General features: G+C 38.5%; 181 protein-coding genes and 2 tRNA genes (1 of these 183 running past the window's edge). 86 read left to right on the top strand and 97 right to left on the bottom strand.

Annotation, left to right across the window (positions count from 1 at the left end):
* Positions 1-1,349 carry the 5' portion of a TonB-dependent receptor gene (locus tag KO513_RS11935; RefSeq protein ID WP_215913557.1) on the bottom strand. Its footprint begins 1,009 nt before the window's first position, so the window shows 1,349 of its 2,358 coding nt (coding positions 1-1,349); its start codon is at positions 1,347-1,349; its stop codon lies beyond the left edge, outside the window.
* Positions 1,350-1,469: 120 nt separating this feature from the next.
* On the opposite strand from KO513_RS11935, the gene KO513_RS11930 reads away from it, so the two are divergent.
* The 4 genes from KO513_RS11930 (at position 1,470) to KO513_RS11915 (ending at position 5,984) form a co-directional block, all read left to right on the top strand.
* The gene (locus tag KO513_RS11930; RefSeq protein WP_215913556.1) at positions 1,470-2,705 is read left to right on the top strand and encodes a hypothetical protein; all 1,236 of its coding nucleotides are present in this window, start codon (positions 1,470-1,472) and stop codon (positions 2,703-2,705) included.
* 153 nt (positions 2,706-2,858) lie between these two features.
* On the top strand, positions 2,859-4,148 hold the full coding sequence (locus KO513_RS11925) for a DUF5690 family protein (protein ID WP_371735673.1): 1,290 nt from the start codon (positions 2,859-2,861) through the stop codon (positions 4,146-4,148).
* Between the two features lie 2 nt (positions 4,149-4,150).
* Positions 4,151-5,314, top strand: coding sequence for a TIGR03364 family FAD-dependent oxidoreductase (locus KO513_RS11920; protein WP_215913555.1), 1,164 nt, complete (start codon positions 4,151-4,153; stop codon positions 5,312-5,314).
* The gene (locus KO513_RS11915) at positions 5,307-5,984 is read left to right on the top strand and encodes a phosphonatase-like hydrolase (RefSeq protein ID WP_215913554.1); all 678 of its coding nucleotides are present in this window, start codon (positions 5,307-5,309) and stop codon (positions 5,982-5,984) included. Before KO513_RS11920 ends, KO513_RS11915 begins: the two co-directional genes overlap by 8 nt.
* A 110-nt stretch (positions 5,985-6,094) precedes the next feature.
* On the opposite strand, the gene KO513_RS11910 is transcribed toward KO513_RS11915, so the two are convergent.
* Together KO513_RS11910 and KO513_RS11905 are read right to left on the bottom strand one after the other, a co-directional pair.
* Positions 6,095-6,601, bottom strand: a complete 507-nt coding sequence (locus tag KO513_RS11910; protein WP_215913553.1) for a hypothetical protein — start codon at positions 6,599-6,601, stop codon at positions 6,095-6,097.
* A 45-nt stretch (positions 6,602-6,646) separates the two neighbouring features.
* Positions 6,647-7,213, bottom strand: coding sequence for a helix-turn-helix domain-containing protein (locus KO513_RS11905; RefSeq protein ID WP_215437082.1), 567 nt, complete (start codon positions 7,211-7,213; stop codon positions 6,647-6,649).
* Positions 7,214-7,485: 272 nt separating this feature from the next.
* Here KO513_RS11905 and KO513_RS11900 point away from each other — a divergent pair, with 272 nt between their 5' ends.
* The 9 genes from KO513_RS11900 to KO513_RS11860 all read left to right on the top strand — a co-directional run bounded on the left by KO513_RS11900 (position 7,486) and on the right by KO513_RS11860 (position 21,753).
* Positions 7,486-10,704, top strand: coding sequence for a SusC/RagA family TonB-linked outer membrane protein (locus tag KO513_RS11900; RefSeq protein ID WP_215913552.1), 3,219 nt, complete (start codon positions 7,486-7,488; stop codon positions 10,702-10,704).
* A gap of 31 nt (positions 10,705-10,735) precedes the next feature.
* Positions 10,736-12,181: a SusD/RagB family nutrient-binding outer membrane lipoprotein gene (locus KO513_RS11895; protein ID WP_215913551.1), complete on the top strand. Its 1,446-nt coding sequence runs from the start codon at positions 10,736-10,738 to the stop codon at positions 12,179-12,181.
* Between the two features lie 77 nt (positions 12,182-12,258).
* Positions 12,259-13,905, top strand: coding sequence for an alkaline phosphatase family protein (locus KO513_RS11890; protein WP_215913550.1), 1,647 nt, complete (start codon positions 12,259-12,261; stop codon positions 13,903-13,905).
* A gap of 103 nt (positions 13,906-14,008) precedes the next feature.
* On the top strand, positions 14,009-15,376 hold the full coding sequence (gene pbfA / locus KO513_RS11885) for a (R)-1-hydroxy-2-aminoethylphosphonate ammonia-lyase (RefSeq protein WP_215913549.1): 1,368 nt from the start codon (positions 14,009-14,011) through the stop codon (positions 15,374-15,376).
* A gap of 2 nt (positions 15,377-15,378) precedes the next feature.
* A complete protein-coding gene (locus tag KO513_RS11880) occupies positions 15,379-16,974 on the top strand; it encodes a fibronectin type III domain-containing protein (protein ID WP_215913548.1) in 1,596 nt (531 codons plus the stop codon).
* Positions 16,971-18,056 carry a sulfatase-like hydrolase/transferase gene (locus KO513_RS11875; protein ID WP_215913547.1) on the top strand — a complete coding sequence of 362 codons (1,086 nt, stop codon included), beginning with the start codon at positions 16,971-16,973 and terminating at the stop codon, positions 18,054-18,056. Before KO513_RS11880 ends, KO513_RS11875 begins: the two co-directional genes overlap by 4 nt.
* A 380-nt stretch (positions 18,057-18,436) precedes the next feature.
* A complete protein-coding gene (locus KO513_RS11870; protein WP_215437059.1) occupies positions 18,437-19,300 on the top strand; it encodes a UDP-2,3-diacylglucosamine diphosphatase in 864 nt (287 codons plus the stop codon).
* Between the two features lie 23 nt (positions 19,301-19,323).
* Positions 19,324-20,331, top strand: coding sequence for a glycosyltransferase family protein (locus KO513_RS11865; protein ID WP_215913546.1), 1,008 nt, complete (start codon positions 19,324-19,326; stop codon positions 20,329-20,331).
* Positions 20,332-20,337: 6 nt separating this feature from the next.
* Positions 20,338-21,753, top strand: coding sequence for a GH1 family beta-glucosidase (locus tag KO513_RS11860; protein ID WP_215913545.1), 1,416 nt, complete (start codon positions 20,338-20,340; stop codon positions 21,751-21,753).
* A gap of 228 nt (positions 21,754-21,981) precedes the next feature.
* Here the strand turns inward: KO513_RS11860 and KO513_RS11855 are convergent, their stop codons facing one another.
* From KO513_RS11855 to uxaC, 4 genes are read right to left on the bottom strand one after another with little or no spacing between them, the layout of a single operon-like run.
* Positions 21,982-23,277 (bottom strand): TRAP transporter large permease, encoded by a 1,296-nt coding sequence (locus KO513_RS11855; RefSeq protein WP_215437051.1) that lies wholly within the window; start codon positions 23,275-23,277, stop codon positions 21,982-21,984.
* A gap of 5 nt (positions 23,278-23,282) precedes the next feature.
* Complete coding sequence (locus tag KO513_RS11850; RefSeq protein WP_215913544.1) at positions 23,283-23,741, bottom strand: TRAP transporter small permease; 459 nt, start codon at positions 23,739-23,741, stop codon at positions 23,283-23,285.
* A 1-nt stretch (position 23,742) separates the two neighbouring features.
* Positions 23,743-24,723 (bottom strand): TRAP transporter substrate-binding protein, encoded by a 981-nt coding sequence (locus KO513_RS11845; RefSeq protein ID WP_215913543.1) that lies wholly within the window; start codon positions 24,721-24,723, stop codon positions 23,743-23,745.
* A gap of 12 nt (positions 24,724-24,735) precedes the next feature.
* Entirely contained in the window at positions 24,736-26,133 is a 1,398-nt protein-coding gene (gene uxaC / locus KO513_RS11840; RefSeq protein WP_215913542.1) for a glucuronate isomerase, read from the bottom strand.
* A gap of 312 nt (positions 26,134-26,445) precedes the next feature.
* On the opposite strand from uxaC, the gene KO513_RS11835 reads away from it, so the two are divergent.
* A complete protein-coding gene (locus KO513_RS11835) occupies positions 26,446-27,156 on the top strand; it encodes an SDR family oxidoreductase (RefSeq protein WP_215913541.1) in 711 nt (236 codons plus the stop codon).
* A gap of 20 nt (positions 27,157-27,176) precedes the next feature.
* On the opposite strand, the gene KO513_RS11830 is transcribed toward KO513_RS11835, so the two are convergent.
* From KO513_RS11830 to KO513_RS11815, 4 genes are all read right to left on the bottom strand, one after another.
* Entirely contained in the window at positions 27,177-29,930 is a 2,754-nt protein-coding gene (locus tag KO513_RS11830) for a PD-(D/E)XK nuclease family protein (protein WP_215913540.1), read from the bottom strand.
* A 62-nt stretch (positions 29,931-29,992) separates the two neighbouring features.
* The gene (locus KO513_RS11825; protein WP_215437037.1) at positions 29,993-31,351 is read right to left on the bottom strand and encodes an OmpA family protein; all 1,359 of its coding nucleotides are present in this window, start codon (positions 31,349-31,351) and stop codon (positions 29,993-29,995) included.
* A 113-nt stretch (positions 31,352-31,464) separates the two neighbouring features.
* A complete protein-coding gene (gene kbl / locus KO513_RS11820) occupies positions 31,465-32,658 on the bottom strand; it encodes a glycine C-acetyltransferase (RefSeq protein ID WP_215913539.1) in 1,194 nt (397 codons plus the stop codon).
* A gap of 4 nt (positions 32,659-32,662) precedes the next feature.
* Positions 32,663-35,770 carry a UvrD-helicase domain-containing protein gene (locus KO513_RS11815; RefSeq protein ID WP_215913538.1) on the bottom strand — a complete coding sequence of 1,036 codons (3,108 nt, stop codon included), beginning with the start codon at positions 35,768-35,770 and terminating at the stop codon, positions 32,663-32,665.
* A 119-nt stretch (positions 35,771-35,889) separates the two neighbouring features.
* On the opposite strand from KO513_RS11815, the gene KO513_RS11810 reads away from it, so the two are divergent.
* Positions 35,890-36,498, top strand: coding sequence for a superoxide dismutase (locus KO513_RS11810; RefSeq protein WP_215437030.1), 609 nt, complete (start codon positions 35,890-35,892; stop codon positions 36,496-36,498).
* A 959-nt stretch (positions 36,499-37,457) separates the two neighbouring features.
* Here the strand turns inward: KO513_RS11810 and KO513_RS11805 are convergent.
* The 4 genes from KO513_RS11805 to purN all read right to left on the bottom strand — a co-directional run bounded on the left by KO513_RS11805 (position 37,458) and on the right by purN (position 41,735).
* Positions 37,458-39,356, bottom strand: coding sequence for an amidophosphoribosyltransferase (locus KO513_RS11805; protein ID WP_215913537.1), 1,899 nt, complete (start codon positions 39,354-39,356; stop codon positions 37,458-37,460).
* A gap of 45 nt (positions 39,357-39,401) precedes the next feature.
* Positions 39,402-40,328, bottom strand: a complete 927-nt coding sequence (locus tag KO513_RS11800) for a PfkB family carbohydrate kinase (protein WP_215437025.1) — start codon at positions 40,326-40,328, stop codon at positions 39,402-39,404.
* A gap of 202 nt (positions 40,329-40,530) precedes the next feature.
* Positions 40,531-41,166 (bottom strand): ribonuclease H1 domain-containing protein, encoded by a 636-nt coding sequence (locus tag KO513_RS11795; protein WP_215913536.1) that lies wholly within the window; start codon positions 41,164-41,166, stop codon positions 40,531-40,533.
* Positions 41,166-41,735, bottom strand: a complete 570-nt coding sequence (gene purN / locus KO513_RS11790; protein ID WP_215913535.1) for a phosphoribosylglycinamide formyltransferase — start codon at positions 41,733-41,735, stop codon at positions 41,166-41,168. The genes KO513_RS11795 and purN overlap by 1 nt, the downstream gene beginning before the upstream one ends.
* Before the next feature lie 159 nt (positions 41,736-41,894).
* Here purN and KO513_RS11785 point away from each other — a divergent pair, with 159 nt between their 5' ends.
* The 5 genes from KO513_RS11785 (at position 41,895) to pyk (ending at position 46,253) form a co-directional block, all read left to right on the top strand.
* Positions 41,895-42,128: an acyl carrier protein gene (locus tag KO513_RS11785; protein ID WP_008269813.1), complete on the top strand. Its 234-nt coding sequence runs from the start codon at positions 41,895-41,897 to the stop codon at positions 42,126-42,128.
* Positions 42,129-42,240: 112 nt separating this feature from the next.
* The gene (gene fabF / locus KO513_RS11780; protein WP_215913534.1) at positions 42,241-43,494 is read left to right on the top strand and encodes a beta-ketoacyl-ACP synthase II; all 1,254 of its coding nucleotides are present in this window, start codon (positions 42,241-42,243) and stop codon (positions 43,492-43,494) included.
* A 6-nt stretch (positions 43,495-43,500) separates the two neighbouring features.
* Positions 43,501-44,238, top strand: a complete 738-nt coding sequence (rnc, locus tag KO513_RS11775) for a ribonuclease III (RefSeq protein ID WP_215913533.1) — start codon at positions 43,501-43,503, stop codon at positions 44,236-44,238.
* Positions 44,239-44,348: 110 nt separating this feature from the next.
* Positions 44,349-44,813, top strand: a complete 465-nt coding sequence (locus KO513_RS11770; RefSeq protein WP_215437014.1) for an IPExxxVDY family protein — start codon at positions 44,349-44,351, stop codon at positions 44,811-44,813.
* 3 nt (positions 44,814-44,816) lie between these two features.
* Positions 44,817-46,253, top strand: coding sequence for a pyruvate kinase (pyk, locus tag KO513_RS11765; protein WP_215913532.1), 1,437 nt, complete (start codon positions 44,817-44,819; stop codon positions 46,251-46,253).
* A gap of 28 nt (positions 46,254-46,281) precedes the next feature.
* Here pyk and KO513_RS11760 read toward each other — a convergent pair whose 3' ends face one another.
* The gene (locus KO513_RS11760) at positions 46,282-46,791 is read right to left on the bottom strand and encodes a PAS domain-containing protein (protein WP_215913531.1); all 510 of its coding nucleotides are present in this window, start codon (positions 46,789-46,791) and stop codon (positions 46,282-46,284) included.
* Between the two features lie 176 nt (positions 46,792-46,967).
* On the opposite strand from KO513_RS11760, the gene KO513_RS11755 reads away from it, so the two are divergent.
* The 4 genes from KO513_RS11755 to KO513_RS11740 all read left to right on the top strand — a co-directional run bounded on the left by KO513_RS11755 (position 46,968) and on the right by KO513_RS11740 (position 49,181).
* A complete protein-coding gene (locus KO513_RS11755; protein WP_215913530.1) occupies positions 46,968-47,816 on the top strand; it encodes a helix-turn-helix domain-containing protein in 849 nt (282 codons plus the stop codon).
* Between the two features lie 92 nt (positions 47,817-47,908).
* Positions 47,909-48,061: a hypothetical protein gene (locus KO513_RS11750; RefSeq protein WP_215913529.1), complete on the top strand. Its 153-nt coding sequence runs from the start codon at positions 47,909-47,911 to the stop codon at positions 48,059-48,061.
* 79 nt (positions 48,062-48,140) lie between these two features.
* The gene (locus KO513_RS11745; RefSeq protein WP_215437001.1) at positions 48,141-48,689 is read left to right on the top strand and encodes a carboxymuconolactone decarboxylase family protein; all 549 of its coding nucleotides are present in this window, start codon (positions 48,141-48,143) and stop codon (positions 48,687-48,689) included.
* A 105-nt stretch (positions 48,690-48,794) separates the two neighbouring features.
* Complete coding sequence (locus KO513_RS11740; RefSeq protein ID WP_215913528.1) at positions 48,795-49,181, top strand: cupredoxin domain-containing protein; 387 nt, start codon at positions 48,795-48,797, stop codon at positions 49,179-49,181.
* An 87-nt stretch (positions 49,182-49,268) separates the two neighbouring features.
* On the opposite strand, the gene KO513_RS11735 is transcribed toward KO513_RS11740, so the two are convergent.
* Positions 49,269-49,430 (bottom strand): hypothetical protein, encoded by a 162-nt coding sequence (locus KO513_RS11735; protein ID WP_215913527.1) that lies wholly within the window; start codon positions 49,428-49,430, stop codon positions 49,269-49,271.
* A gap of 199 nt (positions 49,431-49,629) precedes the next feature.
* Here KO513_RS11735 and KO513_RS11730 point away from each other — a divergent pair, with 199 nt between their 5' ends.
* The gene (locus KO513_RS11730; RefSeq protein ID WP_215436996.1) at positions 49,630-50,088 is read left to right on the top strand and encodes a COG2426 family protein; all 459 of its coding nucleotides are present in this window, start codon (positions 49,630-49,632) and stop codon (positions 50,086-50,088) included.
* A gap of 20 nt (positions 50,089-50,108) precedes the next feature.
* On the opposite strand, the gene KO513_RS11725 is transcribed toward KO513_RS11730, so the two are convergent.
* The 9 genes from KO513_RS11725 to pdxA form a co-directional block, all read right to left on the bottom strand.
* Positions 50,109-50,558 (bottom strand): 3-oxoacyl-ACP synthase, encoded by a 450-nt coding sequence (locus tag KO513_RS11725; protein ID WP_215913526.1) that lies wholly within the window; start codon positions 50,556-50,558, stop codon positions 50,109-50,111.
* Between the two features lie 6 nt (positions 50,559-50,564).
* Positions 50,565-52,286 (bottom strand): IlvD/Edd family dehydratase, encoded by a 1,722-nt coding sequence (locus KO513_RS11720; RefSeq protein WP_215913525.1) that lies wholly within the window; start codon positions 52,284-52,286, stop codon positions 50,565-50,567.
* Between the two features lie 104 nt (positions 52,287-52,390).
* Positions 52,391-53,506, bottom strand: coding sequence for an NAD(P)/FAD-dependent oxidoreductase (locus KO513_RS11715; protein WP_215913524.1), 1,116 nt, complete (start codon positions 53,504-53,506; stop codon positions 52,391-52,393).
* Positions 53,507-53,550: 44 nt separating this feature from the next.
* Complete coding sequence (gene accC, locus KO513_RS11710) at positions 53,551-54,903, bottom strand: acetyl-CoA carboxylase biotin carboxylase subunit (RefSeq protein ID WP_215913523.1); 1,353 nt, start codon at positions 54,901-54,903, stop codon at positions 53,551-53,553.
* An 84-nt stretch (positions 54,904-54,987) separates the two neighbouring features.
* Positions 54,988-55,479, bottom strand: a complete 492-nt coding sequence (gene accB / locus KO513_RS11705; RefSeq protein WP_215436982.1) for an acetyl-CoA carboxylase biotin carboxyl carrier protein — start codon at positions 55,477-55,479, stop codon at positions 54,988-54,990.
* A 33-nt stretch (positions 55,480-55,512) separates the two neighbouring features.
* Complete coding sequence (locus KO513_RS11700; RefSeq protein WP_215436980.1) at positions 55,513-56,505, bottom strand: beta-ketoacyl-ACP synthase III; 993 nt, start codon at positions 56,503-56,505, stop codon at positions 55,513-55,515.
* Between the two features lie 179 nt (positions 56,506-56,684).
* The gene (gene rpmF, locus KO513_RS11695) at positions 56,685-56,882 is read right to left on the bottom strand and encodes a 50S ribosomal protein L32 (RefSeq protein ID WP_215436978.1); all 198 of its coding nucleotides are present in this window, start codon (positions 56,880-56,882) and stop codon (positions 56,685-56,687) included.
* Positions 56,883-56,889: 7 nt separating this feature from the next.
* A complete protein-coding gene (locus KO513_RS11690; protein ID WP_215438200.1) occupies positions 56,890-57,411 on the bottom strand; it encodes a YceD family protein in 522 nt (173 codons plus the stop codon).
* Positions 57,412-57,574: 163 nt separating this feature from the next.
* Complete coding sequence (pdxA, locus tag KO513_RS11685; protein ID WP_215913522.1) at positions 57,575-58,621, bottom strand: 4-hydroxythreonine-4-phosphate dehydrogenase PdxA; 1,047 nt, start codon at positions 58,619-58,621, stop codon at positions 57,575-57,577.
* Positions 58,622-58,680: 59 nt separating this feature from the next.
* Here pdxA and KO513_RS11680 point away from each other — a divergent pair, with 59 nt between their 5' ends.
* A complete protein-coding gene (locus KO513_RS11680) occupies positions 58,681-59,277 on the top strand; it encodes a riboflavin synthase (RefSeq protein ID WP_215913521.1) in 597 nt (198 codons plus the stop codon).
* 1 nt (position 59,278) lies between these two features.
* Here the strand turns inward: KO513_RS11680 and KO513_RS11675 are convergent, their stop codons facing one another.
* Positions 59,279-63,079 carry a transglutaminase domain-containing protein gene (locus KO513_RS11675; RefSeq protein ID WP_215913520.1) on the bottom strand — a complete coding sequence of 1,267 codons (3,801 nt, stop codon included), beginning with the start codon at positions 63,077-63,079 and terminating at the stop codon, positions 59,279-59,281.
* Between the two features lie 239 nt (positions 63,080-63,318).
* Here KO513_RS11675 and KO513_RS11670 point away from each other — a divergent pair, with 239 nt between their 5' ends.
* Complete coding sequence (locus KO513_RS11670; RefSeq protein ID WP_215913519.1) at positions 63,319-63,735, top strand: hypothetical protein; 417 nt, start codon at positions 63,319-63,321, stop codon at positions 63,733-63,735.
* A 30-nt stretch (positions 63,736-63,765) separates the two neighbouring features.
* Here KO513_RS11670 and KO513_RS11665 read toward each other — a convergent pair whose 3' ends face one another.
* Positions 63,766-65,577, bottom strand: coding sequence for a sodium:solute symporter family protein (locus KO513_RS11665; RefSeq protein ID WP_215913518.1), 1,812 nt, complete (start codon positions 65,575-65,577; stop codon positions 63,766-63,768).
* Between the two features lie 82 nt (positions 65,578-65,659).
* On the opposite strand from KO513_RS11665, the gene KO513_RS11660 reads away from it, so the two are divergent.
* Both KO513_RS11660 and KO513_RS11655 read left to right on the top strand, forming a co-directional pair.
* A complete protein-coding gene (locus KO513_RS11660) occupies positions 65,660-66,415 on the top strand; it encodes a sulfite exporter TauE/SafE family protein (protein ID WP_215436962.1) in 756 nt (251 codons plus the stop codon).
* Positions 66,416-66,744: 329 nt separating this feature from the next.
* The gene (locus KO513_RS11655; protein WP_215913517.1) at positions 66,745-69,309 is read left to right on the top strand and encodes a zinc-dependent metalloprotease; all 2,565 of its coding nucleotides are present in this window, start codon (positions 66,745-66,747) and stop codon (positions 69,307-69,309) included.
* 4 nt (positions 69,310-69,313) lie between these two features.
* Here KO513_RS11655 and KO513_RS11650 read toward each other — a convergent pair whose 3' ends face one another.
* From KO513_RS11650 to cobA, 16 genes are all read right to left on the bottom strand, one after another.
* Positions 69,314-70,375: a mandelate racemase/muconate lactonizing enzyme family protein gene (locus KO513_RS11650; protein ID WP_215913516.1), complete on the bottom strand. Its 1,062-nt coding sequence runs from the start codon at positions 70,373-70,375 to the stop codon at positions 69,314-69,316.
* On the bottom strand, positions 70,372-71,445 hold the full coding sequence (locus KO513_RS11645; protein WP_215913515.1) for a DUF1611 domain-containing protein: 1,074 nt from the start codon (positions 71,443-71,445) through the stop codon (positions 70,372-70,374). The genes KO513_RS11650 and KO513_RS11645 overlap by 4 nt, the downstream gene beginning before the upstream one ends.
* An 11-nt stretch (positions 71,446-71,456) precedes the next feature.
* On the bottom strand, positions 71,457-72,518 hold the full coding sequence (locus KO513_RS11640) for a pyridoxal-phosphate dependent enzyme (protein ID WP_215913514.1): 1,062 nt from the start codon (positions 72,516-72,518) through the stop codon (positions 71,457-71,459).
* A gap of 92 nt (positions 72,519-72,610) precedes the next feature.
* Complete coding sequence (locus KO513_RS11635; protein ID WP_215913513.1) at positions 72,611-73,651, bottom strand: Kelch repeat-containing protein; 1,041 nt, start codon at positions 73,649-73,651, stop codon at positions 72,611-72,613.
* A gap of 38 nt (positions 73,652-73,689) precedes the next feature.
* Positions 73,690-75,129: a rubredoxin gene (locus KO513_RS11630; RefSeq protein ID WP_215913512.1), complete on the bottom strand. Its 1,440-nt coding sequence runs from the start codon at positions 75,127-75,129 to the stop codon at positions 73,690-73,692.
* A 12-nt stretch (positions 75,130-75,141) separates the two neighbouring features.
* Positions 75,142-78,672 (bottom strand): nitrate reductase, encoded by a 3,531-nt coding sequence (locus KO513_RS11625; RefSeq protein ID WP_215913511.1) that lies wholly within the window; start codon positions 78,670-78,672, stop codon positions 75,142-75,144.
* A gap of 141 nt (positions 78,673-78,813) precedes the next feature.
* A complete protein-coding gene (locus KO513_RS11620) occupies positions 78,814-80,007 on the bottom strand; it encodes an alpha-amylase family glycosyl hydrolase (RefSeq protein ID WP_252735774.1) in 1,194 nt (397 codons plus the stop codon).
* 190 nt (positions 80,008-80,197) lie between these two features.
* Positions 80,198-80,869 carry a response regulator transcription factor gene (locus KO513_RS11615; protein ID WP_215913509.1) on the bottom strand — a complete coding sequence of 224 codons (672 nt, stop codon included), beginning with the start codon at positions 80,867-80,869 and terminating at the stop codon, positions 80,198-80,200.
* A gap of 147 nt (positions 80,870-81,016) precedes the next feature.
* Positions 81,017-82,321, bottom strand: a complete 1,305-nt coding sequence (locus KO513_RS11610) for an alginate export family protein (RefSeq protein WP_215913508.1) — start codon at positions 82,319-82,321, stop codon at positions 81,017-81,019.
* A 44-nt stretch (positions 82,322-82,365) separates the two neighbouring features.
* Entirely contained in the window at positions 82,366-83,193 is an 828-nt protein-coding gene (locus KO513_RS11605) for an ABC transporter ATP-binding protein (RefSeq protein ID WP_155601150.1), read from the bottom strand.
* A 10-nt stretch (positions 83,194-83,203) separates the two neighbouring features.
* Positions 83,204-84,043, bottom strand: a complete 840-nt coding sequence (locus tag KO513_RS11600) for an ABC transporter ATP-binding protein (protein ID WP_215913507.1) — start codon at positions 84,041-84,043, stop codon at positions 83,204-83,206.
* 18 nt (positions 84,044-84,061) lie between these two features.
* Complete coding sequence (locus KO513_RS11595; RefSeq protein WP_215913506.1) at positions 84,062-85,162, bottom strand: ABC transporter permease; 1,101 nt, start codon at positions 85,160-85,162, stop codon at positions 84,062-84,064.
* Positions 85,163-85,200: 38 nt separating this feature from the next.
* Entirely contained in the window at positions 85,201-86,583 is a 1,383-nt protein-coding gene (locus tag KO513_RS11590) for a CmpA/NrtA family ABC transporter substrate-binding protein (protein ID WP_215913505.1), read from the bottom strand.
* Positions 86,584-86,859: 276 nt separating this feature from the next.
* Complete coding sequence (locus KO513_RS11585; protein ID WP_252735772.1) at positions 86,860-87,618, bottom strand: Crp/Fnr family transcriptional regulator; 759 nt, start codon at positions 87,616-87,618, stop codon at positions 86,860-86,862.
* Between the two features lie 9 nt (positions 87,619-87,627).
* On the bottom strand, positions 87,628-89,049 hold the full coding sequence (locus KO513_RS11580) for an MFS transporter (protein ID WP_215913504.1): 1,422 nt from the start codon (positions 89,047-89,049) through the stop codon (positions 87,628-87,630).
* Between the two features lie 276 nt (positions 89,050-89,325).
* A complete protein-coding gene (gene cobA, locus KO513_RS11575; RefSeq protein WP_215913503.1) occupies positions 89,326-90,099 on the bottom strand; it encodes a uroporphyrinogen-III C-methyltransferase in 774 nt (257 codons plus the stop codon).
* A 124-nt stretch (positions 90,100-90,223) separates the two neighbouring features.
* Here cobA and nirB point away from each other — a divergent pair, with 124 nt between their 5' ends.
* The 5 genes from nirB (at position 90,224) to KO513_RS11550 (ending at position 96,332) form a co-directional block, all read left to right on the top strand.
* Entirely contained in the window at positions 90,224-92,740 is a 2,517-nt protein-coding gene (gene nirB / locus KO513_RS11570) for a nitrite reductase large subunit NirB (RefSeq protein ID WP_215436917.1), read from the top strand.
* A gap of 62 nt (positions 92,741-92,802) precedes the next feature.
* On the top strand, positions 92,803-93,180 hold the full coding sequence (gene nirD / locus KO513_RS11565; protein ID WP_215913502.1) for a nitrite reductase small subunit NirD: 378 nt from the start codon (positions 92,803-92,805) through the stop codon (positions 93,178-93,180).
* Positions 93,181-93,277: 97 nt separating this feature from the next.
* Positions 93,278-93,871, top strand: a complete 594-nt coding sequence (locus KO513_RS11560; RefSeq protein WP_215913501.1) for a DUF4202 domain-containing protein — start codon at positions 93,278-93,280, stop codon at positions 93,869-93,871.
* Between the two features lie 30 nt (positions 93,872-93,901).
* Entirely contained in the window at positions 93,902-95,752 is a 1,851-nt protein-coding gene (locus KO513_RS11555; protein WP_215913500.1) for an ATP-binding protein, read from the top strand.
* Positions 95,739-96,332, top strand: a complete 594-nt coding sequence (locus KO513_RS11550; protein WP_215913499.1) for a precorrin-2 dehydrogenase/sirohydrochlorin ferrochelatase family protein — start codon at positions 95,739-95,741, stop codon at positions 96,330-96,332. Before KO513_RS11555 ends, KO513_RS11550 begins: the two co-directional genes overlap by 14 nt.
* A 12-nt stretch (positions 96,333-96,344) precedes the next feature.
* On the opposite strand, the gene KO513_RS11545 is transcribed toward KO513_RS11550, so the two are convergent.
* From KO513_RS11545 to KO513_RS11515, 7 genes are all read right to left on the bottom strand, one after another.
* A complete protein-coding gene (locus KO513_RS11545) occupies positions 96,345-96,800 on the bottom strand; it encodes a hypothetical protein (protein ID WP_215913498.1) in 456 nt (151 codons plus the stop codon).
* A gap of 124 nt (positions 96,801-96,924) precedes the next feature.
* Positions 96,925-97,926 carry an LLM class flavin-dependent oxidoreductase gene (locus KO513_RS11540; RefSeq protein ID WP_215914020.1) on the bottom strand — a complete coding sequence of 334 codons (1,002 nt, stop codon included), beginning with the start codon at positions 97,924-97,926 and terminating at the stop codon, positions 96,925-96,927.
* A gap of 215 nt (positions 97,927-98,141) precedes the next feature.
* The gene (locus KO513_RS11535; RefSeq protein ID WP_215913497.1) at positions 98,142-99,167 is read right to left on the bottom strand and encodes a Gfo/Idh/MocA family protein; all 1,026 of its coding nucleotides are present in this window, start codon (positions 99,165-99,167) and stop codon (positions 98,142-98,144) included.
* A gap of 9 nt (positions 99,168-99,176) precedes the next feature.
* A complete protein-coding gene (locus tag KO513_RS11530; protein WP_215913496.1) occupies positions 99,177-100,445 on the bottom strand; it encodes an MFS transporter in 1,269 nt (422 codons plus the stop codon).
* Between the two features lie 5 nt (positions 100,446-100,450).
* Entirely contained in the window at positions 100,451-101,836 is a 1,386-nt protein-coding gene (locus KO513_RS11525; protein ID WP_215913495.1) for a four-carbon acid sugar kinase family protein, read from the bottom strand.
* 5 nt (positions 101,837-101,841) lie between these two features.
* Complete coding sequence (locus KO513_RS11520; protein ID WP_215436888.1) at positions 101,842-102,480, bottom strand: cyclase family protein; 639 nt, start codon at positions 102,478-102,480, stop codon at positions 101,842-101,844.
* A 6-nt stretch (positions 102,481-102,486) separates the two neighbouring features.
* Entirely contained in the window at positions 102,487-103,566 is a 1,080-nt protein-coding gene (locus tag KO513_RS11515) for a tartrate dehydrogenase (protein ID WP_215913494.1), read from the bottom strand.
* A gap of 350 nt (positions 103,567-103,916) precedes the next feature.
* On the opposite strand from KO513_RS11515, the gene KO513_RS11510 reads away from it, so the two are divergent.
* Positions 103,917-105,791 carry a DUF5060 domain-containing protein gene (locus KO513_RS11510; RefSeq protein WP_252735769.1) on the top strand — a complete coding sequence of 625 codons (1,875 nt, stop codon included), beginning with the start codon at positions 103,917-103,919 and terminating at the stop codon, positions 105,789-105,791.
* 35 nt (positions 105,792-105,826) lie between these two features.
* Here the strand turns inward: KO513_RS11510 and KO513_RS11505 are convergent, their stop codons facing one another.
* From KO513_RS11505 to KO513_RS11490, 4 genes are all read right to left on the bottom strand, one after another.
* Positions 105,827-106,849 carry a LacI family DNA-binding transcriptional regulator gene (locus KO513_RS11505; protein WP_215436882.1) on the bottom strand — a complete coding sequence of 341 codons (1,023 nt, stop codon included), beginning with the start codon at positions 106,847-106,849 and terminating at the stop codon, positions 105,827-105,829.
* A 142-nt stretch (positions 106,850-106,991) separates the two neighbouring features.
* The gene (locus KO513_RS11500) at positions 106,992-109,490 is read right to left on the bottom strand and encodes a heavy metal translocating P-type ATPase (RefSeq protein WP_215913493.1); all 2,499 of its coding nucleotides are present in this window, start codon (positions 109,488-109,490) and stop codon (positions 106,992-106,994) included.
* Positions 109,491-109,560: 70 nt separating this feature from the next.
* Complete coding sequence (locus KO513_RS11495; protein ID WP_215913492.1) at positions 109,561-110,118, bottom strand: helix-turn-helix domain-containing protein; 558 nt, start codon at positions 110,116-110,118, stop codon at positions 109,561-109,563.
* A gap of 148 nt (positions 110,119-110,266) precedes the next feature.
* On the bottom strand, positions 110,267-110,899 hold the full coding sequence (locus KO513_RS11490) for a DUF1801 domain-containing protein (RefSeq protein ID WP_215913491.1): 633 nt from the start codon (positions 110,897-110,899) through the stop codon (positions 110,267-110,269).
* Between the two features lie 385 nt (positions 110,900-111,284).
* Between KO513_RS11490 and KO513_RS11485 the strand changes: the two genes are divergently transcribed.
* From KO513_RS11485 to KO513_RS11460, 6 genes are all read left to right on the top strand, one after another.
* Positions 111,285-112,583, top strand: a complete 1,299-nt coding sequence (locus tag KO513_RS11485; protein ID WP_215913490.1) for a tyrosine-type recombinase/integrase — start codon at positions 111,285-111,287, stop codon at positions 112,581-112,583.
* 29 nt (positions 112,584-112,612) lie between these two features.
* On the top strand, positions 112,613-113,383 hold the full coding sequence (locus KO513_RS11480) for a hypothetical protein (RefSeq protein ID WP_215913489.1): 771 nt from the start codon (positions 112,613-112,615) through the stop codon (positions 113,381-113,383).
* 79 nt (positions 113,384-113,462) lie between these two features.
* On the top strand, positions 113,463-113,753 hold the full coding sequence (locus KO513_RS11475; RefSeq protein ID WP_215913488.1) for a helix-turn-helix domain-containing protein: 291 nt from the start codon (positions 113,463-113,465) through the stop codon (positions 113,751-113,753).
* 2 nt (positions 113,754-113,755) lie between these two features.
* Complete coding sequence (locus KO513_RS11470; protein ID WP_215913487.1) at positions 113,756-114,385, top strand: hypothetical protein; 630 nt, start codon at positions 113,756-113,758, stop codon at positions 114,383-114,385.
* Between the two features lie 3 nt (positions 114,386-114,388).
* Positions 114,389-115,120 carry a hypothetical protein gene (locus KO513_RS11465; RefSeq protein ID WP_215913486.1) on the top strand — a complete coding sequence of 244 codons (732 nt, stop codon included), beginning with the start codon at positions 114,389-114,391 and terminating at the stop codon, positions 115,118-115,120.
* Between the two features lie 52 nt (positions 115,121-115,172).
* A complete protein-coding gene (locus KO513_RS11460) occupies positions 115,173-115,583 on the top strand; it encodes a hypothetical protein (RefSeq protein ID WP_215913485.1) in 411 nt (136 codons plus the stop codon).
* Between the two features lie 157 nt (positions 115,584-115,740).
* Here the strand turns inward: KO513_RS11460 and KO513_RS11455 are convergent, their stop codons facing one another.
* The 8 genes from KO513_RS11455 to KO513_RS11420 form a co-directional block, all read right to left on the bottom strand.
* Entirely contained in the window at positions 115,741-116,901 is a 1,161-nt protein-coding gene (locus KO513_RS11455; protein WP_215913484.1) for a DUF7005 family protein, read from the bottom strand.
* A gap of 5 nt (positions 116,902-116,906) precedes the next feature.
* Entirely contained in the window at positions 116,907-119,822 is a 2,916-nt protein-coding gene (locus tag KO513_RS11450; protein ID WP_215913483.1) for an NHLP bacteriocin export ABC transporter permease/ATPase subunit, read from the bottom strand.
* Between the two features lie 10 nt (positions 119,823-119,832).
* On the bottom strand, positions 119,833-122,064 hold the full coding sequence (locus KO513_RS11445; RefSeq protein WP_215913482.1) for an NHLP family bacteriocin export ABC transporter peptidase/permease/ATPase subunit: 2,232 nt from the start codon (positions 122,062-122,064) through the stop codon (positions 119,833-119,835).
* Positions 122,065-122,078: 14 nt separating this feature from the next.
* A complete protein-coding gene (locus tag KO513_RS11440) occupies positions 122,079-123,338 on the bottom strand; it encodes an NHLP bacteriocin system secretion protein (RefSeq protein ID WP_215913481.1) in 1,260 nt (419 codons plus the stop codon).
* A gap of 11 nt (positions 123,339-123,349) precedes the next feature.
* Positions 123,350-124,927, bottom strand: a complete 1,578-nt coding sequence (locus KO513_RS11435) for a TolC family protein (protein ID WP_215913480.1) — start codon at positions 124,925-124,927, stop codon at positions 123,350-123,352.
* 17 nt (positions 124,928-124,944) lie between these two features.
* Complete coding sequence (locus KO513_RS11430) at positions 124,945-125,466, bottom strand: cyclic nucleotide-binding domain-containing protein (protein ID WP_215913479.1); 522 nt, start codon at positions 125,464-125,466, stop codon at positions 124,945-124,947.
* Positions 125,467-125,681: 215 nt separating this feature from the next.
* A complete protein-coding gene (locus KO513_RS11425; protein WP_215913478.1) occupies positions 125,682-125,948 on the bottom strand; it encodes a hypothetical protein in 267 nt (88 codons plus the stop codon).
* Positions 125,949-126,195: 247 nt separating this feature from the next.
* Positions 126,196-126,846, bottom strand: a complete 651-nt coding sequence (locus KO513_RS11420) for a helix-turn-helix domain-containing protein (protein ID WP_215913477.1) — start codon at positions 126,844-126,846, stop codon at positions 126,196-126,198.
* A gap of 195 nt (positions 126,847-127,041) precedes the next feature.
* Here KO513_RS11420 and KO513_RS11415 point away from each other — a divergent pair, with 195 nt between their 5' ends.
* A complete protein-coding gene (locus tag KO513_RS11415; protein ID WP_215913476.1) occupies positions 127,042-127,665 on the top strand; it encodes a hypothetical protein in 624 nt (207 codons plus the stop codon).
* Between the two features lie 50 nt (positions 127,666-127,715).
* Here KO513_RS11415 and lanM read toward each other — a convergent pair whose 3' ends face one another.
* The 8 genes from lanM to KO513_RS11375 form a co-directional block, all read right to left on the bottom strand.
* Positions 127,716-129,590: a type 2 lanthipeptide synthetase LanM gene (gene lanM, locus KO513_RS11410; protein ID WP_215913475.1), complete on the bottom strand. Its 1,875-nt coding sequence runs from the start codon at positions 129,588-129,590 to the stop codon at positions 127,716-127,718.
* Between the two features lie 102 nt (positions 129,591-129,692).
* Positions 129,693-130,025 (bottom strand): NHLP leader peptide family RiPP precursor, encoded by a 333-nt coding sequence (locus tag KO513_RS11405; RefSeq protein ID WP_215913474.1) that lies wholly within the window; start codon positions 130,023-130,025, stop codon positions 129,693-129,695.
* Between the two features lie 87 nt (positions 130,026-130,112).
* Positions 130,113-130,436 (bottom strand): NHLP leader peptide family RiPP precursor, encoded by a 324-nt coding sequence (locus KO513_RS11400; RefSeq protein ID WP_215913473.1) that lies wholly within the window; start codon positions 130,434-130,436, stop codon positions 130,113-130,115.
* Between the two features lie 949 nt (positions 130,437-131,385).
* Complete coding sequence (locus KO513_RS11395; protein WP_215913472.1) at positions 131,386-131,718, bottom strand: NHLP leader peptide family RiPP precursor; 333 nt, start codon at positions 131,716-131,718, stop codon at positions 131,386-131,388.
* A gap of 217 nt (positions 131,719-131,935) precedes the next feature.
* Positions 131,936-133,951 (bottom strand): adenylate/guanylate cyclase domain-containing protein, encoded by a 2,016-nt coding sequence (locus tag KO513_RS11390; protein WP_215913471.1) that lies wholly within the window; start codon positions 133,949-133,951, stop codon positions 131,936-131,938.
* Positions 133,952-134,027: 76 nt separating this feature from the next.
* Complete coding sequence (locus KO513_RS11385) at positions 134,028-134,327, bottom strand: NHLP leader peptide family RiPP precursor (protein ID WP_215913470.1); 300 nt, start codon at positions 134,325-134,327, stop codon at positions 134,028-134,030.
* A gap of 21 nt (positions 134,328-134,348) precedes the next feature.
* On the bottom strand, positions 134,349-134,699 hold the full coding sequence (locus KO513_RS11380; RefSeq protein WP_215913469.1) for a hypothetical protein: 351 nt from the start codon (positions 134,697-134,699) through the stop codon (positions 134,349-134,351).
* Between the two features lie 399 nt (positions 134,700-135,098).
* Positions 135,099-135,428, bottom strand: coding sequence for an HTH domain-containing protein (locus KO513_RS11375; protein WP_252735767.1), 330 nt, complete (start codon positions 135,426-135,428; stop codon positions 135,099-135,101).
* Between the two features lie 332 nt (positions 135,429-135,760).
* Here KO513_RS11375 and KO513_RS11370 point away from each other — a divergent pair, with 332 nt between their 5' ends.
* The 7 genes from KO513_RS11370 to KO513_RS11340 all read left to right on the top strand — a co-directional run bounded on the left by KO513_RS11370 (position 135,761) and on the right by KO513_RS11340 (position 145,891).
* A complete protein-coding gene (locus KO513_RS11370; protein WP_215913468.1) occupies positions 135,761-137,980 on the top strand; it encodes a lantibiotic dehydratase family protein in 2,220 nt (739 codons plus the stop codon).
* Positions 137,949-138,785, top strand: coding sequence for a thiopeptide-type bacteriocin biosynthesis protein (locus tag KO513_RS11365; protein WP_215913467.1), 837 nt, complete (start codon positions 137,949-137,951; stop codon positions 138,783-138,785). The genes KO513_RS11370 and KO513_RS11365 overlap by 32 nt, the downstream gene beginning before the upstream one ends.
* On the top strand, positions 138,778-140,454 hold the full coding sequence (locus tag KO513_RS11360; protein ID WP_215913466.1) for a helix-turn-helix domain-containing protein: 1,677 nt from the start codon (positions 138,778-138,780) through the stop codon (positions 140,452-140,454). Before KO513_RS11365 ends, KO513_RS11360 begins: the two co-directional genes overlap by 8 nt.
* Before the next feature lie 116 nt (positions 140,455-140,570).
* A complete protein-coding gene (locus KO513_RS11355; protein WP_215913465.1) occupies positions 140,571-140,717 on the top strand; it encodes a hypothetical protein in 147 nt (48 codons plus the stop codon).
* Between the two features lie 69 nt (positions 140,718-140,786).
* Positions 140,787-142,409, top strand: a complete 1,623-nt coding sequence (locus KO513_RS11350) for a S8 family serine peptidase (RefSeq protein ID WP_215913464.1) — start codon at positions 140,787-140,789, stop codon at positions 142,407-142,409.
* 1 nt (position 142,410) lies between these two features.
* A complete protein-coding gene (locus KO513_RS11345; protein WP_215913463.1) occupies positions 142,411-144,597 on the top strand; it encodes a peptidase domain-containing ABC transporter in 2,187 nt (728 codons plus the stop codon).
* Between the two features lies 1 nt (position 144,598).
* Positions 144,599-145,891: an HlyD family secretion protein gene (locus KO513_RS11340; protein ID WP_215913462.1), complete on the top strand. Its 1,293-nt coding sequence runs from the start codon at positions 144,599-144,601 to the stop codon at positions 145,889-145,891.
* 119 nt (positions 145,892-146,010) lie between these two features.
* Here the strand turns inward: KO513_RS11340 and KO513_RS11335 are convergent.
* Both KO513_RS11335 and mce read right to left on the bottom strand, forming a co-directional pair.
* Positions 146,011-146,084: transfer RNA gene (locus KO513_RS11335), tRNA-Ile, on the bottom strand.
* Positions 146,085-146,144: 60 nt separating this feature from the next.
* Positions 146,145-146,546 carry a methylmalonyl-CoA epimerase gene (gene mce, locus KO513_RS11330; RefSeq protein WP_215913461.1) on the bottom strand — a complete coding sequence of 134 codons (402 nt, stop codon included), beginning with the start codon at positions 146,544-146,546 and terminating at the stop codon, positions 146,145-146,147.
* A gap of 71 nt (positions 146,547-146,617) precedes the next feature.
* Here mce and rbfA point away from each other — a divergent pair, with 71 nt between their 5' ends.
* Positions 146,618-147,010 (top strand): 30S ribosome-binding factor RbfA, encoded by a 393-nt coding sequence (gene rbfA, locus KO513_RS11325; protein ID WP_215436869.1) that lies wholly within the window; start codon positions 146,618-146,620, stop codon positions 147,008-147,010.
* Between the two features lie 2 nt (positions 147,011-147,012).
* Positions 147,013-148,206 carry an ABC transporter permease gene (locus tag KO513_RS11320; protein WP_215913460.1) on the top strand — a complete coding sequence of 398 codons (1,194 nt, stop codon included), beginning with the start codon at positions 147,013-147,015 and terminating at the stop codon, positions 148,204-148,206.
* A gap of 11 nt (positions 148,207-148,217) precedes the next feature.
* On the opposite strand, the gene dusB is transcribed toward KO513_RS11320, so the two are convergent.
* Complete coding sequence (gene dusB / locus KO513_RS11315) at positions 148,218-149,213, bottom strand: tRNA dihydrouridine synthase DusB (protein ID WP_215913459.1); 996 nt, start codon at positions 149,211-149,213, stop codon at positions 148,218-148,220.
* Positions 149,214-149,427: 214 nt separating this feature from the next.
* Between dusB and KO513_RS11310 the strand changes: the two genes are divergently transcribed.
* The 3 genes from KO513_RS11310 to KO513_RS11300 are packed head-to-tail and all read left to right on the top strand — an operon-like array spanning position 149,428 to position 151,758.
* The gene (locus KO513_RS11310; protein ID WP_215913458.1) at positions 149,428-150,210 is read left to right on the top strand and encodes a prolipoprotein diacylglyceryl transferase family protein; all 783 of its coding nucleotides are present in this window, start codon (positions 149,428-149,430) and stop codon (positions 150,208-150,210) included.
* Positions 150,182-151,576 (top strand): radical SAM protein, encoded by a 1,395-nt coding sequence (locus KO513_RS11305; protein WP_215913457.1) that lies wholly within the window; start codon positions 150,182-150,184, stop codon positions 151,574-151,576. Before KO513_RS11310 ends, KO513_RS11305 begins: the two co-directional genes overlap by 29 nt.
* Positions 151,573-151,758: a hypothetical protein gene (locus tag KO513_RS11300; protein WP_215436858.1), complete on the top strand. Its 186-nt coding sequence runs from the start codon at positions 151,573-151,575 to the stop codon at positions 151,756-151,758. Before KO513_RS11305 ends, KO513_RS11300 begins: the two co-directional genes overlap by 4 nt.
* Before the next feature lie 9 nt (positions 151,759-151,767).
* Here KO513_RS11300 and KO513_RS11295 read toward each other — a convergent pair whose 3' ends face one another.
* Positions 151,768-154,170, bottom strand: coding sequence for an outer membrane beta-barrel protein (locus tag KO513_RS11295; protein WP_215913456.1), 2,403 nt, complete (start codon positions 154,168-154,170; stop codon positions 151,768-151,770).
* 99 nt (positions 154,171-154,269) lie between these two features.
* The gene (locus KO513_RS11290; protein ID WP_215913455.1) at positions 154,270-154,677 is read right to left on the bottom strand and encodes a hypothetical protein; all 408 of its coding nucleotides are present in this window, start codon (positions 154,675-154,677) and stop codon (positions 154,270-154,272) included.
* 90 nt (positions 154,678-154,767) lie between these two features.
* Here KO513_RS11290 and KO513_RS11285 point away from each other — a divergent pair, with 90 nt between their 5' ends.
* Together KO513_RS11285 and lepA are read left to right on the top strand one after the other, a co-directional pair.
* Positions 154,768-155,949, top strand: a complete 1,182-nt coding sequence (locus KO513_RS11285; protein ID WP_215913454.1) for a helix-turn-helix domain-containing protein — start codon at positions 154,768-154,770, stop codon at positions 155,947-155,949.
* Positions 155,950-156,050: 101 nt separating this feature from the next.
* Positions 156,051-157,847 carry a translation elongation factor 4 gene (lepA, locus tag KO513_RS11280; RefSeq protein ID WP_215436848.1) on the top strand — a complete coding sequence of 599 codons (1,797 nt, stop codon included), beginning with the start codon at positions 156,051-156,053 and terminating at the stop codon, positions 157,845-157,847.
* 48 nt (positions 157,848-157,895) lie between these two features.
* On the opposite strand, the gene KO513_RS11275 is transcribed toward lepA, so the two are convergent.
* The gene (locus KO513_RS11275) at positions 157,896-158,261 is read right to left on the bottom strand and encodes a hypothetical protein (protein WP_215913453.1); all 366 of its coding nucleotides are present in this window, start codon (positions 158,259-158,261) and stop codon (positions 157,896-157,898) included.
* Positions 158,262-158,505: 244 nt separating this feature from the next.
* Here KO513_RS11275 and KO513_RS11270 point away from each other — a divergent pair, with 244 nt between their 5' ends.
* Positions 158,506-158,739: a GTP-binding protein LepA gene (locus KO513_RS11270; protein ID WP_215913452.1), complete on the top strand. Its 234-nt coding sequence runs from the start codon at positions 158,506-158,508 to the stop codon at positions 158,737-158,739.
* A gap of 11 nt (positions 158,740-158,750) precedes the next feature.
* Here KO513_RS11270 and KO513_RS11265 read toward each other — a convergent pair whose 3' ends face one another.
* On the bottom strand, positions 158,751-160,619 hold the full coding sequence (locus KO513_RS11265; protein ID WP_215913451.1) for a cation:proton antiporter: 1,869 nt from the start codon (positions 160,617-160,619) through the stop codon (positions 158,751-158,753).
* Positions 160,620-160,858: 239 nt separating this feature from the next.
* Here KO513_RS11265 and KO513_RS11260 point away from each other — a divergent pair, with 239 nt between their 5' ends.
* From KO513_RS11260 to gloA2, 6 genes are all read left to right on the top strand, one after another.
* Complete coding sequence (locus tag KO513_RS11260) at positions 160,859-161,719, top strand: MBL fold metallo-hydrolase (RefSeq protein WP_215913450.1); 861 nt, start codon at positions 160,859-160,861, stop codon at positions 161,717-161,719.
* Between the two features lie 382 nt (positions 161,720-162,101).
* Positions 162,102-163,733, top strand: a complete 1,632-nt coding sequence (locus KO513_RS11255; RefSeq protein WP_215913449.1) for a S8 family peptidase — start codon at positions 162,102-162,104, stop codon at positions 163,731-163,733.
* Positions 163,734-163,739: 6 nt separating this feature from the next.
* Entirely contained in the window at positions 163,740-165,599 is a 1,860-nt protein-coding gene (locus KO513_RS11250; RefSeq protein ID WP_215913448.1) for a M1 family metallopeptidase, read from the top strand.
* Positions 165,600-165,687: 88 nt separating this feature from the next.
* Positions 165,688-166,083, top strand: coding sequence for a ribonuclease P protein component (gene rnpA, locus KO513_RS11245; RefSeq protein ID WP_215436830.1), 396 nt, complete (start codon positions 165,688-165,690; stop codon positions 166,081-166,083).
* A 49-nt stretch (positions 166,084-166,132) separates the two neighbouring features.
* A complete protein-coding gene (locus KO513_RS11240) occupies positions 166,133-167,764 on the top strand; it encodes a S41 family peptidase (RefSeq protein ID WP_215436828.1) in 1,632 nt (543 codons plus the stop codon).
* A gap of 18 nt (positions 167,765-167,782) precedes the next feature.
* Positions 167,783-168,169 (top strand): SMU1112c/YaeR family gloxylase I-like metalloprotein, encoded by a 387-nt coding sequence (gene gloA2, locus KO513_RS11235; RefSeq protein ID WP_215913447.1) that lies wholly within the window; start codon positions 167,783-167,785, stop codon positions 168,167-168,169.
* 8 nt (positions 168,170-168,177) lie between these two features.
* On the opposite strand, the gene KO513_RS11230 is transcribed toward gloA2, so the two are convergent.
* Both KO513_RS11230 and KO513_RS11225 read right to left on the bottom strand, forming a co-directional pair.
* Positions 168,178-168,972 (bottom strand): 3-keto-disaccharide hydrolase, encoded by a 795-nt coding sequence (locus KO513_RS11230; RefSeq protein WP_215913446.1) that lies wholly within the window; start codon positions 168,970-168,972, stop codon positions 168,178-168,180.
* 40 nt (positions 168,973-169,012) lie between these two features.
* A complete protein-coding gene (locus tag KO513_RS11225) occupies positions 169,013-170,119 on the bottom strand; it encodes an acyltransferase family protein (protein ID WP_215913445.1) in 1,107 nt (368 codons plus the stop codon).
* A gap of 169 nt (positions 170,120-170,288) precedes the next feature.
* Between KO513_RS11225 and KO513_RS11220 the strand changes: the two genes are divergently transcribed.
* The 4 genes from KO513_RS11220 (at position 170,289) to KO513_RS11205 (ending at position 176,482) form a co-directional block, all read left to right on the top strand.
* Entirely contained in the window at positions 170,289-172,712 is a 2,424-nt protein-coding gene (locus tag KO513_RS11220; RefSeq protein ID WP_215913444.1) for a glycoside hydrolase family 95 protein, read from the top strand.
* A 64-nt stretch (positions 172,713-172,776) separates the two neighbouring features.
* Positions 172,777-174,906, top strand: a complete 2,130-nt coding sequence (locus KO513_RS11215; RefSeq protein WP_215913443.1) for a pyrroloquinoline quinone-dependent dehydrogenase — start codon at positions 172,777-172,779, stop codon at positions 174,904-174,906.
* Positions 174,907-174,939: 33 nt separating this feature from the next.
* The gene (locus KO513_RS11210) at positions 174,940-175,803 is read left to right on the top strand and encodes a fructosamine kinase family protein (RefSeq protein ID WP_215913442.1); all 864 of its coding nucleotides are present in this window, start codon (positions 174,940-174,942) and stop codon (positions 175,801-175,803) included.
* Positions 175,804-175,921: 118 nt separating this feature from the next.
* Positions 175,922-176,482, top strand: a complete 561-nt coding sequence (locus KO513_RS11205; protein WP_215913441.1) for a hypothetical protein — start codon at positions 175,922-175,924, stop codon at positions 176,480-176,482.
* Between the two features lie 82 nt (positions 176,483-176,564).
* On the opposite strand, the gene KO513_RS11200 is transcribed toward KO513_RS11205, so the two are convergent.
* A complete protein-coding gene (locus tag KO513_RS11200; protein WP_215913440.1) occupies positions 176,565-177,758 on the bottom strand; it encodes a C40 family peptidase in 1,194 nt (397 codons plus the stop codon).
* Between the two features lie 58 nt (positions 177,759-177,816).
* On the opposite strand from KO513_RS11200, the gene dcm reads away from it, so the two are divergent.
* The 3 genes from dcm to KO513_RS11185 all read left to right on the top strand — a co-directional run bounded on the left by dcm (position 177,817) and on the right by KO513_RS11185 (position 180,321).
* A complete protein-coding gene (gene dcm, locus KO513_RS11195) occupies positions 177,817-179,043 on the top strand; it encodes a DNA (cytosine-5-)-methyltransferase (protein ID WP_215913439.1) in 1,227 nt (408 codons plus the stop codon).
* A 29-nt stretch (positions 179,044-179,072) separates the two neighbouring features.
* Positions 179,073-179,687: a hypothetical protein gene (locus tag KO513_RS11190; RefSeq protein ID WP_215913438.1), complete on the top strand. Its 615-nt coding sequence runs from the start codon at positions 179,073-179,075 to the stop codon at positions 179,685-179,687.
* A gap of 259 nt (positions 179,688-179,946) precedes the next feature.
* Entirely contained in the window at positions 179,947-180,321 is a 375-nt protein-coding gene (locus tag KO513_RS11185; protein ID WP_215436802.1) for a hypothetical protein, read from the top strand.
* 47 nt (positions 180,322-180,368) lie between these two features.
* Here the strand turns inward: KO513_RS11185 and KO513_RS11180 are convergent, their stop codons facing one another.
* Together KO513_RS11180 and KO513_RS11175 are read right to left on the bottom strand one after the other, a co-directional pair.
* Positions 180,369-180,812 carry a GNAT family N-acetyltransferase gene (locus KO513_RS11180; RefSeq protein WP_215436799.1) on the bottom strand — a complete coding sequence of 148 codons (444 nt, stop codon included), beginning with the start codon at positions 180,810-180,812 and terminating at the stop codon, positions 180,369-180,371.
* A gap of 384 nt (positions 180,813-181,196) precedes the next feature.
* On the bottom strand, positions 181,197-181,628 hold the full coding sequence (locus tag KO513_RS11175) for an RpiB/LacA/LacB family sugar-phosphate isomerase (protein ID WP_215913437.1): 432 nt from the start codon (positions 181,626-181,628) through the stop codon (positions 181,197-181,199).
* 650 nt (positions 181,629-182,278) lie between these two features.
* Between KO513_RS11175 and rnr the strand changes: the two genes are divergently transcribed.
* The 3 genes from rnr (at position 182,279) to KO513_RS11160 (ending at position 186,002) form a co-directional block, all read left to right on the top strand.
* Positions 182,279-184,471, top strand: a complete 2,193-nt coding sequence (gene rnr / locus KO513_RS11170; RefSeq protein WP_215913436.1) for a ribonuclease R — start codon at positions 182,279-182,281, stop codon at positions 184,469-184,471.
* Positions 184,472-184,531: 60 nt separating this feature from the next.
* A complete protein-coding gene (locus KO513_RS11165) occupies positions 184,532-185,212 on the top strand; it encodes a head GIN domain-containing protein (RefSeq protein ID WP_215436789.1) in 681 nt (226 codons plus the stop codon).
* Positions 185,213-185,333: 121 nt separating this feature from the next.
* Complete coding sequence (locus KO513_RS11160; protein WP_215436787.1) at positions 185,334-186,002, top strand: LysE family translocator; 669 nt, start codon at positions 185,334-185,336, stop codon at positions 186,000-186,002.
* A 94-nt stretch (positions 186,003-186,096) separates the two neighbouring features.
* Here the strand turns inward: KO513_RS11160 and KO513_RS11155 are convergent.
* From KO513_RS11155 to KO513_RS11130, 6 genes are all read right to left on the bottom strand, one after another.
* Positions 186,097-186,167, bottom strand: a tRNA-Cys gene (locus tag KO513_RS11155).
* Positions 186,168-186,314: 147 nt separating this feature from the next.
* Positions 186,315-186,677, bottom strand: a complete 363-nt coding sequence (gene folB, locus KO513_RS11150; RefSeq protein ID WP_215913435.1) for a dihydroneopterin aldolase — start codon at positions 186,675-186,677, stop codon at positions 186,315-186,317.
* A gap of 104 nt (positions 186,678-186,781) precedes the next feature.
* A complete protein-coding gene (locus KO513_RS11145; protein ID WP_215913434.1) occupies positions 186,782-187,735 on the bottom strand; it encodes a PorP/SprF family type IX secretion system membrane protein in 954 nt (317 codons plus the stop codon).
* A gap of 32 nt (positions 187,736-187,767) precedes the next feature.
* Positions 187,768-202,362 carry a T9SS type B sorting domain-containing protein gene (locus KO513_RS11140; RefSeq protein ID WP_215913433.1) on the bottom strand — a complete coding sequence of 4,865 codons (14,595 nt, stop codon included), beginning with the start codon at positions 202,360-202,362 and terminating at the stop codon, positions 187,768-187,770.
* Complete coding sequence (locus tag KO513_RS11135) at positions 202,363-204,501, bottom strand: PorP/SprF family type IX secretion system membrane protein (protein WP_215913432.1); 2,139 nt, start codon at positions 204,499-204,501, stop codon at positions 202,363-202,365. It abuts the gene before it with no gap.
* A gap of 10 nt (positions 204,502-204,511) precedes the next feature.
* Complete coding sequence (locus tag KO513_RS11130) at positions 204,512-206,767, bottom strand: gliding motility-associated C-terminal domain-containing protein (protein WP_215913431.1); 2,256 nt, start codon at positions 206,765-206,767, stop codon at positions 204,512-204,514.
* Positions 206,768-206,988: 221 nt separating this feature from the next.
* On the opposite strand from KO513_RS11130, the gene KO513_RS11125 reads away from it, so the two are divergent.
* The 4 genes from KO513_RS11125 (at position 206,989) to KO513_RS11110 (ending at position 209,971) form a co-directional block, all read left to right on the top strand.
* Positions 206,989-208,671 carry a glutamine--tRNA ligase/YqeY domain fusion protein gene (locus KO513_RS11125; RefSeq protein WP_215913430.1) on the top strand — a complete coding sequence of 561 codons (1,683 nt, stop codon included), beginning with the start codon at positions 206,989-206,991 and terminating at the stop codon, positions 208,669-208,671.
* A gap of 404 nt (positions 208,672-209,075) precedes the next feature.
* A complete protein-coding gene (locus tag KO513_RS11120; RefSeq protein ID WP_215913429.1) occupies positions 209,076-209,405 on the top strand; it encodes a YtxH domain-containing protein in 330 nt (109 codons plus the stop codon).
* Positions 209,406-209,408: 3 nt separating this feature from the next.
* Positions 209,409-209,759 carry a hypothetical protein gene (locus tag KO513_RS11115; RefSeq protein ID WP_215913428.1) on the top strand — a complete coding sequence of 117 codons (351 nt, stop codon included), beginning with the start codon at positions 209,409-209,411 and terminating at the stop codon, positions 209,757-209,759.
* Entirely contained in the window at positions 209,756-209,971 is a 216-nt protein-coding gene (locus KO513_RS11110; RefSeq protein ID WP_215436761.1) for a DUF6327 family protein, read from the top strand. The genes KO513_RS11115 and KO513_RS11110 overlap by 4 nt, the downstream gene beginning before the upstream one ends.
* Before the next feature lie 72 nt (positions 209,972-210,043).
* Here KO513_RS11110 and KO513_RS11105 read toward each other — a convergent pair whose 3' ends face one another.
* Entirely contained in the window at positions 210,044-210,973 is a 930-nt protein-coding gene (locus tag KO513_RS11105) for an SPFH domain-containing protein (RefSeq protein ID WP_215436759.1), read from the bottom strand.
* A gap of 147 nt (positions 210,974-211,120) precedes the next feature.
* Positions 211,121-212,629, bottom strand: a complete 1,509-nt coding sequence (gltX, locus tag KO513_RS11100; protein ID WP_215913427.1) for a glutamate--tRNA ligase — start codon at positions 212,627-212,629, stop codon at positions 211,121-211,123.
* Positions 212,630-212,761: 132 nt separating this feature from the next.
* Between gltX and KO513_RS11095 the strand changes: the two genes are divergently transcribed.
* The 3 genes from KO513_RS11095 (at position 212,762) to mnmG (ending at position 218,561) form a co-directional block, all read left to right on the top strand.
* Positions 212,762-216,208: a DUF4175 family protein gene (locus KO513_RS11095; RefSeq protein ID WP_215913426.1), complete on the top strand. Its 3,447-nt coding sequence runs from the start codon at positions 212,762-212,764 to the stop codon at positions 216,206-216,208.
* Positions 216,201-216,620 (top strand): rRNA maturation RNase YbeY, encoded by a 420-nt coding sequence (gene ybeY / locus KO513_RS11090; protein ID WP_215913425.1) that lies wholly within the window; start codon positions 216,201-216,203, stop codon positions 216,618-216,620. Before KO513_RS11095 ends, ybeY begins: the two co-directional genes overlap by 8 nt.
* Before the next feature lie 72 nt (positions 216,621-216,692).
* Positions 216,693-218,561: a tRNA uridine-5-carboxymethylaminomethyl(34) synthesis enzyme MnmG gene (gene mnmG / locus KO513_RS11085; RefSeq protein WP_215913424.1), complete on the top strand. Its 1,869-nt coding sequence runs from the start codon at positions 216,693-216,695 to the stop codon at positions 218,559-218,561.
* A 75-nt stretch (positions 218,562-218,636) separates the two neighbouring features.
* On the opposite strand, the gene KO513_RS19735 is transcribed toward mnmG, so the two are convergent.
* Positions 218,637-218,771, bottom strand: coding sequence for a hypothetical protein (locus KO513_RS19735; protein WP_256439083.1), 135 nt, complete (start codon positions 218,769-218,771; stop codon positions 218,637-218,639).
* Between the two features lie 61 nt (positions 218,772-218,832).
* Here KO513_RS19735 and KO513_RS11080 point away from each other — a divergent pair, with 61 nt between their 5' ends.
* The 3 genes from KO513_RS11080 to KO513_RS11070 all read left to right on the top strand — a co-directional run bounded on the left by KO513_RS11080 (position 218,833) and on the right by KO513_RS11070 (position 221,079).
* A complete protein-coding gene (locus tag KO513_RS11080; protein WP_215913423.1) occupies positions 218,833-219,387 on the top strand; it encodes a hypothetical protein in 555 nt (184 codons plus the stop codon).
* A complete protein-coding gene (locus KO513_RS11075; protein WP_215913422.1) occupies positions 219,365-220,195 on the top strand; it encodes a class I SAM-dependent methyltransferase in 831 nt (276 codons plus the stop codon). The genes KO513_RS11080 and KO513_RS11075 overlap by 23 nt, the downstream gene beginning before the upstream one ends.
* A gap of 377 nt (positions 220,196-220,572) precedes the next feature.
* A complete protein-coding gene (locus KO513_RS11070) occupies positions 220,573-221,079 on the top strand; it encodes an OmpH family outer membrane protein (protein WP_215436739.1) in 507 nt (168 codons plus the stop codon).
* Positions 221,080-221,136: 57 nt separating this feature from the next.
* Here the strand turns inward: KO513_RS11070 and KO513_RS11065 are convergent, their stop codons facing one another.
* Both KO513_RS11065 and KO513_RS11060 read right to left on the bottom strand, forming a co-directional pair.
* Entirely contained in the window at positions 221,137-221,535 is a 399-nt protein-coding gene (locus KO513_RS11065) for a DoxX family protein (protein WP_215913421.1), read from the bottom strand.
* 61 nt (positions 221,536-221,596) lie between these two features.
* Positions 221,597-222,748 (bottom strand): DNA polymerase III subunit, encoded by a 1,152-nt coding sequence (locus KO513_RS11060; protein WP_215913420.1) that lies wholly within the window; start codon positions 222,746-222,748, stop codon positions 221,597-221,599.
* A 142-nt stretch (positions 222,749-222,890) separates the two neighbouring features.
* Here KO513_RS11060 and KO513_RS11055 point away from each other — a divergent pair, with 142 nt between their 5' ends.
* The 3 genes from KO513_RS11055 to KO513_RS11045 all read left to right on the top strand — a co-directional run bounded on the left by KO513_RS11055 (position 222,891) and on the right by KO513_RS11045 (position 226,886).
* Positions 222,891-224,081, top strand: a complete 1,191-nt coding sequence (locus tag KO513_RS11055; RefSeq protein WP_215913419.1) for a phosphoglycerate kinase — start codon at positions 222,891-222,893, stop codon at positions 224,079-224,081.
* 147 nt (positions 224,082-224,228) lie between these two features.
* Positions 224,229-225,872, top strand: a complete 1,644-nt coding sequence (locus tag KO513_RS11050) for a LysM peptidoglycan-binding domain-containing protein (protein ID WP_252735765.1) — start codon at positions 224,229-224,231, stop codon at positions 225,870-225,872.
* Between the two features lie 12 nt (positions 225,873-225,884).
* Positions 225,885-226,886 carry a DUF4837 family protein gene (locus KO513_RS11045; protein ID WP_215436730.1) on the top strand — a complete coding sequence of 334 codons (1,002 nt, stop codon included), beginning with the start codon at positions 225,885-225,887 and terminating at the stop codon, positions 226,884-226,886.
* 91 nt (positions 226,887-226,977) lie between these two features.
* On the opposite strand, the gene KO513_RS19825 is transcribed toward KO513_RS11045, so the two are convergent.
* From KO513_RS19825 to tatA, 3 genes are all read right to left on the bottom strand, one after another.
* On the bottom strand, positions 226,978-227,073 hold the full coding sequence (locus KO513_RS19825) for a hypothetical protein (protein ID WP_317195427.1): 96 nt from the start codon (positions 227,071-227,073) through the stop codon (positions 226,978-226,980).
* A gap of 387 nt (positions 227,074-227,460) precedes the next feature.
* The gene (locus KO513_RS11040; protein WP_215913418.1) at positions 227,461-230,049 is read right to left on the bottom strand and encodes an OmpA family protein; all 2,589 of its coding nucleotides are present in this window, start codon (positions 230,047-230,049) and stop codon (positions 227,461-227,463) included.
* Positions 230,050-230,411: 362 nt separating this feature from the next.
* Positions 230,412-230,594 (bottom strand): twin-arginine translocase TatA/TatE family subunit, encoded by a 183-nt coding sequence (gene tatA, locus KO513_RS11035; protein ID WP_038236782.1) that lies wholly within the window; start codon positions 230,592-230,594, stop codon positions 230,412-230,414.
* Positions 230,595-230,686: the final 92 nt, after the last annotated feature.

Raw genomic sequence — 230,686 nt, 5'->3', positions numbered from 1 at the left:
AAAAAGGGCTTTTCAATATCTTGATAAAACCCTCCAGCACTCCAATTTATTTTTCCTTCGGAAGCTACATTATTCAACCGTAGTTCTTGGTTGAACGTTTTTGTTTCGGCCGTTTCGCCTTGGGTAAAATCATCAAAAGGTATAAAATCAAGATCACCGCTCAAAGATCGATCTACATAATTGTATGAAGTAATACTTTGAATTTTAACCTTACCCGGAGTATACTCCAAGCTTACATTTCCAAAAGCATTCCTAATATCCGATTTACCCGGTTCATCATGGTTTATAACATTATTGCCATCTTCTGGGTCAGGCGAAAGAGCACCTCCGGGAAATCCATCAACAAATAAGTTGCCCGTTGGGTTAACGGAATAGTAGGCCGCACCACCGCTTACGTCTATAAATTGAAGGGTAGCACTGGCCTTGAAATTATCGGTTATTCTAGCGATGATTTGCCCACGGGCATTGAATTCCCTAGAGAAATCTACCTTTTCATCATTGAATTCATTAGTCAATAAACCGTCAAAATTCTTAAACTGAGTGGAAAGACGATAGAACACTTTATCTTTCTTGATGGCTCCGGAAGAAACGAATTGGGTCAATAAGGCATTAGCGTTACCATACCCTAGGGTCAGATTATTTTTGGTAGTGTTCACTGGCTCTTTAGAGTAAATATTGATGGCTCCACCAATAGCATTCTTTCCGTAAAGTGCGCCTTGCGGGCCTTTTACCACTTCAATCAAGGCTAGGTCAAACAATTCTTGATTGAGCAAACTCGGATCAGGAATGGTAACCCCGTCTATCACAAAGGCAACGGGTGCATCTGCATTTCGTATTTGGGGAATCCCCCTGATTGTTAAAAAGTTAATTCCGGCCGCTTGAGAGCTGTTCAGTTTAAGGTTGGGCACCAATTTTGCGAAATTCGTCACATTGTTGATCCCATTTTTTTCTATGCCTTCACTGTTCAAGGCGGTAACCGACTCAGGTATGGACTGCACGGATTCGGTTCGCTTTCTGGCCCTACCGACTACTCCAGCAAACCCTTGCACCTCAACCCCTTCAAGTTGTTGGGCATCCTCTTCAAGTACAATATTCATTGTACCACTTTCCCCTACCTGAAGTTCTTGGGTCTTGAACCCTAAATAAGAATACACCAAGGTAGCTTGTGAATTAACGGCTATTTCATAATTCCCGTTGAAATCCGTAGTTACCCCATTTGAGGTTCCTTTCTCAATGATATTTACTCCGGGCAAAGGTTCTCCGTTAAAACTTATAAGACCTCTTACCGTCTTTTCTTGAGCCAAAATTACGATTGGCATCATCATTAAAATAAATAGTAGTTTTTTCATAAGTGACTGGCTTATATGTGCTTTGAATTAGTTTGATAAAAGTAGCCCACACATATTCTTACCAATTATTTACGATTACTAAAAGATTATTTAATAATTTTAAAACATAATTCATAATTCATGAAAAAACAGGAAGTTTTTGCCCTACCCCTCACTTCTGAGTATTTTGAAATTTTACTGGAAGAATTAAAGGAAACCTTCAAAAAGAAGCATGGTATAAAAGAGATTCCGAAATCTATGCAGTTTTATGGCTATGGGAATTATGATCCTGAGAAGCCAAACCTAAAAGAAGACCTAGAGCATATTGGCAGTGATTTTATCAACGGAAAGTATCTTTATGACAAAGTTAGGGACTTCAGAAAGGGAAAACCGATCATCAAACTCAACCAATATTACAAATCCGTTCTACTTTTGTACTTAGGTTACGAATCAGTTGATGTTTTTCTAGATGAAAATAGACTAGAAGGTCTAAAAGAAAAAAAGCAGCTTGCCCTACTGTACGATGAAAGCGCCAACAAAACCTTTTATTATTTAAACTACTACTTTGGAGAAGATGATGTTATTCTAAGAGGGGAAACCATCATATCCAATAACTGGAAAAAAATTAAGCACACCTATGTGTATCCCCAAGAAGATGGCACCCACAAAGAACACTACAATTTTGGTAACATCGTTCGTAGAGAAGATACTGTACATATAAATTCTAAAACACTGCTAGACGGCAAGCTGGTAGAAGGAGCCAGCGAAATCTATTATATAGGACACAGTGACCCCTCTAATGTAAGATACCTGATAGGTACCTACTGCACTTTTGATATTTACACAAATACGGTGGCAGGACAATCCATTCTTGAACGATGTGATTCTAAGGAAGACATGGAAGAGCGGTCTAAAAACCCGACCATCCCTCCTTACATTGCCATGGAAGTCAGAAACAAGCGCATTGTAAACAAAAGCATTGTCCCCAAACACTTTCTAGAAATCTCGGAATTCAGCCCGTATGCTTCTATCTATGAGAGTTTGGCCGGATCGTATACCTTAACTTTCAAATTTCCCGATGGATTTGAAGAAAAATTAGATTTCCAAATCTTACCGACCAATTATAAAATGATGGTCCAGACAGAGAACGTTTATTTTGAAAAAGACAATTTGGACTTAATGAACAAGGGATCTGTGGTTCGTTTTAGTTTTGATTTTGCCGGAATTATCGCTTTTGACCATGTAGATGTGTATTTTAAAACCTATTTCTTAAAAGAGGATAGTGAAAACCATGATGGGGTTTTTAGCGGTATCGATAATGAAAATAGATTGGTTAATGGTTCCGTATCTATCAATTTTAGCAGAGCCCAATACTAAACCTTCTTACTCAAAGCCAATAAAAGCCGGATTGCCCACTCCCCTTCACAATTAAATAATTACTCCATAAGCTTTTCTTAACGCTCAAAAATTTACAAATAGTGAATAAAAATTGAATTTTGTGTTTTAATATTTACTATTTGTAAACTTTTTGTGACTCTCAAAATACATCATAAAGAAATTAGGTTTTTGGCCTACGGTACATTTGCATCTTTTGGCACCTATTTCTGTATGTATGCCTTTCGGAAACCGTTTACAGTAGCCACCTATGAGCAGCTCTCCTTTATGGGAATCGATTATAAAATTATCCTCATAATCACCCAAGTACTAGGATATATGCTTTCCAAATTCATTGGTATTAAGCTTATTTCAGAACTCAAGGCCAAGAATAGGCTGCCGTATCTTCTGGTAATGATTTCCTTAGCGGAGTTAAGCCTTATTCTTTTTGGACTTATTCCTCCTCCATACAATATTATCTTCATGTTCTTCAACGGCCTCTCGCTGGGAATGATTTGGGGAATAGTATTTTCATATTTAGAAGGGAGAAAATTTACTGAAATATTGGGTGTTACCCTCTGTTCTAGTTTTATAGTTTCAAGTGGTGCCGTAAAATCGGTGGGTTTACTTTTGATTAAAGCCACAGGTGTTTCCGAAATTTGGATGCCTGCCTTGACAGGTGCCGTATTTCTAGTTCCCTTTTTGGGGTTCTCTATTTTACTTGACCGGATTCCAAGACCCACCGAAGAAGATAAAGTACTACGAAAAGAACGCAGGCCTATGAGCCGTGAAGACCGTAAAACGGTGTTGTCCAATTTCTCCTTCCCTATCATTATTCTTGTCTTTTTTTATATCAGCCTTACGGCAATACGTGATTTTAGGGACAATTTTTCCCGTGAGATTTGGGATGCTGTAGGTTTTGAAGACAATGCTTCTATCTACACCCTTTCGGAACTTCCGGTAGCGATTATAGTTCTGTTTTCAATTGGTCTTTTTGCGTTCGTTAAGAATAACTATCGCGCCTTTATGACCTATCACTATCTCCTTATTTTTGGCGCCCTATTAATTGGCATAAGTACCTTTCTATTTCAAAACCAGCTTATAGGCCCTGTACTCTGGATGATTTTAATTGGCTTAGGATTATATATCTGCTACGTACCCTTTAATTGCATCTTTTTTGATAGGATGATAGCCACCTTTAAAATTGAGGGAAATGCAGGCTACCTCATCTATATAGCCGATGCCTTTGGGTATCTGGGAAGCATGGCCATTCTACTCTATAAGAATTTTGGGCAACGCTCCGTCTCATGGCTACAGTTCTTTAGCTACGGAACCTATGCCATAGCTCTTATAGGCTTTGTCGTAGCCACGAGTTCATTAGTCTATTTCAAAAAAAAATACAGAAGGGAACAACAGACTTTAAAAAGTGAATTACAGATTGTATGACCATGGAAAATAAATATGACCTAATTGTAGTTGGTGGTGGTGCACTGGGCACATTTCATGCCTACCACGCCATTAAAAAGGGCCTAAGGGTAGCCTTGCTCGAAAAAGATGGAAAACCTCAAGGAGCAACGGTTCGGAATTTTGGACAGGTAGTACCCTCAGGAATGGATTCCAAATGGCAAATTTACGGACGAGAAAGTTTACGCATCTATAAAAAAATCCAATCTAAATTTGATATATCGGTTCGTCAAGAGGGAAGCATTTATATAGCATCTAATGATGAAGAGGTTCAACTTTTGGTAGAACTTAATGCTATAAACTTAACTAATTCCTATAAATCCAAATTATTGACCAAGGAAGAATGTCTTGAAAAGTACCCCGGTCTTCGTAAGGATTATGTAAAAATGGGACTATTCTTTCCGGATGAAGTAATGGTTGAGCCACGGTTGATGGTGAATAAACTTCATGACTATTTAAAAACTCAAGGACTAGACCTTTTTTACAACAAAACGGTTGTGGAGTGCAACAGTCTAACCAATTGGATGCAAGTTCATACAACGGACAACCTAAGCTTATCCGCGGCTAAAGTCATTATCTGCAACGGAAGTGATTTTAAAACGCTGTACCCAAGCTTGTTTGCGGAAAGCGATCTTATCGTATCTAAATTACAGATGATGCAAACCAAGCATCAGCCCAATTATAAATTACCCAGTTCTATACTCACCGGGCTTTCCATACGCCGCTATGAAGCTTTTTCGGAATGTCCTTCATACGCCTCCATTAAAGCCAAAGAAAACAGCGAAGCTTTCGAGAAAAAATGGGGTGTTCACATTCTTTTTAAACAGGCTACGGACGGTTCCGTTATTATAGGTGACTCCCATGAATATGCTCCGGCAGCACGTATGGATCATTTGGGAATGGACTTAAATATGGACATAGATAACTTTATCCTTAAGGAAGCCAAAAAAATATTTGACTTACCCACCTACCAAATCCAGAACCGTTGGTACGGCCTTTATTCCCAATGCAAAGAGGCAGATATCTATCAACATACTTTAGACCGTAACATTCATATTGTTACCGGTATAGGTGGTAAAGGCATGACCGGAAGTGCGGGTTTTGCCAAAGAAAACATCAATTCAATTTTTAATTTACAAAATGCATAACATAGAATTAGCAGTATTTGACATGGCCGGAACGGTCGTTAATGAGAACAATGTGGTCTACAAAACGTTGCAAAAGGCCATTAACAAGACCGGTCATAAACTAGACCTGGATTTTGTTCTTGAGCATGGTGCCGGAAAAGAAAAACACCAGGCCATAAAAGATATTTTAAACGCCCTTAACGATTCAAAAGAACAGGCTTCCGAACCTATTTTTGAGGATTTTAAAAAACTATTGGATAATGCTTACCACGAGCTGAACGTAACCTCGTTTGAAGGTGTTGAGCAAATGCTAACTCAACTCAAATCCAAAAAAATAAAGATAGCACTGAACACGGGCTATAACAGGGCCATTGCCGAATTGCTATTACAAAAAATGAACTGGAAACAAGGCGAGCAATATGACGCACTGGTTACAGCTAACGATGTAGTTGAAGGTCGCCCTCACCCAGCCATGATATATAAGGCCATGCAACTACTGAAAATAACCAATTCCAATAACGTATTGAAAGCCGGAGACTCTATCATAGATATTGAAGAAGGAAAAAATGCCCAGTGTGGCGTTACCGTAGGTGTAACCACCGGTGCCCATACGGAAGATCAATTAAAATCCGCTCAACCTACCTATGTGTTAAGCTCCCTTACAGAACTCCCTAATTACCTGGCAGGTTAGTTATTACTAAAACGGTTTTGAACCAAAAACAAACAATCCGTTTACCAGTTGGTAGACGGATTGTTTTATTTATAAATAATTCGTAAAACCTTTACTGTTTGATATATAATTTACTCAGCTATTTTACTTTTAAAAAAACTTTCCACTTTTGGCATATCTAAATAATCTCTTGGAATTATTCTTAACATTCCATCTCTAATGTCGGCGATTTTCAGATAATTGTCTATCCCGAATTCTGTAAGATCTGTTAATTCAAAGTTCTCCTCTATAAAATCAGCTCCACATAGTAAGCGATTCAATTCTACAATTTTTCCATATAATTTTGTAGAAATCCAATTTCTTTTCCTACTAATTATTCCAAGGTGAACTTGCAATTTATTAAAAAGCTCCACGTTTGAAAAAACTAAATGACAGGGGTTCTTGTCTACCAAGTGAGTTGTCTGGAAATAAGTCAATATCTCCTCTATTTCCTCATAAGTTTGTAATCTTTTTTCTATAGCAATCTTCCAGAAGTCTTGATTATACTTCCTTTTTTCCAGCAAGTATGTGATAATGCCCGAGGTAATTGCAGAAACAACAGCACTTGATAAAATTATTGTTATCAGATTTTCAATCATTGAATTAATTATTTTAGTTTTTGCTTGATAAATCGCATAATACATCTACACAAAAAAATACATAACCAACATCTTGGTTGGTCTGTCACTCCTGTTAACAGGCACATGGGGAATGCGACCATCAAAGAAAATAGAATCGCCTTCTTTCAAAAGCACTTCTTCTTCGTCAATAATATAAGAACATTCGCCCGTAAGCATATACTTAAACTCGTAAGCGTCCGTAGTAACTTTATCTCGTTCCGAATTAGGTTGCACCTCTAATAAAACCGTCTCAAAACCTAAAGAAGAAAGCTGTTTTCCAAAAATGTAGGTATAGTTAAAACCTACTGCATTATCCTCTTTTTCAATACTGGTATTATCTTCCTTTCTTGAGACAATAAATTTGGCCCCATTTATTTTGGCCATACCATTAAAAAAGTCGGTTACCTCAACTTCCAATGAATTAATAATCTTTAAGAGAACGGGTAGCGAAGGTATGGTCCGGCCATTCTCTATTCTTGAAATTAGACCACCAGTAACTTCTGCCCGTTGCGCAATATCGCTAATGGTCTTATTTCCCTCTTTTCTTATTTCCTTAATTCGTTTTCCTATACCAATAAGGTAGTCTTCCATATCTAAAACTTAATATACAAACTTACTATTAAATACATTTTAAGACGTTTAAACCTACAAAATAGATGTGGTTTTTAGTCAGCATAATTTTAATTAAACCGTCATAATTACAAAATCTATAATTGAGTATTTGTAAATAACGTTAAGATAACATTTTTATAACAACGCCTCTCTAAACCTTGCAATAACTTAATATTTAATCACATTTCGCTTAACCTGTTCAACTGATATTTGTTGCATAATAATTAACCAAAGTTTACAAATACGAAAAAATGAAAAGAACAGTTCTTTTAGCCTTATTCACTTTGGTGGTCAGTTTGGCCGCCCGTGCACAGACCACTTTTACGGGAACGGTACTAGATGAAAACCAAGTGCCATTACCCGGTGCTTCTTTAGTTATTAAAGGAAGTGCATCCGGGGTAGCCACAGATTTTGACGGTAATTTTAGCATAGAATTACCACAAGGAAATGAAATTCTTGTAGTATCCTATTTGGGGTATATACCCTCGGAACTCAACACAACGGGAAAAACAACAGCAACCATCGTTTTGCAACCTAACTCAGAACAATTAGGCGAGGTTGTGGTAACTGCTTTGGGTATTAAAAGAGAAGCTAAGAAATTAGCGTATGCTGTTCAAAAAGTCTCGGGAGAAGACATTTCAAAAGCAAAAGAAACCAACGTTGTAAACTCCTTAGCGGGTAAACTAGCCGGTGTTCAGGTAACCGGAGGTAATTCTGGAGTAGGTTCATCCTCACAAATCATTATTCGTGGGGAAAGTTCGTTAAACCCAAGTCCAAACGCGAATTCACCGCTTTTCGTAGTTGACGGTATTCCCATCAACAACAGTGTAAGTAGCCGATCTAGCGAAGGTAACATGGAAGTAGACTACGGCAACGGTGCCCAAGACATTAACCCGGACGATATAGAGACCATGAGCGTTCTAAAAGGACCAAGTGCCACCGCCCTTTATGGCTCAAGAGGTGCTAATGGGGTTATATTGATAACTACAAAATCAGGAAAGAACAACAAGGGCATAGGTGTTTCCTACACCAACAACACCACATTTGAGTCTATTCTAACATTTCCAGAATATCAATATGAATACGGTCAAGGATCAAACGGTCAGTTCGCTTTTGCCGATGGTGGTCAAAATCGTTCCATTACGGGAGGCGTAAACGATCATGTTGACGAAAGTTGGGGTCCTGCTTTAAACGGTCAATTGATTGCACAGCACGACAGCCCAACAACCAGCGGTTTGCGTGCGGGTGATGTTCATGTACGACCAAGAAATGCAGACGGTACTTTTGCCGATGAAATTATTGCGACTCCGTTTTTATCAAGACCCGGAAATATTAAAAGTTTTTTTGAAACCGGACATACCATTAGTAACAACATTGCGCTAACCGGTGGAAACGATAAAGGAAACTTTAGACTCTCTTTTACCGATTTACAAAGCGAGGGCATCGTACCCAATACGGATTACAATAGACGTTCATACGCTCTTAACGGATCGTACCAACTTGCAGATTGGCTTAAAGTCTCCGGTTCTATGAACTATGTAAACAGTAACTCAGGCAACCGTCCAGTAAACTCGTATGGTACGGAAAACATTATGTACTTATGGATTTGGTTCGGACAACATGTTGATATGGACTCGCTACGCGATTACTGGCAACCAGATTTAGAGGGCGTACAACAGTACAATTACAATTACAACTACCATGACAACCCTTTCTTTAATGTTTACGAAAACACCAACAGTCTTGATAAGGACCGTATTTTTACCAATATGCGTGCAGACATTAAACTGGCCAAAGGTCTAGATTTCATGTTCAGAACCGGTTTTGATTATGCCAATGAACTAAATATGCGTAAAAGAGCTTATTCTACGCAGCGGTTCCCAAAGGGCCAGTATAGAGAAGATAATATTTATGCTTTTGAACAGAACACAGATTTTCTTCTTGGCTACAACACTACGTTTAATGACGACTTTGATTTTGGTCTTTCTTTTGGGGGCAATAGCCGTATTGTTAAAAACAGATACCAAAGAGTAAGTGCCAACTCACTTTCAATTCCTGGCATATACAATTTCGGGAATGCGGCAGAACCTCTAACGTCTAGCGATTATGATGATAAAAAGGAAATTAACAGTCTGTACGCCTTTGCAAATTTTGGTTTCAAAGACTATTTGTTCCTAGATGTTACCGGAAGAAACGATTGGTCTTCTACCCTTCCTTTAGAGAACAGCAGTTATTTTTATCCTTCTGCGGGACTTAGTTTAATTCTATCGGACATGTTCACGCTTCCTAAAACCATAACTTTCGCAAAATTAAGAGCAGGTTGGGCAAGTGTAGGTAACGATACTGACCCGTACAACTTATTATCTACTTACGGCTTTGGAACCACATTTAACGGTTTTTCAAGAGTTAATTCGCCTTCCGAATTAAAACTACCGGACTTAAAACCAGAAAGAACCAATTCTTTTGAGGTTGGAGCGGACTTAAGGTTGCTTAATAACCGTTTAGGGCTGGACGTGGCTTTATACAGATCGGAAACCAAGAACCAAATTATTTCGCTACCAGTTTCCAATACTTCTGGTTATAACCAAACGGTTATCAACGCTGGTAAAGTTAGAAATGAAGGTCTAGAAATTACTTTGAACGCAACACCTATAAAGTCTGAGAATTTCACTTGGAACACCAACCTCAACTTCACTACCAATAGAGGTAAAATTATAGCACTAGCAGAAGAACTCCCTTTTTATCGGATAAAGGAAAACTACCTTATTGTAGGTGCCGAGGTAGGTAAGAGAATGGGAGATTTATACGGTACGGGCTTCGTAGAAGTAACAGATCCCAACAGTCCTCATTTTGGAAAATGGATTATCAACCAAGATACCGGTCTACCTTCAAGAGATAGTGATCTTAGAAACTTGGGTAACTATAACCCTGATTTTATGGTGGGCCTTCAAAATAGTTTCCGTTACAAGAACCTAAATCTGGGCGTTCTTTTTGATTGGAGACAAGGTGGTGTTTACCATTCAAGAACCGTTTCCATTGGCGGTACCACAGGCCTTTTGGATTTTACTACGGAAGGGCGTGAAACGGGTATTGTTGCCGAAGGAGTAATAAATACCGCAACTGCAGAAAACTCAGTATATGAAGAGAACACCATAAATGTTCCTGCATCCGGGTACTACTCTACCGTGTACAACCGAAGCAATGAGGAAACCACAATGTACGATGCCAGTTATGTAAAACTTAGAGAAGTAAAATTCGGTTACAACTTCCCTAAAAAGATGTTCTCCCAAACCCCAATTGCTTCCGCCAGTATTTCTCTTGTTGGACGTAACCTGGCTTTATGGACAGAAAACCCCCATGTAGACCCCGAAACTATATCATTCTCAGGCGGAACGGTGGTTCCCGGTGTAGAGGATATGGCCCTGCCAAGCACAAGAAGCTATGGAGTTAATATAAACATAGAATTCTAAATAGAATTAATCAATACAATATATATTCAAGATGAAAACATCAAAAATATTTACCATAATTCTTCTAGCCGGCTTAAGCTTAACAGGCTGTACCGAAGATTTTGAAGAAACCAATACCAACCCTAATGCTCCGGAAATGGTAAGTGCCAATCTACTTACCGCAACGGCAACTTCTGAAATTGCCCGTACTTTAACGTCCGAAGGGTATTCGGACGGAAATACCCTTACCCAGCTAATGGCAAAGAACAATTTTCCTGGTTTTGGTCAATTTGAATGGGGAGATCAAGGACTTTGGAATTTTTTCTATGAAATTTTACCGGAAGTAACGGATATTCTAGAAATCTCTAGAGCAGAGGAAACAAAGAACAGCACTTATGAAGGCATTGCCCTAACCTTAAGAGCCCTTTGTTATGCCAATTTAACAGATCTTTATGCTAACGTTCCTTACACGGAAGCTATTACCGGAAAAACAGATGCGGTTTTTACCCCAAAATACGATGATCAAGAAACGGTTTACAATGGCGTTCTTCAAGATTTAGTTGATGCCGATGCCGCTTTGGCCTTAGGTGAAGCCATTACAGGCTCAACCGGAGATGCTATTTTTGATGGTGATGCTTCAAAATGGAGAAAACTAGCAAATTCCCTTCGCTTACGTTACTTGTTGCGTATCTCAAAACAAAGAGACGTATCGGCCCAAATGCAAGCTATTGTTAGCGCCGGAAACTATATCATGACCAATGATGACAATGCTACCTTAACTTTCAGCGGAACTTCAAATACTGACTCTTGGCCGGAAAGTACAGGCCGTATTGGTGGTTTTGACGAGAAAAGCTTGTGTACTACCGGACTTGAATACCTTACCCGTTTCAACGACCCTAGATTGGATATTTGGTTTGACCGTAACAATAATGGAGAATATGTGGGCATCCCTATTGGCCTAAACCAAGATAACGCTAGAGCGTATGACGATGCCAACAGCCCTAGTCGTTTAGATGTTGAATTGTTCTACTTTTCAAGAACTGAGGCTGAGGCCTATATTATAAAAAGCTCTGAGGTGAACTTTATTTTGGCCGAAGCCGCAGAAAGAGGCTTTATTTCTGGTGATGCCGAAACTTTTTACAATGAAGGAATTCGCCAAAGCATGAAGTATTGGGGCGTAACGGACGATCCGGTTATTGATGCTTACTTAGCACAGCCATCCGTAGCTTACGACGGGAGCATTGAATTGCTAATGATCCAAAAAACACTAGCACTCTGGAATGTAGATTACCAAGGTTGGTTTGATTATAGGAGAACAGGCCTTCCTGCACTTGAAGCCGGACCGGACAATGAAAACCAAGGTCTTTACCCGGTTAGATTTCTATACCCTTCTTCTGAACAAACGTTGAACAAAATAAACTATAAAGCTGCAGTAGAAGCAATTGGTGGGGATAATATAAACTCTAAGGGATGGTGGGAGACCGGAACAAGGTACTAACCTTATTATAAACAGCAATGCTTTTGCCCAACGTAACAACCAAGGCAAAAGCATTGTTATAATTAATTTTTCAAATTATGAAACAAATTAAGTTACTTATACCTATGCTGGCGCTCTGCGGAATATGGTCCAAAAGCGCTAGTGGTCAAGAAGTACCTACTTTAGACATTGAACACGTAGTAGTGATAGGTTTTGACGGACTAAGCCCGGATGGACTGCAAAATGCTGCTACCCCAACCTTTGACCAATTGATACAAGAGGGTGCGTATTCAATGCATGCAAGAGCGGTTCTCCCTACCAGTTCAAGTACCAATTGGGCTTCAATGATTATGGGAGCCGGACCCGAGCAACATGGCATTACATCCAATGCTTGGGAACCTGATAATTTTACGCTTCCCGCGGTTACACAAAGTGAGGAGTTCATATTCCCCACTATTTTTCAATTGACCCATGATCAAATAGCCTCCGCAGAAATAGGTGCCATTTATCACTGGGGAGGTTTCGGAAGACTGTTCGAGAAAAGTGCAGTTGATTATGATACAAGTCCGGAAACGGAAGATGAAACCGCAGTTTTGGCCAGTTCTTACATTAAAACCAAAAGACCAAAACTCACTTTTATACATTTTGACCATGTAGATCACGCCGGTCACGAGTACGGCCATGGCACCCCACATTATTACGAATCTGTAGAGAAATCAGATAAACTTCTTAAAGAAGTTATGAACGCAATTAAAACAGCCGGTATTGCGGACAAAACACTGGTAATCGTTAGTGCCGATCATGGTGGTTTAGGCAAAGGGCATGGTGGCGAATCACTTCAAGAAATTGAAATTCCCTTTATCGTTTGGGGAAAGGGAGTCAAGAAAAACCATAAAATTATCCACCCTGTCTATCAGTATGACAACGCAGCTACGGTAGCTTTTGCTCTAGGTCTAAAAATCCCATATGCCTGGATTGGAAAACCTGTACTCTCGGCTTTTGAAGGTTATGAAATTGAAGATGACTATATGCTTCTTGAGCAGTTGAAGGAGCCTGTTATTTTTCCCAAATCGGACGGTTATAAAAAAGCAGGCGGACTTTTCACCGAATCTACTTCCGTTGAAATCAAAAATATAAACGAAGAGGGTACCATCAGATATACCTTAGATGGTTCATTACCAACAAAAACTTCCAACGCTTATGAAAAGGTCATCTCACTAACCCAAAATACGGTGGTTAAAAGTGCAATGTTCACTAATGAAAAAATTAGTAGTCCGGTTGCAGAAGCCTATTTTAGAATTCGACCAAAAGACCTTAAAAAACCAGTAAAATACGAGATTTTCTACGAAGACCAACTTTCTTTTCTTCCGGCCCTAGGCTCAAAAAAACCGAATCTAACCGGAAATATTTTTGAAATTACTTCCGATGAAATAAAGGATAAGATAAGATCCAATACCGTGGTACGGTTCACTACCCAAATAAGGGTAGATCAAGAAAAAAGTTTTAGGTTCTATGTTCGTTCGGATGATGGTAGTCAACTCTTTCTAGATAACGAACTCGTAGTAGACAACGACGGCGACCACGGGGTAAGGACAAAAGATGGGTCAATAACTTTAAAACCCGGTCTCCACACCCTCAAAGTTCTTTGGTTTAACGGTGGGGGCGATGGTTGGCTAGATGTTTTCGTAGAGGAAGGGGAAATGGTCAAACAAATTTTAACCCATCCTTTATTGATAGCCGATTAGATGAATTTTCTCAATTTCTGTTTTATAACGCTGTTTTCGCTGGGCACTACAGTTTGTGCCCAGCAAAATAGTACCAAACCCTACTCTTGGGAACAAAGTCTTTATGCATCCAAATAAAAAAATCAAATCCAACAAAAGAACTGAGGGCGATATTAACTACACCCCCGCCAGACAAGCTTGGTTAGACCATGAGGTAGATGAAAGCACAAAGGCCCTTCTTGAAAAAGATGCCCGTTATTTTTTTCATCAAGCCCTATCCTCTCCCTGTCTAGACGTACTTAAAAACTGTGAGGGACCTTATATCGAAAACCTATCGGGGAAAAAGTATCTTGATTTTCATGGCAATAACGTGCATCAATTGGGTTTTTCGCATCCAATATTGGTACAGCGCCTTACCGAGCAATTACAATCGCTTACCTTTTCTACGCGCCGGTACACCAACGAAGCAGCCATTAATTTTGCCGAGAAACTGGCCTCGCTCTTACCATCAGATTTAAACCGAACACTTATGACCCCCAATGGTAGCGCCGCCATTGGCATCGCCCTTAAACTGGCACGGGCGGTCACTGGTAAATTCAAGGTAGTTTCATTTTGGGATTCCTTTCACGGCGCCTCATTAGATGCTATAAGTGTAGGTGGTGAATCTGTTTTTAGAGAACACATGGGGCCCATGATGCCCGGAGTAGAACGCATTCCGCCGCCTGTTACCTACCGCGGCATTTACGAAGGCAACGAATCTAAATGTCTGGAGTATTTAGAATATGTATTCGCAAAAGAAGGGGATATTGGCGCCTTTTTGGCAGAGACCGTAAGAAATACGGATGTACAACTTCCCTCAAAAACCTTTTGGAAAGAGGCCAGACGCCTCTGTAATCAATATGGCGTGCTACTAATCTTAGATGAAATTCCTATAGCCATGGGCCGTACCGGAAAAATGTTCGCTTTTGAACATTACGATATAGAACCGGATATCCTTTGTCTGGGAAAAGGTTTGGGAGGTGGAATTTTTCCACAAGCAGCTATCGTTACACGTGATTCCTATAATAATTTCAGTGATATTTCTTTGGGTCACTACACCCATGAAAAGAGTCCGCTTGGAGCTATAGCCGCATTGACTACCCTAGAAATTATTGAAGAGGAACTTCGCCTGGATAAAATCAAAAATCTTGAGCGAATCATGCACCAAGAAATGAATCGCCTAAAACAAAAGCATTCAATTATAGGTGATATTAGAGGTCTAGGGCTTTTATGGGGAATTGAACTGGTAAAAGACCAAAAAACTAAAGAAAAAGCAATTGACGAAGCCGAAAAAGTAATGTACGAGTGCTTAAAAAACGGACTTAGCTTTAAGGTCTCCGCTGGCAATGTTCTCCAACTTGCACCGGTGCTCACCATTTCTGAGGATACGTTAAAAGAAGCCGTGCAAATTCTAGATAATTCCCTTACTTCGTTAAACCTTGAAACCAACTGAAAATGAAAAACAAACACCTTTTACTCCTGCTTAACCTTATGCTCTTTTCACTAGTGAACGGGCAAAAAGACCAACCTTCTTTATTGGTACACCCATACTTACAAGATGCCACTCCTAATTCCATTAAAGTATTATGGCAAACCTCTAGTGGCGAAGAGAGTATCGTAGAGTGGGGCACGACACAGAAACTGGGCAAAAAGACAAAAGGCATCGCTTACGATATCAACTTTACCCATTCTAGAATTCACGAAGTCCAGATAGAAAACCTGAAAAGGTTTACCACCTATTTTTACCGCGTACGTACAGGTAATGTGGTCTCCGATATTTTTCAGTTTAAGACACCTCCTTTTTCGAGCGATAATCAATCGTTCAATATGCTCGCCATGAGCGATATGCAAAAAGACCACCAGAACCCCAATAAGTTTTCCGAAATCGTAAATGAAGGGATTTTACCTTACCTTAAAACAACGTACGGCCAAACACTTCCAGATAATCTTGCCTTGGTTTTAGTACCTGGAGACCTAGTAGAAAACGGCACGAAATACGACCAGTGGAAAGATGATTTTTTTGACCCCGCACAAAATCTGTTTGCGGAAGTTCCCGTCTATCCAGTGCTGGGTAACCACGAAAAGAATTCGGCCTATTATTTTAAATACTTCAGTCTGCCCAAAAACGGAACTCCCGCTTATGCGGAGCATTGGTGGTACAAAGACTATGGAAATACGCGCATCATAGGTCTCAATTCTAATGAGGGTTACCGAGACATAGAACAACAATATACTTGGTTGAAAGAGGTCCTGGCAGAAACGGCCAACAATCCGGATATAGACTTTGTGTTCGCACAATTGCACCATCCGCATAAATCGGAATTGTGGATACCCGGAGAGGAAGAATCTACAGGAAAAGTTGTTAAACTCCTTGAAAATTTCACTACGGAAACCGGCAAACCCAGTCTTCATTTTTTTGGTCATACACATGGCTATTCCAGGGGGCAATCCAAAGACCATAAACACCTATGGGTCAATGTAGCTTCGGCCGGTGGAGCTATTGATAATTGGGGCGAGTTTGAAGGTCGTGATTATGACGAATTTACCGTAACCCAAGATGAATACGGATTTGTGATGGTAGAGGTAGACGCCACCGAAGGCAATCCTAAATTCACTTTAAAACGAATAAGCAGGGGCAACGAGAACCAGTTTAAATCCAATGAAAAGACAGACGAAATCACCATTTACGCAAAGAGTCACAAACCCGATGCGCCACAAGCCATTTCCCCAAAAGGAGAAAACATCCCCTTTACGGGAACTACATTAAAAGCGGGAAAGTTTAGCAGTTCCTTTAACGGGGCATACCATGCGGCCGCACATTGGCAAATAGCTACGCAACCTGATTTTTCAAAACTAGTCCTAGACCGTTGGAAACAATCGGAAAATTGGTACTATCTTGAAAACAGACAGGAAGGAGATGACTTAACGGATGAGCCTTCCAAGAGACTGGAACCAAACACCACGTACTATTGGCGCGTTCGCTACCGCGATCAGCACCTGAATTGGAGCAACTGGTCCAACACTCAAACTTTTAAAACCAAAAACCCATGAAAAAGTTGACACTCTGTATTCTTGTACTTCTTTTTTTTGTAAAAAACAACGCCCAAGAGAACGATACTAAAGTGGTTCTGATAACTTTGGACGGGTTGCGATGGCAAGAGCTCTTTTCAGGAGCGGACCCGCTTTTGGTATCCAACCCTACCTATGTTCATGATACCACGGCATTGAAAAATCTATTTTGGAAACCCTCGCCACAGGAAAGAAGAAAGGCCTTAATGCCCTTTGTTTGGAATTCCATATCGGAGATGGGACAAATTCACGGTAACCGAGAATTGGGGAGCAAGGTAGACCTCACCAATAAAATGTGGTTCTCATACCCCGGTTATAATGAAATATTGACGGGTAAAGCAGATGATTCCCGTATAGATAGTAACGATAAAATACCCAACCCCAACACTACCGTTCTTGAAATGGCTAATTCTGATGTGCGGTATAAAAACAAGGTCGCAGCTTTTGGTAGCTGGGATGTTTTTCCTTTTATCGTAAATGAGGAACGCTCGGGCGTACCCGTAAATGGCGGATTTGAAATTGCCAAAGGGAAAGACCTTAGCGAACGAGAAAGATTCCTGAACGAGCTACAACCAAGAGTACCCAGCCCTTGGGGAACGGTTCGTCTGGATGCCTTTACACACCACTATGCTATTGAGCATATGAAGAAAAACCATCCTGAATTAACTTACATTGCCTACGGTGAAACCGACGATTTTGCACACGATGGCGACTATCAGGCCTATTTAAAATCTGCCCATAACACAGATGCCTTACTAAAGGATTTGTACGATTTTACACAGCAAGACCCCTTTTACAAAGACCGGACCCTCTTTATAATTACTACCGATCATGGCCGTGGAACCCAACCTTTGGAAACTTGGAAAAGTCATGGTGAAGACATAAAAGGTGCCGGACAGGTATGGATGATTCTATTTGGAAAAGGTATTGATGCCCAAGGCGAAGTTTCAACACCGAAACAACTATATAGCAACCAAATTGCCCCAACTATTTTAAAGGTCTTGAGCTTAAAAAATGAACCTAATAGCATGCCGGGAAAACCACTATCCTTAGAAAAAAAATGAATCTATAGTTTATATAATGATAGCTTGATATTAAGTTAACTCTACAACAGCCACTTTAAACGAATTTTGCGCTGTGATTATTTGAGTTAATCTAGTTTGAGTTAGTTTAGTAAAACCGGTGCACGTCTCAGCACCGGTTTTTTTTATGCTCAAAAAAGTGCTGCTCTAAATGTAAAGATTAGCTAACAAATTGTTAATCTATAGTTTACGAACGAGTAAACTAAAAGACCAATCTTTATCCAAACTTGTTTTCTCTATATGAAAATAGTTCTAGTATACTTGTCCACCCTTGTGGTAAACCTTCTAATCTCACAACTTAGAAGCTACTTTTCGCCCTTAAAATTCAAGAAAATAAGAAAGCGTAGCTACCCCTCCATACAATGAAAAAAAGACCCGTAGATATTGTTGTCATTTCGGACATACACCTTGGAACTTATGGATGTCAAGCCAAGGAATTGATTAAGTATCTAAAATCCATAAACCCTAAGCAAGTAGTATTGAACGGTGATATTGTTGATATATGGCAGTTTAACAAACGATACTGGCCAAAATCGCACATGAAAGTGGTAAAACTGCTAATGGAATGGATTACCAAAGGCGTAAAAGTGCATTACATTACCGGTAACCATGATGAAATGATGCGTAAATTTTCCGGCTTTAAACTAGGTTCTTTTAGTATAGTAAACAAGTTGGTACTAAACGTTCATGGCAGAAAAGCTTGGATCTTTCATGGGGATGTTTTTGATGTTACCATGCAACATTCCAAATGGTTGGCCAAACTAGGCGCCATTGGTTATGACACCCTTATTCTTATTAACAGTGCGGTAAACTTTTGCTACAAAAAATTGGGAAAGGGACCTGTTTCCATGTCCAAGAAAATAAAGAACAGTGTAAAATCTGCCGTAAAGTTCATTAACAACTTTGAGCAGACCGCTGCGGATATTGCCATAGAGAATGAATTTGATTATGTAATATGCGGACATATCCATCAACCTGAGATTAAATCTATAGAAACGGATAACGGCAAGGTAATGTACCTGAATTCCGGTGATTGGATAGAAAACCTTACCGCGCTTGAATATTCCCATGGAGAATGGAAGCTCTATAAATATGAAGACGATTTGTACATACAGGCGTACAACTCGGATAGCAATGACCATGTTGAAATGCTGGAGAAAAAAGAACTTTTTCAAAGCCTAATGTCCGAGTTTAATGACATGGTAGCCTCAAAAGTAAAAAAATGACCAACCCCAAAAAAGAACAGTAGATGAAAGTACTCTATGCGATACAAGGTACTGGAAACGGGCATTTAAGTAGAGCCCGGGATATTATACCATCCCTACAAAAAAACAACATTGAGCTAGATTTACTGGTAAGTGGTACCCAAGCGGATATTAAACTACCCTACCCCGTTAAATACCAATTGAGCGGATGGAGTTTTATTTTTGGAAAAAAAGGGGGTGTAGATATGTGGCGTACCTATGCCAAAACCAACTCGGCTAGAATAAAAAAAGAAATTAAAAGCGTTCCGGTTGCGGCGTATGATTTGGTCATTAATGATTTTGAACCCATTTCCGCATGGGCGTGTAAAGCAAAAAACCTGCCCTGTATAGCCCTTAGCCATCAAGCGGCGGTCTTATCGCGTCACGCACCAAAACCAAAACAAAAAGACCACTTAGGAAAGCTCATTCTTGAGAAATATGCACCCTCTACTACACAGTACGGATTTCACTTTAAAGCATATGATGATAGAATCTTTACTCCCATTATTAGACAGGACATAAGGTCTACCACAAGAACTTTGGGCGAACATTATACAGTGTACCTGCCCTCCTATAGCGATGAAAAATTGCTCAAAATGCTATCGCAAATAAAGGATGTTAAATGGCAAGTGTTCTCTAAGCACAACCAGAAAGAGATATTTTCCAATAATATTACCATTAGCCCAATAACCAATGAAGCTTTTGTAAACAGCATGGCAAATAGCAAAGGAGTCCTTTGCGGCGCCGGTTTTGAAACGCCGGCAGAAGCTTTACACATGCAAAAAAAATTATTGGTAATTCCTATGAAAGGCCAATATGAACAGCAGTGTAATGCAGCGGCATTAAAGGAAATGGGAGTTCCTGTTGTTAAATCTTTAAAACTGAAGCATCTGGATAAAATTAAATCTTGGATAGATACCAATACCAAGCTAGATGTGCACTACCCAGATACTACAGATGAGATAATTGAATCCGTTTTGGAAGAATCATTATTTACTTACACCGGCAAATAATTTTAAATGGCGAATACGAGTGCGCAATCAGCTTTTGACTTGCAACCTGATGATTTTGGAGAAGATTTTGTTTGGGGCGTATCCACAGCAGCTTACCAAATTGAGGGAGCCCATACAGCAGATGGAAAAGGAAAGTCTATTTGGGACGAATTTGTCACTAAAAAAGGTACCATTTATGAAAATCAACATGCAGAAATAACCTGCGATTTCTACCATAGATATAAAGATGATATCCTTTTAATGAAATCCATGAATATTGAACACTACAGGTTTTCAATATCATGGACGAGAATTCTTCCGGACGGTACCGGTGAAGTAAACCAAAAAGGAATAGCATTCTATAATGATGTAATCAGTTTTTGCCTTAAATGCGGCATTACGCCTTGGGTAACTCTATACCATTGGGATCTGCCCCAAAATTTAGAACAATTGGGAGGTTGGGCCAATAGAAAAATCTTGGACTGGTTTGAACATTATGTGACTATTTGTGCCAACGCGTTTGGTGATCGGGTAAAAAATTGGATGGTTCTAAACGAGCCAATGGTATTTACCGGAGCAGGTTACTTTTTAGGGGTACATGCTCCTGGTAAAAAGGGACTCAAAAACTTTCTGCCTGCCATTCACCATGCCGTACTATGTCAAGCTCTGGGTGGGCGGTTACTTCGTAAGATGGTACCCAACGCCTTCATAGGAACCACTTTTTCCTGCTCACAGATTTCTCCTCGGTCCCATAGTAGAAAGGACGTAAAAGCAGCGGACAAGGCCGATGCTCTTCTGAACCGCCTTTTTATCGAGCCCAGTCTGGGATTGGGTTATCCGGATGAAAGTATTCCCGTTCTCAGGAAACTAAAAAAATACCAAAGACCGGAAGACGCTCAAAACAGTATTTTTGAGTTTGATTTTATCGGTATTCAAAATTATACCAGAGAAGTTGTTAGGCACAGTTATACCGTACCTTATTTAAGGGCGAAAATTGTAAAGGCACCGGAAAGAAATGTTCAGACCACATTAATGGATTGGGAAGTTTATCCCCCAAGTATTTATGAGATGCTGAAAAAATTCAACGGTTATAAAGGAGTTAAAAAGGTATTTATTACCGAAAACGGGGCTGCTTTTGAAGACACTTTAGAAGGTGAACGTATAAATGATAAAGAACGAACTTCATATTTACAAAACTACCTGAAACAGGTTCATAGGGCACAGACCGAAGGACTAAAAATATCCGGGTATTTTGTATGGACCTTTACCGATAACTTTGAATGGGCAGAGGGCTATTATCCCAGGTTTGGTTTGGTGCATATTGATTTTACAACTCTAAAACGCACCATTAAAGCTTCAGGCATGTGGTACAGTAATTTTTTGAAGGACAAGAAAGAATCAGTACCGTCCGAATCCAAAAAAACCGATGTCCCCATCGGTTAAATTCTATTCAAGCTAATTCAAATAAGAACGTATGCCGGATATCGCGGGGCAAAGATGCCCTTTAATCACTTATCTGTCATGACCTTAACTTTAGGGGTTTATTACCGTTGTGTTAAGCCGTTATAATTCTGTTGTTCTTGAATAAATCCCATAAAAAAACTAACAATTGCCAAGCTCATTTTCTAAAAACCCTCTTCGCAATTGCCAGTTTTGGAACCTTTCTAGTTTCTATAAATCAAACAAACTTGGCAACCATAAACTAAGTTGCGGAATGTAAGTCACAAGAAACAGTGCAATTATCATGGCTATAAAAAGTGGAAACAGCGGTTTTATCACTTTTTCTATAGTGGTGTTGGCAATACCTACCCCAACAAAGAGAACCGAGCCCACTGGCGGCGTACAAAGCCCTATACAAAGGTTAAGTACCATAATGATTCCAAAATGTACCGGGTCTAGGCCCAATTTGGTTACTACCGGCAAAAATATAGGTGTAAAAATCAGTACGGCAGGCGTCATATCCATAAAAATACCTACAAACAATAATAGTAGGTTTATGATAAGTAGTATAACAATTTTGTTATCGCTAATCCCCAAAAGCCCAGAGCTGATTTCTTGCGGAATATTCTCGTAAGATAAAGCCCAAGACATACTCATGGAAGCACCAATCAGTAACATAACAATAGCCGTTGTTGAAGCGGAGTCCAAAAGAATTTTAGGGAGCCTGTCAAATGATATTTCCTTGTAGAAAAAGCCCAACAGCAAACTATATAGTACGGCTATGGCCGAAGCTTCCGTTGCAGTAAAAACCCCAATTACAATACCACCTATGACCACTACAAGCATGAACAAACTTGGCAAAGCATCAACAAGGGTTCTAAAAATCTCTTTAAAAGAACTACGTTTTCCTACTTTATAGCCTTTTTTCTTTGCCCAAAATGAAGCCACTATCATAAGAAAGAGTCCCGTTAAAATACCGGGAATATATCCAGCTAAGAACAATGCGGCAATAGAGGCCCCACCACTTGCTAAAGAATAGACAATAAGTACATTACTTGGTGGAATAACGAGACCTGTAGTAGCCGCAGTTATATTTACGGCCGCACCAAACTCCCTAGAGTATCCTTCTCGCTCCATTTCAGGCCCCAAAATACTTCCCATGGCAGAGGCTGCCGCCATGGATGAACCAGCAATGGCGCCCATAAGCATGGCAGAAACAATATTGATCAATGCCAGCCCACCGGGCAAAGCGCCTACCAAGGTTTTTGCAAAAGCAATTAACCTATGTGCAATACCCCCTTTATTCATAAGTTCTCCCGAAAGTATAAATAAGGGTATGGCCAATAGTGCAAAACTATCCAGACCTGTACCTATACGCTGAGAGACCGTAGTAAAGGCCGGTAACACGGGAATGCTAACCAACATGGTAAGAACGGAAGATATAGCGATACTCCATGCAACAGGGGTTCCTATGGCCAACAAAACCACAAAACTTAGCACCAAAACTAAAATTGGTAAATACTCCATAATACTTAGTCTTTAAGAAGGTCAGATATTTTATAATAGATGATAAGCACGCCACTAATGGGAATCACTAGGTAAACCAGCGATAACGGCACTTGTAAAGCAGGAGAATGTTGATCCAGAACGTGCGTAATGTAAACTAATCTAGAACCGCCAATAACCAATGCTCCAAGGCTAAACAGAATGACCAACCAGTGCACTATTAATTGTAATTTCTTTTGTGTAGCCTCACTAAAACGCTTTGGCAATACATCAATTGCAACGTGAAGATTTTTACCTGATACGTATGCGGCACCTAAAATCCCAACCCAAATCATTAGATATCTAGCCAACTCATCTGTAAATGAACTTGGTGAACCCAATAAAAACCTGCTGAACACCTGCCATAATACATTTAAGACCATAACTCCCATTATCGTAACGAGAAAATAGGCCAAGGCTTTGTCTATACTTTTCCTTAATTTCATATTATTTGGTTGCTTGTATTTCTTGAATCAATTTATAAATGACCTCGTCATCCTTGTATTTGTTGAACGAGTCTTTTATTTTTTCCGAAAAGAGTGTTTTGTCCGGTCTTATGATTTCCACACCTGCTTTTTCAACTTCGGCCAGTGCTTCATCTTCGGATTCTGCCCATAATTTACGCTGGTAACCAATAGAACCATCAACCGCTTTCTTTAACCAACCTTGCTCTTCTTCTGATAGGCTATCCCACAAATGTGTGCCTGCCAAGAGTACATCCGGCAATACGGTGTGTTCGTCCAAGGTGTAAAATTTGCAAACTTCATAATGTCTGGACAAGTAGAAACTAGGTGGGTTGTTCTCTGCCCCATCTACAACTCCCTGTTGTAATGCCGTGTACAGTTCTCCCCAAGAAATAGGAGTAGGCGAACCTCCAAGGTCCTTAACCATATCCATGGCCGTGACACTCTCCATTACCCTAATCTTTAATCCCTCTAGGTCATCCGGATTGTTAACAGGTCTATCTTTAGTGTAAAAACTACGGCTTCCCGCATCATAATACCCTAGCCCTTTAAGCCAATATTTTTCGCCATCGTTCAACAATTCCTGACCAATGGGACCGTCAAGTACATCAAAGGAATGTTGTCTATCCCTGAAAAGGAAGGGCAGACCTAGCACTTTCATTTTAGGCGCAAAGTTTTCCAAAGTTCCAACAGACACCTTGGTCATATCCAGACTTCCTATTTGCAACAGTTCCAAACATTGACGTTCGGTACCCAATTGTTGATTGGGATAGATTTCCAACAACATCTTACCTCCAGAAATTTCTTTTAGGTCTTCGCCCATTTTAACCATGGCCTTATGTACGGAGTGGTTTACATCCAAGCCATGTGCCAAGCGAATGGTACGGTTGCCACCAAGGTCCCCACAACCACTGACCATGAGTATTCCAAGACAGAAAAAAACAAATTTTAGATTTAATTTCATAGGATAACCAAATTAGAGATCAAAGTACTCTTTAGCGTTATTGTAGCAGATATTTTGCACCATTTCACCTATCCATTCCATATCGTTAGGCAATTCTCCTTTTGCCATTTCGTTACCGAAAAGATTGCAAAGTATACGACGGAAATACTCATGTCTAGGAAAAGAAAGGAAACTTCTTGAATCTGTTAGCATACCTACAAAACAGCTTATGAGCCCCATGTTGGAAAGGGTATTGATCTGGTCGATCATACCGTCTTTTTGGTCTAAAAACCACCATCCAGAACCCCATTGGACTTTTCCTTTTACACTACCATCATTAAAATTACCTGCCATAGTTGCCATTAAGGCATTATCGCGCGGATTGAGATTATACAATATGGTTTTGGTAAGTTTATCTTTACTGTCTAGCGTATCAAGAAATTTAGATAAGCTTTCGGCCTGTGTATAGTCGCCAATGGAATCCCAACCCGTATCCGGGCCAAGTTCAGATAACATTCTTGTATTGTTATTACGCAATGCACCCAAATGAAACTGTTGTACCCAACCAAATTCATGATAGGTTTCCGATAGGTATAATAAGATGGCACTCTGAAATTTTACGGCCTCTTTAGGGCTTATTTCCGCACCTTCCCTTCTTTTCTTGAATATTATTTTTACTTCGGCCTCCGTAAAGTCCTCTGCATATAGGTGAGATAATCCGTGGTCGCACACGAAACAGCCGTTGGAATTAAAAAATTCGATACGTTTCCGCAATGCATCGCATAACTCATCATACGTAGTAATATCAGACTCCGAAGCCTTCTCTAAACTATCTATGTATTCGTTATAGGTTTCGCTTTCAATTAAAATAGCCTTATCAGGTCTAAATGCGGTACTTACCTTAGTCGTAAAGTCGCTTTTTGCCAATTGTTGGTGATACTCCAAAGTATCAGTAGGATCCTCTGTGGTACAGAGTGTAGTTACATTCATCTTGCTGATTAATCCCCTAGAAGTAAATTCTGAAGATTGTAGCATTTCTGTGGTAGCATCATAAACTGCAGAAGCATTTTTTCCGCTTAAAGTATCCGTAATACCAAAATATCTTGAAAGTTCAAGATGTGTCCAATGGTATAAAGGGTTTCTCATGGTATGCGGAACAGCTTCGGCCCATTTCATGAACTTTTCCTTATCGGAAGCATTTCCGGTAATGTATTTTTCATTTATACCAAGAGTTCTCATCGCCCTCCATTTATAATGGTCGCCGTTGATCCATGCACTGGTTATATTCCCAAAAACCCGATTTTCCGCTAAATCTTTTGGCGGGAGGTGGTTATGGTAATCTATGATAGGCATTTGAGCCGCATACTCATGATAGAGCGACTGTGCCTGCTTACTTTCCAGTAAGAAATTATCATCTAAAAATTTGCTCACTTTATATCGTTTTTTCTGGCTTATACTAATTCCTATAGACAAGAACCTATTTTCCGTTGTTGGTAAAAACAACCTTAAACCCCTAAAATAGGTTTCTATTCTGGCATAGACAAGAAAAATTATAGAATCAACACTCAACCGCTAAAGTCAATGCAAATATTAACAATTTAGCTTGTTAAAATTGCATAAATAGTATCATCTGAATGATTTTACCCCCATTTTAGAACGGATAACTTCTTATTTAAGAAAAGAATAACGCTCCCAAATTTTTTTGATCTTTTAAGAGAATTACTTTTATAAAAAAATAACAAAATGGACCTAAAGAATAAAGTAGTTTATATAACAGGAGGCTCAAAAGGGATAGGTTACGGTGTTGCCGTAAAACTATTGGAGGCAGGAGCTAAAGTAGCCATAAGCGGGCGAACATTAAGCACTGTACAAGAAGCCGCAAAACAGCTTAATGCCCAAGACCGGGTGCTGGCTTTGGCCTCAGATGTTTCTAAAATAAGTGACGAGAAAGCGGCCGTTAAAAAGATATTGGACCAATGGGGGCAGTTAGACGTAGTTTTGGCCAATGCGGGGGTAGGATATTTTGCGCCTGTAGACGAACTTGAGGACGATGCTTGGCACAAGATGATAGACACTAATCTAAGTGGTGTTTTTCATACGCTAAAAGCTTCGGTTGAGGCTTTAAAGAAATCAAAAGGGTACTACATAACCTTGGCCAGTTTAGCGGGCACCAATTTCTTTGCATCGGGTACGGGTTACAATGCCACCAAATTTGGTGTAGTTGGATTTACCCAAGCGGCCATGTTGGATTTACGAAAGTATGATATAAAAGTATCTACCATTATGCCCGGTTCTGTGGCCACGGAATTTGCAGGTAACGAGCTCGATGAAAAAGATGCCTGGAAAATACAGCCCGAAGATATTGGAGAACTTGTTCTGGATTTATTAAAAATGAACCCTCGTACCTTACCAAGCAAAATTGAGGTAAGACCTACTAGGCCGGACAAAAAATAAAGTTTCCATGAGTTAGGAGGCTATACTTCCTTCTCCGTAAAGGGGACTTGAATGTTACAAATTTCAGTGATTAGGGCGGTTAGCTCTGTATAAAATAGGGAAAGGGTTTCTTTCCCTATTTTTGTTTCTTTTTTTGCGCCGTTGCCCGCTTTATCCTTTGTGGCAAACTTTAACACACCGGAACTTAGTTTTTTAAACGATATGATTCCTGCTTCCATAAGCCCCTCAGGGTGTTCCGAAGCGTACATTGTAGCGTAGCAAAGCAGTTGAAAAGCTTTACTGAATTTATAGTCTGAAGTTATGGATACACCGTCTACAATTTCCAATTGACCTCGATCAACACTTCCCGTTTTATAATCAATGATTCTTAGGACCCCATCTACTTCATCTATTCTATCTAACTTCCCTTTTAAATTTACCGGAAAACTCACTTCCGGAATATCCAATGAAATTTTTAGATTGGCCTCTAACCCTACTATTTTTATTTGATGCTTTTTGACATCTGCAATTTCTAGGTTGATGAAATTTTCTATGTACCGTAATACCACATTAAAGGCTATCAGGTTTTTTCCTCTTGAAATATCGCCGTCCAAATAGGTCTTGGCAAAATGCTTTTTTACCAATTCCGCAACTCTGGTTTTTGCTTGGACCAATATTTCCTCGCTTAGTATTTTTCCAATAAAAGGGGTATAAAGCTCTTCTAGGGTATCATGTACTATAGTCCCAAAAGTATTGGCAGCAATAGTTTCCTCAACCTCAAGTACATCATCTATTCCTAATAAATTTCTTTTATAAAAATCGATAGGGTTACGAACATAGTTACTTAAAGACGTTGGTGAAAACCCTTTTAGCGCATGGGCCTTGATAAGTTCAATTAAACCATTGTCCTTTTCAATAGATTCTAAAGTGTGGTGTTTAGGTGAAATGGAGGGCGATGCTACACTTTCATTAATCATAGCGCCTCTGTTCTCATCCGTTAGCAGCTGGTTTATAAGCCTACTACGCTCACCACCTTCCAAAACATCTGGTTCTGTATTATAAAGTATGTAGATATTTTTTGCGCGTTGCAATAGCCTATAAAAGTGATAAGTATAAACCGCATCTTTCTCCTTAAATGTAGGCAACCCCAACTGCACTTTTAAATCGAACGGAATAAAAGAATTATTAGATTTTCCGGAAGGAAGAATACCTTCATTAACCGATGTAATAATTACTGTCTCAAAATCTAGATTGCGGCTTTCCAACATCCCCATAACCTGAAGCCCCTCCAACGGTTCACCTTGAAAATCCAAGGTCTCGGAAGACAATAATTCGCGATAGAGGCCCAACAAAGATTTTAGGTCTGTAATAAAATCATACTTCCCTACCAGCTCTGATAACTGGTTGAACAAATTAAAGTATCTATATAAATATTCTAAGGACAACGCATCTTTAGAATCATGTAATTTGTCCTTAAGCCCAGCTATTATCTGTAAGCAATGTTCTAGAATTTCCTTTGGTGTAGGGGTATGTTCATGAAAAAGTAACCTGGAGGCAACGGCAACACTACCCTCTGCCTGTTTAATATGCTCCGTAGTAATATAGACCCAATTCTTATTTTTTATGACCTCCTCAAGAGATTGTTCATTTCCCCGATTATCGCCTCCTAAAAGTACGTGTACGTAGGGGTGCGCCAAAAACGCTAGTATATTCTGATAGAACCATCCTTGATCATTTCTGTTTATATATAGATTCAAAAATTGATCGAACAAACTGGCCAAAGGAATCTTGTTCAAAGGATACCCCATGGTAACGTTCACATTCTCGATACACTCGGGTATGGAGTTCAGAATGGGGTTCAACAATGATTCATCTCCCAATACTACAGCGGTTCGTTTTAAATCTACAGCCTTTTCCGCATGAATACGCTCAAGTAAATACGCGGTATATTTGGCCTGTGAAACGTTTTTTGGTACACCTACCACATTGATCTGCTTATCCCCTAAATAGTGGGAACTAACTCCTTTAAGGGCATTTTCTTTAAGGTAAGGCCAAGTTTTTAGATGTTGTCTTAGAAAGAATCCCGCATCATGAACAGGGTCATTTAGAAAGTACGAATCAATATCCCAATATATATCGGATGGGGCATGATCAAGAATATGTTGAATAATTTTGGTCTCCGCAGTGTTCAACGCATTGAAGCCGATGAAAACGAAAAATTTCTCTTGATTATCCTTTAAATATGCATCCAGTTCCGAATGGGCCTTACGGTATACCAAACCCTGATGCCCTAAACCTATGCTGAGTAATGCATTGTTGAAGCTGTCGTACAAAGATTCTAGATTATTCCAAAAACGGAGGTAATCCTCCATCATTTTGGTTTTCTCCTTTTGAAGCGACCAATGGGTTACTTCTTGGATAGCCGCTAGATTGGAAAATAGCTTTTTGGCATCAACCAAATACCGGTCTATCTCATTAAAATCCTGTAAAAGAGTTTGTGCCCAGTTAGAAAAACTATAGAAACTATCCTTCTCTTGTGAAGTTTCCTTTAGGTACGTATTGTATAAAATGAACAGCTGTTGCGTGTTACTGGCATAGGAAAGACCCGAAATCTTTTCAATAAAAGTTTCTATACTATAAATCTCAGGTGCAAAAAAAGTGCTGTTAGCAGATTTTGCTATGGCATTTTTAAGGAAAGTACCTGCACGCTTGCTTGGAAGCACAAAAACAATATGCTCGTGCGAACTGTGTTTTTCCCAAACCTCTTTGACTACTTCTTCTAGAAAACTCTGCATAGCCAAAAATAAAAAAAGCCCTGACAAATGTCAGGGCTTTTAAACTTATTTAGTGAGGAGAATTACTTTACTAAGTTAATCTCAACTCTTCTGTTTTCTTTTCTACCACTTCTTGTGTTGTTAGAAGCGATTGGTTTGTCTTCACCGTAACCGATAGCAGACAATCTGAACTCTTCAATACCCTTATCTACTAAGAACTCTTTTACAGAAAGTGCTCTTGACTCAGAAAGGCTTTGGTTCAATTTCTGGCTACCAACGCTATCTGTGTGACCTTCTACTGTAAATTTAGCAGTTGGGTACTCTTTTAAGATAGTGATGATGTCAACCATTACAGAAGTAGACTCAGCTTTGATAGAAGACTTACCTGTATCGAACAAGATAGTTCTAGCGTAGTCATTCAATTGCTTCTGTACTTCTTCAGTAACTTCAGGACAACCAGCGTTAGCTACAGTACCTGCAACATCTGGACATTTATCATCTTTGTCCAATACACCGTCACCATCAGTATCAGGCCATGGGCAACCTTTGTTCTCAGCAGGACCTGCTTCGTTAGGACACTCATCGTCACCATCGGCAACACCGTCACCGTCAGCATCAGGACAACCAGCTAAGTTAGCCAATCCAGCTTCGTTAGGACATTTATCATCTTTATCAGCAACACCGTCACCGTCAGCATCAGGACAACCGTTCATTTCTTTAGAACCAGCTTCGTTAGGACAAGCATCTTTGCTGTCTTCGATTCCGTCACCGTCTGCATCAGGACAACCATTGAAAGCTTCTAGACCAGCAACTTCTGGACAAGCATCATCTTTGTCATATACACCGTCACCGTCAGTATCAGTACCACCAAACTTAACAGAGATACCTGCTAAATGTTGCCAGTGCTTACGACCGTAATCTTCAAAAGCGTGCTTGTAAGTAGTCTGTACAGTAAGACCGATGTTTTCAGTAAACCAGAAGTTTACACCAACACCACCGTTAACAGTACCAGCACCAATTTCATCAACCCAAGTGTAACCACCACCTATTTCTACGAACGGGTCAACAACTTTTTGATCAAGGAAGTTATATTTGATAGTACCATCTAAAGCGTAGTGCGAAAGATCGTCAACTCCTATATCTCCTAATTTACTGATTTTGTTCAAAGATCCTCTAACGCCTACAGAAAGACCGTCACCTACAGATCTAGACACACCAACATAAGAAATAGAAGGAAGAATATTCCAGTGATCAGAAGCGTTGAAAAGCTCATTACCGAAAGAACTAGTCTGAGTCGGGAAATTGTCATCGCTTGTCGGATACACATCTATGGCATTTACTCCGAACTGTACTTGCCATGGATTATTCTCGTCTTGCGCTTGTATGTTATTGATGCCTACAATAAGGACAGCAACAACCAATAATTTGCTAAGATGTTTCATGTTAAAATTTTTAAGTTTAAGTGTTTATTAGCTGCAAATGTAAGTTGTTAAATATTATTAACAAAATCAATTTCTTATTTTTTTTAACGCATTTAATACCGTAAATAATGCATTTAAACGATTTTTAAGTCCTTCCCAACCTCTATAAAAGCCCCTATTGCGCGGTCTAAATGCCTGATTTCATGGGCAGCAGATAATTGAACACGTATTCTTGCCTTCCCTTTAGGAACTACAGGGTAGAAAAACCCTATGACATAAATTCCTTTTTCCAACAAACGGCTCGCCATTTCCTGCGCTAATTTAGCGTCATACAACATTACAGGTACAATGGCAGATTCTCCGTCTATTATATCAAATCCAGCATCTATCATTCCCTTTTTAAAGTAGGTGGCATTTGCCTGTACCTTATCACGCAAAGAGGTATCGTTTTCCAAAAGTTCAAATACCTTAATAGATGCCCCAACTATAGCTGGCGCCAAGGAATTGGAGAATAGGTAAGGCCTTGAACGTTGGCGCAAAATTTCAATAATTTCCTTTTTACCTGTGGTATACCCTCCCATGGCGCCTCCAAGAGCTTTGCCCAAAGTACCTGTAATGATATCTATCCGGCCCATTACATCCTTTTCCTCTAACGTACCTTTTCCCGTAGGACCTATAAACCCGGTGGCATGACACTCATCTATCATGACCATGGCATCATACTTTTCGGCCAAATCACAAATCTTATCCAAAGGTGCAACAAGCCCATCCATAGAGAAGACACCATCCGTAACAATGATTTTAAAACGGGCATCATCTGCATTGGCCTGTTTTAGTTGTTTTTCCAAATCCTGCATATCACTATTCACATAGCGGTAGCGCTTCGCCTTACATAATCTAACCCCATCAATAATAGAAGCATGATTAAGCGAATCAGATATTATGGCATCTTCGGCAGTTAACAAAGGTTCAAAAACTCCACCATTGGCATCAAAGGCAGCAGCATATAATATGGTATCTTCCGTACCGTAGAAATCGGCTATTTTCTTTTCAAGCTCTTTATGAATGTCTTGGGTACCACAAATAAAACGTACGGATGACATCCCAAATCCGTGACTGTCCAAAGTATCCTTTGCCGCTTGTATTACTTCCGGGTGAGATGATAGCCCCAAATAATTATTGGCACAGAAGTTAATGACTTCTTCTCCTGTTGAAATTTTAATTTCAGCCCCTTGCGGCGATGTAATTATCCTTTCGCTTTTATAAAGGCCTTCTTCCTTTATACTTGCAAGTTCTTTTTCTAAATGTTGCTTTATTTTTCCGTACATACAGTTATATGAATTCTGGTGTTACTTCTTCGTTAATGTAAACAATGATTTTATTCTCTACAACATAGCCCATATCCGTTAGGGCATCGGCATAGGAATAGAGCTGTTCTTTGTATTTGGGATTTGTCTTTCCCGTTTTATAATCTATAAGTGTTGCTTTCTTATCTTTTAACACTACTCTATCCGGACGCAAAATCTGACCTTTGGCGGTTATAATATCCTTTTCATTTTTAAAAGTGTAGCCATCCTTATAATAAGAGTTAAGTTTAGGGTGCTTAACCACATGTTGCAGTCTGCTTCTGACCTCATCTAATTCCTGGTTTTCTATTTCCCCTTGTTGTACCGCTTTCTGCAGTGCAGGTTCAATATTGTCTTCCGTATTTATAAAACCTAATATATAATGTATAAGATTTCCCTTTGAAAGGGCCGCCTCCCTTTCCGTATCCCACAGGAGTCCCGAACGGGTCAATATTTTAAAACTAGACCGGTCCTTATGCGTATAACTATAATCTATTTTCTGTTGCTCCTTTGTTTGGTGAACAGTAGGGGCATCCTCCAACACTCCAAAATTATATACCAGTTCATCATCAGACCATAACCCCTTACCTTTTAGATACTCAATGAACAGGCCGGAATAATAATCGGTTTTATGCTGTCCTTTTGAAAGGTCTTTTTCCGTTATTACATAAAGTGCTTTCTCTGCCCGTGTTAATGCCACATATAATAGGTTAAGGGCATCCAATTCCATTTTATGTTCTTCTTCGAAATAAATCTGCGCAGCCTCGGCCCCATAATTCTCAACTTCTTTTTTTTCAGTGACCAGAATTTCTTCAAACCCATCAAAAGCATCGGCATTAAGCGGAAGCCATATTTTTTTATCCATCCGTTTGTAAATATGCTCATTGGCAAACGGAAAAATAACAATAGGGAATTCCAGTCCTTTTGATTTATGCACGGTCATTATACGCACGGCATCAATATTGTCGGGTGCCGAAATACTAAGCTTGCCCTTCTTCTTTTCCCAGAGATTCAAAAAGGCCTGAATTCCTGTACCTTCCTTCTGCTCGGTATCAAGAACAAAATCCATAAAAAACGTAATATAAGCATCAGAACCCTCCACCAAGTGGCATTGGCGAATTACCCTCTCCAAGCCATCATAGACCGACAGTTGTTTGAGCTCATTAACATCAAGATTGTATTCGTTTAAAAAAAGTTGGTCTACCCTTTTAAGATTTTCATATATATATTGATGTCTGTTATTTTTACTTTCGGATAGAAAAGACAACAGGTCATAAGCTATTTGCAAATTTCCCGGATTACCTATATAGGCAATAAGATTGGCCAAAAAACGTACTTTATCACTACTGCTCAACAAAAGACTCTCCGAAGATATAGTAGGGATATTCTGCTGTGTGAGGAAATCTGCTAACATTACGCCTTGCCGGTTCCCTCGCACCAAAATACAGATGTCTTCGTAGCCGTATTTTTTATCGATCACCTCAGCTATCGTGTTGAGAACCTCCTCGCAATACTGCTCGTCCTTGCTCTTGTCATCTACCTTTTCAATAAAAGCAAGCTGTACGGTGCCGCCTTTTTTGGAGTTATAGCCTTGTTGATTACCATCTACGAACATGGTATTGTACATAGCATCGTTCAAAAACGGACTGGTAGCCGTAAAAAAGTCGTTATTGAACTTAATGACCTCATCATAGCTACGCCAGTTGGTTGGCAGGGATTCTGTTTGCGCGGGAATTGCAAACGGACTCACCGTCTTGTTCACCAAATCCAAGAACTGCTCTGCCCTACCGCCACGCCAACGATATATTGCCTGTTTGGCATCGCCCACCAAGAATAAAGACCCTTTATTACCCTGAAGGTCCTCTCCCTCTAAGGCATGACCAATAAGAGGTATAAGATTGTTCCATTGTAATGTAGAGGTATCCTGAAATTCATCTACAAAATAGTGTTGGTACTTTTCACCCAAACGCTCATAAATAAAGGGCGCAGGTTGATTTTTTATTTCTTTGGATATAATGGTGTTGAATTCTGCTATTGAAAGTTGGTCCCGCTCGTTCTGTAAGCTTTTGACCTCTCTCTGTATAGCGTTCAAAACTGTTAGGGGAACTAGATTTGAATATGCATTTTTCAAAAACGCTAGTTCGTAAAAAGTGTGCTTTATCTTATTAAAAATCTCGGAAAATTGGGGATGTAGCTCATCTAGGGTAGCCTTGGTAGCCTCAGCGGTAGATTTGTTATAAAGTATGGTATCATCAAAATTTTGCTTCCATCCGGCGTTAAAGTCGATTGCCAAATCTCCCGTTGAAATTTTTTCCATGAATTTTGGAAAGTACCCTCTTGTAAAATCGGAAAACTCAAGTCCGTTTTGTTCTATCAATTGCAAGGCCAAGGCTGCAAAACCAACAAGACTTTCTTGGGTAGCCTTAATCCTGGTCCTCAAGGTTGTTTTCAAGCCAACAAAATCCTCAATGTTCTTGTCCCTCAAGTTTTGGAGATGCTCGGCATGGTTCTCCCTAAAAAGAAGCTTACCAATATTACCTAGGTCATACGCTATATCCCAACTTTTATCATCATCTATTTTTTCTAGGGCAAATTCCAGCAAAACCTGAGTTAGCTGTTTATCCGTTCCAGCCTTATGCACCAATTTTGCTACGGCCTCGTCCAATAATAGGTCCGTATCTAATACAACCTCAAAATTCTGTGGTAGTTTTAGATCCTTGGCAAAGGTTCGTATTAACCTATGGGTAAACTTATCAATGGTAGAAATATCAAAAAAAGCATAGTTGTGCAGGATTTCCTTTAAGGTGCGTTGGGCTCGTTTTCTAAGTGTATCTGCATCTATGCCCAACTCGCGCATTAAATCAATAAAAAGAGGAGGCGCCCCAACCTCATCAGTTACCTGCCCAAATTTGAACAAACTCTCCAAAATACGCTGCTTCATTTCATTTACCGCCTTATTGGTAAATGTGATAGCTAGAATTTTACCAAAACGATTGCCAGAGGAAAGAACAATTTTAAGGTATTCTTTGGTTAACGTATGTGTCTTTCCAGAGCCTGCCGAGGCATTATATATTTTGAAAGTGCTGTGTTGCAAGTGCTTTTTTATGCAAATTACTAATTCTAAAAAGGTTCTTAACAAATTATTTAGTGAATTTCTATGTTAAAAACTGTAAATTTGATTTCACTAAATTTTAATCTAAAAACACATATAAAATGGCTTTTGAACTACCAAAATTACCTTATGCATATGATGCATTAGAACCACATATTGACGCTAGAACAATGGAAATTCACCATACAAAACACCACAATGGTTATACTACCAAATTAAATGGTGCTATTGAAGGAACTGCATTGGAAGGCAAGTCTATTGAAGATATCTTAGAAAACCTAGACATGTCTAACGGTGCCGTTAGAAATAATGGCGGCGGTTTTTACAACCACTCTCTTTTCTGGGAAATTATGTCTCCTAACGGTGGCGGAAAACCTTCAGGAGAACTTGCTGACGCTATTGACAGTGCTTTTGGTTCTTTTGACGCTTTTAAAGAAAAGTTTAGCGGAGCTGCAGGAACCCGTTTTGGTTCTGGCTGGGCTTGGCTTTGTGTACAAAAAGGCGGAAAAGTAGAAGTATGTTCTACTCCAAACCAAGATAACCCTTTAATGCCGGATACCGGTTGTAGCGGTTTTCCTATTTTAGGTCTAGATGTTTGGGAGCATGCATACTACTTAAACTACCAAAATAAAAGACCTGATTACATCAACGCTTTTTTCAACGTTATTAATTGGGACAAAGTAGCTGAACTATATGCTGCCAACAAATAAGAAACACAGCATACTTTAATAGAATTTATATTTACAAAAAACCCATCCTGATTTGTTTCAGGATGGGTTTTTTCTTGTGGTTTAAAAATAGAAAAGGGCGGAGAAGTCTCCACCCTTTTCGTCCCAAATCTTACCATAAACTTAACCTACTTATGCTATGGCGATACTAAAATACTGGTATTGTGGGAAATAAAAAAGAAATATTTAGGGTTTTTTTTTACCTCAATTGCTCATAAAAACGCCTGAACACACCATAAAGGCTAGTGTTTACAAGGGTTTAGACAATAAAAAAGGCGGAGCGAAGCTCCACCTTTTTTCCCCAAATCTTACCATGAACTTAACCTACTTATGCTATGGTTCTCCAAATGTAGTGCTACATGGCTCCTAAAAAAAAGGTTTTGGACTAACGATCAAAACTCTAGTTGAAATGCAAAATCAACACAAATACTACCTTTTAAAATTTTTAGCGGAATTGGAAAACTTATAACCCTATTTTGAAGAAATCCTTTATGATGAAAAGAGGAAAGTGTAGAAAATAAAAAGGCGGAGTTAGACTCCGCCTTTTTCCCCAAATCTTACCATGAACTTAACCTACTTATGCTATGGTCCTCCAAAGATACAATCGCATTAAGCCCTACAAAAACATCTTTGTCCAAGCGTATAAAAATCGGTTAAAGGGATGAAACTTTAAAAAGGGAGACCATTAAGGTCTAAACAAATTAAAAATTGATATTGTATTGGAGCGTACAACTGAAGAAAAGTAGCCCCATAAACTTGTAGAAAATAAAAAGGTGGAGTAAACTCCACCTTTTTGCCCCAAATCTTACCATGAACTTAACCTACTTATGCTATGGCAAGTTCAAATGTAATCTGACCTCCGTCCAAGCGGTTAAAAAAACGCCAAGTAGCGGATATTATCGATGAAATACATTATTTGTGCATTTCACCGATAAAGCCAATTAGTATGCACGTTCGTTCTTGCCTTCGTAAAAATTGATAAAGGCTTTATTTACTACTCGGTTACCACCCGGGGTAGGATAGTCTCCGGTAAAATACCAGTCACCTAAATTCTTAGGACACGCTTCGTGAAGCGCCTCCACACTTTGATAAATAATCTCTACCTCGGCCTTAATCTCTTCCGGACTAAGCAGCTCCCCAATTTTTGCGGATATTTCCTCTGGAGTAAAAGGTGCGTAAAATTCTTTAACGTAATTCACTACATCCTTATCCTTGCTACTTACCTGCTCTAAACATTTATCATAAATATCATCAACAACGTTCATTGTTAAACGTTCTTCATGTAAGGCCAATGCCGCTCTAAAAGCAATAAAATCTTCTAATTTGGCCATATCAATACCGTAGCAATCCGGATACCTAATTTGTGGTGCAGATGATACAACTATTATCTTTTTAGGCGATAAACGGTCCAATATCCTAAGGATACTCTTTTTTAATGTTGTTCCCCTAACGATACTGTCATCAATAATTACCAGATTATCTCCCTTCTTTACAGAACCATAGGATATGTCGTAAACATGTGTAACCAAATCATCGCGGCTACTGTCTTGCGTAATAAAGGTACGCAGCTTTGCATCTTTAATGGCTACTTTTTCGATTCTTGGACGTACCTCTAAAATTTCATGAAGCTCCTCACTAGTAATCTTTGAGCCAATAGAAAGTATTTGCTCCTCTTTTCTCTTATTCAAATAGTTTTGTGCCTCCCTAACCATTCCAAAAAAGGAAGTTTCCGCAGTGTTAGGTATGTATGAGAAAACCGTGTTCTTAATATCATAATCTATTGACTCGAGAATTTGTGGAAAAACCAATCTTCCCAACATCTTTCGTTCTTGATAGATTTCTTTATCACTTCCCCTTGAAAAATAAATACGTTCAAACGAACATGCCTTTCTTTCCGTAGGCTCTAAAATTTGATTGATTGACGATGAGCCATCCTTTTTAATGATAATTGCACTACCAGGATCAAGTTCTTTGACCTCTTCGTAAGGCACATTAAATACCGTTTGTATAGCAGGCCGCTCAGAAGCAACTACCACAACCTCATCATCTTGATAATAATACGTAGGCCTAATACCTGCTGGATCCCTAAGAACAAAGGCATCTCCATGCCCCAAAAGACCGGCCATGGCATAACCACCATCCCAATTTTTGGCAGCTCTTTTTAGTATCTTATGAACCTTAAGACGTTCCGCTATGATAGGTGAAGCTTCCTGCTTGGTATATCCTTCCTTTTTTATTTGCTTGTAGAGTTTGGCAACGGCATCATCTAAAAAATGACCTATTTTCTCCATTACGGTTACCGTATCCGCCATTTCCTTTGGGTGCTGTCCGATCTGAATTAAATTATCGAACAGCTCATGTACATTGGTCATGTTAAAGTTACCCGCAACAATAATATTACGGTGCATCCAGTTGTTCTGCCTCAAGAAAGGATGTACACTCTCTATACTGTTTTTCCCAAAAGTACCGTAGCGCACGTGACCCAATAGCACTTCTCCTATATAAGGTATGTTCTTTTTCTGAGCCACAACATCATCTACATATTCCGGGTGCTCTTGTAACGTGGTATTAATGCGATCGTTTATTTGCGCAAAGATATCTTGTATAGGTTGTTGAGCAATAGACCGCACCCTGCTCATGTAACGTTCCCCTGGAGCTGTATCTAACTTGATACTTGCAAAGCCCGCACCATCTTGACCACGGTTGTGCTGCTTTTCCATCATTAGATACATCTTGTTTACCCCGTAAAAGGCCGTACCGTACTTCTCTTTGTAATACTCCAACGGTTTAAGCAACCGTATTACCGAAATACCACATTCATGTTTAATCGCGTCACTCATTATAAATCTACGTATTAAAAAAGCCCCTAATATAGGGGCGTGTCATTATTTTAATTCTATGTCAAACTGTGTCAAGGCCTTAAATTGATGCAGCCTTTTAGTAACCTCTTCCCTTTTTAAATCTTGCATACGCTCCGTCCCAAATCGTTCTACACAAAACGATGCTAAATTAGAGCCGTGGATAACGGCATTTTTCATATTGTTGAACGAAAGGTCGTTAGTGGCCGCCAAATATCCTGAAAAACCTCCTGCAAAGGTATCTCCCGCACCTGTTGGATCAAACACCTCTTCCAGAGGTAAAGCCGGAGCAAAGAAAATTTTCTCCTCATGAAACAAGAGCGCTCCATGTTCTCCTTTTTTGATCACCAAGTACTTTGGGCCCATTTGCTGAATAGCTTTTGCAGCCTTTACCAAAGAGTATTCATTGGTCAACTGTCTTGCTTCTTCATCATTTATGGTAAGTACATCTATATGTTTAATGACCTCCATTAACTCTGGCAACGCATTGTCCATCCAAAAATTCATAGTATCCAATACTATCAACTTTGGTCGTTTTTCCATTTGGTTGATTACGCTTAGCTGAACACTAGGGTGCAGATTACCCAACATAACTACATCAGCATCTTTAAACCCTTCGGATACTACAGGGTTAAAATCGGCCAAGGTATTCAATTCCGTTGCTAAAGTATCTCTAGAGTTAAGATCGTTGTGGTACTTTCCTTTCCAATAAAAGGTTTTTCCGCCTTTTACAATTTCCAAAGCACTAAGATCTATCTGCTTATTTGTTAGAATATCTAAATATTCTTGCGGAAGGTCTTCTCCCACAATAGATACGATTCCTGATTCTACATTATACTGGGAAGCCGCCAAACCAATGAAAGTTGCTGCACCACCCAAAATCTTATCGGTTTTCCCGAAAGGAGTTTCAATTTCGTCAAAGGCAACAGTGCCCACGATTAGAAGTTTGCCCATGCAATTTTAAGTTTAAGCTGCAAATATACGCTTTTGTAACGCTATTACGTGCAAATATACCCTTACAAAAAAGCTTGCGAATATTACCTTTCCAATTTTTGCACACCTCATTATAAGCCAGTTTTCTGAGATGCAATGCATTGTCTATAAAGAAATAGATTATAATTTTTTGTCCAAATACTTTGTGGCCCTGTACTTAATGCTACTTGCGGCCAAAATCCGCAGGAATCTCTCCCCACACCTTAGTTTCCCATTTAACGATCGGGGTGCTGTACGAATTGTTTTTTAACCACTCTAAAGCTCTCCTGATCAAATCAAAAACTTCTTTGTTCTTGGGTGTTTCCTGTAGTTTAGTATTGCACGTTTTTTTTCGCACCCAACTCATAGCCGTACGGGAATCTGTATAAATAATCCTATTACTCTTATTGTTCTTTAAAAAAGCCAACCCGTGTACTATGGCCAAAAACTCTCCTATATTATTAGTGCCTTGTTGAAAGGGCCCTTGCCTAAAAAGTTTTTTGCCCGTTTTTGTATCTACTCCTTGGTACTCCATAATTCCTGGATTACCGCTTGAGGCCGCATCTACGGAAATGGAATTGTAGTTAGGCGTTCCATACCTTTGTATAAGTTCAGGCGTTAATACTGGCTTCCCCTTTTTCTTTCCCTTAAAATCCTCATAATTACCGTTAAAGGCTTTTTTGGCCTTATCAAACGTTTCAAAAGATTTGTACTGAGCTCCTTTAAAACCTGTAATTGCAGCTTTACAAGCTGCCCAAGAATCATAAATTCCAGGTTTTTTCCCTTTCCAGACCGTATAGAACTTTCCTTTTTTAGCCATTATTCTACTTCTAATAGTTGCGCTATAACCTTTGGGAAATATTCGTATTCGAGCTCGTGTACTTTTCCGGCTATACTCTCCGCAGTATCATCTGCAGAAACTGACGTTTTTGCCTGCTTAATTACAGCTCCCTCATCATAATTTTCATTTACATAATGAATAGTGATACCGGTTTCCGTCTCATTATTGGCCCTAACGGCTTCATGTACATGATTACCGTACATACCTTTGCCACCGTATTTTGGCAATAACGCTGGGTGAATATTTACAATTTTATCAGGAAAATTCTCAACCAAGTTCTGGGGTACTTTCCAAAGAAAACCCGCTAACACAATAAGATCCGGTTTAAACGATTTTATAATATTCAGCACGCATTCCGTTTCATAAAAAGCAGTCCTGTTAAAATATAACCCGTTAATTTTAAGTCTATTACACCTGTCTAAAACTTTTGCCCCAGTTTTATTGGTCAATACGGCACTAATGTTCACTTCAGGATTATCTTGAAAATACTTAACAATGTTTTCAACATTAGATCCAGAGCCGGAAGCGAATAATACAAGGTTTTTCATGCAGCAGATAAGGTTACAAGTAGCAAAATATTTAGGTCAAAAATACCGCTCTTATCCTGAAATTTTATAAATTACAAGACATTTTAACGACAAATAGTGGATTTAGTCCAAAGTTTTTTATTTTTGCAACCAATTTAATTTTTTAAAAACAATATTATTATGTCAGACATTGCATCAAGAGTAAAAGCTATCATCGTTGATAAATTAGGTGTGGATGAGAACGAAGTAGTAACGGAAGCTAGCTTTACTAACGACCTAGGGGCCGATTCTTTGGATACCGTGGAGTTGATCATGGAATTCGAGAAAGAATTTGATATTCAGATTCCCGACGATCAAGCTGAGAACATCGCAACAGTTGGCCAAGCCATTAGCTATATAGAAGAAGCGAAGTAATCTTTATGATTTCTTGAACGAGATTCAAAATTATCCATGTGGTAACCATTATCGCATGGATAATTTTTTTAATTTACGCTTGACTTACTAAGTAAACCAAAAATCAGGTTCAATGCAATTAAAGCGAGTTGTAGTTACTGGGTTGGGTGCGTTGACTCCCATAGGTAACAATATTGAGGAATATTGGGAAGGTCTTAAAAACGGAAAGAGCGGTTCTGCTCCCGTTACCTATTACGATACCGAAAAATTTAAGGTGAAATTTGCCTGCGAGCTTAAGAATTTTGACCCTCTAGAGCATTTTGACCGCAAAGAGGCCAGAAAACTAGATAGGTTTGCACAATATGCCTTGGTCTCTTCGGATGAGGCCATTATAGATTCCGGTCTTGACCTTAACGAAGTAGACAAGTTTCGTGTTGGGGTTATCTGGGGCGCCGGTATTGGTGGTCTGGAGACTTTTCAAAACGAAGTAATGAACTTTGCGGAAGGCGACGGAACCCCTAGGTTCAACCCATTTTTTATACCCAAAATGATTGCGGATATTGCTCCCGGGCATATTTCTATCAAGCACGGTTTTATGGGACCTAACTATACCACCGTTTCTGCATGTGCATCATCGGCCAACGCCATGATCGATGCCCTAAACTATATTCGTTTAGGCCATTGTGATGTTGTTGTTACTGGAGGTAGTGAAGCCGCAGTAACCATAGCAGGTATGGGTGGTTTTGGAGCTATGCACGCTTTATCCACTAGAAATGATAGCCCTGAAACGGCCTCTAGACCATTTGATGCTACCCGAGATGGGTTTGTTCTGGGTGAAGGTGCAGGTGCATTAATTCTAGAAGAGTACGAACACGCCAAAGCGCGTGGCGCAAAAATATATGCAGAAGTTGCCGGTGGAGGACTTTCTAGTGATGCCTACCACATGACCGCACCGCACCCGGACGGGATAGGAGTGGTACAGGTAATGAAAAACTGTTTAAGGGATGCTGGTCTAAAACCGGAAGATGTAGATACCATTAATACGCATGGTACGTCTACTCCCCTTGGAGATGTGGCAGAACTAAAGGCTATTAGTGAAGTCTTTGGCGACCATGCCCCTAACATCAATATTAATTCTACAAAATCAATGACCGGCCACTTACTGGGTGCTGCCGGGGCTATTGAGGCCATTGCTTCAATTTTAGCTATGCAACATAGTTTGGTTCCTCCAACTATAAACCATACTACCGTAGATGAGAATATAGATTCCAAACTAAACCTAACCCTTAACAAAGCCCAGAAGCGCGACGTAAACGTTGCCCTGAGCAACACCTTTGGGTTTGGTGGTCACAATGCCTGCGTAATTTTCAAAAAATTTAGCGAGTAATACAGTATGGGATTTCCTTCCAATATATTTAATTCCCATCCTAAAGAGGATGGGGATTTTTTTGGGGGAATGACTTCTATTTTGGGTTTTAAACCTAGAAAGCTGGTCATTTACAAAAAAGCTTTCATACACCGCTCCGCTAATGAAAAGGACAAGGACGGGAATCCTCTAAACTATGAACGCCTAGAGTTTTTAGGCGATTCCATGCTGGGAACAATAATCTCCAAGCACTTGTATGATCAAGTACCGGAAGGAGACGAAGGCTATCTTACCAAGATGCGCTCAAAAATTGTAAGCCGAAAACATCTAAACGAACTTGGCAAGGATTTAGGACTCATAGATTATGTAAAAAGTCGTATTCCAAAATCCCATTTTGGAGAAAACATACATGGCAATGTTTTTGAAGCCTTGGTAGGTGCCATCTATCTAGATCGTGGCTACAAGTATTGCGAAAAGTTCATTAACCAAAAGGTTATAGAGCCTTATGTAGACATAGAACAACTAGAAGGTAAGGTCATAAGCTACAAAAGTCTTGTAATTGAATGGTGCCAAAAACAAAAAAAAACGTTTGACTATGACGTTTATGATGATACAGGTAATGACGCGTTAAAGCATTTTGCGGTAAAACTTACTATTGCAGATACAGTAGTGGCAAAAGCAAGGGCCACTTCTAAAAAAAAGGCAGAGGAACGTGCTTCAAAACGGGCCTATTACGCATTACAGGATAAGATGGACAAGTCTTAAATTGTAATTTTATGTAACCAAAATGTTATAGTTTGTTCAAAAATAGTTTTAGCCTTATCTAATCTAGGCGTTGTACGGTATTAATATTATCTTTACCACTTTGTGCCCCTATGGTAGCAGTACATAAAATTACGAACGACTTTTACGAAGATACATTCGATTTAGTTGCGTTGCATAGTAGCCTTGAAGATTATGCCATAGCCTACGCTCTCAATCTTCATTTAAAATCGAGCTTTAAAAGGTCGCCCAAAGACCTTGACCTCACCGGTCATATTACAGTTCCCATTTTTGAATGGAAAGATGATATTAACGATAGGTACTGGACCTTATTCACAAATAACGGTCTAGCGGAGGACACAAATAGTAGAAAAGGGCTGTTTAAGGACGAACCCTCTTTCACAACATTTCACATGGTGCCCGAACACCGAGATGTAGACTATTTTTTAAAAATAGAACAAGATGGGTTTATTAATATGGAAAACCTTGTGAGAACACTGCAAAACATACCCAAAATTATAACGGCTTACGCCATAGAAACTGACAAACTCAAATCTAAGAACAATTTAATTTTTTGATCAATGCCAAGTAATAAAAAAACAAAAATTGTAGCCACCCTAGGGCCGGCCACAAGCAAAAAAGAAGTGCTGAAAGATATGATGGAGGCTGGTGTAGATGTCTTTCGCATCAACTTCTCACATGCAGACTACTCAGATGTTACAGAACGTGTAAAAATGATACGGGAACTCAATGAAGAAACCGGTCGTAATACCTCTATTCTTGCAGATTTGCAAGGCCCTAAGCTAAGGGTAGGGGTTATGGCTAGTGAAGTTGTAGTTGCCCCAGGTGATGAAATTACTTTTGTTACCGGCGAGCCTTTTGAAGGTACTGCCGAAAGGGTATATATGAACTATGCCGCTTTTCCACAGGATGTTAAGCCAGGTGAGCGTATCTTGCTTGATGATGGAAAATTAATGTTTGAAGTAGTTACTACGGATAAAAAATCCGAAGTAAAGACCAAAGTTATACAAGGTGGTCCGTTACGCTCCAAAAAAGGGGTTAACCTGCCTAACACCAACATCTCTTTACCTGCCCTAACAGAAAAGGATGTTAAAGATGCCATTTTTGCTATTTCTTTAAAAGTAGACTGGATCGCACTTTCCTTCGTTCGTTTTAGCCAAGATCTTATTGATTTACAAGCAATCATTAAGGAGCATGCCGATGAGAAAATTCCGATTATAGCTAAAATTGAAAAGCCTGAAGCCGTTGAAAACATAGATAAGATCGTTGCTTATTGTGATGGATTAATGGTTGCTCGTGGCGATTTAGGTGTTGAAGTGCCTGCACAGGAGGTTCCGTTAATTCAAAAGCAATTGGTGCTAAGGGCCAAAAGAGCTCGTATTCCAGTAATTATCGCCACACAAATGATGGAAACGATGATTACAAGCCTTACGCCTACACGTGCCGAGGTTAACGATGTGGCCAACTCCGTTATGGATGGGGCTGATGCTGTTATGCTTTCCGGTGAGACTTCCGTAGGTAATTACCCGGTTCAGGTTATTGAAAAAATGGCAAGTATTCTTCAAAGTGTAGAAGGTTCGGAGCTTATTCAAGTACCTCACGATCCACCGCATATCCGCACAAAAAGATATATTACCAAGTCCATTTGTTATCATGCCGCCATTATGGCCAACGAAATTAAGGCAAAAGCCATTTCTACGTTGACCAATAGTGGATATACTGCATTCCAGATTTCTGCATGGAGACCAAGTTCCCATATTTTAGTATTCACCTCTAACAAGCGTATTCTTACGCAGTTAAACCTTCTTTGGGGTGTTCGCGCTTTTTATTACGACAAATATGTCTCTACGGATGAAACTATTGAAGACGTAAATAAAATGGCATGTGATAAAGGCCTTTTGGAAACAGGCGATATGCTAATTAGTTTAGCCGCAATGCCCATGAAGGAAAAAGGTATGGTAAACACGCTACGTGTTACCGAAATAGAAAGTAAATAAATAGTAATGTATATTGAAAGAAGTGGTCTTAGGCCACTTCTTTTTCAAATGCAATAAAGTTGACGAGTTGACCTCTGTTGTTGAATATAGGCTCTGCTTTTATTTCACAATGGTACGTACTTCCGTCCTTTTTATAGTTTAGAACAACGGCCTCAAAAGGAACCTTTCTTTCGATGGCCGTTTTTATTTTGGCCAAAGCTTCTCTGCTAGTTTCCTTGCCTTGAAACAGTTTAGGTGTTTTTCCAATAACCTCTTCTGGTTTATAGCCCGTCATTAAAACTAGATTTTCCGTAGCATGCACTATAGTTAATTGGCTATTGGTTACAACCACAACCTCCTCGCCTAATGAGGACACCAAATCCGTTTTATCATATGCCCATCTATTCCGTTGGGCCAAGGCCTGTAAGTATCTCAGATCTTTTCCGCTTATACAAAGTTTCTGAAAATTAAGACTGTGCAGGTCCCAAGAAACCAATGGCACAGGACTAACATTTGTCTTGCTAAAAAATTTATCTGCCGCTTCATCGTACGCCTTCATACTCTTAATAGTTAAATTGACCACTATTTTGATTTCCTATGGTAATAGTACAAAAAGACTTTTTGCCTAACAAACAGTTAGACTCGTTTAACAACAAAGATTAACTTTCCAAGTGCCATTTGGGTAAGGTTATCACTACAAGAGAGACTAATTTTAAAACATCCAATCTGCTGCAGATGAAATTTGAATTCAATGATACGAAACTAGGCTCTCACTTAGGGTTTACGAATGATATTAAAAAATACCAGAATCAATTTTCAGTACAATCCGGAAACATTTACATGCTTTGGAACCGTAATAACTTGCCTCTAGAACTATACATAGATGGCATGCCTATTGAGCTATTACCGGATCAGCTAGTTACCACTACCTACCTGCAGCATGTTTCCTATGAAAAAACGGAATTGCCATTAACCGCTTTTCATTTCAACAGAGAATTCTATTGTATTAATGATCACGACCATGAAGTATCTTGTAACGGCATTCTATTTTTTGGAACCCAAGACCTCCCGATCATAACTATTCCTGTAGAACAAAAACGCAAGTTCGAGACTTTGTACGAGGTTTTTCAAGATGAATTCTCTACACCCGACGGTATACAGGGAGACATGCTTCAAATGCTGTTAAAACGACTTATAATTATCTGTACACGTCTGGCCAAGGAACAACTTATCGTAAAAAAGTTAAATAATGACCAGGTTGAAATTATAAGAAAGTTTAACGTATTGGTAGACACGCATTACAAAACCAAAAGAAAGGTTAGCGATTATGCAGAGCTTCTTTATAAAAGCCCAAAAACGCTTTCTAACCTGTTTTCCATTTACAACCAAAAATCACCACAGCAGATTATTTTAGATCGTTTGGCACTTGAAGCAAAACGATTGATAAATTTTACGGACAAGCAAAACCAGGAAATTGCATACGATCTAGGCTTTAATGATCCAGCACATTTCAGTAGGTTTTTTAAAAAAATGACCGGTACATCTCCCTCTCAATATAGAGAAATAGCCCCAATTTCTTCGTAAAGGGAAATTTCTACAAGCGGTCGGGCAATCGCTCCTAACAAACAGCCTCACTTACTTCGCATCTTTGCCTTGTAATTAAAAAACAACGCAAGATGAATTTAAAACATATATCCCTTTTTAACCTAATAGAGATTTTTTCTCATCCCAGAAAACAATTGCAAACTATAAATGCAAATGTGCATTGTGAGCAAAAACATCATCATGATTTTTATTGTGATGCCGAAAAACCGCATGTAGAACTTTAGAACAAAAACAAATTAATAATCGTCATAGAAACGGAGCACTAGATATATGCTTCATTAAACTGACAAAATATCTAAAATTATGAGCAATTTTAATGTACCCAAAAGAGAAGAAGTAAGCACAGGCAATCAAGCCATTTTTGATAATTTGGAAAAAGCTGTTGGCTTTGTACCCAATCTTTACGCTACGTATGCCTATTCTGAAAATGCGCTAGCTAATTATTTAGCCTTAAGCAACGCAAAAACATCTTTGAGCGCCAAACAAAAAGAGGTAGTGAACTTAGCAGTGAGCGAAGTTAACCAATGTACCTATTGCCTTTCTGCGCATACGGCTATTGGAAAAATGAATGGATTTAGCGATGCTGAAATTCTTGAGCTTAGAGCTGGGAAAGCATCTTTTGATGCTAAATTGGATGCCCTTGCCGGGTTTGCAAAAAACGTTACTGAAAACCGTGGAGCAGCCGATGAAGCTATAGTTGAGAGATTCCTTAACGCAGGATGGACTAAAGAGAACTTGGTAGATACTATTGTATTGGTAGGAGACAAAACCATTTCTAACTACTTACACAAGACCACAGATGTTCCTGTAGATTTTCCGGTTGCAGCATCATTACAATCTGTTGAAGCTTAACATAAATCTAGCGCAACCTTTATAGCGCTGGGCAATTAAAGTCCTTTTAAATTTAAATAAATATTAAAAACCCGTCTTTTCAAAAAAGACAAAATTCAAAAAATTATGAAAAATATTATCGCAGCATTAGCATTAGTTTTCACCGTGGCATTTTCAGCAAATGCACAGGACAAAATGAGCAAAAAAGTAAAAACAATTGCCTTGGAACAAACTCCGGGCGAGTTTACTAAAAAACAACTTACCGTAACACCGGGTACATATGTTTTTGAAATTGCCAACAATGGAGTTGGTCATGATGTTGGTTTTGTTCTAGTAAAAAAAGGAGAGGATATTAGCAAGCCTGAAAACCACATTCAGACTGCCTATGTAACAGAGGTGGTTGCTACTGGAAAAACACAGTCATCTAAACCTACGGTATTGGAAAAAGGGGAATATGTGTATTTTTGCCCAATGAACCCAACTGCTACTGACAATACTATTCTTGTTCAGTAACAACGGTAGACTATCTTTTAGAAATATGAGACCATAAAAAAAGGGAACCTATTAAGGTTCCCTTTTTGTTATTTGTAGTGCTCAGAACTATTTATTGTCCTCAAGTTTGATGACTTCAGTTCTAGCATCGTTGTTGTTCTCTTCCTCTAGCTCATCTGCAATATCTTCCAATTCAGATTTTACACTGCACGAAAAGGCAGTCATTGAAACAAAGGCCAGTAAAAATAATTTTGTAAATAAAGATTTCATAGGTTTAAGTTTTGGTTAATACTATCTGCATTCTAAAACTCAGATAGATAGATAATATTGTACCTCTTATCGAAAAGTTAAAATCTGTTAAAAAGAACCTTCTATTTTTGAGCGGCACAATTTTTGGAATTATTTATGAGTTCCAATGGTGCTCAAACCCCATGGATTAGTAGTTTAGCGCTTCCAAAAAAAAAATGTTGTGATTATAGATTTCATTATTGCCATGTTATGGAGCCTTTCTCCTTTTGGGGAAGCAAAGGTGGGTATCCCCTATGGGTTACTCAATGGCCTTAATATCTATCTGGTATTCTTGCTTTGTTTTGCCGCCAACGTACTTGTTTTTCCACTAATGCTCTTCTTTCTGGAGAAAGTAAACCGCTATTTTTTACGCTGGGGATTCTATAAGAAGTCGGCTATTTTCGTGGCAAGGCGGGCTAAAACCGGTTCAGGCGATAAAATAAAACGTTACGGATTCTGGGGGCTTATCTTTTTTGTAATGCTTCCGGTGCCCGGTACAGGGGTGTACGCTGGTAGTATTGCATCCTATCTTTTTAAAATTGAAAAAACCAAAGCCTTTTGGGCCAATACTATAGGAATATTCTTTTCCTCAGTTATTGTTTGGTCTGCCACTTTGGCATCAATGAAAGGTATTGGGTAACACTTTCTTTTTCTTGACAATTATCTAATTTCAATAATTTTAATTTCTTGACCGTTAAAGGTGGTGCTGGCGCCCTGTTCTTTTCCAAAGAGTAGTTGGGCTATTGGGGTTGCAGCAGATATACAATAAACACTTTCCCCTTCGGATTTGAATTCGCCTGCAGAAATTGCCAAATAATAATCCGCTTTTGAAGTAACCACCCAACTCCCAAGACCCACAACGGTCTTTGAGGCTTCCTTAGGTACTTTAGATAGTGTTTGCTTCATTTTTTCGGCCTCCGCTAACTGTTGCCCCAGTTTCTCACGTTCAAGCTGTAACATTGCCCGACCGGTTTCATGCTTGTCTCCCGCACTACTTTTTATTTCTGATGACAATGAGGTTTGTATGTCTTCTATATTTTTCTGAATCCTGGCTACACGTTCAATAACGAACGTGGTACAGAACTGATGTAGCTGCTCTTTCTTTATCATGTACCTTTAATGTAAATCCCTATCTACCTTAGCTCCGGAACCTCCTACCAAAAAATCTAGATCGGCACCCTTATGCGCCTGTTCTACATGGTCTATATACATTTTTACATATCCTCTATCCGCCAAAGGTTTAGGCGCTTTCCATACCGTCTTACGTTGTTCCAGTTCACTTTCGGCAACCAATAGATCAAGACTTCTGTTCTCTACATCTAACTGGATTAAATCTCCATTTTGTACCAAGGCCAATGTTCCGCCCACCGTTGATTCCGGGGAAACATGTAAAATTACGGTTCCAGCGGCGGTGCCACTCATACGACCGTCCGATATTCGCACCATATCCGTAACTCCTTGCATCAAAAGTTTTTTAGGAAGATCTACGTTGCCCACTTCCGGCATACCTGGGTAACCTTTGGGGCCTACTCCCTTTAAAACAATTACACTGTTCTTATCTATTTCTAAATTAGGATCATCAATTCTGGCGTGATAGTCTTCCATGCTTTCAAAAACAACCGCTTTTCCGGTATGCTTCATTAATTCCTTTGATGCCGCCGAAGGCTTTATAACTGCACCGTTTTCACACAAATTACCTTTAAGCACCGCAATACCCGCATTTTGTTGGACGGGTTTTTCCACCGATGCTATAACATCAGTATCATAACAAACCGCCTCATTATAGTTCTCAGTGATGTGCTTTCCGTTTACGGTAAGGGCCGTATCATGTAGCTTGGACTTTAACTCTTTCATGACCACGGAAATTCCGCCAGCATAAAAGAAATCTTCCATTAAATGCTTTCCGGAAGGCTTCAAGTTTACCAATAGAGGCACCTTGCTTCCCAAGACATCAAAATCTTCTAAATTTAAATCTACACCTATTCTACCGGCAATTGCCGTAAGGTGAATAATGAGGTTGGTAGACCCCCCAACCGCAGCGTTAGTAACTATAGCGTTCTCAAAAGCTTCCCTAGTCAATATTTTGGACAATTTTAAATCCTCCTTAACCATTTCTACAATACGCCTTCCCGAGAGCTGCGCGAACAATTTCTTACGGGAATCTGCCGCGGGAATTGATGAAAAGCCAGGTAAAGTAAGTCCTAACGCTTCTACCATTGTTGCCATAGTTGAAGCTGTTCCCATAGTATTGCAATGCCCAATACTCCGGGCAACACAAACTTCGGCCTCGGTAAAATCGGCATCACTAAAACCATCTACGCTTCGTTTTTCCTTGATCATCCAATTCATAGAACCGGAACCCATTTTTTCTCCCCTAAACCTACCGCTTAACATTGGGCCGCCAGGAACTACAATAGTGGGCAAATCTACGCTACAAGCGCCCATTACGGTGCTGGGCGTAGTTTTATCGCAGCCGGTCAACAAAACAATTCCGTCAAGAGGATTAGCCCGTATGGATTCTTCCGTATCCATACTCGCCAAATTCCTAAAAAGCATAGATGTTGGCCTCATAATAGTCTCCCCTAAAGACATTACCGGAAACTCCATAGGAAAACCACCAGCTTCAAGAATTCCTCTTTTAACCACTTCCGCAAAATCTCGTAAATGCCCATTACAAGGTGTAAGTTCTGACCATGTGTTGCAGATTCCAATAACGGGTTTACCCGTAAAATAATCATCTGGATACCCTTGGTTTCGGAGCCAAGAACGGTGTACGAAGCCCATTTTATCCTTTCCGCCAAACCATTCACTACTACGCAGGTGCTTCTTATCTTTCATATAAATTAGGAGAGGTTAGTTCAAAGTAGTTAAAGTAATGAATCTAGGCCAGCCTGCAAAACTATGGTACTATCAAGATTACCGCTTAGAGGAAACCTAATAAACTATTCCAGTAAATCCGCTAAGTTATTACCTATTGTACTCCCAATAGCTATGCCCATGCCTCCCAACCTAACACCACAATACATGTTTTCCGAAAGCTGCTTAACTATAGGTTTCTTTTGCATACCCGTTCCCATAATTCCGCTCCATGTGTAATCAATAGTAAATGGAGTGTCGGGCAGAATCACTTCCTTAAGTAATTTGTCTAGATGAGTCTGAATCACTTGTGAATTACCAAACCGATCTGTTTCCTCTCCTTTAAAATCAAGATTTCTACCACCTCCAAACAAAACCCGATTATCTATATTCCTGAAATAATAATAACCCTCATCAAAATGAAAGGTTCCCTTTAGAGGCAAATTTTCAATGGGTTTGGTAATCAATACTTGCGCCCTTGCGGGCTTAACTTCCTCACCAATTAATTGCGGAGCGAAACCATTGGTTGCTATGAGCATTTTTTCAGATGAAAATTCAAACCTATTTGTTTTAATTTTGACGCTGGAAAGGTCTGCGGAAAAATGCTCTACGGTAATGGAATTAAGTATAGTAATTCCTGCCTGCTGTACCAATTTTAACAGTCCGTTCATCATTTTTCCAGTATCCAATTGCCCTTCAAACCTATGGGTGATATAATTTTCCTTTATCCCTTTAAAGCCAAAGGTATTAGGTGACCCGTGAAATGCATCTGCTTTAAAGATCGGGTGCAACAGTGCGTTAATTTCAGATTGCTTTTGCACACACTTCTGATATAGCTCCTGCGCCGCATCAGGAAACAATTCATGGCCACCGTTTACCTGAAAATCCATTGCTTTATCGCCAAGGTTTTTACGGAGTTTTTGTATTCCTTTCCAGCGCTGTGCGACCAGTTCAATCACTTCTTGTTCGCTATGTATATCCAAGTCCGCCAAAATTTCGGAAATACTCCCAAAGCATGCAAATCCAGCATTTTTGGTGCTCGCTCCTTGAGGCAAAAAACCCTTTTCCAAAATAAGGATTTTCGCTTTTGGAAATCGCTCACGAAGACGCAAAGCACAGTTAAGCCCCACGATACCACTACCCACAATAGTGAAATCAACATTCGTTAACCACGTTTTATACTCCCAATAACTTAGCTCCATTTTACTGTATAAAAAAACCCCGATAAATATCGGGGTTTTAAATCTTATTCCGCTGGTGGCGGATCCATTTTGAAATCTTCCATAAATGCGGTAGTATAATTACCTGCTAAATAATCTGGGTGATCCATTAATTGCCTGTGGAACGGTATAGTTGTTTTAATGCCTTCAATTACGAACTCATCTAAAGCCCTTTTCATTTTATTGATAGCCTCTTCACGTGTTTGCGCAGTGGTTATCAATTTTGCAATCATAGAATCGTAATTTGGCGGTATGCTATAGCCACTGTAAACGTGCGTATCCATACGAACACCATGACCTCCTGGAGTATGTAAGGTAGTAATCCTACCCGGTGAAGGCCTAAAGTTATTGTAAGGATCTTCAGCGTTGATTCTACATTCAATAGAATGAAGTTTAGGTAAATAATTTTTACCAGAAATAGGCACGCCTCCAGCTACAAGTATCTGCTCACGAATTAAATCGTAATCAATAACCTGTTCCGTAATAGGGTGCTCTACCTGAATACGGGTATTCATTTCCATGAAATAGAAATTTCTGTGCTTATCTACCAAAAATTCTATGGTTCCCGCTCCTTCGTATTTTATGTACTCCGCAGCTTTAACGGCTGCCGCTCCCATCTCTTCACGAAGTTTATCCGTCATAAAGGGTGACGGGGTTTCTTCTGTAAGTTTTTGGTGTCTTCGCTGTACTGAGCAATCTCTTTCCGATAAATGACATGCCTTACCGTATTGGTCTCCAACAATCTGAATTTCAATATGCCTTGGCTCCTCTATCAGCTTTTCCATGTACATACCACCGTTGCCGAATGCTGCAGTAGCTTCCTGTACGGCACTCTCAAAAAGGTCTTCCATTTCCTCTTCCTTCCAGACGGCACGCATACCTTTACCACCACCACCGGCGGTAGCTTTGATCATCACCGGGTAGCCCATTTTTTTTGCTTCCTTTTTAGCGTGCGCAACATCTTTTAACAAACCGTCCGAACCAGGAACTGTAGGAACGCCGGCCTCTTTCATGGTTTTCTTGGCAGAAGCCTTATCTCCCATACGATCTATGTGCTCACCGGAAGCTCCAATAAACTTAATATCGTGCTCTGCACATATCTTGGAGAATTTAGAATTTTCCGAAAGAAACCCGTAACCTGGGTGAATGGCATCGGCATTTGTAATTTCCGCTGCCGCGATAATATTTGGTATTTTCAGGTACGATTCGCTACTTGGAGCAGGACCAATACAGACGGCCTCATCAGCAAAACGAACATGCAAACTCTCTTCATCTGCCTTAGAATAGACGGCTACGGTCTTTATACCCATTTCCTTACAGGTACGTATAACACGTAACGCAATCTCTCCCCTATTTGCAATTAATATTTTCTTGAACATACTTTTTTAATTTAAATTCCAAAATCTAAGTACCAACAATCCATTCCCCTAAAGGGAACCTTATTTGGGATTCAGAATTTATAATTATGACGGATCTACCAAGAACAATGGTTGATCAAATTCTACAGGAGAAGAATCCTCAACTAAAATCTTAACGATTTTACCAGAAACCTCAGATTCAATATCGTTAAAAAGTTTCATTGCCTCAATAACACAAAGCACATCTCCTTTTCCGATAGAAGTACCCACTTCTACAAACGCACTCTTATCCGGTGATGGCTTTCTATAAAAAGTACCGATTATTGGCGATTTAATAGTGATATACTTTGACTCATCATCTTTTTTCTCTGTTTTGGCCGTATCGGCCGCAGCAACCTCAACAGTTTGTGCCGGAGCTTGCGCAGACATCATCTGGGCTTGTGGCATAGGAATCTGTTGCACATAGGTTGTTTCGTTTCCAGAATCCGAAGTACCCGTTTTAATGGTGATTTTTAAATCCTCCATTTCCAACTTTACTTCACTGGCCCCTGATTTTGCTACAAACTTGATCAGGCTTTGAATTTCTTTAATATCCATGGATGTTATTTATTTAAATGATCGGTATTTTATTTAATAAGCCCATTTTAGGTAAATGGAACCCCAGGTGAAACCTCCGCCAAAAGCGGCAAAAACAAGGTTGTCGCCTTTTTTCAACTGGCCTTCAAAATCAGCCAACAGTAACGGTAAGGTTGCCGATGTGGTGTTACCGTATCTTTCTATATTCATAAGAACTTTAGAACTGTCCAGACCCATTCTATTGGCCGTGGCATCTATAATTCTCTTATTAGCTTGGTGTGGCACCAACCAAGAAACATCTGTATGTTCCAAGTTGTTGCGTTTCATAATTCTCTCCGCTACATCTGCCATATTGGAAACCGCAAATTTGAACACCGTTCTACCATCTTGGTAGATAAAGTGCTTTCTATTCTTAACCGTTTCTATGGTAGCGGGCATTAAAGAGCCTCCTGCATCCATTCCCAAAAATTGTCTTCCGGAACCGTCTGCCCTTAAATATTCATCTTGTAATCCTAGACCTTCTTCGTTAGGTTCGAACAAAGCCGCACCCGCACCATCACCAAAAATAATACATGTGGTACGATCTGTATAATCTATTATTGAAGACATTTTATCTGCCCCAATCAGCAATACCTTTTTGTACCTACCGGACTCTATGTAACTGGCCGCGGTTGACATGCCGAACAAAAAGCTGGAACAAGCCGCCAAAAGATCATAGGCAAATGCGTTTACAGCCCCAATTTCGGACGCTACAAAAGCCGCTGTAGATGCCACCATACTATCTGGTGTAGCAGTGGCTATCATTATTAGATCAATTTCTTTTGGATCAATATTTTTTCTTTGGATCAGGTCTTGCGCAGCTTTAATAGCCAAATACGAAGTACCTTCTCCCTCTTCGGGTTTTAACACCCTTCTTTCTTTTATTCCCGTTCTGGAGACAATCCATTCATCATTTGTCTCTACCATATCTTCCAGCATGTTGTTGGTAAGAACAAATTCCGGAACATACCCTCCTACAGCTGTAATTGCTGCTGTTATTTTACTCATCTTAAAGTTGATTTGATATCAGAAACCTTCAAAAATGCCTCAAAATTGGTGAAAATTAATCAATTTTTATCAATTCGTCCTGTAAAACTATGCGTTTTTGAGATTTCAGTAGTAGAAATAAAAAACTCCCGTCATTAAATACGGGAGTCGTGAATTCATTATTAAGATAACCGATACATTTATGCTTCAGCCTCTTCAGTCTTATCGATCAAAACTTGACCTTTGTAGTATAATTTACCTTCATGCCAATGCGCTCTGTGGAACAAGTGCATTTCGCCAGTAGTTGGATCAGTAGCCAAAGTTGGTGCTACTGCTTTATAATGGGTTCTTCTTTTGTCCCTTCTGGTTCTCGATATTTTTCTCTTAGGATGTGCCATTTAAAACTTATTTATCCGTTAACAGTTTCTTTAATTCGTCCCATCTGGGATCACTCTCTTTTTTCTCTTTCTTTGGCTGCAGTTCCTCAAGCTTTTTTAAGGCTTCCGATTGCAACGTACCATCTAATACCCCTGGGTGAATTCTTTTTTGCGGTACGGCCAACACTAACATTTCGTATACGTATTGTGCAATATTGACCTGATGTTCTCCGTGGGGAATGATTAGAATTTCATCATCTTCATCATTATATTCTTCCCCAAATTTGACTACGAGTTCCAAATCTGCCTCTATAGGCTGATCAAAAGGTTCGTTGGTCAGGTCGCAATTTACATTAACCGTGCCCTGGGCTTTCATCTCTAACTCAAGCATTGTGCTCATCTTGTTCAAAACAACATCCAACTTAATGTCTGCCGCGTTGAACTCTTCATACCCAAAAGATTCAAAGAACGGGTTATTAATCGTATACTCAAATTCGTGTTTTCCTTGTCCTAATCCAGAGAAAGGAATGTTAAACTCCTTTTGCTTCATCATTTCAACACTGATTTTTATACACCGCCAGATTAAAGGCGGGTGCAAAGATACTATTATTTAATAAACTTACAACCCTTTTTTAATTGGAATTCAATACGTTCGCCTATCTTTTAGACCATTTCTTGAAATTAAAGCGAAACATTGGCCCAAAAACAAGCTTTTATCTTCTTATACGCTGCTTTTGCAAAGGGTTTTCAGTAAGTTCTTGATATTCTTTTCTATTCTTAAAAATATGCAAAGCAGTAAAGACCGCTTCCTTAAACGAGCTATGATCCGCCTTGCCTTTACCTGCAATCTCATACGCCGTACCGTGGTCCGGAGATGTTCTTACCTTAGAAAGGCCCGCTGTATAATTAACCCCTTTACCAAATGAAAGCGTCTTAAAAGGAATAAGCCCTTGATCGTGATAGGCCGCTAAAATGGCATCAAAATTTTTGTAACCGTCCGACCCAAAAAAACTGTCAGCAGAATATGGACCAAAAACCAAGTGGCCCGATTCTGACATTTCCTTTATGACAGGTTTCATGACCTCATCGTCTTCTTTACCTATTATACCGTTATCTCCGCTATGCGGATTAATGCCCAACATGGCTACCTTGGGAGCGCGAATTCCAAAATCCATTTGCAAAGATTTCTCTATGGTGCGCACCTTATTTCTTATTAATATAGGATTTATGGCCGCCGGAGCGTCCTTTACGGCAACATGATCGGTAAGCAAACCAACTTTAAGGTCATCCGTTACCATGAACATTAAGCTCTCCCCTTCCAATTCCTGGGCCAAGAAATCAGTATGGCCGGGAAATTTGAAATCGTCTGCCTGAATGTTATTTTTATTGATCGGGGCCGTAACCAGAGCATCTATAGTATCATTCTTTAAAGCATCAACTGCCGCTCGTAAAGACTTAATAGCATATTTACCTCCTTCTTCGGTAGCTTCTCCAAACTTAATTTTAGGAACTTCTTTCCATACATTAACTACATTTATCTTACCGTCTACCGCTTTAGAAGCATCTGTAATGCCATGATAATTAATATTCAGGCCCAATTCTTTTTTCTGAAAAGAAATGGTTTTGTTGGATGCAAATATGACGGGTGTACAAAAATCCAGCATGCGTGCATCTTCAAAGGTCTTGAGTACTACCTCACAACCTATTCCGTTTAAATCGCCTATAGAAATACCCAGTTTAATTTTTCCTTCTTCCTGCATCTTATTCTTTACCTTTGCCTAATAATCTAGGGTACAAAACTACTTAAATTTAACGGAACATGTTTACGGGCATTATCGAAACTTTGGGCGAAATACAGCAATTGGAACAAGAGGGCAGTAACCTTCATATTACGGTTAAATCTTCATTAACGCCAGAACTTAAAATAGACCAAAGCGTATCTCATAACGGGGTTTGTTTAACGGTAGTTTCTTTGGACGAAAACAGCTATACCGTAACAGCTATTGAAGAAACTTTACAGAAAACCAATTTAGACGACCTAAAGGTAGGTGATAAAGTAAACCTTGAGCGAGCCATGATTCTTGGTTCTCGCCTAGACGGCCATATTGTTCAAGGCCATGTAGACCAAACCGGCACGTGTACCGCCATTGCGGAGAAAGACGGTAGTTGGTTCTTTACTTTTGAATACGATGCCGCTACGGGAAACCCTACTATAGAAAAGGGTTCTATAACCATAGACGGTACCAGCCTTACAGTGGTAAATTCCGAAAAGAACAGCTTTAGTGTGGCCATTATTCCCTATACCTACGAACACACCCGTTTTAAATCATACCAAATAGGTACAACGGTAAACTTAGAGTTTGACGTTATTGGCAAATATGTAGCCAAGCTTATGTCTTACCAGAACAAAGGGTAAACTATTTTTTACCTGAAAAGCTTACTTTGGTTTCCTTCTTGCTTTTCTTAAACCCTATTAGTTGCTGCTTGGCATCTAAGGACGCTTTTACGTAGGCCTTGAAGTCTTTGTAATCACTTGCCGGAATACGTTCTTTTGAAGTTTTAGCCTCTATGGAAACATGCAGTTCATTCTCTTTAGCCAAGTCATAGTTTATTTTAAACTGATGCTTTTTAAAACTATAATCCGCACTTTCCGGAATTTCAACAAAACGCTCGTCTTCGTTCAGTTTAATAACATAACTAGACTTGTAAACATCTGCATTTTCATACAACAGATAATCAATTGGAAAAGTACGCTCATCATCTTGGATTATTGACGTGTTATAGGCATTGTTCACCGCTGGAATACGAAACACCCTCATACTGCCAATTTCATCCAATTTCTCGTTAACCGTCAGGTCTGACGTGTACTTTAAAACAGGCGAACGTAGTTCATAATGTATGTCATGAATACTATCCATGGAAAAATCTTCTGAAATCCTACTTTTAAAATCGTCCGTAATACTCTTCTTTACTACCTCATAATTGTTCTCCTTAAAAATAGCTGCATAATGTGCGTTTATGCTTCCCTTTAAAACAGATTCTATTCTTAATTTATGAGAACCTTCTCCAATTACATACTCCATGTTACTTTCTAGCACCGTGGTAGTATGGTCAACATTCCTTAACTTGTAAATACCCTTCTTTACATCTTCCATCCATTTATTGGGGATATCCAAAGCAGTAGCACTTTCTAAACTGGTAGGTATAGACTTATAGGGCATATTGTTGTCCGTAAGTTCCAAATACTGGGGTTTACCATCTATAAATACCTTGGCTATACAGTGATTAAAATCTTGACTTGGCAATACCATGGTGCTTTCGCCATAATCTGAGGTAAGCACCAAAACTAAATGCGACTTTAGACCGGCCATTTGGGCCAAGGTGACATACAGCGTTGAAAAGTCCTTGCAATCGCCTAGCTTAGATTTTATAGTTTTTGAGGGCCGCTGCGGAACATAACCACTTTGCCTAAAACCTACATGGCTATAGCTAAAGTTCTCCATAATATAATAATAGATCTTAGAGGCCTTTTCGTCTTCCGAAAAAGAATCGCTTCCGGATGGGAAAATTGTTTTATAGGCTTCTTTAACATCTGAGTTGATAACGATTTGCGGGCGTACCAAATCTGAATACCAATTGGCTATCTCATCCCAAGAACCTATTGTGCTTACGTGTACATAGCTAGCTACATCACTAAGGCTAGGCATAAAGTTCTCCTCTGGCGAAAGTTCTTTCTGATCAATGGTCTCCCACTCATGGAATACATAATCATCTATTGTTCGCTTTTTATAACTGACGTCCCCATTAAGTGTTTTAGTAGTGAAATCCTTGCCCTTAGGCACCAATATTTTTAAGGTGTTTTTATGAATAGGGTGAAAAGAATCAAACTGAAAATAGTCTACATGGTCTTTATAAAACCTACCGCTATTGGCATAACTACTTTCATAATCTACGTAGATGATATCACCAATTTCAAGATTGTTAAAAACAATACTGGAACCGCTTCTAGACGCGGGAACAATTTTTTTATTAGGTTTTACTATTTCGGATTTTGTAATGTGATAATTGCCACTTAAACCAAGATTTACCTCTTTTAAAGACTCTATACCACTATCGCTGGTAATCTCAACCACATAACGCGTCTGAGACTTACCGCCACCTTCCGGATACAGTTGCAACAGACTTTCATCCAACAAATAATTATACCCATAGTTGCCCTTAACCCCCTTATTCCGGGTCTGGGCCATAAATTCATATATATTGGGTGTAGCTAGTTCTTCTAGATAATCCTTGGCGTTGGACAAATCGTCTATTTTCTTGCGTAAGGAGGTATTTGCGCCATTATGTCCAAGTGATTTTTTATACCAAACCAGAGCTTCCTTTTTACGTCCGGATTGCTCTAGAGCCGTACCTTTTAATTCCATAGCCACAAATGAATACGGGAAATTCTCCAACATTTGATCTATATAAGGTAAAGACGCTTCATACTTCTTATATTCATGTTGGTAGGCAATATAATTGGACAGGTAGATATTATCGTGATCCACCAAATTATATCGCTTTTCAAAAAGGGCCAAGGCCTCTTCTTTTCGGTCTTGCTTGTTATAAAAAGCAACGAGAGATTTTAATGCGCTGTAATCAAAATAGGTGTCATCTATATCTTCTAAAATCTGTATGGCCTTATCGTCTTCATTCAAATAGGCGGAATATATATTGAGGTAGACTTTTAGGATACTCAACTGATCCTTATAATTATCGGTAATGGTCTGTAACGTTTCCTTTACGGCAGATTTATTTTCTTGCCTAATATTCAATAACAATTTAGCCGATTGTTTTAAAATATCCATATCCGTAGAAGCCGAAAAGTCTGCTACAAATGCCTCAAACTCCTGTAAGGGCAGTTTAAAAAGTTCCCGAGATTCCTCAAAACGATAGATGTACGACAGATAGTAGTTTTCATCATCGCTTTGGATATTTTTTTGCAACTCCTTTGCAGAAGCATAATCCTTTTCCTTTGTATAACACTCAATAAGATATTTTCTAAGAAACGAACTTTCCGGATAGGCTTCTATCCATGGTTGTAAAGATGCCTTGGCTTCGTTAAATTTAGAATTTCTCAAATACGCACTTACCAAGCATATCGTGTTGAAAAAGTTGTTTGGTTCTTTCTTTAATTTATTTTGAAAAAAGGCTTCTACGTCATGTGTCAATACTTTGGGAGCAATACGCTCCAATGAACTTTTTTGATAGGCAACTGGGGTTGCACTATATTCCAAATCGGTAAAAGCGTGTCCTTCTTCATCTGTAATTCTAACAATAAAATAGGCTATTCCGCTTTGGTCTGCACTCTTTACTAATAATCGGTTGTTTCCGGCAGGAAGGTTTACGAGCACATTATAGGCATCCAAATCGGTAATGCCATCATTGGTGTTTTCGTAGATGAGTACATCATTTAACCAAACTCTTGCGAAAGATGAACTACCTAAACGAACTACTGCTTTTTTTGCTGATGGATTGCTTATAAAACTTTGTGCATAATTTACGCCACCACCATATTCTGCGTGGTTAGAGTAATATTGATACGCATCTTTCTCACGCCCCCTTTGTGTATACCAATTGATAAATCCGTTGCTATTGGCGTTAAAATCCGTTTTGGAAGTAGTATTCTTTTCCGGAGCATATTCCGTAGCCAGACCACTACCGTTCAAATTCTCAAAACTACCACAAAACTGCCAAGCCTTAATAGCTGGTATTTCATAATTCAATTGGTCGTACGCTGCCCAATCATCGGAATGTTGGGCTACGGCAGATTTGAGGTACCTAAGCGACTCCTTAACAGTTGTATTTTTAATTCTTTCTAATGGTACGCCATTTATGTTAGCCACATTTTTTCTGTTGAATCCTGTTGTTAAATAGGAATCGAAAAAGAAATTATGGTTCCACAATGCGTAGAGGTAATATTCAAAATCCGGCTGGGCAACTACGTTTGAAATAAAGCCATCGGCAGAAGTAAATGTACCATTCTCATTGGCTATAAGTTCATTGGTTAACAAATCTGGCAAACTACCCTTGTTCTTTTTCTGAAACTTAACTTTAGCCTCCTCTCTCTGATTCTTTAAAAGAAGCTGCCAATAAGCATCTATTTTTTTGGTTTCTTGAGCTTGGGAACAAGTTGCAGAAAAGACAAAAGCCACTAGAAGAAGACGATAAAATCTCATACGTAGGTAGGTTTGGTTAAAGTTTGGATAAATTATAACGCAAGTTTTCTTTAAATGGTATGCTTAGCTACAATCCTGAAAAAACCAACATGGAATTCAGAACTACCCATTTCTACAATTAAAGACCGAACAACGATTTTATACAATAAGCTCACCTAACAGGCGTTGATTCTAAAGGTGTTAGCCAATAGCACCTAAGCAAACCTGGAGGCTCCCAATCCTCCTTTAAAAACCTACTTATGAAAAAGCGCATTGTATACCTACTTTGCAGTGTTGTATTGGTGTTGACCGCAAGCTGTTCTAAAGATGAAGAAGAACCAAGTCTAGTAAGCGGAGAGGCCAAAATCTCAAACGACACTGGAATTTCTTTCGCCAACTCAACCGGATTTTCCGCAGATTACGTGACTTTCAAACTCAGAAAAGGTACTGGAGCAGAAAAGGAATATGGACAAAGTTTGAGCAACTATAGCCTAACATCACTAGAGCAAGGGTCTATTACTATTTACCAAATGCAAGTGTTTGACAATGAGGAAGAGGTTTCCTTTAAATCCTACACCTACGATGAAGATGGTAATAGAAGAGAGATAAAATCTACTTCAATAATAGAAATAAATCAGGATGAGGTACTACAAATTATTTTGGAGAGTGTAGAGTAACAACCGTACCACCTCATCTTTTTATCTCATTTAAAGTATATTTTCTTTCATTTTGTTCCAAGCCCGTATAAGCAGGAAGCCCGAGACTACGGCAATTCCTGTAAGCAATAATGCGGCTTCGGTTCTACCGTAAATCCAATATCCGGTTGCGAACATAATTGTGTAGATAAGAACACACCCAAGAACCATTGCGGTAATACCTTGGGGCACGCTCCATTTTTCGTTATCGTTCTTAATTTTTTCTCCATCGGCCTTGGCATCATCAACCACTTTAGACCAACCTGGTCCTCCCGGCTGAATACGCTTATAAAAAGACCGAAGTGTTTCTTTAGATTCAGGTTGTGTCATAAACGTTGCCGTTAACCAAATAGCAGAAGTAACCACCACTACAAAAGGATACTCGGCCCAATCCGGAAAAACTCCTGTTGTTTCAGCAAAAAGAACCGCCCCCAAAGAAGTAGTTTTCAATACAATTGAAATTACCCCTGAAGCGAACATAGCCGTAATTTCACTCCATGCATTAATACGCCACCAAAACCATCTTAAGATAAAAATGAGTCCGGTACCCGCACCAAAGGTCAATAGAATGTCAAAAATCTGAAGCGCATTCTCAAGTGCCAAGGCCAAACCTGCACTCAGGATCATAAGTACAACGGTAGAAATTCTACCCACGGCCACCATTTGCTTTTCAGTAGCATTAGGGTTTATCTGTTGCTTGTAAAAATCAAATACAATATAAGATGAACCCCAGTTTAACTGTGTAGAAATAGTACTCATATAAGCTGCGATCAAAGAAGCCAAGACCACACCTAAAAGTCCGCTTGGGAGCTTGGTCAACATGGCGGAATAGGCTAAATCCTGTCCTAGTTTGTCTTCCGCGATATTAGGAAAAGCCTCATGAATACTTGCAATATCCGGGTAAACCACCAATGATGCCAATGCCACCAATATCCATGGCCAAGGCCTTAAAGCATAGTGCATGATATTGAAAAAGAATGTGGCCCCAATAGCATGATTTTCGTCTTTTGCCGCTAACATACGTTGCGCAATATATCCACCACCACCTGGTTCAGCACCCGGGTACCAAGAACTCCACCACTGTACGGCCAATGGAATAATAAAAAGGGTAATCAATGCCTTTTTATTACTGAAATCAGGAACAATATCAAGTTTCCCCATTACATTTTCATGCGCTATTAGCGCCTCAATACCACCAACCTCGGGTATATTTACCAAATAATATGCGGCGCCTATAGCACCGGACATGGCTACAAAGAACAAAAGAAAATCAGTATAGACCACCCCTTTAAAACCTCCCAAAGCACTAAAGGTAACGGTAATTAATCCCGCACCAACTACGGTTTCCCATGGTTCTAGACCTAACATAATACCACCGATCTTAATAGCGGCCAAGGTTACGGATGCCATTGTAATAATATTGAAAAGTGCACCTAAATATACGGCCCTGAACTTTCTTAAAAAGCTTGCCGGAGCACCGCCGTAACGCATTTCATAAAATTCTAAATCTGTGTTTACATTGGACTTACGCCAAAGTTTGGCATACACAAAAACAGTTAAAAGACCGGTAATCAAAAAAGCCCACCAAACCCAGTTCCCAGAAACCCCATTGGTTCTAACAATGTCCGTTACCAAATTAGGTGTGTCGGTAGAAAAGGTAGTAGCCACCATTGAAAGACCCAATAACCACCAGGGCATAGTTCTGCCGGACAGAAAAAACTCAGATGAGTTCTTACCCGATTTTTTAGAAACGTAAAATCCAATACCTAGGACAATTGAGAAAAAAACAATGATAAAACTATAATCTAGAGTGGATAGTTCCATTAAAGAGGGTTGGTTTTGGGATTAGTCTTTAAAGATATTATTTTTTAGGATACTTTTGCCTTTTTCATACAAACCTCTTCCTGTGCTTTTAACTACTTCATTCAACATTACACTTACCGCTTGGGCCCTTGCATTTACAGCTGCAACCGTTATTGGACTCTCAAAGGCTGGCATTAAAGGAATTGCAATTGTAAATGTTACGTTAATGGCACTTGCCTTTACTGCAAAAGCCTCTACAGGCATAGTAGTTCCCCTCTTGGTGGTGGGTGATATTTTTGCCGTTATCTATTACAACAGACACGCCAATTGGGCACATATCATAAAATTCCTGCCGTGGATTCTCGTTGGGATAGCTTGTGGAGTATTGATTGGCAACGATCTGGATGAAGGGCTGTTCAAAATTGCTATGGCCATCATCATTTTGGTGAGCGTGCTTATGATGTACTGGTGGGATAGGCGAAAGTCCAAATCCGTTCCCACACATTGGCTATTTGCAGGCCTTGTAGGAACCATTGCCGGTATTACTACCATGATAGGCAATTTAGGTGGTGCGTTCAGCAATATTTACTTTTTGGCCATGCGCGTTCCCAAGAACGAATTCATTGGTACCGCAGCCTGGTTGTTTCTTATCATCAACGTTTTAAAACTACCGCTGCACATTTTCGTTTGGGAAACTATAACCATAGAGACCCTTCTGTTTGACCTAAAACTAGTTCCTGGAATTATCTTAGGTGTTTTCTTGGGTATACGTCTGGTAAAAATCATAAAAGAGGATTTCTACAGAAAAATGATTTTGGTCTTGACCGCATTAGGAGCCATCATGATCTTGATTAGGTAGTAAATGCTGTTACTTGGTGTTTGTGGCTTCTTACAAAACACCTTCTATTTCCTATTTTTTTCTTAATAGATTGACATACAACTTTCAGAATTGTATATTCAACTCAACTATTTAATGCGGGTTGCCGTATATATTAGGGCTGCAGGCGTACGCTATTAATAACCGATACAATTTCTGTTAAAAGCGAGTAAGACTCGGCCAGCGCCATACTAAAGTAAGAACTGACACGTTCGCTACTTATACGAAGACCCATCACGGGCATATTTAAGGGGCGAACACCGACTATCACCTACAATCCCAAATTGTAGGAGCGGTTAATATTTATATCAATGAAACAATTTTTTATATACATAACGTTGCTCTTTGTGGCTGCATCCTGCAGTACCATAGGCATAGCCAATAAAAGCAATAAAAAGGGCAAAACAGAAAGCGTAGCATCAACCAGTGCCAAGGCTTACGATCGTTTAATCTCCAGTGAAGCTATTACCAGCAACGGTCTTTTTGATGTTCACAAAGTAGGGGACAAATACTATTTTGAAATTCCTGATAGCCTTTTTAATCGAGAGATGCTTGTAGTAACCCGGTTTATAAAAACTCCTTCGGGAGCCGGTAATTATGGTGGTGAGAAAATTTCCGAAAACACCATCACTTTTGAAAAAGGACCTTCAAACAACATTTTTCTTCGTATTTCTACTTTGGTAAGCGCTGCTAGTGAAGATGATGCTATTTCCAAAGCGGTAAATAATTCTAACATAACCCCCATTCTTGAAGCTTTTGCCATAAAAGCTACCAATGAAGACAAGCAATCCCATGTTATTGAAGTAACCGATTTTATAAATGGCGAAAACCCGCTCTTGGCACTTAGTGGCGATCAAAAGGACGATTACAAACTCACCTCTCTTGAAAAGGACAAATCCTATATAAAGGAAATAAATTCGTTTCCCGTTAATACGGAAATAAAAACGGTCAAAACCTATAAGGCAAGGTCTAGCGTTGACAAGAGAAAAGAACTTCCCGCAGCAATTCTTGCCGGAGTGGTTACATTGGAAATCAACAACTCTTTTATACTGCTTCCAAAAGTTCCCATGAAAAAAAGACTGTACGATGCCCGTGTGGGGTATTTTGCAAGTTCGTATTTGGAGTATGGAGACGACCAACAACAAGTAGATCGGAACACTTACATACACAGATGGCGATTAGAGCCCAAACCTGAGGATTCCTTAAAATGGCAACGAGGTGAGTTGGTAGAGCCCAAGAAACCTATTGTTTACTATATAGACCCTGCCACTCCTAAAAAGTGGAGGCCTTTTCTTATTCAAGGAATTAATGATTGGCAAGTTGCCTTTGAGCAAGCCGGGTTTAAAAACGCAATTGTTGGTAAACCATGGCCGGAGAACGACAAAAGTATGAGCCTAGAAGATTCCCGTTTTTCGGTACTTCGTTATTTTGCCTCACCCTCCAAAAATGCATACGGCCCTAATATTGTAGACCCTAGAAGTGGCGAAATATTGGAAAGCCACATTGGCTGGTACCACAACCTCATGAGCCTGCTGCACAGTTGGTACATGGTTCAAGCCGGTGCTGTTGACGAGCGTGCAAGAAAAATGGAATATGACACGGAACTTATGGGTAATCTCATCCGTTTTGTGGCCTCGCACGAGGTAGGTCATACGCTAGGACTTAGACATAATATGGGCGCCAGCTATGCTACTCCCGTTGAAAAATTGCGGGATGCTGAGTTTTTAAGAAAAAATGGCCATACCAGTTCAATTATGGATTATGCCCGTTTTAACTATGTTGCACAACCGGAAGATAGTATTCCTACGGAAGATTTAATGCCACGAATAGGAGATTATGATAAATGGGCCATACAATGGGGTTACTCTCGGTTTGCCGAGGATTTATCTGCAAGGGACGAAAAAGAACTCTTGAGCCAAATGGTGGTAGATAGTGTATCTGCCAACCCAAGATTATGGTTTGGCGGGGAAGGGCGCGATTTTGACCCTAGATCACAGACCGAAGACTTGGGTGACGACGCCATGCAAGCCAGCATGTACGGTATTTTAAACTTGCAACGTATTGCTCCCTACCTCAAAAAATGGACGCAAGAAAAAAGCAGCGACGATTATGCCAATTTAGACCAGATATACAAGGATTTGGTCGGGCAGTACAGTGACTATATTTTTCACGTTACCAAGAACATTGGCGGAATTTATGTAACACCAAAAACCATGGGTGAAGAAGGTGAAGTATACCGCCCCGTGGATAAACAAAAGCAAAAGCAGGCATTGGTATTTTTAAACAATTATATTTTTAAAGAACCCAAGTGGTTATTGCGAAACGAAATTTTGAATGCCATACAATCACCACAATCAAAAGAATCCGTAACCAAGACCATGGAGAGCGTTATGCTCAATCTTTTAGGTGGCAGTAGGTTAAGTAGAATGACTTTTATTGCAGAGCGATACGAAGATGAAGATCCCTATCTTCCCCAAGATTATATGGATGATTTGAACCAATTGGTTTGGGGCGATATGAATGTTTTCTACCAAACGAATGCCTATCGTAGAAAATTACAGAAATCTTATGTTGCCAACCTGATTACACTTTACAAACCGGACGAAGCGGAAGGTTTGGTAGAAGGTATCTTGGCTAAACTTTCCGAAGGTTACACCTCTAATACGGATGTGCGCTCGTTGGCCCTTGACAACCTTTTGAATTTACAGGGAAAAATTAAGCGGACCATTCCCGTGATGACCGATAGACTGACCATTGCCCATTTAAATTATCTTAAAAGGGAAATTGAATCGGTTATTGGTGAGACCAAAGATGTAGATCCGCTATTTATTCCTTTCCGTAGAGATATTTCTATTCAGGAAAGTGATGAGAATTAATTGGCTATAGATGTATTATTCCTAAACCTGGAGCGTCCGAAGGGTACAGCACCCCTTTTTCTAGTTTGAACAAGCCTTTAAAAGGGTCGTCTACCACATCTAAATGCCCATCTAGATCGGCATAACAAATGTTGGGTCTGGAAAGTGCAAAATGAAGTCCCGCAGAAATGCCCAACGCACACTCATCATTACAACCCACCATAGTTTCAATACCTGCCGATTTAGCTACGGAATTAATATGCATTCCTTCAAAAATACCTCCCACCTTCATCAACTTAATATTTACCATATCCACCCTTTCGTTCTGGGCAAGCCGGAATACATCGGTTAAGGTTTTTAAACTCTCATCGGCCATTAAAGGAATATCTATCTGGTCCATAACTTCACCCAAGCGTTCTTCCCGCTCCTGTTTGGTAGGCTGTTCAAAAATCTCAATACCTATCTGGCTGGTGGCTTTTACAAATGCTACGGAATCTACCACGGAATATCCTTGGTTTCCATCAAAGCGGAAGGTAACTTCTGGAAAATTCTCGTGCAGCAAGGTCATTTTTTCAATGTCCTCGGCAAGGCTGTGCCCGCCCTTTACCTTTAGAATTGAAAACCCCTGCCTAACGAATTCCTTGGCCTGAGTCATGGTTTCCTCCAAAGATAAAATACCAATCGTTATACTTGTTGGAATGCTTTGTCTGTAACCGCCTAGAAACTTATACAATGGTACATCTGCTTTTTTTGAAATGATATCAAAAAGCGCCATGTCTACCATAGCCAAAGAAGACGATTTCCGGCCCAACAACTTCTTTAATTCCTTTAAAACATAAGCGTACATAAAAGGGTCTTTGCCTTTTAAAAAAGGAATGAGAACCTCTTTTAGAGCTGTTTCTACTTCCTTAGGATATTCTCCCGTAACTATTTTATCCGGAGCGGAACATCCATAACCAACTATAGCACTATCCGTTTCAATTTTAAGAATGAAATTTACCGTATCATCTATCGTTTCGTAAGCAATAGTATAGGGTTCGGACAGTTTAAGGTCTAGCCGCTCATAAGACACGTTGGTTATTCTCATTTAATCTTTTCCTTTAGTAATGCTACCAGTTCTTTAGCACCATACTTTAGCACATCAAAAGCAGGCAACTTTGTTTCAAGAGTAATCTGCTTGCATGCCTCCAGAATCTCACCCTCCTCCATTTCTTCATGGTTAACGGTAATGGCAATTACCTTTTTACCAGAAATAACTTCAATAGCATTAATCTGTTCTGTTAACGAATGCATTTTATAGCCTGGGAATCCATCATATTCCAGTCGTTTTGGAGCATGCTGCAATATTACGTAATCAGGTCTGCCTGCCGCTAAAATTTCAAAACCACCGGGGTAAGCAGGGTTCATTAAACTACCTTGCCCTTCAATAACAATGGCATCAGGCTTTTCATTTTTATAGGCACTTACCACGGCATGTTCAATCTCCCCCGAAACAAAATCGTTAATACAACTGTCCATTACCATACTATATTTGGCGCCTTGCATCCAAGCAGTCTGTCCAGTACCAATCATTTGGGCTTTTTGACCGGCATCTCTAAACCCGTGAACCAATAACCAAGCAGTGGTACGCTTTCCCAATGCGGAATCCGTTCCCAAAACAGCCAATTTTAAACAATCTACTTTTTCAATCTCTCCTGTAAAAAAATGGAGTTTGTCCCGATCCGGTGTTTTACGAACATCGCGCACCCGACAATTATTTTTAGTGGCAATTTCCATTAACGAAGCATCATTCGTCAAAAAGTCGTGCAAACCACTATCTACGTTCCAACCCATTTCCAGAGCTTTTGAAATGGTAGCCTTTGCTTCTTTTGGTAACCGCCCCCCATCGGGTGCCAAACCAATAACAAGAGATTCCGGCGTATTGCCAGAAGCACCCAAAGTTTCTACTGCATCCTCTATGGTTGCAAAAACCGGGATTCCGCTGGGTTTCCCATCAAGTACCTCGCCAGCGTCCCTGGAAGCATAATTTGTATCCAATACGCCAACCACCTCATAACGTTCGGTAAAACGAACCAAACCATGCGCAGTTTTTCCATTAGGAGTATTAAAAGCCCCTTCGCAATAGACAAGGGCCTTTCCATCAATTGATTTTTTCATTCTCTTAAATATTAATTTTTTGCCGTCAGAACCGCTACAAAACGGTCTGGTTCAAAATTCATTTTTTCATCCAGTTCCAGTAGGGCTATTAGTCCAGCTGTGGAGGCAGGCAAAATGCGAAAGCCTTCCTTTTTGGCCAGTAAGGCCGTCATATCCTTTAATTTCTTATCGCTGATATTATACGCCTCACCATCGGATTCCCTCAAGGCATACAACGCTTCTTCTCCGTCAAAACTATGCCAGTTAATAAGCGGCTCATTGTACTTGGTCTCCTTAATAGCTTTGGGATCCAAATCCTTGCAATAGTCCAGTCCCAGTAAAAACGATTGAATAATCGGATTTTTTCTTGATGATGAAGCCGCTACCATTTTGGGTACCCTAGAAGTCTTGCCCCTTTTATAAAGGCTAACGAACCCCCGATAAATTCCAGCGAAAAGTGTACCGTTGGAAACAGGTACCGCACAGTACTTTGGTGCATCTCCCAAATCTTCAAAAATTTCTAGGGCAATCTGCGAATAAGCACTGATCTGCAAAGGGGTATTGGCTCCTCCAGGGTTAGCATCATACCAACCGTTATCTTTTGCGAGTTCGCTACTCTCTTTTACGACATCTTCATAGCTCCCCGGCCTACGAACAATTTCTGCACCCAGCAATTGCATTTCTACAACACGATCGGTATGAAAAGCTTCCGGAATATAAATTCTACAAGCAATACCGGCCAAGTTGGCGGCTAACGCCACAGCAACACCATAGTTACCACAAGTAGCCAAGGACACCACTTCAAATTCCCTACGGAGGGCATCATAAATTTGTGCAAAGGCAATACGGTCTTTTTGTGTTCCCGTGGGGTTATCGCCTTCGTACTTAATGTACAGCTGACGAATATCAAATTCCCGCTCTAGGGTTTTTGCGCGGTGCAAGCCTGTATCTCCTACTTCAAGATTTATGATATCTTCATACGACTCTAAACGATCTACCAAGGACTTACTTTTGTCCCTAACAAATTCGCTTAGTTTTTTGGTCTCGGAAGACACCTTGTTCTCTGCGGTTTTCACACCGTCTCGTAAATCCATTTTTATAATTTGATATTGGGGAATTTCCTATCAAATGTAATATGTTTTTAGTCACGATGTAAAAAATAATTTTAAAATTATTCGGCTGAAAATCAATCTTCTACGCTAAATTTTTCCATAGTGGTAAGTTCTGGAGAACCGCCTCTGTTCCCACATCCCGAAGCAATATATACACCGTCTTCAAAAAGCACAAGACCACTACCGTGCCTACCTTCTACCAATCTGGGCAAGGTGTGCCATTTATGGGTGTTTAAATCCAAAACCTCAACATCGGCATGTGCTTTTTCCTGTGTTGTAGATTCACCCCCAACAACTATCAATTCATCATGAAATAGTGCAGCGGCATTACCCGCTCTTGGCGTTGGAATATTTTCCGGTAATGTCTCCCAAGTATCACTTTTTATATCATACACATCAACCTCGGCTATGGTTCCCCCAAAAACAGAATCAGGATCAATACCGGAATTTCTACCTGCCGGGGCGTAAATCTTTCCATCTACTAAAACCGCCTGAAAATGGTCTCTTGCACGAGGTGCATCTGCCAGAACCTCCCACTCGCCAGTACTTGGGTCGTAACTGTCCATCCAATTTTTATAATCACCTATATGACCGTTCTTTATTCCGCAGGCAATATAAATCTTGCCTTCATATAGCACATTTCCTGTAGAACCACGTCTTCTTTCCTCTGGAATTTCATCTCCCTTAGACCATTCATCCGTAGCAGGGTCATAGATATAAATATGCTCTGTTGGAGTTTCTGCCGGATATTTACCCGTTAATGCCGAAATAAGATATATTTTATGCTGATAGACCACAGGCTGAAAGTGGTGCATTTCAATAGGGGGTTTACTGCCTTCTGACCAGCTTTGGGTGTTGGTATCATAGATACTTACAGGGCGAATGCCTCTTCCCCCTAACAAACAAAATTTATCATCTACGCGAACAAAGGCCGCTTCATGGCGGGCTACGGGTTTGCTGCCATCTGCCGAAGCTACCAGTTCCCAAGCCATCGTAGGTTTTTGAACGGTTATTTCATCTACCGGTTTTTCAACATCCGCCTTTTTGTCCGGGTTGTCCTTACATGCCGTGAATAGTAGAATACCGCTTAATAAGCCAAGAAATTTTTTATTCATTTGGAAGGTGTTTTAGGTACTATCCAAATGTAACAAAATCAGCTCGAAAAATTCAGTTCCGTTTTTTCAAATTGGGATTTTGGTGCTTCACATACCGAACAGGTATAGCTATCGGGCAACTCTTTAAATGTGGTTCCTTTTGGAATATTGTTCGTAACATCTCCATACAACGGGTCATAGACCGTAAAACAGGATTGACATTGGTGAATGGTCTTGGTTTCCTGTTCCTCAACTTTTTTAGGAGTTTTATTTACTTCAACCTCCCTGCCCAGTTGATCAAAGTATTTTTTACTGAGTTCCATTAATAGACCGGGAAGTTCAATCTTATCTACATCTTGGGCGTAGGCCAGATATTTTTGGGTATTGGGATCAAAATTTACAAAATGAAGCACATTATAGGTAGGCCTCACATCAAAATCCTTAACAATGGTAGGCGAACTATTTTTTTCGATAATTACTGAAGCAAAATGGGACCGCTTGCCCACATCATTGCTTATACCAAATGTAAGTCCGTAGGTACTAATATCATTCTGGTCAAAGCTACGGACCAAGAATTTTTTTAGTTCCAACGCTTGGTTATCATCTACCGGCAAATGCCAGTTCATTTCTAGCTGTGAGTGTCTTACGTTTATACCCCATTGCCCTAAAAAGCGTTCCAAGGCGGGTCTACTTTGCTTTTGAATACCTTTTACCACGAAGGATTTCCATGGGGTAATACAGATTTTACCTATGCTATTGTCTAAACAAAAACCGCAGAATTCCTTAAGAAACGATAGATCATACCGGTTGTTTCGCCAATACAGCCCCAGCCAATATTGATCTAGCCCCATACGGTTCATTCCCTCATAATACGGGAAGGTAAGATAGGGTACTTTTAGTTCCTTTTCTATGGTCTTGTTATTTGTATCCAGATTCTTGTTCAAGACAAAAAACAGTTCCTCTACATCTTGAATGTCTTCATAAATATCCTCAATGGCCTTGCATATGGTGGTAATATCCCAACTGTAAATCAAAACAGGGTAATATGTCGCTTTTTCCCATTGTGGCAGCTTTACGTTTAAATACCAATAATCTTCATTTTCCGAAGCTATAAAATTAAGGTTACCACTAAAAAGTGGCACCAATCTTTGTTTGGGGTCTGTGATGTTAATTTTTAATTTCGGCAAAAAATCAAAGCCCTCCAAAATATAGAGATAGGTAGAACCTTTAAGCCAATGGGTCATATCAAAAATATCTGCAGAAACGTATGAACTTACAATATTCTGATACGCTCTATCAGTAATAATATTGGTGTTGAACTTTGATATACGCTCAAGTTGACCTTCTTCTACGCCTTTTAACGGGAAGAGTAAATCCTGCCGGGAACCAAAATAGACTTCATTTAGGCCCGCAGCTTCAAGAAGACCTATAATATCCTTGAGTTCCCCCGGTGAGGTAACTCCTCCTTTTATTAATATGCGGTGCAGATCATCGTTCATAATCCCGTTTTTTTAATTTGCTAATTGTAGTTGTTTGTCCAATATGGCCTTCACTTCCGGTTTGCAACTGCCACATCCTAAACCTGCTCCCGTTTCCGAGCATAACATGTTAAACTCTGAGCAACCACCGGCAATGGCGTCAATAACATTTCCCTCTCCGACCTGATTGCAAGAACATACCAATTTTCCCTTTAGAGGAACGGAAGTTGTTGCCCCTCTAAGCAATTCGTTTCGTTTTTCTGACAGTTCTATTTCTTCTTCTATCAGGCGTTTAAACTCGGCAAACTCATTTTTATCGCCCATTAAAATCGCACCTTTCAACGTATCGTCCTTTACAATGCACTTTTTGTAGAAGCGCTTGCTCACATCCATCAAAATAATCTCTTCGTAACTACTGTCGTCCGAAGGTGCATTTACCATACCAATACTACACAGGTCAAGATTTTCGAACTTCAGGATATTCATAAGAACTGAGCCATTATAGATACTGCTATAATCGCCTAAAATATAGTTAGCGGCAATATCTGCCTGTTGTTCTGCGGCCGATGTTATTCCAAAAAGCGAATTATTGAACTCCGCTATTTCGCCCAGGGCAAAAATAGATGGGTTATTGGTCTGCAAATACGAATTTACCAGAACACCCCTTCTTGTTATTAGATCAGCCTTTTTTGCCAATTCAATATTCGGTCTTGTTCCTATAGCGTAAACAATGGCATTACACTGAATGGTACGACCTGTTTTAAGGTTTACCAACAACCTAAACGGATTCTCTTTTTCCTCAAACACCGTACTGACTTCATTATCAAAATAAAGGTTGATGTTCCTTTCGGTGACATCTTCCGCTAGAAGTCTACTTGCCACCCGATCCAGCTGACGCTCCATTAAACGTGGTGCCCTTTGTACAATACTTATATTGATGTCTATCTTTTTAAGTGCTGCGGCCAATTCCAACCCTAACAGACCTCCACCAACAATTACTACATGTTGTTCTGTTGCTGGTAATCCTGTTTTTTGGAGGTATTGTTTCAATTTGTCCGCATCTCCCCTTTCGCGCATGGTAAACCGCCCCGGGAGGTCTATTTGTACCTCACTTGGTACAAAAGCACGGCTACCTGTGGCCATAACCAGCAAATCGTACGAATGTATCAATCCATCACTATCGGTAACCTGCTTCATCGTTGCATTTACGTCACTAATCCCAATTCCCGAGTGCAAGTTGACGTTCAGCTTTTGTAATTCTCCAGATTTTAACTTCTCCAATGCTTCCCAAGAAAGCTCATCGCTTACATATTCGGGCAATAGTACCCTGTTATAAAAGGGGTCCTTTTCTTTGGAAAACACATGCAATTCGTCTTTTTTATTTTTCTCCCGATAGGATTGAATAAACCGATATGCAGCCGCACCTGCCCCGATAACAATTATTTTTTGAACCGGTTTTACGAACTTCTCTACCTGAACCGCACAGTATTTAAAATCGGGCTCTTTAGAAACTGGGTCAACAATATCATTGGTAAGGTTATTGGCCCTGCCAAAATCATTATTCAGGACCTTTCCCCAGTGCATAGGAAGAAAAACAACACGTTCGCGAATATCAAAATTGATCTTCACTTTTACCTGTACTTCGCCCCTTCTGCTTTTAATAACCGCAATATCTCCCTCTTTTAACTTGCGCAGATAGGCGTCTACCTTGTTCATTTCTAAATAAGGCTGCGGAATATGGGTCAATAAACGTTTTACTTTTCCGGTTTTGGTTCGGGTGTGCCACTGATCCCTTACTCTTCCCGTATTCAATACCAAAGGAAAATCAATATCTGTTTCCTCAGATTTATTATAGAGACTCTTTGGCGCATTAAAATGTGCCTTTTTATCATTTGTATGGAAGTTAAAATCAGTAAACAAACGCGGTGTTCCCGGATGGGTCTTGTGGGGAACCGGCCATTGAAAGCTACCTTCGTTTTTTAATCTTTCATAAGACAGACCTGTAATATCAATATTGGTACCTTTGGTCAAAAGGCAGTGCTCATCATAAACCTCGCTTGCATTGGCGTAATCAAAACCTTCATAACCCATGGCCTGGGCAAAACGCCAAAGAATTTCGGCATCTGGCAATGCTTCTCCCGGCGCATCAATAACCTTTGGTAAATAACTGATCCGTCTTTCCGAATTGGTCATCGTACCTTCTTTCTCCAACCAGCCGGCCGCAGGCAATAAAAGATCGGCAAATTTTGTGGTTTCGGAATTATGGCTAATATCCTGAACTACTACAAAAGCCGCATTTTTAAGGGCCTTTTCAACCTTCTTTACGTTGGGCATACTCACAGCGGGATTCGTACAAATAATCCAAATTGCCTTTAGTTTTCCACTTTCTAGCGCATCAAACATTTCTGTTGCAGTATACCCCGGTTCCGAATTAATTTCCTTTCCTCCCCAAAAATCCGAAACCTCTTTCCGGTGCTGCGGATTGCCCAAGTCTTTATGCGCGGCCAAAAGACTGGCCATACCACCTACTTCACGGCCACCCATAGCGTTGGGCTGCCCCGTTAATGAAAATGGCCCACAACCCGGTTTTCCTATTTGTCCTGTTAACAAAGAAAGATTCAACAGAGACACATTTTTGGAAACCCCTATTACACTTTGGTTAAGCCCCATGGTCCACATACTAATGAACTTATTGGCGTCTCCGATATATTGTGCCGCCTTCCGGATATCCGAAACGGGAACACCACATTTTTCGGACGCCTGCCTAAGGGTAAGGGTAAATGCACTTTCCTTGCAAGCCTCAAAATTTGAGGTGTGTTTTTTAATAAAATTCTTATCTATTTTTTTCTTTTCGATGAGCCATCTTGCCATGGCATTAAAAAGGATAACATCTGTTCCCGGAAGGATTTGTAAATGTATATCTGCCGAAGCACATGTCTGCGTTTTTCGCGGGTCTACAACAATTATTTTAACGTTGGGATTTTCTTCTTTGTGCTGCTCCAAACGTCTATAGAGAATAGGATGGCACCAAGCAGGGTTGGCCCCTGCAATCAAAAAACAGTCTGCCAGTTCAATGTCTTCATACGAAATAGGAACAGAATCTTCACCCAAAGTTTTTTTATAGCCTACCACGGCAGAGCTCATACAAAGCCTACTGTTGGTGTCTACATTATTGGTTCCGATAAAGCCCTTGGTAATCTTGTTCACCAGATAATATTCCTCAGTAAGACATTGTCCGGATACGTAGAAACCGACACTATCCGGCCCATGTTTGGCAATAATGCTTTTAAAAACGGCTGCGGCACGCTCAAAAGCGGTGTCCCAAGCTACTTTTTGCAACGGGTGATTCCTACTCCATCGCATTTGTGGATGCATAATCCGGTCGCTGGTATCTTGGGCAACATAATTCAGGTTTCTTCCTTTAGAGCACAACATACCCTTGTTGGAAGGGTAATCAGGGTCTCCGTCTACCTCAATTTTCCCTTTATTATCAACATCTACCAATATACCGCAACCTACACCACAGTAAGAACAAACGGTTTTATGTGTTTTCTTTTTTAACATTGCTTTTCCTTTTTGATGTAAACACCAAAATTAGATATAGCAAGTTATAAAATTACGTATATATACGTAGTGTTTTTTTCGTAATAGTTTGATGTTTTTATCGCACATCAATAAAAAAAGTGCCCTCTAGCTACTTTTCGATCAATGATACAGGATACGGCCCCAACATGGTGGAACCTCCACAGAAAGACCTGTTTTGTTGGGTATTAGACAATAATCTGGGTTAAGAAAATCCGTAAAATCCTTGGCAAGCAGACCTTTTACGGGAATGTTTACCTTAACAGGTTGGTTAGACATATTTACAATAACGACCACCGTTCCATCCTTTTCTTTTCTAGAAAAGGCATACTGCTCTTTTTTAACCAGCAAAGTTTCATACTTACCCGTAGACAGAGACTTACATTTTTTACGTGCGCCAATAAATTGCTTTATAGCATCTAATAACTTTGGGTGTTTTGCTTGTTTTTTTAGGTTTTCCAGCTCTACACTTGGGCGCAGCAAATCATCACTATGTGCGGACTTTTTCCCTTCAAAACCCCACTCACTCCCGTAGTAAATGGCAGGTATTCCCGGAAGCGTAAATAGTAATAAGTATAGAGGGAATAAGTGTTCTGGTTTCTTTAAAGTACTGGCGGCACGGTTAACGTCATGGTTATCTACAAAAGAATAGAGCGCCAAATCTTTATAAATTCCCTTAGGACCAAAATCCCGTTCAACAGTTTCAGAAATTTTACTGAAGTCCTTTAAATTAAAGCTTTCGTAAATAGGCGTGTGGTAATCGTAATTGGTAACGGAATCTAACATTCTATCATTGGCCCAACGGTTATAATTGCCATGAACCACCTCACCCATTAACCAAAAATGAGGGTTTCGTTTTTTACAAAAGCGCGCAAGTTCTTTCATAAAGTCAAAATCCAACACATCTGCGGTATCTAAGCGCAGGCCATCAATTTTATAGATGTCCATCCATTTGGCAACGGCACTCAAAAGATAATCCCGAACCTCCTTATTTTTAAGATTGAGTTTTACCAATTGAAAATAGCCGGCCCAAGTGTCATAGGTAAACGGGTCTTCTAACGGGCTACGCTTTCCAAAATCTACATTAGAAAACCAATTGATATATGTTGAATTCTTTCCAAACTTCTTAAGATCTTTAAATGCAAAGAAATCTCTTCCTACGTGGTTGAAAACACCATCTAAAACTACACTAATACCCAGCTCATGTGCATTTTTCACCAGAGCAATCAAGGCAGCGTCATCACCTAACCTTCGGTCTACTTTATAATAATCCACGGTATCATACCCATGGCTAGATGATTCAAAAAACAGGACCAATATAAAGCGCGTTGCAACCCAGCTCCTTTATATGCGACAACCAAACGTTGAGCACCGAAAGTCTATTAATGCTGACCGAAACCAAATCATTGGTTTTATCCGCGCCCAGAAGACCCAAGGGATAGATATGATAAAAAATGGCGTGGTCCATATGTGCAAATGGGTACCGAATAAATTTAGAACAGCAGTGCTACACCAAATTAAATTGTTGCGCTTTTTTTGAAAGGTCGATTAGGTTTTTGACTTCCATCTTACGCATAAGGTTAAACCTATGTGTCTCCACTGTACGTTTACTGTTCTGCAATTTTTCGGAAATCTGCTTATTGGTCAAGCCGGATAAAACCAATTTTAATACCTGGAGTTCTTTATTGGTCAAATCAAAAGGAATATTTGTAGGTGTAGCTTTTTTAGGACTTTCAACAGTATTGGTCGTGGAGCTCAATAAACTATTGACCAAAACATTTGAAATATCGCCACTATAGTATTTGCCCCCTTCCCGCACGGCATGAATGGCTTTAAGAAATTCCGTTTTTCCTGTGTCTTTCAACAAATAGCCTAGTGCACCGGCCTTAACAGACTTAAGAATATACTCCTCCGAATCGTGCATAGAAAGGATGATACATTTTACAGGCGAGTTTTGAGCACTCAGTTTTTCAACAGCCTCTATTCCTGTCATGCGTGGCATTCTAATATCTATAATCAATAGATCGGGCGAGTTCTTATTCACCATTTCAATGGCCTCGATACCGTCGGAAGCTTCGGCAATAACTTTTAAATCAGATTCACTCTCCAATAAAGACCTGATGCCATCACGAACCAAAGAATGGTCATCCGCTAAAATAATACTTGTTGTTTGATCCAAAATATGCGTAATTATACGTACAAATATAATCGATTTTTATAAAGGGAGTTACACAAGCTACTATACCGATTTAAAATCTGTTTAAAACAAAAGAACCGCCACAACAAAAAGGTTGTAACGGCCCTATCGAAGCATCTTAAAATAATTTTATTGCTTGGCCGTATTTAAAAATTTAGGCTTCATAGTTAACTGCACCCAAGCCCAATTTTGTGCGCTAGAGGCGTCTGCTTCTGTTACTCCTTTTAATTCATACATGCCATCACTAGCAAACATTTGGGAATAGCCTATGGCCAACCCGTATCCTTTAAAGGTCTTTGCAAAAACCAAATCAACTTCCGTACCTAGGGACTTTTCGCCACTTGGCAACTCCTGCTCGCCACTAAAGTTCAAAACCTTTACCATAAAACTAGAGGTCTCGCCCAAAGCGAACTTAGCACTGGCATGAATATCCGTTAGCCCAACGGAATTAGCATGGTTGCCTACGTAGAAGTAATCCATAAACCCATTAAATTTATGGTTGGTTCCGTAAAGCGGAAAGAAAGCTTCGGTCTTATCCGTAGTACTGGTATCATTTCCACTAATGATTTCGGCCCCTAATCCCAAGGAAACACCTTTAGACACCTTGTAGGTCAAGTCCAATCCCAAAAGATACGCTCCGCTTACATCTACACTATTTTGACGTTCACCTGTCTGAAGGTAAGCATTAAGCGCTGCTCCAAAACTCCCTTTTTTATAGTTTAAATGTGTACCCAGGGTAACCAAATTGCTTACACCATCTGCAACTTGAGCATCTGCATCTCCTGTAAAATTTTGAAAACCATTGTTCATTATCAATCCGCTTGCGGAAAATGCTTCCCCTTTATGTCTCAGATAGAGGTATTGCATACTTTTGTACGAGAAAAACCCGGTAGTATTATAGGCAGTACCAACTGATTGAAACCCTCCCGGATTTGCAGTAGTTGCCGTAAAGTCCTGATTAAAAGCAAGACCCAGGTCCATCATAAATTTTCCTTTTTTGTACTGTAACAAAGCAGCATCATGGTTACGTGCCTGCATGGCCCAATCAACCCCGCCAAGAATTCTTTGATCATCGTAAACAAGCATTTGGCGGCCTATTTTAGTGGAAAAACCTTCCGCTAATTTAATATCTGCCCATGCCTGAAAAACAGAAAAAGAATTGTTACTGTCTTCAGGTTTTAATTGCCTGTTCTCTCCCCAGACCATAACATCTTGCAAGCTCATATAAAATTTAAAGGCTTCGGTTTGATAACCGGCGTTTAGTCGTAAACGTGTTGCAATAGCAAAGCCAGGATCTGCGGCATCTGGAATGATACTCCCAAAACCGTTGCGGTATTCCGTACGGGGCTTGAATTCGCCATCGAGAACAAATTGTGCTGTTGCAAATTGAATCGTAAGCATCAATACAAATAATAGGGTGTACTGTTTTTTCATAATATAGGTCTTAATGTGTGATTGTATTAGTGTTTAGTTATGGTTTAATGTTCTAAGAAGTCTATTAAGTGTTTTCGGTATGTATAGTAATCATCATGTTCCAATACGGATTTTCTGGTTCTAGGCCTTTCAAATTCAATATCTAGAATGTCTCCTATTTTAGCCCTTGGTCCGCTGGTCATCATTACCACACGGTCTGCCAAGAAAATCGCTTCATCCACATCATGGGTGATCATTACCGCCGTAATTTTTTCTTTGTTCCAGATTTCAATCAAAATATCCTGCAATTCACCACGGGTAAGCGAGTCTAGCATACCAAATGGTTCATCTAGAAGTAATACCTTAGGTTTAATGGCAAACGCTCTGGCGATACCAACCCTTTGTTGCATACCTTGGGAAAGTTCAGAAGCTTTCTTGCCAAAAGCACCGTCCAGACCCACTTTATGAAGGTAGTATTTAGCTATATCTTGACGCTGTGCCTTTGTTGCATGAGGAAAAACCTGATTCACGCCTAGCAGCACATTTTCAAGCGCTGTCATCCACGGCATAAGGCTCGGTGATTGAAAGATAACGCCCCTATCCGGACCAGGTCCTTTAACCGGATTTCCCAAAACGGATATATTTCCACCTGAAATAGGGTTAAGGCCAGCTATCATAGAGAGCATTGTAGTTTTACCACATCCGGAATGGCCGATTATGGTAACAAATTCCTCTTTCATTATCTGAAGGTTCAAATGTTCCAGTACCACATAATCTCCTTTTGGTGTGGGGTATACTTTCTTAAGATCGTTCAGATCCAACATTACCTGAGAAGGATAAAAAATACCGTTCTCCGTTGTTCCCAACTCTGTTTTTTCTATTGTTTCGGACATAGTTCTAGGTTTAGGCTACAAAACTTTTAGGTGCTATTTCTGGAAGGATGTATTCCTGTTGTGAAACCGATTTTCTTTGGTCTCCGATATCCATCAAATACTCGATAATGGCATTTCTTGTTTTCTTGTAATTTGGATTATCGTTCATGGCCGTCTTATCCCTAGGCCGTTCAATATCTATTTTAAACTCTGGTCCTAACGTAGCATTTGGACCCGGTTTTAAAGGAATAATCCTATCTGCCATATAGATACCCTCATCCACATCATTGGTAATCAACAATGCCGTGCGTTTATCCTTGCTCCAAATATTTAGTATTTCATCTTGAAGGTTTCCGCGCGTTAAAGCATCCAGAGCCCCTAAAGGCTCATCCATGATTATCATTTCAGGATTCATGGCCAATGCCCTGGCAACCGATACACGTTGCCTCATTCCTCCTGATAGTTCTTTAGGTCTTTTGTTTATAGCAGGGCTTAGACTTACCATTTCCACATAATCGCTAACGCGTTTCTTCAACTCTGCTTTGCTCAACTTTGGAAAAGCTTCTTTGACCGCCATATACACATTTTGCCCAACGGTTAGCCACGGTAGCAAAGAGTAGTTTTGGAAAATAACGCCTCTTTCATGACTGGTATCTACAACCGGACTTCCTTTAAAGAGAACTTCTCCACTTGTAGGTTTTAACAATCCGTTGATAAGGTTTACCAATGTAGTTTTTCCACTTCCGGTAAAGCCTACGATAGCAACAAATTCCCCTTCTTCTATCGTTAGGTTGATGTCGGATAATACGTTTGTAACATTCTCATCCGTACCATAACTCTTGTATACATTGTTTAATTCTAAATATGCCATTAGTTACGATTTTAAGGGTTATGCCATTTCGTTTTTGTTGAAAGAAACCAAGTTCTGCACGGAAAGCATAATCCTGTCCAAAAGGAATCCGATAATACCGATTACGAACATCGCAACGATGATTTTTGCATTGGAGTCGTTGGCCCCGTTCTGAAACTCTTCCCAAACGAAAAGTCCCAACCCTTGACTTTGTGCCAATAGCTCAATTGCTATAAGTACCATCCAAGCTACGGAAAGCGTAATACGCAGACCGGTAAATATCAATGGGAGGGAAGAAGGTAAAATCACCTTAAAGACTTTTTGAAAAGTGCCCAATTTTAAAACTTTGGCAACGTTGATGTAATCTTTGTCTACCGAGGATACACCCATAGCGGTATTTACCAAGGTGGCCCACATGGCACAGAGACCTACGCTTATAAAGGATATTACAAATGCGTTATCCGAACTGTCTCCTATGTAAAGTGTCTTTACGATCATGAAGACCAACAAATACCAAACCACGGGGGATACTGGCTTGAAGATTTGAATGAACCAGTTGAATGCACTACGCAAAGATGGGCTCAACCCTATGATAATACCGATTGGTACAGCAATTAAAAGTGCTAATAAGAATCCCGCAAAAACTGTTTTTATACTTGTAAGAACGATATCCACAAAAGAAGCTCGGCCTGTGTAAACAATAGCATCCTTGCCTTGTGCTACTAACTTAGCATTCATGGTGGACATCTTTTCTTCAAACGCTGCCTTATCCGCAGTTATAACTTTGTGATCTGCAATTAGAGATTGAAGCGAACTCCATACTTGAGAAGGAGAAGGCAGCGTATTGGGTTGGCAACTACTGTCTCCGGATGCGATACATGCACGCTCTGCGTCCGCAGCTTCCTGGCCACGCTCCGTTAGTGCCTTTTCAATTTTATAGGCTGCTTCCTTATTGTAAAGTGCCTTAGACCCTAAATGCCATAATCCTAAGAACAATAGAACGGACAATACGGTAATACCTGTTTTCTTCAAGGACGAAAAAATATCACCCTTTTGAAATTTAGGGGTAAGCTTAGCTACCACCGGCTTTAAGAATGCAAGTCCTTGACCTTCCTTTTTAAGTGTTATATCTTGTTCCATAATACATTAATTTTGCTTCGATTTACTTACTCTGTATCTTAATCCTTGTTTCCTATGGAGAAACTATTGATATATCCTATTGGATCTTTTGCATCAAACGATGTACCGTCTATAAAGTCTGTAGTAGCTGGTTTGTACCCGTCCGTATCAGGAACATCACTGGATGGAATTTGACCTTCCACCACTAAAAGTTCCGCAGCTTTTTTCCAGATGTCAGGACGATAGATATCCTTGATCGTTTCACCGTACCACTCAGCTGATTTTGTTTCTGGAATCTGTCCCCATCTTCGCATTTGAGTTAAGAACCAAATACCGTCCGAGTAAAAAGGATATGTAGCATTGTACTTGTAGAAAACATTAAAATCAGGCATCTCACGCTTATCTCCTTTTTCAAATTCAAACGTACCGGTCATGGAGTTTGCCAAAACCTCTTCAGGTGCACCAACATACTGGGACATTGAAAGAATTTTTACGGCTTCGGCCCTATTTGATGGCTCATCTAACCATTTTCCTGCTCTGATTAATGCTTTAGTAACGGCTATGGCCGTATTTGGATTTTCGTTTACAAATTTCTCCGTCATAACAAACACTTTTTCAGGGTTGTTCTTCCAGATATCGTAATTAGTAGTTACAGGTACACCAATACCTTTAAATACCGCTTGTTGGTTCCAAGGCTCTCCTACACAGTAACCATAGATAGTTCCTGACTCCAATGTAGCTGGCATCTGTGGCGGTGGTGTTACGGACAACAACACTTCAGCATCTATCTGGCCCTGCACGTTATCCGCAGTATACATACCTGGGTGAATACCCGCTGCTGCCAACCAATAGCGAATTTCATAGTTATGTGTAGATACAGGGAACACCATTCCCATTTTGAACGGTTTACCACTATTCTTATACTCGGTAATAACTGGTTTAAGAGCGTCTGCCTTAATCGGGTGTATAGGTTTTCCCTCTGAATCTGCCGGTACATTTGGCTTCATTTTAGACCAAACATCATTGGACACCGTTATTCCGTTACCATTCAAATCCATTGAAAAAGGAGTTACCAATTTGGCTTGTCTACCAAAACCGGCTCCTGCCGCAATTGGTTGTCCCGCCAACATATGAGAACCGTCCAACTGGCCATCTATAACGCGATCTAAAATGTTTTTCCAGTTAGATTGTGCTTCTACGGAAACAAACAGCCCTTCATCTTCAAAGAAGCCCTTTTCCTTGGCTATGGCCAAAGGAGCCATATCCGTTAGCTTTATAAATCCGAAAGTCAATTGCGGTTTCTCAATATCCAACATCTTTGTTTTTGATGCCACAGCTTCTTCCGTAGAAGCTTCGGTCTTTTTTGCTTCTTTTCCTCCACAAGCCATCACAACTGCAGCCAAACTCGCAAATAATGATGCTTTTGTAAAAATGGTTTTCATATTCAATTGGTTTTAATTAAACTACGTATTAATACTTACTTTTGACAAATGTATACGTAATCGTTTGATCTACATATGGTATATCATAGGTTAAACCCTCTTTTTACACCAGCTCTAAAATTGCTATTACACATTATTAAACCTGCCAAAAAACATGTTTATATTATTTAATACTGAATTTCAACATGTTAGAACACACCTATCTATTTGAGTATAGATACGTAGTGGTACGGATTAATAAATATTGAGTAATTGTAGGGAAAGTGTACGGTTTACTTAACTGTCCAAATAAAAGTTATGCTCGGATATTTCCCGTTTGAGAAGCGAGCTATCAATAATTTCAACACGCTTGCCTTTTGTGTCAATCAAATTATCCTTCTTTAGTGCAGAGAATACTCGTATAACTTGCTCTTCCGTAGTTCCGGCATAATTTGCATACTCCCTTCTACTTAAAGCGACATTGATAAAATTATTTTTTCTACCAAATTTTCGCTCTATATAAATTAGGGTGTCTATGACACGCTCACGAACAGTCATCTGTGAAATTGATTTTACTTTAGCCTCACTTCTATTGAGCTCATTGGCATAAAATAACATGAGATCGTATGTAAAATTGGGCGCTGTTAATAGTACTTTTTGCAGGTTTTCTTTTGAGAAATAACAAAGGTTGGTATCCTCCAGGGCCATAGCACCGATACTATAGTATTCGTGGGTTCCAAACCCCCTATGCCCAATTATTTCACCAGAGTTGGCAAAGCGAACGATTTGCTCCCTTCCGTTAATACCGGTTCTAAAAACCTTAACTTTTCCAGATTGAATAAAGAACAAGCCGTTTACGGGAGCTCCTTCCATAATAAATTGCTGGCCCTTTTTACAAGTGAACTCCCTCTTTTCCTCAACAAATTCCGATACCAATGCACTAAGTCTTAAGTTTCTTTTAATAAGACAACCACTATTTGTACAGTCCTCACAAGAAGTGTGGGCCATTTTTTTCTTGGTTCGAGCCGTATTCGTATTTGCCTGTGTAGAAATCATATTGACTTTTTACTTATCCGCTACAGCAAACTTAGGCGTATTGGCCTTGTTCATTTCTAAAGCCGTAGCCTTCTCGTCTTCTGTGGAGAATTTTATTGCTAGCGATAGACCAGCTGCAACAACAACACAAATTCCTATAACAAAGTACCCACCTGATACTGCTGTAGAAGCTGCAGCGGATTGCGCTGCCCTAACCGCCTCTTCTCCCAAGCTTGTATTTGCGGCAATCGCTTGGGTTTCGGCCAAAGCGGATTGTGATTTGAGAAACATTGCCGCAACAAAGGCCCCAACGTTTCCGCCCGCTCCTACAATGCCCGAAATAGAACCAATTGCTTTTTTATTAATGAACGGCACAACGGAAAAAGTAGCTCCTTCAGCCATCTGAACGGATAGACTAAACGCTATCAAAAATAAGATACCAAAGGCAATACTTGTAGTAGTTGAAAATATGGTAAGCATACAACCTTCTATAGCTAAAATTATCCCCAAGAACACAACTCTACCTCGCAATCCTTTCATTTTCCCGAATCTATCTCCAAAGAAACCTCCCAAGGTTCTTGCAAAAATATTCATTAAGGCAAACGATAAAACCAGATTACCCGCCGTAGAGCGCATTAGGCCAAACGTATTTTGCAAGTAATCATCCATTGTTCCATATACGGTAAGCTCCATTCCAAAAGAGGCGGCATATACTACAAATAGTATCCACACCCGATAATCCTTTAAAACACTTACAAAGCTTTCCTCATCTTTCTTAAGTTTGGGCATCTTACCCTCTTTCTTAAGTTGAGCAAAATTACCTTCCGGAGTATCCTGTGTAAAAAAGTAATAAACCACTCCCATTAGCATTGCGATTACACCGGCAATTACCATAGAATAACGCCATGCTACCTCATCCGCAACACCAAAACTCACCACGGCAGCCGCAATTAACGGCATTCCCAAACGGTTGGCGCCACCTCCTAAATTTCCCCAACCTGCAGATGTAGCATTGGCCGTACCCACAATATTAGGAGCGAACATTATAGAAGTATGAAACTGGGTAATTACAAACGATGCCCCAATAAAGCCTATGAACAAACGGCAAATTAAAAATTGAGCAGGTGTTTGAACGAATCCAAGTAATATAACAGGTATAGCTCCTATAAGAAGTAAATACGTATAACATAATCTGGGGCCATATTTATCACATAATTTCCCAATGAGAAGACGTGCGAACACCGTTCCGGTTACCGCCAATATAATAGAGTTCCATTTCTGCTCAGGAGTAAGCCCTAAGTCCTTGACAACATCCGGCATGAACGGTACAATACCAAACCATGCGAAAAAACAGATAAAGAATGCTACCGAAGTTATCCAAAACGTACGAATGGGCATACTTTTAATATTTCCGAGTTTTAAGCTGGTCGCTTTTTTAGATTGTGTTTCCATAATACAGATGTTTTAGGTTCAACAATATTCAAAACTACGTATATTTATACGTATTACTACGTATATTTCTAAAATATGTCATATTACTAAGTATTTTTACGTGAACAAAAAATATATTGAACCAAAAAACAGATATCTAAAAAAAGTGCTGTATAAAATAACAATATCATATTCCCGCCAAAAAAAGAGCTCTGCCATATGCCTTACACAGACACAAGACAGGGCTTTTAGCAGAGGCTCCAGTTCAAAATATACGTACGTAAACCTATTTAGATTTTAGAAACTAGAATGGAGTACACGCTGCACTTCTTCCTCAAAAAAAGCCGGATGCTCGGCCACTACATCACCTATTACTATAATACCGGGTTTAGAGCAATCAATACTAGATTTCCCTGAAGCCATACTACCCAATGTACCCACAATACAGGATTCATTTGGCATTGTGCCATTTTGAATTACAGCCATTGGAGTTAAGGACCCCCTATATTTATTGATCTCTCTAATTATTTCCGATAATTTTCTCACTCCCATTAATATAACCATAGTTGCGGAAGACTGCGAAGCGAACTTTAAATCTTCTGAGAACGAACCATCTCTTTTTGTTGCCGTCATTACCCAAAAACTACTACTAACACCTCTCTGTGTCATAGGTATTCCTTGACTAGACGGAACAGCTATCGCACTGGAAACTCCAGGTATCACGGTTACAGGAATACCAAAAGATTCCACATAGGCTATCTCTTCATGGGCTCTACCAAAAACAAATGGGTCGCCCCCTTTTAAACGAACCACATGACCTCTCTCAAATGCTTTTTCTACTATTAGGATGTTAATATCATCTTGATTGAACGAATGCATTCCACATCGTTTACCTACGTATATTTTTGGAATACCGGCATCAATCTGTTTTAATAATTCTTCATCTATTAATGCGTCGTACAAAACCACATCGGCCGACCTTAAAGCCTTTAAACCCCTTATGGTAATAAGGTCTGCGCTTCCCGGACCCGCTCCTATCAATGTAACTTTTGGCTCTTTTACTGTTTTCATAACTAGCAGTTTTAAAGGGTTGTTTTATTAATTCCTCAACAAAACTACGTAATTATTTCGATAAAAACAGATATTTTATACGTATTTATACGTAATATTGCTAAGTAGTTTAAAATCGAAGCCTATGAAAACCATTATTGTTGTCGGAAACGGCATGGTCGGATATAAGTTCTGTGAGAAAATCGCAGCCCGAGAAGAATCTGAAAATTTTAAGATTATCGTTTTCGGTGAGGAACCAAGAGCGGCGTACGATCGTGTACACTTAAGCGAGTTCTTTGGAAATAGGGATGCCAAAGCCTTGGAACTTGCCCCTATGAGCTGGTATACAGAAAATAAGATAGAACTGATCGTTAATGAACGTGTTACGGACATTCACCGTAAAACAAAAACGATAACCACTGGAAGTGATAAAGAATATGCATACGACTACTTAGTACTGGCCACAGGCTCAAGTCCTTTTGTACCTCCTATAAACGGAGTAGAGAAAGAAGGTGTCTTCGTATACCGCACCATAGAGGACCTAGAAGCTATGCTCAACTATGCGGAAAAGATTAAAGCAAAAAAATCTAATGGTCGTGCGGCAATATTAGGCGGTGGTCTTTTGGGGTTAGAAGCAGGTAAAGCCGTAATGGATATGGGTCTAGAACCCCATGTTGTAGAGTATGCCCCAAAACTTATGCCAAGACAACTGGATTCCCGAAGTAGCAATGTCCTTCAACTTACCTTAGAGAATATGGGCATTAACATACATTCCGGAAAAGCTACAAACCGTATTCTAGGAAACGGTGCCATTACAGGAATGGACTTTGGCGAAGATGATACCTTAGAAGTAGACATGCTCGTAATTTCAGCAGGTATTAGACCTCGTGATGAACTCGGAAAAACTTGTAATCTAGAAATGGGAGTTCGCGGTGGCATTGTTGTAAATGACAGAATGCAGACCTCAGACCCTAATATATTCGCTATTGGCGAAGTGGCACTGTACAACCAAATGATTTACGGACTCGTAGCCCCAGGTTATGAAATGGCCGAAGTGGCCGTAAACCAAATTATAGAGAGCTCCGAAGTGGTAATGCGCTCAGAAATTGATATGTCCACAAAACTAAAACTGATCGGTGTTGACGTGGCTAGTTTTGGAATACCTTATATGCCTGCGGACAAGGGCCTTTCTATTATTTATGAGAACAAGACCAAAGGGTTGTACAAACGTATAAACGTAAGTCACGATGGCAAAACCCTATTAGGAGGAATTATGGTAGGTGATGCCGAGGATTATAGCATTCTACACCAAATGTATCTTAACAATATTCCTTTGCCCGATAATGCCGAAGAGCTCATTGTTGGTGCCCGTGGCGAAGGAGGTTCCGCATTTGGCAGCGCCATGGATTTACCGGACACGGCCGTAATCTGTTCCTGTGAAGCTGTCACCAAAGGAGCCGTTTGCTGTTCCGTAATAGACGATGGCAATGAAACCGTAAAGGACGTAGCCAAAGCAACCAAAGCCACAACAGGCTGTGGAGGATGTAAGCCCATGGTTGCCGACCTGGTAAAAGAAAGCCTAAAAAGCCTTGGAAAAACGGTTAAAGAAAGCATCTGCGAGCATTTTGACTATTCCAGACAAGAACTTTTTGATATAGTTAAGCTTAAGGATATTAAAGATTATGACCAATTGCTGGACGAAGTAGGAAAAGGACATGGCTGTGAGGTCTGCAAACCCTTGGCCGCTTCAATTTTTGCCAGTATATACAATGAAACGGCCAATCGTCAAGAAACCATACAAGATAGTAACGATCGTTATTTGGCCAATATACAGCGTAACGGAACCTACTCAGTCGTTCCTAGGGTAGCTGGGGGTGAAATTTCGCCCAAGCAATTAATGGCCATGGGTAGGATTGCCAAGAAGTACGACTTGTACACAAAAATAACGGGAGGACAACGTATTGATATGTTCGGTGCTAAATTGCACGAGCTGCCCCTTATTTGGGAAGAACTTATTGCCGAAGGTTTTGAAACCGGTCAGGCTTATGGAAAATCGCTACGTACGGTAAAGAGTTGCGTAGGTTCTACTTGGTGCCGATACGGAATGGACGAAAGCGTAAGTTTTGCCATAGAAATTGAAAACAGGTACAAGGGTATACGTTCTCCCCATAAATTTAAAGGCGGGGTTTCCGGATGCATCCGCGAATGTGCCGAAGCCCGAGGTAAAGATTTTGGATTCATTGCCGTTGAAGGCGGGTGGAATGTTTACGTAGGCGGAAACGGTGGGGCCAATCCAAAACATGCCGAGCTACTGGCCGAAAAAGTGGACAAGGAAACTGCCATTACATATGTAGACCGTTTTATGATGTTCTATATAAAAACAGCTCCGCCACTTACAAGAACCGCGGCTTGGCTAGACAAACTGGAAGGCGGTATTACCTATCTTAAAAACGTAGTTATCAATGACTCACTAGGTATTGCGGAAGAACTGGATGCGGATATGCAAAAATTTGTTGATACCTATAAATGTGAGTGGAAAGAAGCCGTAGAAACTCCAGAAATAAGGGAACGGTATACCCACTTCATTAACTCGGACGAACCGGATGATAATATAGAATTCGTATCGCTTCGTGATCAAAAGATGCCTAAAGAATGGGCTTAATAGAACTTGAAAATCACGAAAAAAAGTGACAAACAGAGTAATCCCAAACTAAAAACAACATTATGATCGCAAATCTAAGTACATATGAAACCGTACAGCCAGATAACGTAAAAGTCTGGTTTAAAGCAGGACCCGCCAGCAAATTCCCAAAAAATGGCGGGGCATGTATAAAATATAAGGACAAACAAATTGCCATTTTCAATTTTACACGCCAAGCCACTTGGTACGCGTGCCAGAATCTTTGTCCGCATAAAATGGAAATGGTACTTTCCCGAGGAATGATCGGAGAGGAAGATATGCAACCAAAAGTAGCATGTCCGCTTCATAAGAATACGTTTTCGCTAAAAACAGGAGAAAACCTAAACGGGAGTTTGGATGCCATTGCCACCTACCCGGTTAAGGTAGAAGGGGAATTTGTGTTCGTTGGCTTTTCGGAATAAGTGATTTTTTCGGCAAAACTTTAGAAAGACGTTATAGCCATGCAATAGATTCTCTACAGGTCTCAAGGTATTTGTATCTTAGACCAAAATTAAACTTATGGCCATTTCCGATAAATTACAGCAAGCCTTTTCTTTGTTCGATAAGGCAAACGAGCAAGATCCCCATACAGAAATAACCCCTTCTGGGAAAACATATCCTAAAGAATTGCTTTATGCACTTCGTATGACGGAAAAACTGAACAACTTTGCCCCCAAAGCATCAGAAGCCTTGCAATTAACGGCAAGATGTCAACATATATGCAGATGGGAAATTCCACGGGAATCTTATGAAATGAACCGTACGGGGTATCTTAAATGGCGCCAGGACCTAAAAAAATTCCATGCCCAAAAAGCTTCTGCTATTCTTGAAGAAGTGGGTTACGATCAAGAAACCATTGAGAAGGTCGCTTTTTTATTGGAGAAGAAACAATTAAAGAAAAATGAGGACACACAAACTTTGGAAGATGTTATTTGCTTGGTGTTCCTTGAACATTATTTTGAGCCCTTTGCGTCTCAGCACGATGAGGCCAAGGTAATTGACATTCTTCAAAAAACATGGCGAAAAATGTCCGAAGAAGGGCATGAAGCCGCATTAAAACTGCCCCTTTCCAAGAATTCACTGGAGTTGGTTTCAAAAGCCATTGCAGGTTAATTTAAGGAATAGCAATAGTACCCATGTACCATGTCAAAAGAAAAAAGCCAATTACCGCTTGACTCTGAAACCTTTCTAAGTATAAGAAAGTGGTACCTATGGGCTTTGGCCGGTATTGCAATTACCATTATAGTCTCTCAAATTCTTATTCAGTTGCACCTTAATTCACAGCTGAGTGATTCCAGAGTCATTAACGTGGCAGGTTTCCAACGGGCCTATAGTCAAAAATTGACCAAAGAATTATTGCTCATAAAAGATGCGTTTCCAAATAATTCCATTACCAAAAATGTAACGGCCCTCTCTAAAACCATTTCAATTTGGAAACACTCCCATTTGGCATTACAGAACGGAGATGCGGAAATAGGAATTCCTAAAGAGACCCATGTTGAAATACTAGAGTTATTCCAGAAGCTAGAACCCCATCATGCGGCCATGGTAGGGGCCGCAGAAAAGATAATCCAATCCTACCATGACAAAAGTCTAGACAAGGCCAATCTAGAAGAAAATGTTGCCGTAGTTCTCCAAAATGAGAACAGTTTTCTTCAATTGATGGACGATATCGTAAACCAATATGATCAACGGAGCAAGGAACAGTTAAAAATCCTTAAGCGAAAGGAATATGTTCTACTTGGCATTTCATTGCTCATATTATTACTAGAAATATTGTTCATTTTTCGTCCTCTTTCTTTACAAATTAGAAAGACCATTGGCGATTTAATGCAAAACCAAGTAAACTCGGAAGCACGGGCAAAAGAGGTTCAGCAGCTTTATTCGGAAAAGGAGAAATCCCTTCAGGAACTACAGGAGCTTAACTTTGTAATAGACAATGCCGCATTGTTTGCCAGTACCAGAAAAGATGGGAGCATCGTTTTTATAAGTAAAAAATTCCTAGAGCTATTAGGGATAACCGAAAAGCAACTGAACAAGCCTCTTTCCGAAATTTTGACGGCTGATCAAGGCCAGCAAGAATACCTTAGGGAGGTTCTAAAGAACAATAGAAAAAACGTAATCCGTACAGAAGAGATTAAAATTACCACCCTAAAAGGAAAACACTTTTGGCTGGATATGTCCATAGTACCCATGCATCAATCCAGTAGACAACAGAGTATTCTAATTCTTTGTTCGGATATTACGGAACGGAAAGAAAACAGCATAAAAGTAGAGCAGCTTACCCAGCAGAATTTTGAAGCCCGCATGTTACAGAAAAAAGTACAGGCAAGCCAAATTGTTGAGGGCCAGGAAGAAGAGAGAAAACGGATTGCAAAGGACATTCATGATGGTATTGGCCAAATGTTGACCGCCCTAAAATTCAATATAGAATCCATTGACCCTGAAAACAAGGCTAAGACTATTGAAAAGATTGCCTATTTAAAAACTTTGACTTCAGATTTGATAAAGGGTGTGCGTACGGCAACTTTTAACCTAACACCACCGGAACTGAGCGATCACGGTATTTTTCCGGCACTTCAAAAAATGACTGCCGAGCTTTCTAAACTCACGGGTAAAACTATTCTTTTTGATAACCGGACCGATGAACACATTAGGTTTGACTCCTTGGCCGAAACCAATGTCTATAGAGTAGTACAAGAGGCGGTAAACAATGCCATAAAATATGCCGAAGCCAATTATATTTTGGTGACCATTAATTATAAAGATGATATCTTAAGTGTTGTTATTGACGATGACGGCAAAGGTTTTGACGATTCTATTTTGGGTCAAGTACCTAAAAACAATAGTGAAGGCGGAATGGGACTCTTTTTTATGAAAGAGCGCATAGACTATATTAACGGTAGGCTATTTATAAATTCTATTCCCGGCGAAGGCACTCGTGTCACTATAAATTATAAAACAGAAAAAGAAGAAGAACATGGAGCGGAATGAACTGTACCCCGTATTTCTTAAAGTATCCAATCTAAATATTTTAATCGTGGGCGGAGGAAACGTAGCCTTGGAAAAATTGACTTTCCTTTTAAAATCAAGTCCTAGTGCCCAAGTGGAAATGGTATCTCCTTTTTACAGGGAAGAAACTATTGCTCTCGCGACCAAATTTGGTATTGTTATGTATTTAAGCGACTACAATAAATCTTTCTTAAAAAGCAAACACATGGTCGTTGCCACTACCGATAAGGTAGAAGTAAACGAACAAGTATACCATGATTGTAGGGCGGAGAGCATTTTGGTAAACGTAGCGGACAACCCTCCTTTCTGTGATTTTTATATGGGTGGAATCGTTACCAAAGGAAACGTAAAAGTGGCTATTTCTACTAACGGAAAATCGCCTACCACAGCTAAACGTTTGCGTCAGTTTTTTGAGGATGTCATTCCTGAAAATATAGACGACCTGGTGAAGAACCTCAACGAATTCAGAAAAACAATTAAAGGCGACTTTGAAGAAAAAGTAGAAACCTTAAACGAGTTTACCAAGGGTTTGGTCAGCAAAAAAGACAAGGACCCTAACTAAGCCTATACGCGATTACAAAGTGTACCATGTTGCCCAAAGCCTAAAAACAAAGGTTGCCCCAAGGCCAAAAATGATATGGGCACCCACAAGCTGAATTAGAAACAATTGTAATTCTATTTTGGGCGGAGCGCTATGAAACCGTATCATGGTCAACCAACCCAACACACCAAATAGCCCCAATATACATCCAAGAACAATGGCCAACCACCATGTAGGATGGTTTTCCGTTAAACAGAAATAGGCGGCCATGGCTCCTGCAAAAAGAAAGCCCGTTAGATAGTGGAATATCCAGCCCCAAATACTATCCTCTGCAACTTCAATGTCTAAGCGTTTGGAACGGTCCAAGAATTTATTGAGAAGTTTGGGCTCGCCAAGTTCAGCATCGCACAATTGCCCCACCAAATAACTGAAAGCGGTCATCAAAGTAGTACCAACGAGCCCTGCTAAAAGAATTTTTGATAACTCCATTTGGGTAGGTTTAAAGCATCCAAAGAAAGGTAATCAATTCAAAATTAGTTAATTCAAATAAACAAAAATCTTTCGCAATCGAATATTCGGAGCAGGTCTCTATCTTTTTAACACCTCGGTTTCCCTATAATTCCTGCATAACTTCGGAAAAAAGTCGGAATGAATTTATTCTATCTTGCTGATTATAAATATGTGAGACCGCAATAATCTCGTTTACGCCCGTCTGTTTTATAAATTCCGCTGTTTTCTCTTTTACCGTAGCTTTACTTCCCACAAAAGCATACTTCAACATTCGCTGAAAAGCAGGGTCTACGGAAATCTGTTTAAGTTCTGCCGTCATTTTCACCGGCGGTTGCATATAATCTATCTTTCCTGTCATCACGCCCAACATTAAGCGCAACATAGAAGTAGAAATGGTATCTGCCTCCTCATCGGTTTCTGCTGCTACAACATTTACACCCGCCATGGTATACGGCTCGTTCAGGTATTTTGAAGGCTGAAAATTATTATAATAAATTTGCAGGGCCTCTTGGAGCTGACTAGGAGCAAAGTGACTTGCGAACACATACGGAAGCCCTTCTTTTGCCGCTAAATGGGCACTATCCGTACTGGAACCCAAAATATAGATGGGCACCTCTACGCCTTCGGCAATGGGAACCCTAACTTTGGCATTTTGGTTCTCTTTTGAAAAATACTGCTGAATGTTATGCATTTCTTCAGGAAAACGATACACGGCCTGCATTCTATCTGGACGAATGGCATTTGCCGTTACCTGATCCGTGCCAGGAGCTCTACCCAACCCTAAATCTATCCGATCAGGATATAATGATGCCAAGGTACCAAACTGCTCCGCTATGAGCAGAGATGAATGGTTGGGCAACATAATACCCCCGGACCCAACACGTATTTTTTTGGTTCCTCCGGCAATATGCCCCATAAGTACTGTAGTTGCAGAACTGGCAATGCTTAACATGTTATGGTGTTCGGCCAACCAAAAACGGTTGTATCCAAACTCCTCGGCCTTTTGTGCCAATTCAAGACTATTATCAAAAACTTCCTTAGGCTTAAAACCGGCTCCAACGGTTGCCAATTCTAATATGGAATATGGTATCTTCTTATCTGTCATCTTCATTACGATATACGTTCAAAATTGTGGAATAATTACCTCTTAAAACCTACATGCGCCACACTATAAAACCTCAAACCAATGTAGTCTAGCGGTTTGCAAAAAGTTAGCTGTAAGAGGAACATATAAGTCGATACAAAGGTGGTAAACTTACGGCGTAAATAACAGTATGCCCGTTGTAAATCCCAACCAAAAATTAACCCAAAAAAATAAATTTATACCTGAAGCGGAAGACCCTTTCGGCTGGATTCGTAGATTTTCTCCAAAACCGAAATATTAGGAATATAATTAGAAACATCCGTTTCAAAAGGCGCTCCCGATTGGAGGTTTGCAATAAAGTGTTGTTGGGTAGCAAAGACACAATCGCCTGCAAAGTTCTGTTTCTTGAAAATATACTGATGCGGACGTTCTTTCTCGCCTAAAAGTTGAACCGTAATCTTACCGTCATCATAAAGTCGTAAACTACCTTTATCCCCTTCAATAAGCACAGCACCAAAAGTTAACCTTGGATCTTCGGAAGTGTTTTCATTGTACCTATTGGCATCCAAAAAGCCCAAGCCTCCGTTCGCAAAATCAAAATTTACCCAAGCAAAATCTTCGCCTTTAATTTTGTTGTTAAGCGTTCTGAGTTTAGCGTATACCTGTGTGATTTCTCCTGCCAAGTATCTGAACACGTCTATAAAGTGAATTCCTGTTTCGTAGATAAGCAAACGCTCCATTTCCCTAAAATAGGGCTGTCTATTCATATAGGCATCGGTCTGCCAACCGTCTCCCATTCGCATTCGCAAATTTATGGTGTGTAATTTGGAACCAATTGTTCCTGCGTCCAAAATCTTTTTGAGTTCCCGGTGCCAAGGTTGAAACCGGAAATTTTCATGTACCATCATCCTAACCCCCGAACCTTCAATAAGCGCGTCAATCTCTTGGGCTTCTTCTAAAGTAGGTGCCAAAGGTTTTTGACAAATGATATGAATCTTATGTGCCGCCGCTAATTTACAAAGCTCTAAATGACTTTCGGGAGGTGTAATAATATCTACAAAGTCCGGCTTTTCATTCCGGAACATTTCCTCAACGCTAGAATAGGCCTTCTTAAAACCATAGGTGTCAACTATATCCTTCGCTCGTTCTTTCACCGAATCGCAAACACCAACAATATCAACCGCATCAATTCTTTTCCAAGCTTCAAAATGAAACTGGCTAAAATAGCCAGCACCTATACAAACTCCCTTTAATTTTGCCATGCTCCCTATTTAATATGTACTAAAATGCCTTTGAGGCTTCATATTGAACCACATTACAATTGCAATAGTATTCAATACTGCGCCCACTACAAAGAACGGCGTGGTAGATTCTGTCCAAGACTGCAGGTATGGAAACGCCAATGCGGTCAAAAATGCTCCAATATTTCCGGCCATGTTCATTGTACCGGATACGGCACCGGAATGTTCTTTTCCAATATCTACACAAAAGGCCCAAGAAGACGGCAATGTCATATCTGCACCAAAAATAGCCAGACTTAAAAATAGGATTGCGCCTTCAACAGTATCCATATAAATACTTCCAATAAGTCCTACAGCGGCTAGAAAGAACCCAATTGATGCCGGAACAATACGAGACATGTCCCAGTTCCCCTTTTTGTAAATACGGTCACTTAGGGCCCCGGAAGTCCAATTTCCAAAAGCACCAAAAACCAAAGGTATTGCCGTGTATATGCCAGCTTCCATAGTATTTAGGCCGTACTCACTCTTAACGTGGGGAAACAGCCAGGTAAGGGCAAAGAAAAAGGTGAAATTGCTGCAAAAGTATTGCCCCATGGCCAACCATATATTTTTGGATTTTAACAGGTCTCCCATGTTAATTTTTTCGGCCTTTACTTTAGTATTTTGTTGTTGTCTTGTTGATAGGATAAATTCCTTTTCTTTATCCGAAACATGGGGATGTTCTTCCGGCATATCCCTAAAAAGCACATACCAAGCAACGGCCCAAAGTACCCCTATAACACCTAAAATAACAAAGGAGACCCTCCATCCAAAATCATCTATCATCCAAGCTACTACGGGAAGCGCAAATGCCGCGCCCAACCGAGAACCCGAAAAATTAATGCCGGTTACAAGACCTCTTTCCTGTAGAGGAATCCACGTATAAATAGCTCGGGACATACCTGGAAAGGCACCGGCCTCTCCCGCCCCAAAAAGAAAGCGGACAATCAGAAGTGATATAAAGTTAAACGCTGCTCCTGTTAAAGCCGTAAAAACGGACCATATAGCTACAATCGCGGAAAGTACTTTACGCGGTCCCAAAGAATCTGACAGCATACCGGCCGGAGTTTGAAAAAGGGCATATCCTAGAGAAAAAGCCGCCAAGACCCAACCCATTTGTTTATCACTCAAGTCCAACATTGCAGAAATGGGCTCCTTGGCCACAGAAATACAGACACGATCTACATAAAGAAGCAAGGCCAGCAGAAATGTACCTGCTACCATAAAATACCTTTTAGGAAAATAGCCTTGTGTCTTCATATTTTTTATTTCAATAAGGAAATCAGTTCGTGTAAAGCTGTCTCGTCACCAACATTACCGGGAAATACGATGTAAGGTATGTCAGGAAATTTTGCCTCTTTGCCAAGTTGCCAAACAGGCACCCCTTTTAGCACTTGCCCCATGACATTCGCTCGGCGTACATTAAGCCCTTTAGTAGCTACATCACTAGAGGTAATTCCGCCCTTGGCAAGAATATATTTTGGGCGCACCCTTACCTTTTTTACAATAGAAATAAGTGCATTGGAAACCCGATTTACAATTTCAAGGCTTTCCTTTTTTGTAGCTCCTTTTATCACTTTTCTACTTGTAAACACCACCACATCCTCTCCGGTCTTGAGGTAATCGTTTGCTTTTTGGACCAGTTGAACCAGCTCGTTGCAAAAAACTTCAATATTGGAAATATGGGAAACATCCAATTCTAGGAAAAAAGCATTACTTCTCTCCTTTAAATACGCCAACTGTGCAGTGGTTTTTGGCACATAGGAACCAATTACGATCAGTGCCCCATTGGAGGACGTATTCTTTAAGATTTCATTTTTTGTCAGACATGGTTTTAGGGCAATACCCGAAATGGCGTTAACAAAAGAAGCCGCCGTCCTGAAAACCAATGCGTCCTTACTTTTTAAAATGGCCAGCGCCAAGACCTGCAAATCGGCATAACACGTTGCGTTCGCTATGATATGGGTCGTTTTTGGTTGTTCTATTATTGATTTTATTTCTTCGGAAGTGGCATTTCTAAGCGTTTGAACAGACACACTTGCAATCTGTGATTTGTTGACCCCTCCTTCAGATTTTTCTATAATCCAATCTTTTAAATTGGATGCTGAATAACCAAAAGTATTGTCTGCTGCAAAAGGGGTTTTTGCGGCAGGAACAAACTCATTTCCTTCCTTTACATAATGAACATCGTCATACGTATAGCGTCCGCCTTCAAAAAAAGCAGGGGCCAAAATATGTTTTATTTTGCTTAGGCCCATTCCTTTTACCAAGGCATCAACTTCATTGGGGTAATGCCCCCTTAAAGTAGAATCGCTTCGGCTAATGATAAGAAGTTTCTTTTGGTGCTTCTTGGTCAATTTCTGTAGCCGTGAGCCTATGAGCTCTCCCAGGGCATCGGCTTTATCAACTTGAAGACTTCTGGAGTTGGTAAGAATAAAGAAAATAGGACTCTTCAAGAGTTCGTTTTCCAAAATCTCTTCGGTCCATTCAGTAATAACGGGAACATCGTACACGGTTTGGGTGCCTGTTGGGTCATCATCTAAAACCACAATGGATTTGGGGTTTTGAGCAAGCTCTGACCGTATATCCTTCTCGTAGCCCAAAAGCGTAACCCCTTCTTCAATAGATTTTAAAAGTGCTGGATGCGACATGAAGTTCAATTTTCTATTGCAATGATACGCGCGGGAGCACCATCGCCATTTTCAACCTTTAAAGGTAGTGCCACAAGGGTCACTTTTGGTTGAGAAAGTGCTTCTAAATTAGTAAGTCCTTCAACTATAATAATATCGTTTTTCATTAAGATGGTATGCACCTCCGTAACCTCCTTGATATTGTTGACATCTGCTACGGAAGGAGGTTCAACCCCAAGTATATTTACCTTTTTTTCACCCAACCAATGGGCAAGCTCGGTGCTGATTCTAGGTAAGGCATCACGGTACTCTTCCGTGCCCAACTTTTTGCTCCAACCCGTATGTAAGAGCAAACTTTGTCCTTCCTCTACTTTTTCCGCAATAGTGCCCAAATGTGCTACGGTAATAGATTCTTTAGGTTTGATATGCGTAAGGTTAATCACCCAAGCTTCAGAAATAAAACGAGCGACCGGTAATTGATCTATAGTCTGATCATTGACCTCAAAATGTACCGGAGCATCCATATGGGTGCCGCTATGCGAATACAAATGTAAAGTTGTTGCGTTCCAACCATCTTTGTCCAATGTTTTGGCCTGGTCTATAGAAACGCCCTTTACACCGGATACAATGGGTAAAGTGAGGTCAATGATTTTCCTATCTATCATTCTAATTTATATAGTTGATAATTTTGTTGCGTTTATAAACTGAACTACGCTTTCTGCAACTTCTGACGTAGTAGCCGTTCCACGAAGATCTTTGGTTAAATTACCTTTCGCGGTCGTAGCCTCTATACCGGCCATAATTTCCTTTGCCGCCTCGGTCTCTCCTAAATGATCCAACATAATAGCGGCGGACCATATTTGACCAATTGGATTAGCAATATTCTGCCCTGCAATATCCGGTGCTGAACCGTGAATAGGCTCGAACATAGAAGGAAAATCTTTCTCTGGGTTAATATTTCCACTACCTCCAAGACCTAAACTTCCCATAACGGCACCACCAAGATCGGATAAAATATCGCCAAAGAGGTTTGTAGTCAAAATAACGTCAAAAATCTCTGGGCGCAATACAAAACTTGCCGAAGCATTGTCTATGTACATTTTGTTATATTCCACATCCGGATACTCCTCTGCAACCTCTGCAATTACCCTATCCCAATAGGCCAAGCTATTGATCAATGTATTTGATTTGGTAACATTAGTAACCTTGCTTCTTCTCTTACGCGCCAATTTAAATGAATAATGTGCGATACGCTCAATACCGAATCTAGTAAAAATACTGGTATCCATAGCCATACCACCGGGCTTATCCCCATGCATTATTTTTCCACTCTGCACGAACTCGCCTTCATTATTTTCGCGAACGACTACAAAGTCTATATCTTTTTCGGTTTTATAGCGAAGCGGACTTTCTACACCTGGAAACAATTTTACAGGTCTGTAGTTTACGTATTGTTCAAAAGAAGTTCTTACGCGAAAGGTGTAATCTCTAGCTGGCAACGTATCGTCTACCTCTGGCAGACCTACTGCTCCAAAAAATATAGCATCGAATTTTTTTAAGGTTTCAAGAGCGTCATCTGACATGAACTTGCCATGCTCCTTAAAATATCCTGCTCCAAAAGGAAATTCCTCTTTATCTAGTTCAAAGCCATATTTAGTGGCTACCGCATCCAGCACGGAAACACCGGCAGGAACGATTTCGGCCCCTATTCCGTCGCCATTAACTACGGCGATTTTGTACGTTTTTCCCATTTCTAATCTTTTCTAATTGTAGTTCAAATGCTTTTGCGCAAATATTGCGCAAAATGTCATTTATATTGATAATTGTGTTGAATTTTGAGCAAATATATATAAATTAATCTATAACTTACCCGAAAAATATAGATTAGGATGTGTGATTTGTGCAAAATTTTGTATTTATGCATATTCAAAACGAACCGAAATAAACAGGATCGATACAAAATGTTCCTGCTTAGCTTTTCTTATTAATCTATAAAGCAAACCGCTTTTTCTTGCCATCATTATTTCATATGTGAATTCAACTTTAAAAAAAAATCAAAGTAACTTCATCAACCTATTAACTCACACTCAAAACTGAAAACATGAACAGACTTTACATGAAAACATCATTTTTCCTGAGCGCTTTGCTCTTTATGACTTCCTTGGTTTCAGGATGCGAATCCGAACCGGAATATACCGTTCAGGGCGAGCTAAAAAAATGGCATAAGATCGAATTGGTCTTTAACGGCCCATCTACGGATGAAATGAACGAAGTAAACCCTTTTTTGGATTACCGTCTAGACGTTACGTTTACCAACAACAATCAAACCTTTGTAGTTCCCGGATTTTACGCGGCCGATGGTAATGCTGCAGAAACAGGCGCGGAAAAAGGAAACAAATGGATTGTACGTTTTGCTCCCAATACTACAGGAAATTGGAATTTTAAGGCCTCCTTTAAAAAAGGAACCAATATTGCCGTTGCAGATACCAGTAACAGCGCCACCAGTGGAGAATATATGGATGGTGTTACGGGTAGTTTTACCGTGTCCGAATCTGACAAAACAGGTATAGACAACAGGGCCAAAGGCAAGTTGGAATATGTAGGTGAACACTATCTTAAATTTAAGGAAACAGGTAAGTATTTCATTAAAGTGGGTGTAGACGCCCCAGAGAATATTTTGGCATACAGTGATTTTGACGCCACTACCAATGCGTTAGACTTACTAAAGACATGGGAGCCCCACAGGAAAGATTTTAACGAAGATGCCAAGGACCTATTATGGCAAGGGGAAAAAGGTAAAAACCTACTAGGCGCCATTAACTATTTGGCTTCAGAGGGTCTTAACGTATTTTCATTTTTGACTTTTAACGTTGATGGTGATGACCGTAATGTTTTTCCATATCGCTTAAAGGTATCCGAAGAAGAGTACACCAAATATGCCAGTGACAAGAAAAACAAAAAAGCATGGCAGACCATGTTCCATAAAACTCGCTTGGATATTTCAAAATTGGAGCAATGGGAACGTATTTTTGACTATGGGGAGCGAAAAGGAATGTTCCTGCACTTCAAGACCCATGAAACCGAAACCGACCATCTAATGGATAACGGCGTCTTTGGTATTGAGGGCAAATTGTACTATCGTGAACTTATTGCCCGTTTTGGGCATCATTTGGCCATGAACTGGAATATAGGTGAAGAGAACAACCAACCCATAGAAAATGTTAGGGAAGTAACGGATTATGTGGCAAAATTGGACCCTTACAATACACACCGGGTATTACATACGTTTCCTGACCAAGATTACCGTTATGCAGAACTGGTAGGTGACCAATCTTCGCTTACGGGAGCATCTCTTCAACTAAGTGAGGCCGATTTTAAAGATGTGCACCCACGTGTTCTTAAATGGATGAAAAATGCCGATGATGCGGGTAAAAAATGGGCCATTGCAGTTGATGAGCCCGGAAAGGCCAAAATAGCCCTTTTACCGGACGCAGAAGACATGGAACATAATGATGCACGTGGCAACGCCCTATGGGGAACTTTACTTGCAGGAGGCTACGGTGTTGAATGGTATTTTGGTTATGCCAGTCCGCATTCTGACCTTACCTGTCAGGATTATAGGAGCAGGGACCTTTTTTGGAACCAAAACCTACATGCCAAACTATTTTTTGAAAACTACCTTCCTTTTTGGGAAATGCGGCCATCAGATGATTTAACCACAGATCCAGATTCATTCTCCTTTTCTAAAGCTGATGAGGTTTATGTAGTTTATCTACACCCCGGAAAGGAAATGACTTCTCTTAATTTAGGAGATTCGGGTAATACGTTTTCAGTGAAGTGGTACGATCCTAGAAACGGAGGAGACCTATTGGACGGTTCCGTAACTTCGGTTGATGCAAAAGGTGTAGTGGCGCTGGGCAACCCACCCAAGGACCAGGACAAAGATTGGGTAATATTGGTTCAAAAGAAGAACTAATTATATAAGACTATCGGTTTTGGTGATTTGTTTTTCTACAACTTGTTCTTGTTGGTAGAATTACGGATCACCAATTCTGATTTTAAGACCACTCGAGACACCTCTTTATCATAATCTTCAATTCGGTCTATAATCAGTTTTGCAGATTCTACTCCCATCTGATAGCTAGGTTGGTCAATACTAGTAAGCGAAGGCTCCAAAAGTTCGTCTATAGGCTCATTATTAAAACCGATGATGGCTATATCCTCTGCCATTTTTAGACCTCGTTCTTTCGCTGCTAACATAACACCAATGGCCACCTGATCACTAAAGGCCAAAACGCCGTCCGGATGCTCCGGAGAATACAGTAATTTTCTTGCGGTACTAAGGTTCCCTTCCCTAGTAAAATCAGAATTTTCAATAAACTTTTCCTCCACCAACATATTAGCATCCAGTAAAGCCTTCTTGTAGCCTAAAAGTCGGGTTGAGCTTATTTGTAAAATTCTTGGACCTCCAATATATGCAATCCGCTTACAGCCCACGGATATTAAATGCTGGGTAGCATCGTAAGCTGCCTTGAAGTTATCAATAATCACCTTATCCGATTCTACTTCATCACAAAGACGATTAAAGAACACTAACGGAACCTTTCTTTTTTTAGCCTCTAAAAAATGGTCAAAATCCTTGCTTTCACTGGCCAACGAAACTATAATTCCCGCCACGCCAATATCCATAAGTTCCTTTACCAGTATTTTTTCCCTCTCGTACGACTCATTAGATTGACAAATGATTATTTGCATCTGATGCTTCTCCAAGATTTGCTCTATGCCCGAAATGGCCATAGCGTACAAATGATATTTTATGCTTGGTACAATTACGCCAACGGCCTTAATCTTCTTTTTAGCATAAGGGTTTATATGCTTTGTCTGAAAATAATTATACTCCTGCGCCAACTCCAGTACTTTTTCCCTGGTCTGCGCACTTATACGTGTATTGCCCTGTAATGCTCTTGAAACAGTAGAAATAGAAACATTAAGCTCTGCGGCAATATCCTTTAAAGTCGTTTGTTTTTTATCCAAATCACTAATAATGAGAACAACAAAGATAACTTAAATTATCTGGTCGTTACCCAAACCTTGAATGGCTTAGTTTAAATTTCAATCTATAAAAATGTAACCGCTGCTTAATTTCTAATTTTCAAAACCCATGAAATACTATTTATTAGTTGATTTTAGCCGCTCTTAACCTTAACGCGTTCGCAATTACAGATACCGAGCTAAAACTCATAGCAAGAGCCGCAATCATTGGCGATAACAAAAGCCCAAAAACAGGGTACAACACTCCCGCTGCAATAGGAATACCTATTGTATTGTAGATTAGAGCAAAGAATAGGTTCTGCTTAATGTTCCGCATTACGGAATCACTAAGGTTTCGGGCTTTTACAATACCGTGCAAATCTCCTTTTACCAAAGTTATCATAGCGCTTTCAATGGCTACGTCTGTTCCCGTTCCCATAGCAATTCCAACATCACTTTTGGCCAATGCAGGTGCATCATTGATTCCATCGCCGGCCATAGCAACCACATGTCCTTTTTCCTGTAATTTTTGTACCTCGGCCAATTTATCCTCGGGAAGCATTCCCGCTTTAAAATCAGCTAAATTTAACTCTGTGGCTACGGCTTGTGCGGTATCATGATTATCTCCCGTTAGCATAACAACGGCTATTCCCTTCTCTTGAAGTTCCTTAATGGCCTTTGCGCTCGTTTCCTTTATTTTATCGCCAATTACAACATACCCTATTACTTGCTCATTAACGGACAGGTACGATACCGTTTTACCCTTTTTTTGGTGTTCATTGGCCTCATATTTTAAGTTTGAACTTAGGGCAGCATTTACATACTCCATCATCTTGAGGTTCCCTAAAGCCATTTTTTGACCATTTATTTTCCCTTCCACCCCTTTTCCGGTAATAGCCTCAAAATCCTCAGTCCTTAAAATTTCAACACCCTGCACCTTTCCGTACTTTACCGTGGCTTCAGCAAGAGGGTGTTCACTGGAATTGTTTAAGGAAGCTATAAACTGTAATACCTCATTTTCAGAATATTCGCCCTTTAACGCACCAATCGTTTCCACTGTTGGTTTTCCTTCGGTAATAGTTCCCGTTTTATCTACTATTAACGTATCTACCTTATCCATTTTTTCCAAAGCTTCGGCATTCTTGATCAACACCCCGTTCTGTGCACCTTTGCCCACACCTACCATAATGGACATTGGCGTTGCCAACCCCAAAGCACAAGGACAGGCAATAATTAGCACGGCTATAGCATTTACCAACGCAAAAACATAGGCAGGTTCAGGACCCCAAATGGCCCAAACAGCAAAAGTAATTACAGAAATTACTACCACGATAGGCACAAAATAGCTTGAGACCGTATCCGCCAACTTCTGAATAGGCGCCCGACTACGGCTAGCGTCATTCACCATTTGTATGATCTGCGACAATAAGGTTTCATTCCCTACTTTTTCCGCCTTCATTAAGAAAGACCTATTTCCGTTTATGGTTCCACTATTGACCTTGTCCTCCGTTACTTTATTAACAGGTAGCGGTTCTCCTGAAATCATGGATTCATCTACAGTGGTCTCGCCTTCAATTATAATACCGTCTACTGGAATTTTATCTCCAGGTTTTACCTTTAACGTATCCCCTTTTTGAATTTTATCTATGGCAACCTCTTCTTCCTTTCCATCTACTACTCGGATAGCTTTATTAGGTGCCAGTTTCAATAATTCCTTTACTGCAGAATTGGTTTTACTATGCGCGCGCGCCTCTAATACCTGCCCCATAAGAACCAAGGTGAGAATTACTGTAGCTGCTTCAAAATAGACATGCACCGCACCTGAATCCGTCTTGAACTGTGGTGGAAAGAAATCTGGGAACAACATTCCAAAGACACTAAAAACCCATGCTACACCCGCACCAATACCTATTAGGGTGAACATATTTAAGTTCCATGTTTTGATACTTCGGTAAGCACGCTCAAAGAACATCCACGTGGCGTAAAAAACAACAGGTAGGGAAAGTCCAAACTGGATCCAGTTCCACCACTTTTGCCCCATTATATCGTAAAGGGGATTGTTTGGAACCATCTCGCTCATAGCAATCACAAACACTGGTAGTGTAAAGCCCAATGCGATCCAAAACTTCTTTATAAGCTTCTTGTACGTTTTCTCCTCAGCGGAAAGATCCGGTTGCATAGGTACCAAATCCATACCGCAAATAGGGCAACTTCCCGGCTCATCGCGAACCACTTCCGGGTGCATAGGGCACGTCCATTGTTCGGAAGCGTTAGCACTTAGGTTTTGCTCCTCAACCAGGTCCATTCCACATACAGGACAATCACCTGCCTGATCATAGGTTTTATCACCCTCGCAGTGCATGGGGCAATAAAAAGTACCTGTGCCCTTACCTTTAGGACTTTCTTTTTTCTTTACTTCATGCCCGTGTCTCCCTAAATTATGGATGCTGTACGAACCACCGTCATCTAACAATGCCTTTTGAAATGTTTTTAAAGGAATATGGAACTCCATTTCGATTACTGCTTCCGCTTTCTCTAGATTTACCGAAGCATGGGTTACACCTGCTACTTTAGAAAGCGTCTGCTCTACATGACCGCGACACCCATTGCAGGTCATTCCGTGTATATGATAGGTATGTGTCATTTCCTCTTAATTTTAGAATGTAAAATTACTAAGAGGCCAAGCGAATCTTTTACACAATTACGATTCTTATTTATACAATTTTGTCCAAGGTTTTTCTATCCCAATTTTTTAAACTTTTGTAGTCGGTCATAGACATTCCCGTTACGGTTTTAAACTGCCTTGCCAAATGGCTACTGGTCTTATAATTTAGGCTGTATGCTATTTCAGAAAAATTGAGCTGGCCCAGCTGAATGTATTCCTTTACTTTTTCAATTTTTAGGTTGATGGTGTATTTTTCCAAGGTCATACCTTCGGACTTGCTGAATAGCTTGCTAAGTGCCGTTTCCGTCTTACCGAATTCCTCGGCCAGGGATTGAAAGAGATTTTCGGTTTCTCCGATTTCAATTTTATGAATCAGCTTCACTTTTATCTGTTCTAGAAGCGTATCCGTTTCGTTTATGATGAGTTCAAACCCGGTCTGGACAAGAGTATGGGATAGTTTTTTCTTATCACTTTCGGGGCCTTCGGTAGCAACTACTTTTCCCAATTCAACGGATTCTACCGTATAGCCCTCTGAAGTGAAAATTTCCAAAACCGAAGCTATACAACGGTTACAGACCATATTTTTAATGTAGAATGTCTCGTTCATCTATATTCTTTTTGTTGCCGTGCCAGCTATTTGCCAAACGTAGTAAAAGGTATGAAATGTTAACCGGTTTGTCGAGTCTATGCAAGTAAACTTTACACAGTGATTACCCCCTTATTAAACCTCAATATTTACTAAAGTAACAGTTGTTTTAGTTCTTGTGCGACCCATCACAATTGGGCATTCGTTTGGAACGGCCGCAGGTGCAATCATTTAGTCCGTAACCCTCAAAAATACGGTCTGTATTTTTTTCAATTCTAGCTATTCGTGTAGTAGCCTGTTTTGCCTTTGAAAAATGGAGCAAATACCCTTTTTGTCTACCTGGGGTTAGTTTTTTAAACGCCTTTTCAAATTCTGGATTCTCCTTGAATTTCTCAATCAACTCATCTGGGGTTTCAAAATCCGCTACCTTTTTTACCTTTAGTTTCAGTCCCAATTTCTCTATCTCAACCGCCTCTAAGATATATTGTTTGATGATGGTTTTTTGATTTTCTATTTCAACCACGTTGCTAAAACGTATTTGCCGGGCGGATCGGCTATGCTCCGTTTGCTGAATCAAAATTTGCGCAGTGTCCTGTAGTAGTGCCCCTTTATTGAAAAGTAAAGCGCAGTAGTTCTTGAACCCGTGAATAAGCACAATATTTTTGCCCTTATAAGTGTAACAGGGGTAATTCCATTTAAAGTCTTCCGCTAGCCCACAATCCAAAATTAACTCATGAAGTCTTTTTAGCTCTTCTTGCCATTGGTCTAGGCCGTTCAAGAATTCATCTACTTTTGGGTTCATTTTTCAGGCTACTTTTCAGTTTGTTTTTTGAGGCTTTTCACATCTAATTGTACTAGACTAGAATTAGAAGAATCACTTTAATAAATATCGGGATTTGTAGGTAAGTGTGCTAGGGTAAGTCGAAAAAAATTGCTGTGGATGCTTTTGACCTCGAACACTTGAAAAAGAAAAACCTCTCAAGAACGGATGTTCCGAGAGGTTTTATGTGGTCCCACCTGGACCATTTTTAGCTTTAACCTATGTTATCTTATTTTATTCTATATTCCTTGTTAAGTACCGCATTTATTGACTTAATAACATATTGAAATAAAATACGTATTTTTGAAATATCAATAATTAAAGCATATGTTGTCCCTTATGTTGTCCCTTTTTTAGAGTTTTGAGAATGAGTAAGTATATAAATTCAACAGCTGGAAGTGTTCGTTTTATTCTAAAAGAGCCAAATTCCGATAAGATTACACCTATAATTTTCGACTTTAGTTTTGGAAGAGGAAAAAGGCTTAAGTGTGCTACAGGATTTAAGATTCATCCCAAATTTTGGGATTCAAAAAATCAAAGAATTAGAGCCGTATCAACTATTTCCAACCGAGAGGAAGTAAACGCAAAGCTCAGAGATATTGAAACTTCTTTTATAAAAAGTGTTTCATTTCACCATAACCAGGGAAACGATATTGATAGAAAGTTTTTAAAACAGATTTTCTCGAATCTAACAAACAGAATTGAAAACGAATCGGAAGATAAAAGCATCGACTTTTTTGAATATGCCGATGGTTTTACTGAAGATAAGCAACGACATATTGATAAAACTAAAACTATTACCCTTAGCAAAATAACTTTAAGGGCTTATAAGCAAACTATTAAAAAGCTAAAAGCCTATAGTAAATCATATGATCCTAATTTGGACTTTGATAGCATTAACCTAGAGTTCTACTACTCTTTTATTCATTATTTAGAGAATGAAGGTCTTTCATTAAATACTATTGGTAAGCATTTAAAAAATCTAATTGCTATTTTAAACAGAGCAACCGAAGAAGGAATAAATACCAATTTGGCTTTTCAACATAGAGAGTTTAGGCGGGTTTCAGAGAATACTACGTCCATCTATCTCACCACTCATGAAATCGAAAAACTGGAAAAAAAGGACCTATCGGACAAACCTCTACACGAAAAGGCTAGAGATATATTTTTAATCGGGTACTATACGGGCCAGAGAGTTTCTGATTACAACGGGTTGGGCATAAATAATATTCGAACTTTTGAAGGACGAAGTGTTTTCGAAATTGTTCAGCAAAAAACATCAAAAACAGTATACATTCCTATACATCCAAAGCTTACGACAATCTTTAAAAAGCGTTATAAAGGAAAGATGCCTAGCAAAATGCCTGAACAGTTAATAAACAAGTATATCAAAGAAGTTGCTCGATCAGTTAAAATTAACGAAGATGTATTTGTTACAAGAACTATTGGTGGTAAAAAAAATACAGACTCTATTAAGAAGTATAAGCTTATAGGTACCCATACCGCAAGAAGGTCATTTTGTACGAATGCATACCTCTCTAAAATGCCCGTTATAGACATTATGGCAATAAGCGGCCATACAACCGAAAAAGAATTTTATAAATACATTAAAGTATCATCGCAAGAAAGAGCTATCAAGATTGCTGATTCTGCATTTTTTCAATAACCCTTAATTTAAAATCAATTATTTATTCTATGTATCAAAATGTTTTTTCACTTGACGAAGTTCCCTACAACAAGAGACTTAAGAAGGAAGAGTCTTCACCACTGTACCAACTACATAACTATGAGTACCACCAACCTAAACTAGAAAGTGATATTTATCTGAGAGTTTTCATAAAGAAATTACTATTTGAAGTTGATATATTAGATATCGACAACTTTCTTGATTATCAATATGAGCACTCGGAAGAACCTATTAAACTAATCAACATAATAGAACTTAAGGTACTACCCGCTATAGACAACATAGTTTCCAATGCCTCCTTAAGTTTAAATAGTGGTTATCCTAGTAAAAATAAGCTTGAAGATAACTTTGTCGAAATTGATGGGGTTTACAAAAATGATCAATATGAGTTTTCTCTATTTTATCACAAGACAGCTTTTTTAAAACTATCGCAAGAGTTAAAAGCGAGAAAGGCCCAGATTTCTAATTGGCTCAAAAGTTTGAACAATTTAGAGGTTAACCCGATGAACTATTTAAAATGGTCAGGCAAACCCAGTCACTTAGCATATATAATTAGAAATCTAGTTGATCAGGGATACATTATCGCTCCCGTAGGAAATAACCAAGAAATAAATCTCTCAGAACTAGCAAGGCAAATACAGAAATCCTTCCTTATGGATAAAGGGGAACTAAATACGCTCCGAATCTATTTGAGTACAGAATCTGAGAAATATCAAAAACTTAACGAGAGTTTCGAAAAGCAAGAATTTAAAATTCCTAATTCAGGACTTGTCAGTTAGGTATCAATACCCATTGATACCCAGATATATTCCATTTGCCTCTAGTTTTACAGTATAATTTTAAAACAAATAGAGTAATATGGATGCACATCGTAACAAATATTATCAAATCGTTCCCGAGACACATGCGACAGATATTATTTCTGGTGTGGTAAAAGCAATGACACCTCTCCTTGATAGACCCAAGGAGAGGTTAACCGACAATAATGAAGAATTACTTACTGTCGAAGAAACATTAAAATTTCTCAAATGTTCAAAACAAGCATTATGGAATTGGAGAAAAAATGGAATTCTCCCTTCATACCGGCTAGGTAACAGAGTTTATTACAAGAAGAGTGACATTTTCGCAAAACTTATTAAACAAGAATAGTTATGAAAGGTTTTGTGAAAATACCCAGAGAAATTCTTGATTGGGAATGGTACACCCACTCAACCGCATCAAGGTTGTATATACACCTTATATTAAAAGCTAACTATTCCGATAAGTACTGGCAAGGCAATAAAGTAAACAGAGGACAGCTAATTACGTCCAATAAACACCTTGCAGCTGAATTACACATGTCAATTCAGCAAATACGTACGGCACTACAAAAATTAATTTCTAGTAGTTACATCACATGCAAATCAACAAACAAATTTTCGCTTATAACCGTTGTTGATTATAAGTCTATGCAAGCTAACATAAATGAACATAACAAGCAGTCCATAACACTACCAACTTGCAAACAACAAACCTTCAACAATCCAATAACAACAACTAAAGAAAATAAAGAATTATATAAATCAAAAGAAGAGTTTAGAAGTGCAGTTTTTGCTAACTCTCAATATTCAAATAAAATTTTAAACGCTTTTTTCAATTACTGGAGTGAAACCGATAAGTCAGGGAAAGCTATGCGCGTTAACGATCAAACCTATTTTGAAATTAAGTCCCGGCTAGAAAAATGGAAAAAAAATGAAAGAGACAGCCTAAAAACTGATAACAGACTTTTAACTAACAGATAACTCATGAATATTGTAAATCATAAAACATTGGATACGCAAAATTTAATCAAAGCGATTACCAATCAAGATAATCAACAGATTTTGCCATTTAAAAAACATAAGGCAATAGGTAAACAATACCTCTGGAAGCTTTTTCTACATCACTTTAAAACGATTTATAATCGTCCATTTGAAAAAACACCAAAAAGCTTGACAAACCTGAGAACACTGTTTTATTATTTTCTTAAGAATGAACAATTCTTAGACCAACCGAATTTAAGAGCAGACCTATCCGAGCCTAGTTTCAACAAAGGATTGTTAATAATTGGCGGATACGGTGTTGGTAAAACTGCATATATGCGAGCGATTGAAAATAGCTTCAGAGCGAATAAAATTTACTATTTCAAAACTTATACTACAAACAGTGTGGTTCAAGAATTTGAGCAATGCGGAACTCATGAAGATAAAAGTTGGTTTCTAAAAAAAATACAATCAGGCTCCTTACTTTTTGATGACTTAACTTCTGAACGCTTAGCTTCTAATTACGGTAAAGCAGATTTAATGAAAGAGATTTTAGAAGAGCGATATAGACGTCGCAAACTTACTCATGTTACCATGAATTACTTGGAAAATCACGAATCGAATGTAGAGGCTGCATTAGAAGCTATTGGTATGAGATATGGGAGCAGAATCTACGATAGACTATTTGAAATGTTCAATATCGTCATATTTGAAGGAAAAAGTATGAGAAGGTAAAAACGTAAAATTAAACCCAATTTAACCTTTTAGAGGCCCAAAAACTTAAAAAATGGAGAGACTCTGTAAACATTGTAGTCAATTATTTAACCCCAGACGCAAGAACCACGTGTACTGCTGCACCAGTTGTAAAACCTTGGCAAGCTATAAAAGAAACCAATACAAATATGTAGCTGGACATTATCAAAAAAATGAAACCAGCCTGACCAAAAACAAAAGTGATTTATTAAATGAGTCGGATAAAAAAACCCATGCTCTGGATATCGTAAGCAAAAAGAAAAACGCTATTGACCTAAACTCCGTTGCGAATTCTGCCCTAGGAAATATTGCTGCAAATAGCCTTTCTTATGGCCTCAAAAAAGCACTCGCTCCACATACAATTCCAGCTACAAAAGAAGATATTCAAGCACTTCAAAAAGACATTAACCAGCTTAAACTTTGGTTGAAAATGAAATTGGTATAGTTAGATTAGTTATTTAAATTATGCCCCATTTCATTCAAATAACTATTTTTTAGAGTAACTAACCTAAATATCATTAATTTATCTGTAAAACCTGTTATCCTAATTTTTATACTTCGATTGCTAGAAGCAATCTTCCTAGGCTCAAATTTATATTTTACTATTTTTTATAGCCTTTGAAAACCAAATTTTCATAATACGAAAGTAATTTATCCTTACCACCTTCAGAAGATATTGTCAAAAGACCTAAGGCACACAACGTATGCAACCTGAAAGATCTATCTTCTAAATTTCTATGAGCACCTAAAAACTCATCGAATAATTCTAAATTAACAGAAGCATTCTTAATGATGGTTCTAAGCAAAACTATAGATTTTTCAGAGAGTAAGTCTTTAACAATGTAATTCTGGAATCGACCACCTTCTCTATATTCCGGATAGTTTTCTAACCCAATAAATTTGAGAAACCAATCACTATTAAACTTTCCTAGGGCTTTCGTAATGCCCATATAGTCTGCAAGCATTTCATCATGCATATTATTTGCCATATGCCCAAAACGCTTAAGAGTATAAAAATGGGCGCACTCGTGTTCCTTTCTAATAGTTAGAGAGAGATTTAGCCATTCCTCTAAAGATAAACCTATGTTTTGTGCTGAAATTCCACTATAAGGCTTCTTGCTTAAAATGATAAGTTTATCTTGATAGAGGATTTTATTTGGTAAAATATTTTTGATGAACTCTTTCTTCCAACTTCCTAATGGATTCTTAGTAGTCCATTCTTTTTTTATACTATTAATTCTACTCCAATTATTAATACCATTAATCATAGCCGCCCCCATTGAACCAGGTATTTTCACTGGTTCATTTCTATAGGAGAGCGCTCTTATAAGGCTTGAAAAATCTTCATTGTCGGAAACTATAAGTATAGGTATTTTTCCGGCTGTACATTCATGAACGATTAGTTTTAAGGAATGTGGTTGGTTCAATTGAAGCCCAATCGCAGACAACATACTTGTTGAAGCCAACCCCTTCAGAGTGGCGGCCCTGTACTCCTCTGAATTGCTAATGTTTTTTTGAATTGGAAATTGCAACTGTACCAAATGAGTTTTCAAGGTTTCGAATACACCTATCTGCCCTGATTGTTTCAGATATTCTTGCCAAACCTGTACAGAAGGGTCATCTAATAGAGAAAATCTTTTAAACTTCTCTGAATCCAAATTTACAATAAATTTATTTTCTGTATAATTCAGAATTTCTTTAATTACAAGAGCGTCACTAGTATACCTTTTTAATATCCTATATTCATCTTCCCTCCCAATCATGATTCTTATGCAATCTGTCTTTTTGCTAATTTGGAAAAAAGCCCATCTTTCTGAATTAGTTCATTATATGTGCCCGTTTCTACAATTGAGCCTTTATCCATAACGTAAATTCTATCAGCGTTAATTATCGTACTCAATCTATGAGCAATTACAATACGAGTTGCTTGAAGGTTATCTAAACTTTCTGATACTATATTCTGAGTACGATTGTCCAGAGCGCTAGTGGCTTCATCCATAAACAATAACCTAGGCTTATGAGCAATTGCTCTCGCAATCATTAGTCGTTGACGTTGTCCACCTGAAAATGTACCCGCACCTTCACTAACCATTGTATGCATTTCCATTGGCATCTGCTTAATATCCTCTTCCATACCAGCCATTTTAGCAGCGTCCCAAGCATCATCTAAAGTAAGTTCGGAATTACCAACAATATTCTTGTAAATACTTCCTGACATTAATGATCCATTTTGCAAAACCACTCCGATTTGTCTTCTAACCAAATCTTTATTCATTGATTCAAAAGAATTTCCGTCATAATAAACAGAGCCTAGTTCTGGTTCTTCAAAACCTAACAATATTCGCATTACAGTTGATTTTCCTGATCCTGATGGGCCAATAAAAGCCACCATTTCTCCAGCTTTTATCTTAAGAGAAACGTCTTTAAGAACAAGAGGTTGTTCTTGATTATATCTAAAGGAAACAGAATTCAATTCTATATCACCACTTAATTCCCCCGGGTCTGCACTTTGCTGAGATGATTCAGGTATCTCTTCCAAAATAGGCTTAACCCTTTCATATAGCGTTACGACATTGAGCGATGATATTAACGACATACTCATTTTTAAAGAATCATTTAAAAATTGATTGAAAGCGCTTATAAAAGCCATAAAAGCCCCAACAGATATCAGGCCTGTACTAGCAATAGTACTGGTAGTAAACATGTAATAGATGAAAGAAAAGAAAAATATATTTGTCAGTAATGGGTAAGAGCCATTAAAAACCTCTATATAATTTTGATAGCTTCCCGACCTAAATGCAAGCCGCTTTAATTTAGAAAATTTGGTTGCCCATAATGTAAATATCCTTTTTTCAGCTCCCGTTATTCTTATTTTAGTAATACCGGATAAAAACTCAAACAGAAAACCCTGAATCTCACCTTGTTCGTCTGACATCTCCCTATCATACCTTAACTTTAACCACCCAACTGCAGCAATAAAAACAACTGCCGTTAAAGCCAGACCAACTCCAATCCACGCTAAACTAGAATCATAATAGAATAGTAAACCAAGATTAACGATAGAGAAGGTTCCGCTTAACACTGCTGTTAGTACAGTATTAGAAAGAATTTGCCTAATAGCATTAATACTCAAAGCTCTATTAGTCAAATCACCAGCCGTATACTTTTTATAAAATGAAACAGGTAATCTTAGCAGATGATCCATCAAACCTCCCTGCAAGTTAATATTAGATTTAGTTTCAACCCTAAGTTGAAGTACCCCTTGTACTAGTTGTAAAAGTGCTGTAACAATTCCTATCATTAACATAATACCAAAAACCTCAAATAACATATCACGATCTGCGGTAGGAATTACATCATCAAACATGACCCCTGATAATATTGGTACTAGCAATCCCAGAAGGCTTCCGCCCAAGGCTGCAATGATTAAATATCTCGCATCCTTCTTAACCCCTTGAATTGCAAAATTCATTACTTTTTTAACTGAAGTCATTCTTGAATCAAAAGCAAAGAAAAACATGTATGCTATTGGTTGCAAAGACTCTGCTAAATCATTATTTACTAATACCTCTTTATTTGTTTCTGAATCTAAATAAACATAAGACGTAGCATCTCTTTGGATTAATGCTATTGGTTTTTTATCTTCTTTGGTAAATGCTAGTATGTGTCCATTTTCCTCTTTCCACCACGTGCCTCGAAGAATGATTTTTCTGATTCTTACATTTGACGCCTGCCCAATTGCAAACAACTGATTGGTCATACTATTATCATAGCTTTCCATAAACTTAGGAGCCACAAAGTCAAAACCAACCGTTTCTCCAATTTGTCTACATGCTGCTAATATTGGATTTTTATCAAGCACTTTAGAGGAAACTAAAGTTCCATTCTTCTTGGAGAAATTATTTGATACTATCCCTCCCAACTCTTGCAGCGTAGCATTTAGTTTTTCCCCATCTGTCTGAATTTTAGAAATAATACGTTCCTTTTCTTGACGTTTTACTTCTTCATGATTCTTAAGAATTCTTTTATAAAAATGGTTTTGAATATCATTCAATCCCAACATAAAGAGAATCTCATCCTGAAGAACCTCCTTTGTATCAAGAACCTCTACATTAACTTTACAGCTAAGGGCTTTTATATATAGCTTATTACTAACAGGAAAAGGATATGAATGTTGGGTATTAGCACCTTGAGAAACGCTATTGGCATATTTTGAGATTTCTCCCTCTCTAATACTACACCAAAAAAGTCCTTTAGTAGGGTATGAAACTTCACCCTCACCTAATGTTAAGTCTTTATTTTCATCTAAAGCCTTGTATATTCTTGGTATATTTTCCCTGTAAAGCTTATCCGCTAATTTTAATATCCATTTGTTAATATAGAATTTCAAAAATGTATGGTCAACATTCAAAAGCTCATTTCTATTAAGTTCTAATAATTTTGCCCCAGCACTGACCACCAATAATTTCATACCAGATTTCAAAGGTCGAGTTAAAAGACTGAACACCAACTCTCCTTTCCCCGCCCTATACAAATGATTTAATTGACTAGAATACGCTCCATTTATAGAAACATTTACGTAATAAATATCCACTTCACCAGAAATAACCATCCAAAAACTCTCATGATTTTCAAGAATTAGTTTCTTATTCGCTGACAGTATAATTTTTTTTCTTTCTATCATGAATATAATATTATTTTGAGCTGATCAATTCGGCATATAGCCCATTCTTTTTTAATAACTCGTCATGTGTACCTCGTTCTACTATCTTCCCAAATTTCAACACAACAATCTCATCACAATCTTTTATTGTGCTTAATCTATGTGCAACTATCAAACAAGTACAACCTCTTCTTTTTATGTTATCCATAACCAGTTTTTCTGATTTTGGATCTAAAGCACTTGTTGCTTCATCCATTAATAAAATAGAAGGATTTAATGTCAAAGCTCTTGCTATTTCCAGACGCTGCCTTTGTCCACCACTAAAATTAGCACCCCGCTCTGTAACTTCGCCTTCATAAGCATCTACTCTTTCTGCGATGGCTTCATGTATTTCTGCATCATGGGCAGATTTAATTATGTAAGATTCCGGCACCCTATTATCCCAAAAAGATATGTTTTCCTGAACTGTACCCTTAAAAATCAATACTTCTTGATCAATTACCGCTACAGATTCGTTAACGATGTGGCGGGGAATGTTTCTTCTTGCTATACCATCAAATAAAATTTCACCGGTCCATGGTTCATACAAACCGGCTACTAACTTTGCTATAGTAGACTTACCACTTCCAGACCCCCCTACCAGTGCAACCCTACTACCTGGTTTCAATTTTAAACTAAAATCTTCAATCAAAGCAGGCATAGCTGTACTATATCCAAATGAGAGATTCTTGATTTCTAAATGGCCAACTATTTTTTCTCCACTTATCTCCCATTCTTTTTGTGCATCGTGAGATTCTGATTCATCTTTTGATTCATCTCCTTCTGATTTTCTTTCATTAACATCAAATTCGTCAGAAGTCTCATAATTCAAAACGTCATCAATTCTATTCATATCCCCGTCAGTCTCCTGCAATAAACTACCCACAGTAACCAATTGATTTACGGGCCTCATGAAATTACCCATCAAGTATAGAAAAGCAACTAACATGCCCAGCGTCATTTGCCCATCCATTACACGCATAGCCCCTACCCCAAGTATTAGCGTGGTGTTTAATGACATTAAAAGAGGAGGTATAATATTCAATCTTATAGTAAGCCAACCTAGTTCTTGTTGTGCGTTTATTACTTTGGCCAAATAGCCGGACCAGTTCATAAAAAAATCATTTTCCCTTCCTGAGGCCTTTAAAGTTTCAATCATACTTATACCAGAAGTTGTGGTTCCTAGTAGTTTTCCGTTCTCATTAATCAATCTACGGTTGCCATCTTTTCTTGCACGAGAAACAAATTGAAGCGCTATTACATTAATAGCTGCCATGACTATACCTATAGAGGTCAATAGCACGTCATAGGAAAACATTAACATCGCATAAAAAACCACAACAATAACATTAAGCACTGCATTAGCTAGTTCACCACTTAAAAGACGAGCAACTTTATCGTTGAGGGAAACCCTACTTCCAATTTCTCCACTATATCTTTGTGTGAAAAAGGCTATTGGTAAATGAAACACATGCCACAGAAATTTACTAGAAGTAGTAAGTGCAAGTTTTGTCTCTAACCTTAATAAATAATACTGCTGAATATAAATTAAAGCCCCGTTAATTAGTAAGATGCCTCCCATTACAAGTAGCAGGGGCATAACAAAACCAGTTACCTGATTTACAAGATACTTGTCAATAAATATTTGTGTAAAAGAAGGAATGACCAATCCTGGAATTACCATAAACAAACTGGTCAATACTATAAAAATGACACTTAACTTAGAACTTGATATTCTGGTTACCAATGATGGAATTAATCCTTTCTTTTCATTACCTTTTTCAAATTTTACGGTTGGTTTAAAAGTCATAACCACTCCCGTAAAAGCTTCATCAAACTCTTTGTGACTTACATGATATCTACCTTGGGCAGGATCACTTAGATAAACTTTATCTTTTGTAAAACCCTCTATAACTAGAAAATGATTGAAATTCCAAAATATAATGGCCGGCATCTCCATCTCCTTTAATTTATCTATAGACTTAGCATACCCTTTTGATTCCAATCCATATTCTCGTGCTGCTCTTAAGATATTAGTGGCTTTCAGACCATCTCTTGATACCCCACAAGCAATACGTAATTTCTCAAGAGGCACAAATTTTCCGAAATACCCAAGAATTATACTCAATGCTGCCGCTCCACACTCTACCCCCTCCATTTGAAGAACAGTAGGAGTTTTCACCCTGTGGAAGTCTTTTTTTAGATTTAGAAGATTACTTATCATTTTAAAAGTCGGTTTTAGTAGAGGTCAAAGAATTTTTTTATCGCGGGTACTACGATTGTTGCCGGAGGCTCTGACTTAACCGTTACCTTGCCCAAGCAAGATGTTCCTTCATTAATCATAACTTTAGGTCCGTTTGCTGAGGTCCATTTAAAACCACTATAGGAATCGGGGTCCTTTTCAAACTCTACATGTACTTCAAAAGGAGCTCCCATACCCAATAAACCTTGTACTAGTTGGTCATTTTTTACAGAGGTCATCATACCTTGCTGCGTAATTGGGAAATCGGAAACATAAGTAACCTTACCTTTCATAAAACCGTAATCTTGAGGTTGAACTGTAGAAGGGGCTACTAACGCTTCCATACCCACTTCAATTTTCTTTCCATCTTGAGATGGTATAAACAGTACTCCTCTTAAACTACTAGCAACCTCATCAAAATTCTTAATCTTAAATAAAGGTGTCCCCTGACCAACGATAACACCTGCATCTGTTAATACTTCAACCACTTCACCGCTATATGAACTTCGAATGTTAGACTGTATCTCATGCCTAGTTTGTAGTTGTTCTAAATTTCTTTGTGCTTGAGCAATGCGCTGTTCTGCAAGCGTAATACGCTGGTCAGAATCAAAATCAAGGGTAGACCTCTGCGTTGAAGTCTGTGCTAATTGCGCTCTTAAACTTTCTATTTGATCATAAGCACCTTGTACTTGCTGCTCTGTATTTATAACTTGTGAGCTTGTAATGAGCCCTTTTTTCTGCAATTCTCTTTCCGTATCTAATTGGCGATTTAAAAACCCAACCGTCTTTTCCTGAGTACCTATTTGCTGTAGAATACTTGAACGTTGTTGAAAGATAAACTCTCCCTGTAACCTAGTATCCTGTAAGCCAAAGGATTTAAGTTGCTCAAGTTCCATCTCTCTTTCAGAGAGTAGAGCTACGGCCTCGGCAATTTGTTGTTCGAGTTCTGGTTGCTCAACGGCAGCAATTATTTCGCCATCTTTTATTTGATCCCCTATTTTAACTTTTAGGTTAATTAATTGTCCTTGAGAGGTTGAAACAATTTCATGTATTTCACCACCAAGAAGCACTCCGGTTACGTTAAGTTTTGTTTTTACATTACCCCAAAAAGACCATATAATGCCTGTTGCGAGAAATACGGTAATCGTAGAAAGCGCAATCCAAGCCCTTGGCCCTGTAACCTTTATCATTTGATCTAATTTCTCCGGGGTGGAGAGTTTTTCCAGTGCTGCTTTTCTAAAAAATGTAGGAGGCATGTTTTGTTTTTTTAATTATTATTCGGTATTGTATAAAACGTTTCATGACTAATTGATTCTACAATGGTATTTCCATCAATTGATACTACCGTACCCGTTTCATACCTAAGGTTTATTATAGCTACTGCAAACTGTTGTTGCGCAGTCAAATAGTCTAGATGGGCAAATGTTAGCCTTTCTTGAAACAAAATCAGATTTAGAAGGGTCGTTAAACCATTCTGAAACTTAGTTTGTTCATTCTCAAACACTTTTTGATAATACTCAAGTGTTTTTTTGGATTTTTCCAAAACCAACACGCGATTATGTAAGTTGTTGACTGCAACACTAACATTCATATCTATATTTCTAAGTAAATTATCATAAGTGATTTTTTGGTCCGCGAGTGCGATTTTACTGATAGATAAATTGGCTTTAGCAAGGTTATTATTGATCGGTAGTGAAAAGGTTACTCCTAAACCTACAGTATTATTACGCCCTTGTCTATTATCAAAAGCATTAAAATACTGCTCTAACCCACCACCGGTTGCAGCTCCTCCGTAAGTATAGTAACCTGTTAGGTCTAGTTGTGGAAGCATATTGTTTTTAGCCGCGCTCAATTGCAGTTCTAATCCTTTACTCGTGTTTTGCAAAGCCTTTATATCTGGCCTTTTTAATCTTGCCTGTTTAATAAACTGAGAAGTACCTTGTTCTTCTGAATAGTTAGATTGTGAAATAATTGGAAAATCACTTGTGGGGTCTCCAATAATTACACTTTCTTCTTCACTTATACCTACAGCACGCCCTAAATTTACCCTTGACGTATATAAATTTTGTTCCGCCTCTGTAGTTTGGCGTTCTTGGTCCACTAAATCTGCCTGAATTTGTAATAAGTCACTTTCTGGTTTCCTATCTGCTTTTACCAATTCTTGGGTCATCTCAAGCACATCACGTACCCTGTTCTCGTTATTTTTGTATATTTCTAAACTTTTATAAGCACTTAAATACTGCCAATAGGCTATTGCCAATTGTGATACCTCGTAAGCACTGTTCAACTCAAAGTTCAGGTTGGCACTTTCTATATCAAGTTCCGCAGACTTCTCATAAGCCGTGGTCACCTTTAATCCATTACCTTTTAATAGAGGCTGTGTTAAAGCTAGTGTTGCAGATGTAGTATTATCCGATAAGTTTGGCACTACTACTTCTCCAAAATCATTTAGCGTGTAATTATTGGAAGTATTCGTGTAGTTAGTACTTATATCTGCTACTAAACCTGTTCGGAATTTTTTTTGCAAACCAATTGAAAAGTCGGAGCTATTGCTTTCTAGATTACCTGCCGCGTACTGTCTTGTAGGGTCTGCATCAAAGAGTGTATAGGTGTTTTTGCTAAAATTATAACCTGAAGATAATTGGTAATCGAAGACACTACGTTGCGATTGAAAATTAGCTTCTGCTTGCTCAATTTGCAACGCATTACTCTGTATTGACGGGTTTTTTTCTATTGCCAATCTAGACAATAACAGCAAGTCTCCATCAATTTGTGTTTGGGCAATTAGCCCCAAGCCACTAACCAAAGAAAATATAGAAAAAAGTATTGTTCTCTTAGTATTCATAAGCATTGTTAGACGGATTATATTTCAGCAAATTTTTTCAGTATTTGACTAAATCTTGCTCCGGCCTGAGCAACGCCTTCCAACACATTTGTATCAATACTATCAAGGTCTTCTGGAGTTCCATAACCTAATTGATCAGTAGTTCTACGTAGCCTATCAGAAAGAAACAATGCAATGGCATAATAGAAATTAGCTTGAAACTGAACATCATGTTTCATTCTATTCTTAATTAGCTCTTTGGGAACAACAAAAACCTCACTAGTTTCAGTTGCTATCACAGAAACAGAGGGAGGTCTAGATTCTAGAAAAGACATTTCTCCTAAAATCTCACCAGAACCTATTTCTGCAATTTCATTAAGGTTAGATACCCCATCACGAATAGAAAGATTACCCGATAAAATAATGTAGAGGTTTTCCATATTTTTACCACGGTGTATAAGAATATCACCAGACTTAATGGTTTTCTTATGTCCATTGGTAATCATCCATTCAATATCTCTATCGTTTAGGTGGCCTAGTAAAAAAAGTACTCTTTTCATATGATTAATTTTATGTTATTTGGAGTCGTTTCTAATTAAAGCATAAGTAGTAGTATTAAACTTTTGAAAAGAAATGGTTTATATCTCGATTATCATTTGAAATTTATCTTATCTCTTTTAATCAAATATACCCGATGAAGAAGGTGTAAAACTGTCAAGAACACAGACAAATAAGACAGCGAAATATATCTATACATAAAACAATTGAAATCCCCTTATTTTTCGGGTTTCTGTCTTTTATCTTTTACACTTATAGAATGTGACTTTGGTGGAATATTTAAATAAATTAGTGAACTGTCAGATTGGTCTTCTACTTCAATTGAAACTTCTTCAGGCAACGTATTTGGTACACCTGTTACTTCCTCAATAGTCTTCACCGGGTCTTTTATAAGTTTTGTTTTAAAATCTGGGTTGCTCCAGCAGTGGCGGATAAGAAGATTAATTAAGTTCTTGGCCTGTTGTTGTTTATTGGTTAATGGCACTATAAAGAATTAAGAGGTTTATATAGCACCAAAATACCCCTCATAAAATTGACACTAATGACATAAAATCTGAACAACACCCTTATATAAGCCTATAATGACTAGAACTAAAGAACGGCGTGTCTAATTTGCATTTAGCACAAACATTAAAGAGCAAAAATATAAATGTTAGGGTTGTACACTAATAGACAAAAGGGTGTTTAAACCTATAATTTCATTAGTGGAGAAAATTGTATATCAATAAACCCTATGCAGGAATCAAATCTTTTGGCATCTTGCCATACTGCTTATAAAACAGTTTTGAAAAATAATGGGCATCTTGAAAACCTACGGCATAGGCCACTTCCGAAATAGTGCGATAGGTGTATTCTTCCAAGAGATTTTTTGCCTTATGTAGTTTCAGGATACGAATGTATTTATTGGGCGTAAGGGAGAGGAACTTTTTAATATTACGGTGCAATTGGCGTTCGCTTACAGACACTTCAAAAGCAAGGGCGAACAAACTTAACTGATCAGGGTTAGGTTCATTAAACACCACTTTCTCAAGGTCTAAAAGCCAGGCTTTGTCTGTTTGTGAAATCTTTTTAGGATCTACTTCTCCCGAACACATCTCCTGTACGTTTATATTGTTTTCATATAAATCAAAAATTAAGGGTCGTGCGGGCTTATTCGTATTTGCGGAAGACTTCTTAATAATTTCTTCTATTAGTGCTGCTATTTTCTGGCTATTTTCTAGCGTAATTTTAGCAACGTTCTCTTTTGAACTATCGCCAAGTATTTGTAATGCAGCTCTATTATTTGCCTCCATTATAGAAGATAACGGGGTTTTTATACTGTTTAGAATATTCAACAGCATCTCTGGGGAATTCCAGTCTATTGTATTGGGTTGATTGTTCATTTTTACAGTCTCCGGTTTAGTTATATTGATAAAACTAAAGATGCCATTTGTGTAAATACTGCCTGTTTTACAGTGAGAAACGACTCCCTTATTTGTTGTTATCAAGATATATTTGGAGACTGCACAAAGTGTGCAGAGAGATAAATTTAATTACTAACTTTGAACTTTGACTATCTAATTTTCTAAATTTTAAAAATGAAGAAAAGAAATTTTTTCAACTACTTAATAGATTTTTTAATTGTTGCATTTGGTGTGTTTCTTGGAACATACGTAAGTCAACATCAAACTCAAAAAAAAATAATTGAAAACAAGATTAAATCTGTTAATTTTATTCTTGATGAATTAAAAAATAATAGGGAAAATCTTTTAAAAGTTATTGAGTATCACGAGCTAATTAAGATTAGTTTTGACAGTATACAACCAACATTATCTGAAAACGATTTACAAACCACTTATTTTAAGAGTAAAAAATTTAACCATAATGAAATCAAAGAATGGAAAGGGTTTCAATTGGCCGAAATAGAAAGTATAGCCTTCGAAACTGTCAAAATTAGTGGCATAATTCAAGAAATGGATATTGAAATGGTTAAGGAAATATCAAAAATATATAAACAACAAGAAAATTACTCTAATTTCTCGCAATCTATTATAAATAGGATGTTAAGCATAGACGCCTCTACAAAAACTATAGATGTTCTTGGAACGTTCCAATTATTTACAAACGACGTAGTTAATTATGAAAAATTATTATTGCTTAATTCAGAAAAAGGAATAGAAAAAATTCAAACCCTACTAAGTTTAAAAAAGGAAGCGAATTGAACCTTGACATATTTCATGTAACTATAAAAAAATACTAACATCCCAAGATGTTACAAATTTAGAGATTTTCTAATTAATTTCATTTGATTTGTGTAATCTAAACGACTAGCTTTTCTAATCTTATCTCTTATACTTTCAATAGCGCTTGACTGAAAGATATTAACTTTATTTTTATTAGTTAACACCAAGTTCTCCATGTCACTATTAGTATAGAACACTGGAATATCTCTGTTTATAATTTGCTCTCTTTCCGACGCCAAGAGACTTATACAATTTTCATTTTTTAAATATGCTCTAGCCAAAATTTCAATTTTAAGGCCATATTTAATAGAGTCACTAAGATACTCTCGATTATTTAAAACATGTAAAATCTTACCGTAAACGCTTGTGGACCTAACAATGTGTCTTATCTCAAACCCTCTAAAATATTCTATTGGGGATGATTTTGATAAAAGCAAATTTTTATTGATTAAAATTAAATCATAGAATTTACGGAAGCCTTGTTCAATTTGTGTTTTATAGTTAAGTAGCCCAACTGGATTTCCGTCTAGACTTGGTAAATTTTTCACCTGATTGTTTATGAGACGCTTTTGAGGGACCTTTATCATATTATCCTTATTACAATTAACGATTTTTATGAAAAAAGAATTTTTATTACTTGGATTTGATAATCCAAAGCCACTTTCAGATCTGTACTCATCTTGACACGGCAATAATAAACTTTCTAATACAGTACCACTTTTTATATTTAAATTTGAGAATTTTATATCAGGCCCAATTATAGTTTCATGATCAATTAAGACAGGACAATTACCAAAAGCAATTATATTTTCATGGTGATAGTCCCTTGAATTTAGAAAATAAGTAATACCTAGAATTATTCCTGCACGTTTATAGTAAAGTTTTAAATCATCCGAATTTTCGCAATTTACATTCTCAATGTACTCCATCCATCCATATGCTTTTTTGTCAATAACTTTAAAACTTTTAAGATTCTCAGCTAAATTGGAGTTAACCCACTCTAAAAAATTATTATAAGCTCTACTAATTGCAATATTTGAGGGTTTATATACAATCTTGTTTGTATTGTTAAATTCAATGATTACAGTTGAACCGCCATTGTGTTCATCTCCAGAATTAAAATGAATTTTCTTTATTTCATTAAATTCATAATTGAAATTACAAGTTAACTCTTCTTTATCCAATTCAAATCTTATAAAGATGTTTGATACAAATTGAATATACTTTTGTGTTTTAACTGCCATATTTCTAGCTAACATTGGATATTTGAGAAATAAATCTCGAAATCTATTTTTCAAAATCTGCCGCACAAATTTTTGATAAAAAAAATCGTCCTTTTGATTGGTAATCCTACACTTTTTGTTATTGTCATCTCCTAAAAACCTATGAAATTCATCCATAAATACGGAAAATGACATTTCTAACAAGTCTTTGCTCAAATTCTTTTTTATTTGCTCTAATACATTGCTTTTGGGTAAATTTATTTTTGCATAGGTTAAATTTGATTCCAATTCTCTGCAAGTGAAATTAATGAAAGGAAAGAGTAGCTCATAAAAAGGTATATCGCTATAAAATCTGTCAAATTTAGTATTCTCCCTATTAATAATATTTATAATTTTTTCTAATGATTCCATCCATGAAGGTAATCTAATTATATTTGTACAACTCGAAAGCCTAGATGTCATTAAAAAAATATCATCCCTATTTAAGTTATTAATTTCACAGTATTTCTCAAAAGCCTCTAAAGAAGCGTCTTTACAGATATTTTCTTTCCATAGGTCTAAATAATTGTGCTGATTAGAGTTATTATCAAAATGGTTTTCATCCCTCTTTAAAACTTTTAACTTTTCATACGGAAGTAAAGATGTTAAAAAAATTTTTTGATAAAACAGTGCATCAGACATATAAAACAGATTGATTTATTGATAAAAAAAAGACAGTATAAGATTAGCCAAACATATCTTATACTGTCCCATATTAATTTAAATGAAGCAGACAAAGTAAGCCTAACTATTTATACATATACCAATAGACCTAAAGTCAAAAGTCCACCCTCCAGTATCTGCCATTTTACCTCCAGCAACGGCTTCTAGTTCTTCTTCAGTTAATTCAATATTTTCTAAGTTAGGTTTAGGCGGTATGTTAATATTCAAAAAATTAGGGTCAGTCTGATCATTGATTACTACTTTTCTATCTGTATTTACAGATGCCCCCAACCTTTCCAGTACTCTAACAGGGTTTTCGATTAGCTCGTTTTTAAAATTTTCGTCTTCCCAACATTTATTAATTAAGTCATTTTGAAATTTTTGAGTTGCTTCTACTCTTTCTGATAAATTCATAATTTTAAGGGTTTTATAATTAAACATTGATTATATACTTGTTATACTACTTTGAATTGAACTTGAATATTTATATGATTTACAAACTTAAAATACCGGAAAACAGCCACAGTTAAAAGACATACTATCCTTGATAACGGTTGGATAAGCCCCACCAGCAACATCCTCTAATTCCGAATCTGTTAATGCTATACTGTCTATATTAGGCTTGGCGGGTATGTTAATGTTCAAAATTTCAAAATCTGTTTGATCATTGACAACAATAGTCACATTTTGATTGACAATAGGTTTACCGAAAAATGCTTCTATTGTTTCTTTTGGACTAGTAATTAGTTTATTTTTAAAATTTTCGTCCTCCCAGCATTTATTAATAATTTTGTTGAGATTTTCTTGCGATTCTGTTAAATGCATAATAATGTTAATTAGGGTTAAAAATTAATTTTTGGTAAAGATATTGTTGTGCTTATAACCATCTGTGCCAATAAAACTTTGAAAAATGACATTCTGAATACGTAGCATGGTTGCCACTACGTTGTATCCGTTGAAACTTTATTTTAATTATAAATTCTTTCAACAAACTGAGAAAAAAATTATTAGTACCAACCCATGATATATCGGAACTAATCCCAAGTAAAACCATTATTTTCATCTCCCCCCCCCCCGAAACCATTTCCAATTGTATCTCAGTTAACTCCATATCCTTGAAATCGGGTTTGAATGAAATGTTCAAGTAAAAGATATTCTTCTCTGTCTGATCTACCACTACCATTTTTACCTCATCTCTTAGTTTTAGTTTTTTTCCTGTCAATTTATAAATTGCTTCTAAAGACGTTTTTATCAATTCTTATTTAAACGATTCAACTTCCCATGCCTTACTGATGACGGACTGTAGTAATTGTTGCTCTTTTGTCAGTTCCATAATTATTATTTGTTAGAAGGTCAACTGCCAAAAATACTTTCATAAAGAGCAGGGAAATCTATATAAAGTGTTGGTGGCATTCCACCCGCAACAGCCTCCAATTGCTCCTCATTCAACTCCACATCTTCTAAATTTATTTCGGATGGTATATTTATATAGATGGTGTTTTTTATCTGTTTGATCCCGTACTACCAGAGATTTCCCTTCGGGCAGGTTCACCTTTACACCCGTAAGTTTTTCAATGGTGTCTACAGGGTCTGCAACCAACTCTTGCTTAAAAGGTTTCGTCTTCCCAAGCTTTGTTTATAATAGTTTGTAATAGCTCTTGCTCTTTTGTTGGTTTCATGATTATTTTTTGTTTAACTATTAAGATGTAGTAAATATAATTGGGTATTTATTGATGGAAATGCTAAAAAAACTGATAAACTAGTTTACTGCCTTTTAATACCACCCCATTAAAAACCTGAATTGATCCCAAGTAAAATCGTTGTTTTTATCCCCCCCTGCAACAGCTTCCAATTGCTCTTCATTTAATTCCATATCCTCTAAATTTGGTTTAGCAGGAATATTAATATAAATAGTAGCATTATCTGTTTGGTCTGTAACAACTAAAGTTTTGCCTTGAGGTGGTTGAATTGTTTCTCCTATTGCTTTTTCAATTGCTGCAATAGGGTTAACTAGTAGCTCTTTTTTAAAAGCTTCGTCTTCCCATGCTGTAGTAATTATTTTTTGCACTAATGCCTGATTTTTCTTCTGTTCTGCTGTAAGTTTCATAAATGCTAATGCTTCGTTTAATTATGGTTTAAAGATATTTTTTACCGCTAGGTTAAAAATGCCATAAAAACTGATGAAACTGTTGGGTTGGTGGGGAGTTAAGGGTTGCATTGTTTAGCTATCGGACATCCCCCTTAGCCCCCTTCAAAGGAGGAATCCACTGTTGAGGATTGTTTGTGAGTGACAATGTTCGTAACGTCCTCTTCAAAAAGGAAGCTTATTTATGAGAAACAAAATACATACCCAGTTCTCCTTTGCCTTTAGCGGCTATCTTACCGCGGTACTCAAAAGCAAGGTCATTCTCTGCTTTAACCATGTTATATAGATTTTCACTAATATTTACTTTACCTACGCTACCATTGCTTTCCATTCTACTGGCCGTATTAACCGTATCACCCCAAATATCATACTGGAATTTTTTAACCCCGACAATACCGGCCACTATAGGGCCTACATGTACGCCAACACGCATTTCAAAAGCCGGTTTTGCCAAGAGATTGTTTGCTTGTTTTCTTTCTGAAATAAATTTCTGCATATCTAAAGCTGCCAAAATTGTTTTTTTGACAGAATCCGTACTCGGTTTGGGTAAGCCGCCCGCCGCCATATAAGCATCGCCAATAGTTTTTATTTTCTCAATATCATGCCGTTCCATAATGGCATCAAAAGCTTTAAAACAGACATTAATTTCTTCTACCAATTCTTGAGGCGTCAACTTTGAAGCTGTTTCCGTAAATGACTTAAAATCTGTAAACAGTATTGATGCGCTGTCAAAATCTTGTGCATCTACATAGCCTTTTTCTTTAAGTTCTATGGCAATTTCTTCTGGAAGAATGTTTAGCAACAAATGTTCGGACAAGTCTTTTTCAACTTGTAATGCTGCCTTGGCTTTTTTGGTATAGTTTAACCTTCCATAAAGACCACCAGCCACAACTAATATGATACAACCTGTGGCAATAAGTAGGTTCCTCTGGTTTTCTTTTTCTACCAATTCTTTCTCATGCTCTTGTATTTGCTTCTGTTCTTTTTCTACCTGAACAATACTATCTCTAAGCATTTGATTTTTAAACTCCATTTGCTGGATGTCATTGGCCGTCCGGTGGGTCTGTAAACTATCTGTTAAAAGAACGGCTCTTTCATAATAAGCTAATGCAGTACCATTTCTATTCAGAGATTTATTTATTTTATACAAACAGTTACAGGCCTCTTCTTGGTAGGCGACCGTATTAATTTTAGTCGCTATTTTTAGTCCAATTTCACAATTAGCAAGTGCTTCTTGTTTTTTATTAAGTTTATTAAAAACGAGCCCTATACCAATAGATGATCTTGCTTTAAATATGTCATTATTCAAATTTTTCGCGAACTGCAATGAACGATTGTAATACGTTAATGATTTTTTATATTCATATTGTAATCTTGAAAGTTCCCCTAAATTAAAAACTGATTCCAAAACTCTTTGCTCATCTTTAGCCTCATTAGCGAATTGTAATGCCATAACAAATTGCGCGTTGGCCTCATCATAACAATGCTGCTTAATGTAGGTTTCACCTATTGCATTAAATACTTGAGATAATTTATTCTTATCCGAACTTTTTCTATAGGTTTTTTGAGCACGTTTAAAATATTGTAAAGCATTTTCATATTCATCCAATTCTAAATATATACCTCCAATATTCTGCAAGGTAGCAGCAGTTTCACTGGTATTGTTAAGTGCTTCGTCTAATTTTAGTGCTTGCTTATAATGTTTAAGTGCTTCAGGGTAATTACCTAAGTAATAATAAATAGCTCCTTTATTATTAGCCGAGGATGCCATACCTTCTTTGAAGTCAACTGACTTATACTGTAAAATGCTATTTTCAAAATTTAATAGAGCTTGTGCATAGTTGCTTTGATAATAAAAAATAGTTGCAATTTTACTATAACAATTACCGATTAACTTTTTATCTTTTAAAGTATTATAATACCCCAAAGCCTTTTCTGCAGTTTTTAAGGCATCTAAGAAATTACCTTCTTTAATATAAGAATCGGTTTTATCAAAGAGACTATCTGCGACATTTCTATTATTGTTTTCAGAACTTTTAAACTCTTCTTGAATGTAAAATGATTTATTAAAAACTGTTGTTTTCGCATTAGCCAATTCAACCCATAAAAAAAAAGAGAGAAGAACCCAAAATATTGGGTTCTTCTCTCTTAAAATACTAAACCTAAAATTTATAAGGAATAGTATTTTTTTCATAATAACTTTGAATAATATAATTTGAAACCATAATTATGGCAATACCAGTTGCTTAGAAATGAGCTAACAATCTTGCCTATAGGCCTCTGAGAACTGGAGTCGTTAATACACTGCCTCCCGCAACAATTTCCATTTGTTCTTCATCTAGTTCCATATCGTCCATATCTATCTTTGGTGGGATATTAATGTATATAACAGAAGTATCCGTTTGGTCTAAAACAACGATACTTTTATCACGTGGCAGGTTTACAGGCCTGCCCAACAATTGCTCTAAAACCTTTACTGGGTTTTCAATCAATTCTTTCTTAAAGTCTATGTCTTCCCAGGCTCTTGAAATAAGAGTCTCTAATAATTTTTGTTCTTCGGTCAATTTCATAGTTACGTCTTTAATAGTTGGTTAAGATTTAAACCCATCAAGCTTTGGACCTATTGGAAAACAAGGTGGAAAAGTGGGTAAAATATGAATAAGTTCTAAAAGAGGAGCGCCCCCTGCAACTAACTCTAGTTCTTTTTCACCTAACTCTACATCTTCTAGCTTAACTTCTGCAGGAATATTAATATAGATAGTGTTTTCATTGGTCTGGTCTCGTACAACTAGTGTCTTACCCTCTGGTACTTGAACGCGTTGACCAGTTAATTTTTCAATCGCAAGTAGCGGGTTCTCCAACAGTTCGTTTTTAAAATTTTCGTTCTCCCAAGCTTCATTTATAACTGTCTGTAAAACTTGTTGTTCATTTGATAATTCCATTGCTATAAGTTTTTAGATGTTACTATTATTTTCATGGTAAATGTAGAAATAAGGACATGTAGAAGAATGCCAAAAAGACCGACAAAATTTTGTTTAGAGAAATATAATGTAATCTGTTTTTTAAATAAAACCATTTAACCTAAAGTGGAGCAAAGAAATATTTGTTAATCCTCAATGAATATTTTCTTTTATAAAAAAGCTGAAAATCTGTGTTCCTTGTTTTGAGTGCACTAACAAATAAATTAAAAAACCTAACGAAAAAGTACTACTAAGAATAGCCAGGAAAACGACTGCGTTGGCGTCTACTAGGCTAAGAAAAATTTCTAGTATTCGTCTAATAGTAATTACCATAACAAAAATTTATTTATTGAGACATTTTAAAATATAAAAACATTTAAACTAAATATAGCCTCCACCATACAATTCTATTACTTCATTTTTACTCTTAACAGAGACCGAAACCTTAACTTCTAGAAAAAAGTCTTCTCGGTAATAATAAGTTTTACGACCACGATCGTAAGATATTTGAGCATCATAATCCTTTAGATAATCTATTAATTTATAAACCAGGCGTTCGCTTATATGCATTCTACGCCCCAGTTCTCTTGGAGAACCTGTCCGCTCATTTTCTATGAGAAGATGCAGTTGCTGTAGCCGTTCAAGATTCTTAATTGATTTCACCGAATAATAGTTGCTTAGTGTTCTAAATTGATAGTCAAACCTAAACAAAGAATTGCTCGATAAGCAAGGTGGCAAATGGCGATTCGCGAATAAATGGGCCGTGATTCGCGAATCACAGCACCATAAAAGCAACTTTATTCCTACATATTAAAATTTTAAAACACACATAAATATGGTATATTTCGCTACAAATATATCAGTCGGTTTTTTCTTAACTCTTTTTGGGAATCAAAAACCTTAAAAGAATAGTTATATAAAAAAAATAGGCTTTGTACTTGTCTTTAAGGACAAATGATTCTTTGAATTTCAAATAAACAACATATTATCTCATAATAGGACTCCGCTAACGGACTCAAGCCATTATAATAACATGATTAGATTTGAAACACTTTAGCTCAAATTATAGCGTACTTGAAACATTTGGAGTAAGAACACCCTTATTTCCATATCAAACGATTGAGAGGGTTTATTCTAGTAAAAATCCAGAAAAAGAGATATGGAACACTTGGAATAACCCTCTATTTAGGGAAGCCATTTATTTGGCATCTCCACAATTTTTTCAAATAGTTACTTCTTTTTTAAAATCTGACAAAAAGGACGAAGTAAAATCGCAAGACTTGTCTATAACTTTATTAAAATATAGTACCAGAATTAGTACTAGACCTACTCCATTTGGGCTTTTTGGAGGAATATCAATGGGCGTGTTTGCCAATATTACTGATTTAACACTAGATTCATTAAATCAACATACTAGAAAAAGCAGAATTGATGCCGGTTATATGGGCATGTTTGCTAAAAAACTGAGTACCCTGAAGTTATTAGAAGATAAATTGCTTTTTTATAGAAATACGAGTCTTTATCAAATAGGAGATGAACTTCGCTATCTAGAAACTATTTTTGTAAACGATAAAAAAGAATACATTTTACAAAGAACTGCTGCTACTGATTACCTTGTTAATCTGTTAAACTATGTTAATCAAGGAGAAAAAAAGGAGAGTATAATTTCATATTTAGTCAAGAAGGGCTATAACGAAAATGATGCAATATTATTTATAGATCGTTTGATTGAAGAACAAATACTAATTAGTGATATAGAGCCTGATAGTATAGGTGACAACAATGCTAAGTATTTAATAAAAAAAGCCGGTTTTAATACTGACAATTATGAATTCAAATTTTTAATAAAAGCCCAACAGATTTCAAAACAATTAGATTCATGGAGAAATGAAAACATAAGTCTATATAAAAATTTAAAAAAAGAAGCTCTAGCCATACTACCAGAAACAGAAAAAACAAATCTTGTTCAAGTGGATTTATTCCCGAGCTACAACAACTGTACTTTAGACAGGAAAATGAAAATAAGCCTCTCTAGAGCATTGAATGTGCTCTATAAAATTAGTACACCCCCGAAAGAAACTAAATTAAAGATGTTTGCAAAAGCATTTGAGGAACGTTACGAAACTCAAAAAATACCCTTGGTTAAAGTACTTGACATAGACTCTGGCTTAAGTTACCCCGTTACTAATAAAAATAATGTGCACCCGTATGTTTCTGACATTTTAACGAATACCGAAGAAAAAGCAACTAAAACCCCAATAGAATTAGATGAATTTTCATTACTATTAATGAACAAGCTTCAAATTTTAAATGGCAATCATTTAGAATTGATGGACGAAGACATCAATACCCTTGAAGAAAATAATTTTCAGATTCCAGTAACAGTTGCAGCAATGGCTGAATTGATTACGGAAGATAACGAACAATTTTTATTCCTCCCAGAAATAGGAGGAAGTTCCGCCAGTTGCCTACTTGGTAGATTCTCTGATGGTTCACCAGAAATATTAAAATTTGTAAAAGAGGTACATGACATGGAGTCTTCTTATTATGATGACGCAATAGTAGCTGAAATTGTACATCTTCCTGAAGAACGTACAGGCAATATTTTACAAAGGCCCCGAACAAGAAGTCACCAAATAAATTACCTCTCCGGTTATAATTTAAAGGCAAATGGTTCAATCCCAATTGAAGACATAGACATCCAGATAGAATATGGGAGAATACTCTTAAGTGACCGAAAATCTGGTAAGCATATTATTCCCTTTCTTTCCAATGCTCATAACTATATACAATCTAGATTACCTATATATCGCTTTCTTTGTGATATGCAATTTGATTCAAAAGCCAAGGGTATAGGTTTTAGTTGGTCTAACATTGAAAAAATATATCACCACCTTCCAAGAGTAACTTATAAGGATATAATTCTCAGCAAAGAGCAGTGGTTATTTGAAACAAAACTGTTAAAAAAAAGATTTAAAGGGTCAATGGATAATGAAATATTTGATAAAGTAAAGAGATTTCAAAAAGCAGAAGGTTTACCCAGATTGGTTCATTTGAAGGAAGGTGACAATGTAATGCTAATTGACTTTACAGTAGAACTTTCCATAAAGATGTTTATAACGAGTTTGACAAATAATAAGTACACCAAATTAATAGAATATACCGGAGATAAAAATAAATTAGTAAAAAACCAAGAAGGAAATTATTATGCTTCTGAATTTGTGTTTGCCTATGCAAAAAAAGATATCTCAGACAGAAATTAAAAGAGCATTTCTACCCGGGTCGGAGTGGCTTTATTACAAAATATATTGCGGTGATTCATTTGCCAATGTTTTTTTACAACATTTAGCACCGGTTATTAAGGAACTAAAAAAAGAAAATTGTATAGACAAATGGTTTTTCATTCGATACTCCGATCCAGGTTTTCATATTCGTCTGCGCTTTAGATGTATAAATAGAGATGCCTTTCTTTTTATAGTGGAATACATGAAAGAATTTATTTCACCATACCTCTTTGACACTCGAATTTGGGATGTCCAAATTGCTGTATATCATCGTGAAATAGAACGATATGGGGAAAATAACATAGAGATATGTGAGTCAATATTCACCCATCAGAGTGAATTAGTATTGGCCACTTTACCTAAACACCTAACGGATGAAACTTCTGTCGTAAATGCAATGCTACTATTAACTAAATACTTGGCCTGTATTCTTTATAACAATGAAGATAAACTAGCCTTTGTTAAAAATAATTATCTCGCTTTTAGAGAAGAATTTGGCTTAAAAAGGAAAGAAATGAAAAAAATAGGTGTTAAATATAATTCCTTGAAAAAGGAATTTTTTAACGCCATTCAAGAACCAAATTCCATTGTTGATAATCATATAGAAAGAATAAAACCATATTTAAAATCATTACAAAATAATGAACTAATTGCCCCTTCAATAATTCATATGCTAATCAACCGATATTTTGATAAATCTCAAAGAGCAATGGAAATGTTGCTTTATCACCATTTAGAAAAACAATATAGAACAAATATAATTGTAGAATTGAAAAATGTATAAAGGTCTAAAATTACTGATTACCTTATTCTTTATATGCGGAGTTCAGGCTCAAGATTCTTTAGTGAATCCTGATACCTTAATGAGCATGACCTATGATCAGCTCATTGACAAGATGTATATTGAAAACGATATTAATAAAGACTTAGCAATAATATATAGTAAGGCTTATCTGCGCAAAGCAAAAAACAACCTAGATTCTGTCGAAATAGCAGAAGGTTACATTGGTCTCGCAATAACTGCGAAAAAATATGATACAGCAATGATATATATGGATAGTGTTATTGATTTTACACAAAACTTTAATACCCAAAAATATCCTGCTTCAGCCTACTCCTTTAAATCGGATATTCAATATGGTCATAATAAATTTAAAGAAGCTCTAGACAATGCCTTAATTGCAAATGACATACTCAAAAAATGGCCTGTTAATAATAAAACCTATACGGTTAAATATCAAATAGGTATACTTAGAGCCATTATAGGAGAGCACTATGAGGCCTTAAAATTTTATAATGCTAGTAAAAATTATTTTCGGGAAAATAGCCACAACTACTATGAATTTACATTGTTTGGTCTATGCGAAAGTCATTTAGCTCTCAAACAACTAGATTCAGTTGCCTACTACGCACAGTTAGGTATTGAATCTACACAAAAAAACGACAAGCGAAATCAAATGTATTTTACATACGCTTTTGGGGAGTTAGCCTGTACCAAAGGGTTATACCAAAAAGCTATTGACAGTTTAAGAAAGAGCAGATTGCAGTTTATTAAAACTAAGGATTTAGGAAATCTAGCACAAAACGAATATTGGTTAGGTGTTTCAAAAGAAGGGTTAGGGCTATTTAATTCTGCTATTTCTCATTTTAAAAGGGTTGATTCTTTATTTGATAATGGTCAAAAAATTAACCCAAGATTGCGCGGAACATGGGAAAAATTAATTGATTTTTATAAAAAAAAAGACTGCCTTAAAACCGAGCTATATTACACAAAAAAACTAGTTAAGTTTGATTCAATCGTTAATGATGATTACAAGTATTTGTCTACAGAAATTAATGATAAGTTTGATATACCAGAATTAGTATCCGATAAAGAGGTTGCTATTTTAGGATATAAAAAGAATCTAACAACGTGGTCTATAGTTGTGATTGTCCTCGCTTGCTTACTATTTTTATTAGGGTGCATATTCTATATGTATAGAAAGCATAAGATAAAAAAACTGGAAAATTATAGATTATTAGTAACAAAATTAAAAAACGAAAAACCTATAGACCAAGAAAAGGAGGTTAAGTTATTAAACCTTTCTCCTGAACTAGAAGAAAAAATTAAAGAAGGGCTAAATATGTTCATGCTGAAACAGGAATATCTCAAACCAAATATTACCGTAGGTGATTTAGCAAAGACAATTGGAACAAATAGAAAATATCTATCACAATATATAAATCATGTTAAAGGAATAAAGTTTCCAGATTATATCAATACGCTACGAATTGAATATGCTTTGCACAGATTACAAACAAATGAAGGTAATTTCAGGGTTTGGCGTTTAAATGCTGTGGCAAAAGAGCTGGGATTTAGTAGCGCAGAATATTACTCAAAGGCATTTAAAAAACATACAAACTACAAGCCAAATGTTTATTTAGAAAACTTAATAAAAAATGAAAAGACATAACGCAATTCGTGAATTATGTTATTAGGTTGCAAAGACCTTTTACTAAACTGCCTTATTTAACTTACATTTAAAATTCTTTAATATTATAAAAATAATTAACTAATAAACACTTGAGAATGAAAAACAAAAAAAGTGAACCAAAGCAATTAAACTTTGAGAAATTTGAAGTAGCAAGAATAACTTCTACTAGTAAAATTTTAGGAGGTAATCCTCCTGGAGATACTCCGCAGAGCTCTATCAGATGTCATAGAGAAGAGGATTAAATCATTATTGTTAACCTATTAAAAAAACAAAAGAGCTCAAAATTGAGCTCTTTTCTTTAAATCAAACTTATGCCAAGAATTTTCTACAACTCATTACTCTTTATATTCTTGTGTTCGTGTTCACATAACCAAAATAATCAAGAGACTTTAAAAAAGGAAAACATTGATTGGTACCTAAAAGACTTTGAGCTGGATAGTGTTCCTGGAATCAGCTTAGAGCGAGCTTATAAAGAGCTTATTAATGAAGATAAAGGAAAAGAAATAATAGTTGCAGTTATAGATTACCAAATAGATCTTAATCACGAAGATTTAATCAATCAAATATATATTAATAAGAATGAAATACCCAATAATAATATTGATGATGATGATAATGGTTATATAGACGACACAAACGGTTGGAACTTCATAGGTATAAATGATTATGAAAGCTTAGAGCATAGTTTAGATGAATATACACGAATTGTAAAACGTCTCCAGAAAAAATATAAGAATAAGAAAAAAGAAGACATCTCTCCTAGAGATTTCAAAGAATACCAGAAATATATAAATGCTGTTGACAAGCGAAATTCCAGTATTAAAGATGCTGATGAATTAATTGCATATGCTCAAGAAATGAAAGAAACTTTTTTGACTTTTAAAGATTATTTTTCTGATATCTATCCCCAATATGATAATTATAGTTTTTTTAGTTTAGATAGTTTAGTCACGTTAGATGAAGATGCTCAAAGAGTATTAAAGTCGGTCAAAGGTTATATCAAATATGATATAGATTTGGAAACGATATTTGAAGAAGAAAAGCGTTATATTATTCAAAAGTATACGTCAAATAATCTAAATTATAATGATCGTCAAGAGATTGGAGACGACCCTTATAACTATGAGGACAAAAATTATGGAAACAACTACGTTCAATCTAATCAGGAAATTGTTCATGGCACTCTTGTAGCGGGAGTTCTTGCCGCAACGAGGAACAATGGAAAAGGAACTCGTGGCGTTTCCAATCACATAAAGATAATGCCTCTGCCCATATTACCTAAATCTGGTACGGAGAATGATAAAGATTTTTATAGTGCCGTTCGATATGCTGTTGACAACGGAGCCAAGGTGATTAACTTTAGTTCTAGTAAGTTAGCTTCGGATAATGAACATATATTGTTCAAAGCATTAAAATATGCGGAAGAAAATAATGTTCTTGTTGTCTCTTCGGGTGGCAATAGTGGCTCCAATATTGGTAACTTAGATTCTGAAGTCTACCCAAAGGATAAAGATCAAACAGGCAATTCAGTAAACAATTTGATTAAGGTTGGAGCTTCAAGCCAATATTTAGATAATCGCCTATATGTATCTTTCTCTAACTATAGTAAAGAAAACATTGACTTATTTGCCCCTGGTCAGGAAATTAGAGCCCCTACATCAGCATTAAAACGATATAACGATAACGCTATGGGAACCTCAATTTCTTCCGCAGTAACTTCTGGTGTTGCTGCTCTTTTACTTTCTCAGTACCCAGATCTAAGCGCTCTACAGATAAAAAACATTCTTATGGACAGTGGTAATGAATATAATACTATAGTAAGCACAGGAGAAAATGACAGTATTCCCTTCAAAGAGCTGTCAAAATCAGGAAAAATACTTAATGCGTATAAAGCATTAAATATGGCTAAAAAAATCTCCGAAAAGCAAAAATAATGTGGCAAAGTTTCCTTTTTACAAACAAATAGATTCTAAAGATTGTGGACCAACCTGTCTGAAAATAATTGCGAAACATTACGACAAGTCGCTTGATATTGAAGAATTGCGTAGAATGGCAGAAACTACTAGGGTAGGAAGTACATTACAAGGCCTTTCAAATGCAGCGGAGACTTTAGGTATAAAAACTTTACCTGCTAAGATAAATTGCAAACAGCTATCTGAAATTCCCTTGCCGTGTATTTTACATTGGAACAAAAGTCACTTTGTAGTTTTATACAACGTAAAAAAAAATACCTATTATATTTCAGATCCTGCCCATGGTTTGATTACTTATTCCAAGAGTGAAATTCTAAAACATTGGATAGGAAATAATGTCCATGAACATACAGAAGAAGGTGTTGCACTATTACTAGAACCAACACCGACATTTTATAAAAATGAATTTAATAGTTTAAATAAACCCCTCAATTTTACCTTTCTATCAAAATATTTGATTCGCTATAAAAGATTTTTAGTGCAATTAGTTTTTGGACTACTTACTGGCAGTTTATTACAATTGCTCTTTCCTTTTCTAACACAGAGTATTGTTGATATTGGGATAAGAAATCAAGATATTCATTTTATATATTTGATTCTTGCTGCCCAATTATTTTTATTTTTGGGGAAGACGGCGGTTGAAATTATAAGAAGTTGGATTCTACTACACCTAAGTTCTAGAATTAATATTTCATTGATTTCAGACTTCTTTATCAAACTCATGAACTTGCCCATTGCTTTTTTCGATACTCGTCTAACAGGTGATATTCTTCAAAGGATAAACGATCACGAAAGAGTCGAAAAATTACTGACTTCGTCTTCCCTGAATGTCCTATTTTCTCTTGTCAATCTATTTGTATTCGGATTGGTTCTCGCATACTACAATTTTTGGATTTTTAGTATTTTCTTCCTAGGAAGTCTACTATATTTTGGATGGGTATTGTTGTTTCTTAAAAAACGTAAGGCATTAGACTATAAAGAGTTTTCACATATAAGTTCTGAACAAAGTAAAGTCATCGAATTAATCAATGGAATGCAAGAAATAAAATTGCATAATGCCGAAAAACAATTTCGCTGGCAGTGGGAACACCTACAGGCAAGATTATTCAAAATTTCCATAGAACGCCTATCCTTAAATCAATATCAAGATGTGGGTTCTGAGTTTATAAACGAATTCAAAAATATTCTAATTACTGTTGTATCCGCTAAATTAGTTATTGATGGAGAGATTACGTTGGGTATGCTATTAGCCATTTCCTATATTGTAGGTCAATTAAATTCTCCTATTTCTGAATTGGTTCACTTTATTCGTGACGCACAAGACGCCAGAATTTCATTAGAACGCTTATCTGAAATACATAGTAAACAAAACGAAGAAACATTAAAAGAACCTAATGTAAATATTCCTCCAAAAATGAGATTCATGCTACAAAATGTATCATTTCGTTATTTCGGATCTGAGGAATTTGTTTTAAAGAATTTAAATTTGATAATACCCGAAAATAAAGTAACCGCAATAGTTGGATACAGTGGTAGCGGTAAAACCACTTTATTGAAGTTATTACTAAAATTCTATGAACCACAAACCGGAAGCATTGATATAGATAGTACTTCCTTAAAAAAATTATCCCATAAAAACTGGCGAGATCAATGCGGAGTTGTTTTGCAAGAGGGGTTTATATTCAGTAATACTATTGCCAAAAACATTGCAATAGGTACAGAAACAATAGATAAAGAGAAATTAGCCATAGCAGTCGATATTGCGAATATTAAAGATTTTATTGAAGAATTGCCATTATCATACAATACTAAAATAGGGAGTGAGGGTATTGGTCTCAGTACAGGTCAGAAACAGCGGATTTTAATTGCGCGGGCAGTCTACAAAAATCCCGATTGCCTATTTTTTGATGAAGCCACCTCTTCTTTAGACGCCATTAATGAAAAAAAAATTATGGCGAAGTTGCAAACCTTTTTTAGAAATAAAACCGTAGTGATCATAGCACACAGATTAAGTACGGTCAAAAATGCCGATCAAATTGTAGTGTTAGACAAAGGACATATTTCAGAAATAGGAAATCACAAAGAATTGACCAATTTGAAAGGACAGTATTATAATTTAGTGAAAAACCAATTAGAGTTAGGAAATTAAGATGTCTAAAAAATTAAAAGATATTGAATTGCGTAGTGAAGTGGTTAAAGATATCCTTTCTAAAACGCCCCACTGGATGATTAGCTGGGGAAGCCTTTTGTTTTTTTTACTTATGTTGATTATGTTAGGTTTGAGTTGGCTAATTAAATATCCTGATGTTATTATAGCTGAAGCAATATTAACTACAGAAATTCCTCCCCAAAAAGAATATGCAAGGATTTCAGGAAAAATTGACACTATTTTTGTATTCGATAAGCAATCAATAGCTAAAAACAAAGTTCTTGCCGTTTTAGAAAATACAGCTAATTACAATGATGTATACCTTTTAAAATCAATAATTGACACTTTGAAAATTGACAAGAAAAATGTTGACTTTGCATTTGATAAATTACCTCCACTCTTCTTAGGTGATATTGAATCTTATTTTTCCCAGTTTGAAAACAATTATTTTCAATATATAATCAATAGAGATTTACAGCCATTCTCCTATAAAGCCTTAGCTAATGAAATATCACTTCAAGAACTTAAGAGAAGGCTACAAAGTCTAGTAACTCAAAGGGACCTAGGAAGAAGCGAGATTGAATTTAACAAGAAAAACCTTGATCGCAATAGAGCTCTCTTTGAAAAAGGAGTCATTTCTAGACAAGAATATGAAAACGAACAACTGGAGTACTTAACTGCGCAAAAAAATTACCAAAACCTCTTAATTACTATCTCTCAAATACGGGAATCCCTAGGCAATGCAAAAAATACTTCCAAAAACACTGAGTTTAATATGGCAAATGAAAAAATGCGTCTATTAAAAAATGTGTTACAAGCATATAATCAATTGAAAAAAGCGGTGAAAGAATGGGAACTAAAATATGTTCTGAAATCAAATATCCAAGGAACGGTTTCTTTCCTCAATTACTGGAATAGCAATCAATCTGTAAATTCAGGGGATTTGGTCTTTACCATTCTACCCAAAACCAATTCTCCTTATATTGCTAAGTTGCAAACGCCTAATTCCAATTCGGGAAAAATACGCCTTGGTCAACAGGTCAACCTATCGCTCTATGATTATCCGGAATACGAATATGGAATAATGAGAGGAACGGTTTCTCAAATTTCATCTACATCAAATGAAAAAGGGACATATATCATAGACGTTGCCGTTCCAAAAGAACTAATAAGTTCGTATAACCGGCCAATTGATTTTAAACATGAAATGAAAGGAGAGGCCAAAATTATCACTGAAGATCTTCGTTTGATAGAAAGAATCCTATATAGCTTTCGGAAAAAATTTATTAGATAACTATAATAAAATCTCTCAAATTCATCCTTTTCAAATAATTCGTTGTCCCCTATGTTGTCCCTTTTGAAAATAAAAAATCCGCAAAAAGTTGAAAAGCAACTAATTACGGATTGTCCTTGTGGTCCCACCTGGGCTCGAACCAGGGACCACCTGATTATGAGTCAGGTGCTCTAACCAACTGAGCTATAGGACCAAAAATTGGACTGCAATATTACTACTTATTTTTTGGTGGTGCAAGCTATTTTATAAGCTACTACATTATTTCTTGACATAATTCTATCAACACCCCATTACTGCTCTTGGGGTGGAGAAAAGCAACTAGCTTATTGTCAGCGCCTTTTTTAGGTTTTTCATTGATCAAAGTAAAGCCTTCCGCCTTTAATCTTTCCATTTCTTTTTCAATATCGTCTACAGCAAAAGCTATATGGTGCATTCCTTCTCCATTTTTACTTAAGAATTTAGCAATAGGGCCCATGGGTTCTATAGATTCCAAAAGTTCTATCTTACTTTCCCCTGTTCTAAAAAAAGACGTACGCACACCTTCACTGGGCACTTCTTCAACTTTATAATGAGGTTGTCCTAAGAGCTTTTCAAAGCGTTCGTTGGCCGCATCTAAGTCGTGTACCGCTATGCCTATATGCTCTATTTTTTCCAATTGAAATGTAAATTTTGTCCGTATCGGTGTTTATCCCCCTAAATTACGCTATTTCTCCGTATTTTTGCAGTATGGAAACACAACGACAGAAAAAGATTGCGGGGGTCATACAGGAAGATATCGTAGATATTCTACAACGTGCCGCCATTGACGGAGGTTTGAAGGGTACGTTGATTTCGGTTTCGAAAGTTTCGGTAACTACGGATCTCTCTATTGCCAAAGTTTATATTAGTATTTTTCCCAACAAAGATGCCAAGGAGCTCATGGAGGGTATAAAATCCAATCAGCCATTAATTAAACATGAATTGGCACAGCGTACCAAAAATCAATTAAGACGGGTTCCCGAACTATTGTTCTTTTTGGATGATTCCCTTGATTATATTGAAAATATTGAAAAGTCATTAAAAGGCGAAGAGAACCCAATTGAGAACAGGGACCTTTTGGACAAAAGAAAAAAGATGTAAGGTTGAATTTTCCGTTCTACATCGCCAAGCGCTATGTTCGTTCCAAAAGCAGTCAAAATGCCGTAAACGTCATTAACTTTATCACTTTTTTGGTAACGGTAATAGGCTCTGCAGCCCTGTTTGTAGTACTTTCCGGATTTGCCGGACTTAAAACCTTTAGTCTATCCTTTAGTAATACTTTTGACCCAGATCTAAAAGCTTTGCCCGCAACGGGCAAATTCTTTTCCATTACTCCGGAACAAGAAGAGCAGCTCTCCCAAATAGATGGCCTTGCTTTTTATTCCAAAGAACTGGAGGAAAAAGTATACCTAAAACACCGCGAGAAAGGACATATTGCTTTTATAAAAGGTATAGATACCAATTACACTCAGGTTACGGGTATAGATAGTACTTTATTGTACGGCACTTGGCGCATCAATAGCCAAGAAGCGGTAGCCGGAATTGGTGTGACAAATATTCTGGGGGTAACCATTAATCAATACCGTAACCCTCTGGTGGTGCTGGCTCTAAAACCGGGTAAGGGCTCACTCACTCAAAAATCCTTAAAAACTAAATCGCTTGTACTTAGTGGTGTCTATTCCGTAGAAGAAAATTTGGATAAAAAATACGTTTTTGCCCAATTGGCCGAGGTGCAACAGCTATTGGAAAAGAAACCCAATAAAGTTTCCGGAATAAATTTTAAGGTGAAGGATGTATCACAATTGGCCGGTATTAGGACTAAAATTGCAGGTATATTTGGCGATAAAGCAATTTTAAAAGACCGACAGGAGCTTAATAGTACTTTGCACCGAATGCTCAACACGGAAAACTTGGCAACTTACCTCATTTTCACCCTAGTTTTGGGCATTGCCCTTTTTAATGTAGTGGGCGCCATTATCATGATGATCCTGGATAAACTGCAAAACCTAAAAACGCTGTACAGTTTGGGCACCACGCTTAAAGAACTGCGCCGTATCTATTTTGTACAGGGCGTGCTGGTAACCGGCTTAGGCGGACTTATTGGTGTGGTAACGGCATCCCTGTTAATATGGTCCCAGATTGCCTTTGGATGGCTAAAAATTACGCCATCACTTGCCTACCCGGTAGAATATCAGTTTGTAAATGTTCTGATCGTTTTTGGGACTATATTTATTTTGGGGATAATTGCCTCTAAGATAGCTAGTAGCAGGATTACCAAAAAAATGATATCTATTTAATTCTTCTGTGTTTAGGAAGTAAACTGATAGTCGCCAAACTTCTCTAGCACCTCGTCAAACGCTTGAAAAACATCAACGGAATCATCACTGGTTACCATTTTCATTCGGTATTCCTTAAAGTTGGGAATACCTTTAAAGTAATTGGTATAATGCCTTCTGGTCTCAAAAACACCTAACTTTTCGCCTTTCCAATCAATGGCCATTTGCAAATGCCTTCTAGCCGCTTCTACGCGCTCGGGCATGGTAGGCGGTGCTTTGTGTGTTCCGGTTTCAAAGTAATGCTTTACTTCATTAAAAAACCATGGATAACCAATACTGGCACGTCCGATCATGGCTCCGTCCAACCCATACTCATCACGCATCTTCATTGCGGCTTCGGGAGAATCTACATCTCCGTTACCAAAAACGGGAATATGCATGCGCTGATTATTCTTTACCTGGGCAATAGGTTTCCAATCGGCCTCACCCTTATACATCTGTACCCTGGTCCTACCATGAATAGCAATGGCCTTACAACCCACATCCTGCAGACGTTCGGCCACCTCAACTATTTTAATGGAATCACTGTCCCACCCCAACCGCGTTTTTACGGTTATTGGTAGTTTGGTGTGTTCTACCATGGCTTTAGTAAGCGATACCATTAGATCTATATCCTTTAGTATACCGGCTCCGGCACCTTTGCTCACCACCTTTTTTACCGGGCATCCAAAATTAATATCGATGATATCCGGATTGGACTTCTCTACAATCTCTACAGATTGTAACATACTATCTAAATTGGCACCAAAAATCTGGATACCTACGGGTCTTTCCTTTTCATAGATATCCAGCTTCATAACGCTTTTGGCCGCATCACGAATCAATCCTTCCGAAGAAATAAATTCGGTATACACAACATCGGCTCCTTGCTCTTTACAAAGGGCTCTAAATGGTGGGTCGCTTACATCTTCCATTGGCGCTAAAAGCAACGGAAAATCAGGTAGTTGTATGTCTCCTATTTTGGGCACTGCATTCTAATTTTGGGTTGCAAAGTTATATAAAAATACGGGAAGCGCATTACTTAGGCTTTTCGATAAATTCTGTGGTTTTACAGGCTATTATTGCTTGTGAAAATACTTGTTTATAGAAACGGTGTAAATTAGTATCAAAATGAAGTCTTCATATACGCTTCGAATTATATTTCAATCTTTAATTTTAAAATAAAGCACTGACAATAATTTCATGACCCATACGCTACTTATTGTCTCGCTACCTTTTGAGCCTATTGTATTTGGAATAAAACTGAACATGCACCTTATTCTGGAGTACCTAGCGTTTTTTGTAGGGTTTAGATACTATGTATTTTCTCGTAAGCATGGCGTTGATACCATTTCCTCAAGCAACCGTCTAACTATAATTATTGGGGCCATTTTTGGAGCCTTGCTACTTTCTAGAGCAATTGCTTTTTTAGAGGAACCGTTCGTACATTACGAACAGGGTTGGATGGCATTAATGAATAACAAGACCATTATGGGCGGGCTTTTTGGTGGTCTATTGGGGGTAGAGCTTGCCAAGTTAATTATTGGGGAGAAGCAATCGTCAGGAGACCTTTTTACCTTACCTATCATCTTGGGTATAATAATTGGCAGAGTGGGATGTTTTTTGGCCGGAACCAATGAATTTACCTACGGCAGACAAACTTCATTTTTTATGGGAATGGATTTGGGTGACGGGTTATCAAGACACCCTATTGCACTTTACGAGGTAGCTTTTCTACTCCTACTTTTCATAGGACTTAAAAGAATAAAAAAGAATACAAAATCCTTAGAAAGCGGCATGCTCTTTAAAATTTTTATGATTTCTTACTTCTCTTTCCGCTTCTTAATAGAGTTTTTAAAGCCAAATACGTTTTTTGTTCTAGGGCTGAGCAGCATCCAGTTATTATGCTTAATTTGTCTTATATACTACTACAAAACCATTAGCCAAACCATTACCTATGTCCTCCAAAAACTACACTTATTATGACTTTACACTTAGCCTTTGTCCACAATGTTTACGACGCGTAGATGCTAAAATCGTTTTTGAGAACGAGAAGGTATATATGCTTAAAAATTGTAGAGAGCATGGTAGGTCTAAGGTGCTTATTGCAGACGATATTGAGTACTATAAGAACATAAGAAACTATAATAAGGCTTCTGAATACCCTAAAACATTTAACACACAAACACATTACGGTTGCCCATATGATTGTGGTCTGTGCCCTGATCACGAGCAACATTCTTGTCTTACGGTTATTGAACTGACCGACCGCTGTAACCTTACCTGCCCTACCTGCTATGCTGGTTCTTCGCCTACTTATGGTAGACACCGAACATTAGAGGAAATCAAAAAAATGTTAGATGTTATCGTTAAGAACGAGGGCGAACCAGATGTAGTTCAACTTAGTGGTGGTGAGCCTACCATACATCCTAACTTTTTTGAAATTCTTGATTACGCAAAAACCCTCCCTATTCGGCATTTAATGTTGAATACCAACGGAATTAAAATTGCAAAAGATTTTGATTTTGCGAAACGATTGGCAACTTACGCACCGGATTTTGAAGTGTATTTACAGTTTGATTCGTTGGATAACCATGTTCTACAAACCTTAAGAGGGGCAGACCTGGCAGATATTCGTCTACAAGCGTTAGACTACCTAAATGAATTGAACCTTTCCACAACATTGGTAGTCACATTACAAAAGGGGCTGAACGACCATGAAATGGGAAGCACCATAGACTTTGCCCTAAAACAAAAATGTGTGCGCGGCGTAACTTTTCAGCCCACCCAAATTGCCGGTAGATTAGAAAATTTTGAAGTAGATGAAAACCGTATTACCTTAACTGAAGTACGTAGAAAAATTTTAGAACAATCGCCCATTTTTGAACCAGATGACTTAATACCCGTACCCTGTAATCCCGATGCCTTGGTAATGGCTTATGCTCTAAAATTGGGAGATGAGGTAAACCCGCTAACTAGGTTCATCAACCCAGATGACTTATTAAACGAAGGTAAAAACACCATTATTTACGAGCAAGATGAGCAACTGCACGGCAAAATGATCGAGCTTTTTAGTACAGGCAATTCCGTTGAAAAAGCATCGGAAAACTTGAAAAGTATTATGTGTTGTTTACCTGAAATTGACGCCCCGGAACTTGGCTATGACAATCTATTTCGTATCATTATCATGCAATTTATAGATGCCCATAATTTTGATGTTCGCGCCATTAAAAAATCTTGTGTGCACATCGTGAACAAAGACTATAAAATCATTCCTTTTGAAACTATGAACTTATTTTACAGAGATGATAAAATAGAACGATTAAAGGAATTACAAAACGAAACGGTATGATTACGCTTGTATTTCTAATGATAGGACCTCCTATAATTTTCTTGATTTTGGGCATTGTAGGTTTGGCGAGAAAGAACAAAAAAACGGCTAAGATTTTCTTTATTCTAACCGGTGTTTATCTACTTATAAGCTTTGGTACTTGCGGAATTATGCTGAGTAATTTTAGCTTGGATACGAAGTAACCCGCAGATTTAGATCCGGTTGCGCTCATCAACCCTTTTAGACTTCTTATTGTCTCGCATTTTAGAATTACCAAACCTATAACGTAAACCCAGAACAAACAATCTGTTCTCTCCTCTTTTAAAGGATGTTCCGTTTTGATCTTGGTAATTTCTGGTGTTTAGCTGGTTGCCTTGGTTAAATATATCCTCAAGCCCCATAGACACACTAAGCTTCTTATCGTAAAACGTTTTACGCAACATTAAATTTATTGCTCCAAAAGGGTCAAATCTAGAATTCCCCGAAAGCAGGGCAGAGGTATAGACAAAATTAAGGTCTGCAGTAAGAGATCGGTCTTTTAAAAGCGAAAAATTGTTGCTACTGCGTATAAACCAACTAAACTGATCCAAAGATACCTGATTGCTGGTACTTAGGTTATTGAACTTAAAGGTTTCGTCATAGAAACTGATAAGAACGTAACTATTATAAAAATTGGTAAAATTCTTATTGAGCGAAAAGTCTATTCCGTACGCCGTTTCTTGGTCTAAGTTGGAAGAAATAAAGCGTAATAAGTTACTATCATTATTCTGAAAAATTAACTCGCCTAGTCCGTTTTTTTTGTTTTTGTAGAAAACCTCAACTGTATAAGTATCATCAAAAGTATAACCGCCCGCCAAATAATATCTGGTTGCCGGTAAAAGTTCCGGGTTTCCCTCAATGGTAGAAAACGTACTTTGGAAAGTTTGAAAAGGGTTGATGCTGCTGTATCTTGGCCTTGTGATCTTTCTAAAGTAATACAGGTTAAAATCGTGCTTATCATTTGGTGTATACTGTATAGAGCCGGAGGGGAATAGCTGAAAATTATTACGTTCACTACTCTGTCTTTCCATATCCCATTCTCCTTCTGTCTCGGCATATTCCGCACGAAGCCCTAGCTTAAGCTTCCAATGCTCCCATTTACCCGAATACTGTGTGTAGGCCGCATAAATAGATTCGTCATAGTCAAAAATACCGGATGCCGATGGATCTATACCGGGCTGGTCCCGATCAAAACCTTGCTGAAGAATGCTACTATTAGAGGCAATTCCTGCAAATCTAAGTCCGGTTTCAAGGGTACTTGCATCGCCTAAAGGCGTTAGGTAATCTCCTTGTAAGCTATACAGGTTCAGTTTTTGATAGGTTTCCGTTGTAAATTGGTTTTCCCCCGCGAGTTCTCTATCCGTATCAAAAAAAGTAGTGTTCAACAATTGTGAATCCGACTCTTCATAAAACGTAAAATGCGCATTAAAGGATAGTTGTGCTCCCTCTGTATTCAAATCTTGAATGTAATCTAAGTAGTAAGAGGTATTGATCTTTTCTCTTGTTGCATTGTTAAGGGTCTCAAAACTAGACCAGCGGCTATCCCCTACCAAATCAGTGTCTGTATCGTAAACTCTGGACTTATCAGGTTCCCAAAGGGTAATGGTCGTAAAACTGATTTTACTTTTATCGCTAATATCGTAGTCGAAAAATGTAGATAAGTTGTGCTGTTTATTGTTGCTCAAATACTCCTGTTCCGCAGACCAAGTTGAAATAGACCCATCATCTTGAGAAAAGTTAGTAATGTCCGTATAGTATATAACATCCCTATCATGGCGAAAGTTATAATTGAGCGAAAGTTGTGTTTTCTTCCCCTTAAAAAAGTGATCCGTTCCTACGGTGTGTTTGGGAAGTACACCTTGAACGTATTTATTATAGATAGCCCCATTATAGCCCGCAACAATATTTTTCTTCATTACAATATTAATGAGCACACTTTCCTCTGCGCTATATTTTGCAGGAGGGTTAGTTATGACCTCAATACTTTGAACATTGGATGCAGAGGTTCCCGATAACAGGTTTACAATATCATTGTAAGGAATGTTTATTTTTCGCCCATTGATCAATACACCTACCGCATTACTGCCCTTAACGCTTATCTTATCGTTCATGATCATAATGCTGGGAGTAACCTTTAGCACATCCCAAACATCACCATCTGAGTATGGGGTGTTCTCTACATTAAAAACCAATCGGTCTACTTTTCTTTCCAACCTAGGTTTCTGGGAGATAACCACTACTTCATCAAGGTTTTGGCCATTCTCATTTATAACCAATGGCTCTAGTTCAAGGTCTCCGTTAACAGTAATGCGTCTAAGTGGGCTTTCATTGCCTATGTAACTGGCCTTTATTAAATATTTCCCTTGGGAAATTTTATTCATCTGGTAAGTACCGGATTCATCAGTAGAAGTTCCCGTTATTAAGGTGGAATCTATTACGCTCATTAACTGAACATTTGCAAAGGCAACACTCGTATCTTCATTGCTTGTTACCGTACCCGTAAGAACAAAATCTTGGGAATAAAGTAGGCAATTGGAGAGCAGTAGGTAAAATAAGGGGCAAATAAATTTCTTCACTCAATATTAAATTCTGTTACCAAATCTAATATATTTTATGTAAAATCCTACACGAAACGATGTATTATTATGCAAGCATAGCAATTAAATCTTAAATTACTAATCAGAGCTTTTCCTATTGTGTCTTTTGTTCATTAATACTCCTAGACCTTCGCACATATCGGATGATTGTTTTCCGCCAGAGGCTACAATGACAAATTTAACCTTTAACTTATTTTCATAGTCTACCTCTATAATCGTACCCTCATCTGTAAGGGTTACCTTGTAAACTTGAGTTTTCCCGAAAAATTCCAACCAATACAATTTCTTAGTGAAATCTAAATATTCTTGTACTACTACAAATATTGAAAAACAATAAGGACATATATATGCTTCCTCTTTTGTGTGATCTGTGTATAAAAGCAAACAAATATCTTGGTTGACTTCCCCCCACTTCTTTACTTTATACAAAAACCTATCTGTGCTATTGTCTGGTGTTAACATAGAAAATGCTTGTTTGCTTTTCAAAATAGCCTTAAATTTAATAGCCTAGGCCATCACAACTGTTACGATTTCCGAAATTGTAACAACCCCGACCTCTAACCAAAACTTATTCTTATGCTAATAGACATTCTTCAGTTCGTTGGAGTCCTCTTTTGTCTTTTTACAGCATTCCTTATACGATTTAGGCTAAATAAGGAGAATTCGTTTTCTGGACATTTGTTAGCTGTGCTACTGGTCCTGATCGCACTTTGCAATAGCTTTTACCTCTTTATTGTGTATGGTGTTATTAACTATTTTCCGTACCTATATAAAATTCCCGCCCCTATTACCTACTTAATTTTTCCATTATCCTATCTCTACGTGCGAGCTGTTTTGAACGGTGAAAAGTCCTTTAAAAAGATAGATGCCCTACATTTAATACCATTTCTATTCTTTACGGTCAATTACTTTCCGTTTTACATCATGGGCCTGGATGAAAAGTCTAAAATGGTATTTGAGATTACGCAGGACTTTTCAAAAACCTATACCGGTCAAGACGGATTGCTACCTGAGTGGGTAAACATTGCTTGTAGGGCCTCCTCATCGGTTATATATTTATTATTTCAATGGCGTTTGATCAATTCGTTTTTCAGAAAACGGCAACAAGTATTTTCCAAGCAATTTGCTCTGGTGAAAAAATGGGTATACGATCTTACTATTATTCAGACCATACACAGCCTCTCTCTGGTAATCCTCTACATTGTTAATGCATTAATCGCCATTGGCTTTATACCCATGTTCCAATTTGTACATATTGTTCTTGGCCTTCTAGTTTGCTGCAGTTTTCTGTTGGTTTCCTGTTATCTGCTGTGGAACCCCAACCTTTTGATAGGTCTACCCAACTTGTACATTAAAAATCCTGATTCGGACATACCCCCGGCAATAGTAAATGTAGAAGATGTCTTGACCGAGCTTGATAACCACCTTAACCAAACCCGGGCCTTTCTTGACCCTAACCTAAAAATAGATACCCTATCTAGGGCCACCAACATACCTACAAGAAAATTAACGCATATTATTAGTGAGTCTAACTACGATAATTTTAATGATTACATCAACCAAATGCGCATTAGTTATGCTGTGGTTAAAATTGAGGACAATTACCTTCATACCTATTCTGTAGAAGCCCTTTCCGTTACATGTGGTTTCAACTCTAAAAATGCGTTTTACAGAGCTTTTAAAAAAGCCCATGATTGCACACCCGTACAATATTGTTCCAATCATTTTGGGTCATCCATCGACACAAATACCCTATAAAGTACTTTGCCCCTATGCTCTTTGATGAAACAGGATTAAAATAACGTATCTTTGCCAACTTAATGTAAAACGATTTGCTTGCCGAAATAAGCTCACCATCAATGAAGAACATTAGAAACTTTTGTATTATCGCCCATATTGACCACGGTAAAAGTACCTTGGCAGACCGTTTGTTGGACTTTACTGGCTCCGTAACCGCCCGTGAGAAAAAAGAGCAGTTGCTAGACAGCATGGATTTGGAGCGAGAACGTGGGATTACCATTAAAAGCCACGCCATACAAATGGATTACACCTATAAGGGTGAACAATATATTCTTAATCTCATAGATACCCCGGGCCACGTAGATTTTTCATACGAGGTATCCCGTTCCATTGCTGCCTGTGAAGGTGCCCTATTAGTGGTAGATGCCGCGCAGAGCATTCAGGCACAGACCATATCCAACCTATATTTGGCTCTAGAGAACGATTTAGAGATTATTCCTGTTCTGAACAAAGTAGATTTACCAAGTGCCAATCCGGAAGAAGTAACGGACGATATTGTGGATTTATTAGGTTGTGACGCAGAAGATGTAATCCCGGCCAGTGCCAAGACCGGTATTGGTATTGAGGAAATTCTTGCTGCCATCATAGAACGTGTGCCGGCACCAAAAGGAAACCCCGATGAAGCCCTTCAGGCATTGGTTTTTGATTCGGTTTATAATCCTTTTAGAGGTGTAGAGACCTATTTTAGGGTCATTAACGGAGAAATTAAAAAAGGACAAAAAATAAAATTCGTAGCTACGGATAAAAGCTACTTTGCAGATGAGGTGGGTACCTTAAAATTAACTCAACACCCCAAGCAAACTATAAAGGCAGGAGATGTAGGCTATTTGATTACAGGTATTAAGGATGCCCGTGAGGTAAAAGTTGGTGATACCATTACGGATTCCGCCAATCCTACCATAAACGCCATTGCCGGTTTTGAGGATGTAAAACCAATGGTTTTTGCCGGAATCTATCCTGTGGATACCGAAGACTTTGAAGAACTCCGTTCTTCTATGGAAAAACTTCAGCTAAACGATGCCTCGCTGGTTTTTGCACCGGAAAGTAGTGCTGCCTTAGGTTTTGGTTTTCGTTGCGGGTTCTTGGGCATGCTTCATATGGAGATTATTCAAGAACGATTGGAACGCGAGTTTGATATGACCGTAATTACTACCGTTCCTAACGTTAGTTATCATGCATTTACCAGAAAAGACCCGGATAAACCGTTAATCGTAAATAACCCTACGGACCTACCTGACCCTTCTACGGTAGATCGCGTAGAGGAACCGTATATTAAGGCTACTATTATTACTAAAGCCGATTTTGTGGGTAACGTAATGTCTCTCTGTATTGAAAAAAGAGGGATTATTACCAATCAGACATATTTGACCACAGAGCGTGTTGAGCTTACTTTTGATATGCCTTTGGCAGAAATTGTTTTTGATTTTTATGATCGATTGAAAACCGTTTCTAAAGGGTATGCTTCATTTGATTATGCTCCAATAGGTATGCGTACCTCTAAATTGGTACGTGTAGACATTCTATTGAACGCACAACCTGTTGATGCCCTATCGGCCCTTATACATGCTGATAATGCCCAGAGCATTGGTAAAAAGATGTGTGAAAAATTAAAGGAGCTTATTCCAAGACAACAGTTTGATATTCCTATACAAGCCGCAATCGGGGCCAAGATTATATCTAGGGAAACCATAAAAGCGTTGCGTAAAGATGTAACTGCTAAATGTTATGGTGGTGATATATCTCGTAAGAGAAAATTATTGGAAAAACAGAAAAAAGGTAAAAAACGTATGCGCCAAGTTGGTAACGTAGAGATACCGCAACAAGCCTTCATGGCCGTTCTTAAATTAAACGATTAAAAAAACCCTTGCTCTTAAGAGCAAGGGTTTTTTTTGAGCTAATTTTAATTATTCTTTTACAGCTATCATATAACCGTCTTCTTCAAGAGTTTTTTCTCCTAGAAGGTCGCCAATCGTAAAAGTTTCATCGGACATGTCCTCTAGGGCGTAGTTTACTAAATATCCTTCCTCTGTCTTGGACCAACTAAATGCACTCTCTTCAAGAACGTCACCATTTGTAGCATCTTTATAATTACCGGTTGCATTATTTCTAAATACCCATTCTTCACGGTAATTAGTGGTAGATTCATTAACGGTAATACTAGATTCTGAGACCCAAGTACCTACAATGGCATCGGTATCATCCTCATCTTTTGAACAACTTGTAAAGGCAACTGTACTCGCTAAAGCGAAAAATAAAAATAGTTTTTTCATAATAGATTTGGGTTGAATAAATTATACTTTAAGTAGGGATAAAACGACACGAATCTGATTATATTGCCACAATATATTAACGCAAAACCAGTTTTACTTTACCCCTGAAGCATAACATCAAGGATGAAAACGTTGCTTATTAATTCTTACGGTTATGTTATTTTTTTCTTACAAATATTTTATTGTTTGAACAATTTTTAACTTTACTTGCTGTTTAAAAGATGTAAAACTATTTCGCCCAAAGATGACCACGTATATAGCCCATTTTATCGCAAAGCATGAACAGATTCCAACAGAACAGAACTCTATATTCACATGGCAGCAAGAGAGTGGTGAAGTAGATATTAAACTTCTAGAAGATAAGATTAAAAGAGAGTCTGCGCTGCACTTCTACGCTCTGGTGGCAGATTCGAACACAGAAGTAAAACAGGACAATATTAGTATTAAGGTTATAAAAACAATGCCTTTTTCGGGCTAAACGAAATTGGTTCAATCCTCATCTTCCTGTTCAACTTCAACTTCGTCCTCGGTTTCATCAACATCAAATATTTTACCAAGATAAACCAGTCGGTATTTATTTGTAATATCTTCAAAATCCGTACTGAAACTGGAAATAATCTGTAAGTCGCCTTGTGGTGTTTTCAAGAAGATGGGTACTATATTTTCATCTGCCTTGGTAATCTCTATTAGCGCCTCATAGTGCTCTTTATCCTTTAGCTCTATTTCATGTACAGCAGGATACTTACGTGCTGTTTCCGTTAGTTTAATAAAGTCGTCCGTATGCGAGAACAGTCCTTCTTTCGGGTTGTTTTCAGGGTTGCTCATTTCATCGGCATTTACCAGTCTGTATGAACCGTTAGCTCCAAATTGCTTCCCAAAGTTACTCACCGCATATTTGTTAATATCCGAGTTACCGGTCAACGCCATAAGATATCCTACATCATTAAGCTCTATATTATCCGTTAACGAGTCTGAATAGATATTAGCGGTAAATGCTTCAAGCCCTAAAGCCTTGGCTTTACTAATATTAGTCTGGTTATTATCTATTAAAACTACATGGCGATCGTTCTTGTTCAAATAATCTGCAATAAGACGAGACGCTTTTGACGCACCTATAATCAATATTCCCTCAGATTTGGTCAAAAAGACCCCTACCGCTTTAGCGAACATACGTGCCGTAGTAGCATTTAAGAGTACCGTTCCTAGTACGATCATAAACACCAATGGGGTTATGAATTCCGCACCAGGCTCTCCTTTAGCCAAGAGTTTAGACCCAAAAAGAGAAGCAATACCCGCTGCAACAATACCTCTAGGTCCTACCCAACCAATAAACAGCTTTTCATTAAATTTTAGATTAGACCCCATAGAACTTAGAAAAACACCAAGTGGTCTAATAACAAAAACTATAATAGCAAATAGAGCTACGGTATTCCAATTGTAAATCAATTGGAGGTCTGCTATATTTATGTTTGCCGATAAAAGAATAAACAGAATCGAAATCAATAGAACGCTCAAGGATTCCTTAAAATAGAGCAGTTCCTTTATGTTGGGCAAATCTGTATTACCCATGACCATACCCATGACGACAACAGCCAATAGACCAGATTCGTGAGCAAATACATCGGACATTACAAAAACCAATAACACCGCCGAAAGCGATACTACGTTCAACAAATAATGCGGAATAAAGTTCTTTTTAATAACGAAGGTCAAAGCATGTGCAAAGGTGAAACCAAACGTAAAACCGAACAATAAAATTTTTCCAAACTCAATAAGGGCAGTAAGGGTATAGGCCTGCCCCTCTCCTACACTAATAAACTCAAATACCAATACCGCTGCCAAAGCACCAATAGGATCAATTAAAATCCCTTCCCATTTTAATACTGCGGAGATATCGTTCTTTAAAGGAATGTTTCTAAGAATAGGTGTTATTACGGTGGGTCCGGTAACAATAATCAAGGCAGAGAACAAAAAGGAAACTTGCCAACTTAAATCAAAAATAAAGTGGGCCGCCATAGCTGCGGCAAAAAAGGTAACAAGGCTTCCAACGGTAATCAGTTTTGTGATAACCGGCCCCACATTCCTAATTTCGGAACGTTTAAGGGTAAGCCCTCCTTCAAAAAGAATTATACTTATGGCCAATGAAACAAAATAGTACAGGCTTTCCCCTGGAAAAAGACCTTTGGTACTGTTCCAAATAGGTTCAATCAATTTCTGACCATCCTCTGTATAAAGACTAGCAACAGGGCCTACCAAAAGACCTATTAAAATTAACGGAAGTATAGCGGGTAGCTTAAAGCGCCATGCCACCCACTGCGCAATAATTCCCAATATAACGATACCGGCAAGTTCTACCATATGATTTAGGTTTGAACCAAAAATAGTGATTTTAATATCAGTATTTCGTCTAGAAAAACCGTTTTCCACAGTTATTTGCCCAACCAATAAACAGAAAGATACCCAGAGCTCTTAAAAAATCTCTTTAATAGTTGGTTTATAGTAGTTTGCAAAAAATTGGAGCTTCTGTTAAAAAATACCAAAGGCCAATCTATTGCCTGTTCAATTTACTAATTTGCGCGTACTCTAAAAACACCAATATGAAACTATACCCCGTAGAAACTGGAAATTTTAAGTTAGATGGTGGTGCTATGTTCGGTGTGGTGCCAAAGGCTATATGGCAACGCACCAATCCCGCGGATAACAATAATCAAATTGATATTGCGGCGCGAAGTCTTCTTATTGAAGAAGGAAACCGATTGGTATTAATTGATACCGGAATGGGCAACAAGCAGTCCGATAAGTTCTTTGGATATTACAATCGCTGGGGAAATTATTCAATAGATAGTTCTCTTAAGAAGCTAGGTTTTCATTCTGATGATATTACGGATGTTTTCTTAACGCATTTACATTTTGACCATTGTGGCGGATGCATTCAGTGGAACGAAGAGCGTACCGGTTATGAGCCAGCATTCAAAAACGCTACTTTCTGGACCAATGAAGACCATTGGAAGTGGGCTACAAAACCCAATGCTCGCGAAAAGGCCTCTTTTCTGAAGGAAAACCTTTTGCCCATGCAAGAAAGCGGGCAACTCAAATTTATTGAAAGAACATCGGACAAGTTCCAAAGCGAATCGGAATTAGGTTTCGGAATTCATTTTGTAGACGGTCATACGGATAAACAAATGCTGCCACATATTTTATATCAAGAAAAACAGTTGGTATTTATGGCAGATTTGCTTCCTACAGTAGGGCATATTCCATTGCCGTATGTAATGGGGTATGATACTAGACCTTTGCTCACTCTTAAAGAAAAAGATTTGTTTTTGAACGATGCTACCTCAAAAGGATACCATCTGTTTTTTGAACATGATGCACATAACCAGATTTGTACGCTTAAAGAAACGGAAAAAGGAGTACGGTTAAACGAACTCTTTACTTTTGATGAACTTTTTAATTGAGACCAATTGATTCAAACCCCTGAAATCCATCTAAATAATCGTATACGAAACATAAATTTTATTAACTATTTATAGTGTTGAACAATTTTTTATACCTCTATCATAAATGGTTTTACTAAAATAACTAACCGTCATATCCAAAGCATTATTCGTCTATAAATAGTTGGGCATCTTACTTAAACCTTAGATACCAGCGATTCTTTTTTCAATAAAAAAATCATAAAAGCATTATGATTTGGTTAAAAAATTGTGCCAAATCTTACCTTTGCAGCCAATTACGTTAAATTTCCGAGTCGGTTCAACGGTTAATTTAACCTTAAACGAACCTTTTATTCTTCTAAATTAAACCCCTAAAAAGAAACACTAAACTCAATTCAACTATATGACATCATTTTTTTCAAGACCTTTAATAGGCTTATCTGCAGGACTTGTACTTATGAGCTGCGGCTCAACGGCTTTAGTATCTACTCCAATAGAGAACATTGATACTACCCCATTAAAAATATCCGACCTTTCTGACACCGAGAAAAAGAACTGGGGTCATTTAGACCTTGTAGCGGACACCATTCCAGGAATGAGTGTGGATAAGGCGTACGCCGAAATTATAAAAAACAAAAAAGGAGAAACCGTTATTGTTACCGTCCTGGATTCCGGTATGGATCTAGACCATGAGGACCTTAAAAATGTGCTTTGGACCAATAAGGGCGAAAAACCAGGTGATGGTATTGACAATGACAAGAACGGTTATGTAGATGATATCCACGGATATAACTTTTTAGGCAAATCCTATAACGAACAACTGGAAGCAACCCGTATCGTTAGATTAAAATTGGGCGATGCAGCGCTTCAGGCCAAGGCAAAAACCAAGGTAGATACAGAATACGCTAAAGCATCACAACAAAAACAGCAATACGAGCAAATCTTTCAGACCGTAAAGAATGCAGATGAGGCCGTTAAAAAAGAACTAGGAAAAGATACCTACACGAAAAAAGACCTTGCCGGCATAGAGCCAAAGGATGAGGCCATGCAACAGAATGTGGGCATCTTAACACAAATGTTATCCTACGAAGATTCCATAGACAAAGTTTTGGAGCAAGTTGAAGAAGGTCTAAACTATTTTAGCGATCAGCTTAACTACAACTACAACGTAGATTTTAACGGTAGAAAAGAGGTTGGAGACAATCCTTATGATATTACCGACTTAGGTTACGGTAATGGAAATCCTCAAAATCTTGAAGAAGACGAAAGCCACGGTACGCATGTTGCCGGTATCATTGGTGCAGAGCGCAATAACGGAAAAGGGGTTAACGGCGTTGCCAACAACGTAAAAATCATGAGTGTGCGTGCCGTACCTAACGGAGATGAGTACGATAAGGATATTGCCTTGGGTATTCGTTATGCGGTAGATAATGGTGCCAAGGTCATTAACGGTAGTTTTGGAAAAGCTTTCTCCCCAAATGCTCAATGGGTGTACGATGCCATAAAATATGCAGCGGACAACGATGTACTTTTTGTACATGCAGCAGGTAACGATGGTGCTGATTTAGACAGCCCGGCAAACCCTAATTTTCCAAATGATCAAGTAAACAACGGACCTGAAATTGCCGATAATGTCCTTACCGTAGGTGCGCTAGCTTCTAAGTACGGTTCGGAAATGGTTGCTGTGTTCTCTAACTACGGTAATGTAAATGTTGATGTTTTTGCCCCAGGTGACGAAATCTATTCTACCATGCCAGGCAACGAATATGAATTTCAAGGAGGAACATCAATGGCGGCTCCTGCCGTTGCAGGTGTTGCTGCTTTGATCCGTTCGTACTACCCTAAATTGACCGCTTCCCAAGTAAAACACATCATTATGGAATCTGGCCTTGCTCCAAGAGCAAAGGTTATTTTGGGTGGAGATACCTCTAAAACTGCTACGTTGGACGAGATTTCTACTTCCGGAAAAATAGTTAATGCTTACAACGCCTTGATTATGGCGGATAACGTATCCACAGGAAAGATAAAATTATAATATACCATGAAGTATTTTTTTAAAGGAATTGCTGCCGTAATGCTCATAATGGGCCAGATGGCAGTTGCACAAAACGAATCGTATTGGCAACAGCATGTAGATTACACCATGCAGGTTGATATGAACGTTGAAAATTTTCAGTATACCGGTACTCAAAAATTAGTCTATACCAACAATTCTCCGGATGAGCTTACCCGTGTATATTATCATCTGTTTTTCAATGCTTTTCAACCCGGGAGCGAAATGGACATGCGCCTACAAAGCATTCCCGACCCGGATGGAAGAATGACCGATGAACAGAAAAATAGCCGAATTGCTATCTTAAAGGACAATGAAATAGGTTATTTACACGCTACATCGCTTACGCAGGATGGTGTTAAGGTCAATTTTGTTGAAGAAGAAACCATATTGGTCGTTGAACTGGCAAAACCAATTCCACCTGGTGGCAAAACTACTTTTGACATGGAATTTAAAGGTCAAGTTCCCGTCCAAATACGCCGTTCAGGAAGAAACAGTGCAGAAGGTGTTGCGCTTTCTATGAGCCAGTGGTACCCAAAATTAGCCGAGTATGATTTTGAAGGCTGGCATGCCGATCCGTATATTGCCCGTGAGTTTCAAGGTGTTTGGGGCGATTTTGATGTAAAGCTAACCATAGACAAGGACTATGTTGTGGGGGGAACAGGTTATCTACAAAACCCACAAGAAATTGGTCACGGATACGAAGCTCCAGGCACAAAGGTGAAAAAACAGAAAGGAAAGACCCTTACCTGGCACTTTAAGGCGCCTATGGTACATGACTTTATGTGGGCCGCAGATCCTGAGTACATTCATGATACATTACCCATGGAAAACGGGCCAACCCTTCATTTTTTGTACAAGGACGATAAGGAAATTATTGAAAATTGGAAGAAGCTTCAGCCAAAAACTGCGGAGTTCATGGAGTTCTTCAGCAAGAATATTGGAAAATACCCGTACGAGCAATACTCTGTAATTCAAGGGGGAGATGGTGGTATGGAATATGCCATGTCTACTTTGATCACAGGTAAACGAAAATTTGGAAGTCTGGCCGGTGTCACGGCACATGAATTGGCACATTCTTGGTTTCAGCATATATTGGCCACCAACGAATCCAAACATGAATGGATGGACGAAGGCTTTACCACCTTTATCTCTACATTGGCCATGAACGAAGTCATGCAAGAGAACAAGGAGAACCCTTTTGAAGGCACCTACAAAGGCTATTACAATTTGGTGAATTCCGGAAAGGAACAGCCGCAAACCACGCATGCAGACCGTTACGATCTTAATTTTGCCTATGGTATTGCCGCTTATAGCAAAGGTTCTATATTCTTGTCTCAGCTGGGTTATATCATAGGTCAGGACAAACTAATGGAAACCATTCGCAAATACTATGAAGATTTCAAATTCAAACATCCTGTACCCAATGATATTAAGCGTACGGCCGAAAAGGTTTCGGGTATGGAGCTAGATTGGTACCTAACGGATTGGACACAGACCACCAACACTATAGACTACGGCATAAAAGAGGTAAAAGAGAATGATGGTAAGACCAAAGTTTCCATGGTACGTACAGGTGCAATGCCAATGCCTTTGGATATTTTAGTGATTTATGAAGATGATACCAAAGAGACTTTTTACGCTTCATTACGTATGATGCGCGGCGAAAAAGAAAACCCTTACCCACAAATAAACCGAACGGTATTAGAAGATTGGCCTTGGGCACAATCCAGCTACAATTTTACCATAGATAAACCTTTGGCAAGCATTAAGGCTGTGGTCATAGACCCGTCTCAATTAATGGCCGATGTAAACCAAGAGGATAATGTTTGGCAGAATATGAAGTAATTGCTAACGAAAAAACCGTTATCTTTTATTCAATGATTAAATTTGCAATTGCCCCCGTTTAGCGGGGGCAATTTTATAAAATACCTTTATGCCAGAATTCACTTTCCCAAAAAAAGAAAAGCTGAAAAGTAAAAAACTTATTGAGCAGCTATTTGCCCAAGGGAAGTCCGTTTCTGCATTTCCTATAAAACTAATTTATCTTCCCACAGAATTTACCGAAGATACCCGGGTAAAAGCTGGTGTTGCCGTGCCAAAAAAGAATTTTAAGAGTGCCGTAAAACGTAATCGTGTAAAGCGTCTTATGCGAGAAAGTTACAGACTTAACAAACAATACGTTTTTAACAATAGTGAGGGTTCTTTTGCGTTTCTATTTTTATACCTTGGTAGAGAGATGCCTTCTCAAAGCAATGTAACCAAAACCATGAAAGAGGTCATGAAGCGTTTTTTGAGCAAGCATACACCGGAAAACAGACAACCAGAATAGAAATTTAGGGAAGGTTTAAGACCAAATACCCATCAAATTATAGAAAGCGATGAAAAAAATGCTAGGCAAAAAAATCCTTATTCCAGCCTTTGCAATAGTCATTTTGGTAGCAGGGAGTAGTTTCGTAAAAAGTGATTTCTTTGAAATTGCCAAGCAGATCGAAATCTTCACCACCCTGTTCAAGGAATTGAACATGAACTATGTAGATGAAACCAATCCGGCAGAACTTATGGATACCGCCATCAAGAACATGCTAGATGACCTTGATCCCTACACCAAATTTCTAAATGAACAAGATGTAGAAACGTATCGCATTAACAATGCTGGAGAATACTCGGGAATTGGTGCTTTAGTCCGTTCCTTTAAAGACCGCTTATTAATTGTAGAACCGTACAAAGGTTACCCTGCGGACAAGGCCGGACTTAAAGCAGGTGATGAAATTATTAAGATCGGTGCCATTAACGTTTCAGATTTTGACGATAATGCCAGTGAACTTCTAAAAGGCGCCAATAATACGGCTGTTGAAGTCACCTATAAAAGGCAAGGGGAAACTAAAACTGCTACCATAACGCGGGCTGCCGTAGAAGTAGATGCCGTACCCTTTTACAAAATGGCAGATGATAAAACAGGCTACATTGTACTATCTAGGTTTAACGCAAAAGCATCGGCACAGACCAAAGAGGCCCTTTTGGACCTTAAAGGAAAAGGCGCAGAAAAAATTATACTGGATCTAAGGGATAACCCAGGCGGACTTTTATCCGAAGCTATAAACGTTACCAACTTGTTTGTTGACAAAGGCGAGCTGATCGTAACAACAAAATCAAAAGTTAAAAAATTCAATACCGAATACAAGACCCGTAACAAGCCTGTGGATATGGATATTCCGTTGGTGGTCTTGGTTAATGGTAGTAGTGCTTCCGCTAGTGAAATTGTATCGGGCGGACTTCAAGATTTGGACCGTGCGGTAATCATGGGGGCACGCAGCTTTGGAAAAGGCCTTGTACAGCGCCCGTTAAAGCTAACTTACGGCACACAGCTAAAAGTTACCATAAGTCGTTATTATACGCCCTCTGGGCGCTGTATACAGTCATTGGACTATTGGAACCGGGATGAAGACGGTAATGCCGTGCAAAAGACCGCTTTTAAAGATTTTACTACGCGCAATGGTCGCAAGGTACAAGATGGCGGCGGCGTGTTGCCGGATATTGAGGTGGCTTCTACCAAAGCCAACGAGCTTACTACGGCACTTATGAACAATAATGTAATTTTTGATTACGCTACTAACTATTTCTACAAGCATAAATTAAAAGATGTATCCAGCTTTAAATTCTCCGAAAGCGATTATAAGGATTTTAAGACGTTTGTATCCAAAAGCGACTTCTCCTATGAAACCAAAACCGAGAAAACCTTAAAAGCCGCAATGACGGACCGCGAAGAGGTAATTTTTAATGATGCCATAGAAAACGATTTTAGAACGTTATTGCTGGACATCGAAAAAAGTAAAATTGTTGCTTTGGACGATTATCAGCGTGAGATTGAAAGCAAGCTTCAAGACGAAATAGTTAAACGCTACGCATACCGTGAAGGGTTATATGATTACTATTTAAAAAATGATGACGCCATTTTAGCGGCTACCGAGCTTTTAGGTAACGAAAACAAATACTGGAGCATTCTTAAATAAGCGCTTTTTACCATAACTATGGCTTTCAATAAAGTACACCACATTGCCATTATTTGTTCCGACTACCAAAAGTCCAAACATTTTTATGTTGAAGTGCTAGGTCTGGAAATTCTAAACGAAGTGTATAGGGAAGAACGGCAATCCTACAAACTGGACCTTGCCCTTAACGGAGATTATATAATTGAACTATTCTCATTTCCCAACCCACCCAAACGTCCTTCAAGACCGGAAGCATTAGGTTTACGTCATTTGGCTTTTGAAGTAGAAGATGTGAGCATAGAGCGGCAAAAACTCATGGAAAAAGGTGTAAACGTAGAACCCATAAGAACGGATGAATTTACGGGCCGCAAATTTACCTTCTTTGCAGACCCGGATAATCTTCCTCTAGAACTCTACGAGAAATAACTTTTAAATCAAGGCTTTAAATTCTTGATTTTTATGTTTCTAAAATCTATGGGCTGTCCTTCGCTCTGCAAGGCAATCATACCTTCTTTTAATAGTTTCCCGTCCTGTTTCATCTTTGGGTCATAACCTACAACCGTACCACCGCCAACCTGGGGCTTGGTGTATTCTAGAACAACTTTTCCGTTTATGATTTGTGTAACCAAGGAATCGCCTCTCACTATCAATTCCGCTTTTACCCATTGGTCTCCATAATAGGTGTCCGAAGACGACCTTAAACAATGGCTAGGATATATTTTACCCTCATACTCAATCTCCGTTCCCGGAGAACACATATTTCCAGTTGGCCTAGCTTCGCCCTCTTTTATACCTCCTAAAAATTGCATTTCTACGGAAATTGGCCAATTCTGTTCTTTCAACATGGTCCTCGGATCTTGGGAGTGGTACATAACCCCACTGTTCATTTCGGTAAAAACGGGTGCTCCAGGGTGTAAATCCCCCACAAATCTATATTCCATGCTCAGGTGAAAACTAGAGTAGGGCTTATCAAAATATAAATGACCGAACCTGTCGTTAAAATCGCCCTCATATTGGTCATAACGAACTTTGATCATACCGTCTTCGGCACGAAAGGTATCGCCAAAATTGTCGCCGGTCTCATAATGATGGATTTTTGTGGTCCATCCATCTAGATTTTTACCATTGAACATGTCCTCCCAACCCGCTTCGGTTACCGTTGTTTTAGTGGAGTTACAGGCCATTAAGGCAATAGAAGAAATAAAAAGAACAATTTTAGTGCGATTCATAATATGCGTATTGAGTAAAATTATAATTGAGATATGAGTTTTATACTTTAAAGTACACCTTATGCTTGTCCAAGAAGTAGGTAATGTACCAGAAGATGTACAGTACAAGGAAAGCATTGATCACCATGATTACTTTTTCGGAAATACCAATTGGAGCCAGCAAGCCCTCCGTCCAGATTTGTCCAAATCCCCTAAACCACTGTACGCCCACTGTTTCGGCAAAGAGATAGATAAAAATAGAGTTAGTGCCCACTACAGAGAAAATCTTAAGCCAATTCTTTTGATATCCTTTTATATCGATAAGCCAGTAGAAAAGTGTTAATGTCAAAATAGCCAAGCCACCTGATGCCAAGGTAAAAGAACTTGTTGCAATACGTTTTACGATCGGTGTGATGCCTGCAAAATCCATCGCAAAACCAAGAATTACCAAAGCGCTTCCCCAAATAAGAAATGGTTTTATTTTTTCGGCTGAAGACATATGCGATAATAAAACTTTTCCACAGATGACACCCCAAATTGTATGGGCTGCAGTAGGTATAAAGTTTACGAACACCCAGTACCCGTCATTGACTTGACCCATGACCAACATATCTATATATGAACCAAAACTCTCATGGTTCTGCGCATAGGGTGCTTCAGGATTGTAGGCGCGATATAAAATTTCAGTTAACACCAGTAACCCCAAGGATATACCGATTTGTATTTTATTAGGAAGGTTCATTATTGCATAGGCAATCAAAATGGTGAAGGCCAATTGTACCAGTACATTCCATAGTTCCCAGACTAGAGCGTGACTGTAAACACAATGCAGTAAAACACCAAAAGTGAACAACAAAAAACATCTGCGTACGATATGTTTGGTAACCCCTTTTTTATCTCCTGAGGCTAGTCGTTTTCTTAAAGAAAAAGGCATGGCCACCCCAACAATAAACATGAAAAAAGGTTGAATTAAATCCCAAAACCAGAGTCCGTTCCATGGGTGATGATGCAATTGGTGCGCCAAACCTGAAAAAGCGGTACCCTCGGCCAGTTCAGAAAAATTATGGTGAAAACCTGCTGCTTCGGCAATCAATAAAAACATGGTAAGACCTCTAAAAACGTCTAAGGAAAAAAGACGTTTTGATACATTTTCGGCTAGTTGAGACATACGTTGGTTGGATAGGGTTAGAATTTCAGCCGCTGGGGATTTTTTTGATTAATGCAAAAAATTGGGCCGTTTGGGTTGAAATTTGCCCTAATTTAGAAAAAATAATACCATTGTGGTTTATGAATTGCAGCTATCTTGCTACCGTTTAATTCTACATACCTTCATTTTCATGTTAACACCGTTCATTAGTTGGATAAAAAAGGCCACCGTACTATCTATATTTTTTTCGCTGGTTACAGTAATCTATGTTTCGTCACAATCTGCAAATACACTTTGGTTTGATCGGCCAGCCGAACATTTTGAGGAAACCTTGGTTCTAGGTAATGGAAAAGCGGGAGCATCAATCTTTGGCGGTATTGCTACGGATTCTATCTATCTGAACGATGCCACCCTTTGGAGCGGTGAACCCGTAGACCCAAATATGAGTCCAGAAGCGTATAAAAACGTTCCGGAAATCCGCGAAGCGCTAAAAAACGAAAACTATAAACTTGCTGATTCGCTGCAAACGAAATTACAGGGAAGCTTCTCTCAATCCTACATGCCTTTAGGTACCGTATACTTAAATTTTGAACATAAGAACCAGCCCACCTCCTACCACCGTCAGCTTGAATTAGAAAAAGCGCTTTCTACGGTAACGTATAAGGTAGATGGCATCACTTTTACTCGTGAGTATCTTATTTCCCATGATGAGCAGGCCATGGTCATTCGCCTAAAGAGCAGTAAAAAAGGAGCGCTTAATTTTAATATTGGATTTAACAGTTTGCTTAAATATGAGGTTACGAGTAACGAATCTACTCTAGAAGTAAGTGGTTACGCCCCTTATCATGTAGAACCCAGTTACCGCGGTAAAATTCCGAACCCAGTTCAGTTTGACTCAAATAAAGGAACACGTTTTACATCACTTTTTAAAATACAGAATACGGACGGAGAATTGGAAAGCACAGACAAATCGGTTGCCTTAAAAAATGCTACGGAAGCTGTTATTTATATTTCAATGGCCACTAGCTTCAACGGATTCGACAAAAACCCCGCTACCGAAGGTGCCGACCATAAAGCAATTGCTGCCTCACAACTTTCAAAAGCAAGCTCAAAATCTTTTGAGTCTATATTGGACACCCATCTTAAAGACCATCAAAAATATTTTAACCGAGTACATTTAAACCTTGGAGAAACTACTGCGAAAGACCTGCCCACAGATGAGCGTTTAAAACGCTATGCTAAAGGCGAAGAAGACAAAAACCTGGAGGTACTCTATTTTCAATATGGTCGGTATTTGTTGATTTCTAGTTCAAGAACACCAAATGTACCTGCCAACTTACAGGGTATTTGGAATCCGTACATAAGACCGCCATGGAGCAGTAACTACACTTTAAACATCAATGCCGAAGAAAATTATTGGCTAGCAGAGAATGCTAACCTTTCTGAAATGCACCAGCCTATGTTGGGCTTTATTGAAAATATAGCCAAGACAGGAAAAGTAACCGCCAAGACCTTTTACGGGGCCGGCGGATGGGCCGCATGCCATAACTCGGATATTTGGGCAATGAGTAATCCTGTGGGCGACTTTGGTGAAGGTGGAATCAATTGGGCCAACTGGAATATGGGCGGAACCTGGTTAAGCTCGCATTTATGGGAACACTATACATTTTCTCAAGATTTAGATTTTCTACAGGATAAAGCCTATCCCTTACTGAAAGGAGCCGCAGAGTTTTGTTTAGAATGGTTGGTAGAAGATAAAAATGGAAACTTGGTTACTTCACCGGGAACATCACCCGAAAATAAATTTATAACTCCAGACGGATATGAAGGTTCAACCTCGTACGGTTCAACATCCGACCTTGCCATGATCAGGGAATGTTTTCAGCAGACCATAGCAGCATCAGAAACCCTAAAAACAGATGTGGAGTTCAGAACTCGACTAAAAAAGGCACTGGCCAAACTATATCCGTACCAAGTAGGAAAAAAAGGGAATTTACAAGAATGGTATCATGATTGGGAAGATGTAGATCCCAAACACCGTCACCAATCGCATTTGTACGGCTTGTACCCTGGGCATCATATCAGTCCGGAAAAAACACCGGAATTGGCAGATGCCACAAGGACCACTTTAAACATTAAGGGAGATGAAACTACAGGATGGTCAAAAGGATGGCGTATTAATCTTTGGGCTCGCTTATTAGATGGAAACCGAGCGTACAAACAATATCGTGAACTGTTGCGTTATGTTGCTCCAGATGGTGTACGTGCTTCCTATGAAAAAGGAGGTGGAACGTATCCCAACCTGTTTGATGCACACCCACCTTTCCAAATTGACGGGAATTTTGGCGGAGCCGCTGCAGTAGTAGAAATGTTGGTACAGTCCTCTATGCAAGAGATTCAGCTTTTACCTGCTTTGCCAGATGTGTGGGCCAATGGCTTCGTTGAAGGTCTAAAAGCTCGTGGAAATTTTGAAATTGCCATTACTTGGAGCAACAAAGTACCAACTAAAGTAAAAATACATTCCGCTACCGGAGGAGCTACCGTTTTAAAACACGGAAGTAAACAGAAAGAGGTTACTCTAAAACCCAATGAAACAGTAGAATTTGATTGGTAGAAATTTCATTGCACCCTAGTTTTCAGTTTTTGCCTACATTTAGGAAAGCTATACTTTCTCCTATATGTTTTCAAAAAAAATAATTTTACCCCTGTTGTGCACTGCTCTGGGTATTCTGCTTTTTAGTTGTCAATCAGATACAAAACAAGAACCAGCAAATAAGGCCTATACCACATGGTCTTCCTATTTGGGCGACCCGGGCCGTAGTCACTACTCCACCCTTTCCGAGTTTACCAAGGACAATGTAAAAGACCTAAAAATTGCCTGGACGTATGAAGCGGCAGATTGGGGCCAGATGCAGATGAATCCCTTGGTGGTGGATAGTATGCTGTACGGGGTTACCGCAGCACTCAGAGTAGTAGCTTTAAATGCCAAAACGGGTAAGGAAATTTGGCAGTTTGGCGATTCCATACAAGTTTGGCATTCTACCAGTAGAGGTGTGTCGTATTGGGAAGAGGGTGACGACAAGCGGATTCTCTGTACACGCGGACCTCATCTTTTTGCTTTGGATGCCCTAACGGGAAAGCCCATATCCACTTTTGGCGATAACGGTAAAATAGACCTGCGATCAGGAATGCCTGAAAGTGCGCGGGAAAAGTTCGTGATATCCAATACGCCAGGAACCATTTTTAAAAACCTCATTGTAATGCCCCTTCGGCTCTCCGAAGGTTCTGGTGCCGCTCCGGGAAATCTTATGGCATTCAACGTCATTACAGGTGCCGTAGAATGGGTTTTTCATACCATTCCACATCCTGAGGAGGAAGGCTATGATACGTGGGAAGCAAATGCTTATTTAAGTGATGAGGTGGGCGCGGCCAACAATTGGGCCGGTATGGCGGTAGACGAAGAACTGGAAATCATTTATGCCCCTATAGGTTCCGCTGCACCTGATTTTTTCGGGGGAGCCCGAAAAGGAAGTAACCTTTATTCTGACTGTCTGTTGGCTTTGGATGCGAATACGGGCAAAAGGCTATGGCATTTTCAATTTACGCATCATGATCTATGGGACCGTGACCCTCCTGCCCCACCCAATCTTTTGATGGTAGAGCGAGGAGGTAAAAAAATTGCTGCCGTGGCTCAGGTTACCAAACAAGGTTATGTGTATGTTTTTGACAGAAAAACGGGCGAACCCCTTTTTGATATCAAAGAAATTCCTGTACCGGCTTCCACTTTGAACGGTGAGGAGACTTGGCCCACCCAGCCTATTCCCGTAAAACCGAAGCCTTTTGCACGGCAATCCACAGACATCACAGAAAACAATGTGAGTCCGTATGCGGAAAACCCGGATTCCCTTAAAGCCATTTTGAAGAAATTGGACAAGCGTATCTATGCCCCACCAAGCTTAGAGCCTACCTTACTTTTACCCGGTTACGATGGGGCCGCAGAATGGGGCGGAACAGCGGCCGACCCCGAAGAGGGAATTATTTATGTGAATTCTAACGAGATGCCTTGGATTATGCAAATGGGCGTAAACGACAACAAGTTAGAAACCTTACCCTTGGGCGAGGCTACCTATAGTCAATATTGTGTAAGCTGTCATCAAGCGGATAGAAAAGGACTGGCCGCAAGCGGATTCCCTTCATTGGTAGATATTGAACTCCGTAAATCTAAAGATGAAATCTCTTCTATCATTGCAAACGGGAAAGGGATGATGACGGGTTTCCCACAATTGAAACAGAAGGAAAAAGATGCACTCATCCGTTTTCTGTTCAATCAGGAAATTAAACATAACGTTTCGGAAATCACTAATTATGAAAAAGGATATCGAACACCCTACAAACACTTGGGCTACCATAAATTTTTGGATAAGAACGGGCTGCCGGCCATAGACCCGCCATGGGGAACAATGCATGCCATTAATTTAAATACCGCAGAGTATATTTGGTCTATTGTTTTGGGCGAATCTCCGGAACTCTTGGAAAAAGGCATCACCGGAACGGGAACAGAAAACTATGGAGGCCCTGTAATTACGGAAAACGGACTCCTGTTTATAGCTGCTACCCGCGATGGTTATTTTAGGGTTTTCGACAAACATACCGGAGCGAAACTGTGGGAATATAAATTATCTGCCCCGGCCTTTGCAACACCAGCCTTATATGAAGTAAACGGAAAACAATTTATTGCTCTAGCCTGTGGTGGTGAAAAATTAGGAACCAAAAAGGGGAATACCATTATTGCTTTCGCCTTAGATTGAAAAAGTCATTGTTAATGTCATACACTTAGTAGCGTGGATAAACATCTAAAGGAACATATTGCCTATTTGCTCTGTGTGAATATTGAACGTATCCAATCCGTTTCTGGGGGTGATATTTCCAAAGCCTACTTGCTGGAAACAGAAACCGAACGTTTCTTTTGTAAAATCAACCGAAGAGAAAATGGTTATGAGTTGTTTAAGGCCGAAAAATTAGGTTTGCAAGCCATTGCCCAATCCAAAACGATAAGCGTACCCAATATTTTACTCTGCGAACCCTTAGAAAAGGGCGGATTTTTGGTGATGGATTATATTGAAGCCAAACGCCCTTCAGAAACCGACTTTGAACTTTTGGGTCATCAACTGGCAGCCCTACACCGCTATACGACCCAAGACGAATTTGGGTTTTCCACGGACAATTATATTGGCAATCTTGAGCAGTCCAATACCAATCATCTGGATTGGGCGGAGTTCTATGTGAAAGAACGACTTGTTCCCCAATTGCAACTGGCGAAAGCAACGGGTAGGCTGAATGATGACGAGGTTCCTTCCGAAAACCAACTTTTAACAAATTGTAAAAATCTATTTCCCCACACAAAACCATCTTTATTACATGGCGATTTATGGAGCGGAAATTATCTTATATCAAAAAATGGCACCCCTTATTTAATAGATTCAGCGGTGTATTTTGGCCATCATGAAGTAGATTTGGCTATGACCCGGCTCTTTGGAGGTTTTGGTGCTTCTTTCTACAATGCCTATCAAGAACATTTTGCACCAATTGGTAATGAAAAAGAACGAACACATCTTTATCAACTTTACTATCTCTTAGTGCATTTAAACCTTTTTGGTAATTCTTATAAGGCTTCGGTTACTGAAATATTACAGCGGTATTTTTAAGTTTTTACTTACATTTAAAAACTTGTTCAGAAAGCGGGCACAGATAGTATTCTTACGCTCACCTTGCCGAAACATATAGACGTTTTAATATGCGATATCTAGTACTAATTTGAAGCAAATGGAAAATATATTAATCAAGAATACTTCTTTTTCTGAATATGAAGCTAGAATTAAACTATTGGTATTATCGTTTTCCGTTCAATTTGAAAATTTTGCAAGTAAATCTTTAGTGTTGATTCTAAATTTAGATGAACAAGCTATATCTCTTGGAAATAACAGTCAGGCATTATCAATGAATCAAAAGATTCAATTAATGTTGGACTCAAAATTCTTTAGTAAAAAAGATAAACAAAGTATTATAACATTTATGTCTATTAGAAATCAATTCATGCATAATTCTAATGCAAAATCTTTAGAAAGTTGTTTATCGTTCTTGACCGGTAAAGATAAATTCATAGAAAATGCATATCTAAAAAAGAAAGAGGAAAACGAAAAGGCTGGTGGGGAAAGAGCGGCAAATGTAAAAAAAGACGAAGAAATTAATGAGAAGGAATTACGTTCATATGATATAAGTGAAAAAGAAAAACTCTTATTTAAAAGTTGGGTTTCCTTAGCTAGTGATGTGGCAGACAGTTTTGAAAAGGTTTTTATAAAAATTTCTGAAGAAAGAAAATTCTAAAACTTGATAAAAATGAATTTTTATACCTGAACCTTAATGCCTTATCTAATGAACTTATTGGTTCCCATGACTAGCACGAGCATTAATCCTTAAAAACAGGATTTTTAATCAAGCTAATCAAAGCTTCGTCATTTTCCTTTAAGATGCGTTTTGAGCGCAAATAACGGTTATGGTTATGCTCGTCATAATTATCGGCATTTTTGTCCATACTGCTTATACGTACCATTTCTGAGGCGTGTATAAACTCATTGTTCCCGATCCACATACCCACGTGTACCACTTTTTCTGCGGTTGAGTCCGTGGCTTTTCTTCCAAAGAACAGCAAATCGCCTTTTTGTAGCTTATTAAAATTCATGACAGAATCAATGGCTTTACCCATATGTACCTGCTGCGAAGCATCTCTAGGAATAACCATTCCGTTAAGAAAAAAGATGGTCTTGGTAAACCCGCTGCAGTCCATACCCTTTGTTGAGGTTCCTCCCCATAGATAAGGAACACCCATAAGGGTTTTTGAAGTCGCTACAAGGCTCTCTTGATTAGGGTCCAATTTTTCCAACCAAGTTTCATACGGTTCTGCTTCTTCTTTGCTTACAAAGGCCTTTCTACCATCTGGGTACTGCACTTCAAAAAATTGTCCGTTCTCTCCTTTTAATTCTAGAATATCACCGGCAACCAAATCGGACACGCGTTGCCCAAGTTCAGCATTTTCATATGAATATCCCGCGGTTTGGGTGTAAATCAGCTTGGTTGTACTTTTCCATTTTTGAGCTTGGTTATCATCCATCAAAACAATTCCGCCTGCATCTACCCATGACAGATATTTATCCGGGGTTTGAATATAGAACCAATCGCCTTCTTTCTTAAAGACTTTTACCGGTGTACCTAATGTAGCCTGTGTTGCCAGCTCAGCAGAGTGTTTGGGATTACTCCTAAGATTGGCCACTGAAATATTGACTACCGCATTAGTTTTGCCCTCTAAATTTTTAGAAGGTAAAATTTCTATTCTACTTTCATAGGTAATATTTTCAGCATCTAAGGTGGTTTTCAAAAGTTCTACCGCTTCAGGGATGTTACTTTCGCCCATTAAAATATACTTTTCAGTATCTATAAAGGTGTGAACATCAAAAAGCGCCGTTCGTTTATCCGGAGCGTATTGTTTTTTTACATCTGTAATGGTCTGTAATAGTTTTGCTTCTCTCTCACTCTGTTTGGTGCACGAAACCAGAAAAAGCACAAAAAAACCGGTAACTAAAACCCCTAACTTATATCGCTTCATTTTTAAATCTATTATCATGTTTACTTTGCCTTAGTGAAATTATGTAATTTTATCGCAAATGAGCAAACTCAAGGCAATAGAACTTTTTGCAGGGGTAGGAGGATTTCGCCTAGGCCTGGAAAAAACCGGACAATATGAGGTAGTCTGGAGCAACCAATGGGAACCTTCAACCAAAGCGCAACATGCTTCTTTGGTGTATGAGGCCAATTTTGGCAAAGAAAACCACAGTAACCAAGATATTGCGGAAGTTGAAACGCAAACCATACCCGATGCAGACCTTCTGGTAGGCGGATTTCCCTGTCAAGATTACTCCGTAGCTACTACATTACAGAACTCCAAAGGTCTTATTGGTAAAAAAGGCGTGCTGTGGTGGAGTATTCATAAAATACTTTCGGAAAAAAAGAATCCGCCCAAATATTTATTTCTTGAAAATGTAGACCGTTTATTAAAATCACCTTCTGCCCAACGTGGGCGTGATTTTGCCATTATGTTGAAAAGTTTGGATGATCTGGGTTATGCCGTAGAATGGCGAGTTATTAATGCCGCGGACTATGGAATGCCACAACGGCGCAGACGCATATTTTTCTTAGGGTATCACAAATCAACTTCGCTTTACAAAAAACTTAAAAAGTCCGTTTCAACGGATTGGGTACTTTCCGAAGGTACTATAGCTTCTGCTTTTCCTGTGCAACAAACCACTCAAAAACCGATTTCCTTTGAAATTGAGGGTGATTTGGTTCACATTTCAAACAATTTTAATCTAGGTGAAAAGCTTTCCCCCTTTCAAAATACGGGTGTGTTCATAAACGGAAAAGTATTTACGGTAAAAACGCAAGCCAGTTATGATGGTAAACGTACTGTTTTAGGGGATGTGCTCCAAAATGGTGAAGTAACGCCTGAATTTTTTATTCCCGAAGAGGATTTTCCTAAATGGGAATATTTAAAAGGAGCTAAAAAAGAGGTGCGAACTGCCAAAACCGGTTTTACCTACAATTATAGTGAAGGCGGGATGATTTTTCCCGATGCCCTGGACAACGCGTCAAGGACTATTATTACCGGTGAAGGCGGAAAATCTCCTTCACGTTTTAAACATGTAGTGCAGACATCAAAAGGATTGCGACGATTGACACCTGTAGAATTGGAACGTTTAAATATGTTTCCTGATAATCATACGTTATTAGAGGGTATAAGTGATACCAAACGCGCCTTTTTTATGGGAAATGCCCTTGTGGTAGGTGTGGTAGAAAAAATTGCAGAAGCCTTGGCCGCTAAAATTCAGGTTTAGTTCTTCTGCGTAATACTAACAACTGTGCTATGTCGCTTCAAAGTAATTTCAAGTCAGATTTGGAAAGGGAGCAGAAGCTGTGCATTTTATTAGATCGCTATTACCGCCAATATCTAAAGCAATACTCTTTTGAGCGGGTGTCCCATATGAAACAGCAAATGGCGGGTATAGATTTAATTTTCACCCGTAAAGCCAGTGGTAAAACTTATTCTATTGACGAAAAGGCCCAACTAGATTACCTAAATGAAAACCTACCGACTTTTGCCTTTGAACTAAGTTACCAGAAGAACGGTATATTAAAAGAAGGTTGGTTGTTTGACTCTTCAAAAAAAACGGATTTCTACTCGTTGATAACTTCAATTTATGCGGATGCACCTAAAGAATTTACTTCGTGCAAAATTACCTTGGTAAATAGACAAAAACTAATAGACCTTTTAACGGCCCGATCCATTACCTCATCAAACTTAAAAAAATACATTGTGCCTGATAAAGAGCTTCATGGTAAAATTAAGATTAGTGAGTTGAACCATAGGAACGAAGGATACCTGTACGCATCCACAAAAAACAAGGCCGAAAAACCATTGAACCTTATTTTAAAGCTCGATTTTCTAGAAAAAACCGGTGTTGCCAAAAGATTGGCCTAACAGATTTTTTAGACTGATCAGTCTGTAAAGTTATATTATAGCTTTAAGGTTTGGTTTTGATTTACTTACAGCGTTATCAACATGTTTTTAAACGATGAAAATAGTTGATTTTTATATCCGTATTGTATCCAATTAGACCGGTCAGTCGGTTCTGTAAAATTGAATACAATGTACAAATTGAAAGACTCCGCGCTCTTAAAATGCTGTTAATCAACACTAAAAATTTGCAATTGCGGTTATTTTTTATATCTTATCCTTTATGGTAAGAACAGAAAAGTCAGAAAATCAGGAGTTTTTAGAGAAGTCGATCAATCATCTTGAAGCCACAGGTTTCGAAGATATCAAAGCGGATATTGAGGGGTACGATACTCCCAAATCCTATGTTAGAAAAGGTACGGATTCCAAAATTACCCCAGACATAGTAGCGCTTAAAAACGGTAGAAAATATTACTTTGAAATAAGCCTGAAATCATCTAAACCCAGACTGCTAAAAACCAAGTGGCTTTTCTTGGATACCTTAAGCAGAATGAATTCCAATAGATTCAGAATTATAACCACCAAGGGGCATTACAAGTTTACTGACAATATGTTGGAAGATATTAACCTATCCAATAAAGAACCTATTCGTATATAACATTGCAATTATAAGAAACAAAAAGGTCCGTATGTAACGGACCTTTTTTATTTTCTAACCATACCTATATGTGGTATGCCATCTTCAAGATAGCCATCTCCTACTTGGTCAAAACCTAAAGTATGATAAAAACGTTCTAGATATAATTGAGCGGATACTTTCATGACCGGCGTATTAAAGTGTTCCTCTACCGCCGCAATAGATGCTTTCATAATATCCTTTCCATAACCGTATTTTCTTTCGGAATATTTAACCACTACCCTACCAATACTTGCTTCATCAAAATAATCTCCCGGTTTAAATATTCTAGTATAAGCAACTATTTCATTGTTTTTAGTGGCTATAACGTGTAACGCTTTTTGATCCTTATCATCTATATCTTGGTAAACACAATCCTGTTCAACAACAAAAACTTCACTTCGTAACCTAAGAATATGGTAAAGTTCCAGTTTGGTAAGCGCTTCAAATGATTTTACATTTATTTCCATCATACTATCAATCTTGTACAATTATTTACGTGTTTTTACATTTTGGTATTTAAGTTGTATAGTAACGTTGTTAATACCTCATTTGTGATACACGATGTCTTTTATGTCTTAAGAATGTTGTAAAACTCCTTAACCTTGATGTTTTTATTGCGGCAACTGTTCTAAAACCTACTTTTTAAGCAAAAACAATAGTTTGGGAACTTGATTATATCTGCAATACACTACCCATATTAAAATGGATTTACATTGTATTGAACATATTTGGATACCTCATAACCTTCATAACAAGATTGCTCCAGTTATAAACATCTGGTAATTTAGCAAGATGGTTGGATAAGAAAGTGACTATAACGAAATTTTCCTTTTTAAAAGTAAAACTTTGGAAGCTTACTTACAAGGAATTTTTTCTATTCTCCTTTCATGTCTACCTCCCTCAAAATTGGTATTCAAAAAGGTCTTTACCATTTCTAATGCCTGTGGTAATGAAATAAATCTAGCCGGTAGACTTAATATATTAGCGTCATTGTGTTCTCTACTTAATTGAACAATTTCTTTTGTCCAACACAAAGCACAACGTACTTTTTGGTGTTTGTTGGCAGTCATTGAGGCACCGTTACCGCTACCACAAATAATAATTCCAAAATCAACATTACCGTTATCAACATCTGAGGCAACAGGATGTACAAAATCTGCATAATCAGCACTATCAGCTCCGTCAGTTCCGTAATTGCTAACCTCTATATTCATAGATTTCAATAAACCAACGATGGCCAATTTATAATCTGTACCCGCGTGATCGTTTCCAATAGCTATTTTCATTATGCGTAATCTTGTTAGAAGCTTAAATTTGTACGGTTTTATAAGTGTATAAAACCCTTTTATAGCTCTCAAAGGTACAAATACTAGTGCTTTACCACAACATGGATAGGGTTCACAACATTAGTTTTCTGTAAACACTTGTTCATTGTTAATTTGTTATTGTTAAAAGGTGTTTATATTGTTAATAACCTTGCAAAAGAAAGTAGATCTTAAATTTTGATTTCTCACCTGAATAGTACTCTACAAAACTAATCTCTAATTGAGAAAATTATTTTTACCCATTTTGTAATACGCTATCAAAATGTTATTGTCGGTAATTAACATTAAATTTACGTTTACTTATTAAATAATTTATGTTGATATCGCTTATCAACGAATATTGATAATGTAGTTATCATCCTGATTCTGTGTTATATTAGATCGGTACAAATTGTCAACAACTTCTTTAAGTAACATGGAACAACTATTTCTTCAAATTTTTATAAGCCTTATTAACACTCTATAATAACCACCAATTTTATTTTAAATTTTAAAAAAGAAAAACAGATTATAATATAGTTGTTGATAACCTTGTTTTGAGATCAAGGATGTTCAATAACGGATGTAATGGATTATAATTCGTAATTTACCGTATAAATTAAAGATAGTTAATGTCAAAGAACAAAAAGAAAGCTCGTAATCATAGAAACAACGAGATAACAAAAGGAATCTTTACCGTATTGGAGAAAGAACCTAAAAAGAGTTTCAATTATAAACAAATAGCGGCCAAACTTGGCCTTAACAATACCCAGGACCGTAACCAATTAATAAAAAGGTTGGGCCAACTTAAAGAAAAGAAAAGAATACAAGAAGAAGGCAGAGGTAATTATATGGCCTTGGCTTCTTCTAAAAAATACCACACAGGTACCGTTGATCTTACTGGTCGTGGCAATGCTTATATTGTCATAGAAGATATGGAGGATGATGTTTTCATTCCTGCCAATAAAGTTAAAAAGGCCTTTCATGGAGATACTGTAGAGGTGTACATCTTTCCAAGGAGAAAGGGCAAGAAATTAGAAGGTGAGATTACCAATATCTTGGAACGTAAGAAAACGGAGTTTGTGGGTATTGTAGATTTACAAAAGACCTTTGCTTTTGTACGTCCCACGGATTTTAGAATGTACACGGATTTCTTTGTTCCAAAAGATAGTATAAAAGGAGCTAATGATGGCGATAAGGTTATTGTTAGATTGGATGGTTGGGAAGACAAAGACGATTCACCCACCGGAACAATTATTGAGGTCTTGGGAAAACCAGGAGAGCATAACACAGAAATACATGCCATTTTAGCAGAATACGGACTCCCGTATGAATTTCCTACTGAGGTTGAGCGTTTTGCAGATACACTTGATACTTCTATAAAAGAAGAAGAAATAGCCAAAAGAAGGGATATGAGAGAGGTTTTAACCTTCACCATAGATCCTAAGGATGCAAAGGATTTTGATGATGCACTTTCTTTTGAAGTACTGGAAAATGGTAATTATGAAATAGGTATTCACATTGCAGATGTTTCTCATTACTTGGTACCGGATACCATTTTGGATGATGAGGCTTATGAAAGAGCTACTTCCGTTTATCTTGTGGATCGTGTGGTTCCCATGCTTCCGGAAGTATTGTCCAATAACGCTTGTTCGTTACGGCCAAAGGAAGAAAAATATACCTTCTCTGCAATTTTTGAAATGGATAAAGATGCCAATATCAAGAACCAGTGGTTTGGTAGAACGGCTATAAATTCCAATGAGCGTTTTGCTTATGAAGAGGCCCAACATATTATAGAAACCAAGGAAGGTAGTATTCCAAAAGAAATTTCTATTCGTGAAGATGCCTATACCGTTCCTGAAGATGTAGTAAACGCTACCTTGGAAATGGATAGGATGGCCAAAATTATGAGGGGCAGACGTATGCAAGAAGGTGCTCTTTCTTTTGATAAGGTAGAAGTACGTTTTAACCTGAACGAAGAAAGTGAGCCCGTTGGAGTTTTCTTTAAGGAATCTAAGGATGCCAATAAGTTAGTTGAGGAATTTATGCTGCTGGCCAATAGAAAAGTGGCCGAATTCATAGGCAAACAAAAACCTAAAAAGACGTTTGTATATCGTATTCACGATGATCCTAATGAAGATAAATTAATAGCGCTTAACGGTATTGTTTCCAGGTTTGGGCACAAGTTAGACTTTAAGGATAAAAAATCCATTAGCGCGTCTCTAAATCAGCTTTTGAGCGATGTTAAAGGCAAGAAAGAACAAAATTTGGTAGATACACTTGCTATACGTAGTATGAGCAAGGCTATTTATACAACGGATAATATTGGGCATTACGGTTTAGCGTTCGATTATTATACGCATTTTACCTCACCAATTAGAAGATACCCGGATGTAATGGTACATCGTTTATTGCAACATTATTTAGATGGTGGTGCATCTGTAAAAGAAGAGGTTTATGAACAGAAATGTAAACATTCTTCAGATATGGAGTACTTAGCTTCCAGTGCAGAAAGAGATTCCATTAAATACATGCAGATCAAGTTTATGCAAGACCACCAAGACCAAGAGTTTGTTGGTGTTATTAGTGGAGTTACCGAATGGGGTATTTATGTTGAAATTATAGAGAACAAGTGCGAAGGCATGGTGAGAATCAGCGATATAAAAGATGATTATTATACCTTTGACGAAAAGGAGTACGCAATTGTAGGAGAAAGGACAAAGAAAACTTACCAATTGGGTGATGAAGTAGTAGTCATGGTCAAAAACTCAGATTTGGTAAAACGTCATTTAGATTTCTCTCTTTTGGGAAAGCATGAGTCGTAATCGGTTCTTTTGGAACGGATTTTGTCTTTGAACTATCAAAATAACCTAAAAAGGTACATTATGAAAAAGTTCGTTTTGCTTGTCATTTGTATTCTTGGGCTTCAAGTCACTTTTGCCCAAGATGCTACTATGACTCAAGACTTAACTAAATTCTCAGAGGTTAAGGCTTTTGATGGTCTTTCCATTAAGCTTATCAAGGCAAATGAGAATAAGGCCGTTATATCCGGTGAGAATATAGATAAGGTAGCTATTGTTAATAATGATGGTGTTCTTAAAATAAGAATGCAAATAGGTAAAATTTTTAGTGGGTACAGAACTTTTGTTGATTTGTACTATACCGAAAAACTTATTGTTATAGACGTTAACGAAGATGCTAGAATAGTTTCGGATGAATCTATAAAACAAGAAGTTATTGAGCTTAAGGCCCAAGAAGGTGGCGAACTGGAAATTAATGCCGAAGTTGAACAGATGTTGGTAAAGACAGTTACCGGTGGAATGATTTCAACCAGTGGCTCCTCTAATTTACAGGATATTGTCATAAATACCGGTGGTGTTTATGAGGGGAAAGAATTCATAACTAAGTTTTCTACTATAAATGTGAATGCCGGATCTCGTGCAGAGATTTACGCATCGGATTATGTAAAGGCCACTGTAAAGGCCGGCGGAGAGGTTTTGGTGTACGGCAATCCTAAAAAAATGGATGAAAAAACTGTGTTTGGTGGTACGGTAACACGAATGTAATCGGTTTTTATTCCAGTTTTAATCCCTTAGCTTTGTGGTGTAGCCTTTCCAATTTCTTATCAGGAAGGGTAAAACTACATTTCGCTTTAAAATTAATAGTAAAGAATACCAAGAATAACGCATGTGGGAAGACATTCAGGCAGCAGTTCCATTAGGCTTTTTTTTAAGCTTTATGATTGGGCCTGTTTTCTTTGTTCTTTTGGAAACAAGTGCCATTAAAGGATTTAGGGCGGCCCTTATTTTTGATTTTGGGGTTATTCTTGCAGATGGTGTTTTTCTTGTTCTTGCTTATTTTAGTAGTTTTCAACTTCTTGAAAATTTAAGCAACCAGCCCGGTCTGTATGTTTTTGGAGGTGCAATACTTCTGGTGTATGGTATTGTTACCATATTTAAAAAACCTCCCAAACAGGTAGAAACTAATATAAAAGTTAAGAAAAGCGATTATCTAGGTCTGTTCGTAAAAGGTTTTCTGCTGAATTTTATAAATATTGGGGTGTTGGTATTTTGGTTGGGTATTATCATTGTGGTAGGACCTAGTTTGGATAATGACCCTAACCGTATTGTAGTGTTCTTTTCTGCAATGGTGGGGGCTTATTTTGTAACGGATATATTTAAGATTCTTCTGGCGAAACAGTTAAAGAAGAAACTAACGGTAAACAGAATATTTTTCATTAAAAAAGGACTTGGTATTATTTTGATTATATGTGGTATAGTGCTAATAATCAAAGGTTTTTTACCAAAAGACCAGTTTAATATAGAAAACGGTATTGAACGTATAGAAAAGCTTTAGCTAAATAATAGGAAGTATTGTAATGATATACTTGCTCTGGATGTTTCGTATTTAAAACAAAAAAACCTTCGTTGTACACGAAGGTTTTTTATTGAGGCATCGAGCAGATTCGAACTGCTGTACAAGCTTTTGCAGAGCTCTGCCTAGCCACTCGGCCACGATGCCATTTGCAGGTGCAAAGATAGTTTTTTTGATGGAAATGTTATTTTTACTTTACTTTTTTTTCACAATGGTAATTTACATCGTACATAAAAAGTGCTAAGTATAAAGATTTGCAGTTATTTAGAATGATGATTTAGTGTATTGGGTACGTTATTTTTTTCGCTTTTCCTTTAAAACTATGGTCACTTTTTCAACATCACCACCTATAGGAGGATTTATTTTTGAAACCTCAACTTCTGCTTTTTGAACAATTTGGATTTCGTCAAAAATACGATGTATGATACGTTTACCAATATGTTCCAAAAGTTTAGAAGGCACTTTCATTTCCTCTTTCACGATATGGTTAATATGAACATAATCAACCGTATCGGATAATCTATCGGAAATTGATGCTTTGGTTAAATTGGCATCTACAGATACATTTACCAAATATTCGCTACCTATGGCAGTTTCTTCCTCTAAACAACCGTGGTGGGCATAGACCCTTATATTATTAACTTTAACCTTGTCCAAAATCAAATTTATTTTTGCAAACTTAATTGAAACGGCTGAGATTAGAATAGAAAGCTAGGCTGTAATTTTCATAATCGGACAGGTATTTTGAACAACTTTGCCGCTTAATACGTACAACGACAATTACTAAGTCCTTGAAACAAGTCTACACCAATAGTTACTACATGGGTACCTGTACTATAAGTAAGTAATTCATTTAGAATTATTTGATAGGAATACCCAAAGTAGAAATTGTTCTTTTTTAGACCTGCAAAAGGCGCTATAAAAAGTGGGCTACCTATTTGATCGTTCAAAAAACGGTAGTTAACACCGGCATAGAAATAGTCTTCAAAATTGTACCATCTAAATTTTAGGTTTAAATCGGTTTCTGAACGTCCATCACTTTCAAACATTTTAAAGAGTAAAGATGGCTCTATTTCTAAATCACTGTTTTTATTTTTTCTGTATCGGTATCCGGTATATACGTAGTAGTTTCTTAGTTCATTAGGTTCATCTGCATCAAAGGTAAAACTGCTAGGATCCTTGCCTAAAAGGTTGGATGCATTACCACTTATGTAGAATTTACCATATCTGTACAGTACCCCAACATCAAAGTTATGATTGCTAGTTTGGCGGTTGTTAATAACTCCCGGATCAAGATTGGCATCCACAAATTTATCAATGTCTATTCTAAACTGGTTAAAGTTATAAGAAAGACCAAAGGATAAAAATTCATCATCATATCTGTCTAGAGTTAAGTGATGAGCAAAAGATACCCTGGCACCCTGTTGTTTGGTATATCCGTTTTTATCATTATATAAAAATAGACCTATACCGGATTTTTCACCTAAACGCATATCTGCTGCCAGAGACTGTGTTTGTGGCGCGTCTTTGATTCCTACCCATTGTGTAAGACCGTTAAGCCTAATTTTTACATGGTCTCCTATACCCGCATAAACCGGTGATAGAACAAACGGGTTATCTGCCAAGTATTGAGTAAGCTGGGGCGAATTAAGCTCCTGCCCTCTTGCGGTTATGATGCCCGATAAGAGCAGCATGGTCCATATGAATTTGCGCATGGTACTGTAGGTTGTAGGTTAAGTATTTTTATTTAGCGATATAGGGTAAAGTGTCCAACGAATTCCCTGTCATCATTCTCTCCGTTGAGTTTAATAACGTACCAGTAATCTCCGGTAGGAAGCTCTTTGCTTAAGTAAAGACCGTCCCATCCTGGATCACCAACACCCATTCGGTACACCTCTCTACCATAACGATCAAATATGATGGTTAGTATCTCTGGGAAGCCTTCATCATTTTTAGGTTTCCATGTCTGATTTTCCGCATCTCCATTTGGGGTAAAGAAGTTTGGAATATCAAGATCTATAAACTCCATATATATGCTTGCTACAGCTTCACAACCGTTTTCATCGGTTACGGTAACTACATAAGTATCAGTACGGTTAATGTAGAACGTATTGTCCGTACCATTATCCTTATCACCAAAAGTAATATTGTATTCACCTCTTCCACCAGTAACGTTTGCTGTTATCTGGTTGATGTTGGTTTGCTCTAGAACAAGAGTTAAAGGTTGGAAATCTTCAATCTCTATATCGTAAGTTACAATACAACCGTTGGCATGGGATATAGCTATGTAATGCGTACCCGGTGTAAGGTCTCTAAAGAATGGGTTCAACTGCATTTCTGCTGGATCCATGGTATCTACACCATAAAGAACCTGATCTGCAATAGTTTCGTCTTCTAGGGTAATATTTATGTAGTTGTTAGGAATATTTCCATTACAACCATATACCGGTTCTACAGTAGCATTTAAATTTACGCCTGGTTCTACGGCAACGGTTATATTTTCTTCACAACCTTGGGCATCACGTACAAATATGATGTAGTTTCCTTCTGCCAGACCGGTAAAAGTTGTTCTGTCCTGAACAAAATCGGTTTCTGTATGCATTCGGGTGCTATAACCAGCAGTTCCTCCGGTAATGGTCAATTCAATTGTACCATTTTCTTCACCTATACATATTTCTGGTGTTGAGATGGCCGATATTTCAACAATGGCAGGCTCGTTAATGGTATATTCCAACTCTATAAAGCAGCCATTTTGATCCTGTGCAATTACCCTGTAATCTCCAGGGGCAAGGTCTTCAAATGTATTTTCATCATCAAACTGATTAAGGTTTGGAGATATAGCATATTGATAGCCTCCTGAACCACCGGACAAGTTAACGGTTATACTTCCATCTTCTTCGCCGTTACAAGAAACATCTATAATTTCATCTGTGTATTCTAAAGCTGTAGGCTCAGAGATAACTACTTGTTCAGGAGTAGTTAATCTACAATCCTGACTGATTACATCTACGTAATAGGTTCCGGCTGGCAAAGTACTGAAGGTACCATTGCTTTGTGGACCCGCTATACGAGAAGCCACACTTAATGAAGCATCTGTGTAAAGCGAATATTGATAGTTTCCTAAACCACCATCTGCCGTAGCATAGATAGTAGCGGTATTATCTCCATTACAGTTAATTACTGCAGCAGTATCATCTACTGTTAATATTAATGGATCAATAGGGTCTTCTTCAATAGAATTAGATTGAACAGCTGTACAAAGGTTTACGGCATCTCTAACATAGTAGCGGTAAACACCTGCACTTAACATGCCGCTTAGAGGTAAATTAACGCTGTTTCCTGACATTGCTGTCCATGTAACATTGTCCACACTAAATTCGTAGGTTCCGCTTCCTCCAGTAGCACTTAATTCAAATTCTACACCGGTGGTACAAGTCAACGGACTTGTCCTGATCAATGAAGCTTCTACTTCCGTAGGATTTACTATTTCAAGAATAGCGGTCTCTTCCGAACATCCAACCTCATCACTTACCGTTACACTATAGAAACCGGCCGCTAAATTATTGAAGTCGCCTGTACTCTGACCAACAGAAGTAGTTAATAAGTTACTTCCGGAAATATCATCATAAACATTCAATTGATATTGGTACGTTGGTGTAATATTTCTTGCACCTACGGTTGTTGATATGCTTGCTGTATTTGCATTAAAACACGATAAGGTAGTTGCCGTAATATTAGCTACAATATCATCCGGTCTGATCAATGTGATGTTATCCGATAATACACAAGAGAATGCATCTGTAACAGTCACATGGAAATCACCGGCCGCTAAGTTTCTGAAAATAAACGCCTCAACATTCGTTTCGGTATATACAGAAGATGTAGTGGTGTTTTCCAAACGGATAGTATATGGTCCTTCACCACCGGTTGGATCTACAAATATCTCACCTTGATCATTGCTACATGATACATTGGCTTCTTCTCTCACGATTGCGGTAATTGGAGCACTTGGAGCCAATACGGTTATCACATTGGAATCATCATCACACAAAGGTGCTGTAGTTTCTGTAATGCGTATGTAATAGCTTCCTCCTACAAGATTTGAAATAATCAAAGGTGTACTGCTATCTCCAGTTCCACTGAATCCGGCTACAGGATTATCGTCTATATCATATACTTGATAGCTGTAAGGCCCTGTGTAGTTATCAATAGTTACACTAAAACTTCCGTCATCTACACCATCGTTCAAACATTGTTCGTCGGAAAGTTTCGTGGCTGTAACCTCTATAACATCCGGGTCTTCAATTCTATGAACAGTTTCTATTACACAACCTGTATCTACATTGGTAATTCTTACACTGTAATTTCCAACTTCCAAACCTGTAAATGTTTCAGGATTATTGGTAGAAGTAATGGTCTGTGCGTAGGTAACGTTTATTCCCGTTACAACATATTCCAAGTTAGGAGTTGCGGTAGCTGGACTAACCGTTACCCCAACTTCTATTTGGCCATTGTTCAATGGAGAACAAGCAGCTTCTTGGGTAGTTGTAACCGTTGCATCACTAATTTCTACAAAAGGTAAAACAGTGTCTGTGGCTGATAGAGCAGAACATCCTGCATTATCATATACTCTAATTTCATAGATACCACCCAGACCATCAGTTTCAAAATAAGTGGTGTTCGAACCATCTTGAACTACACTTCCATCTCGGATAAATACATATCTATTAAAAGTACCCGTTCCACCTGATGCATTTGTAAATGACACACTAGCGTTGTTTCCATTGTTTCCAACAGTACAACCGTATTGAACAATGTTAATAGGATTTACGGTAATAACATCTAATTCCGTAATAGTAACATCTGTTGTTATAGCACAGTTGTTAGCTCCTCTTGCTTCAATAGTATAAGTTATTCCGGCAATAGAACCTTCAAGTCCATCAAAGAAAGCAGATGTTGTCGTAGATGATGTTGCCGCTATTGGGAAAGTAGCCGAACTACCTGGTCCCGTGATAATACGGAAGGTATATGGTCCTACTCCATTATCGGTAACACTTACGGAAATTGTTCCATCATCTAAGCCATTACAAGTTACGTTGGTAGAAGAATCTACGTTCAGTACAGGAATTACCGCTGTTTCCAAACGTTGTGTTATAGTTGTACTACAACCGTGGTTCGGGTCTAAATCGGTAATGGTAAATACATAGTCACCTACTTGGGTCAAGTTGGTAAAAATACCTGTATTGTTAGTATCATCTACCGTAGCTGGAGCAGACAGTGGATATTGTACATCATATCTGAAGCTTCCAGAACCACCTGTTTGTGAAATGGTAATCTGTCCACCGGGATCTGTTGTAGAACAATCAATCGTTTTAACTACGGATGCCAATGGTGAAATAGGTTCGTGTAAGTCAATGCTTGTACTTGTTGTACCTACACAGCCCCATTGGTCACTAACAACTACTTGATATTCGCCTGCACCTAAGCCGCTAAATATAGCTGAGGTTTGTATGGGTCTCATATCTTCAAAAGCAGAAGTACCAGTGTTGAATAGCTGTAATTGGTAACTGTAGTTGCTACCCTGACCGTTCATTACGTTAATAACTTCAATTTCACCTTCTAAGTCGGTACAGTTTGGCTGATTGATTCTCAAATCTGCAGTAATCGGTGTTGGATCAACAAGAATAACATCTGCCAATTGCTCAGCACATCCTCTAGAATCCATAACCCAAACTTCATAGGTAGCCGCAGTAAGGTTTTCTTCTTTCTGGTTTGAAGTATAGTTCGCAGAATCGTTAGTGTCAATAACAGGACCTGCCGCATCAAAAATCAAATACGAATAACCGCCCCACCCACCGGTAACATCGGTAATGGTAATGGTACCGTTGTTACCTGGTACGCAAGTGATATCGGTAAATATTCTGTTTGCGCTAATTGGGTCACTAGGACCTGCAATGGTAAATAACTCGGAAGCAACACAAGAAGGATTACTATCTTGGGTAACCTCAACGCGGTACTCGCCCGCGCCAATGTTAAATGGTGTTGTGGGACCTACATTGGCCGAAGTTCCAGTAGCACCTGCAATGATGGTATCATCACCCGTGGTAGCCGTACCTTGCGAATTATATATTTGCCATGTGAAACCTCCAGTATATGGGTTGGTACTATCGCTTATGGTAAAGCTAACAGAACCATCGTCTCCATTACATACTACATCAACAGTGGTAGCATCGATTTCAAATGTATTTGGGTCTTCAATTTCAAAAGTAGTTTGTACAAAACATCCGGTATCCGTATTGGTAACGGTCACTTCATAGTTTCCTACCCCTATTCCGGTAAATAAATTATTAGTTTGATTTAATACACTATACGCATTGTCCGTTCCAACAACTGAATATTCAAGAGTTGGAGTTCCCGATGGAGGCGTTAGGGTTACACCTATACTAACTTCGGCATCATTGCCAGGGTTACAGCTTACATCCGTATCAATGGTAACCGTAGGATTACTGATTTCAACAAAAGGAGCAATTGTGGCGTTGGTCGTGCCCACACAACCCTTATCGTCATAGACATTAATCGTATAAGCTCCACCTAATAGATCGGTTTCAATATAGGTATCTTTAGAACCATTTTGAACTACAATATCAGCTTCTACAGGAACTGTATTAGGATTATCATTTTTAATGAATTCATAACGTACGAATGCGTTAGAACCTCCTGTTACACTTGCCACGGAGATACTTGCGTCATTCTGATTATTGGCCGTAGTACAGCCAAACTCAACTACTGTATCCATAGTTACAGCAATAGTAGCTGGTTCTGCAATAAGTATAGAAGCACTATCCGTTGTACAATTGTTGGTAGTAGGATTACTTCTAACCGTTACGATATAACCTGCGGCCGTAGTTGTAGGTGCAAGACCTGTGAACGTAGCAGAAGTATTGGTAAAGCTTGTTGGGGCAATGCTTACGGCACCACTATCCAAAGAAGTAATCTCAAAGGTAAACGGACCGATACCGTTATCTACAGCTGATATTGAAATTGTTCCATCGCTATCTCCATTACATGTTACATCCGTAGAAGTAACTGTATCGATTATCGGCTCTAACCGGTCTGGAACACGAATTGTGAATTCTCTGTTACAACCTGCATTGTTAGGCGTGTTCGTATCATAAATGGTAATGGTATAGTTACCCGCTAAAGGCGCTCTATAATCAAAAGGATTTCCTGGGAACGCTGTTTGAGCTACCGCAGGGGCACCAGCATCGTTGGTAATGGAATATTCATAACTTCCCGACCCTGATGTAGCTTCAATATTAATTGTTGCCTCAGGTGATGCCGTACAATCTATAAGCTTAGTAAGCCTAGCTTGAACGGAAAGTACCGGATGAACCACAAACGCTGTCTGTGAGGCCATACAACCATTTCCATCAATAATATAAACATCATAGGAACCTGCGGCAATATCATTGAATACGCCACCATTATCTAGGTAAGTGCTTGGTGCTGGGTCACCGGCCGGTGCAATGGCATAACGGATATTTCCTGCTGCCGAGTTTCCAACAACGGTAAGGTCTATTGGAGCGCTACAATTATCCTGTGTAATAGAATCAATAGTAGGGTTTGGCGATAAAGTCAATGCAACAGGGGCCATGGTAAATGAACAACCATATTGATCATTTATAGTTACCGTATAATTACCCGCTGGGGAATTCACAGGAATCTGTACAGGGTTGTCCGTTGTACCGGTCAATGCTGTAAAACCAGCTGGTCCTGTTACATCAAAAGTGTATGGTGCTCCGCCACCACCGGTAATTCCGTCAATTGAAATGAGTCCTGGTAGGTTACACGAAATATCCCTGGTAACATTTGGTGTTGCACTTAAAACACGTAACTCTTGTAAATAGGTATTTTCGCTACCACCTCTACAGGCATCTGTAGTTCCATCAGATTGAACAATATCAATGTAATACTCCCCTTCAGGCAAACCACTAACGGTTATAGTATTGTTATAAAGAATGTCTCCACCACTAGTCTGAAGTGCAATAGGATTGCCTACTTCAAAGAATTCCCAACGCATGTGTGAACTTGGTGTGGTAGGATTCAAAGTATATTCTATTTCACCCGTTGATGAACCAAAACACGTAGGAGTAATATCCGTAGTTATTTCAATAGGTTCGTTAATTAGATCATTAACATTGATTAAACTCTGGCGTACACAACCCGTATTATCCCTAACATAGAAAATGTAGGTTCTACCCGGTGTAAGTCCGGTCCAAGTATAGGAACCTTCACCCGCTGGAACCGTAGCACCGCTGGAATTTACTGTTCCACCTGGTTGCCAGGTTGTGGTAGCTGGGTCAAAATTAGCAGGGTCTTCCGAAAATGCATATTCATAAGGAGCTACACCTGCGGTTCCTTGAACACGTACTTGCAAATCAAAACAGTCTACAACTATTGCGCTTATACTGATGTCCAAATTATCCAAAGGATAAGGAATAATGTATCTATCAAAGTCTCTCTGACAAATAGTGCCACTAGGTAATGTAACTCTGATAGAAGGGAATACCTCCGTACCTGAAACAGTACCTCTTAGTTCATTTGATAGTTGCCATGTGGTACCACCGTCATTACTATATTCTATGGTACCACCGGAAGGAGCGGTTACATTATCAAAACGGAACCCGTATTCATTGGAATCAGGGTCATTACATGCCGCTGGTAAAATAGGATCAATATCCGCAGTTATTTCTGTGGCATTGTTGATTGTAATGGTTGATGAAGTAACGGTACAACTGTTTGTATCGGTAACTGTAATTTCGTAATCACCTACTCCAATACCATTGAAAGTCAATGTTGTGGTAGAAATATTAGTATTTGTTTTTCCGTAATCAATACCATCGGCAGGACTCAAATCTACTAATTGATACGTAAACGGTCCTGTTCCTCCACCTACTGTAGCATCAATGGAACCTAGTCCATCAAAACACTCAGGGTCTGTTGCTGTTCCGCTTGCGGTTAACGTGGCAACGGGAGTTAAAATAATATCTTCTTGTAGGAAAGAACATGATGGAGATGCCCCATTATTATCTAGAACATATACGTCATAACCCGCCGGGTTGGCCGTAGCCATGGCCGTAGTTACGGTTAAGAAGTTAGTTGTTGAATAAAGACCAGAAGGGTCGGTATTTGCCGGTACAATGGCGTAAACCAGGGTTCCGTTTCCACCTGTGGCATTAACGGTAATTGAACCGTCATTACACGCACTGATATCAACAACCTCTACGGACACTACTAACTGTGGGTCTATTGTAATGGTTTGTTGAACAGCCGTACATCCATAAGCATCTCTAACATCTATGGTATACGTACCATTGGCTAAATTATCAAAAGTGTGAGTTGTTCCCGTAACTGGAGTTGCCGCTACAAACGGACCTCCATCAATACTAAAGCTGTAACCTCCATTACCAGCAGTAACATTTACAGCTATGGAACCATCATTGGTACCGGAATAACAAGCTGTAGGTATGGCGTCAAAAGTTGGTACAACGGGAGCGAATACGGTAATTGCTGAATCAATAGGATCTGTACATAAATTTGTATCCCTTACCCTTACGATATAATCACCTGCAGGCACACCGTTAAATTCCGTGTTGGTTTGATAAGCTGTCAGTATTCCACCTACATTATCTTCTAATTGATACTCGTAAGTTGGAGTGCCACCTGTAGCACTAGCCGTAATGGTAGCACCTGAATTATTACACGTAAATTCTGAAGTAATACTTGCTGAAGCGACAAGAGCATTAGGCTCGGTCAATGTTTGAGTCAATGTTACGGTACAACCAGGCAAACTTGCAGCCGCATTGTCTACATCACGCACTTCTATAGAATGTGCTTGTGCGGCAAGGCCTGTAATTTCTTCTGCAGCTGTAAACGGACCAACAAATGCAGCTCCGTTTAAGCTATATTCATATCCACCTGTACCATAGTTATTGGCATCAATGGTAATAGTTCCTGAATTATCGCCATTACAATCAAGGTTTTCAAAGGCAGTAATCGAAGCTTCAAAAGCATGTCCGTCCTCAACGATTACTGTTCTATCAACTGTACAATCGCTACCATAGTTTACGGTAATGGTATGGCTTCCTAAAGCTATATCGTTAAAAACATTTGTTGGTTGAGCCGTTCCTCCATCTATGCTATACGTATACGAAGCATCGTTAGGTAGAACGGTTATGTTTCCTGTTCCATCACAGTTGTAGGTTACTGAGGTAGAAAGTGTTGGTTCTGTTGGTAATGGAGCAATTATAACATCGGCCAAAGTAAGCTCACATGAAGTAGCATTGGCATCCCTAACCCGAATGCTGTAGGTACCATCGTTTAAACCAGAGAAAGCATGCATTCCTGTTGAAGAAGCAACTGTCCAAGCTCCGCCATTTATGCTATACTGATAATCTCCAGACCCACCTGTTGTTGGCGTAACGTCTCCAACGGTAATTTCACCGTCAACAAGACAGGTATAATTTTGTGTAATACTCGCTTCTGCTACCAATTGAGATGGTTCCGTAACAACTACATCCTGAGGCGTAGTTTCACAATTATTGGAATCTCTAACGCGCACAGGATAGGTTCCCGCGCTAAGGTTAGGGAAACTGTTTTCAGTTACATAGGTAACCCCGTTATCAATACTGTACATGAACGGTGCGTTTCCACCAGAATCTACAACTATTGAAATTGCCCCATTTGATTCGCCAAAACAAGTTACAGCGGTTGGTGTTGGGGTAATTGCGATAGGAGCGTCTTGGTTTACGGTAATCGTGTACATGGCCGAACAGTAATCTGCTCCCCCACTATTATCACGTACATACACATCATAGTCTCCTGCAGCCGAAACTGTAACTGGATTATCAGTGCTGAAATCACCATCCGTTACTGCAGTTCCATTTGTTACAACAGCGAATACATAGTTATTGTCCCCACCAGAAGCAGAAATAGTTATATCTGTATCGGTCGCGCAGGCCGTAATAGTAGGTGCTGATGCGCTAACCGTTAATTGAGGGTCAATGGTAATATTCTGTAATACACCGGTACATCCTAGTCCGTCTTGAACATTAATGGTATACGTACCGTTTGAAAGACCGCTAAAAGTGTGTGTTGTACTGTTTGCTGGAGTTGGGCTTACCCAAGGGTTTCCGTTTATGCTGAAGGTATAATCTCCATTCCCATCAGTAACATCAACCTGAATGGTAGCTGTATTTCCTCCAGGATAACAAGCCGTTGGCGTAACGTTAAAAGTAATAGGATTTGCCGCGGTCACCGTCAAAGCAGCATCAATGGCATCTTCACATGAATTGGCATCCCGTACACGAACAATATAATCACCTGCAGCTAAACCGGAAAAGACGGTGTTAGAACCATTAGTAGCAAAGTCATTAGTCCCAACTATCGCACCCAGGTTATCTTCCAATTGGTATTCGTAAGCAGCAGTACCACCGGTAACACTTGCTGATATGGTAGCTCCACCATTGGTACAACTTAATTGGGTTGTAATTGAAGCAAATGCTTCCAGTGCATCTGGTGCATTAATAGTTTGTGTAAGCGTTCTTGAACATGTTGTTTCATCTGCTTTTCTAACCACCAAGGTATGAGAGCCAGCACCAAGGGTTGAGGCAGAAGTAACCGGTGAAGTTGTTGAGGCTATAAAAGCACCACCATCTATAGAATATTCAAATCCGGCTGCGTTAAAGTTTTCAACTTCAAAAGTTATTGAGCCATCGCTTAGTCCGTTACAACTTGCGTCTGTAGAGCCAGTAATATTTGCGGTAAATACATTACCGGCAACAACGGTAACCGCAGTTTCAACAGTTTGTTCACAAACTTCCGGTACTTGATGAATTACGATATCATCAAGTGCAAAATCGTTACCGCCATTTCCGTTAACTTCAGATCTAATTACAAAATCCAGAGTTGTATTTGCACCTGGGTTAAGGGTGGCCGTAAACTCTACCCAATCATTAGATCCTGTATTTTTTGCAATTTCACCGGTGCGTATGGATTGAACAACATTTGTTGTTCCGGTTTCTCTTATTTCTATTGTTAAGTTGGGATCAAGACCACTGGTGCCTTGCCGCAGAAGATTCATAACGTATAGCGTAACACTTAAATCTTGGTTAGGAATAACATCATTTATCTGTTTAGAATAGATGATTTGAGTTGGCGTAGGGGTACCCACATTCATTACCAAATAGCGACCTTGGCCTGTACGCGTACCAGTTGTATGATCTATTGGGTTTATCCATGTGCCAAAGGGAGCAACAATGTCACTTGTTACTGTGTATTCAAAATCATTTACATTACTATTTGAATCACCTGGGGCATTATTAGTTTGATCTTCATAAGTGTATCCGTTCGTATTTGGACTAGGAATAGTTGCTCCACTTCCAAAATCTTCACTAAGTAATATACTTGGTGTTGGCGGCGTCTGTGAGCTATAGTTTGTACTTACCGTATAGGTTCCTGGTCCTACATTAAGGAACACATTGCTCGTAGGGTCCGGTGAATTTGGAACACCATCTAAGGCATAAGTATAGTTGTACGTTGTAATGTTTGGTGTTGCCGTTACAGTTGCCAACCCGTCACAATCATAACTTACCTCTGGAGTAAGGGTTACTTCTGGCTCATCAGGGACGTCCTCTACGGTAACGTTCATAGGAAATTCACATGAAGCATCTCTAACAATTACCGTATAATCTCCCGGAGGAAGTGTAGCCGTACTTGATGCACTGTAGCTTGCACCACCATCAAAACTATATTCATATGGAGCTGTACCTCCCGTAACATTAGTTACTCTTACTTCTGCGCCGTTGGGGTCGCAGGTTGCATCTCTGGAAACACCCGCAGAAGCACTAAGAGGAAAAGGTTCGGTTAGGTTTACAGTTTGAGAAAAACTACAACCTGATGAATCCGTTACAAATACTTCATAAGTACCTGCAATAAGGTTAACAAAGTTTGGTGTTCCTTGAGTAGTAGTTCCGCCATCTATACTGAACTCGTACGGGGCTACACCACCTGTTGTATTTATAGTTATCGCTCCGTCCGAATCTCCACTACATGAAGGCGAAGTTTCGGTAATGGAATCTAGGGTCATTGCCCCATTATCGTTTATAGTTACTTCATTGGAAAAGGCGAAACAGTTGTTAGAATCTACGATTACAAAAACATAATCACCGTCTTCTCCGGGGAAATATTCATCAATATCATCGGCATCGGTATCTCTCCATCCGAAAGAAAATATAGGATTGGTATCATACGCATCACCCGGAATTGAAGCTACATCGGCATATAAATTCGTTCCGTTTTTGCTCCAAATAGCATAGGAATAATCAGGATTGGGAAGTCCTCCGCTTCCTGTAAGTTGAATGGTACCGGCTGTACAACCAATGTCTCTTGTGGTAACTGCTGTAACTGTTGGGTCTGGTGTACGGGTTACCGTTACATCTTCGGAATACGTACACCCGTCTTGAGTAGAAACTTCAATGGTATAATCCCCTGGGTTTACATTAAAAGAATGCGTATTGTCCGGCTGAGCGGTTTCATCGTCAATTAGGGTTCCATCGCTTCTTCTTAGAACGTAGTTATAATTGGGCTCAACATTAAGTACATCAATTTTGATAATACCCTGAGCATTACAATTAGATGGGGTTGTAGTTACGTCTACTTGAAAATCCCTATCAAGGATTCCAATATCTGGAGTACTAAAAATACAGGCATCTGGAATAGGATTTCCTGAACTGTCCAATTGGGTAACGTCTACTCTATAGGCTCCATTGTTAGAAATATCAAAGCTAGGACCGTTGTTGGCACTAAAAGGAACTACAATAGCATTATTGGCTACATCTACTAACTGGTAACCATAATTGCTTCCTAAATTGGTTATAGTGATGTTACCATCCGTAGAACAAATAATGTCTCTATCATTGTAAAGAATGTTTAGATTATTCTGGAAAACATCAAAATAAAATCTGCTAAAACACCCATTGGTATAATTTATAACCAAACGGTATTTTCCTGCTGTGTCCGCATTGTAATCGCTTCCTGTTTCTACTTGGTTCCATGTACAGGTAAGGTTTTTGTTAGCACAATCGTCTGGAGCTGCAAGACAACTACCTTCATCCAATCTTTCCCAAGAAATACTTTGAGCATCTAGTATATTCAATTGAATAGGCTGAACATCCGCGGAGCCACAAAGGAAGAATTTGGGCAATAAATCACCATCAATACTACATTCAACAATTTCACCTTGAATATCGTTGGTAGGGTCTGCATCGCTGTTTATATCATTGAAATATTCAACTAACGGATTGGTTTGCGTTGTACCGTATCGTTCAACAATAATGATTTCTTTAAAACCTTTACAAGGATCGGCAACAATTTTGTCTACAATGTAAGTACCTACCTGGGTTACTTCTAATGTGCTTTGATCATTGTCTGGGTCTCCATCGTTTAGAACAGGGTCCGAGGCATCTATTTGGCCATTTCCGTTTTCATCTCTAACCCAAACGTAATCATCAAAATTATCTCCGGCATCTAACAGGGCATTTAATCCACAAAGTTGTACCGTTCTTGTAAAATTACAGTCCGAAAGGTCGTCTAAAAGGAAGTTGGTAGCACCTGGAGTTACAAATCCACAGTGATCAAAATCAGATACACTAGGGTCATCAGTAATTTGGTTATCATTTATTCTCCCCTGATAGGTAGAATAGGCTAAATTTTGAATTAAATCTGTACAGGCATCAATAAAATCGAAACAATTTTCTGCAACCTGAACACGCATACGTATTTGTCCGGGAGTATCTCCTACTTCAACAAATCTGTTGGGGATAAAGAAATCCACTTCTCGTGTTGCTGGGTCATAGCTATATGTAGTTCCAGTTGGCATGTCCAGGTTTGCCTCGTCCAACGTAACATTTATAGGTAAAATATCACGAATGGTATAATTTACGGCATCATCATTTCCGGTATTCTGAAAGGTTAGAACATAATCTAAAATTTGACCTAAGTTTACACCTTGTCCGGTGATGTCGTTACCTGCAATATCCTCTACTTTTTTCTCAAGTACAATATCCGGTTCAATGATTTCAATGTTGAAAGAGTTGAAAAATGGATAGTATTGGTCACCATTGGTTTGAAACCTGAATGTGGCAGCCGTTTCATTATTGGGAATAACTGAATTGGCTGGGTTGTTTAGGTTAAAAATGTCACTATCAAAACCTAACGTATTTAAACTAAACGGATTCCTGTCATTGGCATGAACACCATTTCGGGTAATATTACTATTAAAGAAGTTGTTTGAAGGGTTAGTACCATTACTTAGTGTAGTGAAACCACCGTTGCTAGCCGCACGAATTCTTAATCTATCTCCGGTAATCCTAAAGTCTCCTTCAAGCGTAGCGGCACCAATATTAGCGTTTACTGGGCCTACTGGAATAGTGTTGAAACCAGTGTAGTTAATGTTAACGTTGTCGGTACCCGTAACTCTTGCAAAACCATCAAAAGTTGTAATAAGTTTACCTGTTGAATTTGGGTTTTCATATACGATTACTAAAGTCCAACCCCCAGCAGCACCCCCGGTCATTCTTGATTGGCCACCTGGCGAAATACCATAGCCCTGAGCACTCGGCACATTGGCTATGGTATAGTCTCCTTGCGGATTAGCTAAAGGAGTTATGAGACTGGTTACGTCCGCATAACATGCATAAGGGGCATTAGCTTCTAAATCTGTATCGGTTAGACCGTCATACAATATTTCGTTAGCAGTGACGTCTACATAGGTACCTCCCGGAACCTTAAACTTTATTTGGTCAATAGGGTGATTTCTTGGAGTACCAACTGGATCTGCAGTATTATCTCGTGGATAGGTGGCAGACCAATAGAGACCTGCATAGCGTATTAAATTACAGTCGGCCTCAGGAAATGTAAATGTTGCGGTACTAGAACTAAATGTGCTGGTATCAGTGTCAACATCTATGTACCGCATATTTTTACGGTCATTATAATTGTAATACCCTCCAGTTTCAGTATTTCTATTACTGGACGGCCAATAGTTTCCATTGGTGTTGAGGTTATCGTAAGAATCTTCCGGACGTCTGCCGGGAATGCCTTCATCTCTATTTAGTATACTATTGGATATAAAGGTCAAGTCTCCCTTTATATTGGTTTGATACCTGAAATTTTCCCCGGATGGGTAGGTTCTTGTAAATGCTTTATACTCTTGGGAAAATCCTGCAAATGCATATAAAAACAGAGCGCCCGCAAGTATTTTTTTTAAGGATTTTGGTATCATTTATGCCAGTAGATTTGGTCTGACGCGCATAATCCACATTTTGTCATTGTACGCATCATTTAGGTTGGTATAGTAGGATAGTAGGGCATTGTTCCAAGATTGGTGTCTTTTTAGGTATACATACCTCCAGTTGTTTTCGGGGTTTATAAAATAACTGGCACTAAGCCCGTAAGAATTTAATAGCTTCACAAAACGATTTGCATTCTTAGGGTTTGCAAATACATTGGCTATGATGTAATAACCAGAACCAATACCATCTATTTTGTGAGTTTTAGAAGTTAATTCGTTAGATACCACTTGGTCTTTTACTACGGTATTTGTTTGTAGAACGTCGGTATCGTACTTGGCAGATTTTTCTTTTAATTTGTTTACGTTAGAAGCATAGGCTTCGTTCGTGTAACGGTTATCAACATCCATAATCCAAAGGGCACCGTCATAAGTACCGTTCATACTACTATTATGGGCGGCTACAGCTTCGTCCCATGTATCATAACGTTGCAAATACACGTATTTTAGGCCGTTATCCGGATTTGCTATATAATCCGAGGAAAACCCTTCACTATTAAGTTTGTTCATAAATTTATCCATGTACTGGCCACCTTTGTAAACGTTGGCTACTACATAATATCCGTCCTTAACTCCCTCTAGGTTTTTGAATTTTCTACTCTTTACGTTGCTTCTGTCCGCAACTGTCGAAGTTGCTGCAGATGTAGATGTATTAGATGTGGTTTGTTGTACCTTATCTCTGGCAACGGTTGGTCTTGATTGCTTAGAAGTATTGTTTGCTAAGGCCGTAGTTGCACTAGTTTTGGATGATGTACTGTTTGGTATAATACCGTTATTAGAATCTTGGTTGCTAGCAGTATTTGTTACTGACGGACGATCATTGGTTCCCATGAATAGTCTCTCGGCACGGTCTTCTAAATCTGGTCTTTTGCCGTTGGTTTCATTACGTACCATGCTCATTACCATGTTAAACCGACGCTCCAAATCTTTTTGGCGATCGTTTTCCAAAGAATCTTGACGGAACATTAATTCTTGAATAATGGCATCGTTTTCCGCAAGCTTACGTTTTAGTTCCTCTATTTCCTCGTTATCTACTAGGTCATTTTTGTCAACTTCTTCGTTTTCAACTAAAGAGTCTTCATAATCATCCTCTAGCATAACACGGTCTTCCGTTAAGTTTGGTGTAAAGGAATAGGCGAACGAGATTTCATGGGTAACCCCAAAATTGTTGAAATCGGTACCAAAACCTTTTTCCATGGTATACCCTAGGGATAGTCTTTTGTTAATGTTGAACCCGGCACCTGCAGAGGCACCATAAAAACTATCATAACCAGCTTGTAACCATCCTAATTTTGGCAGATCAAGAATTGCACCACCACCATAGGATAGGTCTTGGGTCTCACTTTCTGAAGCAGACAAACGGTTTTGACCGTTGATGCGTACTCTTGCTATCGGCATTAAACGGCTGCCCTCCATAATGCCATCATCTTTTTTAAACCGATGAGTATATTGAAGGTGGCTAGAGTAGGTCTTATCACTAAAGGCTGTTAAAGACTCACTGGTTTTTAGATTGTAATCAAATAGGTTTTCGGCAAAAACACCAAAATCTATATTACCATAGGATAGGTTAAAACCAGGCTGAAAGGAGAGCACATTACTGTCTTCCGTTCCGTTAAGTCGGTAATCGTTCGTATCTATAACGTCAATATTGTTCTGATCAAGACCTGTACTATAATATGCCAAGTTTCCACCAAATGTAAAATTGCTCTTGTCGCTTAACTTTATACCATAGGCATAGTTGGCCAGTACTCCAATATTGGATACAGGCCCTACACTCTGGGTATAAAGACTTAGACCCAAACCACTTCTATCACCTATTCTACCACTATAACTCAAAAAGTAAGTCTGGTCATTATCCTTAAACTGTACCGATTGGTTTCTGTGTAAAAGGTTAATATAAGACTTGTCTTCCTGTACGGTAGAGAAGGTAGGGTTGATTAAAAATCTATTGAATTTCAATAAATTCTGTGGCGCCGGACTATACAAAAGTACGGGGTCATCCTCCTGTGCCTGAACGTTTGCAAACGTCAGTGCAGCCATTAGAGTAAGCGCTAAGTATTTTACAAATTTCATGGTAGGTTGGTTATCTGATAACAGTTACGGTACCTTGTTTCAATGTCTCACTAGCATTTTTAATTACATAGTAGAATACCATGTTTTGCTTTGCGAAACTCATTGAAGACTCGGGCCAGTTGTTTTGGTAATTAGTTGAATTGAGGACTTCTACACCTTTTGCGTTATATATAATGACACGTACATCAGACTTGTTTGAGTACGAGTTAGGGATGATCCACTGATCATTGGCCCCATCACCATTAGGCGTTATAACGTTAGGTATATTAAATAGATCTAAATAGGTTACTGTTATAGGTTTACTAATTTCACAATTGTCAATATTTGCTATTAACAAGTAGTTACCCTCTGTGGTAAAAGTGGCAGATGAAGAGCCGCTTATTTCAATATTGTTGGCGTCTAACCATCTGTAGGCGGTACCTCCACTTGCGTTTACCGTTTTAGAGCTTCCTTCTGGAAATATCACATCGCCATCTATATCCAAAGTGATTAAGTCCGGATCTAATGGTGTAATGTTAATCTCATTAGATATTTGTGAACAGCTGCCTTTTCTAACTACCAATCGGTAAGTTCCTTCTTGAGTAATGGACAATGACGCATCTGATGAGTTTATGGCTTCACCGTTGCGTTCCCAATCAAAAGTTTCAGAAGATAAATCTGTTGTAGTAGATAGGGTAATAACATCTGAAGAACTACAATATACGGTGCTCGTACTACTAATAGTTAAGGCTTCACTGGCAAGTTGTACGGCTAAGGTATTTGATGTCGCGTTCATACCTCCCAAGTCAGTTTCTACAGTGTAGTTTCCGTTTTCGTTACTGTCCGTTAAGCTTATGGATTGTGATGTTTCAGATGCTATGTCGACACCATCTTTTTGCCATTGATAGGTAAATGATGAAGCTACGTCTGCGGTTACATCTACTTCTGAACCATCAGCTAGGACGGCATAAATTTTATCCGTTGTCAAAGCTATGCTAGTACTGCTACATGACTCATAGGATGTGGCATAGGCTATTTCGGTTCTAAAAGCTGTAGGAGCAACAACTTCTGTGTTTTCTGAATTTATGGTTGTTGAAGAGCATGTGCCTCCCGTTTGGGTAATGGCTGCATGGTAAGTTCCTGCTTGGCTAACGGTTAAGGAAGCGTTATTGGAACTTGGTATTGGCGTACCATTTCTGAACCATTCATAAGTTGGAGCATTGGCATCTGTTGTAACACTCAAAGTTTGGGTTTGTGATGGAAGCACTACAAGATTGGCATTGTTATTTCTTGTAACCGTAAATGCACCGGCGTTGCTCATAGCAACAGCGGCAGAAGTTTCTGTACAAATACCTGTTCCTCTAACTTCAACAGTATAGTCTCCTGTAAACGAAGGGTCATTGGTATCTATAGTATAGGTAAAACCACCTGCTTGAGATGCCTGTACTTCGGTACCATCTTTATACCATGTATATATATAACTACCATCTTGAACATTTGCTTCTAATGGAGCAACGGTATCTCCGGCACATACAGATGTAGTTGCCGGTGGATTAATGGCAATACCGGTACTGGTACCGGAGTTAACAATAATATGGTTAGATTCTGTATTGGCAGAACCTGTACAATCTCCGTAATCTATAAATACAAAATATTCTCCGGCTCCATCTGTTAGGATAGTGGGTCCGGTTTCGGAAAGTAATGTCCCACTTCTATACCAAGAATACTGATAGGTATTTAGTTCTGCAGCCGGCACGTTGTCTACGCTAAGCGTAATTTGCGTGCCACCACAAGCCTGTACACTTCCTGGGGTTGTTCCATCTCCATTTGGACTCATGTGCAAGTTGGTATCAAACCCTAAATAATACATAGAATATCCAGCTGATTCTGGACTTGTTGATGCTGGGCTTGTACTTCGTACACGCATCTTGTAGTTGGCTCCCCTAGTATCCGTAGGAAGGTTAAAGCTGGTTGTAAATTCTGCATTGCTATTTTGATCGGTAACAGTAGATAGTTCTAACGGAGTAGCGAAAGAACCGCTTGCATTAGATAATTCAAGAATGAACTGATTATCAGAATTTGCTGCACCGGCCCATTTTATGGTAACAAAGAACTCGTTAAAACTACTATCGGCACAAGCTCTTGGCCATGTGTTGGTCCCTAATAAATTTGGGTTATCTGCTGGAACCGGAGCTTCCAATACAATTTGTGCAGAGATCTGTGTGGTGAGCAGCATTAGAAATGCGGCCAAAATTGTTTGCGGAATGTTAATTCTTTTCTGTCTCATAAGTAGGCGTAGTTTTGGGTTTACTACAGGTTTCAATGTCAGATTTGGGTTTTGACATAGAGAATACAATAACAAATATGGCATATAATACACGCGTGGGGAATTTAATGTTGTAGCAAGGGATATAATTGTTGTGAAACGCAGGTATTTGTATGAATGGAAATAGAAAGATGCCTGATTACGGCATTTTATGTACCTTTGTGGCTCTAAAAAAGAACTCTATGAGCGAGGCAGTAGAAGCGTTGAATTTCATTGAACATATTGTTGAAGAAGACCTGAAAAACGGCTATTCAACGCAAGATTTGCGTTTTCGTTTTCCACCGGAGCCAAACGGCTATTTGCATATTGGCCATGCAAGTTCTATTTGCTTGAATTTTGGGTTGGGATTACGGTACAATGCGCCTGTAAATTTGAGGTTTGATGATACCAATCCGGCCAAGGAAGAACAGGAGTATGTGGATGCTATTAAACGAGATGTGGAATGGTTAGGATTTAAATGGGATACCGAAAGGTATGCTTCTGATTATTTCCAGCAATTGTATGATTGGGCCGTTGAATTGATAAAACAGGGGAAAGCGTATGTAGACGAGCAGTCTTCTGAGGCTATGGCGGAACAAAAAGGTACGCCAATACAGCCAGGAACCAATAGTCCGTTTAGAGATCGAAGCATAGAAGAGAATCTAGCTATTTTTCAGAAAATGAAAGATGGCGAATTTGAAGAGGGTACACATGTACTTAGGGCTAAGATTGATATGTCCTCTTCTAATATGTTAATGAGGGATCCAATAATGTACCGAGTGTTACATAAAGCACATCACAGAACAAATACCGATTGGTGTATTTATCCGATGTACGACTGGACCCATGGTGAAAGTGATTATATAGAACAAGTATCGCATTCCTTCTGTACATTGGAATTTGCTATGCACAGGGAATTGTATGACTGGTTTCTGGACCAAGTTATTGACCCTAACAAGTTACGGCCTAAACAACGTGAGTTCGCCCGTCGTAATTTGAGCCATACGGTGGTTAGTAAGCGTAAGCTGTTGCAGTTGGTTGAGCAGAATGTAGTAACTGGGTGGGATGACCCTAGGATGAGTACCTTATCAGGGTTGCGAAGACGCGGTTATACCCCAGAATCTATCCGAAACTTTGCTGATACTATTGGTATTGCAAAAAGAGATAACCTTATTGATGTTTCTCTTCTTGAGTTTCATGTTCGGGAACATCTTAATAAGATTGCCCCACGTGTTATGGGAGTACTTGACCCGGTTAAAGTAGTGATAACAAATTATCCTGAAGGAGAAGTAGAGTGGTTGGAGACAGAGAATAATCCCGAGGATGCATCGGCGGGTACACGTCAGATTCCATTTTCTAGGGAAATATATATAGAAAAAGATGACTTTAAGGAGGAGGCCAATCGTAAATTCTTCCGCTTAAAACTGGGTGGAGAGGTCAGGCTGAAATCCGGTTATATCATTAAAGCAGAGAGCTGCACAAAAGATACCGATGGGAATATTACTGAGATTCAGTGCACCTATGACCCTAAGAGTAAGAGTGGTAGTGGTACCGAGGAAAGCTTGCGTAAGGTAAAGGGAACCTTGCACTGGGTATCTGTAGACCATGCGCTACAGGCCGAAGTGCGGTTGTATGACCGTTTGTTTACTGACGAAAGTCCGGATACACATAAGGATAAGGATTTTATGGAATTCATTAATCCAGATTCGTTAAAAGTGATTACAGGATTTTTGGAGCCTAGTTTAGTGGACGCTAAACCTGGAGACCGTGTTCAGTTTCAACGTTTGGGTTATTTCTGTGTTGACCCAGATTCCACCTCAGAAAAATTAGTTTTTAATAAAACGGTTGGCTTAAGAGATACTTGGGCAAAACTACAGAGTAAATAGATTTTAATTTTCTTATAATTCAGAGCTCCTTTATAACATCAAGTTATAGAGGAGTTTTTTTATTGTTTTTTCTCAGATTATTAGGTATAAATTTTATTTATCGAAATTATTTATAATATCGATTTGACATATTAAAATCGACTTTCTTAGGTCGTTTTTCCTGTTAAATTAGTTTTCCGTCGATTAACATATCCACTCTGGCCGACTTCATCCCTTAAATGCTCTTAAAATCGATAATTAGCTCATAAATTGATTTAAACGTCAATTTTTGATTTTATTGAGGTAATGTCACTTAAACACTTGGCCTAACTTGCATGATATAGAAAGAGGAGTTCTTTTAACTCAAAATAAGAAATGACTTCTCATTATAATTTTAGTCAAGTATTAATTAAAAAATAGAGATTATGTCAAATGATAGTGGAAATGTTTTGTTGGCCGTTCTTACCGGAGCAATTATTGGAGTAGGGGCCGGCATATTGTACGCACCTGATAAAGGTGAAAAAACAAGAAAGAAGATTAAGAAAAATGCGTTGAAGACAAAAGATGATATAACGCATAGAATTTCCCAAGCTACGGAAGAGCTAACCAAAACGGCCGAGGAGAAGAAAGTAGATTTTGAGCAGAAGCTTGAAGATACCATTTCCAATATGAGCTATAAAGCTGATGATATTATCATGAGCTTGGAAAACAAATTGGCCGAATTGAAAAAGAAAAATGCTCAATTACAAAAATAGCATATGGCTTTTGATGAACTAAAAGAAAGCATTTCAGAGGCCGAAGCTAGCGCTAAGTCCTATATAGAGAGTAGTAGGGAGTTTTATAAGCTAAAGGCTTTTAAATTGCTTATGAAAGGCATTACTGGCTTTGCTCAGTCAGCGTTTATAGCTATTGCAGTTGTACTTGCGCTTTTGTTTTTGTCTGTTTCTGCTGGCTTTTTTATAGGAGCGGAACTTGAAAATACAGCCTTAGGATTTTTAATCGTAGGGGGCTTTTATATCCTGGTGGGTATTTTAGTGTTTGTTTTCCGCCGTTCGTTGGTCAAGCCTTTAATGGCGCGTTTTTCCGAACTTTATTTTGAAGAAATATGATACCGAAAAAATATACATCGTTCGAACAGATAGACCAAGACCTAAAGATTTTGAAACTACAACAGGATATAGAGCGAGAGAATCTTAAAATGCAGGTTCAGATTACCAAAAATAGTCTGTACCCAACACATTTATTGGGTGGCTTTAGTGGTATTTTACAGAAATTGACGCTTTCTATGGTTGCCAAGAAACTGCTTAAAAAGTTTAATTAGAGTATAAAACATATGAAATGAGCCTCCGGAACACAGTTCCGGAGGCTCATTTTGTTTAAATATGATTGGTATTTACTCGTTCTTTTTTTCTTTCTGCGTCTTCTTCATAGATTCTCCGATCATATTGCTTGCGGTAAAGGATGCTACCATATTGTTCAGCATATCACTACCTGCCTGTGGGGAATTTGGTAAGAGAATAAGGTTGGTATTGGTTTCTTCGCCAATAGATTGTAGCGTATCATAATGCTGTGTAACCACGATAAGGGCAGAGGCCTCCTGTGAATTGATGCCTACTTTGTTCAGTACTTCAACGGATTCTTCTAAACCACGGGCTATTTCCCTTCTTTGGTCTGCAATACCTTGCCCTTGTAATCGCTTGCTCTCTGCTTCGGCCTTGGCCTTTTCTACAATAAGAATACGTGCTGCATCACCCTCAAACTGGGCAGCTATTTTTTCTCTTTCTGAAGCATTAATACGGTTCATGGCCTCTTTTACCTGGGCATCCGGGTCAATATCCGTTACCAAAGTTTTTATAATATCATAACCATAGTCCAACATGGCATCTTGCAATTCGGACTTAACTGCAATAGCAATATCATCTTTCTTAACAAAGACATCATCTAATTTCATTTTTGGAACTTCTGCACGTACAACATCAAATACATAGGAAGTGATCTGCTCATGAGGATACTCAAGTTTATAAAAAGCATCGTACACTTTTTCCCTAATCACCACGTATTGCACGGATACTTTTAGCTTTACGAATACATCGTCTAAGGTTTTGGTTTCGATAATTACATCTAATTGCTGAATTTTAAGGCTAATTCTTGCCGCAATACGCTGTACATAGGGGATTTTGAACTGAATTCCCGATTGTCGTACACTGGTGAACTTCCCAAAAGTTTCGATAAGAACAGCGGTTTGTTGCTTTACAATAAAAACGCCCGATAGAATAGTGGCGATGACAAAGAATAGAATTGGTATCCAAATAAAACTGCCCATGATTTTGATTTTTTAATTAATGGAATGAATTTACAAAACACTTTATAGATATGTAGTAATTTTCTTGTGTTTGTTACATACCAAAAAAAGGAGCAGAGATTGGGGTTACCCAATTACTGCTCCTTTTACTATGTTAATGAATAGCTTTTAAGCTAAACTGGAAATTGCTTTTTGAATACGGTGAATACTATCTTCTTTACCGATCATAGCCATAATATCAAATAAATGTGGTCCTTTCATATCTCCAACAATGACCAAACGTAATGGGGGCATTACCTTTCCAAAAGATAATTCCTGTTCGCCAATCCACGATTTTACAGTAGTTTCCACAGCTTCCGAGGAAAAGTTAGATATACCTTCTAGCACGGATACCAATCTGTTTAGAATATCCGGTGTATCTTCTTTCCATTGTTTTTTAACAGCCTTTTCAGTATAGGTATTAGGGGCTTGGAAAAAATAATCGGACAAGTCCCAAAAATCGGAAACGAATACGGCTCTTTCCTTGATTAAACCAACGACCTTTTCCAGATAGTCTTTGGATTTGTCACCTACAGATACCGATTTCGATTCTAGTATTTCGGCATATAGTCCTGCCAATTCTTTATTAGTCTTAGTTTGTAAATACTGCTGATTGTACCATTTGGTCTTATCTGGGTCAAAACGTGCTCCGGACTTGTTTACACGCTCTAAACTAAAGGAGTCAACAAGTTCTTCAAGACTAAAGATTTCTTGTTCCGTACCAGGATTCCATCCTAATAAAGCTAAAAAGTTAACTACGGCATCAGAGAAGTAGCCAGCTTCTTTATATCCTACGGATTCGTTCCAAGTTAGTGGAAATACAGGAAAGCCCATTTTTTCACCGTCCCGCTTGCTGAGTTTACCTTTTCCTACTGGTTTCATAATCAGTGGCAAGTGCGCAAATTCAGGAGCTTGCCATTCAAAAGCATCGTATAATTGTTGGTGTAAGGCCAATGAAGGCAACCATTCCTCACCACGTATAACATGGGTAATTTCCATTAAATGGTCATCTACAATATTTGCAAGGTGGTAGGTAGGCATACCATCACTTTTATACAGAACTTTGTCATCCAGTACATTCGTATCTATCTCAATAGTACCACGAACCCTGTCTTTTAGCTGCAATTTTTCATCAGGCGGAGTTAAAAACCGGACTACATAATCTTCGCCGGCGTCCAAGCGCTTTTGAACTTCTTCGGGCATAAACGAGAGTGAATTGTTCAGTTTTAGACGATTATGCCAATTATAAATGAATGTTTTTCCTTTTGCTTCATGGTCTTTACGGTGAGCATCAAGCTTTTCTGCCGTGTCAAAAGCGTAATAAGCCTTTCCTTTAGTTATAAGCTCTTCAGCATATTGCTTATATAAATGCTTGCGCTCGCTTTGTCTGTATGGGCCAAAATCTCCTTTTAAACCTGGACCTTCGTCAAAAGTAAGTCCGCACCAGTTAAGTGCATCAATAATGTACTGTTCAGCGCCTTTTACATAACGGTTTTGGTCAGTATCTTCTATCCTTAAAATAAAATCACCACCGTGTTTTTTGGCGAATAGATAGTTGAATAGGGCAGTGCGAACACCACCAATGTGCAATGGCCCTGTAGGGCTAGGTGCAAAACGTACGCGTACTCTTTGGCTCATGGCTAAAATATTTATCCGGCAAAGGTATAAAAAGCACCCTAGCTCCCCAAGGTATACTGACCAAACCGCTCATATCTTCCTGGTGATCGGCATCTGAGTGCTGGGGTCGTTTTTTCCTTATCTTTACATTCTATGAAAGGTTACCAGATCATACTCCGGAAGCTTAATAGTTTCGTAAAAAAGTACTACACCAAAATGCTCATTAAAGGTATTATGCTTTTTTTGGCGTTTGGGTTGCTGTTCTTTTTTGTAGTACTTGGTGTGGAATACCTCCTGTGGCTCAATTCTACAGGCCGTTTAGTGCTTTTGTTAAGTTTCGTATGTATTGAGCTGTGGTTGTTGTTCAAATACATTCTCACGCCCTTATTTTATCTTTTTAGGTTGAAACAGGGCATGAACAATAGGCAGGCCTCTGTATTGATCGGGAAACATTTCCCTGAAGTAGGAGATAAGCTATACAATTTGATAGACCTTGGTGAGGATAAAAACCAATCGGAATTATTATTAGCGAGTATGGAACAACGTAGCAGGAATATGAGCGTTGTTCCGTTTACAAATGCGGTTGATTTTACGGAAAACCTGAAATATGTAAAGTATTTAGCAATTCCTGCTGTGATTGTTTTGGTTATTTGGGTTTCGGGAAACCTTAAGCCTTTCTTTGGCTCTGCTGATCGTGTAGTTAATTATAGGCTTGCTTATGAACCACCGGCTCCGTTCTCATTTCTTTTAAATACTACGGATTTAGAGGTTCTAGATTCAGAGGAATTTACCATCGAAGTCCGTACGGAGGGTGAGGTAAAACCAGAATCCGTTTCTATAGTTATTGATGGAAAACAATCTATTTTACAGGAAGATAATGGTCGGTACCGCTATACGTTTACACCTCCTTTAACTAGTGTTGATTTTCACTTTTTGGCAAATGAGGTGCGTTCAAGGGCGTATACGTTAAATGTGCTCAGGACCCCCGTTATTCAGGATTTTGAGATGAAATTGGATTATCCCAATTATACCGGCAGAGCATCGGAAACATTGAAAAGCACTGGAAATGCCGTATTTCCCGAAGGAACTAAGGTAACTTGGTCTATAGATGGGGAGAATACGGAGGTTATACGTTTAATCACCAAGGATACCGTTCAGAATTTTTCTAGTAGCAAAGGTTTGTTTTCTCTAAATAGACGTGTTTATAGGGATATGGAGTATAAAGTCTCGACTTCTAATAAAAACGTAGCCGATTATGAAAAATTGAGTTATGAGTTTAAGGTTATAAGAGATGCTTTTCCAGCAATTAAAGTAAAGCAGGTTCTTGATTCGTTAAATCCTAACGTTGCCTATTATGCCGGAGAAGCTTCTGATGACTATAAACTGAGTAGTATAAAATTGATTTGTTATGCTGATGATAACCCTGAAAATAAGCAAATAATACCGTTAAGTACACCTCAGAGCAATTTTGACCAGTTTTATTATACTTTTCCTTCCGGGCTAGAGCTACAGGCCGATAAAAAATATAGCTTTTACTTTGAAGCGGTTGATAATGATGCTATTCACAACGGTAAAGCTACGAAGAGCCAAGTCTATTCATTGGCTTTGTTGGATGAAGACCAATTGCGAAATAAGGAGCTGGAGTCCCAGCAATCTTTAATCAATAATCTGGATAGGTCTTTGGAGAAGTTCAAGGAGCAAAAGGAAGATTTAAAAGAAATTAATGAAGGTCAGAAGGAAAAAAATCAATTGAGCTTTACGGACCAGAACCAGGTCAAGGATTTTTTGAAACGTCAGCAAGAGCAGGAAAGCCAGATGGAAAAGTTCAGTAAGCAGCTTAAGGAAAACTTGAATAAGTTGGATAGTGATGATAAGTTGAATAAACTGCTTCAAGAACGGCTAGAGCGTCAGGAGTTAGAGGCAAAAAAGAACGAGAAACTGCTTGAGGAACTTAATAGAGTTGCAGATAAAATCAATAAGGAGGAGCTTTCAAAGCGTTTGGAGGAGTTAGGAAAGAAGCAAAAGAATAGTGAACGTAACCTTGAGCAGTTGTTGGAACTTACCAAGAGATACTATGTTACGGAGAAGGTTGACCAACTTGCGCGGGATTTGCAAAAACTGGCCGAAGAACAGGAAAAGGCTTCGGAAAAGTTGGATGCGTTAAACAAGGAAGAGGAGCAAAAGGAACTTAATAAAGCTTTTGACGAGCTCCAAAAGGAGCTGGATGAATTGCAAAAGGACAACGAAAAGCTTAAAAAACCGCTTGATTTGGACCGCAACAAGGAAAAGGAGGGTGAGGTTAAAAAAGACCAAAAGGAGGCGTTAGAAGAGCTTAAAGAGGAGAAATCGGAAGGTTCTGACCCGAAGGATAAGCAAGAATCTTCAGAAAAGGCGTCTAAAAAACAAAAGTCAGCAGCTCAGAAAATGAAAGAAATGAGTGAGCTATTGAGTTCATCATCCGCCAGTGGTGGCGGAGAATCAACCATAACTGAGGATGCTGAAATACTCCGGCAAATACTTGATAATTTGATTACTTTCTCGTTCAAACAAGAAGTATTGTATGATAATTTGGAAGATGTGGATGCGGATAGTCCGCAGTTCTCAAGTGCCATTCATAAGCAGCAGGAGTTGCGCGAACTTTTTGAGCATGTAGACGATAGTCTTTTTGCGCTTTCCTTACGTCGTGCTGAGCTTTCGGAATTTGTTAATGAGCAAATTACTGAGGTATATTACAATGTGGATAAAACCTTGGAAAGCATTGCTGAGAATCAAATATACCAAGGTGTATCTTATCAGAAGTATGTGCTAAATGCCTCTAACAGTTTAGCAGATTTCTTGGCGAATATTTTGGACAATATGGAGCAAAGTATGATGTCTGGTAAAGGAGAGGGTGAAGGTGAAGGATTTCAACTTCCGGACATTATCAAAGGACAGCAAGAGTTGAAGGAGAAAATGGATGGTATGGGGAAACCTGGTGAGGGCAAACCTAGTGAAGGAGATGGCCAAGGGAAGGAAGGTAAAGGTTCCGAGCAAGGAAAAGAACAAGGTGAGGATGGTCAGGGCGAAAAACCTGGTCAAGGCGAGTCAGGTAAAGGTGAAAAGGGTGATGGTAAAGATGGGCAAGAAGAAGTTGGTAAGCAAGGCTCAGAATCTGGTCAGGGTAACGGTCAACCTTCGGAATCTGAATTGCAGGAAATATATGAGATATATAAAGAGCAGCAAAGATTACGTGGAGAGTTGGAACAGCAGCTTAAGGATATGATGAATGCTGGCGATAAAAAACTTGCTCAAAAGCTAATCAAACAAATGGAAGATTTTGAGAATGACCTTTTGGAAAATGGTATAACGCAGCGTAGCAAGTCTAGAATGAATAACATTCAGTATGAAATGCTCAAGCTTGAAAATGCCGCTTTAAAGCAGGGTAAAAAACCTGAACGTGAGAGTAATACAAATACCAATCAGTTTCGGAATCCAATTACTACTAAACCCTCATTATTAGAGAATTATCGTAATGAAATTGAGATTTTAAATCGACAAAGCTTACCTTTGCGCCAAAATTTCCAAAACAGGGTTAAAGAATACTTTAAAAGCAATGATTGAATTTCATTATAAAACCCATTTTTCTTTGGATAATGAACAGAAATATGCCGATTGGTTGAAAGCTGTGATTTCATCTGAAGATGGCATTTTGAGCCAAGTGGATTATGTTTTTTGCTCTGATGATGAGGTTTTGGAAATGAACGAAAAATATCTAAATCACGATACGTATACGGATATTTTGACGTTTGATTATACAGAGGGAAAGGTCATTGCCGGGGATATTTTTATCTCTGTAGATAGAGTGAAAGATAATGCCGAGCAATTATCAATTTCTTTTGAGGAAGAGATGCTACGGGTTATGGCGCATGGTGTGTTGCATTTATTCGGTTATAAGGACAAGTCCAAGGAGGAGGTGCTCTTAATGCGCAGTAAAGAGAATGAAAAAATAGAATTGTTCCACGTGGAACAATAAAAGTTTCAGATTGCTGTTGCGCAATTTGGGCGGTTAGAATTATCAAATAATCACATTTATTTAGGAGAAGAGATGTTTGCAGAGGAATATGATGTTATAGTTGTAGGTGGTGGTCACGCGGGTGCGGAAGCGGCTGCAGCTGCTGGAAATATGGGTTCCAAAACACTTTTGGTGACCATGAATTTACAAACCATAGGGCAAATGTCCTGCAATCCTGCTATGGGCGGTATTGCTAAAGGACAAATTGTGCGTGAGATTGATGCGCTTGGTGGAATGAGCGGAATAATCACGGATAAGTCTGCCATTCAATTTAAAATGTTGAATAAGTCAAAAGGTCCTGCAATGTGGAGTCCGCGTGCGCAGAATGATCGTATGCGTTTTGCAGAGGAATGGCGCTTGGCTTTGGAGAATATACCGAATGTAGATTTTTATCAAGAAATGGTTAGCGGTCTCCTCGTGGAGAACGGAAAAGCTGTGGGTGTAAAGAGTTCTTTGGGGATAGATATTCGTTCTAAATCCGTAATTCTAACGAACGGTACTTTCCTAAATGGGCTAATCCATATTGGAGAAAAGCAGTTTGGTGGAGGTAGAGCAGGAGAGAAAGCAGCAACGGGAATTACGGAGCAATTGTTAGATTTTGGCTTTGATAGCGGTCGTATGAAAACGGGAACACCACCTAGAGTTGATGGTCGTTCTTTGGATTATACGGTTATGATTCCTCAACCCGGTGATGCAATTCCTGAGAAGTTTTCTTATTTACAGACGCCAATTTTAAAGACGCAACGGGACTGTTTTATGACGCACACCAGCGAAATGGTTCACGATGTATTGCGTGAAGGCTTTGACCGTTCTCCTATGTTCAATGGTAGGATAAAGAGTGTGGGTCCACGTTATTGTCCTTCTATAGAAGATAAAATTAATCGCTTTGCGGATAAGAATAGCCACCAAATTTTTGTGGAACCAGAAGGTTGGGATACGGTAGAAGTTTACGTTAATGGCTTCTCAACATCGCTTCCTGAGGATGTCCAGTTTAAAGCACTACGGTCCGTAAAAGGGTTTGAGAATGTAAAGTTCTTTAGACCTGGATACGCTATAGAGTATGATTATTTTCCCCCTACACAATTGAAGCATACACTAGAAACCAAGCTTGTGGAGAACCTGTATTTTGCAGGTCAAATTAATGGTACAACCGGCTATGAAGAAGCAGCATCTCAAGGTCTAATGGCGGGTATAAATGCACACCTAAAGATTAAGGAAAAGGAAGAATTTATACTTCAAAGAGACGAAGCATACATTGGTGTTTTGATAGATGATTTGATTACAAAGGGTACGGAAGAGCCGTATAGAATGTTTACTTCCAGAGCGGAATATAGAACTTTATTGCGTCAGGATAATGCGGATTTAAGACTTACGCCAAAAGGTTTTGACATAGGTTTGGCTAAAAAAGAGCGCTTGATTAGGATGGAAGAGAAGGAGTTAAAATCTGATTCTTTTGTCAATTTCTTTAGGGAAACTAGTGTAAAGCCGGAAGAGATAAATCCAATTTTGGATAGTATAAATTCATCTTTGGTGAAGCAATCCGATAAGATGTTTAAGGTGTTTTCCCGCCCAAAAGTAACTATGGACCACATGCTTCAATTGGAGACAGTTTCTGGTTTTGTGGAGGAAAATAATTTGGATAGAGAGGTGTTGGAACAAACCGAAATCCAGGTTAAATATTCGGGGTATATTGAAAAGGAAAAGAACAATGCGGATAAGTTATTGCGTTTGGAAAATGTAAAAATCCCTGCAAATTTTGACTACTCAAAACTGAAGTCTTTATCCTTTGAAGCTCGTGAAAAATTGAACAATATACAGCCAGTAACCATTGCTCAGGCCGCTAGGGTTAGTGGCGTGAATCCTTCGGATATTAGTGTGTTGTTGGTGTATTTAGGAAGGTAATTTAGGCAAGGTTCCACGTGGAACATATAGAGTTTCCACGCCATTTATGTTGTAAAAATAACGTGGTTCCCTTGCCTACACTAGTGCGTAAGGCACTAGATTGTAAAGCGATATTGAATAAACAAGGGTTTCTTGCTCGGTCCCGAGAATAGGGGTTTGCAAGAAATCCTTTTTCTTTTTTATGTCAATATAGAACGGTATGCGTCTCATGATATTGTTTTTGGGCTCAGTTTTTGTTGAGGTATTTTTTCAATCTAAACGGACTTTGAAAATGAGACATATTCTTTCAATTTTGTGCTTGGTCTTAATCATACAATCTTGTGTTCCCATCCGAGTTGCACCTACTATTCGTGACTATAAATTACAGAAAGGAAAGAAGTTTAAAAGAAGTCTTTCTAAACGCACCATGTTCATTTTTGAAGACCCCAAAGATGCCAACCATTTTTACAATTATGTAAATACAAAGTTTCAGTTGGGCGATGAAAATGTATATGACGATGTACCTTTTTTAATTGATGACGAATATTACTTTTTTGCTTTTTACGAGGTTGACATACCTACCAAAATTTTGAATCTAGCACCTGCTATTTTTAGCGCAACTTTGAATGCCGCATTAGATAGTGAAGATGATTTAGACGATGTTGGAGGAGAGGATATTTTAAGAACGGATAATTGGTATATTGCCATTGAGGTGTATAGTGATAAAGAAAAAGATTGTCTTCATGAAGATTCGTTTTCTAGAGAGCCAGTTTTAAATTATCTTCGAACTCTCAAAAAAGAATACCTGACCACTCACAACTATAATGAAACCATTTTTAAAAACTAAAGACTTCTCGATTTCCGGCGAAGACTTTGAATTACTTTTGGATGAAGAGTTGGAAATGTTGGTTACCAAACCGCAACCCAAAGATCTTCAAAAATACTACGAAAGTGATGCTTACATTTCACATACGGATTCCTCTAAATCTGCCATTGATAAAATGTATCAATTGGTCAAAAGGTTTAGTTTGGTCCAGAAAGTTCTTTTGATAAATAGATATGCAAAGGGCAAAAAAACCTTATTGGATTTTGGGGCCGGAACAGGAGATTTTTTGCTGGAAGCGGAAAAATGGAAATGGTCTGTTAAAGGGGTAGAGCCGAACCATGATGCCCGGATGCGATCCCGAGAAAAGAAAATGGAGCTGCATTCTAATATTGAAGCATTGCCCCAAATAAAATTCCAGGTAATTACGCTTTGGCACGTTTTGGAACATTTACCGAATCTAGATGAACAGATAAAAATTATATTAGATCATTTAGAAGGGGAGGGCACCTTGATTGTAGCGGTACCCAATTTTAAATCTTACGACGCGGAATATTACAAAGAGTTTTGGGCAGCTTATGATGTGCCAAGACACCTTTGGCATTTTTCAAAAGGAGCTATTGAAAAGGTGTTTTCCAAACACGGAATGAAACTCGTAAAAACAAAACCTATGTGGTTTGATGCTTTTTATGTTTCCATGCTTTCCGAAAAATATAAAACAGGCAGGCAAAATTTTATACAAGCGTTCTGTGTTGGTTTGTGGTCAAATTTTCGTGCAGTTTTTAATGGACGCCCCTCTTCAGTAATATATATTCTAAAAAGGGAGTTATAGTAGACCATTTTTGCTCTAAAATCAATTTTTAGCGGTTTTAAGGCTTTTTCTGAGCAAATGCCTTATCCGTGTATTCTTTCTCAAAAATCTATCAATTGGCGCCTTTTCTGGAAGCTGTTTTTAATAACTATCACTTATTGTATTAGATTCTTTGCATAAGTATTTTCTATGTGACGTATTTTACCAAAATAGATAGAATCCGTAATAGTATTTTTTTGAATCCCTACCACTTCGTTCAGATTTAGAAATTAGTTAACAACAATTAGAAAAGCTTTTCTATTTTTGCGCAGCTTGAAAAATAGATTGCGATAATTTTTGCAGTCAAAGTTTTCAAAATAGGATAACGAATATAAAAGCAGATTAAAATAAACTGAATTATGAAAAATGTAGTAGTGGTATTTTTAATGTTGGTAGCAGTTTCTTGTCAACAAGAAAAAATTGGGTTTGTAGACAACGTAAAGTTGATGGAGGAGTACCAAGAAAAAATAGATGTTGAGGCTAGCTTTAAAGTAAAGGCAGACGCACTTACCAAAAAAAGAGATAGTATTTCACAAGCATTTCAAATGGAGGCTCAAGCTTTTCAGGCAAAGGCTCAAAAAATGTCTCAAGCAAAAGCTCAGGAAGAATATGGTGCTATGCAACAAAAAGGACAAATGATAGGTCAGCAACTGCAACAAGAAGACCAGCAGCTTCAGTTATTGGGCCAGACAGAAATGGATAGTATCATTAGCAAAGTAAAAAAAGAGGTTAAGGCTTATGGTAAAGCAAACGGTTATTCTTACATCCTTGGTGGAGGAGATGGCGGTAGTGTATTATACGGATCGGATGCTAATGATTTAACTGACGAAATCGTAAAGCTATTGAACGATAAATACAAGAAGTAATTGCTTAACGTTCTTATGTAAAAAGGCGTCCACAGATAAAGTCTGTGGACGCCTTTTTTATTTTTGTAACATATATACTAGAAAGATAGCAGGCATGAAGTAAACGGCTATGGTTTTAGCTCCTTCATAGTCTTTGGCCATACGTTGGCCAAACATGAGCATGAGCAAGGAGGCGCAGGAAAGGATACCGCCATAGAGTGCAATGGTGCTTTCTCCTACAATTAAAATTTGATAGAGCCCTACGGCACATAAAATACCGGCAGCCATTTCCACTAACACTAATGTAAGTAAAAGAACGGGCACCAAACTTGCCAATGGTGTACCGGTAAAATGCTCCGTTAACCAATTAAGATTTCCTTTCCAATCGAACACTTTATCAATGCTACTCTGAACGAAAACAATGATTAAAAAAATTAGAATTAGGATTTCGGTTGCCGAGTTGAGAAAGGTGTCCATGTCTTGCGGATTTAGGGTTGGTTGCTATTAAGTTAGCAAAAAAACCCCATTATGACACAGATCATGCCGCTTTTCTATGCAACAAGCGTGTTAGTTTTATGGATAGATCTGTAAGAACAATCTTTGAATTTCCGTTTCTTTCAATATGATATATGGCATCCTCCAACTCCTCAACAATAGTTAGAATATTGTTCTCGTGAACGAAAGGGGCAAACTTATCCAAGCTAAAACCATCTGCATGTATGCGCATAAAAGCAAGGTCCTTGGTATTAAAATTAATAAGCATGGCCTGGCGCATTACCGCAATGCAATAATGTAGAAATTTCTTTTGGGTTTCGCGGCCGGTCTTTGCCACTTCATCACTCCACATAATCAAGTCCTGAATAGCACTTTTGTTGCCCTTGGCCTTAAAAGCGCTCCGTACCCATTGTACGAACCATTTTTCAAAGATCAGATCTTCCGAATCTTCGTTCATTAAATCCAAGGCCTTGTTGAAATTGCCATTGGCCTCGTGGGCAATTCTCAATGCTTCCTCGCGTAGCGCTCCTTTTTGTACAAGGGCATTGGCTATAACCTCTTCTGCAAGTGGAGGAAAATGTAATACTTGACACCTAGAACGAATAGTCTGTATGATCTGTTCCTCGTCTTCGGTAATAAGAATAAAGACGGTTTTATTTGGCGGCTCTTCAATGAGTTTTAAAAGCTTGTTGGCGGCGGCCGTGTTCATTTTTTCGGCCATCCAGATTAGCATCACTTTATATCCACCTTCGTATGATTTTAACACCAGTTTTTTAACCACGTCCTGCGCCTCATCCACACCGATTTGACCTTGTTTTTTTTCAATACCGATCAAACGGTACCAATCAAACAAATTGCCGTAAGGTTGTTCTTTAACAAACTGACGCCATTCTTTCATGTAGTGATCGCTCACGGCATGGCTTTTTACTTTATCCGAATTGGAAACGGGAAAGGCAAAGTGCATATCCGGATGTGAGAGTCCTTCAAACTTAAGGTTGCAACTTTGGTTGGTTCCGGTATTTTCTCCATCACTATTACCACAAATAATATATTGCGCATAAGCAATGGCCATGGGAAGTGTTCCTGAACCTTCCGGACCAACAAATAGTTGTGCATGCGGAATTCTACCTGCATTGGCACTGGTGGCCAAATGGTTCTTAATGTGCGATAGCCCTAAAATATCTTTGAACAACATGGGGCCAAAGATAACTTTTTTAATAGATACGATCTAACCGTACCAACATCATAAATATGGTTAATATCTACAGTCTATTGGTTTTGGACTACCAGTCTAACTTCCTTTTTATTACATTTGCGGCTCTCTAAAACCGCATAACATGAAAACTGTAAACGACTTTAATTTTGAAAATAAGAAAGCTCTCATTCGCGTTGATTTCAACGTTCCTTTGGACGAGAACTTTAACGTAACGGACGCTAACCGTATAGAAGCGGCCAAACCAACTATTATAAAAGTACTTGAAGATGGTGGTAGTGCTGTTCTAATGAGCCATTTGGGAAGACCAAAAGGACAAAAGAATCCGGATTTATCTTTGCAACATATTGCCAATAAGGTTTCTGAAGTTATTGGTGTAACCGTAAAGTTTGTGTCTGATTGTGTTGGGGATGTTGCCGAAAAAGCGGTTGCGGAACTTCAGCCCGGTGAAATCTTGTTGTTAGAAAACCTTAGGTTCCATGCCGAAGAAGAAAAAGGGGATGAAGGCTTTGCCGAAAAACTATCAAAGTTAGGTGATATCTATATTAACGATGCCTTTGGTACAGCGCACAGAGCTCATGCATCAACTACTATAGTGGCAAAGTTCTTTAAGGACACCAAGTGTTTTGGATTTTTATTGGCCAAAGAAATTGAAGCTATTGACAAGGTAATGCAAACTGGAGAGAAACCGGTTTTGGCAATTTTAGGAGGAGCAAAAGTATCTTCAAAGATTACCATTATTGAAAATATTTTAGACAAGGTAGACCACTTGATTATTGGTGGAGGTATGACCTATACTTTTGTGAAAGCGCAGGGCGGTCAAGTAGGTGATTCTATTTGTGAGGATGACAAGATGGACTTGGCCATGGAAATCTTGAAACAAGCTAAAGAAAAGAATGTTAAGGTACATATTCCTGTAGATGTTGTTGCTGCAGATGATTTTTCTAATGACGCCAACACACAAATAGTAGACGTAACCAAAATTCCTGACGGATGGCAAGGTTTGGATGCCGGACCAAAAACACTTGAAATCTTTAAAGAAGTTATTCTAGAATCAAAGACTATTCTATGGAACGGACCAATAGGTGTTTTTGAAATGGAAAGCTTTGCAAAAGGAACCATTGCTTTGGGTAACTATATAGATGAGGCTACTAGAGGAGGTGCTTTTTCACTTGTTGGAGGTGGTGATTCCGTTGCGGCTGTTAAACAGTTCGGTTTTGATGATAAGGTAAGTTATGTTTCTACCGGTGGTGGAGCAATGTTGGAAAGCCTTGAGGGTAAAAGCCTACCAGGTATCGCTGCAATAATCGGTTAATAAAGGCGTTATCGATAAACGGTGTACAACGTTAAATTGTATAAAAATTTTATTTTTTCAGAAAAAAGTACGATTTTAGGAGGGTTACAGTGCGCTGTAACCCTTTTATTAACTAAAGCAATTGGCACCGCTATATATGCAGTTTAAATGATAAAAAACAAAAGACGTTTTTTCATAGTAGTATCAAGCCTTGTTTTGGCATTGCCACTTATGGCGCAAGAACAAGAGCAGGATTCCGTTGCCCAGTCGCCAAACCCAATAAATGAAGTTGCTGGCGATACGTTGGCGATGGATATGAAAGGAATTGAGCAAGTGGAAGAAATGGCCCTTGATAGTACAACTATTAACGATAGCCCCATTAGTCTCAAAAAAGATAGTCTAGACCTGTCTTTTCGGCTTCAAGATTTGCCCGAAGCCGCTAAATATGATAGTCTTTGGATGAAAGAGCTTTATGCAAACGCAGCGCTTTCCGATGAGATGTTTCGTGAGGTAGAAAATTTGGATTACGATAAGACCTACCCTACTTCACTTCCTACGGATACACTTAAGGCCCGTTTGGAAAAACTAAATCAAAAAACACCTTTTAACATCGCTTACAACCCCTCTTTGGAGAACGTAATCAAATCGTTTCTTTTTAGAAAAAGGGATTTAATGGAGCGCATGTTAACGGTAAGTCAGTTCTATTTTCCGCTGTTCGAGCAAGAATTGGACAACCATAACATTCCCCTAGAAATGAAATATCTTTCTATTGTGGAGTCTGCGTTAAACCCTAGAGCACGCTCGCGTGTGGGTGCTACGGGTCTATGGCAGTTCATGTACGGCACTGGTAAGCAGTACAAGTTGGATGTTTCAAGTTATGTAGATGACCGTAGCGATCCTATAAAAGCAACTACTGCAGCTTGTCAATTTCTTTCAAAACTGTATGATATTTATGGCGATTGGGATTTGGCCTTGGCGGCCTATAATTCCGGTCCGGGTAATGTAAACAAAGCCATTAGAAGATCTGGTGGGCAAAAGAACTATTGGAATCTTCGTCGCTATTTGCCTAGGGAAACTGCAGGTTATGTTCCTGCATTTTTAGCTACGATGTACCTTTTTGAATATGCAGAGGAACACGGATTAAAAGGTCAGAAAATAGAAAGGGCCTATTTTGAGACCGATACCATTCATGTAAAAAGTATAATTACGTTTGATCAAATTTCTGAATTGACCGGCGTGGGAAAAGATGAATTAAAGGTCTTGAATCCATCTTATAAATTAGATGTAATTCCGTTTGTTGAAGGAAAAAACCATGCTTTACGATTGCCAAAGTACGCTATGGGCGGTTTTGTGCATAATGAGGAAGCTATCTATGCCCACATTAAAAAGGAAATGGAAAGTAAAGAAAGCCCGTTGCCGCAAATGGTGAAGGAGGCAGAGCAAAACAGAATTCGTTATAAAGTGCGTAGTGGAGATTTTCTAGGTAAAATTGCAGAACGTTACGGAGTTGGTGTAAGCCAAATAAAGCAATGGAACGGGTTGCGCAGCAATAACCTTAGAATAGGACAAAGACTTACCATTTTTCCTAGAAGAATGCCAAGCGCGGCAGTGGCTTCTACAAAAACAACTGCTGCTCCAAAAAGTTTTCCTCCTGGGACAAAGACCCACACCGTGCGAAGTGGAGACTCACTTTGGACCATTTCAAAAAAATATCCAGGAATTTCTGTTGAAAATTTACGACAATGGAACGGTATTAGTGGTAAGAATCTAAAACCGGGCACAAAATTAAAATTGTGCGAATGTTCATCGTAAACCTATACCAAAATGAAACAAGCTGGAACACTATTTTTACTCTTTTCCCTAGCACTTTTATCCTGTAAAGATTCTAAGAACCAAAATTACCTTCCTAGTTCCGTAGGGGCCATAAACTCTATGGTGGTGGTTATTGATAACGAACTATGGAAAGGTAGTGTGGGCGATAGTATAAGAAGCCATTTTGCCGCTCCCGTTGTTGGAATGCCCATGGATGAGCCATTATTTACCATAGACCAAATTGCACCTAAGTTCTTTACGGGTTCCATTAGGAATACGCGGTCTATTCTTTATGTGGCCGAAGATTCTTTGAACCTGGCACATATTAAAAAGGATATGTATGCTACACCGCAGCGTGTGGGTGTCATTAAAGGAACTACCAAGCAGGAGGTTCTTGAAAACATAGATGCAAAGGCAGATGAAATTATTACGGCTTTTAAGGACATGGAGATCGAGGCTGCCCAAAACCGTTTTGAGCGGTCATTGAACAAAGAAACCGTATTACAGGATAAGTTTGGTATTACACTAAAAATACCGTCTATCTATAAAGTAGGGAAACAAGAGGATAACTTTGTGTGGATTGACCGTGAAATACAGAAGGGTACGGCCAATATTATCGTTTATGAGATGCCTGAGAGCAGCTTTAGTACCGATTCTACTCTGGTTAAGGATATAGTGGCTATGCGCGATTCTATGGGCGCCAAGTACATTCCCGGACCAGATGTTACTGGAAAAATTACCCACATGCGTACAGAACCTGCTTTTGCGCCTTATATATACCCCACAGAAATTGGCGGTTTAAAGGGAGTGGAAGTAAGAGGCCTTTGGGATATAAAAAACTACCCTATGGCCGGACCGTTCTTGACCTACATTTTGAACGATAAACAGAACAATAGAAAGTTGGTCTTAGAAGGCTTTGTATTTGCCCCTGCAACCGAAAAGCGAAACGATCTTTTTGAGTTAGAGGCAATTTTAAAAACGTTAGAGTTACAACCGGCCGGAACTGAGAAATAGAGTTCTTTGGCAAAAATCCATATTAAAAATGCCCATTTCAACCGAGATGGGCATTTTTAATTCTTAATTGTATTATTTGGTCAGGCGAATACTAAGGCCGTAGACACCCTGTTAATAAATGCGTACATACAAGTATCAATAAGGCAAAACAAAACCACGAAAAGGCCTTAAAATACTTTGTGAGCATTCTAAAAGTCAAGTCTCTAAAAGCCTCTACTTAAATTTCCTTAAAAAGTGATAATTTCCTGATACCATTAATTTTGAGATTGGGTACAAAGTTGGGGCATAGGAAGAGGCGACCCATATAAAATAAGTGAAGTGGTGATAAACAAAGGTGGCTTGTAGCCTTGTTTTAAATCATAGATAAATGACCTGTCTAATGGGCATACGACGCTTTTTGTCTTTCAATTTATTTTTATACCTACAAATGGAAATTTATTTTTCTTAGAATCATATTAGGTGTATTGGTAGTATTATGGAAGATTGTTAACGTTGGAACGGATTAGGGTAGGTTGTTAGGTACAAAAAAACCGCTGCCTTTTAAGGCAGCGGTTTGGTTTAGGATTTATGGTTTTTACATGTTTAGTATTATAAATTCCGATCTTCTGTTTAGCAGGTGGTCCGCTTCAGAACATGGTGATGATCCGTCACAATCATTAAGCAATCTGTTTTCGCCGTAACCAATTGCGCTTTCTATACGGCTGGCATCAATACCTTGAGATATAATATAGTCTCTTGTAGATTTAGCCCTCTTATCAGATAGGTATTCGTTATATACTTTGCTACCGCGTGAATCGGTATGTGATTCAATTTTAATGACCATAGTTGGGAATTCTTTCATTACACTAACCAATTTATCAAGTTCTTTGGCCGCATCCGGTCTTATGTAAGATTTGTCAAAGTTGAAGTAAATCATTTCCGTTTTGATTTTCTTAATACCATCTTCAACAGCGATCATTTCTTCAAGTCGCTTCATGGCGATATCAACTTTTACCGTATCATTTACTGTAGTTTCTACTAACCTTTCATTATCAACAAACTTGTTTTGAGTAGTCTTAAGAGTGTATTTTGTAGTGTCGTTCAAGTCTTCAAAAATAAAGCTCCCGTCATCTTCTGTTTCCATTTCCTTAAGCTTTATTCCATTCTCATCTAAAAGTTGTACTAAGGCCTGTGGCATTACCTCGCCTGTTACCATTTCAGTTACAAATCCGGCAATGGCATTATTGTTTTCAGGAACTTCTTCTATGATTAATCGTTTAAACGAATAAATATCATCGTCTCCTTTTCCACCTTCTCTGTTGGAAGCGAAGTATCCTTGTTGATTCTCTTCGTTTACGATATAAGAGAAATCATCTTTATTACTGTTTACTGGCTGACCAAGGTTTTTGATTTCTGCAAAACCCTCTTCGGCATCAAAAGCACTTTCATAAACATCTAGACCGCCAAGACCTGTAAACCCGTCGGAAGAAAAATATAGTTTAGTTCCGTTAAAGAACGGGAACATTTCTCGTTGCTCCGTATTAATAGTAGGACCCAAGTTTCTAGGTTCGGAGAAACTACCATCTTCTTGGACATCTACAACAAAAATATCTGTCTTACCTAAACTTCCGGGCATATCCGAAACAAAGTAAAGCTGTTTTCCATCAGGGCTTAAAGCTGGGTGTCCTGTAGAATAATTATCGCTGTTAAAAGAAACCTCTACGGCTTCGGTCCATTCCGTACCTACTTTTGTAGACTTGTAAATTTTTAGGTGGTTTACACCGTTATTATCTCGCTTAAGTTTTTTTCCGTAGTTGTTACGTGTAAAGTACATGGTACTGTTATCCGGAGAAAAGGTTACCGAAGCTTCATGATATTTAGTGTTTATTTTCTTAGAAAATTTTAGAGCGTTTTTGAGGTCATTGGACTCTTCGTTTATTTTGGCTACATATAAATCCAGATAAGGTTGATCATTCCATTTATACCTTCTGGTATTAAAAAAGGAAGAGTCTTTTGCGGAAGAGAAAACCACTTGGTTAGAATCTAAGAACATTGGAGAAAAATCTGAATATTCTGTATTTACCGCAAGATTCTTTATTTCAAAATCCTTTTTAGTATTGAGGATATTGTCCAACTCACTTTCGTTAGCTTTAAGATTTCCGGACAATTCTGTAGTAGGTTCATCCTTGATCTTTTTACTGTACAAACGCATAAGACGTTTTGATCGTGCATACTTGCCTGTACCTTTTAAGGAGTGTGCATATTTGAAAATATTTTCCGATGACATTTCTTTACCGTAGTTTTCGTACAGTACATTATACCACTGGTACGCTTTCTCCATATTGGTGTTAAAATAGTAGGCGTCCGCTGTTTTTTGAATTACTTCCCTAGACCGATTCTTGTCTCCTTTTTCTAAGGCTTGCTCATAGAGTTCTGCAGCTTCGGCATACCACATTTTGTCAAAATAGTGGTCTGCACGTTGTAGAAGTTTGGTCTTGCTTGTTGTTTCGGAAAGTGTAGAGGCCGGAGTTTCTACTTCAGAAATGTCCGTTGCTACGTCAGAGGAAAATGCAGGAACAGTAATTTCACTTTCTTGAACTGGCTCTGTTTTTTCTAGTTCTGAAAAATCGGAAGTTGCTGCTATGGTTTCAACTGGTGCAATGCTGTTTTCAATAGACGCCGCTTCTTCGTTTAAATCAACCTCGTCTCCTCCTATGGCAACACTATTCTCTATTTCTAATATCCACTTATCATTAGTATACGTATCATCTAGATTTGAAGCGCAAGCATCCACTGCTTCAAGACCAAATGGGTAATACGCCAAGTAAACATAATTAAGCTCGTTTTCTGGATTAAGAATGTATCCGGCAGAATCAAATCCCTTTTTATGAAGTTTTTTTAACGTTTTGTTCAATGTTTTACCATTGCTAAAAACGCCTGAAATAATATAATAGCCATTTTCTACACCGGTTAAACCACTGAATGTCCTGTGCGGAATTTCATTGCGATCAGCGGCTTCCTCAAAAGTTTCCGTTATTGAAAAGGTTTCTGAATCAACTGGGGAAAAGTTGATGTTTTCCGTTTCATTGGAAGTTACGATTTCTTCGGAATCAATATTTTCAAAGTCTTGGGCGTAAGAGCCATAAGACAATAGAAAAATAAAGACGGCTATTAGTTTTTTCATGATTTGGGATGTTTGAAAAAATCCGGGGATTTTAAAATTTGGCTAGTATTTTTAATAGAATTCTATTGTTATCAAGGCAGAACACAAAGGTGTTTTACCTTAATAGTATTCTTTTGATAACGCAAATTTCGGGTGAAGGTTTTGTGTACAACGTTTTTTGTTGTGAAATGCCCGTTTCATAAGGTGTAAGCCTTGTATAATGATGTTAGCAAGAAAAAGAAGGATGAGTGTAAGAAAATTAAAATCAAGGAGGTGTAGAATATCCTCGACCAACTAAAAATACCAATTGGTATTAGTTTAAATAACAAAAAACCCTTGATGCAAATCAAAGGTTTAGTATATATTAAAAATTGCGGGTAACGCTATTCTTTTTTCTCCTCTAGGGTTTCATCTTCTTTAGAAGCATCTTTAAATTCTTTTATGCCACTACCAAGTCCACGCATTAGTTCTGGAATCTTTTTTCCTCCAAATAATAAAAGAACTACTAAAACGACAATCCCTATTTGCCATGGCCCTATCGCTAAAAATATCTGTAAAGTTGTCATATTTTCGTTTTTAAAACAGATTCAAAGATACTAAAAAAGTAACTTGATTGCGCTTAAATGTAAAAGCAAGGAGATTATTTTAACAGATTTTG

Source organism: Zobellia sp. B3R18 (assembly GCF_018860715.1).
Lineage (GTDB): Bacteria > Bacteroidota > Bacteroidia > Flavobacteriales > Flavobacteriaceae > Zobellia > Zobellia russellii.
Note: the sequence above shows the minus strand (reverse complement) of the source record. Positions and strands in the feature narration are given on the sequence as shown.

Bases quoted from the DNA above. Each gene is read 5' to 3' on its own strand.
- purN (WP_215913535.1), bottom strand. From the start codon at position 41,735: ATGAAAAACCTTGTATTATTCGCTTCCGGCTCTGGATCTAATGTTGAA.
- KO513_RS11095 (WP_215913426.1), top strand. From the start codon at position 212,762: ATGAAAGGTTACCAGATCATACTCCGGAAGCTTAATAGTTTCGTAAAA.
- KO513_RS11555 (WP_215913500.1), top strand. From the start codon at position 93,902: ATGTCAAAAGAAAAAAGCCAATTACCGCTTGACTCTGAAACCTTTCTA.
- KO513_RS11635 (WP_215913513.1), bottom strand. From the start codon at position 73,651: ATGAATAAAAAATTTCTTGGCTTATTAAGCGGTATTCTACTATTCACG.
- KO513_RS11115 (WP_215913428.1), top strand. From the start codon at position 209,409: ATGGCTTTTGATGAACTAAAAGAAAGCATTTCAGAGGCCGAAGCTAGC.
- KO513_RS11650 (WP_215913516.1), bottom strand. From the start codon at position 70,375: ATGAGAATAACCAACGTGTCTTATGAGCGGCTAGACCTTAAACTGTCC.
- KO513_RS11340 (WP_215913462.1), top strand. From the start codon at position 144,599: ATGTCTAAAAAATTAAAAGATATTGAATTGCGTAGTGAAGTGGTTAAA.
- KO513_RS11625 (WP_215913511.1), bottom strand. From the start codon at position 78,672: ATGTTAAAAAAGAAAACACATAAAACCGTTTGTTCTTACTGTGGTGTA.
- mnmG (WP_215913424.1), top strand. From the start codon at position 216,693: ATGTTTGCAGAGGAATATGATGTTATAGTTGTAGGTGGTGGTCACGCG.
- KO513_RS11435 (WP_215913480.1), bottom strand. From the start codon at position 124,927: ATGAATACTAAGAGAACAATACTTTTTTCTATATTTTCTTTGGTTAGT.
- KO513_RS11065 (WP_215913421.1), bottom strand. From the start codon at position 221,535: ATGGACACCTTTCTCAACTCGGCAACCGAAATCCTAATTCTAATTTTT.
- accB (WP_215436982.1), bottom strand. From the start codon at position 55,479: ATGGATATTAAAGAAATTCAAAGCCTGATCAAGTTTGTAGCAAAATCA.
- KO513_RS11390 (WP_215913471.1), bottom strand. From the start codon at position 133,951: ATGAAAAAAATACTATTCCTTATAAATTTTAGGTTTAGTATTTTAAGA.
- KO513_RS11795 (WP_215913536.1), bottom strand. From the start codon at position 41,166: ATGGCTAAAAAAGGAAAGTTCTATACGGTCTGGAAAGGGAAAAAACCT.
- KO513_RS11190 (WP_215913438.1), top strand. From the start codon at position 179,073: ATGTCGCTTCAAAGTAATTTCAAGTCAGATTTGGAAAGGGAGCAGAAG.
- KO513_RS11040 (WP_215913418.1), bottom strand. From the start codon at position 230,049: ATGAAAAAACTAATAGCCGTCTTTATTTTTCTATTGTCTTATGGCTCT.
- KO513_RS11405 (WP_215913474.1), bottom strand. From the start codon at position 130,025: ATGAATTTATCAGAAAGAGTAGAAGCAACTCAAAAATTTCAAAATGAC.
- KO513_RS11220 (WP_215913444.1), top strand. From the start codon at position 170,289: ATGTTAACACCGTTCATTAGTTGGATAAAAAAGGCCACCGTACTATCT.
- pyk (WP_215913532.1), top strand. From the start codon at position 44,817: ATGCCAAGTAATAAAAAAACAAAAATTGTAGCCACCCTAGGGCCGGCC.
- KO513_RS11400 (WP_215913473.1), bottom strand. From the start codon at position 130,436: ATGCATTTAACAGAATCGCAAGAAAATCTCAACAAAATTATTAATAAA.
- nirB (WP_215436917.1), top strand. From the start codon at position 90,224: ATGAAAACCATTATTGTTGTCGGAAACGGCATGGTCGGATATAAGTTC.
- KO513_RS11310 (WP_215913458.1), top strand. From the start codon at position 149,428: ATGACCCATACGCTACTTATTGTCTCGCTACCTTTTGAGCCTATTGTA.
- KO513_RS11355 (WP_215913465.1), top strand. From the start codon at position 140,571: ATGAAAAACAAAAAAAGTGAACCAAAGCAATTAAACTTTGAGAAATTT.
- KO513_RS11595 (WP_215913506.1), bottom strand. From the start codon at position 85,162: ATGGAACAAGATATAACACTTAAAAAGGAAGGTCAAGGACTTGCATTC.
- KO513_RS11785 (WP_008269813.1), top strand. From the start codon at position 41,895: ATGTCAGACATTGCATCAAGAGTAAAAGCTATCATCGTTGATAAATTA.
- KO513_RS11080 (WP_215913423.1), top strand. From the start codon at position 218,833: ATGAGACATATTCTTTCAATTTTGTGCTTGGTCTTAATCATACAATCT.
- KO513_RS11200 (WP_215913440.1), bottom strand. From the start codon at position 177,758: ATGAAGCGATATAAGTTAGGGGTTTTAGTTACCGGTTTTTTTGTGCTT.
- KO513_RS11205 (WP_215913441.1), top strand. From the start codon at position 175,922: ATGGAAAATATATTAATCAAGAATACTTCTTTTTCTGAATATGAAGCT.
- KO513_RS11860 (WP_215913545.1), top strand. From the start codon at position 20,338: ATGGCGAATACGAGTGCGCAATCAGCTTTTGACTTGCAACCTGATGAT.
- KO513_RS11910 (WP_215913553.1), bottom strand. From the start codon at position 6,601: ATGATTGAAAATCTGATAACAATAATTTTATCAAGTGCTGTTGTTTCT.
- KO513_RS11070 (WP_215436739.1), top strand. From the start codon at position 220,573: ATGAAAAATGTAGTAGTGGTATTTTTAATGTTGGTAGCAGTTTCTTGT.
- KO513_RS11240 (WP_215436828.1), top strand. From the start codon at position 166,133: ATGAAAAAAATGCTAGGCAAAAAAATCCTTATTCCAGCCTTTGCAATA.
- tatA (WP_038236782.1), bottom strand. From the start codon at position 230,594: ATGACAACTTTACAGATATTTTTAGCGATAGGGCCATGGCAAATAGGG.
- KO513_RS11385 (WP_215913470.1), bottom strand. From the start codon at position 134,327: ATGAAATTGACCGAAGAACAAAAATTATTAGAGACTCTTATTTCAAGA.
- KO513_RS11580 (WP_215913504.1), bottom strand. From the start codon at position 89,049: ATGGAAACACAATCTAAAAAAGCGACCAGCTTAAAACTCGGAAATATT.
- KO513_RS11605 (WP_155601150.1), bottom strand. From the start codon at position 83,193: ATGTCCGAAACAATAGAAAAAACAGAGTTGGGAACAACGGAGAACGGT.
- KO513_RS11175 (WP_215913437.1), bottom strand. From the start codon at position 181,628: ATGAAAATAGCTATTGGAAACGATCACGCGGGTACAGATTATAAATTG.
- KO513_RS11475 (WP_215913488.1), top strand. From the start codon at position 113,463: ATGGATGCACATCGTAACAAATATTATCAAATCGTTCCCGAGACACAT.
- KO513_RS11470 (WP_215913487.1), top strand. From the start codon at position 113,756: ATGAAAGGTTTTGTGAAAATACCCAGAGAAATTCTTGATTGGGAATGG.
- KO513_RS11105 (WP_215436759.1), bottom strand. From the start codon at position 210,973: ATGGGCAGTTTTATTTGGATACCAATTCTATTCTTTGTCATCGCCACT.
- KO513_RS11520 (WP_215436888.1), bottom strand. From the start codon at position 102,480: ATGATAGATAGGAAAATCATTGACCTCACTTTACCCATTGTATCCGGT.
- KO513_RS11380 (WP_215913469.1), bottom strand. From the start codon at position 134,699: ATGGAATTATCAAATGAACAACAAGTTTTACAGACAGTTATAAATGAA.
- KO513_RS11825 (WP_215437037.1), bottom strand. From the start codon at position 31,351: ATGAAACATCTTAGCAAATTATTGGTTGTTGCTGTCCTTATTGTAGGC.
- KO513_RS11160 (WP_215436787.1), top strand. From the start codon at position 185,334: ATGTGGGAAGACATTCAGGCAGCAGTTCCATTAGGCTTTTTTTTAAGC.
- KO513_RS11500 (WP_215913493.1), bottom strand. From the start codon at position 109,490: ATGACACATACCTATCATATACACGGAATGACCTGCAATGGGTGTCGC.
- lanM (WP_215913475.1), bottom strand. From the start codon at position 129,590: ATGTCTGATGCACTGTTTTATCAAAAAATTTTTTTAACATCTTTACTT.
- KO513_RS11760 (WP_215913531.1), bottom strand. From the start codon at position 46,791: ATGAAGGCGTACGATGAAGCGGCAGATAAATTTTTTAGCAAGACAAAT.
- KO513_RS11490 (WP_215913491.1), bottom strand. From the start codon at position 110,899: ATGAACCCAAAAGTAGATGAATTCTTGAACGGCCTAGACCAATGGCAA.
- KO513_RS11445 (WP_215913482.1), bottom strand. From the start codon at position 122,064: ATGATAAGTAATCTTCTAAATCTAAAAAAAGACTTCCACAGGGTGAAA.
- KO513_RS11630 (WP_215913512.1), bottom strand. From the start codon at position 75,129: ATGAACGATGATCTGCACCGCATATTAATAAAAGGAGGAGTTACCTCA.
- KO513_RS11530 (WP_215913496.1), bottom strand. From the start codon at position 100,445: ATGAAGACACAAGGCTATTTTCCTAAAAGGTATTTTATGGTAGCAGGT.
- KO513_RS11855 (WP_215437051.1), bottom strand. From the start codon at position 23,277: ATGGAGTATTTACCAATTTTAGTTTTGGTGCTAAGTTTTGTGGTTTTG.
- KO513_RS11275 (WP_215913453.1), bottom strand. From the start codon at position 158,261: ATGAAAAAACTATTTTTATTTTTCGCTTTAGCGAGTACAGTTGCCTTT.
- KO513_RS11850 (WP_215913544.1), bottom strand. From the start codon at position 23,741: ATGAAATTAAGGAAAAGTATAGACAAAGCCTTGGCCTATTTTCTCGTT.
- lepA (WP_215436848.1), top strand. From the start codon at position 156,051: ATGAAGAACATTAGAAACTTTTGTATTATCGCCCATATTGACCACGGT.
- KO513_RS11880 (WP_215913548.1), top strand. From the start codon at position 15,379: ATGAAAAACAAACACCTTTTACTCCTGCTTAACCTTATGCTCTTTTCA.
- KO513_RS11165 (WP_215436789.1), top strand. From the start codon at position 184,532: ATGAAAAAGTTCGTTTTGCTTGTCATTTGTATTCTTGGGCTTCAAGTC.
- KO513_RS11585 (WP_252735772.1), bottom strand. From the start codon at position 87,618: ATGATTTCTACACAGGCAAATACGAATACGGCTCGAACCAAGAAAAAA.
- KO513_RS11185 (WP_215436802.1), top strand. From the start codon at position 179,947: ATGGTAAGAACAGAAAAGTCAGAAAATCAGGAGTTTTTAGAGAAGTCG.
- KO513_RS11810 (WP_215437030.1), top strand. From the start codon at position 35,890: ATGGCTTTTGAACTACCAAAATTACCTTATGCATATGATGCATTAGAA.
- KO513_RS11260 (WP_215913450.1), top strand. From the start codon at position 160,859: ATGAAACTATACCCCGTAGAAACTGGAAATTTTAAGTTAGATGGTGGT.
- KO513_RS11075 (WP_215913422.1), top strand. From the start codon at position 219,365: ATGAAACCATTTTTAAAAACTAAAGACTTCTCGATTTCCGGCGAAGAC.
- KO513_RS11225 (WP_215913445.1), bottom strand. From the start codon at position 170,119: ATGTCTCAACTAGCCGAAAATGTATCAAAACGTCTTTTTTCCTTAGAC.
- KO513_RS11450 (WP_215913483.1), bottom strand. From the start codon at position 119,822: ATGATAGAAAGAAAAAAAATTATACTGTCAGCGAATAAGAAACTAATT.
- KO513_RS11670 (WP_215913519.1), top strand. From the start codon at position 63,319: ATGAAAAAGCGCATTGTATACCTACTTTGCAGTGTTGTATTGGTGTTG.
- KO513_RS11045 (WP_215436730.1), top strand. From the start codon at position 225,885: ATGAAACAAGCTGGAACACTATTTTTACTCTTTTCCCTAGCACTTTTA.
- KO513_RS11865 (WP_215913546.1), top strand. From the start codon at position 19,324: ATGAAAGTACTCTATGCGATACAAGGTACTGGAAACGGGCATTTAAGT.
- KO513_RS11665 (WP_215913518.1), bottom strand. From the start codon at position 65,577: ATGGAACTATCCACTCTAGATTATAGTTTTATCATTGTTTTTTTCTCA.
- KO513_RS11485 (WP_215913490.1), top strand. From the start codon at position 111,285: ATGAGTAAGTATATAAATTCAACAGCTGGAAGTGTTCGTTTTATTCTA.
- KO513_RS11890 (WP_215913550.1), top strand. From the start codon at position 12,259: ATGAAACAAATTAAGTTACTTATACCTATGCTGGCGCTCTGCGGAATA.
- KO513_RS11265 (WP_215913451.1), bottom strand. From the start codon at position 160,619: ATGGTAGAACTTGCCGGTATCGTTATATTGGGAATTATTGCGCAGTGG.
- KO513_RS11715 (WP_215913524.1), bottom strand. From the start codon at position 53,506: ATGGAGCTAAGTTATTGGGAGTATAAAACGTGGTTAACGAATGTTGAT.
- rpmF (WP_215436978.1), bottom strand. From the start codon at position 56,882: ATGGCACATCCTAAGAGAAAAATATCGAGAACCAGAAGGGACAAAAGA.
- ybeY (WP_215913425.1), top strand. From the start codon at position 216,201: ATGATTGAATTTCATTATAAAACCCATTTTTCTTTGGATAATGAACAG.
- KO513_RS11920 (WP_215913555.1), top strand. From the start codon at position 4,151: ATGGAAAATAAATATGACCTAATTGTAGTTGGTGGTGGTGCACTGGGC.
- KO513_RS11560 (WP_215913501.1), top strand. From the start codon at position 93,278: ATGGCCATTTCCGATAAATTACAGCAAGCCTTTTCTTTGTTCGATAAG.
- KO513_RS11360 (WP_215913466.1), top strand. From the start codon at position 138,778: ATGTATAAAGGTCTAAAATTACTGATTACCTTATTCTTTATATGCGGA.
- KO513_RS11700 (WP_215436980.1), bottom strand. From the start codon at position 56,505: ATGAGTAAAATAACAGCAGCAATTACAGCTGTAGGAGGGTATGTTCCG.
- rnc (WP_215913533.1), top strand. From the start codon at position 43,501: ATGGGATTTCCTTCCAATATATTTAATTCCCATCCTAAAGAGGATGGG.
- KO513_RS11645 (WP_215913515.1), bottom strand. From the start codon at position 71,445: ATGAAAAAATCAATTGATGGAAAGGCCCTTGTCTATTGCGAAGGGGCT.
- KO513_RS11675 (WP_215913520.1), bottom strand. From the start codon at position 63,079: ATGAGATTTTATCGTCTTCTTCTAGTGGCTTTTGTCTTTTCTGCAACT.
- gltX (WP_215913427.1), bottom strand. From the start codon at position 212,629: ATGAGCCAAAGAGTACGCGTACGTTTTGCACCTAGCCCTACAGGGCCA.
- KO513_RS11270 (WP_215913452.1), top strand. From the start codon at position 158,506: ATGACCACGTATATAGCCCATTTTATCGCAAAGCATGAACAGATTCCA.
- KO513_RS11535 (WP_215913497.1), bottom strand. From the start codon at position 99,167: ATGGCAAAATTAAAGGGAGTTTGTATAGGTGCTGGCTATTTTAGCCAG.
- KO513_RS11300 (WP_215436858.1), top strand. From the start codon at position 151,573: ATGATTACGCTTGTATTTCTAATGATAGGACCTCCTATAATTTTCTTG.
- fabF (WP_215913534.1), top strand. From the start codon at position 42,241: ATGCAATTAAAGCGAGTTGTAGTTACTGGGTTGGGTGCGTTGACTCCC.
- KO513_RS11845 (WP_215913543.1), bottom strand. From the start codon at position 24,723: ATGAAATTAAATCTAAAATTTGTTTTTTTCTGTCTTGGAATACTCATG.
- KO513_RS11610 (WP_215913508.1), bottom strand. From the start codon at position 82,321: ATGAAAAAACAGTACACCCTATTATTTGTATTGATGCTTACGATTCAA.
- KO513_RS11420 (WP_215913477.1), bottom strand. From the start codon at position 126,846: ATGAACAATCAACCCAATACAATAGACTGGAATTCCCCAGAGATGCTG.
- rnpA (WP_215436830.1), top strand. From the start codon at position 165,688: ATGCCAGAATTCACTTTCCCAAAAAAAGAAAAGCTGAAAAGTAAAAAA.
- KO513_RS11455 (WP_215913484.1), bottom strand. From the start codon at position 116,901: ATGATTGGGAGGGAAGATGAATATAGGATATTAAAAAGGTATACTAGT.
- KO513_RS11690 (WP_215438200.1), bottom strand. From the start codon at position 57,411: ATGAAGCAAAAGGAGTTTAACATTCCTTTCTCTGGATTAGGACAAGGA.
- KO513_RS11050 (WP_252735765.1), top strand. From the start codon at position 224,229: ATGATAAAAAACAAAAGACGTTTTTTCATAGTAGTATCAAGCCTTGTT.
- gloA2 (WP_215913447.1), top strand. From the start codon at position 167,783: ATGGCTTTCAATAAAGTACACCACATTGCCATTATTTGTTCCGACTAC.
- KO513_RS11250 (WP_215913448.1), top strand. From the start codon at position 163,740: ATGAAGTATTTTTTTAAAGGAATTGCTGCCGTAATGCTCATAATGGGC.
- KO513_RS11870 (WP_215437059.1), top strand. From the start codon at position 18,437: ATGAAAAAAAGACCCGTAGATATTGTTGTCATTTCGGACATACACCTT.
- KO513_RS11495 (WP_215913492.1), bottom strand. From the start codon at position 110,118: ATGAACGAGACATTCTACATTAAAAATATGGTCTGTAACCGTTGTATA.
- KO513_RS11305 (WP_215913457.1), top strand. From the start codon at position 150,182: ATGTCCTCCAAAAACTACACTTATTATGACTTTACACTTAGCCTTTGT.
- KO513_RS11655 (WP_215913517.1), top strand. From the start codon at position 66,745: ATGAAACAATTTTTTATATACATAACGTTGCTCTTTGTGGCTGCATCC.
- KO513_RS11430 (WP_215913479.1), bottom strand. From the start codon at position 125,466: ATGAAAAGAGTACTTTTTTTACTAGGCCACCTAAACGATAGAGATATT.
- KO513_RS11215 (WP_215913443.1), top strand. From the start codon at position 172,777: ATGTTTTCAAAAAAAATAATTTTACCCCTGTTGTGCACTGCTCTGGGT.
- cobA (WP_215913503.1), bottom strand. From the start codon at position 90,099: ATGAAAACAGTAAAAGAGCCAAAAGTTACATTGATAGGAGCGGGTCCG.
- KO513_RS11735 (WP_215913527.1), bottom strand. From the start codon at position 49,430: ATGAAATCTTTATTTACAAAATTATTTTTACTGGCCTTTGTTTCAATG.
- accC (WP_215913523.1), bottom strand. From the start codon at position 54,903: ATGTTCAAGAAAATATTAATTGCAAATAGGGGAGAGATTGCGTTACGT.
- KO513_RS11440 (WP_215913481.1), bottom strand. From the start codon at position 123,338: ATGCCTCCTACATTTTTTAGAAAAGCAGCACTGGAAAAACTCTCCACC.
- KO513_RS11835 (WP_215913541.1), top strand. From the start codon at position 26,446: ATGGACCTAAAGAATAAAGTAGTTTATATAACAGGAGGCTCAAAAGGG.
- KO513_RS11720 (WP_215913525.1), bottom strand. From the start codon at position 52,286: ATGAAAGATAAGAAGCACCTGCGTAGTAGTGAATGGTTTGGCGGAAAG.
- KO513_RS11130 (WP_215913431.1), bottom strand. From the start codon at position 206,767: ATGAGACAGAAAAGAATTAACATTCCGCAAACAATTTTGGCCGCATTT.
- KO513_RS11365 (WP_215913467.1), top strand. From the start codon at position 137,949: ATGCAAAAAAAGATATCTCAGACAGAAATTAAAAGAGCATTTCTACCC.
- KO513_RS11395 (WP_215913472.1), bottom strand. From the start codon at position 131,718: ATGAAACTTACAGCAGAACAGAAGAAAAATCAGGCATTAGTGCAAAAA.
- KO513_RS11515 (WP_215913494.1), bottom strand. From the start codon at position 103,566: ATGGGAAAAACGTACAAAATCGCCGTAGTTAATGGCGACGGAATAGGG.
- KO513_RS11055 (WP_215913419.1), top strand. From the start codon at position 222,891: ATGAAAACTGTAAACGACTTTAATTTTGAAAATAAGAAAGCTCTCATT.
- pbfA (WP_215913549.1), top strand. From the start codon at position 14,009: ATGCATCCAAATAAAAAAATCAAATCCAACAAAAGAACTGAGGGCGAT.
- nirD (WP_215913502.1), top strand. From the start codon at position 92,803: ATGATCGCAAATCTAAGTACATATGAAACCGTACAGCCAGATAACGTA.
- KO513_RS11915 (WP_215913554.1), top strand. From the start codon at position 5,307: ATGCATAACATAGAATTAGCAGTATTTGACATGGCCGGAACGGTCGTT.
- KO513_RS11510 (WP_252735769.1), top strand. From the start codon at position 103,917: ATGAACAGACTTTACATGAAAACATCATTTTTCCTGAGCGCTTTGCTC.
- KO513_RS11480 (WP_215913489.1), top strand. From the start codon at position 112,613: ATGTATCAAAATGTTTTTTCACTTGACGAAGTTCCCTACAACAAGAGA.
- KO513_RS11895 (WP_215913551.1), top strand. From the start codon at position 10,736: ATGAAAACATCAAAAATATTTACCATAATTCTTCTAGCCGGCTTAAGC.
- KO513_RS11140 (WP_215913433.1), bottom strand. From the start codon at position 202,362: ATGATACCAAAATCCTTAAAAAAAATACTTGCGGGCGCTCTGTTTTTA.
- KO513_RS11800 (WP_215437025.1), bottom strand. From the start codon at position 40,328: ATGGGCAAACTTCTAATCGTGGGCACTGTTGCCTTTGACGAAATTGAA.
- KO513_RS11600 (WP_215913507.1), bottom strand. From the start codon at position 84,043: ATGGCATATTTAGAATTAAACAATGTATACAAGAGTTATGGTACGGAT.
- KO513_RS11285 (WP_215913454.1), top strand. From the start codon at position 154,768: ATGCTAATAGACATTCTTCAGTTCGTTGGAGTCCTCTTTTGTCTTTTT.
- KO513_RS11525 (WP_215913495.1), bottom strand. From the start codon at position 101,836: ATGTCGCATCCAGCACTTTTAAAATCTATTGAAGAAGGGGTTACGCTT.
- pdxA (WP_215913522.1), bottom strand. From the start codon at position 58,621: ATGCAGGAAGAAGGAAAAATTAAACTGGGTATTTCTATAGGCGATTTA.
- KO513_RS11590 (WP_215913505.1), bottom strand. From the start codon at position 86,583: ATGAAAACCATTTTTACAAAAGCATCATTATTTGCGAGTTTGGCTGCA.
- KO513_RS11745 (WP_215437001.1), top strand. From the start codon at position 48,141: ATGAGCAATTTTAATGTACCCAAAAGAGAAGAAGTAAGCACAGGCAAT.
- KO513_RS11740 (WP_215913528.1), top strand. From the start codon at position 48,795: ATGAAAAATATTATCGCAGCATTAGCATTAGTTTTCACCGTGGCATTT.
- KO513_RS11230 (WP_215913446.1), bottom strand. From the start codon at position 168,972: ATGAATCGCACTAAAATTGTTCTTTTTATTTCTTCTATTGCCTTAATG.
- rbfA (WP_215436869.1), top strand. From the start codon at position 146,618: ATGGAAACACAACGACAGAAAAAGATTGCGGGGGTCATACAGGAAGAT.
- KO513_RS11120 (WP_215913429.1), top strand. From the start codon at position 209,076: ATGTCAAATGATAGTGGAAATGTTTTGTTGGCCGTTCTTACCGGAGCA.
- KO513_RS11805 (WP_215913537.1), bottom strand. From the start codon at position 39,356: ATGAGTGACGCGATTAAACATGAATGTGGTATTTCGGTAATACGGTTG.
- KO513_RS11640 (WP_215913514.1), bottom strand. From the start codon at position 72,518: ATGGATTTACGAGACGGTGTGAAAACCGCAGAGAACAAGGTGTCTTCC.
- KO513_RS11465 (WP_215913486.1), top strand. From the start codon at position 114,389: ATGAATATTGTAAATCATAAAACATTGGATACGCAAAATTTAATCAAA.
- KO513_RS11135 (WP_215913432.1), bottom strand. From the start codon at position 204,501: ATGAAATTTGTAAAATACTTAGCGCTTACTCTAATGGCTGCACTGACG.
- KO513_RS11755 (WP_215913530.1), top strand. From the start codon at position 46,968: ATGAAATTTGAATTCAATGATACGAAACTAGGCTCTCACTTAGGGTTT.
- KO513_RS11110 (WP_215436761.1), top strand. From the start codon at position 209,756: ATGATACCGAAAAAATATACATCGTTCGAACAGATAGACCAAGACCTA.
- KO513_RS11900 (WP_215913552.1), top strand. From the start codon at position 7,486: ATGAAAAGAACAGTTCTTTTAGCCTTATTCACTTTGGTGGTCAGTTTG.
- KO513_RS19735 (WP_256439083.1), bottom strand. From the start codon at position 218,771: ATGAGACGCATACCGTTCTATATTGACATAAAAAAGAAAAAGGATTTC.
- KO513_RS11725 (WP_215913526.1), bottom strand. From the start codon at position 50,558: ATGATAAAGAAAGAGCAGCTACATCAGTTCTGTACCACGTTCGTTATT.
- KO513_RS11145 (WP_215913434.1), bottom strand. From the start codon at position 187,735: ATGCGCAAATTCATATGGACCATGCTGCTCTTATCGGGCATCATAACC.
- KO513_RS11460 (WP_215913485.1), top strand. From the start codon at position 115,173: ATGGAGAGACTCTGTAAACATTGTAGTCAATTATTTAACCCCAGACGC.
- KO513_RS11770 (WP_215437014.1), top strand. From the start codon at position 44,349: ATGGTAGCAGTACATAAAATTACGAACGACTTTTACGAAGATACATTC.
- KO513_RS11255 (WP_215913449.1), top strand. From the start codon at position 162,102: ATGACATCATTTTTTTCAAGACCTTTAATAGGCTTATCTGCAGGACTT.
- KO513_RS11415 (WP_215913476.1), top strand. From the start codon at position 127,042: ATGAAGAAAAGAAATTTTTTCAACTACTTAATAGATTTTTTAATTGTT.
- KO513_RS11060 (WP_215913420.1), bottom strand. From the start codon at position 222,748: ATGTTGTTCAAAGATATTTTAGGGCTATCGCACATTAAGAACCATTTG.
- KO513_RS11750 (WP_215913529.1), top strand. From the start codon at position 47,909: ATGAATTTAAAACATATATCCCTTTTTAACCTAATAGAGATTTTTTCT.
- rnr (WP_215913436.1), top strand. From the start codon at position 182,279: ATGTCAAAGAACAAAAAGAAAGCTCGTAATCATAGAAACAACGAGATA.
- kbl (WP_215913539.1), bottom strand. From the start codon at position 32,658: ATGTACGGAAAAATAAAGCAACATTTAGAAAAAGAACTTGCAAGTATA.
- KO513_RS11350 (WP_215913464.1), top strand. From the start codon at position 140,787: ATGCCAAGAATTTTCTACAACTCATTACTCTTTATATTCTTGTGTTCG.
- KO513_RS11550 (WP_215913499.1), top strand. From the start codon at position 95,739: ATGGAGCGGAATGAACTGTACCCCGTATTTCTTAAAGTATCCAATCTA.
- KO513_RS11545 (WP_215913498.1), bottom strand. From the start codon at position 96,800: ATGGAGTTATCAAAAATTCTTTTAGCAGGGCTCGTTGGTACTACTTTG.
- KO513_RS11540 (WP_215914020.1), bottom strand. From the start codon at position 97,926: ATGACAGATAAGAAGATACCATATTCCATATTAGAATTGGCAACCGTT.
- KO513_RS11180 (WP_215436799.1), bottom strand. From the start codon at position 180,812: ATGATGGAAATAAATGTAAAATCATTTGAAGCGCTTACCAAACTGGAA.
- KO513_RS11830 (WP_215913540.1), bottom strand. From the start codon at position 29,930: ATGCAGAGTTTTCTAGAAGAAGTAGTCAAAGAGGTTTGGGAAAAACAC.
- dcm (WP_215913439.1), top strand. From the start codon at position 177,817: ATGAGCAAACTCAAGGCAATAGAACTTTTTGCAGGGGTAGGAGGATTT.
- KO513_RS11875 (WP_215913547.1), top strand. From the start codon at position 16,971: ATGAAAAAGTTGACACTCTGTATTCTTGTACTTCTTTTTTTTGTAAAA.
- KO513_RS11125 (WP_215913430.1), top strand. From the start codon at position 206,989: ATGAGCGAGGCAGTAGAAGCGTTGAATTTCATTGAACATATTGTTGAA.
- KO513_RS11930 (WP_215913556.1), top strand. From the start codon at position 1,470: ATGAAAAAACAGGAAGTTTTTGCCCTACCCCTCACTTCTGAGTATTTT.
- KO513_RS19825 (WP_317195427.1), bottom strand. From the start codon at position 227,073: ATGCTCACAAAGTATTTTAAGGCCTTTTCGTGGTTTTGTTTTGCCTTA.
- KO513_RS11680 (WP_215913521.1), top strand. From the start codon at position 58,681: ATGTTTACGGGCATTATCGAAACTTTGGGCGAAATACAGCAATTGGAA.
- KO513_RS11905 (WP_215437082.1), bottom strand. From the start codon at position 7,213: ATGGAAGACTACCTTATTGGTATAGGAAAACGAATTAAGGAAATAAGA.